Genomic DNA, 228,548 nt, shown 5'->3' on the forward strand with positions numbered 1-228,548 from the left:
GTCATCTAAATCCTAGGGGAACAGCATGCCCATGAAGCTCATCGCCTCCGCCGCCCTCCTCGCCACGCTGCTGACGGGCACCGCCTCCGCACAGGAGGCAGCGATCGCCAAGCAGGAGGTCAACGAGGCCCTGCGCGCCCGGCTGCCCGCGGAAATCCAGAAGGCGGGCACCATGATCTCGGTCACGAACGGCTCCTTCCCGCCCTATGAGATCGTTTCCGCCAACGGCATGACCGGCGCCAGCGCCGATCTGTCCGACGCCATCGGCGAACTCCTGGGCATCAAGATCACCCATGCGACCGTCGGCGGCCTGCCGGCCCTCCTGTCGGGCGTGAACTCCGGCCGCTACCAGTTCGCCTTCGGCCCGACCGGCGACTTCGTCTCCCGCCAGGAGGCCAATGACTTCGTCGACTGGGTGCAGGAATACGTCGTCTTCGCCGTGCACAAGGGCAATCCGGAGGGCATCGTCTCGCTGGACACCGCCTGCGGCAAGCGGATTGCGGTCATGGCCGGCGGCTCCGCCGAAAAGGTGATCAAGGGCCAGACAACGAAGTGCGTGGCGGACGGCAAGGAAGCCATCGAGGTCCAGTCCTTCTCCGACCAGCCGACGTCGATCCTTGCGGTCCGCTCCAAGCGCTCGGACGCCTTCTTTTCGTCGCAGGCGCCGCTGACCTACTTCGTCGAACAGGCGAATGGCCAGCTGGAGCTTTCCGGCGTCGGCGAAAAGAATGGCTTCGAGAACCTCTACCAGGGCGCCGTCGTGCCCAAGGGTTCCGAATTCGGCGGCATCCTGCGCGACGGCCTCCAGATCCTGATGGACAACGGCACCTATGCCGCGGTCATGAAGAAATGGGGCCTGGGCAACAACATGATCGAGAAGGCCGGCATCAACCTCGCCGGCAAGTCGCCACAGTGAGTGGGGGGACCACCGTTCCGGCCCCGCCATCCGGCAGCACGAGAGACGGCCTGCGCGACGTCGCGACGGCACACCGACCGTTTCGGACAGACCGGCTGGTCCTCTGGGGGCTGACGCTCCTCATCGCGGCGAACTTCGCCTGGATCGTCGCCAACAACGACAATTTCGGCTGGCCAATCGTCCTGTCCTACCTCACCGAGGAAACGGTCCTGCGCGGCCTCACCGTCACTCTCTGGCTGACGGTCGTCGCCATGGCGCTCGGCACCGCCCTCGGATTGCTGCTCGCCATCGCCCGCATGTCCAACGACAAGCTGGCGAGCACGCTGGCCGGCCTGTTCATCTGGTTCTTCCGCGGCACGCCGCTCCTGGTCCAGCTGATCTTCTGGTACAACATGTCGACCCTGTTCCCGGAGATCTCGATCGCGATCCCGTTCGGCCCGACGCTCGCCAGCTGGAACACCAACGACCTCATCACCCCCATCACCGCGGCCATCGTCGGCCTCGCGCTTAACGAGGCGGCCTACATGGCCGAGATCATCCGCGGTGGCCTTCTCTCGGTGGACAAGGGGCAAGTCGAGACCGCGGCCGCCTTCGGCATGACGCGCGGCCGCGCCTTGCGCCGCATCATCATCCCCCAGGCCATGCGCTCGATCGTGCCGCCGACCGGCAACCAGCTGATCTCCATGGTCAAGGCGACCTCGCTGGTCAGCGTCATCGCCATGGCGGACCTGCTCTATTCCGTGCAGACCATCTACAACTCGACCTTCGAGGTCATGCCGATGCTGCTGGTGGCGGTGACCTGGTATCTTGTCATCACCTCCGTGCTGAACGTCGGCCAAGGCTTCATCGAGCGCTATTACGGCCGCGGTGAACGCAACTCGGCGCCGGCGGCGAAGAAGCCGAAGGCCGAGGCCGTCGCACCCGCTTTGGCTGCAGCAGAGGAGCCGAGCCGATGAGCGAGACCTCGACGCGTCCGCTGGTGGAAGCCCGCAACGTCCACAAGGCCTTCGACCATCTCGAGGTGCTCAAAGGCATCGATCTCGACGTGGCGCCCGGCGAGGTCGTCGTCGTGCTCGGCCCGTCGGGCTCCGGCAAGTCCACCTTCCTGCGCTGCATCAACCATCTGGAATCGATCGACCAGGGCTCGATCGCCGTCGACGGCGAGCAGATCGGCTATCGTCTGAAGGACGACCGACTGAACAAGCTGTCGGAGCGGGCGATCACCGTGCAGCGGCGCAAGATCGGCATGGTTTTCCAGCAGTTCAATCTCTACCCGCACATGACCGCGCTGCAGAACATCATCGAGGCGCCGATCGGCGTGCACGGCGTTCCACGCAAGGAAGCAACGGCCTTTGGGCGCGAACTCCTCGCCCGCGTCGGCCTCTCGGAGAAGGCGGACAGCTATCCGCGCCAGCTCTCCGGCGGGCAGCAGCAGCGCGTGGCCATCGCCCGGGCGCTGGCGATCAAGCCAAAGCTCATGCTGTTCGACGAGCCGACCTCGGCGCTCGATCCCGAACTCGTCGGCGAAGTGCTGGCGACGATGCGCGATCTTGCCAAGGAGGGGTTGACGATGATCGTCGTCACGCACGAGATCGGCTTTGCCCGCGAGGCGGCGGATCGCGTCGTCTTCATGGACGGCGGCCATATCGTCGAACAGGGCAGGCCCGAGGACGTTCTCGGCAATCCGCAGCATCCGCGGACGCGGGCTTTTCTCGGACGCTTCATTTGAGAGACAGAGACCTTATGACCGCCAGCAACGATTTCGCCCGCCTTGCCGATTTCGAGGCGGCGCTGCCCGAGATGACGGCGACGCGCCGGCACCTGCATGCGCATCCCGAGCTCTCCTTCGAAGAGGCGGAGACGGCGCGATTCGTGGCGGAGAAGCTCGAGGGCTGGGGTTTTGAGGTCACCCGCAATGTCGGTGGGCACGGTGTCGTCGCCCGGATGAGCGTCGGGGCCGGCACGCGCAGCATCGCCATCCGCGCCGACATGGACGCCCTGCCGATCACCGAACAGACCGGCGCGCCCTATGCCAGCACCGCGCCGGGCAAGATGCACGCCTGCGGGCACGACGGCCACACCACGATGCTGCTCGGCGCGGCCGAGTATCTCGCGCGCACCCGGCGCTTCAGCGGGACCGTGAACCTGATCTTCCAGCCGGCGGAGGAGGCTGGCGTCATCAGCGGGGCCCAGGCGATGATCGCCGATGGCCTGTTCGAGCGCTTTCCGTGCGATGCCATTTTCGGCCTGCACAACCATCCCGGCGTCCCGACGGGGAGCTTCATGACCCGCCCCGGCCCGATCATGGCGGCGGCCGATACGGTGACCATTACGGTGCGCGGCAAGGGCGGCCACGCCTCGCGCCCGCATTTGACGGTCGACCCGATCGTCGTCACCTGCAGCCTGGTGATGGCGCTGCAGACCGTCGTCTCCCGCAACATCGACCCGACCCAGACCGCCGTCGTCACCGTCGGCACCATCCATGCCGGCGAGGCGTCCAACGTCATTCCCGCCACCGCGGTGATCCAGGTCAGCGTCCGCTCGTTCGAGCCGGCGATCCGCGACATCCTGGAACAGCGCATCCGCAAGCTGACCGAGGCGCATGTTGACGGCTACGGCGCGACGGCGGAGATCGACTACGTCCGCGGCTATCCCGTCGTGGTCAATTCCGAGGCGGAGACGGAGTTTGCCCGCAGCGTCGTCGAGGAACTCGTCGGGGCGGAGAACGTCTCGACCTGTCCGCTCATCCCCGGCAGCGAGGATTTCGCCTATTTCCTAGAGCACCGACCCGGCTCTTTCCTGCGGCTCGGCAATGGCGTCGACTCGCCGATCCTGCACAGTGCGACCTACGACTTCGCCGATGCCAGCCTCACGGCTGGCGCCGCCGCCTGGGCACGCCTGACCGAGCGCTACCTCGAGGCCGACGCGGCCTGAACCGCGGGAGGATGACGGCGATCATCCCGCGCCTCCAGCGGATGAGCGCGGCGGTTCACTCGTAGCCGTAGAACTCGACGGGATCCTCGTCGTCGCGCCGCCACCGCTCGCCGCCGACGTAGCGCTCGCGGCCTCGCTCGCGCCAGTCCCGGCGGGGCGGCGCGTCCTCCCAGCGCTCCTCATACGCCGGCGCGTCGCGGCGCCGTATGACAGGCCGGTCCTCGTCAGCGCGCCGCGCGATCGGGCGGCTTCTATCACTGACGCCGGCTGCGCGCGGGGAAGACCGGCCGCCGGCCTCGGTCAGGAAGGACGGGTGCAGCCAGCCGCGGAGCCCGTTGGCACTGACCTCGCACCAGTCGTCGCAGCGGCCGACCACGACTTCCGCGCCGCGGGCAAGGACGCCGATCTCCGCCCCGCCCGGCGCCGAGCGAACGGCCGTCGGGCGGATCGTGACCAGGCGGCGCTCCGGCGTCCGGTCCCGTGCCGCCGCTCGCGCCGGCGGCGGCACGGCCGCCGTTTCCGGCCGCGGGCCGACCGGCAGTCTGCTGGCCTCGGGAATGGCGGCGACCTGCGTGTCCGGGCGCTCGGGGCGCGGCGTCGGCACCGCGGCGACCGCCGGCGGCGCCGGCTCCTCCAGTTCCGCCGTCTCCGCGGGCGCGGCCTCCTCGGCCGCCGGTGATGCGCTGGCAGTGTCGTCGACGGGGGCCGACAGTTTGTCCGGCGCCGCCGCGTCGGCCGCGGTCGGCTCCTTCTCCGCCACACGTTCCGGTGCGGGCGCGGAAGCCGGTTCCGGAGCGGCGTCGGCGGTCACTTTGGCTGCATTCGACGGCGGCGACGATGCGTCGGTCCCGGGCAGGAGAAGGTAGACGGGCGCCGCCCCTCCGAGGACCACGAGGGCACACAAAGCGGGGACAGCGATGATCCAGGCGGCCGTCCTGAGAAGAACCCGCCGGTAGCGCGCGCGGGCCGGCGTTGCGGCGGCGTTTTGTTTCGGCCCGAGCGAATCCATGACAGCCTCTTTCCTGCAGAGGAAGAGCTTTCCCGCGCAATAGTGGCGGTCCTAGGGTGCCGCGGTCTGCGGCTGTGGCAGACCGTACGACCGCTCAACCGCCAAGCGTCCCTTCCCACGCATCGCGTCACCAGCAATGCCAGCACGATCAGGCCGCTTCAAACCTCATTACTCCCCCCACGGCCCGCCGAACAGACATACCGATGCGTCAGAGGCAGGACGTCCAGCGGCTGTCATCCCGAGACGAGCGCACGCAGGCATCAATGAAGCGCATGGCCGAGAGCCCGTCCTCGACAGTCGGATACACCACGCCCTCCGGCAGCGCCTGTCCGCCATCGACGGCCCGGATCGCTGCGGCTGCCTCGCGGTAGAGGGTGGCAAACCCCTCGAGATAGCCCTCGGGGTGGCCGGCGGGGATGCGGGTGACGCGTGCCGCGGCAGCCCCCGCGCCCGCCCCGCCGCGGGTAACCCGCTGCTGGCGGCCGCCGAAGGGCGTGAACCACAGCTGGTTCGGGTTCTCCTGAAACCACTCCAGCCCGCCCTTCTCGCCGTAGACCCGCAGCTTCAGGCCGTTCTCGTGCCCCGGCGCGACCTGGCTCGCCCAGAGCATGCCCTTCGCCCCGCCCGAAAAACGCAGCATGACGTGATCATTGTCGTCGAGCCGCCGGCCGGGCACGAAGGTCGCGAGGTCGGCGGCGACACTGTCGAGCGTCAGCCCGGTGACGAAGGAGACGAGATTGAAGGCGTGCGAGCCGATATCGCCGAGCGCGCCGCCGGCGCCGGCCTTTTCCGGATCGACGCGCCATTCCGCTTGCTTGGAGCCGGCATGCTCGGCGGCCTCGGTCAGCCAGTCCTGCACATATTCCACCTGCACGACGCGCAGCGCGCCGAGTTCGCCGGCCGCCACCATCTCGCGCGCCTGCCGCACCATGGGATAGCCGGTATAGTTGTGGGTGAGGACGAAGACGCGGCCAGAGCGCTGGGCGATCGCGGAGAGCGCCACCGCATCCTCCAGCCGCGCGGTCAGCGGCTTTTCGCAGATGACGTGAAAGCCTGCTTCGAGGAAGGTTTTCGCTGGCGCGAAATGCAAATGGTTGGGCGTGACGATCGCCACCGCCTCGGCCCCGTCGGGCCGCACGGCTTCGGCGAGGGCCATCTCCTCGAAACTGCTGTAGGCGCGGTCCTCAGCGACGCCGTATTCCGCCGCCGAAGCGCGCGCGCGCTCGGGATCGGATGAGAACGCGCCAGCGACCAGATGAAAGTCGTCGTCGATGCGCGCGGCGATGCGGTGCACCGCGCCGATGAACGCGCCTTGACCGCCGCCGACCATGGCCAGCCGCAGCGGCTGCTTGCCCGCCCTGGGCGCCGATCCCGAAACCATCCTGTTCTCCCCCTATGCCGGCCTGCGGTGCAGGACCGCCGTCCGCCGGTTCCTTGCCCTTAGGTGCTGCTTTGTCGCGTGGTGCTGTCCGTTCAGCGCGGCCCTCCTGCGATCCTCGAGGGCCGGTCGAGGCTAGCGGTCGAGCCCGAGCACCCTTCGGTTGGCCGCGGCATCCGCACCGGACCCGGCGAAATCGTCGAAGGACCGGTCGCCTTGCTCGATGATGTGAGCGGCGATGAACGGGGCACCCTCGCGCGCGCCTTGCTCCGCGCTCTTGATCGCGCACTCCCATTCCAGCACGGCCCAGCCGGTGTAGCCGTACTGCGTCAGCTTGGAAAACACCGCGCCGAAATCCACTTGCCCGTCGCCCAGCGAGCGGAAACGGCCCGCCCGGTCCTTCCAGGACTGGAACCCGCCATAGACGCCTTGCCGGCCGGTCGGGTTCAGCTCGGCGTCCTTGACGTGGAACATGCCGATCCGCTCGTGGTAGATGTCGATGTTGGCGAGGTAGTCCATGCCCTGCAGCACGAAGTGCGAGGGGTCGTAGAGGAGCCGCGCCCGGGCGTGATCGTTGACGCGGTCGAGGAACATCTCGTAGCTCGCGCCGTCGTGCAGATCCTCGCCCGGATGGATCTCGAAGCAGAGGTCGACGCCGTTCGCGTCGAAGACGTCGAGGATCGGCAGCCAGCGCCTGGCAAGCTCGTCGAACGCGGTTTCCACGAGACCCGCCGGCCGCTGCGGCCAAGGGTAGACATAGGGCCAGGCGAGCGCGCCGGAGAAGGCTGCGGCCTCACTGAGGCCGAGATGACGCGAGGCCTTGGCCATGCGCTTCAGCTGATCCACCGCCCAGGCCTGACGCGCCGCCGGATTGCCGCGCACCTCGGGCGCTGCAAACCCGTCGAAGAGTTCGTCATAGGCAGGATGGACGGCGACCAGCTGGCCCTGGAGATGGGCCGAGAGCTCGGTGATGACGAGGCCGTGCGCCGCCACGACGCCCGCGATCTCGTCGCAGTAGTCCTTCGATTCAGAGGCTTTGGCGAGGTCGAAGAGCCGGGCGTCCCAGCTCGGGATCTGCACGCCCTCGTAGCCGAGCGACGCCGCCCAGCCGCAGATCGCGTCAAGCGAGTTGTACGGCGCGGCATCGCCGGCGAACTGTGCAAGGAAAATGCCGGGCCCTTTGATCGTCATGCGTCCCCTCCCCCCCGGCGTACCGGATCATTCGATCGCGTCGCGAAACGACGTCGTCGGCGATCCGATCAGCCGGCCGCAGGGAAAGCTTATAGAGCGCCGTCCGGGGTGGCCAGCATCCCCGTCTGGTTGTTGCGAGAATATCCGGCTTAAGGCGCAGAGGCGCGGGGTCGGTTCAGGTGGCAGGCCGTGCCCGCCGCGCCGGGAGGGTCATCGCAACCACGCTGACGACGACGAAGCCGAGGCCGAGCCAGGCCGATGGCTGCGGCACCTCGCCGAGGAAGACGACGCCGATGCCGACGCCGATCGGCACGCGCAGATAGGCCTGCGCCGTGGTGCCGACCGAACCGAGCCGCTGCAGCAGCGTGAAGTAGATGACGAAGGCGAGCGCGGTGGAGAACACCGAGAGGGCGATGAGCGCCAGGATCGAGGCCTGCGAGGGCTGCAGCGTCCAGGGATGGTCGACGAGGAGGCTGACGGGGATGAGGATCGCGGCGCCCCAGATCAAGGAGCCCGCCGCCGGCATCATCGGATCGAGGTCCCGGAACGTCCGGCCGAAGGTCACCGCCGCGCCATAGGCGACGGCCGCGAAGACGATGGCGAGTTGCGCGGTCAGCGCCGTGCCGAAACCGGCAAGCGCGGCCGGACCGACGACGAGGCAGATGCCAACGAGACCGGCGGCGACGCCAAAAATCTTCGGTCCCGTCACCGTCTCGTGCCGCGTCACCAGCGCATTGATGAGGAAGGCGAAGACCGGCGTCAGCGAGTTGAGGATCACCGCCAGCCCGGCATCGACATGCTGCTCACCCCAGGCGACGAGCGTGAAGGGCAGCACCGAGTTGAGGCAGGCCTGGATCAGGAAGCGTCTTGTGTTGCGCTTGTCGGTCGGCAGGCGAAGGCCCCGCAGGCGCAGGATCACCAGCAGCAGCCCGCCGGCGATCAGCGTCCGCGTGGCGATCAGCGTGATCGGCGGGATGGTGGAAACGCCGACCTTGATGAAGCTGTAGGAGGCGCCCCAGAGCGTCGCGAGCGCCAGAAGCATCAGCAGGCTGACGCCAAGGCGCGGGGGAGTATCCGCCATATCAGGTCTTTCCTCATCGCCTGTCCCGGCGAGCGCTGAGTCAAGCCGGCGCTGGTCTTCGCCCAAGCAGCCTTGCTTGACAAGCTTCGCAGCGCGGCTGTCGGGAAAAAGCACCAAGGCCGCCGTAGCAAAGGCCGCCACCGCAGCGACCGGACCCGCAACTGTCCTCGGCGCAACGCTTCGCCGATGAACATAGGCGGCTTTCGGTTAAGCGTCTTTGCAAGTCGCGCTCGACGCCGCCGCCGCTTCCGGGGAAACTCCGCCCGGCACGCCCACTGGACCATCCGAACAGGGAACATCCGACCGGGGCGGCAGTTTGGATGGTCGCACAGGAGCAATCGCTTGACCCGTCTCAGAAATATTCTCGCTTCGATAGCGATGCTTGCGGCGTCCGCGCTCGGCCCGGCGACCGCGAAAGCGCAGGATTACGGCAGCGATTTCGCCCGCGAGGCCCGCAACCAGATCGTCCGCGACTTCCGCAACGGCGACTTCCGCGGTGGCTATTTTCGAGGCGGCGACTTCAGGGGCCGGTATTCACGCGGCGATGATTTCCGGCGCGGCCGTTTCGGGGAAGGCGATTTTCGCGATGACGGGTTCCGGCGCTTCGGCGAATATGGCGGGCGCTATGGCGACGATTACCGTGGCGACCGGCGCTTCGGACGCGACGACCGCGGCGATTTCCGGCGACGGGACGCCAGGGGCTACGACCGCCGGGAGGACCGCTACGACCGTCGTCACGACCGGCGTGATGGCCGCGACTTCGATCGCGGTCATGACCGGGACTATAACCGGAGCGATCGGCGTGGCTATGATGGGGGCGATGCTCGCCGTGACTCGCGCGGCTATGACAGGCGGCCCGACAGGGACGACCGTCGCGCCCGCAACCGGCACGATCGGAACGATCGGAACTCCGACTGGCCGTTCCAGTTTCGCTGAAGTGCGCTGGCAGAAGACGGCGTGCCGATAGAAGGACAGATGCATGGAACGCAATGAAACGCTGATCGCCGAAAATGGCGCTCGCCGTATCTTCAGCTTCGAGAAGAAGGATCCGGAAGGCATCTGGAACACCTGCTACCGTGGCCGCGAGCTGATGCGCACCCGCGAAGGTGAGGTGCTGGAAGCCCCGTCCGATCCCCTGTTCGCCTCGGAGGACAAGGCGCGGGAGTGGCTCGAGACCGCAGCGCCACTCGGATGAGACCGCCACTCCTGGCGGTCGATGCTGCCACAGACGCTCTCTCTTTCGCGCAGTCTCCCTTCTCGAAAGAGGAGTTGGCGAGGGCATGAGGGGCGAGCATGTCGGCCGCTACGTCGAGTGCGACGAGCGGGGGTGCAAGGCGACGTTCTCGCTCAACCTGACGTGGTCGAAGGACCGCCAGACGCTGCACGAGGCGCGGCAGGCCGGTTGGTTCATCGAGAGCACGTCCGGTGGATACCGGGTCGACCGTCACTTCTGCCCCATCCATCATCCGCAGGATGTCGACTGAAGGGGGATCAGGGTGGTGCAGGGGGCAGTTCCCTGTCTCGATTATGCACCCTCGATGCTTTGAGCATCGCCCCGCCCCCGCCGCTTGCGCGAGCCCAAAATCTCGGTCAGCGTCACGGGACGGTAAGGAAACGCGTCGACACCGACATCGTACTGGCGCGGCATAGGCTTCAGCTTTGCGTGGGAATGGCCATGAAGGTTGACCGCGCCCTTGCCCATCTGGTTCCAGGTCCGGAAGGCGTAATGGCAGAGCACCAGCCTGACGTCGTCGACGACGAGTTCGGCATAGGCCTGGACACTCTTCCAAGCTGTATCGGCTGAAGTCGCCGCATCGTCGTTGTTGCCGGTGATCAGATGCTTTCGCCCGTTCAGCCGGTCGAGCAGTGAGGCTTTGAAGTCCGGCGTGCCACGCGCGACGTCGCCGAGGTGCCAGACGTCGTCATCGGCGCCGACTACCTGATTCCACGCGGTCACCAGAGCCTCATCGTGCGCGGCGAGATCGGCGAAGGGACGGCGGTCGATGCGCAGAATACGCGGATCGTTGAGATGCGTGTCGGCGGTGAAATAGATCATGGCCCTGTTATGGGGCGCGGCACGGGACCGAAAAGCGGGTATCGCCGTTTGCCCGTCACTAGAGTGACGCGGGTGCTCCGGAATGCCGGCACTGACGAGTTAGAAGGAATTTTCCGTGAGCGTTGGTTTGATCGCCCTTCTCGACGATGTCGCAGCCTTGGCCAAGGTGGCGGCCGCCTCGCTCGACGATGTAGCCGCGCAGGCCGGCCGGGCCGGCGTCAAGGCGGCGGGGGTGGTGATCGACGATGCTGCGGTCACGCCGCGCTATGTCGTCGGCTTCGCGGCCGACCGCGAGCTGCCGATCGTCGGCAAGATTGCCCTCGGCTCGCTGCGCAACAAGCTCGTCTTCCTGCTGCCCGCCGCCCTGGCGCTCAGCGTCTTCGCGCCCTGGGGCGTGACGCCACTGCTGATGATGGGTGGAGCCTATCTCTGCTACGAGGGCGCGGAAAAGATCTACGAAGCCCTGCTGCCCGCTAATGCCCATGCGCACGAGACCAAGGTCGCGGCGAACCCCGGCGATGCCACGGCGATGGAAAATGCCCGGGTGTCGAGCGCCATCCGGACGGACTTCATTCTGTCCGCCGAGATCATGGCGCTGACCCTCGCCTCGCTGCCGGAGGGGAGCCTGTGGGTTCAGGCGCTGATCCTTGCGATCGTCGGGATCGGCATCACGGCGCTCGTCTATGGCGGCGTCGCGCTCATCGTCAAAGCCGACGATGTCGGCCTTGCGCTGGCGAAGGTGTCGTCGACCGGGCTTGCCGGGAAGATGCTGCGGGCGATCGGCCGCGGGCTTGTGGTCGGCATGCCGGTGTTTTTGAAAATCCTCGGCATCGTCGGCACGGCCGCCATGGTCTGGGTCGGCGGCGGCATCATCGTTCACGGCCTCGAGGGCTACGGCGTCGAAGCGCCGGCGCATCTGATCCATGCCGCCTCGGTCGCAGCCGCCGCCGCGGTGCCCGCGCTGAGCGGCGTGGTGGAATGGATCGTCGGGGCCGCCGGCGCCGGCATCGTCGGCCTCATCGTCGGCGCCGCTCTCATCCCGATCACCAGCTTCCTCCTTGCGCCGCTCGCCAAGGCCGCTCGCGGCCTGTTCGGGCGCGGCAAGGAGGCGCCGGCCGACGCATCGCATCCCTCCACAAACGCGGCCCCGTCGAAGACGCCGCAGCCCTAAGGGCCGACGACCCTCGTGCCTCGACGGCGCGCAGCGCAGCCTAATCGTCGAGGTCCGGGATCTTCAGGAGAAGCCCGCAGGCCTTGCAGTGGACGGCATCGGGCTCGTGCCGCTGCAGCGCGCAGCGTGGACAGGTGAAGTCCACCTTGTAGGGGCGGAAGATCGCCTGGGCGAGGCGGACGAACAGCGAGATGCCGATCAGCATGGTGACGATCGAGGTCAGCTTGCCCGCCGGTCCCGGCAAGGTGATGTCACCGAAGCCGGTAGTGGTGACCGTCGCGACGGTGAAGTAGAGCGCGTCGACATAGCCGGTGAAGCCGGAGCCGGAGCGGAAGAAGAAGGTGTAGATGAAGCCGGTGGCGACCAAGAGGAAAGTCACGAGGTTGACGACCGACCGGCCCGCCTCCTCCCATTTCCGCAAGCCAAACCCGCGCAGCGGCCGCCAGAGGATTCCACTGCGCGACAGCGACCAAAGCCTGAGGATGCGCAGGAAGCCGAAATTGACCAGCCAATAGGGGGCGAGCAGCGTCGCCAGGACGAACAGGTCCACCCAAACGAAGGGGCGCAGCAGCCAGCGCCGGATGCTGCCGCTGGCCAGTCCCCGGCCGATGAGATCGGCGGCCAGCAGCAGAGCGACGCCGGTATCGAGCCACAGGAACAGCGCCTTGTCCTGCAGGACGGGGGTCGCGATGAAGAAGGCGATGGTCAGGAAATCGATGGAGATGACCACCATCTGGAAGCGCCGGGCGGATGGCGCGCTGCCATGATAGAGCGTGTGCAGCCGAACGCGCAGCCGCTCGAGGCGCGTCCGTGGCGCCGACGGGGTGGGGGCGGAGGGTTCCGGTCTGTTCGGCACGCTGTTCGTTCCAGGGATGACCGGGGAATGTCCGCCGGAAAGGCATGAGAGCGGCCGCCTACGCTGAGGAAGCGCAGAGGAGGCTGGCCGGCGCCTGTTCTACCGCAATCATCGCCAAGGTCTACGCCGGGACCGCCTGGCCGGGTCGATTTGCGAAAGCCGACTGCGTGAGGTTGTAGGACGAGGCAAGCAGCGACGCTGCGTTGCCGGATCAGCGCAACGACGAGCGGCTTCGTGCGTTGGCGCAGACAAACCACGCCCGCGCAGACAACCCGACGATTGACCGGAGTGCCCGATGCCCATCCCTTCCCGCCCCTCCCGTTTCGGCGACATCTGTACGGCCATTGGTGCCGCTGGATCCCTCGCGTTGGCCGGCTATGTGCTCGGCCGCGGTACAAGGCCTGGAGAAGACGATGAGGGTGACGAGGCGGCATGGCGCGGCCCGTCCCGCTCGGCGTCGCTCCCGGCAGCGCCCGGTCGCGGCCGCGATGCCGACAGGCCGTCAAAGCTGCCGGCGAAGGGCTGGAAGGATGTTCTCGTCCGCACCTATCAGGAGTTTAGCGACGACCGTCTGATGCTGGTCGCGGCTGGCGTCACCTTCTACGTGCTCCTGGCGCTCTTCCCCGCCATCACCGCGCTGATCTCGATCTATGGCCTGTTCACAGACGCGTCGAACCTTGGCGAGCAGATTTCTGCGATCTCCGGCGTCCTGCCGTCCGGGGCGGTGGACATCATCAGCGAGCAGATGGTGCGCGTCGCGTCGCAAGGCGATGCCAAGCTCGGCTTCGGCATGATCTTCGGCCTCGGCATCGCGCTGTGGAGCGCCAATGCCGGCATGAAGACGCTCTTCGACGCTATGAACATCGTCTACGAGGAAAAGGAGAAGCGCGGCTTCGTCAGGCTGACGCTGGTCACCCTCGCCTTCACGCTCGGCACCATCGTCTTCCTGATCCTCGCTCTGTCCTCGGTCGTCCTCCTGCCGATCGTCCTCGACTTTTTCTGGCTCGGCTCGATCGAGACCTGGCTGCTCTGGCTGCGCTGGCCAGTGCTGCTGGTGGTCGTGGCTTTCGGCCTGACGCTGATCTACCGCACCGGGCCCAGCCGGGCGCGCGCCAAGTGGCGGTGGATTTCCTGGGGCGGCGTGGTCGCCGCCGCGCTGTGGGTGATCTTCTCGGTGCTGTTTTCCTGGTACGTGCAGAACTTCGGCAGCTATGACGAGACCTATGGCTCGCTCGGCGCCGCCATCGGCTTCATGACCTGGATCTGGATTTCGACCATCGTCGTGCTGCTCGGCGCCGAACTCAACGCCGAACTGGAGCACCAGACGGCGGAAGACACGACGACCTCGCCCGCCCGTCCACTCGGCAGCCGCGGCGCCAAGATGGCCGACACCTTGGGCGAACCGACCTAACTCGGTCGAGCAGGCACGCCGACTAGATCAGCCCCCGGATGAATAGGGGCCGGGGCCTTGCCCAGCCCCGTCGTCGGGCGCTTCAGCGGAGATCAGCCGGCGAGGTAGTACTTCGCCATGGCCGACAGCGGCTTGGCACGGATGTCCGCCGCCCGGCCGGCGGTGCCGAACGCCTCGAACTTGCCGATGCAGACGTCGCGCATGGCGTCCATCCCCGGTTTCAGGTATTTGCGCGGATCGAACTCGGCCGGGTCGTTCCAGAGCTCGCGGCGGATGGTGGCCGTAAGAGCGAGGCGCAGATCGGTGTCGATGTTGATCTTGCGCACGCCATGGCGGATGCCGCGCTGGATCTCCTCGACCGGCACGCCCCAAGTCGGCTTGATCGCCCCGCCATGGGCGTTGATGATGGCGCAGAGCTCCTCCGGCACCGAAGAAGAGCCGTGCATCACCAGATGCGTGTTCGGCAGGCGCTGGTGGATCGCCTCGATCACGTCCATCGCCAGGACGTCGCCATCCGGCTTGCGGGTGAATTTGTAAGCGCCGTGGCTGGTGCCCATCGCGACGGCCAGCGCATCGACGCCGGTCTCGGCGACGAAGCGCGCGGCCTCCTCGGGATTGGTCAGCAGCTGGTCCTCGCCGAGCTTCTCCGTCGCGCCGTGCCCGTCCTCCTGGTCGCCCATGCCGGTCTCCAGCGAGCCGAGCACGCCGAGTTCGCCCTCGACCGAGACGCCTGCGGCATGCGCCGTCTCGACGACGCGGCGGGTGATGGCGACGTTGGCGGCGTAGTCGGCGGGGGTCTTGCCGTCCTCGAGCAGCGAGCCATCCATCATCACCGAGGTGAAGCCGTTCTGGATGGCGGTGACGCAGGTCGCGAGATTGTTGCCGTGGTCGAGATGCATGCAGACCGGGATGTGCGGATAGATCTCGACGAGACCGTCGATCAGCCGTGCCAGCACGATGTCGTTGGCATAGGCGCGGGCACCGCGGCTGGCCTGCAGGATCACCGGCGAGCCGGTGGCGTCGGCCGCCGCCATGATGGCGAGCCCTTGCTCCATGTTGCTCATGTTGAAGGCAGGAACGCCGTAGCCATGCTCGGCGGCGTGGTCGAGCAATTGGCGAAGGGTGATGCGGGCCAAGGCGAAATCTCCGATGCTTCGTCGCGGTCGACGCGGTGGGGAACTCCGAGGATCGAATAGTCGAAGCCACCTTCCGTCACAACTGAAATCTCAATATCACATGGTTTCTGTTGATTTTGGCGCATCCGCTGTTAAGTAAGGCGGACGTCCGGCCTGTGGCTGCGCGAGGAGAGACCGTGAAACGCGACGACCGCCGCCGGGACATCATCGAGATCCTCGTCGACCAGGGAACGGCGACGCTGGAGTCGCTCGCCCAGCATTTCGCGGTGTCGAAGATGACCATCCACCGCGATCTCGATGAACTGGAATCCGAGGGCCTCCTGCGCAAGACGCGGGGGGGCGCGACGATCGAGTCCAGCGGCCAGTTCGAGAGCGATTTCCGCTACCGTGCCCGTGTCGCAGCCGACGAGAAGCGCAGCATCGCCCGCCGGGCGGCGCAGTTCATCGAGCCCGGCATGAGCGTGATGATCGACGACGGCTCGACCTCGCAGACCATCGTCCCCTTCCTGATCGAAAAGCGGCCCCTCACCGTCATCACCAACAACATGGCGGTCGTCACCGATCTCGCCGGCGCCGCGGGGATCGACCTCATCGCGCTCGGCGGCACCTATTCCCGGAAGTTCAACGGCTTCTTCGGCGCCGTCACCGAGGCGGCGCTGACCTCGCTGCGGGCGGATGCGGTGCTGCTCTCCAGTTCGGCGATCGACGGCCGCACCGCCTTCCACCAGGACCAGGAGGTGCTGGAGGTGAAGCGGCGGATGATCGCCTCCTCGCAGCGGCGCTACCTGATGGCCAACCACCAGAAGTTCGGCCGCACGGCGCTGCATCTCTTCACCGACCTCGGCGTCTTCGACGGCGTCGTCACATCGAGGGCCCTTTCCGGCGACCGCGTCGAGGGCTTGCAGAACGAGGGTATCAAATTGCATTTTGCGGAGGACCTGTAGCCATGGCGGGCAAAGACCACGTCTGGATCGGCACCAGCTGGAAGATGAACAAGACGCTGGCAGAGGCCCGGCATTTCGCCGAGCGGCTCGGCGCGGCCGAGGCCGACGCGCGCATCCAGCGTTTCGTCATCCCGCCCTTCACCGCGGTGCGCGAGGTGAAGGCGGATCTCGCCGGGACCGACGTGCTCGTCGGCGCGCAGAACATGCACTGGGCCGACCGCGGCGCCTTCACCGGCGAGATCTCCCCGGTGATGCTGAAGGACTGCGCGGCCGATATCGTCGAGCTCGGTCATTCCGAGCGCCGTGCGCATTTCGGCGAGACCGACGAGACCGTCGGGCTGAAGGTCGAGGCGGCGGTGCGGCACGGGCTGATCCCGCTGATCTGCATCGGCGAGACCGCCGAAGAGAAGACCGCAGGCGACGCCGACGCCGTCCTTCACCGGCAAGTGGCGGGCGCGCTCGGCAGGCTGTCGCCGGCTGAGATGGCCGCGCCGATCCTCTTCGCCTACGAGCCGGTCTGGGCGATCGGCGAAGGCGGAGTGCCGGCCTCGCCCGACTATGCCAATGAGCGCCAGGGGCATATCATCGACCTCACCGCGGCGATCGCCGGCCGGCGCCTGCCTTGCCTCTATGGCGGCAGCGTCAATCTTGGCAACGCCGCCGACCTCATCGTCCGTCCCAACATCGACGGGCTGTTCATCGGCCGCTCGGCCTGGGAGGTCGAGGGCTATCTCGGCATTCTCAAGCTCTGCGCCGCAGTTCTCTAACGAAAAGGAAGAAAGCCATGAAACTTGCCATCGCCGGAGACAGCGCCGGAGCACCGCTCGCGAAAATCCTCGCAGACCATCTCGGCGGCCGCGCCGACCTCCAGGTGTCCGACGTAAGCACCGCGCCGGCCGGCGCGAGCGAGCTCTACGCCAACCTGTCGGAGCGGGTGTCGCAAGGCATCCTCGACGGCACCTACGACCGGGCGATCCTCGTCTGCGGCACCGGCATCGGCGTCTGCCTGTCGGCCAACAAGGTGCCAGGCATCCGCGCCGCCCAGACGCACGACACCTATTCGGCCGAACGCGCCGCCGAGTCCAACAATGCCCAGATCATCACCATGGGCGCCCGCGTCATCGGCCCGGAACTCGCGAAAAGCGTGGCGGAAGCCTATCTGGCGGCGAAGTTCGACCCAGCCGGCCGCTCGGCCGGCAACGTGAAGGCCATCGACGCCCTCGACGAGAAGTACCATAGCGCCTGATCGGACAGGCCGGCGTTCCCGGGAACGCCGGCCTTTGCCGTGAAATAGCCGCGCCGCATTCTGTGTGCGCCGAGTTGTGCGGGCCGAACTCAGCCTGCCGACGGCCCACCCGCAGGTGCTGGCGCCGGCGCAGGCTCGGCCCGAGGGCCGGCGGCATGACCCTTCATGTCGGGGACGAGGGTCGAGACCACCAGCGTCAGAAGCGCGATGACGAAGATGCCGGTGAAGGTCAGGTGCAGCGCGCTGTCCAGCGCCTGCCGCGCCGCCGCGCTGTCGAGCAGGGCACCCGGATTCTGCAGCAGCTGCGTGATGTCGTCGAACGAGATCGACCGCGCGCCCCCCGTCTGGGACAGGCTGACATTGAACACCGCGCCGAGCGCCGTTGCGCCGAGCGTGCTGCCGAGGTTTCGGGCAAAGATGTTCGAAGCGGTGGCCGCGCCCCTCTCGGTCCAGCCGACGCTGCCCTGGACGATCATGATCGCGGTGACGCTGAGAAAGCCCATGCCGAGGCCCATCACCACGGAACCGGCGCCGACGACGAAGACCGAGGTTCCCGGCCGCAGCATCAGGAAGACCAGCGCCCCGATCGGCAGCAGAATGGCGCCGAACAGCAGCGTCGGCCGCAGGCCAAAGCGGTTGAAGTTGCGCGCTGCGATGGTCGCGCCGATCGGCCACCCCAGGACCATGGCCGTCAGCGTGAAGCCGGCGATCAGCGCCGTCTCGCCGAGAACGCCCTGCACGTACATCGGCAGGAAGGTGGTGAGGCCGATGATCGTCATGCCGCTAAGAAGGGTGGCGAGATTGGCGGTGAGGATCGGCCGGCTGCGCCAGAGCTTCATGTCCAGCATCGGCGCCGAGGAGCGGCGTTCCTTCATCAGGAAGAAGACGGTCGCCACCGCGCAGATGACGAAGGCCGACAGCGTGACGGACATCCGACCGGTCCCGAGCTCGGTCAGCCCGACCATCAGCGCGGCGACCGAAACCGAGAACAGGGCGGCGCCGCCGATGTCGATCGGCTCGCGCTTGGCCGGCACGTCCTCGTGCAGGAAGAGCATGAAGCCGGCGATGGCCGCGATGCCGATCGGGATGTTCATCCAGAAGATCCAGGCCCAGCTGACATGCTGGATGATCAGCGCGCCGACGAAGGGGCCGACGACCGAGGAGACGCCCCAGACGCTGGCGAGATAGCCTTGCACCCGGCCGCGCTCGTGCATGGGATAGAGGTCGCCGACGACGGTCAGCGCCACCGGCTGGATCGCCCCGGCGCCAACGCCCTGGACCAGCCGGAAGACGATCAGCATCGGCATCGACCAGGCAAAGCCACAGAGCACGGTGCCGATCATGAAGACGGCAATGCCAAACAGCAGCACGGGCTTGCGCCCGTAGATATCGGCGAGGCGTCCGAACACCACGGTCGTCGCCGTCTGCGTCAGCAGGAAGGACGAGAACACCCAGGCATAGAGGTGGAGGTCGCCGAGCTGCCCGGCGATCTGCGGCATGGCGGTGGCGACGATCGTCGCCTCGATGGCGATCATCGACATGGCCGCCATGATCGTGGCGAGCACCAGCGGGCGGCGGGTCTTCAGGCGTTCCGGCATCGCGGGATCCTTGGTGGCGAAGGGTCTGCGCGGGACGGCAGGCACTCGGCGCAGAAACTAAGCGGAACGAACAAAACGGCAAGCGTCTAGGTTGTGCCGTCCCCATCGACCCGCAGCGCCGGAGTGTCGCAGGGCTGGCCGAGAAGCATGGCCAGCTCGTCATCGAGATGAAGCAGCGAGATCGAGGCGCCGACCATGTCAAGCGACGTGCAGTAATGGCCGACCCAGCTGCGCTCGACCGCGATACCGCGGGCAGCAAGGCGCTGCTCCACCCGGCGGTAGAGCACGTAGAGCTCCATCAACGGCGTTCCCCCGAAGGAGTTGACGAGCACCGCGACCCGGTCGCCCCGCGCCGGCTGCATCTCGCCGAAAATCCGGTCGATGACGGCATCGGTGATCTCGTCGGCCCGCCGCAGCGGTTCACGTGCGACGCCGGGCTCGCCGTGGATGCCGACGCCCACCTCGATGTCGCCGGCCCCGAGGGCGAAATTGGTGCGCCGGCTCTGCGGCATCGAGCAAGGCTCCAGCGCGACGCCCATGCTGTAGCAGCGCCGGTTGGCCTTGGCGGTGACGCGGGCGCAATCGTCGAGCGACATGCCGAGAGCGCAGGCGGCGCCCGCCACCTTGAAGACGAAGATGTTGCCGGCAACGCCCCGCCGTCCGTCGCGGTCCTCGATCGGCGAGGACGCGACATCGTCGGTGGTGACCACGGTGCGGACGGCGATGCCCTCGGCGAGCGCGAGGTCGGCGGCCATCTCGAAGTTCATCGTGTCGCCGGCATAATTGCCGTAGACGAAGAGCACACCGTCGCCTCTCGACACGGCGCTGGCGGCCTGGAAGATCGGCTCGGGCGGCGGACAGGAAAACACGTTGCCGACGACCACCGCAGAGGCCATCCCCGCGCCGACATAGCCGAGGAAGCACGGTTCGTGCCCGGACCCGCCGCCGATGACGAGGGCAACGCCCCTCGCCCGCTCCTCGACCGCCATGGCGGCGCGTCGGGTGCCGGGAACGCGGACGAGATGGCGATGGTGGGCCCGCAGCGCACCGTCCAGCATCTCGTCGACCACGTCGGCCGGGTCGTTCAGGAATTTCTTGACGAGACGCCGGGAGGGCATCTCCTCCCCGGCATCGACTGTCAGCGCCAGATCGGCAGAGCGCGGGATCCGCCGCGCCACGGGGGCAGCGGCGCCGTCGGCATCCAGCAGGCCCTTGGCGGTGGCGGCATCGGTGACGAGGATGTTGGCATAGCCGCCGCGCAGCGCTGCCAGGATCGCCGGCACCTTGTCGAAGCCGCCAGCGACCGCGATGCGGCGCTCGATGGCCTTCAGCTCCTCCAATGAAAGGCCGATCATCCGCGCGTCGAGCGGGCCGACGACCGGCTTGCCCTGCGCGTTGACGAAGCGCCCGGCGATGACGCCGACGGCGTTGTGCGCGAGGTAGTCCTGGATCGACACCGAATCGAAGAAGCCGCTCTGCTGGATCGTCGAGTTCGGCCGCAGCGAGGCAATGCCGAAGAGCACCCGATTGGCCTCGCCGAGTGCCGCGAACTGCGCCTGCAGCAAGGGCTCGGCTAGCAGCATGTCGCGCATCTCGGCGGAGGAGACGACGCTCGGCGCGGTCAAGGGAATGCAGGCGGCGCCGAGCGAAGCGGCGAGCACAGCGGCACAGCGCTCCGGCGAGACCGGCGAACCGGCGGCCATGGCGCCCGTCGCCTGGACGACGCGCACGTCCTGCAGGCCCGTCATCCGCAGCGCTTCGGCGACGGCCAGCACCGTCCGCCCCCAGGCGACCGTCACGGTATCGCCGGACCGGACGAAGCGTTGCAGCGCCATGGCGCCCGCTGTCCCCAGGCGCTCGATCAACTGCCCCGGCGGCCCGCCGCTCGGCACGACGAGGCAGTCCTGCAGGCCGAAATGGCGTTTCACCGCCTGGGCAAGGTCGAGCGCGGACAGCCGCAGCGGATCGATGGCGATGGTCACGACGCCGCGCTCGCGTGCATCGGAGAGCGTCGCGTTCACCGTGGCGCGCGACAGGCCCATCGCCGCGGCGATCTCGCTCTGCGTCAGCCGGTCCTCATAATAGAGCCAGGCCGCCCAAAGCCGCGGATCATTGCCGAAGCGCAGCGGGATCGGCTCGGCGGCCTCGCCGGAGGCGGAGGCGAGCCTCGCCGTTTGCAGCCCGACATCCTTGTCGCGTTTGCCGCTGTCGCCCAGTGCCTTGCCCTTCGATATCCGCCCCTAAGGTGGGCGTAGCGTCGACAGACCGCAGAAGCCGGCCTGGCGTCAAGCACAGCCCGATGGTCCGCCTCCGATCCTTGGTCCCGGCAGCATCCGGCGATGGGACGAACTCATCCCATCCCGCCAAGTTGTGCTGTCTTCAACGAGAGAAAGCGTCCTTCGTGCACCCGAAGGCATGCACGCCGCTAGGCTAGCTGAAGACGGGCGGAGGCACCCTCCGCAAGCGCCCGCAGCAAGAGGGCGCACGACGTGGCGCCGGCATCCAGGACGCCGCGCGATCGCTCGCCGAGCCGCGCCGCGCGTCCGATCTTGGCGACGAGGTCGATGGTCGAATCCCGGCCTTTGTCGGCTGCCACGGTCATCGCCGCGAGCGCATCGGCGAAGGAGGCGCCGCCCGCATGCGCCGTGTCGAACGCTGCGATCGCCGGCGAGAGGCAGTCGATCAGGGTCTTGTCACCGACCTCGGCGGAGCCGATCGACTGGACGCCTTCGATGCCCTTGTGCAGCATGGCCGAGAAGGTATCGGCGCCGATCCGCTCCTCTGTCTCGATGGCCTCGGCAAATTCGGTGAACATCATGCCGTAGAGGGGCCCCATCGAGCCGCCGATCTCGCCCATCAGCACTTCGCTGAGAGCGGCGAACGCCTCCGACAGCGAGGCGTCCTTATCCTTCAAACGCTCGGCCGCCATGCCAAATCCCTTGGCCATGTTCACGCCGTGGTCGCCGTCCCCGATCTTGCCGTCAATCTCGCTGAGGTAGGCCCGGTTTTCGATGATCCGTTCGGCCATCACGAGGACGATCCCGCCGGCCCCGGCATTGGTGAAATACTGCATCGACATGTCCTTGTTTGGTGCTCAGGCCATTGCGGGGCAGCGGGCATCGGCGTCGAGCAGCCGCTTCAGCTCGTCGTCGAGCGCCAGCACCGACAGCGTCGCCCCGACCATTTCGAGCGAGGTGAAGTAGTTCCCGACGAAGGTCCGGTGGACCGTAAGACCGCGCGCCACGATCTCGGCCTCGATCGTGTCGTTGAGGATGTAGAGCTCGTTCAACGGCGTCGCGCCAAGGCCCGAGATCAGCACCGCGACCTCGGTGCCGGCGGGCAGCGCGTGATCGTCGAGGACGATCTTCGCCATGTCGCGCGCGACCTCGGCGGCGGTCTTCAGCGTCTCGACGCGGATGCCCGGCTCGCCGTGATGGCCGATACCGACCTCCATCGTGCCGGGCTCGATCTGGAAATTGGGGTGGCCGACGGCCGGCAGCGTGCAAGGTCCGAGGCCGACGCCGATCGAGCGCGTGGCGTCGATGGCGCGCTGGGCGGTCGAGCGCACCTCTTCGAGGCTTGCGCCTTCGGCCGCCTTCGCGCCGCCGATCTTCCACATGAAGATCTCGCCGGCGACGCCGCGGCGCTTCTGGCGCTCGTCCGGCCCGGCCGAGCAGACGTCGTCATTGGCAACGACCGTTGCGACCTCGATGCCGTCCTTGGCGGCGAGCTTCGTCGCCATCTTCACGTTCATGTTGTCGCCGGCATAGTTGCCATAGAGGCAGACGACGCCCTTGCCGCCGTCGGCTTCCTTGATCGCATCGTGGAAGCTGCGGGCCGTCGGCGAGGAGAAGAGTTCGCCCACCGCGACGGCATCCAGCATGTTGCGCCCGGTATAGCCGACGAAGGCCGGCTCGTGGCCCGAGCCGCCGCCAGTGACGACACCGACCTTGCCGGCGACCGGCGCCGCGGTGGAGACGACGACGCGCGGGTTCTTCTCCGATAGGCGGACGAGGTCGCGGTGCGCCTTGACGAAGCCGCGGACGCTCTCGTCCACCACATCGTCCGGGCCGTTGATGAAGCGCTGCATGGTCATGTCGGGGTCCGTTCGAGTTTCGAAGATGGGTCGAGGATCAGAGAATGGTGTAGCCGCCGTCGACGAGGAGATCGGCCCCGTTGATCATGTCGGCGCCGTTGGAGGCGAGGAACACCGCCGAGGCGGCGATTTCCTCGGGATAGGCGAAGCGGCCCATCGGGATCCGCTTCTTGGCGGCCTCGCCCTTCTCGCCGGCCCAGGCCTTGCGGCCGAGATCGGTGAGGACGATCGTCGGCGAGATCGAATTGACGGTGATGCCGTGCTCGCCCCACTCGGCCGCGAGCGTCTTCGTCATGCCGATGACGCCGAACTTCGAGGCGCAATAGGCGACGTGCTCGTCGATCGCGACGGTGCCGGCCTGCGAGGCGAGGTTGATGATCTTGCCGCCGTTTCCGGCGGCGATCATCGCCCGGCCGACCGCCTGGCAGACGATGAAGGTGCCCGTGAGGTTGATGGCGATGGTCTTGTCCCAGGCGCTGGCGGAGAGGTCCTCGGCCGGCGCCAGCGCGACGATGCCGGCGCTGTTCACCGCGATGTCGATGCGGCCGAAGGCGGCGAGCACGGCAGCGACAGCAGCCTCGACCGAGGCGCGGTCGGCGACGTCGCAGCGGAAGGCCCGCGCGCCGTTGCCGAGGGTCGCAGCCATCGCGTCGGCGGCCTCCTGCTGGAGGTCGAGAATGGCGAGCTGCGCGCCCTTGCGGGCATAGGCGGATGCGATCGCCGCACCGATACCGGACGCGCCGCCGGTGACGAGGGCAATCTTGCCGGCCAGCGAGAAGTCGAGATCGACCTGGGGGGCGGTTTCGCTCATCGGGTCTTTCCTTTCAGCGGGCGCTGGCGATCCTTCGGACGCCGGCCACAGGACGGGGAGATGACCGGCACGCCGGTCGTGGAATGGAGGGGGCAGCACCGCGCCGCCCCCTCCTTTGGCAAGCCTACTTGCGCGACTCGAGTAGCGCGTCGGCGTTCGCGGTGGTGACCGGCGTCCACGGCACGAGGTAGTCCTTCTCCTTGCCGTCGGCCCAGGGCATCGAGGGATACTGCTTCCAGATCGGCGACTGCGGCTGGTAGTCGGGCTTGGCCGCCTTGATGGCGACGTCGAGCGCGCCTTGCGCCTGGGCGGTCGCGTCCTGCAGGATCGAGGCCATCTGGCCTTCCTTCACCGCATTGATCGCATCGGTGACGCCGTCGACGCCGGCGATCGCGAAATCCTCGACCTTGAGATTGGCGGCCTTGATCGCCTCGATCGCGCCCAGCGCCATCTCGTCGTTCTGGCCGATGACGCCGTTGATCTGGCCGGGATGCGAGGTCAGCCAGTTCTCCATCAGCGTCTGCGCCTCGGCGCGCGACCAGTTGCCGGTCTGCTGCTCGAGGATCTTCACGTCCGGGCAAGCGGCGAGCGCCTTCTGGTTGCCTTCGAGGCGCTGGATCTGGCCGGACTGGCCGATCGGTCCCTCGATGATCACGAGGTTGCCCTTGCAGCCCATCTTGTCGAGCACGGCTTTCGCCTCGAGCTCGCCGGCCTCGACGTCGTTCGAGCCGACATAGGAGGTGAGGAGGTCGGAGTTGACGCGGGCGTTCGAACCGACGACCGGGATGCCGGCGTCGACGGCGGCCTGCACCGGGGCGGCGCCCGCCTCGATGTCCATCGGGACGAAGATGATCGCGTTATACTTCTGCGTGATCATCGTGTTGAACTGCTCCTGCTGGACCAGCGCATCATAACGACCGTCGAACACGGTGACCTCGACTTCGCCGCTGACGACGGCCGGATGCTTCTGCAGCGCGGCGCTCCAGATCTGCATGAACTCGGCGTTGAGTCCGTAGACCGTCGCGCCGATCTTCAGCTTTTCCTGGGCGATCGCCGACGGCGCGTAGAGCGCCGACGCCATGGCCAGTGCGAGCAAGAACTTCTTCATGGACTTTCCTCCCGATTGAACCGGCGCGACGTCGGGATGACGTCCCCCGGTGTTTCCAGCCGGCTCCCACCGGCGTGAACTCTGTGGGCGCTCAGGCGCCGTGATTGCGCTTCTGGTCCAGCATCACCGCGCCGACGATGAGGGCGCCCTTCAGGATCTGCTGGTAGTAGGATTGCATGCCGAGGAGATCGAGGCCGTTGTTCATCACGCCGATGATGAGGGCGCCGATCAGCGTGCCGGTCACCCGGCCGACGCCGCCGGACAGGCTGGTGCCGCCGATCACCACCGCCGCGATCGCGTCGAGTTCGTAGGCGATGCCGGCCTGCGGCAAAGCCGAGCCGGTGCGCGCCGACAGGATCATGCCAGCAAGGCCCGACAGGGCGCCGGAGATGACGTAGACGAAGAAGCGGATGCGCACGACGTCGATGCCCGACGTCTTGGCCGCATGCGGGTTGCCACCGACGGCATAGATGTAGCGGCCGAAACGGGTGCGCGTCAGGATCCACCAGGACAAAGCGAAGACGACGGCCAGGATCACCACCGGCAGCGGAATGCCGAGGATGTTGCCGGTGCCGATCCAGCGGAACTCCGGGATCAGGCTCGGCACCGGCTTGCCGCCGCCGTAGATCAGCGTCATGCCCCGCGCCGCCGACAGCATGCCGAGCGTCGCGACGAAGGCCGGCACCTGGAAGCGCGAGACGATGATGCCGACGAGCGCACCGGTGCAGACGCCGACGAGGATGCCGATGGCGAGCGCGAGGACGACGGGATAGGGCCCGCCGCCGATGCCGGCGGTCGCCGAGGTCGTGACGAAGCTCGCGCTGACCATGCCCGCCAGCGCCACCACCGAGCCGACGGAAAGGTCGATGCCGCGCGTCAGGATGACGAAGGTCATGCCGATGGCGAGAATGCCGTTGATCGAGGTCTGCAGGAGGACGTTCGAGATGTTGCCGGCGGTGAGGAAATACTCGTTCGAGAACGAGAGGATGACCACCAAGAGGATGAAGGCGAGGAAGATGCCGTATTCCTGGATCAGCCGGCCACGCCGCTCGGCGCCGAACCATCCCGCGGATTTGGTTTGGATATCAGACACGCAATTCTCCTGCTCCGTTCCGGAGTCTTCTGCCGCTCGCTCGATCGATCGAGACGTCAGGTCGAAAGATGGACCAATGACTGGGCGCTGGCTTCGGACCGGTCGAGAATGCCCGCCGAGCGACCGCCGCGCATGACCATGATGCGGTCGCTGAGGCCGAGCACCTCCTCGATCTCCGAGGAGATCATCACCACCGTGCCGCCGGCCGCCGCGAATTCGCAGATGATCCGGTAGATCTCCCGCTTGGCGCCGACGTCGACGCCGCGGGTCGGCTCGTCCAGCAGCAGGATCCGCGGGTTGCGCAGAAACCACTTGCCGAGCACCACCTTCTGCTGGTTGCCGCCGGAGAGGCCGGACACCGGCATGGTGTCGCGCGCCGCCTTGATGGCGAAGCGCTCGATCATCGACCGGCTGGCCTCCGCCTCGGCCCGGCCGCGCATCACGCCGGACGGGCTCATCTCCGGCAGGCTCGCCAAAGCGATGTTGCCGCGGACGCTGTCGGAGAGGTTGAGGCCGGTCTGCTTGCGGTCCTCGGTGACCAGCGCCAGGCCCTCGCGCATCGCGTCGGCCGGCTTGTGGATCGCGGCCTCGCGTCCCTCCAGCAGGATGCGGCCCTCCGAGCGTCGGTCGAGCCCGAACAGGCAGTCGAAGATTTCCGTACGGCCCGAGCCCATCAGGCCGTAGATGCCGAAGATCTCTCCCTTGTGGACCTGGAAGGAAATGTCCTCGATCTTGCCGCGGCTGGAGAGGTTGGCGACCTCGAGCCCGACGACATCGGTCGGCGCATTGGTCTTGATGTACTCCTCGCCGAGTTCCCGCCCGACGATCATCTTGATGAGATCGGGCCGCGCGACGTCCTTCAGCGCGCCCGCGCCGACGAAGGCGCCGTCGCGGAAGACGGTATAGCTGTCGGCGATCTGGAAGATCTCGGAGAGGCGGTGCGAGACATAGACGATCGCCCGCCCTTGCCGCTTCAGCTGCTCGATCGCGGCAAACAGGTGCTGCGCCTCGCGCTCGCCGATCGCCGAGGTCGGCTCGTCCATGAAGATCACCTCGGCGTCGTGGCTGAGCGCCTTGGCGATCTCGACGAGCTGCATTTCCGCGACCGAGAGCCGTGCCATCACCTCATCGGCGCGGATCTCGAAGCCGAGACCGTCGAGCAGCCCCTGGGCCGCCTTGTTCATCGCCCGGAAATCGACCCCGCCAAAACGCCCGGAGGGCTCGCGGCCGAGATAGATGTTCTCGGCGACGCTCATGTGCGGGACGGGGCTGAGTTCCTGCTCGATGATGGCAATGCCGGACGCCAGCGCCTCGGCGGGGCTCGCGAACTCGACCTCCTGCCCGCGCCGCCGGATCGTTCCGCCGTCGCGCTTCTGGATGCCCATGACGATCGACAGAAAAGTGGATTTGCCCGCGCCGTTGCCGCCGCAGAGGGCGTGCACCGAGCCTGGCGCGAGTTCAAGCCGGCCGTCGCGCAAGGCGGCAACGCCGCCGAAGGACTTCTTCAGCCCTTCCACCTGCAAAAGTGGTTCCATTCTACCGGCCCTCCCGGACGGCGCGCCGGTAAGCCGGCGCTGTCATCAGCCGGCGCTCTCCCGAAGCACCGGTTGTTTTGACAACATTCGATTGCCCGTCGACAGATGTCAATCTCTGCTGGATCCCATAGCCAGATGCCGATGACGGACCCGGCCGGTTGCTGCTCCGACCGCGACGACGTAATCCTGTCGCCGCATTAGAGGAGAGACCGATGGCCCGCGCCAGCATCGAGACGATCATTGCCGGAGAGATCGGCGCAGCGGTCGGCCAGGTGACCGCTGCCGTGGCGCTGCTCGACGGCGGCGCGACGGTGCCGTTCATCGCGCGCTATCGCAAGGAGGCGACCGGCGGGCTCGACGACATCCAGCTGCGCGCGCTGGAGACGCGGCTGGTCTATCTTCGCGAGCTGGAAGCCCGGCGCGAGACGGTGCGGCGCTCGATCGACGAGCAAGGCAAGCTGACGGAGGCTCTCGCAGCTGCCATCGAGGGTGCGGCCACGCGGGTGGCGCTCGAGGATCTCTACCTGCCGTTCAAGCCGAAGCGTCGCACGAAGGCGGATGCGGCCAGGGAGCGGGGCCTCGGCCCCCTCGCCGATCGCATTCTCGGCGACCGCCGCGTCGACCCCTCGAAGATCGCCCGGGAGTTCCTCACCGCGGAGGTGAAGGACGCGAAAGCCGCCCTCGACGGCGCGCGCGACATCATCGCGGAAAAGATGGACGAAACGCCCGAACTTCTGGCCTCGCTCCGCCGGCACCTCACCGACCGCGGGCGGCTGCGGTCCACCGCGCTGCGCGGCAAGCGGACGGAGGGGGCGAAGTTCGCCGACTATTTCGAGCACGAGGAGAAGTGGGCGACCGCACCCGGCCACCGCGTCCTCGCCATGCTGCGCGGCGCCAAGGAGGGCGTGCTTTCGCTCGACATCGCGGTCGACGCCGAGGACCCCGCCCCGGTGAAGCCCGTCGAGGCGATGATCGCCCGGCGGTTCAACATCGACATGGCGGGCGCTGCGCCCGCCGATCTCTGGCTGTCTTCCGTTGTCCAGTGGGCCTGGAAGAACAAGATTCACGGCCATCTCGCCACCGAGATGATGGTCGCCATGAAGGAGCGCGCCGACGCCGAGGCGATCCGCGTCTTCTCGCGCAACCTCAAGGACATCCTGCTGGCCGCGCCCGCCGGCGCAAAGCCGACGATGGGGCTCGACCCCGGCATCCGCACCGGCGTGAAGGTCGCCGTCATCGACGCCACCGGGCGCCTCGTCGACACCGCGACGGTCTACCCGTTCCAGCCGCGCAACGATGCGGCGGGGGCGGCGGCGGCGCTCGGCGCGCTGATCCGCCGGCACAAGATCCAGCTCGTCGCCATCGGCAACGGCACCGCCAGCCGCGAGACCGAGAAGCTCGCCGCCGAGGTGATCGCCGCTCTGCCGGGCGAGAAGCCGGTCAAGGTGATCGTCAGCGAGGCCGGCGCCTCCGTCTACTCCGCCTCCGAGCGCGCCTCGCGCGAAATGCCGGATATCGACGTGTCGCTGCGCGGCGCGGCCTCGATCGCGCGGCGCCTGCAGGATCCGCTGGCCGAGATCGTCAAGGTCGACCCGAAGGCGATCGGCGTCGGCCAGTACCAGCACGACGTCGACCAGGGCGCGCTGGGCCGGGCGCTGGAGACCGTCGTCGAGGACGCGGTGAACGCCGTCGGCGTTGACGTCAACACCGCCTCCTCGGCACTGCTCGCCCATGTCTCGGGCATTGGTCCGGTGCTGGCGGAGGCGATCGTCGCCCACCGCGACAAGGAAGGCCCCTTCCCGACCCGCCGGAAACTGATGGCGGTGCCGCGGCTCGGCCCGAAGGCCTTCGAGCAGTGCGCCGGCTTCCTGCGTATCCGGGGCGGAACCGAGCCGCTCGATGCCTCGGCGGTGCACCCCGAGGCCTATCCCATCGCCAAGAAGATCGTCGCCGCCGCCGGCAAGGACCTTGCCACGCTGATGGGCGATGCCCCGACGCTGCGCGGGCTCGACCCCCGGCAGTTCGCCGTCGATGGTTTCGGCTTGCCGACGGTGAAGGACATCCTCGCTGAGCTCGAAAAGCCCGGCCGTGACCCGCGGCCAAGCTTTGCCACCGCGACCTTCAGGGAGGGCGTCAGCGAGATGTCGGACCTGAAGCCCGGCATGATGCTGGAAGGGACGGTCACCAACGTCGCCGCTTTCGGCGCCTTCGTCGACATCGGCGTCCACCAGGACGGGCTGGTGCACGTCTCGGAAATCTCGGACCAGTTCGTCAAAGATCCGGCCGACGTGGTGAAGGCCGGCCAGGTGGTTCAGGTGCGCGTGCTCGAGGTCGACGCCCGGCGCAAGCGGATCTCCCTGTCGATGAAGACCGCTCCCGCCGGCAAGGGCGAGACCGCAGCGGCGAGGCCGGAGCGGTCGGAGAGGCCGCGCTCGGCGACCGCCGGCGGCAAGCCGACTACGGCGAAGGCCGAGCCGACGGGCGCTTTCGGCGCAGCGCTGACGGAAGCGCTGAAACGGCGGTGATCGCTGCCGACGCGGCCTGCGAACTGTCGCCCGCCGGCGGAATACCCCGAGCTCTGGGTCTGCGCCCCGGTCCGCCCACCCGTCGATCCGGTCGCAGGGCTTGTGGCACTCACGCCGCGGCGGGACGCTCCAGCTCGTCGCGGACAGCGTCGAAATCGGCTGCCGCCTCGAACAGCATGAAGCCGCTGTCGAGCGCGTGTCCCTCGCTTGTGCCTTGGAACGTCAGGATGTGCCATTCGCCGGAGGCCTTGCCAAGGGCCGAAGCGCCCGCCTGCGGTCGGCGGTGCTGCAGCCCGGGCGCTTCGAAGTCGAGGACATGCCAGTCTCGCCCCGCCACCACTTTCAGCATGACCATGATCTGCGCCGAGGCCCGCCTGTCCCGCTCGTCGCCGGCGCTCGTCCAGTGCCAGCTGCGGGCGACGGGGTCGCCGCTGTAGACGTGCTCGACCTGCATGTCGAAACGCCCGCCGGGTGCCCGCTGCAGGTCGAAGTGCCGCAGCAAGAGGTCGGCGTCTTTCCGGAAGCGTTCGATCGACATGCGGACCCCGGGGCGTGTGGAGGAGGAGACTGCTCGCGTAGCCGCCCCGCACCACCGACCGCAAGCGAAATCAGGAAGGCAGGCCCCTCGATCAGCGATCCCGCCGCAGGTTCACTCGGCCAGCGGACCGCCGGAGAAGGCCCGCTGGCCGAGGAGGATCAGTGATCGCCGCCGAGATAGGCGGCGCGGATGGCCGGGTCGTTGCGCAGCTGCGCGGCCGGTCCTTCGACGCGGATGCGGCCGTTCTCCATGACATAGGCATGGTCGGCGACGCCGAGCGCGGCCATCGCGAACTGCTCGACCAGGAGCATGGTCACATGCTCTTCCTTCAGCACGCGGATGATGCGGAAGACCTCCTCGACAAGCTTCGGCGCGAGGCCCATCGACGGCTCGTCGAGCAGCAGGATGTCGGGCTTCAGCATCAGCGCCCGACCCATGGCCAGCATCTGCTGCTCGCCGCCCGACAGCGTGCCGGCGAGCTGCATGCGGCGCTCCTTCAGGCGCGGGAACAGCACGAAGGCACGCTCGCGGTCGGCCGAGACGTCCCCCTTGGCGCGGGCGCCGGTGAGGCGCGGAAAAGCGCCGAGCGTCAGGTTGTCCTCGACACTGAGGGTCGGGAAGACGCGCCGCCCCTCGGGCGAATGGGCAAGGCCGGAGCGCGCGACGGCATGGCTGTCGAGCCCCGAGATCTCCTGCCCGTTCAGCTTGATCGAGCCGCCGGTCGGCCGGATCATGCCCGACAGCGCGCGCATCGTCGTGGTCTTGCCGGCGCCATTGGAGCCGATCAGCGTGACCACTTTGCCCTTCGGCACCTTCAGCGTCAGCCCATGCAGCACTTCGATCTGGCCGTAGCCGGCGGAAAGGTTGGAGACCTCAAGCATGGGCCGGCTCCGTCTCGGTGGTGCCGATATAGGCCTCGATCACCTTGGGGTCCTTCTGGATGTCGCGCGCCCCGCCCTCGGCAATCTTGTGGCCGAAGTCGAGCACGGTCACGCGGTCGCAGAGGCTCATCACCACGTCCATGTGGTGCTCGATCAGGATGACGGTGATGCCAGCGTCCTTGATCTTGCGGATGATCGCGCCGAGCTCGGCGATATCGGGGGCGGTAAGGCCCGCGGCCGGCTCGTCGAGCAGCAGCAGGACCGGATCCAGCGCCAGTGCCCGGCCGATCTCCAACAGGCGCTGCTTGCCGTAAGGCAAGTTGCGCGCCTCGACATGCGCGAGTTCGCCGAGCCCAACGAAGTCGAGGATCGCGCTGGCCCGCTGCCGGGCTTCTCGCTCCTCGCGCTTGCGGCGCGCGGTGCCGAGGATGGCATCGAAGAGATTGCCGCGGAAGGCGTGGTGGAGTCCGACGAGGACGTTCTCCAGCGCCGTCATCTCGCGGAACAGCTGGACGTTCTGGAACGTCCGGGCGACGCCGGCGAGCGCAATCTCCGAGGGCTTCAGTCCGTCGAGCCGCTTGGCCGCCCCCGCGCCGGCCGCCAGCGTCACGCTGCCACCGGTCGGCACGTAGATGCCGGTGAGGACGTTCATCATCGTCGACTTGCCGGAGCCGTTCGGGCCGATGAGGCCGTGGATCGTGCCCGGCCTGACCACGAGGTCGACCCCGTCCAGAGCCTTCAGGCCGCCGAACTGCATCAGTGCAGCCTCGACCTTCAGCAGCGGATCGGCCCCGCTGCCGCCGCGCTGTACGATCAGTGCCGAACCATCGGCGGCGATCTGGCGGCCCTCCGCGGTATGGGCCGGCCGCAGCGCCGGGATCTTGTCGCGCAGGAAGCCGACGATCCCGTCGGGAAGGTAGTAGACGACGAAGAGAATCATCAGGCCGAAGACGGTCAGCCGGAAGTCGGTTACCGACTGGAGGATGAGCGTCGCAGGGAAGAAGAGGATGCAGAGCACCACCGGCACGAGGATGGCAAAGCGGTTGTCGCGGCGGCGCAGGAAGGCCTGGAGGCCGACGACGAGGGCGATCGCGGCGATTACCCCGGCCATGATCCGCACCAGCGCGATGTCGGCGAGGATGTTCGGCATCATCACGATGATCGCCGAGCCGATCAGCGGGCCCGCGCGCGACTTTCGTCCACCCATCGTCACCGCCAGCAGGAACAGGACGGTCAGCTCGAAGCCGTAGGAGTTCGGCGCGACATAGCGCTCGGACCAAGCGAACAGCGCCCCGGCAAGGCCGGCCAGCGCGGCCGAAAGGACAAAGGCGTAGACTTTGTAGCGGTAGACGCTGACGCCCATGCAGTCGCAGGCGATCGGGCTGTCGCGCAGGGCCTCGAAGGCGCGGCCATAGGGCGAGCGGACGACCCGGTTGACCACGAGAATGGTGACAAGCAGCGCGATGCAGACGAGATAGTAGAATTCGAGCTTGCGCCCGGAGGCGCCCCAAGGGGCGGGGATGCCGAACATCGCGAAGTCGAGGACGCGCGGCGGCGGCAAGGTGATGCCGAGCGGACCGTTGGTCAGCGGCGTCAGCTCGTTGATGAAGATCTGGATGATGGTGCCGAAGGCGAGCGTCACCATGGCGAGATAAGGCCCCGTCACGCGCAGCGCCGGCACCGCCAGCAGCAGGCCGAACACGGCGGTCACGCCGATGCCAGCGAGGAGCCCGAACCAGATGCCGAGCTTGAAGTGCATGAACAGGACCGCGGCGGAATAGGCCCCGATGCCGAACAGGCCGGCATGGCCGAGACTGACCTGGCCGGTATAGCCGACGACGATGTCGAGCCCGAGCACTAGGATGGCGTAGATCGCGATCACGGTGACGAGGTGGAGGTAGTAGGTGCTGGGCACCGCCAGCGGGAAGCCCGCCAGGAAGACGACCAGGAGCACGGCGCCGAGGGCGCCGAGCGAGCGCGCCTGACGGCGCCGGTCGGGCGCAGCAGCGAGCGTGGCGGAGGAGGAAGAGGCGCTCATCGTCAGACCTTCTTGATCACGGCCTTGCCGAACAGGCCGACCGGACGGATCGACAAGACGACGAGGAGAAGGATGAGACCCGGCACGTCCTTGTAGCCGGTGGAGATGTAGAAGCCGGTCAGCGTTTCCGCGATGCCGAGGATCAGCCCGCCGACGATCACCCCGAGCCCGGATTCGAGGCCGCCGATGATCGCCACGGCGAAGGCCTTCAGCGCGAGCACCGCGCCCATCGTGGCGCCGGTCAGCGTCACCGGAGCGACGAGCACGCCGGCAAAGGCCGCGGTCATCGCGCTGATGGAGTAGGAGAGCGTGATGACCCGCTGGGTGTTGATGCCCATCAGGCCGGCCGCGTCGATGTCGTCGGAGGTGGCGATGACCGCCTTGCCCCAGATCGACTTGCGGTTGAAGATCTCGACTGCCAGCATCATCAAGAGCGCGCCGGCGATGATCAGGAGTTCCATCGGCAGCATGCGCACGCCGCCCAGTTGGATCGCCTCCTCGGGCAGCGGCGAGGGAAACTTCAGGTCGTCGCGGCCCCAGATGTTTTCGGCAAGGTTGCGGAAGATGATGCCGAGCGCGATCGTCGCCATGATCCACCCGTATTCCGACTTGATCTTCACCGCCGGCCGCACCGCCAGCCGTTCGACGACGGCGCCGAGCGCGAAGCCGAAGACGAGGACCATCGGGATCATCAGCCAGTAGCCGGTGAAGGGCGCCAGCGTCAGGCCGAACAGGGCGCCGAGCGCCAGCGCCTCACCCTGGCCGAAGTTCAGCGTCTTCGAGGTCGCGAAGGTGAGCTGGTAGCCGAAGGCGATCGCGGCATAGATCATGCCGATCGCGATGCCGGAGGCGACAAGCTGCAGGAAGATGGTCATGAAAACTGCCCTGCTGAAGTTCCGGCGGCGGCGGCCGCAGGCGAGGTGCGCATTGGAGACGGACAGCGCGCCGCGGCGCGTCCCGGACCGGACGTGGAAACGGGCCCGCCCTCATCCTTCCCCGGGGAGACTAAATCCCCCTGGGGAAAGACGGACATAACCCGCCGCTCTCGACGACTGCCGATCAGTTGGCAGCCTTTTCCTTGACGCGCACGACGCCGGCGTTCTTGGCGTCCTCTTCCTTGTCGTAGACGATCTTGCCGTCCTGGACGCGGCCGAACACCACCATGTTGCGGGTGATGGCGTTGTGGTCAGTCGCGGTGAAGGGCTTGTCGTAGGTGGTGACGACGCCCTCGACCTTGGTCTGCAGGTCCTCGAGCGCGGCCCGGATCTCGGGGCCTTCGGTCGAGCCGGCCTGGGTGATCGCCGCGGCGATGAGGTAGACCGAGTCGTAGCCTTGCGCGCCCGCGACCGGCGTCGGGATCTTCGAGACGCTGTAGGTCTTGTAGTAGTTCTCGAGGAAGGCCTTGCGCTTGGGCAGCGTGCCGTCCTCGATGAAGGTCTGCGGCATGATCACGCCGTTGCCGTTGGCCCCGGCAATGTCGATGAAGCTCTGCATCGAGGCGGGCCAGGAGGTGATCATCGGCACTTTCCAGCCGAGCTTGGCCATGCCGTTGGCGATCTGCGCGAGCTCCGGCCCGATGCCGTAGGCGAGGATCACGTCGGCACCGGCCTGCTGGGCCTTCAACAGCTGGGCCGTCATGTCGACGTCCTTGATGTTGAACTTCTCGACCGCGACCGGGGTCAGCCCCTTCTCGCCGAGATAGGTCTCGATGTCGGCGCGGCCGAGCTGGCCGTAATTGGTGGAATCGGCGAGCACTGCGATCTTGGTGTATTTCCGGGCCACGGCCTCGTCGACCATCAGGCCGGCCTGCAGCACGTCGTAGGCGGAGTTCCGGAAGACGTAGTTATTGTCGTAGTCCGGCTGGATGAACTGGTTGGTGATGATCGTGCCGGTGGCGACGTTGTTGAACACCGGGATCTCGGCTTCCTGGTAGAAGCGCTGGGCGGCAAGAGCGACGCCCGTGTTGATGAAGCCGAGGGTGGCGACCACCTCTTCCTTGTTGATCAGCTCCTGCGCGACCTGCGCGCCGACCTCGTTCTTGGCCTCGTCGTCACGCTCGACCAGCTGGATCTGACGTCCGAGCACGCCGCCATTGGCGTTGATCTCGGCCACCGCCAGCCTGACGCCATCGCGCATCGAGACGCCCATCGCAGACGAGCCGCCGGTAAAGGGCCCGGAGACGCCGAGCTTGATGGGATCCTCGGCATGCGCGGGCAGAACCCCCGCCATCGCCGCCGCGCCGAGCATCGCGCTGAGATAAAGCTTCGCCGTGAAACGCACCCTCATTCCTCCCCTGTTCGCACCGCGGCTGGCTGGGCTTTGCCCGCGTCCGTCGACACCGATCCCGACCCGGTTTTCCGGGTTCTGCGGGAAGTCTGGCTGCCTTGGCGGCGTTTGTCCATTGGACGAAGGGGGTATCGGAAGGCGACGAGCGATTTTTTGCCGGATGTCACGCGCGGAAACGAAGACGCCCGCCCCGCAACCAGCGGGACGGGCGTCTGAAAGCTCGGCAGGACGGAGCGATCAGTCCTTGGCGCGCTCGACGTAGGAGCCGTCTTCGGTGAGGACGACGATGCGGGTGCCGGTGGCGATGTGCGGTGGGACGGCAGTGCGCAGGCCGTTCGACAGAAGGGCCGGCTTGTAGGAGGCCGAGGCCGTCTGGCCCTTGGTCACCGGCTCGGTCTCGACCACCTCGAAGGTCGCACGCTGCGGCAGCACGAGCGAGATCGGCGAGCCGTTGTACTGCGAGAGCGCGACGGTCATGTTCTCCTGCAGGTACGGCGCCATGTCGCCGATGACGCTCTCGGGCACCGTGACCTGGTCGAAATTCTCCGGGTTCATGAAGTGATAGCCGTCGCCGTCATTGTAGAGGAAGGTGTGGTCGTGCTCCTCGACCATGGCCCGCTCGACGGTCTCGGTGGTGCGGAAGCGCTCGGACACCTTCACGCCGTCGGAGATGCGGCGCATGTCCAGCTGCGTCACGGAATTGCCCTTGCCAGGATGGATGTTCTCGGCAATGAGGATCACATAGAGCTTGCCATCCTGGTCGACGACATTGCCCTTGCGCAGGGAACTGGCGATCACCTTCACCATGATTGGTCCTTAAAACTTCAGTTTGTGGGGTGCCCGGCGGCACGGCCTTCGATGCGCCGCACCTACCGCATCTCGCGCGCGACCGCCAGTCGCCACTCGACGATAGGCCCGATGATCAACGCCTCGCCTTGGTGGACGCCCGACGTCCACGCCGACCGCCGGCCGCGCCTCCTGCAGCGCAACGCCATCGCCGCCGACCTGCGTCGCTGGTTCGCCGAACGGGATTTCGTCGAGGTCGAGACCTCAGCACTCCAGGTCTCGCCCGGCAACGAGGCGCATCTTGCCGCCTTTGCCACCGACATGCTGGATTTCGACGGCAGCCGGGAGACCTACTATCTCCACACTTCGCCGGAATTTGCCTGCAAGAAGCTGCTCGCCGCCGGCGAGGAGCGGATTTTCAGCCTCGGCAAGGTCTGGCGCAACCGCGAGCGCGGCGCGCTGCATTCGCCGGAATTCACCATGCTCGAATGGTACCGCGCGGGCGAAACCTACGAGCGCCTGATGCAGGATGCCGCCGAGCTCATCGCGCTGGCGGCCGAGCAGACGGGCGCCAAGCAGTTCGTGTTCCGCGGCCGCACCGCCGATCCCTTCGCCGAGCCCGAGCGGTTGACGCTGGCCGAGGCGTTCGAGCGCTACATCGGCATCGACCTCCTCGCCACCGTCGACGCCTCCGGCGAGACCGACCGCGACCTTCTGGCCGCCGGCATGGTCCGCGCCGGCATCCGCATCTCAGACGATGACGGCTGGTCGGCGCTGTTCTCGAAGGCGCTGCTCGAGCGCGTCGAGCCGGAACTCGGCAACGGCCGCCCGACGATCCTCTGCGAATACCCGGTCGCCGAAGCCGCCCTCGCCCGCCCGAGCGCCCATGATCCGCGGGTGGCCGAGCGCTTCGAGATTTACTGTTGCGGCGTCGAGCTCGCCAACGCTTTCGGCGAGCTGACCGACCCCGCGGTGCAGCGCCGCCGCTTCACCGCCGAGATGGACGAGATGCAGCGCGTCTACGGCAACCGCTATCCGCTCGACGAGGATTTCCTGGCGGCCCTTGCCATCATGCCTGACTCCAGCGGCATCGCCCTCGGCTTCGACCGGCTGGTCATGCTCGCCGTCGGCGCCGGGCGGATCGACGACGTGATCTGGACCCCGGTCGCGCGGGGAACGGCGTGAACCGCCCGCTGCGCAGCGCCGCTGCCCTCCTTGGCGCGGGACTGGTGCCGGCCGAGCGGCTCGCCGCGATCGAACGGGTGGCCGAGCGCTATGCGATCGCGATCACCCCCGACATGGCCGCGCTGATCGAGGATGCCGACGATGGCATCGGCCGGCAGTTCCTGCCGCGGGAGGAAGAGCTGGAGGCGGCGCCCGGTGACCTCGCCGACCCGATCGGCGACGACGCGCACGCGCCCGTGCCCGGAATCGTCCACCGCTATCCCGACCGGGTGCTGCTGAAGCCGCTGCACGTCTGCCCGGTCTATTGCCGCTTCTGCTTTCGCCGCGAAGTCGTGGGGCCCGATGGCCTTGGCACGCTGTCGGATGCAGAGCTCGACGGCGCGCTCGCCTACATCGCCGCGCATCCGGAGGTCTGGGAGGTGGTGATCACCGGCGGCGACCCCTTCGTCCTGTCGCCGCGCCGCCTCGCCTTCATCGCCGAGGCGCTGGGCAAGATCGAGCATGTCCGGGTCCTGCGCCTGCACACCCGCGTGCCGGTGGTCGACCCAGCGCGGGTCGACGCGGCCCTCGTCGCCGCGCTGAAAGGCTTCGGCCGCGCCGTCTTCGTCGCGCTCCACGCCAACCACCCGCGCGAGTTCACGCCGGCCGCGATCGCCGCGGTGGCGCGGCTGGTCGATGCCGGCATTCCGATGGTCAGCCAGACCGTGCTCCTCGCCGGCATCAACGACGACGCCGGGACGCTGGGTGCGCTTATGCGGGCCTTCGTCGAGAACCGGATCAAGCCCTATTATCTCCACCACGGCGATCTCGCCCCCGGCACCGCGCATATGAGGACCTCGATCGAGACCGGGCAGGGCCTGATGCGATCGCTGCGCGGCGACATTTCCGGGCTCTGCCAGCCGACCTACGTCCTCGACATTCCCGGCGGTCACGGCAAGGTGCCGGTCGGGCCGAGCTATCTTTCCGCCGATGGCCGCGAGGTCACCGACCCGAAAGGGCAAGAGCATGCCTATCCGCCGCGCGCAGACGATGAGGGCTCAACGATAAGCCCTTCAGCCTAAATTTACGGGACCGCGCCTAGACTGCGGCCATCCCGCGGAGGCTGTGCTGGTGCGTATTGGAATTCTGCTGCTGGCCTCGGCCATGACGGTCACCGGATGTGCCGGTCCTCGGGCCATCATTCGCCCGTCGACGCCCGGCCATGGCTCCTGCCTCAATGGCGACTGCCGGCGTTCCGTCAGCCCCCGCCCTTCGCCGCAGGCGAGCGCCCATCGCACGGAGCCCGCGCGGCCGAAAAGCCGCCGCGCCCCTCGCACAGAGCGGATCAGCGCGCAGCTGCCCGCAGCGCTGCCCGAGCAGGCCTTCGGCTACGTCAGCCCAAGCCCCGCAGGTCCCGGTCGCGCGGATCCGAGTTCGGCAAAGCCAACCCTCGTCGCCTCGAACGAAAGCCCGCAGGCCGGCCCGCTCGATCAGATGCGCGGCTCGGTCTATCCCGAAACGGCCGTCGTCAGCGGCAGCCCGGCCAGGGTGAAGATCGTGCTGGAGCCTTTCGTCGCGCCGCCGATCATCGACATCGACGCAATCAGGATGGCCATGCGGGGCTCCGTCAACATCGACTGACGCGCGTCTCCTCAGGCGGCCCGCCTCTTCGGACGACGCTTCAGGTCTTTCAGGATCTCGCGCGCAGCATTGGCGCCGGGAATGCCGGAGACGCCGCCGCCCGGGTGCATCGACGCGCCGCAGATGTAGAGGCCCTCGACCGGGGTGCGGTAGTCGGCATAGCCGGAGACCGGACGCTGGAAGAACAGCTGGTCGGCCGACAGCTCGCCATGGAAGATGTGGCCTTGCGGCATGTTCACGACACCCTCGATATCGGGCGCGATGATGAGATTGGCCTGGATGATGTCGGCGCTGAAGCCCGGCGCCCATTCCTCCATCGTGTCCAGCACGACCTTCTTGAAGTTCTCCTTCTCGTCGGCCCAGTCCTTGCCCTTCAGTTCGTAGGGCGCGTGGCCGCCGAAGAGGTTGACGACGTGCTGGCCGGGCGGCGCCAGCGTATCGTCGACGATGGTCGGCACCACCGGCGTGATGAACGGCCGCCGGGAGTAGCCGCCATACTTCGCATCGTCATAGGCGCGCTCGAGATAGTCGATGTCCGGCGCGATGTGCATGTAGGTGGGATAGGGAAACTTGCCGAGCACGCCGTCCGCCTTCACCTTGTCGAGGATCGTGTATTGCGGCGGCCGCTCGCAGGCGATGTTCATCTTGAAGGCGGTTGAGAAGGTCCGGTAGTTGTCGATCTCGCGCTTGACGCCGCCCGGCACCAGCGCCGGATCCAGCAGCTGCTGGTAGACGACCTTGGCATTGGCATTCGACGCGATGGTCTTCGCTGAATAGGTGTCGCCTTTGGCAGTGACGACCGAGGTCACCTGGTTGCAGGCGACGCGGATTTCCCGGATGTCGGCATCGACGACGATCTCGACGCCGAGCGCCCGGCCGGCCGAGGCCAGCGACTGGGTGATCATGCCCATGCCGCCCTTGATGAAGCCCCAGCCGCCGGCCCCTTCGTGCTCGCCCATCACGTGGTGCATGATGACGTAGGCCGAGCCCGGCGTCTTCGGCCCCGCAAAAGTACCGATCGAGGCGTAGTAGGCGAGGACCGCCATGATGCGGTCGTCCTCGAACCACTCCGACAGGAAGTCGTAAGCGCTCATCGTCATGAGGTCGGCGATGCGGTGCATCTTGTCGCCGATCTTGCGGTATTTCCAGAGCAGCTGCGCGCTGTCCTTGAAAGACTTCCAGTCGCCCTTCGACGGATCGACCGGCGTCTCCCACAGGAGTTTGCGGACGATCGCCGCCGACTCCATCAGGTAGGTGTCGAACGCTGGATAGGCCGCCGCGTCCTTCTTCGAGAACTTGCCGAAGGAGGCTTGCGTCTTCCGAGTGTCGTCGGAGAACAGGATGTAGTCATCCCCGCCGACCGGCGAGATCATGTCCGAGCAGGGCAGCACCTCCAGCCCGTGACTTTTCAGGTCGAAGTCCCGGATGATGCGCGGGTGGAGAAGGCTCATCAGGTAGGAATAGGTCGAGGCCTTGAAGCCCGGGCAGATCTCCTCGGTCACCGCCGCGCCGCCGATGACCGTGCGCCGCTCGAGGACCAGCACCTTCAACCCGGCCTTGGCGAGATAGTTGGCGCAGACGAGGCCGTTGTGCCCGGCGCCGATGATGATCGCGTCGTATTCCCTCGCCATGGACGGTGCCCCCCGAAGTTGCTACGGTCGAATTTCATGCCTGTGAAGATTAGGCCATCGCGGCAAGCCGGATGCAAGGGTGCGGAGGGGACAAACGTCAGCCCCCCAACCGGACCGGCGTCGAACCTATGTGCGCCTTCAGGGCTGATTTTCGTGAACTGCAATCAAGCTGGGATGGGTGTCACAAGAGCGTGTCGCCCGGCTCGCACGCATCCGGAGAGCCTCATGGACTGTTTCACGGCGATGAACCGTCCTTGATCATCGCGAAGCGACCGTGAAGCTGAGGCCCGACTTGCCTTTGCCTTGCCGCTCGGCTCCAAGACGCTCGACCCAGCCTTCCAGACCCACAGGACATGTCCATGCGTTTCTCCCCCCTCGTCGAGCGGATCGACGGCCCCGGTGTCGCCGCCTGGAAGATCCACGAGGCCGCGACAGCGGCGCAGCGGCGCGGCGAGGACGTCATCCTTCTCACCATCGGCGATCCCGACTTCGCGACGCCCGAGCCGGTGATGGACGCGGCCGTCGCCGCGCTGCGCGCGGGCGACACGCACTATACCGACGTGCCCGGCCGGCCGGCTCTGCGCCAAGCGCTCGCCCGCCTCCTCGGCCCCTCGCTCGGCCAGCCCGACCTGTCGCCTGGCAACGTCATCCTGACGGCTGGCGCCCAGAACGCGCTGTTCGCCGCCTCGCTCTGCCTTCTCGCCGAGGGCGACGAGGTGATCGTGCTGGAGCCGGCCTATGTCACCTACGAGGCGACGCTGCAGGTGGCGGGCGCGAAGATCGTGCCGGTGCCGATGCCGGCCGAGACCGGCTTCCGTCCCGATCCCGCCGCCATCCGCGCCGCGGTGACGCCGCGCACCCGCGCCATCATCTTCGCGACGCCGAACAACCCGACCGGCGCGGTGATGACGCGGGACGAACTGGCTGGGATCGCCGCCATCGCCATCGAGCACGACCTGACGGTGATCGTCGACGAGGTCTACGGCGCCCTCACCTTCGAAGTGCCGCATGTCTCGATGGCCTCGCTGCCGGGCATGGCCGAGCGCACCGTCACCGTCGGCAGCCTGTCGAAGACGCATGCGATGACCGGATGGCGCGTCGGCTGGGTGGTCGCCAATGCCGAACTCGTCCACCATATGGAGCGGCTGGCGCTCTGCATGCTCTACGGCATGCCGGGCTTCGTGCAGCAGGCCGCCCTCACCGCCATCGAGAGCTATGCCGAGGTTACCGCCGACATGCGCGGACGCTATCGGGCACGGCGCGACCTCGTCGTCGCCGCGCTCTCAGGCGTGCCGAAGATCAAGGTGCTGACGCCGGATGCCGGCATGTTCGTGCTGGTAGACGTCCGCGGGACCGGCCTGACGCCCTTCGACTTCGCCTGGCGGCTGTTCCGCGAAACCGGCGTCTCGACGCTCGATGCGACCGCCTTCGGTGCGCCGGCTTACGGCTTCCTGCGGATCGCCTTCACCTCTAGCGAGGCGACGCTCGCCGAAGCCTGCCGGCGCATCGAGCGCTTCGTGCGCAGCCTGTAACGCGCTGGGGCGCCGCCCGCTCAAGCTGGGGGATCGTTACAGCCGGCCCTATCAAACCACCTGCGGACAGCGCCTTCGCTGCCGGAGATCTCTCTCCATAGGCCAGCCCGATCTTTGCATTGGCCCGTCAGCAGGCGACGGCTCTTTCACCGCGATGAAGCGGCCGCCGACCGGTTTTCTCCGCCTGCGGCAAGGCGGTCAGGTCCCTACGCTACGGGTAAGCCCGCCCCCGGAGAACGCTTGCCATCACCGAGCGAAGGTGATGAACTCAATTTCACGCACATGAAGCTGGAGCCTGGTATGACGCTGCATTCCCCCATCGCCAGCCAGGATGCGGAGTGGCAGACGCGGGTCGAGCTGGCCGCCTGCTATCGGCTCGCCGCGCACTACAAGATGACCGACCTCATCTACACCCACATCACCGCGCGGGTGCCAGGCGAGGACGGCCACTTCCTGATCAATCCCTATGGCTACCGGTGGGAGGAGATCACGGCGTCCTCGCTGGTGAAGATCGACATCGACGGCAATCAGGTCGGCGGCGCGACCGCCCGGGTGAACCCCGCCGGCTTCACCATCCACAGCGCCATTCACGGGGCGCGGCACGACGCGACCTATGTGATGCACACCCATACCCGCGCCGGCGTCGCGGTCTCCTCGCTGCAGGAAGGGCTCCTGCCGCTCAACCAGATCGCGCTGCAATTCTACGGCCGCATCGGCTACCACGACTTCGAGGGCATCGCGCTGGACCATTCCGAGCGGGCGCGCATCGTCGCCGATCTCGGCGACTTCCCGGCCCTTGTCCTGCGCAACCACGGCCTCATCGCCGTCGGCCGCTCGGCGGCCGAGATGTTCAACGCGATGTTCTATCTCAACGCCGCCTGCGAAATTCAGGTCGCCACCTTGTCCATGGGCCGGCCGCTGGTCGAGGTGCCCGATGCCGTCGGCCGCCGCGTCACCCAGCAGTTCGACCAGATGGCCTTCGACGATGGCGATCTGTTGCTCGAATGGGCGGCGCATCTGCGGACCATCGACGCGATCGACCCGTCCTACCGAAACTGATTCCGGCCGGGACGACGCGGAAGAGAACCAAAAGAGCAAGACTGCGCATGCACTGAATTGGCTGCACCGACCGGGCTGGAGACCGCCGTGACCTTTGCCGACCTAAATCCGCAGTTCACGTCTTCCGCCCTCACCTGGACGCTGCCGGCCAAAGCCTATTCCAGCGCCGACATCTTCGCCGACGAGCGCGCCAAGATCTTCACCCGCAACTGGATGCTGTTCTCCTGGTCGGAGAAGGTGCCGAACCCCGGCCACTACGTCCGCGGGACGGTCGCGGGCTATTCGGTCTTTGCGATGCGCGGGGATGACGGCGTGCTGCGCGCCTTCCACAATGTCTGCCGTCACCGTGGCGCGGAACTGGTCGGCGCAGAGAGCGGCCATTGCGGCAAGCTCGTCGTCTGCCCCTATCATTCCTGGGGTTTCGACCGCGCGGGCCTTCTGAAGCGCGCCCGCGATTTCGGCGGCGACCACCATTTCGACCCCATCGAATGGGGGCTCTATCCCGTCGACTGCGCGGAATGGCGTGGGCTCGTCTTCCTGCGCATCGCGCGCGGCGGTGAGTCGCTGTTGGAATGGCTCGGCCCGATCGACGCGATGGCGGCGGACTATCCGCTGGAACAGCAGCACTATTTCATGTCGAAGGACCGCGACGTCGCCGTCGACTGGAAGACCTACGGCGACAACTACCTCGAATGCTACCACTGCCAGACCATGCATCCGGGCCTCTGCGCCTCGATGGACATCGAGCAGTACAAGGTCGACGTCCACTACCCCGACAAGTTCTTCCATCTGCATGCGCCGGCGCGCGACGGTGGACTGACCCGCGGCCTCTATTTCTATCGCTTTCCCGTCCTGATGCTGAACCTCTACGACTGGGGCTCGTCGATCGCCACCGTCGAGCCGCTCGGGCCCGGCCGCATCCGCCACATCAACTGGTACTTCTTCACCGACGTCTCGCCCGAGAAGGCCGAAGCCAACCGACAGTCGGCGGAATGGTCAGCGCAGATCGTCTCGGAAGACATCGACATCATTCTCGGCGTCCAGCGCAACCTCAATGCGGGCGTCTACACCCGCGGTCCGGTCTCGCCGAAATACGAACATGGCGTGCTCGCCTTCCAGAACATGGTGCGCGATGCGCTCAAAGATCCGGAGCCGACCGCGCAGCAGGTGGCGGCGGAGTAGCCCGAGCGAAGCGGATCGCCGAAGCGCCCCCCTCTCCGCCTTCCGAAGAACGATGTCCTCAATAGCTCGGCGGGGTGATCGCCCAGACCAGCTTCAATTCGGTGCTGCCGGGGTTGCGGTAGCGGTGCGGACGGGTGCTGGCAAAGGCGAAGCTGTCGCCGGTGGCGAGGTGGTAGCGGGTGTCCTCGACCCAGAGCTCCATTTCGCCCGACAGCACCAGCCCGGCCTCTTCGCCGGCATGGCTATAGGCTTCGGGCCCTGCCCCGGCGCCCGGCTGCAGCGTGCAGAACAAGAGCTCCAGCGCGCCGTCGAGGGTCGGCACCAAGAGTTCGTCGGTGATGCCAAGGCTCGTCATCTCCATCTTGCGCCGGCGCGAGGCCCGCACCACCACGCTGGTCTCGCCATCCTCCTCCCCGGCACCCGCCTCTGCGCGAAAGAACCAGCCGATGGTGACACCAAGCGTCCCGGCGATCTGCTGCAACTGGCGGATCGTCGGCGTCGAGAGGCCTCGCTCGACCTGCGAGAGGTGGCCGACGGACATCCCGCTGCTGCCGGAGACGGCCGACAGCGTCAGCCCCAGCGCCTTGCGCCGCTCGCGGATCAACGGGCCGAGCACATCCACCGGGTCGGCCGACGCCGCAGCGCTCTCGCCGGCACGCGCGGCAATCGCGGGCGCGGGCGCCGGCCGGGACAGATCGCTTGTGTCATCGTTCACGGCTGATCCTCGCATCGGCGTCGCGGTCCCGGCGACAGGGAACTGCTGGCGCTGAATTTCACGCGAGTGAATACACCGCGTCCGAGAGGGCCGACAAGTCGCTGCCGCTGGCGCGGTGCAACCGGCCCGCAGCCTGCCGGATCGTTCGAAAACGTCGGAAATCGACGGAGCCACGGCGGCGGAAGGCTAGGCCCTGCCGCCGGGAAGGCCTAACGCTGGTTCGTCAGTTTCATGAAAAGGGAATGCCATGAGCGAGCGTATCGGAATGCGGACAGGAGAAGCCCTCGTCGCCGGCGGCCCGCCCGGGACGGCGGCCGAGCCGGAGATCGTCATCGGCGAGCTCGATGGTCCGGTCGGCACCGCCATCGCGACGCTGACCGGCGACCAGGTCGCTGGACACACCCGCGTCTTCGCGCTCCTCAACACCGACATCATGGTCCGCCCGGTCACGCTCTGCGTCTCGAAAGTGACCGTCACCAGCCTGAAATACACCAACATCCTGATGGGCACGGTGCAGTTTGCGATCGCCAACGGCGTGCTCGACGCTGTGCGCGCGGGCTTCATCCCGAAGGAGAAGGCGAACGAGCTCGGCATCATCTGCTCGGTCTGGCTCGCGCCAAGCGTCGTCGACGACGACGCGCTCGACCACAAGATCCTGTTCGACCTGCACCGTCGCGGCACCACCGAGGCGATCCGCAAGGCGATGGCGAACGAGCCCTCGATCGACTGGCTGCTGGAGAACCAGGACAAGATCATGCACCGCTACCACCAGATGGGCCTCGACGGTAAGATCTGAGCCCCGCCGGCCGCCGACCTTTGCGCGGTGGCCGCAACGCACCTCCGGCAGCCGGCGCCGGGGTGCATGCGGGCGCCTGCAACAGCGGCGGCGTGATGGCGGCATCGTGACCGCACCATCCGGCGCGGTCGGCGTTGATGATGGGATGAGAGGGAGGTGCCAGGTGACGAAGGCCTTCAGCCAAGGCGCTCTGAACGGCGAAGATTTCTATGCCGGGCTGCCGCTGCTCAGCAGTTTTGCCGCCCTCGCCGACCCCGCCTCCTACCATGCCGTCCCGCCCGGCTGGGTCGTCGGCCTCGCCGATATCGTCCAGTCGACCGAGGCGATCGCTGAAGGGCGCTACAAGGAGGTCAACACCGCGGCCGCCGCCGTCATCGCCGCCGTGTCGAACGCGCTTCCCGGGCGGCGGATCCCCTTCGTCTTCGGCGGCGACGGCGCGAGCTTCGCCCTTGGCCCCGAGGACGCCGAGACCGGCCGCGTGGCGCTGGCGCGCACGGCGCGCTGGATCGGCGACAATTTCGGCATGACGATGCGCGTGGCCATGGTCCCCGTCGAGGACATCCGGGCCGCCGGCCACGACCTCAAGGTCGCCCGTTTCCAGGTATCGCCGGATGTGGCCTATGCGATGTTCGCCGGCGGCGGGCTCGCTTTCGCCGAGGCGCGAATGAAGGCGGGCGACTACGGGGTGATGGCCACCACCAACGGCGCCGGGCCGAACTTCGACGGCCTCTCCTGCCGCTTTGCCGAGATTCCCTCGCAGCACGGCACGATCCTCTCGGTCATCGCCATGCCGACGCCGGCCGGGCGCGATGCGTTCCAGGCGGTCATCGGCGACGTGCTCGCGCTGGCCTTTGACGAGGTCCACGAAGGCCGGCCGATCCCGCCGGGCGGCCCGCGCCTCGCCTGGACGCTGAAGGGTTTCGCGCTCGAGACACGGACGGCCGCCGCCGGCACAGGAAGGAGCCTTGGGGTCTCGGCGGTTCGCGTTGCGGCCAGGCAGCTCTTCTCCTACCTCATGCTGGCCGCCGGCCGGCCGATCGGCGGCTTCGACCCCGACCGCTATCGCCAGCAGATGGCCGGCAATTCCGACTTCCGCAAATTCGACGACGGCCTGCGGATGACGCTCGACTGCACGCCTGCCACCGCTGAACGGATCGAGGCGGTGCTGCGCGTGGCCGAACGGGACGGCACTGTGGATGTCGGCCTGCACCGGCAATCCTCTTCGATGATGACCTGCTTCGTGCCCTCGCCCACCAGCAGCGACCATATCCACTTCGTCGACGGCGCGGCCGGCGGCTATGCGATGGCGGCGCAGGCGCTGAAGGAAACAGCGCGGGTGCGCCGCGGCCAGCCCACGGCGCCCTCGGCCAGGGTACCTAGCGCTATATCCCACAAGATATAGCGCTTTCCCCGCGCTGGATTTCGCTTTATCGAAAGGGTCCGCGCTCCAGCCTCGAAGGGAAACCATGCCGAACCGCCGCCACTTTCTCCGCCGCCTTGCCGCCCTCGCGCTGACGGTAGGCCTGGCGCTCTCCGGTCCCCGGCCCGTTCTGGCGGAGGAGCCAGGCCCGGTGGTGTTTGCGGCGGCAAGCCTCAAGAATGCGCTCGACGCAGTGAACGCCGCCTGGCGCCAGGAAGCCGGCAAGTCCGCCGTCATCTCCTATGCCGCAAGCTCGGCGCTGGCCAAGCAGATCGAGGCAGGCGCGCCGGCCGACGTGTTTCTTTCGGCCGATCTCGACTGGATGGATCATCTTGCGGAGAAGGGTCTGATCAAGACCGGAACCCGCCGGGAGCTCCTCGGCAATTCCATCGTGCTCATCGCACCGAAAGGCAGCGCCGCCCGGACGGAGATCGTTCAGGGCTTTGCGCTAAAGAACCTCCTCTCCGGCGGCAAGCTGGCCATGGCCGCCGTCGCGTCGGTCCCGGCCGGCCGCTACGGCAAGGCGTCGCTCGAAAACCTCGGCGTCTGGGACAGCGTCAAGGCCGACGTCGCGGAGGCCGAGAACGTCCGTGCCGCGCTGCTCCTGGTCTCGCGCGGCGAGGCGCCGCTCGGCATCGTCTACGCCACGGATGCCGCAGCCGATGCCGGCGTCGAGGTGGTCGGGACCTTCCCGGCGGCCTCGCATCCGCCGATCGTCTATCCCGTCGCCGAAACCGCCGAGGGCCGCCATCCCGATGCCGCCGCCTTCGTCGCCTACCTCGGCAGCCCGCGCGCAAAAGCGCTGTTCGAACGAGAGGGCTTTACCGTCCTCGCCAAGTAGGCCCAATACGCGCAGGCGTCCGACCGGGCGCCGGTCGCAGACAGGCGGGGACCGTTCCCCGACCTCAGCCGGAAACGCGCATGGATTGGCTCGCCCTCAGCCCGGAAGAGTGGACGGCAGTGCGCCTCAGCCTGCGCGTCGCGGTGGTCGCGACGCTCGCCAGCCTGCCTTTTGGCCTCGCCGTCGCTTACCTCCTTGCCCGCGGCAGGTTCTGGGGCAAGGCACTGTTGAACGGGCTCGTCCACCTGCCGCTGGTGTTACCGCCGGTGGTGACGGGCTATCTGCTGCTGCTGAGTTTCGGGCGCCGCGGGTTTTTCGGCGCGGCGCTGGCGGAGGTTGGCATCGTCTTCTCCTTCCGCTGGACCGGTGCGGTGCTCGCCTGTGCGGTGATGAGCTTTCCGCTGCTGGTGCGGGCGATCCGGCTGTCGATCGAGGCGGTGGACCGCCGGCTGGAGGACGCCGCCGGCACGCTCGGTGCGAGCCCCGCCTTCGTCTTCGCGACCGTCACTCTGCCCTTGATCCTGCCCGGCATTCTCGCGGGCATGATCCTGTGCTTTGCCAAGGCGATGGGCGAGTTCGGCGCCACCATCACCTTCGTCTCGGCCATCCCCGGCGAGACCGAGACCTTGCCCGCGGCGATCTATGCGTTCACGCAGGTGCCCGGCGGCGATGCCGGCGCCCTTCGGCTCACGCTGGTTTCCGTTGCCCTGTCGATGACGGCCCTGATGCTGTCGGAACTCCTTGCCCAGCGCGTCGGCCGGCGGGGTGAGCCGTGATGGCGATCTCGCTCGACCTTTGCCACCGGCTCGGTGCGTTCACCCTCGACGCCCGTTTTTCCAGCGCCAGCCGGCTCACCGCTCTGTTCGGTCAGTCCGGATCCGGCAAGACCTCGCTGGTCAACCTCGTCGGCGGTCTGACGCGGCCGGATGCCGGCCGGATCACCGTCGACGAGCGCGTGCTGGTCGACACGGAGAAGCGGATCTTCGTGCCCCCGCACCGGCGGCGGGTCGGCTACGTCTTCCAGGATGCGCGGCTCTTTCCGCATCTCAGCGTCCGGCGCAATCTCGTCTACGGGCGCTGGTTCACCCCGGCAGGTGAGCGCTACCAGTCCTTCGACGATGTCGTCGACCTTTTGGGGCTGGCCGGTCTCCTTCACCGCGCGCCATCGAACCTCTCGGGCGGCGAGCGCCAACGCGTGGCGATCGGCCGGGCGCTTCTGGCAAGCCCGCGGCTGCTGCTGATGGACGAGCCGCTGGCGGCGCTCGACGAGGCCCGCAAGGCAGAAATTCTGCCCTATATCGAACGGCTGCGCGACGGGCTGGCGATTCCGATCCTCTATGTCACCCATTCCGTTTCCGAAGTGCTGCGGCTCGCCGCTGATCTGGTGGTGCTGAAGGAGGGACGCGTCGTTGAACAGGGCGATCCCGCCGAGATCGCCCGTCGCCTCGACCTCGCCCCCGCGGTCGCCGATCTGGAGCCGGGCAGCGTCGTCGAGACGAGGGTGGCGGGCCATGATGATGCCTATGGACTGACGGCGCTGGCGCTCGGGGCGGGAATGCTGCAGGTTCCGCGAATGGCGGCGGCAACAGGCACGCTCGTCCGCCTGCGCATCCGCGCCCGCGACGTGATGATCGCCTTGGCGCCCCCGACCGGGCTCAGCGCCCTCAACGTCCTCGGCGTCACCGTCGTCGCCATCGACAACGATGGGCAGACGCATGCCGACATCCAACTCGAGGGCGCCGGCAGCACGCTCGCCGCCCGCATCACGCGCCGCTCCGTCGCCGAACTCGGCCTGCGCCCGGGCATGCAGGTGTTCGCGCTGGTGAAATCGGTGTCGTTCGAGCGTGGTGGCGGGTCGACACGCGGCGCCGAATAGCGGAGGCCGCGGCGTGGGTCGGCTGTTCGAAATGCGGCTTGCGGCTTCGTCGGCGGGAAGCGTGGTTAAGCCCGGCTGAAGACAATCATTAAACGCCTACTCACCTTCTTATCCCGCTGTTTAGATAGGTTTTTTCGTCTTTCTTATGGTGTTTCCCCTAGTCTGGCGCAAACCAGGGGATCAGCCGCATGCCATACACCGTCAACGCTTCGGGTCAGTTCATCTACACCAGCGCCAACGCCGTCAAAGCGTTCTACGCGACGGCGACGACCGTCACCCTCATGGGCACCAGCGCGGCGGAAGCTCTCTGGGGAAAGGCCGGCGTGTCGATGACGCTGTCCGGGGGCTTCGGCGACGACACGTATTATGTCTACTCCAATTCGAACAAGGTGTCCGAGCAGGCAGGCGGCGGGATCGACTCCGTCACGACCTGGATGAACTACGTCCTCCCCGACAACGTCGAAAACCTCTATGTCAGCGGCAACGATCTCTATGCTTTCGGCAATACGCTGGCCAATATCGTCCAGGGCGGCACCGGTAGCCAGACCATCGACGGGAAGGGCGGCAACGACATCCTGACCGGCGGAGCGGGCAGCGATATCTTCGTGGTCTCCAAGGGCAATGGCAGTGATCTCATCACCGACTTTGCAGCCGGCGCCGGCGGCGATGTCGTCCGCCTCACCAATTACGGGGTGACGAGCTTTTCCTCACTGCAGACCAAGATGAAGCAGGTGGCCGGCAATGTCGTCGTCGATCTCGGCGGAAACGAGAAGCTGGTCCTCAACAACGTCTCTGCCGACAAGCTGACGGCAGCAAACTTCCAACTGTCCCAAGACACCAGCGGCATGAGGCAGGTCTTCTCCGACAACTTCAATTCACTGTCCTTGTTCAACGGAACGTCGGGCACCTGGAAGACCACCTATTACTGGGGGGATCGAACCCTTGCCGGCAATGCCGAGAAGCAGATCTACACGGACCCGACCTACAAGAACCTCGGCCTCAGCCCCTTCACGACGGGCGACGGAACGCTGACGATCACCGCGGACAGGCTGACGGCCGCCGAGAAGACGGCGCTCGGGGCTTTCGACTTCTCGTCGGGCCTGATCACGTCCGAGCGCTCGTTCTCCATGCAATACGGCTACTTCGAGATGCGCGCTGACCTGCCGGAGGGCAGCGGTCTCTGGCCCGCCTTCTGGATGCTGCCCATCGACGGTGACTGGCCGCCCGAGCTGGATGTCATGGAGGCGCTCGGCGGCGATCCGAATGTCGTGCACGCCACCGTGCATACCAAGGAGGCCGGCAGCCATACGTCGTCGCATGCCGCTGTCGCCATGGGCGATCTCGGCACGGGCTACCACACCTACGGTGTCGACTGGCAGGCCGACACCATCACCTGGTACGTCGATGGCGTCGAGGTCTACAGCGCGGCCACCCCGTCCGACATGCACAAGCCGATGTACATGCTGGCCAATCTGGCGGTCGGCGGCTGGGCCGGCACGGCCTCCGCCAGCCTCACCTCCGCCGAGATGAAGATCGACTATATCAAGGCCTACCAGACCGCCTCCGATCATGTGGCGGTCGGGGTTCCGAAAAGCTGGGCACCGATCAACGCGGCAACCGCCTTTTCGTCGATCGATGCGAGTGGCGCGAAAGTCGCCTACGACTGGTCGACCACGATGAAACCGACCGACCTGAAGCTGACGCTGTCCGGCGACTGGGCGCGGTACGCCATCGGCAACGATCTCAACAACTACATCGCGGGATCGAACGCCCAGTATAACGAGCTCGACGGCGGCAAGGGCAACGACGTCCTCAAAGGGAATGGCGGCACCGACGTCTTCATCGTCCGTAACGGCGGCGGCAATGACCGCATCCTCGACTTCAGCAACACCGCGGGAAACACCGACAAGATCCAGCTGATGGGCTTCCACTTCACCCATTTCTCCGACGTCCTGCCCTTCCTGACGCAGGTCGGAAGCGGGGTGATGCTTCGCCTCGACGCCGACCAAGCGGTGATGTTCGACAACACGACCATCGCGCAGCTCTCGCCCGAGCAGTTCATCTTCCTGGACTCGGTAGCCGCCCCTGTCGACACCCAGTTGGCATCGCCAGTGGCGAGCCCTGCCACGGTCTCCCCGACGCCGGTGGCGGAAGTGATCGCTCCCGTTGCAGCCCCGGTTACCGCTCCCGCCGCCGCACCTGCCGTGGTACCGGTCGTGGCCCCGGTAGAAACGCCTGCCGTGCGGGACGTCCATGCGACGGACGCCACGAAGATGGACGTCGCCCTCGGCTCGGCCGGCGTCGACCGCATCATTTTCTCCGGCACCAAGGCCATCGTCCTGCCCTCGAATGTCGAGGACATCATGGTCAGCTCTTCCTCGGCGAAGATCACCGGCAATGCGCTGGCGAACCACATCACGCTGGGCGGCGGCTACAACGAGGTCGACGGCCGCGCCGGCAACGACGTGATCATCGGCGGCAACAACGGCAACTATCTTCGCGGTGGCGACGGCGACGACGTCATTCGGGGCGGCAGTTCGGTCGACCTTCTGAACGGCGGGGCGGGCAACGATACCTTCGTCTTCGCCAAGGGTGACCTTTCCAAGAAGGGCGGCAGCGTCGACCAGATCGGCGATTTCACCGGTGCCGGTGAGACAGGCGGCGACACGCTGCGGTTCGACGGTTTCGGCGCGGGCTCTACCCTGAAGTTCGCCGGTTACCACCAGCTCTACTCCGGCGGGAAGATGACCGGTGTCGACCAGACCTGGCAGTATTACGACGTGCTGGACGGCGGGACATATGCCGGCACCATCTTCGTGCATGGTTCGGCGAACCAGCTGACGCAGCGCGACTACGTCTTCTCCTGAAAATGACGTCTTCGGCTGAGCGGGCCGAACGACAAAGCATACCACGATTTCGTCAGAGGACCTTCCAAGGCGCTCTGGCGGAATCGTGCCGGTTCGCGGCTTTCACCTTGCAGTTCACCACAAGGGTTGCGACCCTTTAGCGCGCTACGATGAGCGGACGTTCGACGGCTGAATAGTTCACTGAAACTCAAGACTTAGAACTTAGTACTCACTGCAGCTTTATGCCAGAACTGCAGCGAAAGCATCAGCATGCCGGACACCCGCGCTTCCCGGGCCAATGACCTCGCCCGCGCCATCAAGGTGTTCCGGCCGGCTTTGGTGCCGACGATCGTCTTCAGCGTCATCATCAACCTTCTGGCCTTCGTCTCCCCGCTCTACATGCTGCAGGTCTACGACCGGGTGCTGTCCTCCCGCAGTATTCCCTCGCTGTTGACCATCACGGCCATCGCCGTCTTCCTGCTGCTGCTGCTCGGCGTGTTCGAGTTTGTCCGGGCGCGGGTGCTGGCACGAACCGGTGTCCAGTTCGACGAGGTGATCTCGCAGCCGCTGTTCAGGATCGTCGCCACCGGCGGGCAGCAGCTGCCGCTGGGGGCCCGTATCCAGATCCTGCGCGACGCCGACCAGGTCCGCGACTTCGTCACGGGCAGCGGCTTGGTCATGCTGATGGATGCGCCCTGGGCGCCCCTGTTCATCCTTCTCTGCTGGGTCCTCCATCCCCTCCTGGGTCTCACCACCCTCATCGGTGCGGTCTGCGTCTTCGGGTTTGCCGTCCTCAACGACCGGCTGACCCGCCGGGGCCAGAACCGCGCCTCGAGCCAGGCCTCGAACGCCCATCAATTCGCGGTCTCGGCGCTCGAGAGTCCCGAGACCATTCGCAGCCTTGGCATGATACCGGCCATGATGGGACGCTGGCGCGACGTCCGCGAGGACAGCCTCATCCGCCAGGTCGGCATCGGCGACGTCGCCTCGGCGGTCGTGTCGACCTCCAAGGTCTTCCGCCTGGTCCTGCAGACGGCCATCATGGGCGTCGGCGCCTGGCTGGTCATCGAGGGAAAGATTTCCGGCGGTTCGATCTTCGCCGCCTCGATGCTGATGGGGCGCGCGCTCGGCCCGGTGGAGCAGGTCGTCGCCAACTGGAAGCCGCTCCTCGAAGCCCGCGCGGCCTATGCCCGCCTGAACCAACTCTTCGCCGAGAACGAAGCCCCCAGCATTTCGATGGGCTTGCCCTCGCCGCGCGGACACCTGACGGTGGAGAACGTCTCGGTCGTCAACCGGGAGACCGGGCAGACGCTGCTGCGGAACATCTCCTTCGGCGCCGAGCCCGGCACCGTCCTCGCGGTGGCCGGCCATTCCGGCGCGGGCAAATCGACGCTCCTGCGCGCCCTTGTCGGAGCCGTGCTGCCGGACGACGGCCATGTGCGCATGGACGGCTTCTCGCTGCGGCACTGGGATCCGGACCGGCTGGGCGCCCATGTCGGCTACCTCCCGCAGGAAATCACGCTCTATGCCGGCACCGTCGCCGAGAACATCGCCCGGATGGGTCACCCGGACAGCGGCAAGGTTCTGGCGGCAGCCGAGGGCGCGGGCCTGCACCAGCTGATCCAGCGGCTGCCGACCGGCTATGACACGCGGATCGGCCCCGGCGGGCTGCCGCTGTCGGGCGGCTTCCGGCAGCGCATCGCGCTGGCCCGCGCGCTCTACGGCGATCCTTGCCTCCTGATCCTCGACGAGCCGACGGCCCATCTCGACACCGAAGGCGAGCAGTCGGTCATCAAGGTCATGCAGGCCTGCCGCGCCCGCGGCGCGACCGTCGTGTTCTCCAGCCACACCAACCGGCTGATCGCGGTTGCCGACCGCGCCTTGCTGCTGCGCGACGGCCAGATCCAGTCTCTCGGCAATGTCGAGTTCCACAAGGGCGACACGACCGTGCGTCCGCCCATGGCCGTGCCCACCTCCAATCCGCAGGACATGCTTCATGCTGCCGTTCGTGCCGTCGCGCTCTAACACGCCGTCCACCGGCATCTCCTCCCTCAACCGGAGTGCGCGCGGCCTGACGCTGCTGGGCTATGCCACGCTGATTTTCGGCTTCGGCACGTTCGCCTCTTGGGCAGCGTTTGCCGAAATCTCCAGCGCCGTGATCGCCCGGGGAACCGTCGGCGTGGAATCGACGCGCAAGCCCATCGAGCATCAGACCGGCGGGACCGTGGCGACGCTCGCGGTTGCCGATGGCGACACGGTGTCGAAGGGCCAGCTGCTGCTGAGCCTCGACGCGTCCGTCGCCAACGCCAATCTGCGCATGCTCACCGCACGCCTCATCAAAAGCTCGATCCGCGTCGAACGATTGAAGGCGGAGGCGGCGCACAATGACGACTTCAGCATGAGCACCGAAGCTCTCTTCGAGGCGCTCGAGCAGGATGTGAACCCCGAGGATTCGAAGGATAACGTCTACGCCGTCCTGGCAGCCGAGAAAGAGATCTTCCGGACCCGCCTCGCCCTTCGCCGCCAGCAGATCAAGCAGCTCGATGTCCAGGAAAAGCAGTATCTGGCGCATCAGGCCATGGCCAAGCAGCGCTATGACGCCCTGAAGGACCAGATCGACCGCACCAGTGCCCAGATCGAGAAGAACCGCGGCTTGGTGGCCAAGGGCGCCATGTCGAAAGCCACGCTGATCGACCGGATGGGGGCGCTGACGCAGCTGCAGAACGGCCTTTCGGCGGTGGAGATCGAAACCGCCGATGCCGAGAGCTCGCTCGGAAACATCACCTTGCAGCGCCTGAAGATGCGCCAAACGGTTGAGGACGATTCCAGCCGCGACCTTTCCGACGTCATGAACGAGATGGAGTCCCTGCGGCCACAGCTGCAGGCCGCCCGCGCCGCACTCGCCCAGCTCGACATCCGCGCGACGCAAGGCGGCGTCGTCCAGGACCTGAAGGTCCATTCGGTCGGCGCGGTGGTTCCGCCCGGCGTCCCCATCATGGAGATCGTGCCGACCACCGACAGCCTGACCATCGCCATGGCCTTGCCGGTCAATCTCGCCGACCAGGTACGCCCCGGCATGGAGGCGACACTGCGCTTCTCGAACCTCCAGGCGTCGCGCACGCTGCAGATGACCGGCACGATCCTGCGCATCTCCCCGGACGCCGTCCGCGACGAGAACGGGCGCCGGACGATCGTCAACGGCGAGGTCAGCCTCGATCTCGCCACCGCGCCGCCCGAGCTCGTGCGCCGCCTGCGGCCCGGCATCGAGGCCGAAATCATCGTCCCCACCGCCCAACGCTCCGTCGCCTCCTACCTCCTCTCGCCGCTGACCGACGCGATGGCGCATTCGATGCGGGAGAAATAAAAGCACGAAATCTAAACCGTAAGGCTCGAAACGCGCGACGGGCGTCGAGTGGACGCAGCCTGACGAAAACCGTCTGAAGACAAAAAGATAGCCAACGTCCCCAACGGCTGCGATCGATATTTTTGCTCGGCGAAAATGTCCGCCGGAAAGCCCAATCCTCTGCGTAAAAATGAGATGAGCAGCTGAAGGTCGGCAACTTTATTGTGGCCGATAGCAACATTCTGTTGCTTTCCCGCTGCTGGAAAAGGGCTTGAACCTGCCAAGATTGCAGTGCACAAGAAGCTGGAAATGAGGGCCTAATTGGCGCCAGCCCGCCTGGATTGCACTTTGTAGGCCATACGCCTCAGGCGTGCCAAAGATGACCGCGGCGATGGATATGGCTGCTTTTCTCTGAGATCGCCGAAACAGGCAGGATGATCCTACGTCTATGCCAGCACCTGTTATCTTGGACCCCCCCAGCACCGACAGCGCCTATGCGCACCTGCGCACGGGCCGCTCGGTAGCAGCCTTCAAGGGCGTCATCTGGTCCGCTGTCAATTCGATCGTTCCGGCCGCGATCGGCGCCCTCGTCTTCGTCATCACCTCCCGCGTCTTATCGGCGGCTGAATTTGGCGTTGTCGCCTTCGCGATGGGCATCGGCTCGCTTTTTGGCGTCCTCGCACCCACCGGGTTCGGAGACGCACTGGTGCAACGCTCGAACATCGATGAGCGGCATCTCTCGTCGGTCTTCTGGATGTGCTGCATCTTTGCTGCTCTGGTCTTCGGCCTTACGTGCCTCGTTGCGATACCGGTTGCCGCCTATACCGATGAGCCGATGCTTCGCTATCTGCTGCCCGTCGCAGGAACAAAGATCGTCTTCGACATCATCGGCGTGGTTCCGACGGCCCTGCTGACCCGCTCGATGTCCTTTGGACTGGTCGCATTGCGGACGACCATTGCCTCTGTCATCGCCGCCGTCATCTGTCTGACGCTGCTGTGGCTGGGCTACGGAATCTGGGCGCTCGCGATTTCGCAGGTCTCCGCGACAGCCGCATCCTGTGTCGGCGCCATCATGGCGTCGAAGTGGCGTCCGACACGGTGGATCGACCGCAATGCCCTGCGTGAGCTTGCCCGCTACGGCCTGTTTTCCTCGGGCACGCGCATGCTGCAACTGGTCTATTCCGACCAGGTTCTGGTCGGCGCCCTCGCCGGCACCCAGGCACTCGGCTTCTTCAACTTCGCCCGGCGGATCTTCCAAATCTTCAACGACATCATCGCCGGCGCGATGAGCTCGGTTGCCCACTCGCTCATGTCCTCCCTTCAAACCGAGACAGAGAAGCTGCGGGCCGCCTTCTACGATGTGAGCTTTATCTCCGCGTCAGTCTCCTTCGCGCTCTTCGGTGGACTTGCGGCAATCGCACCCGACGTCATCCCTGTCGTCTTCGGGACGCAGTGGATCGCCGCGACGGTTCCGCTGCAGGCATTCTGCGTGATCGGGCTGATCAGCAGCATTGGTTTCCTGCAGGGGTCGCTGATCAACAGCCAAGGCAATGCGGACTGGTGGTTCTGGTATCAGGCCAGCAAGCAGGCCTCCCTTCTGGCCGCAATCTTGATATCCTATCAGTACGGCGTCAGTTTCATTGCCGTTGCGATGGCAACCGTATCGGTTCTCGTCTGGCCTGCTTCGGTCATGAAGAGCGCGCGGGTCTTGCAGGTCACGAGCATTGACTACCTGCGGCAGTTCCTGACGCCGGCAACTGCGTGCGCCGTCATGGTATGCGCGATCGTTCTTGCGCGGCCAATCCTGAGCGATCAGGACGCGACACTCAGATTAGTGGTGAACATTGCTGGAGGCGGCGCGATCTATCTGGCGACATGGCTTCTCCTCTCCCACCGGCGTGGCCTTGCCATCTTCAACCGACTGAAAAACGGGCGCAAATCTACCTCATGAAGCTCACATATTTTGCATCGACACCGTCCAATTTCGGAGATGCACTCAATCCGTATATCTGGTCACACCTCCTGCCGGAGGGATTCCTCGATGAGGACGATCGGGAACTCTTCGTCGGCATCGGGTCGATCCTCTGGGACAGTTATCCCAAGGATGCCGTGAAGCATGTCATTGGATCGGGGTATGGTGGCTATACCGGCAAACCGGACCTGAAGGACGGCACCTGGAATGTCATCTTTCTCAGAGGTCCGCGAACGGCAGCGCTGTTCGGACAGCCGCCGGAAACCGTAGTCTGCGATGGCGCCGTCTTGATCGCCGACATGCCGCTCCCAAAACCTGCGCTTGGCATCGATGTGGCCTTCATGCCGCATTTCGAAAGCATCGAGCACGGATTCTGGCAGCGGGTTTGCGAGAAGGCCGGTGTGACCTTTATCGACCCACGTGGCGAGGTCGAGCACGTCTTGTCGCAAATTCAAGGCGCGCGCCTTCTGGTGAGCGAGGCCATGCACGGGGTCATCGTTGCTGACGCCCTCCGGACCCCATGGATACCGATTGAGCCACTCCACAGCGCGCACCGGGCCAAATGGCTCGACTGGGCCGAAGCCATGGACGTGGAGGTAAACTTCACCCGCCTGCCGCCAACAAGCCTGCGCGCGGTTTATCATCAGCGTCGTCCTGGCCTCGAGAATTGGCGTGGCCAGAAGCTGAATGATTGGAATCTGTTTGCGCCCATCAACGACCTCATCATTGGCCGCGCGGCCAAGCAACTGATTGCGGCCGCTCAAAAACGTCCGAGCCTGAGCCAGGATGGGATCGTCACCGCCAAGATTGCGGAGATCAAACAGAGACTTGGGATCTTCGTTCAGTCGAAGGGATTTCTCGGACTGAAGGATTAGAGCATGTCCATCAACGTGGCGGTTGTAATTCCATACTACCAGAGAGAGCCGGGCATCCTATCGAGGGCGCTTCAGAGTGTTTTCGCGCAGGATCTTGCGCCTGATGTCAGGCTCAGGATTTACGTCGTTGACGACGAATCGCCCTTGTCGCCCGATACTGAGGTTGGCAATCTCCAAGTCCCCGCCGACATGGAGCTCGTGGTTCTTCGGCGGAAGAACGGCGGTCCAGGCGCTGCTCGAAATTCCGCTCTGGATGCCCTGGTTGGCACGGAAACCGACTACGTCGCCTTCCTCGACTCTGACGACCATTGGTCAGCGACCCATATTCAGGATGGGCTTGCGGCATTGTCAGGCCGGGCAAGCTTCTACTTCTGCGACCACACCCGCGACGGTCTCATTGGCTCGCTGTTTACGTCGGAACTGTCGACTATCGAAAGCTGGAAGAGCAGCGCGCTACCGGTTCTATCGCCTATTCCAAATGCCCCCGAGACCTTCGAGATTGCCGGTGGATTGGTTTTTGATGGGATGCTGGTCGAGTATCTCAGCCAGACATCAACTGTTATCTTTAGTTTCCGAACGCACCCAAGCGTCCGCTTCAATGAAAGCCTGCGAAACGCTGGAGAAGACGGGTTTCTGTGGCTGGAATTAGCGTCGACGTCGCCTTACGTCGCAGTTTCGTTAAAAACGAATGTCCATTGCGGAACGGGCGTCAATATTTACTTCGGGGCATTTGATTGGAATTCAAATAAAGCCGTCGCACGCTATGGTTACCTTATTCTCTACAGGCTGCATATTCTTCGCAGCTTTGCTTTGACGGGCACCGATAGCGCTGTGGTTCACCAGCAGCTCGAGTCGACCACCAATGCCTATGCGTTTTTGCTGCTGCGGCAACTGGCTCGCGGGAAGGCCCCGGACGTCAAGCTTTTCTCCGCCCTCGCGCGGAAGGACCCTCTCCGGATTGCCATGATGCCGCTCCATTTCTGGCGTGGATTGCGAAATCGCAAGAGAGCGGCCGAGCTATGGTAGCGCGGCTCTAATCAGAGAATCCTCCCCGCCCGGCCGCGACCGGCTGACTGACAATCGAGGATCTCGAGCTAAAATGTTGGAGGCGTCGATGACGCTAACCTTCGTCGTTCCCGTCAGACATCACGCGTCGGTTCCGGACTGGAACCGGTTGACCGCCCAGATGCAGCAGACCGCCGGTTCGATCGCACAACAGGACAGCGCGGCCTGGAACTGCGTCTTCGTTTGCAACCGTGACAGCCCTCTGCCAGCCCTTGGCCCAGGCATCGACGTTGTGCGCGTCGATCTCGACTACATTCCCTTGCCTGAAGCCAGCCACGACTTGGAGGCACGGTTCGAGGCCATTCGCGCCGACAAGGGCCGACGTGTGCTCGCAGGCTTGATCGCGGCACGACCGAGCGGTCATGTCATGGTGGTCGACTACGACGATTTTGTTCACCGCCGCCTGGCATCGCATGCCGCCGATCACCCCGACCAGGCCGGCTGGTATCTTGGCTCGGGTCTGGTTTACGATGGCTCCCGCATCATCTACCGCATTGCGAGCGACTTCGACGAGCTATGCGGCACGTCTCTGATCCTGCACAGCAGCACTCTCGATATTCCTGGCTCGATGAACGATATCGATGAGACTTATCTGCGCCTGTGGTTCGGCAGTCACAAGTTCGCCAAGCGCTTCCTGGCGGCATCAGGACGACCTTTAGCGCGCCTGCCCTTCGACGGTGCCGTCTATCGCATTGGTTATGCCGGCGCCACGAGCGCATCCTCATCCGTCATTCAGACGTTCGCGCCGAAATATCTGCTGCGGAAACAGCCGCGAAGGTTCTTTTCGCAGGTCAAGAGCCTCCGTCTTCTATCGCAAACAATTCGAGAAGATTTCGGGATCAGGGCCTGAGGCGGCATGGGCAGCGATCCCTATCTTCTTGGCCAGACCTTGTTTTAACCACCGCGGCCTGCTTGGCGAGAAAATTGCTGCATCGTCGCCAGCGCCTCCCGATCCACCATGAGCACATCGATGCATGCTTGGTGCGCTAATACGGAGACAACTTGGATTAAACGCATCCCCTACTGGCCGCCCCATTCGAAAGACTGCGGCGTTTGGATAAAATACCTTTTCGATCTTGTCGTAACACAGATTATGCACAGGGTAAGATCTGGAATTGCTTCAGCAGCTCAGCAAAGGCCGCCCAGTATAAGCCAAACAAGCCTATTTCTAAAATTTTAGACAAGCGTTTTGCAATCAGTGAACGTCTAGCGGCTAGGGTCTCCAAAGATCGAAATGCCGGCTTAAACAACGGCCGGCCCAGTCACAGGCGAATGACATGCCCGCTTCCGCGTCTACCAAGAAGCTCGATCCGAAACTAGGCACGTCCAAGCTGACACGGACCGAAAGGCCTTTGTCGCCGGCGCGCGGCCTGGTCATCGGGTCCGTCCTGTCGGTCGCGATCTGGGCAGGCATCGCCGCCCTCATCTTCGGCTGAACCGTGGCGATTGCGGCGTGCCAAAGACATCGCGGTAGCCTAGTCCTGTCCAAGGCTTCGGCCTGACGCCCGTCGTCCACGGTAACGGATTATCTCGTAGCTCAATAAATCCGGATCGATTCCGGTTGGGGACCGTTAGTAAGGCAGGAGAATTATTATGTTCATCGCATCCAGCCTTAACCACAAGCCCGCCTCCAGCACCCGATCCGGTCCACGCAAAGATAGCTCAGGCCTGAAGCCGGCGCGGGGCCTGATGATCGGTGCAGCGATTTCATCGGCAATCTGGGTTGCTATCGCGTCGGTGGTCTTTTCCTAGTCGCAGACTGCAGGGCATAGCGACAGCTCGCAGACACGCGCTCTCTTCGAAGCAGTCCGCATATCCAGAGGGCTGTTCTACAGCAGAACAGTGAGATCGGCGGGCGATCTTGTGGTGCCCGGAACCGCCTAAGACGCGAGGCAGGGCGCATGCAGATAAGGGGGCGTGAGCCCAATCTGGTGGTGGCTAGCCTTGGAGGCTATACGCCCCGAAGTAGCGCTCCGCGCTTCCCCATGCTGCATATTTCGGCAGCTCCTGCATCCGGGTCTTGTTCAGCAGCACACCCGCGATCTTGTCGGCGAAGGTGTCGTCCGCTCCAAAGAATGATTTCAGCAAACCCCTTGGGGTCTTGCCCCATTCGGTGATCAGCAAAACCGTGTCCAGCAGCGGCTCGACAGCCTTCGCGTCGACGGTGGCGCCGAGCGGGGGCAGGTCGACGATGATGTAATCGAAATGCCGTTTCGCTTCCTCAATCAACCGGCGCATGGCATCGGACGAAAGAAACTGGCTCGAAAGTCCGCTGTTCTCTATTTGCACGGTCGGAAGGATGGTTAGCGTGCTGGCACTGCCGGGTTGCAGAACGGTTTGCCATGGCTGGCCGTTCAACACCTCGACAAGACCGGCTTGCACGCCCGGAACGAGGCGACGGCTCACTTCCGGATTGCGGAGATCAGCGTCCACCAGCAATGTCCTCGCACCGTTTGAAGCGAGCATCTCTGCCAGATTGCCGGCGACTGTGGATTTGCCTTCGCCTGGAAGGATAGACGCGGCTCCGACGACACGCGCGCCCGCGCCCTTGGGCAGAAGATCGATGGCAAGCTTTGCGCCGCGCAACGTCTCCGCAAAGGGGCTATCCGGCATCAGCCGCGCGAAATGCATGAAGCTCTCCGCCTCCGGCACCTTGCTCATGGCGAGCGTCGAGGCGGCGCCCTTCCCTCGCCGGATCGAGGCGAGATTGCTTCGGCTGAGGAAGGGAAGGTATCCCAGAAACTTCAGCTTCAGATCGCGGTCGACCTGCTCGCCGACCCGGAAGTAACGCTCGTTCAACTCGCGCCAAAGGATCGAGCATGTTCCGACGAACAGCCCAAAGAAGACGAAAAACACCAGGATCACTAGTGAGCGCGGCCCCGAGGGGCTCGTCGGCACGTCGGCTTCGGAAATCACCCGCATCTTGCCGATCGGGAAGCTCTGCTGCTGCGACGTCGTCTCGAACCGCGCCAGGAATGTCGTGTAGAGAGCGCTCAGCGCATCCGCACGCTGCTCCAGGGCGCGAAGCTGAACCTGGTCCTGGTTGGCGGTAGCACTGATGCCGCTTTCGCTTTGCAGCCCCTGCAGCAAGGAAGCCTCCCGCGCGCGCGCGACCGAGAGTTCGTTGGCATAGGTTTGCGCGAGGTTTTGCATCTCGTTGAAGATCTGCCGCTCGAGGCCTTGCCGTTCTTGCCGGAGCGCGACCGCCTGTGGGTGCTGGGGCCCGAACTGGGCGGCCACGTCCCGCTCCCGGCGGCTGACGCTGACGAACTGCTCCCGCAGGAGAGCGAGTTGCTGCCCCCCACCCTCGGATCTCGCGATGGAAGCGTTCTGGACGGCGCTGTCGATGCCGCCGTCGACGATCGATTGCAGGCGCTCCGACCGGGCCTTGGCTTTCGCGGTCTCGATCTGCGCCAGCACATATTCGCGGTTGAGCCCGGTCAAGCGCTGGTCGGAAACGAGACCATCCTTCGTCGAGGCGAGGTTCTTTTCCGTGCGGAACTGCTCCACCGCGAGCGACGCGCTCCGCTGCGAAGCGGCGAGTTCGGCGAGGCGCCCCTGCAGCCATTCGCCGGACTGCTTGGACGCATCGAAATTCGCGCCGAGCTGATCCTCGAGGTAGGCCTTCGCATAGGCCTTGGTGATGCGGTAGGCGAGAACCGGGTCGTGCGACTTGTAGCCGATCACCAGGACATAGCTGCGGTCGCTCCGGCCGATCAGGAGATTTGCCCGCAGACCCTGCATGACCGACTGCTGAAGCGGCGTCGACCTGACCGGCTCGGAGACGACAGCGGATGCAGAACCGGCCACCGGGGCTTCGGAGCTCGCCGCAGTCTGCGCTGCGGGCGCATCTGCTACCGGCCTGTCCTTCGACGCGAAGGGCGACATGACCAGCCTCATGACCATCCCGACCGGCTGGAGCAGGCGCTGCATTACCGAGGGCGGCGGATTGAGGAAGTCGGGATCCGTGTCCAGTTTTTCCGCCAGCATGACCTGCCGCGCCAGTCGGGTGGACTGGAGAATCTGGATCTGGTTCAGCACCATCGAGTCTGCCTGGATGAAAGCTGGAACGTCCGCCGCATCGCTGCCAAACTTCGTCAGATTTTCGTCGATCAGGATTTCCGTGACGGACGTGTAGCTCGGAGGGCTGAAATAGATCCAGGCCAGCGCCACGATCAGCCCGATCGCGGCCGAGATCACGAGTGTCCTGAGATGGCGGGCCAGCATGACCAGCAGCCGGTCGAGATAGACCATCACCTGGCCGGAAGCCTTGGGTGTGCGGGCGGCCGCGAAGCTGTTCGTCATCGGAAAGGAGGGCGCCTCGTTCATCTGTCTTCCTGTTTGCTGACCGGCACCGAAACCGGAGCGGTATCTCTCGGTGCGGGCCATGTGCACCTCGACCGATGAGGTTCAGCTGCCAGCACCAGCTGCGCGCGCTGCCAGACGCTTGCACCCCATCATTGGCCGCATTGTGCCATCGCCAAAGCTTCGGCAAATTTTGCTCTCAGCGATCCCTCACCCGAGCCTTCTGCGGTCCTCCCGACGGCAACAGCTAGCATGCTCCGAGTGCAATGCAGTAATATTTTCACGGAGTTTGCCGCGGCCCGGGAGGATCATGTCCCGGGGGCGCTCCCTGACGGTGGCGCTGGCTCGACCAGCCGACGACAGGCTTCCGAGGTCAAGACCCAGCAGGCTTCCCGCAGGTAGCGGCGGACGTCGCCGGCGCACAGCGCCCAGAGGATCTGGCGACGTTTGGGCCAGACCAGCGTCGTCGCGGCCGGCACGAAGGTCATCAGCAACAGATCTTCGTCCGAGATACCTTTCAGCGCGCTCGCGACCTTCGGCTGCAGATCGCCGAAATCATGATCGAAGGCGATCGATACGATCCGCAAGGCGGCGAAGGCCGTCCCGGCTATGTCCTGTTTCTCGGCCCTGGCCAGGAAGCTGGCAAGCGCCGCCGGATCGAAGCCCACGGCACGATAGAGGTCGCAGATATGGCTGCCGACCGCCTCACGATTGTAGAGCGCCTTGACGATGCTGATGGCCGACAGCAAGGGCACGTCTTCGCGCGACAGGGCTGGCAGTTGCTCGGACCGGAACGCGACGGGCTCAGAGCCGGACAGGAAGGCTCGCGTGTCAGCAGGCGCCGGGGAGCCAGGCTGCTGAACCCTGTGGTGGAGATCGACCGATACCGGCCGGTCGCCCTGTCGCACCAGGTGCTGTTCGCCCAGGAACCACCGCCACCAGATGGAGCGCGACTCGGCCAGCTGCTCGTACTGAAGCTCGAGAAGCGCGTCGGTTGCTTTCCGGAAATGTCGATGCGCAACCAGGATGTCGATATCGGCGGCGGGCCGGATGAAAAAGTCTCCGTAGAGGATCTTCTGTTGGAGCGGCCCCTTCATGACCGCGGCGGGGATCTGCCTCGCTGTGAAATGACGCATGACGGCCGCTACTTCGGAAAGCAGCACGAGGTTTCGTGCGACCACTGAACGGCTGTAGCCATCGGCAGCCTCGAGGAACCAACCATGCTCCTCCTGCCCCCCGCTGCGGGACAGCCCCGCTGCGGTGAGCTTCACGATTTTGTTTTCCGCCGCAACCGCGAAGATACGCCTTTGCGCTGCAATATCGCGGTGGCAACCGGCAGTCTCCGACACGCCTTGCCTGAAACTGGATCGCAATGCGAACAAAACGAAGTTTAATTCTTTAAATATTCGATCGTGCTCTTCGTTCGAATTATTGTGACTAAACACCGCTACATTCTCGGTTTCCGCTGACCCGCCGTGATATTTGCTAGTTAACATGCACTATGTCCTGCACTTTGGGTCATATATTCTCTTTTTTAACCTTGTGCGATGGTGGAATTCAGCCGCCCTTCCGGCCAGAATACCAGACAATGACTCGAACGCTACACAGATTGCACCATTAACACCCCGTTAGGGACCCTTGACGCCACTGAGCATATATGACCAGATCAGACCGCGGCGAAATGCCGGGATCTGACGTTCAGTCCCGTTAAGCTCATCCCCAACGCTCCGGCGTTCAGTTACTGAAAGGCGTTCCAATGACCGTTTCCAAGACCAAGACTGCCTACGAAGCCCCGGCGCTGCGCGCCCATGGTTCGATCGAGAAGCTCACCCAGGGCGGCGTCAATGGCAATTTCCTCGACGCGATGTTCCCTGCCGGCACGCCCCGCGGCGACCTGACCTTCTCCTGATACGTTCGATTAGTGCAAAATGGGCTGTGCTGGTTTTGTCCGCGCAGCCCATTTCTCGTGAAACGGTAGATGGCGATTTAGATGCAGCGAGACATTCAGTTCGATCAGGCCAGCGCCCGCTTCGTTGCCCATAAAGACGCTGTCGCCTGCGACATCGGAAATGAAAAAGCCCTGCTGAACCTTGAGTCAGGGACTTACTTCACGTTGAATCCGAGTGCTTCGCTGATCTGGAACATGCTGCAGGAGCCGCGGACGCACCAGGAACTCTGCGTTGCGCTGAGCGATGAATACGAAATCGGGCCTGAGGCATGCGCCGCGGATGTCGGCGTTATCCTGGCGGACCTTAAGACGGCAGGACTTATCGTCGATGTGGACGCTTAAAGCTCTTCGAAAGCTAAGTTTCCAGAACGTACTACTGCTGACCGAATGCTTCGCATTTGTCTTAATTATTAGGATCGGACTGACCCTCTCGTCCTACAATGCCTTGCGCAAGCTGCTGCTTCGCGGCGATCCGGCGCAAGAAGCCAGCGCCGCCGATGCCCACCGCATCGCCTGGGCGGTTCGAAACACCGCCCGCTTGGTTCCCAAGGCGACCTGCCTTACCCAGGCCCTCACCGGCCAAGTCGCCCTCTCGCGCCGGGGGCTGGCATCCAGCATCAAGATCGGCGTCATCCGCACTCCTGAGGGTGCGTTGAAGGCGCATGCTTGGCTGCTCAGCAGCCATCACATCATTCTCGGCGGCAATGACCGTTCGGTGGCCGACTTTACTCCCCTCGCAGAATTCGGATCCCGTTCGAAATGAGTGGCCTCTACGGGGTGATCTACGCGGCCCATGACCGGCCGGTTGAGCATGACGACCTGATGGAACCGCTGCAAAGGCTGGCGCACCGCGGCCCGCATGGACTGTTCCTCTGGCACGAGCAGAATGCAGGGCTTGCCAATGCCCTGTTCGCGTTCGACGGCGCGACAGCGGGCATCGTTCACTCCGCGGACGGTGACCTTTCGATCACCGCCGATGCGCGTATCGACAACCGCAGCGACCTGATCGAGCGCCTCGGCCTGAAAGACGCTCAAACACTCGACGACGCAGCCATCCTTCTGGCCGCCTTTCGTCGCTGGGATGTCGGCTGCGCCGAGCACCTATTGGGTGATTTCGCCTTTGCCGTCTGGGACAAAAGCCGCAAACGGCTGGTCTGTATCCGCGACCACTTCGGGGTCAAACCGCTCTACTACAGGCGGGATGCCCAAGGCATTCGTTTCGGATCCGAGATCAAGGCGCTTCTGGGCGCAGACGAGACGCCGGCGATTAACGAGGCGAGGATCGCCGATTTCCTGGCCGGAATATCGGAAGACCCGTCATCAACGGCTTACAGCGACATCTTCCGCGTGCCTGCCGCCCATACACTTACCTACGAGAAGGGCGACCTCTCGGTTCGCCGCTACTGGTCAGTGGAAGCCGATACCCCCTGCAAGCCCAGCGACATCCCCGACATGCTGCACGAGCGGCTGGATTCTGCGGTGCAGTCCCGTCTCCGCTCGACGCTTCCGATCGGGGCGATGCTGAGCGGTGGCCTCGACTCGTCCACGATCGTCGGACTTGCGGCGCCCCGACTGCAGGCCGCCGGTTTTGGCCCGCTTCGCACCTTCTCCTTTGTCTATAAGGCCAATCCCTCCCTCGACGAGCGGCGGTACATCGATCAGGTGCTGGCCCAGCACGCTTGTTCTCCACGCTTCATCGTCGCCGATCGAATGTCGCCGCTCGCGGAATTCGATCATCTGCTCGCCGAGCAGGACGATATCTTCTTCGCCCCGAGACTGGGGATCGCCCGCAAACTGTACCAGGAGGCGTCGGCCGAGGGCATTCGGATCATGCTCGACGGACATGGCGGCGATGAGGTGATCTCGTACGGCAGCGGGCGGTTGCAGGAACTGGCAGCCGAAGGCCGTTGGCTGAAGGCGACCACGACCATCTTGCGTGAGAGCATGCGTCAAGGCCGCAATCCGGTCTCCCAATTTCTGGACTACTACCAGTCTTTCGGCCGAGGCGGTCGCTTCCTTAGGGCTCCCCGGGCGCGTCTGCGCCGCTTCCTGGGCACGCCATCGGTCGGGGCCGCAACGGCGCGCAAGCCGCTCGGATTGACCCACGAAGGCTTTGCCGCGCGCCACCGACTGACCGAACGTCTGCGGGAAAGCCAGAGATTACCGGCTGGCCCCCAGTCGATGACCGCGAAGCACCATCTGATGACCCTTCGCAACAATATCCAGGTCGACTCCTTCGAGGTGCTGGACCGCGTCTGCGCGGCGTCCGGGATCGAAGGGCGCTACCCCTTCTGGGACAGGCGGGTCGTGACCTTCTGCCTGTCCGTGCCGTCCGCAGAGGTCTTCAAGAATGGCCTTACCCGTATGACGCTTCGCCAGGCGATGCGGGGTGTTCTGCCCCCGGCAATTGCTAAACGCCCCGACAAGACGAACTTCTCGTCCGAGCTCACGACGGCGCTTGCGGAAGGGAACGCGGAACTTTCCGGCTCTGTCTTCCTTCAAAAGCGACCGGATCTGGCCACGTTCGTCGATATGTCATCGGCAGGTGAAATATATCGGCGACTCAAAGGCGGTGCGGATCGAATCAGCCCGACCGAGATGATGTGGCTGTGGAAGATCGTCTTTCTTTCCGAATGGCTCCGGCGTCAGAACAAATCAACGATCCGTGGCAGCCATGAACCAGCGTGACACACAATTGACCCTTCCTGAAAACACCGCCAAGCCCGCCACTCATTTTTACAGGGTCTTTGATCTCGTCGTGGAGTCCGAGATCCCGTTGGAAGAACTTCCTGTCACGGCGCCCGCCCCGGCCGACGTCCACATCCGTCTGCGCAAGATCGATCATGCGGCCATGCCGAAAGAGGCGCACGATGTCGTCGACTTCGGTGGGGATCGGCAACTGCTCGTCTGGCAGACGGTGGGCGCCTTCCTGATCTCCGGCACCGACGTCATCGACGTCGAACCCTGGAACGATGCGGGCCCTCGGCTGATCGCCCTCCCCCTCCTCGGCACGGTGTTTGCCGTTCTCCTCCATCTGCGGGGCCTACTGGTGCTCCATGCCAGTGCGCTGGATATCGATGGCAAAGGCGCCGTCTTCATGGGGGACAAGGGGGCAGGCAAGTCGACCACGGCCGGAGCCTTTATCGCTGCGGGGCACTTGCTCGTCACCGACGATATCGTGGCGATCCGGGCGGAGGCCGACGGATCGTTCTCCATTTTGCCCGCGATTGGACAGCTGAAACTGTGGGAGGATGCGGCGGCCGCGTTGGCACTGACGCATACCGACCGGCAGGTCGAGATCCATCCTGCCATCGAGAAGCGCCAGCATTGGCTGAAGAGCGGTTTTGCCTCGGATGCGGTCCCCGCCCGGTGCATCATGGTGCTGGCCCGATCAACTGAGACCCGGATCGTTGATTTCCCTCCGGGCGATGCGGTGACCGAGCTTCTGCGCTTCTCCTACGTCGCGCGGTTCGGCGATGCCTTGCTGAAGGGTGCCAGGGCCATCCGGCATCTTCAGCAGTGCGCCGCCATGGTTCAGGCCATACCGATCGCCCGCTTCGAGATCGCCAGCGGGCTGGAGCACCTCAAGGACGCGGTCAAGACACTTGAGGGCAAGCTCGGAGCACAGCGGCCTTGACGCTCTCTGCTTCCCAGGATGCCAAAGCGCCGACCGCGTCGGTCACGAAGGAGACGCCGTCGCCGAAGGTGGCGAAGCCGACGCCTGCGGTAACGGTTAAGGAAATTCTGGGCTTCGCGCGCTTCGTGTGGCGGCAGACCGACCGCAAGGCATCGCTGGCCCTGCTGTTTCTTGTGCTCGGCAGCCTGACCGAGGGCATCTCGATCCTCGTGCTGATTCCGCTACTGCAGCTGTTGTCGAACACCGGTGGCGACTTCACCCTCGCGCTTCCAGATTCGGGGTGGATGGGATGGGTGACCGGTGGCGCGAGGGTCACCCTCGCGGCCGTTCTAGTGACCCTTGTCATCGTGGTCTCCGCCCAAGCCCTCTTCAACCGCTACAAGTCGATCTTCATGGCGGATCTGCTCTACCGCTTCATCAACCGGCTGCGGCAGGATCTCATCCTGTCGATGGCACGGGCGCGGTGGAGACTGTTTTCGACGCTTCGTGAATCCGACCTCAACCATGTTCTGACCGGCGACATCGACCGCGTGCAGAGCGCGACGTTCTATCTCCTGCTGCTGCTTCAGAGCCTTGTCCTCCTCGCGGCGTACCTCGGCATCTCCTTGCTCGTCTCGCCGAAGATGACACTCGTGGCCGGCAGCATCGGGGTGCTGATGTTCGCCGTCCTCCACCCGCTTCGCCGGCGGACAGCGATTTTCGGCACACGGCTGACGGCAAGCCGCCAGGAGCAGTACCGAACCGTCTCGGAATTCCTGTCCGGGATGAAGATGGCGAAGAGTCTCAATATCGAGCATCGCTACGTCGACAGGCTGGGGCGCACGCTCGGCCAGATGCATTCTGAATTCAGCAAATACACCAGGCTGACGAGCATCAGCACGGCGGCGTTTCAGATCTTCAGCGTGATGGGCCTGACGATCTTCATCTATGTCGCCCTCGTCTACGTGCGGCTGGGGATCGCGGAAATCCTGGTCATGATCGTGCTGTTCATGCGCCTTGCCCCACGCTTCATGGAACTGCAGCTCAACCTGCAGCAGATCATTCTCAACCTGCCCGCCTACCACGTGATGGAGGCCACCAAGCAGCAGTTCGATGCGGCGGCCGAAGCGGCCCCAAAGCCGGATGCATCGGCCGCACCGGCGTTGGCGAGAAGCCTCGATGTCCAGTCGGTTTCCTATGTCTATGATGCGACGACTGGGAAGGAAGCCCTTTGCAACCTGTCGTTCAGCCTCGCATCTGGCAGCATCACCGCGATCATCGGCCCGTCCGGATCCGGCAAAAGCACGCTCGCCGACATTCTGCTGGGCTTGCTCGAGCCGGCGGGTGGCAGGCTCGTCGTCGATGGGACCGCGATCGACGATCACAACCGGCGCGCCTGGCGCGAACGGGTTGCGTATGTGCCGCAGGAAGTTTTCCTCCTGCACGACACGATCGCCTCCAACCTCCGGATCGCCGGCGCTGAAGCATCGGATACAGAACTCTGGGCAGCGCTCGAAACGGCCCAGGCGGCTTCCTTCGTTCGCGCCTTGCCGCAGGGTCTCGAAACCGTCGTCGGCGATCGGGGGGCGCGTCTTTCCGGCGGCGAACGGCAGCGGATCGCTCTCGCGCGCGCGCTGCTGCGGCGGCCGCAACTGCTCGTCCTCGACGAGGCGACAAGCGCGCTCGACTGGAAGAATCAGTCGCTGATCGCCGATGCCGTGGCAGCCCTTCGCCGAACGATGACCGTCGTCACCATCGCACACCGCTATTCGATGATCTCGTTTGCCGATCAGGTCATCGCCCTGAAGGACGGCATGGTGGCCGAAGCCGGCAGTTTCACCGAGCAGGCCGGGCGCCCGGACAGCCTCCTGTCGCAGATGATCCTGAGGGAACAGAGAAACGACGATGCGCCGGTCTGACCGGCAGCTGCGAGCGACGAAGCGACCCGCCACAACCGACACCTGGAAATTCGGAATCCCCCATGTCCACCATCAAGATTGAAACCGGGACGCCCAGCCGGCTCGGGCCGCGGGCGAAGCGGGTCTTCGATATCTCCGCCGCGGTCGCCGGCGTGATTTTTCTGAGCCCGCTGCTTTTGCTGCTGATCGCCTTGATCACCATCACCAGCCCCGGGCCCGTTTTCTACGGTCACAAGCGGATCGGCCGGTTCGGGCGGGAGTTCCGCTGCTGGAAGTTCCGAACCATGGTGACCGATGGCGATGCCCTGCTGGCCGCCCACTTCGCAGACCATCCCGAGGACCAGATGGAATGGCTGCGCACGCGCAAGCTCCAGCAAGATCCTCGCGTCACCGCTGTCGGACGAGTCTTGCGCAAGCTCAGCCTCGACGAGCTTCCGCAGCTGATCAACATCATCACCGGTGAGATGAGCGTCGTTGGCCCGCGTCCGGTTGTCGCCGACGAACTAGCCTATTACGGCGTTCACCAGGATTGCTACCTGCAGACTCGCCCGGGGCTGACAGGGCTGTGGCAGGTCAGCGGCCGGAGCGACGTGTCCTATGAGCGGCGTGTCGATTTCGATCGTCAGTACAGCCAAGACTGGACGTTCACGCTGGACATGCAGATCATTCTCCGCACGATCCCGGCGGTCTGTTTCGCCCGCGGCAGCGTCTGATCCCATCGCGCTGATGGAGGCGCCATGCATCCCCCGAGCTATCCTGGCGCTCCGAAAGCGAGGATCGGCCAACCAGAGATTATTTGCTGTCGGCGGTGGCGAAATGGCGTAGAAGATCGTCGCTTGCGACGGTGGTCGTAGGAGAGGACAGAGCTCGGCGGGTCGCGAAACGCGCGGCGCCGGGCTGACTGAACCGGGGCTGCACCTGCGTGACATCGGCAGGTCTCTCTAATCTGCCCGCCGCATGCGGAAGGTACGCTCGATGAAGATCTCCCGGCGGCTGTTCGTCGATCCCAGCGAAAACGAGATCTACGGCACCGTTGCCGTCGCCTTGTCGGTCTTCGTCTTCGCGTATTCCGTCCTGTTCGGGGCCGGCTCGATCCTCGTTTTCTACGCGCTGTGGCTCCCGCTGATCCTCCTCGACTACCGCGCGGTTGTCGGCCCGCTCCGCAATCTTGCGGCGCCCCTCGCGCTTGTCCTTCTGATGGCCGCATCGGTAACCTGGTCGGACGCACCGTCCACGACCTTGCGGGCCACCATCCAATACGCGACCCAAATTCTCTGCGCGTCGATTGCCGCGCGAACCATGCCCATGCGAACCCTCGCGCACGGGGTGATGTACGGATGCCTGGTGGTCGTTCTCTATTCAGTGCTGTTCGGGCACTATGGATACGACCTCATGGATGGATCCTACACCTTCATCGGCGCCTTTGCCTCGAAGAATCAGCTGGGCAATTTCTCCTCGATCGGCCTCTTCTTTTGCATTGCGATCCTGCTGGCGCCGCGGGTCTCACCAATCGCTGGCGGTGTGGCCGTCTTCACGGCATTGCTCTGCGCCTATGCCCTTTGGGCCTCCCGATCGGCGACGTCGATGCTGACCTTCGGTGCTTTGCTGGCGGTTTTTCTTGCTTTGCGCGTGGCGATCCGGTTCCGGCCAGGCGCGCGTATCACCTTGGTGATCCTGACAATTCCGCTCGGCCTCATTATCATGCTGGTCGCGCTGCAGTCGAACCTTGCCGACCAGATCCTCGGCGTCTTTGGCAAGGACTCGACCCTCACGGGCCGTACGTACCTATGGTCCGAGGGCTTGCTGGCCTTCCACCAGCACCCGCTCCTCGGCGTTGGGTACCAAGCCTATTGGGTCCAGGGATTCTCAGAGGCCGAGCGCTTGTGGGAAGAGTTTTACATCGGCGCCCGCAGCGGTTTCCATTTCCACAATACCTACATCGAGATGATGGTCGAGCTCGGTGTCGTCGGCCTGATCCTTCTGGTCTGGATGATCCTCTCCGCCATCGTTCGCCCGCTCGGCAAAATCATCGGAGGAAACAAGGACTATGACCTGATCGTGCTGACCGGTTTCATTTTCCTTCTGATCTCACGCTCGTTCTTCGAGATTGACCTGACTTTCCCCTACACCGTCGGATCATTTCTCTTCTATTACGCCTATGCCCATCTCAAGCTTCGCAGCAACCCTGCAAAACAGGCAGCGCCGAGCACCATTCCCGTGCTCCTTGGCAGGCCTATCAGCAACTGAGCTTAAGGGATGGGCTGGTCGCCTCAGGACTGGAGGGGCTCCCATGCTCCCCAACCAGTAGCGCCCGAACCGTCTGCGCGTATTGGTCTATGTCGCAGTTCGCGACCACCCATTCTCTGTTTCGCCGCCCGATGGCGGCTCGAGCCTCTGCGCTGAGGGCGAGGAGATCGGTCAGTGCCCGCCCAAGATCTGCCGGATCGCCCGGCCGAACGATCCATTCGGGACTGACTTCCGGCAGATAGTCGGCGATCCCATCTGTTCTGGTCACAACCACCGGCTTGCCACAGGCCATCGCCTCGATGATGCCGCTCACTCCGGCGGCGTAATTGACAGCCTTCAGCGGCACTGCGACGGCGTCGCAATCGCGATACGCCGTCCTCAGCGCATCGTAGGAAACCCTTGGCATCACCCTGACATTGGATCTGTTGCGGCTATCGACCTTCTCGGACCCGTTGAAGCCGTTGGCGTAGACATCGAATTCGGCATCGACGTTTGCGGCGGCTTTTAACAGCGTCGCATAGTCACGGCTTTCCGACCCACAAGCTATGACTTTGGCGACGGCATATTTCTTGGCGCCATGTTCGGGCTGGAAAAATTTTGTATCCACCCAGTTGCTGATGAGAAGGATCTTGTCTTCTGGAATATGGCATTCGTCGGCAAGCCGCCGTCTTTGGTCTTCACTGACAACAATAAATCCGGCGAAGCCGTTGTGCCCCAAAAGACGCAACAGTATCGCCTTGCGGGCGGTGACATTGTGCACCACACAAACCATTCGCCCCTTCCATCGCCGGACCTTCAACAGCGCGGAGAGAGGCAGACCAATATCTTCTCCAGTGACGTAGCAACTATCAAAATGGCCAGCTTTCGCTGCAAATTCAACGACCGAGCCGTAGATAGGCCGTCGCTGAAATAGAAAACGAAACCAGCGTCCGCGCCGACAACTAGCCTCCGTATAGGAAACGAAAGTCGACTGCATGAGCGAACCAAGCGCTACAAATTCCTTTCGGGGAGCGTCCGTTCGATACTGACGCTCCATTTCATCGCGATAAGCTCCCTTACCAAGAATTATGGCGTTACGGTGTATAATCTTGAACCCGCCTCTCTTCGAATCTGCTAAAAATATTAACTCAGATTCAAGACTTTATTGTAATTCGGGTAGCATGACGCGCTAAACGATTTCAACAGAGTATAGCGGCTTACGCCTATTTGCGCCCACCGAGATAAATTAAATAATATTTGCAACCTGAAATTGTTCTTTGAACAAAATAACTTGCCCTGCACAGTCGGTCGTAGACGTGCGGACGTCTCTCTCGGATGGCAGGCCACCGCGTCACTTGCCGATGTTCAACGTGCCAACGTCTACGCGCCGGTTGCCCGTGCCCGGCTTCGAAGGGAGACCTGCGTCGGCATGATCCGAAGCTCAACGCTCTGCCTCGAGACATGGCTATCGAAGTCCGGATGGCGACGGAAGCGGCTCGACTGCCTCATCCCCAATGCCATGTGTTGCCCCCTCCAGCGGGCGCTTCCGTGTGGAGGCCAGAGCTTTAGAACTGCAAACCAGCGCAGCAGGAAGCGCATCAACGGCGGCCACTCGGCCTGCCCGGGATCAGCCAAAAGAGGCCAACGCCGGAGGGAATGCCTTTTCCATTCTCGTCTGTCATCTGCAACTGTCGGCACGGAACTCGCATCCTCTAGCTGAAAAAGGCTATAGAGAGGGACGGCATTTCCCTTATTTCCTTCCGGAGAACCCAACCCTTTCATGGCGTTCAGCAATAAGCCCTTTCGCGGCAAACGGGAGCCCGCAGCACGCGTCCGCCTGTCCTGCGATCTCAGTGATCACGTCGTCTACGCCGTCGGAGACGTCCATGGCTGCCTGAATGAACTGCTGGCGCTGGAGTCGGAAATCATTGCCGATGCGGCAAAGCTGCCCGGGCGCAAGACGATCGTGATGCTCGGCGACTACATCGACCGAGGACCGGCATCTTCAGGCGTGCTGGACCATCTCCTGGCGCCGCCGCCGGAAGGGTTCGACCGCATCTGCCTGTGTGGAAACCATGAAGTGGCCATGCTCGACTTTGCCGAAGGACGGATCGAGCGCCGTCAGTGGGTGGCGATCGGCGGGGCGCAGACCTTGCTGAGCTATGGCATAGACGAGACGAAGGCGGACTATGGCGGACCGAAAGCCGGCGACGAGCTGCTACGGTCACGGATCCCGGCCGCACACCTGGCGTTCCTTCGGGAGATGCCGGTGCTGTTGCAGACGCCGAATTACCTCTTCGTCCACGCCGGGATTCGCCCCTGCGTCCCCATCGACAGGCAGACCGACCGCGAGATGACGACGCTGCGATCCAAGTTCGCGGATACCGCCCATCTTTTGGAACAGTTCGTCGTCCACGGCCATACGCCCGTGACCAACCCGAGCCTCGACGGCCGCCACCTGAACATCGATACCGGGGCTTATTTTAGCGGCCGCCTCACCGGCGTCCGCATCTGGCGCAATACCGGCAAGTTCTTGACCGGCGTATCGCCGCAAGCTCGTCGACCGTAAACGAGCCGCTTCGCCAGCCGGCGGCAGCAGAGCCGGCAGCACAGGCGGTCGCGTCAGATGCTCCGCTACCCCGGCACCAGAGCGAAAGGACCAATCCGTTAGGTCATACGACCTGGCATCACACGGCGGCGCGCTGTTCGTCGTGGTAGTAAGCCGCGTAGCGCTCGATGTAGCGATCCGAAGCGGCATCGGAGCCATAGCGCTGCAAGAGCTTCATATCCGTCTTGTTCAGGATCATGCCAAGCAGCTTCTGCGCGACCCCTGGCTCGCCCTGGAGCGTGGACCGCACAAGCGCGCGTGGCGTCTGCCCCCATTCGGCCACCAGGATGAAACCATCCGCCAGTGGTTCGAACGCCTTGGCATCCACTACCGGACCGAGGGGCGGAAGATCGACAACGATGTAGTCGAAATGCCGCCGCGCCTCTTCCAGCAGCTGTCGGATGCCAGGCCCCGACAGCAGCGCGCTCGTATGCGAGAGATAGCCGCCGATCAGCGAAGGAATGACCGCAAGCCCGGTCGGCGCGTCGGTGACGACGGCATCATGCCAATGGACGTCTCCAACGATACAGTCGAGAAGGCCACGGCTTGGCTCGGTCAGAAGGCGTCGGCTCAGGCCGGGATTACGAAGATCAGCATCGATGAGCAGTGTCTTATGCCCGGTCGCCGCCATGAGAGAGGCAAAATTCGCCGCCGTCGTGGTCTTTCCTTCATGCGGCAAGACAGACACGAAACCGATGACCTTGCACCCGTTCTCCAGCGAGATGTCGGCAGCGATCTTGGAATTGCGAAGGGTTTCGGCAAAGGACGAGGCGGGCGCGTTGACGGCGTAGCTGAGGCTGGGTGGGATCAGTCGTCCCTCGACGTGCGACGCATCGCTCGGCGTCGGGACGGTCACCCCCCGCCGGAAGAACCGGAGCCGCTGAGCGCCGCCATCCTGCCGCGGCAGATGCCCAAGGAACTTCAAGCCCAGAGCGTGACTGACATCCTCGCTGGTCCGGAAGAACCGCTCCTTGAACTCGCGCAAGGCAACGATGGCGGCGCCGGCGAAAAGGCCGAGCACCAAGAAGAGCGCGAGCGCCATCGTATTGCGCGGGCTCGACGGCACGACAGGATCGGTCGCCTCGGAAATCACCCGCGCCTTTGCGATCGGGAAGGAGCTCTGCTGCGAGGCCTCCTCGTAGCGCGTCAGGAACGTCTGGTAGAGGGTCGAGAGCGCCAAAGCCTGCTGCTCGAGAGCCCGCAGACGAACCATCGAGTTACCGCTCTTTGAACTCTCGCCCGTCAGCTGCCCGAGACTGGTCCGCAGCGAATCCTCCCGCGACTTCGCCACCTCGTACTCGTTGCGATAGCTGTCGGTCAGCTGCTGCAATTCAGCGAAAATCTGACGCGTCAGATCCTGCTCCTCCCGCCGGAGGCTGACCGCCTGCGGATGGTCGGCGCCGAACTGGGTCGTGACTTCCTGCTCGCGCTTGCGAACGGCAAGATAGCGCTGCTTGAGATCGACGATCGTCGCCGTTCCCGGCTGATCGGCGTTGGAGATGGTCGCGTTCTGCACGGCGTTATCGACGCCGCCCTCAATGATCGACCGAAACTGGTTGTAGCGGGCGAGGGTCTTTGCCGTCTCCGCTTGTGCGAGAATCAACTGGCTGTTCAGGTCGGACAACTGCTGGTCGGAGATCAACTCACCGCCGGCGCTTGTCAGCCCGTTCTCGGCGCGGAATTTTTCGACCTCGAGCGCAGCGTTCTGGGAGCTAAGACGCAGCTCGGCGAGCCGGTCCTGGAGCCAGACCGTCGCTTGCCTTGTGGCATCGAAATTAGCATCGAGCTGGTCGAGGAGATAAGCCTTCGCGTAGGCACGGGTCACCGCCCCTGCAAGCCGCGGATCGTCGGCTCGGAAGGACAGGAGAATAACCGAGCTGCGCCCAACGCGCTCGACGGCCAGCGACTCCTGCAGGAGCGCAATCGCCTTGCTGATCCTCGCGTCGTTCGACGCCGACATGGAGACTTCCGGAGACGTCGGAAGACCGAAAACGCGCTTTGCCGCGTCCTTGACGCGCTTTCCGACGGAAACGGGTGGGCTGACGAAGTCGGCATTCGCTTCCAGCTTTTCCGCAAGAACCACCGTGCGTGCGAGCCGAGCAGATTTCAGGATCTCGATTTCGTTCAGAACGATCGAGTCCATCTGCTGGGGAGCCGGTCCGCGCCGGTTATCCTCGGCGTAGCGCCCCAATTCCTGGTCCAGCAGGATCTGTGTCGAGGCCGTGTAGAGACGCGTCGCAACGACAAGGTAGGCCGCGCCGAGCACGAGCCCCAGCAAGGCTGCCAGAGCGAGAGTGCGCCAATGCCGTTTGGCGATGCTGAAGAGATGATCGAGATCGATGAAGTCGTCGGCACGGCTGGCCATGGCAGACAAGACCGAGACATGACCTGGAAGGTGAGAGTTGCTCTGGTTCATCGCTCGCGCCTCCGCGCATCATGTCCCAAAATCGGGATCGTACTCGCCGAGATCAGGCGTCCTGGAAGCCTGGCGTAATGGGCGGCTGATTGCCGGTCCGCCAGGCTCCCGCAGTGCGGTAGAGACATAGACTGCAGTGCCCGGTTTGGGCAATACGGCCTTGCCGGGCGTCAGGCTACCGTGACGCGGCCGCCATAGCTTTTGACCATCTCGGAGATGGGCTCGTAGACCAGCTCGCGAATGTCGTCCCGCGCCAAGGCGAAGGCGACATTGGCCTGGATGAAGCCATCCTTGGCACCGCAATCGAAGGTCTTGCCGGCATAGGGCCTGGCGAAGAACTTCTGGTTTTCCGACAGGCGCAGCATGGCGTCCGTCAGCTGGATTTCATTGCCCGCGCCCTTGGCCTGGGTCCCCAGGATCTCAAACACCTCGGGCTGCAGGATATAGCGGCCGTTGATGTAGTAGTTCGACGGAGCAACGGCCGGCGCTGGCTTCTCGACCATCTCGGTGATCGCAAAACCGCTGCCGACGGCATCGCCCTTGCCGACGATGCCGTAGCTGCCGGTCTGGCTGGGATCGCACTGCTCGACCGCGATCACGTTGCCGCCGGTCGTCCCGTAGAGATCGATGAGACCGGACAGGCACCCCTCTTCGCCGAAGCAGACCATGTCCGGCAGCAGGACGGCAAAGGGCTCGTCGCCGATGATGTCGCGGGCGCACCAGATCGCATGCCCAAGACCCAGCGGCGATTGCTGGCGGGTGAAGCTCATCGAGCCCGGCGGCGGCAGGATGGTCTCCAGCGCGTTCAGCTGATCCTTTTTGCCCTTCTCCGAAAGGGTAAGATACAGCTCCGGCTGAATGTCGAAATAGTCCTCGATGGTCGCCTTGTTGCGGCCGGTTACAAAGACGATATGCTCGATGCCGGCTTCCAAAGCCTCATCCACGGCGTACTGCACGACCGGGCGATCGACGATGGTCAGCATTTCCTTCGGCATGGACTTGGTTGCCGGAAGAAAGCGCGTGCCGAGGCCTGCGACCGGAATGACGGCCTTTCTGACTTTTTTCATGCTGTTCTCCTTGCATTGAATGGGGGCAGCGATCTGTCGCCTTCGACTTCCCCCGTTTGTCGTTATTGGGACTTGCTGGACCCGGCGATTCCGGGAAAGAACCGCTGGAGACGAACCATCAGCGGCATGCTGAGGTGACGGACTGCCGTGGGGTGTCTCACCGCCGTTCCGATCGCCTTGCCGAGAGCGCGCTGCTTGATGTGATCTACCAGCGCCAGAAAGGCGCCGGCTTCGTCGAGGCTGCGCTGTCGCAGATCAAAGGCATCGCGCGCCTTCCCGGTGATGACATGCTGCTTCTCGAAGCGAATATCGGCCTCCCGCATGCTGGCAACGTGCCGTGGCTCGAGGACACGCGAAATCGAGGCTTGACGGATATGGTAGAGATAACCGGTTCCAGGATCGACCACGCACTTGCCGCCTTTCGCCAAAACCGATGCCAAGAATATATAGTCCTCACCGATCCGAAGACTCTCCTCGTACCGAACCGTCTGCCGTACGAGAAACTCACGGTCGAAAATCGGCTTCATGTAGCCGAAGTTGAACGTCGTCTTGAAGAGGATGTTGGACCGAATAAAGTCCGCAAGATTAATTTCTTCGATCGCCGAGAGGAAGCCGGCCGGGAACATGACATCGCCGGTGCTGGCGCCTTCCTGAACCACCTCCAGATTGTCGACGACCGCCTGAGCCTGCCGACCTTCGCCGAGCGCGATCATCCGGGCAAGCCGGTCCGGACGCAGCGTGTCGTCGGAATCGAGGATGGCGATCCACCGCCCTGTCGCCACGTCGAGGCCGGCATTTCGGGCGCCGCCGGGACCGACATTGCGCGTGAGGGGCACGAGACGTACGCCGTCGCCGGCAAAGCCGCGGACGATCTCGACCGTCGCGTCTGTCGACTGGTCGTCGACGACGACGACTTCCACGGTGACGCCGACCTGGGAAAGGGCGCTGCGGATCGCTCTCGCAACACCCTCCTCTGCATTGTAGGCGGCGATGACGACGGTGACATCAGGCTGCATTGGTCTTGCCCTGGCTCGGTTCGACATCGCCATACTGGGTGATCTCGGACAGGCCGAGGAGACCGGCGACGACGCCAGCATGCATTGTTCCCCGGAGAGCCCAGCGGTTGCGCCGCGTGGCGAAGGGCACTGTGGCGGTCGCCATGGCGAAACAGAGCGCTGTCTTTGCCATCGCTGCTACCACATGACGAAGACGCGCCGCACCGCTGGCGGCCCCGATGACGATACGGCCGTGCGTCTGCCCCATGCGGAAACGCCGCTTCATCAGCCAGGAAAACCTCGCCCTGTTGGCGGGCACGGGATCATCGACGACGGCCCGCTCGGCATAGACGATCCGCCCGCCTGCCCGGGTCAGCCCCGTGAAATAGTCGGTATCCTCGCCGCCGCTTCGACCGAGCGCCACGGCGAAACGGCGGCCGGCGACGGCTGGGGAATCCCGCCGCAGCAAAACGTTGCAGGTATAGCCGGTGACGATCTCGCCATTCACCCAGACAGGCGCGGTCGAATGGAAGTCGCCCGACCGCATCCACTGCGGCGCCTCGGCCTCGTAGGCGGCACGTGCCGGCCCGAGCACCGCGTCGGCACCGTCGGAAGCTTCCAGAAGAGCGGCAAGCCAGCCGGGCGAGGCGGTCTCGTCATCGTCGATGAAGGCGAGGAAGTCGCCGCTGGCAGCATCGAGGCAGGCATTGCGCGCGATCGAAATATTCTGCGCGGGTGCATGCGTATAGAGGATGGGATGCGGGCATTCCTCTGCCAGGCGCCGCACCAGCGGCTCGGCAGTCGGCGTCACGTCGTTGTCGGCCACGATCAGCCGCACCGCCACGCCCGCTGGAACGATCTGACGCGCCAGGGAGTGGATGGTCGCGGCGAGAGCCGGTCGACGGAACGTGCAGATGCAGACGTCGACCGTCACCATGTTTGAGCCTTCCAGATCAGCGCTCATGCAAGAGCCGTCTTCTGCCGCTTCGGCGCGATCAGTTGCAGCCAGAAACCGGCCGACCAGGCAAAATGCATGGTCATCGCCGACACACCAACGAGCGGCCCGCCCTGACCCTTCAGGCTGATCCAGGCCCCGTATCCCAGGCACAAGACAGCCCATGCCAGCGCCGGCAACGCCATCCACCACCAGAAGACCGACAACAGGGCAATCAGAACGAGGGGCGCGACGCTGAGCAGGATCGCCTGCCGGATCTTCGGCCGATTGCGGTGCTTGAGGAGATTGCGCGCCCGCCCGCGACCGTAACCCAGATACTGGCGAAACAGCCCTTTGACCGTCGAGCGCGGGTAATAGACCATCCGCGTCCTGTCGGTCATCCAGATACGGTAGCCGGCAGCCCGCAGGCGAAAATCGAGCTCGGCGTCCTCATTGTGGCTGAAGCTCTCGTCATAGCCGCCGACGGCGCGGAACGCATCGATCCGCATCAGCGCGTGATGGCCATGATCGATCCAATGACCGACGCTGCCGCCCCGGTGTTTGGAGCCGCCATTGCCGAGTTTGGAATTCTGGGCCGCCGCCGTTGCCTTCTGAAAACCGGAAACGCCGCGGGTCTCCATGCCGACGACAACGGAATCGGCGCCGGTCGTCTTCATCTCGTCGATCAGCCGGTCGCAATAATCCGCGGGATAGCCGCCATGCGCGTCGATGCGAATGAGAAACTCGGCACCATCGCCAAAGCGCGCGACGACGCTGTTCAAGGCGGCGCTCTGCAGGCGGCGGGGATTGTCGACGACCGTCAGCCGGGGATAGCCGTCCTTTAGGCGCGCCAGAATTTCCAGCGTGCCGTCCGTGCTGCCACCATCGGCGACAATCAGCGAGAGGCCGAGCCGCTCCGCGGCAGGGTGCATCTGGGCGAGCAGGGCCTCGATGTGCAGCGCTTCGTTGAGGCAAGGAATGACGATCATCCCAGACGGCAAGATGGCCAGATCCGGCGGGGATCCGGTGGACGCGAAGGAGGGGTCGAAGGTCATCAGGCAGCGATCCCTTCGGGAACGATCGATCTGCCGCCTGTCACGAGACCTTCCAGACGTGCGACCAGCTCACGGCAACCGGCGGCGTCGACGATCCATTTCTGCCGTCCGTGCGCCGCGACACGCGCGCGCTCGATGGCATAGGAACCGGCATCAACCGGCTCCAGCAGGTCGATCAAGGCTTCCGGGCTCGCCTCTGGCAAAATCAGGCCGAGCGCGTTGTCTTCAAGAAAGCGTGCCGTTTCCGTGCCGGCAAGCGCGATCGGCACCACGCCATAGCGACAGCCCTCGTAGAGTCGGTTCGGCAACAGCCAGTCGGAGTTCTGGCCGGCTTCGAAGAAGTCGATGGCCCAGGTGAAATGCACTTCGCCATAGATCGCCGAAAGGTCTTCGGGATTGCGATAGGCGCCCTCGAACCGCACGTGCGGCAGGGCGGCGACGTCGGCGTGAAAGTCGGCGAACTCCGACAAGGCCGGGCGCCCGCGCAGGATCACCTCGTAACGCCCTGCCATCTTCTGGGTGAACGCGCCGAGAAGTTCGAGCGACCGTCGGCAGCGCAAGGCGCCGAACCACCCAATGCGGGTCGGCTGCTGCAGGGCCAAGGCAGGAGCAACGAAATCGCTCTCCGCTTCGCCGAGCTCCAGCACCTTGTTTTCCAGAAGCATTGTCGGGGCGGCAAACTGGCCGCGCGCCGCGAAATACTCCCGAAGGAAGGCAGGCGAACTCGTCAGCAGCAGATCGGCATTGCGCGACAGGGCACGCTCTGCACGGCGCAGCCCCTGACCGAGGAAATCCTCCCGCAAGAGCAGGCGATGGATATCCAGCGACTCGTAGACGATCGGAGACGTGCCACCGAAAAGGCTCCGCGCGCGGTTCGCCAGAGCGAGCATTTCGAGATTGCGGCCGATGATGACATCGGGAGCCGCAAGCCCTTTCAGCTTCGAACCGAGACGCGCCGCAGCTGCCGAGATCGCCGCGATCCGCTGAACAAACCGGCCATCGGCGGTAACGCCGAGGTCGATGGGCTTGAGCCCGGCAACCTCGGATACGACCTTGTCTGTCCGCCGAAAGCCGGCGAGGGTCACGCGTGCACCGCCCGCCGCCAGCATCATCACGCGCCGGCGCACTGCAGGATCCGATAGATCATGCACCAGATACAAGATGTGCAGCATGCCGACCCCTTCGAACCCCGTCCCGACCACGAATTACGGCAATTTTTGTTGCCCTGCAACATTTGGAGGAACTGAGGCGCCTTAACCTTAAAATTACTCAGCTTTTACTGTTGCGAGCACGCGACGGACGTCGGGAACTGGCACTTGTCACCCGGAGCCGTGTAGGAGATGCGATCAACTTCGAGCGCTACTTCACCCGGGTCGACAAATTTTCCGAGCCACGACTCGAGCGTATCACTCCCCCACATCGACAGCATGATGGCGGAAGGGTGGGTTGGGATGGCGGCGGTGTCCGTCACGGTGTGAACCAGAACGCCATTGACGAAGTAGCGCAGCCGCTCCTTCTCCCAGATGAAGGCATAGTCGTTGAAGGCCTGATCGGCGCCACCCTCGACCGGCGCAAACTTCTCATTCCCGCCTTTTCCGTCGACATACTGATTCAACTGGACCTGGCTCGGATCCTTGCCGAGAACCTCGAAGTCGATCTCGTCCCAAGGCTGCTTCGAGACGGGACCGACATAGGTGAACATCGCGGAATTCAGGCCCTTGCCGGCAGCGGACTTCAACCGGACCTCATAGGTACCGTAGCTATAGCGGGTCTTTGTCTGCACCTCGGCGCAGCCGTATTCCCGGTCCTTCGTCTTTTGCTTGGCAAAGACGAGTTTCAGGACACCATCCGAGAGCTTCACATTGCGCTTCAGCCAGGTGCAGTTCTGATGCGCTCCATTGTTCCAGCCATCGGAAATGTACCAGCGGCTGGGGCTGAGCTGGTTGAACTCTTCGAGAAAGGAACCGCCGGGCGGTTTTTGCTGCGCCTGCGCAACGGTTGGCACGGCAAAGAGAGCCAGGATGGCCAGGGATGTGAACGGAGCTTTTGCGATATTCCGACGAAGCATCTCATATCCTTGTTCCACGACATCGATCGTCGCTGGTTCTTTCGCACTGCACAATGGCAAGCAAACGAGAAGATAATAAGATCATGCCGAATTTTCTCCCAGCTTCCTGTCCGATTGGGCATGCGGATAGCGCTATCGAGTAGACGAAGGACAGCATGGTATCGCGTGTTCACTCAAGGCGGTGGCGGAGATGGATCGCTCTCGGCAAGCTCGAGGCCTTCCAACGCCTGAAGTGCAGAACCCGCGGTGCAAATTTCGCCGCAGTTTGCCCCTCAGGCTGACCTGCTCGGTTAAGCCAATGGGGAGGCATACCGCCTTCATTCCGGTTCTGGATTGTAACATTCTGCGGCACGCAAATTTCACAAATGACTTCTAGTGATGCGCGCCAGCGCCGGAAGGGGCACCGCCCTGGACCATGCGAGGAAACATGACTGCATCAGAACCGCCAGAATATGGCGAGTGGGAGAAGATCGGCTGGCTGCACTACGTCTGGAAGCTGCAGTCTCTTCCGACGAGCTGGAAGAGCAACTTCTATCGTCGCCGCTTCGATGGCGGGTGGGTCTACAACGAATCCCTACGCCTACCGCCCCCGGTGCTCGTTAGCTCTCAGGACCGCCGAAAGGCGAAGGGCAAGCGCTTCAAAGGCCAGAACAGGCGAAGATTGGGGTAAGCTGCAGGTCGGCGCCCTATCACTCAATACGCTCTATCCCGCGAGCTCCGCTCGACACCAGCCTGTATCAACAGCCTTTCAAGAGCGTGATGACGACTACCCCACCAGCGACAAGATCGCGCCCCACAGCAGAGCCGATAGGCTGAAGCCCAACAGCATACCCCGCATCGGGTCTCGTGCCAGAACGGTAGCAAGCGATAGCCGAACCACCCGGTAAGAATTTGAATTGGTTGAAGTGTGCAGATCCGCCTCCCTTTTTGTGGAAGTTGACCCTCCATCTCCGATGAAGTCAGCACGAATACCCTGGGTCGTCCAATAAAATTTCGGTCAAATTCACCAAAATTATTACGGGCATGGGGTGTCGAACGGCAGCCGATCACTCGCTTGCTTCAAACTCTATTTGATCACTGCGCTATCAATTGCGGTATTCAGCAATTGGACGATGGGTGGCGCGAAGCCCGAGTATTTCGTCATGGCCATACCGACTTCCCAGCTTCGGGCCGGCTGCGACACCCGACGGAGGCGCGGAAGGCCGCAGATCAGTTGCGAACAACGTAAATTTGTTCACAAGCATTAAGAGCGCAGTGGACAAATAGACGGAACTCGGCTGCACTGCTTGCTCAATGAGCTAGATCACGCTTGAGCTGGTCTTGCGGGTTTCGTCCTCTGTTTAGGACGCCAGCCGCCGGATGACAGACGACCGAAACTCCTGGGGCATTGGGAAATGGAATACGACTTCGTGTTTGAGGTACCGCCATCGAAGGCGATGAATCCAGCAATTCAGCGCAGCCCCGCTTCCGAAACGCCGAAACCGCTCCTCACCTCGATGCTGCGACGGTTGTGGACGTCGATGACCGGCGGCCTGCCGGCCCGCATGACGGGACCCAACTAGAGCGTCCCGCGCCCTCAAGGCACGAAGCCCCCCCCCCCAGCGCCCTGGCCACTTCGCATTGGACTGTCTGCGAACCGGCCCCGATCTTGCGGGCCGATGCAGGAGGACTGATCTGAGAGGATCAGAGCGGCCGTCCCCCTCGATCACTTTTTGGCTGGCGCAGGCCGACCCTTGATCAGAGTGCGCGGAAGCTTCTCATCCGCCACGACGGAAGGCCTAGCGCGGGTCGATTTCAAATGGTCGTACTTGTCCAGGAAGATATCGGTCGCGACCCCCGGCAGAGCGGACATCCGCGGAATCATGCCCATGGCCGTTCGCCATAGGCCACGCTCGGCCTTCTCATCGAGAAACCGCCTGATCTCATAACGCCGCTTTACCTGCGCGGTGTGCTGCTCGACCAGTCGCCGCCCCTCCCCCTGAAGGCCTGGCTGCTCGAGAAGAGCGCGGTCGGCTTCATACAGGCATTTCAGGTCAATCGTTCGGTGCCGGCCACTCAGCGAATTCGCTCGGACCACGGCGCCATAGCCGCAGCCATCGATGATCTTGTAACGGGCACCGGCGATCAAGGCGCGCGCGTAGAGATCGTAATCTTCGCCGAGCCGCATCTCTTCGCGATAGCGCAGACCATGCCGGTCGAGGAACGCCCTTCGCATAACCGGCTTCAGGAAGCCCGTCTCTGCGCGAGGTTGCCCCCGCACCGACAGATTGCCACGGATGAATTCAGAGAGACCGAGCAGGCGGGTGTCAGGCAGGAAGTCAGGCGCCTCGACGAGCATCGGGTCCAGTGGCGCGCCGTTCAAAAAGAGGATGTTGTCGGCGATGAAATCCCAGTCGCCCTCGGCCAGCATCCGATCGAAGCGCTGCGGCAGGAAGAAGTCATCCGCATCCAGAATGGCCAGCAGCGGCGCCTTGGAATGCAGGATCGCATAGTTGCGGGCGGCAGATGGCCCCCGGTTCGCGTCGAGCCGCTTCACCTTCAACCGCCCGGTACCGTCGTCGGCCGCAGCTGCCGCGTCGGCAGTCCCGTCGTGGGAGCCGTCGTCGACGACTACCACCTCGACGACCTGGGCTTGGCTAAGCGCCGAGCGAATGGCCTGCCCGATCGTCCCGCTGGCATTCATGGCTGCGATGATGACACATACGCCGCCGGTTGCGTCGTCAACCATCTGCAACTCCTTCCGGTCTTTCGCGTCTGCGCAAGGCATGTCCCCACGCAGAATTGTGCCTTGCAGTAGCAGAGCCCGAGAGGCGCGGGCAATTCAGGTCAGCATAGGGAATTGGATCCGCCAGCGCAGTCGCCCGCTGCAAGGCATGGCCCCACCCCCCCACATCTTGCCCCGCAGGTCGCCCATCGAACCCCGGTAGGCGGAAAAAGCCATGCACCCGGCGCGCTGCAGCGTCCCAGATTTGACGGATCAGCGGCACAAAGCTGCGGCATCCCCGGCATTTTCTGCATCCTAACGGGGCATACCCTGTGGATGCGCTCCACCCCAGCGCGCAGGCCTCTCGCTGAACCTGCAATTTGTTACACGGTGCAGACAGGCAGGAATGGATATGATCCAGCTTTCGCCGCGCGATTTTCTGAGGTCCACGCCGTTCCCGCGGACCATCGGAGAGAATTTCACCTTGGCAACCTTACCACACCTTCCCCAGCAGCTTTCGAGCAATCTATATAGATGATCTTCTGCTTGATGAGCTCTCATTCGTCCATTGAGCATATATTCGAAGCATGACCTATACTAAATTTAACCGATTTCCGCCACATTCAGACCAAATCAAGGTCCGGATGCTGAATTTTTGCTGAATGCAACTCTGATATGCACGCCTAGGCGGGCATCGCGACCCATTCCAGATCACACTTGCTTGCTCGGGCCATCGACAGTGTGGTAGCTACTGCACTGCAGCATTTTGGGTGATGACACTGAGACGCCCGTAACCAACGTGGGAAACCGGACGATGAGACCCGAAGCCAGACTAGGATCGCTTCCGATTAAATTTTCGGGTCAAGCGAATGCTCACCCACCGATCGGTGGAATGCTGAAGCGGGGCTTCGACGTTGTCGGCGCCCTCGTCGGGCTCTTGCTCCTCAGCCCGCTCTTCCTCATCCTGATGCTTCTGGTGAAGCTGTCGGGGCCAGGCTCGATCTTCTACGGCCATGTTCGGGTTGGCCGGAACGGCAACAGCTTCAAATGCCTGAAGTTCAGAACAATGGTTCAAGATGGCGCCGATGTTCTGGCGCGTCATCTGGCCGAGAACCCGGACGCGGCCATCGAGTGGGCTGCCACCCGCAAGCTGCAGAACGACCCGCGGGTAACCACCATCGGCACGATTCTGCGCAAGCTGAGCCTCGACGAGCTGCCACAGATCCTGAACATCCTGCGCGGCGACATGAGCATTGTCGGCCCGCGACCGGTCGTCACCGACGAGCTGGCGATGTATGGAAATGCCTCGGTCTACTATCTGAAGTCGCGCCCTGGCCTCACCGGCCTCTGGCAAATCAGCGGCCGCAACGATGTGTCGTATGGCGAGCGCGTCGCGTTCGATACGCACTACGTTCAGAACTGGTCGTTCGTCACCGACCTTACCATTATCCTGCGCACGGTTCCTGCCGTCCTCGCGTCGCGTGGAAGCTACTGACGCAAAGCGCTTCGGTTCATCTTGCTGCTACTGAACACTTGCCGTTCGGCCGATCTTGCGACATGACGGGCGAAGACGGAAAGAAGAGGAAGCTTCGATGAAATCCATGCGCCTTGGTGCCAGCATGTTGGTATCGCTTTTGAAGAGGCAGGCTCGTGCGGGCACCGTTTTCTCTCTGTCTGCCGCCCTGCTGCTCTCGACGCTGATCAGTTCTAACGCTGCGGACTATCAGCTTGGAACGATGGACAAGCTCCGCATCAAGGTCGTGGAGTGGCGGACCGCGGAAGGCGCGGTTCGCGACTGGACGGCGCTGGCGGGCGACTATCTCGTGGGCCCCGCGGGCAATGTTTCCATTCCGTTCATCGGCGAGGTGCCGGCTGCCGGCAAGACCACGGCCGAGGTCGCGGATGCCATCGGCGCTGAACTTCAGCAGACCCTCGGCCTGACCGACAAGCCCAATGCGTCGGTGGAACTGGCCGAATTCCGTCCCGTCTTCATTGCGGGAGACGCTTCCAATCCCGGGCAGTATCCCTTTGCACCCGATATGACCGTCCTCAAGGCCGTGAGCCTTGCCGGCGGGCTGCGCCGCTCCGACAGCGGCCAGGCGATCGAACGCGAACTCATCAACGCCCGCGGCGACGAGGCCGTCCTGGTCGCGCAGCGCAACCGTCTGATCGTGCGCCGCTCCCGCCTGACGGCCGAGGCCGCCAGCGCGGAGAAGGAAGCCTTCGACCCGCCGGCCGAACTCCAGCAGGCCGCCGATATCGAATCCATTATTTCGGATGAGCAGGCGATCATGGGCACCCGCACCCGACGCCTGAAACTGCAACTCGAGGCCATCGAGGATCTGAAGAGACTGCTCAGCAGCCAGATCGAAACCCTCGAAAAGAAGATCGTCAGCCAGAATCGGCAGATCGAGCTTTCGAAGAAGGAGCAGAGCGACGTTGGCACCCTGTCCAATCGCGGCCTTGTCGTAAACTCCCGGCTGCTGTCGGTAGAACGGACGCTGGCTGAGATGGAGACCAAGGTCCTCGATTACGAGACGGCCCTGCTGCAGGCCAAGCAGGATATCGTCAAAGCCAATCAGAACGCGATCGATCTGCAGAACGACCGGGAAGCCGAGATCGCGCAGAGCCGACAGCAGACCGAAGCCGAATTGAAGAGCGTCGACCTGAAGATCGCCATGAGCCGTGGATTGGTAAACGAGGCGACCTCGCGCGGCGCCATGATCGACACCGGAACTTTCGGCGCCACCAAGATCCGCTACACGATCGTCCGGAACCAGGAGGGCAAGCCTGAGGAACTGGCGGCCGAAGAGAACACGCCCGTTGTTCCGGGCGATGTCGTAAAGGTGGCCTTGATCCCGGCAGCCGTGCCGCTCAACTAAGCCAGCGCTGCAAAGCGCGACCTCCACGGGGAATAGACTCAAGCCGGCATCATCGGGATGGACGGCCGGCTTTTTGTTTTAAAGAAACAGAAACATGAGGATAGCAATCCATAGGATTGCCGATATCACCGATCCGATCAGGAAGCCTCTTGGACCACGCGTCTTTTTGAGCTGAATATCGGCAGCAGCGGTTGACCCCTCTTCGCCCGGATCCCGAATGATGGCCATTAAACGCCTGCCTCCCCTTACGATAATTTTCGCCCCTATAATAATTTGACACTGGCGCTTATGTATTCAGTGGATAATTAGGTCTTTAGTTTTTGGTCGTTGCAAGCTGAAAAAGATTCTGATGGTGCGAAATCTCGGTCATGCCTACTGAGTTTTTTCGGGAAGATATACCTGCCTTCTGTCATCTCACGGAATGTTTAAGACGTGCAAGACGGTCCAGATCTGAGTATTGTTATTTTAATTTTTGACCAGCTTTCACCGCAGCTGGCTGTTATATCATAGATCATGAAATAATGACGCTAGGGAAAGCAACAGTTCGTCATCTGCTGCCGGGCGCCGACAGGCTGCTTTCCCAACCTCACCGAGCGCTCGCGATCGTGATGACTTCAGCCCGACAAGATGCGGGTCACGGAGTAATTCGACAATTCTCGCGGGCTTCTCGCGCTGCGGCCACAGAGCCGTGAGCTTGCCGCCTTAAGGTCATGAGAAGGGCACTCGATCGCGCGTACGAAGAGGGTGTCAAAGACTTCTGCAGCCCTCTTAGCGATCGCAACTTCCTGGAGCGGCTTCGATGCTGCTAATTAAAGAGACGTTGTTAGGCGCTCTAATCCCGCGCACCAAGAAAGCTTACAACCGCAAACATGTAATTCACGGTTGCTTAAGCGGATTTGTATTCGCGTATAAGGAAGCAGCAATTACGGACAGCACCCTGGATTCCGTCGAATTGATAATCAGCCGATTGTCGTTACCCCGACGGCGCTCTAGGCGTCAGCCCATCATTTCTCGACCTGTTTTAAATCGGATAGATCGAGACTGCCATTCCGAGCGCTAAGACGCAGCGTATTGGCCGAGCCTTGTGCCTGGGACACGCCGGAAATATCGTGATCGCCGGTGTCGTAAAGCCGGACCTTGCCATCCTCCTCGACAGCAATGCGGTGGCTCGCCGAAAAGATGGCGTAGCGCCGGCCGTTCTGCGAGCCGCTGGCACTCGGTGTCCCGAGGTGAGCGGGCCATGAAGCGCTGTTGCTGGACTGTACCGTGCCGGCACTTGTTGCCGCATTTCCGCGCTCATTGTCGGCATGACGATCAGAAGTATCCGCTTTGCTTTCGACGCCCGCGCTCGCCTCCCGCGCCAGGCTTCCGTCCGCCATGGCCGCGGCGAGATCGTCGGCGAGGCGGCCGACGCGGGTCTTGAGGTCGCTGTTGAACATGTCGCCGATCATCAGCATGCCGCCCTGCGACCACTGTCCCATGCCGCCTAGTTCGGGGTGGCTGAACTGTGCCATGCGGCCATTGCCGGCGAGCAGCGCCTTGGACATTGCTTCCGCCGCCTCGACGCCGAAACCATGCCGCGAAGCGATCGCCGAGATCGCCTGCCGTCCGTCTTCGCTGAAGTCTACCGCCATTTGTCGTCTCCTTGTGCTGGAGATCGAACTAGGGCTGCTACCGGGGATGAAAACCGCCAGCTTTCCCCCCGCTGCGAAACGCCTATAAGACGGCCGACAGATCCGCATGAGAGGACCGCCGGCCATGCCCGCTTTTCCCTTCGATCCCGCCGAGGCGCTGGCCTTTGCCGCCGAGCTTGCCGATGCCGCGCGGCCGATCGCCTTGCGTTATTTCCGCACGCCGCTGGATGTCGACAGCAAGGCGGACGAGAGCCCGGTGACCATCGCGGACCGGACGATCGAGGCGGAGATGCGCCGGATGATCGAGGCACGCTATCCCGAGCATGGGATCTACGGCGAGGAATTCGGCGTCCGCGCGGGCAACGGCCTGACCTGGGTGCTCGACCCGATCGACGGCACCCGCAGCTTCATCACCGGCCTGCCGCTGTTCGGCACCTTGATCGCCCTTGCGTCCGACGACAGGCCCTTCGTCGGCCTGATCGACATTCCTGCCACCGGCGAACGCTGGACCGGCTCGCCGCTCGGCGCCGACTTCGCGGGCAGACCAGCCGCGACCAGCCCCCGCACAGAGCTGTCGGACGCCCGGCTCTACGCAACATCGCCGGAACTCTTCGGCACCGAAGCGCTCATCACCTTCCAGCACGTGGCGGCGAAGGCGCTGATGCGTCGCTATGGCGGCGACTGCTACTCCTATGGCTTGCTGGCGTCGGGGCATTGCGACCTGGTGATGGAGACGGGGCTGCAGCCTTACGACTTCATGGCGCTGGTGCCGGTGATCGAGGCCGCTGGCGGCGTGATCACCGACTGGACGGGCAGCAAGCTGTCGATCGGCTCGGCCGGCGATGTCCTCGCCTGTTCGACCCCGGCGCTGCACACCGCGGTACTGGCTGAAATCCGCGATCAGGCCGGGACCAATCGAGCCTGATCGCCAGGGTGGTCGATGAAAGAACGAAGCTCCGGACGAGACATGGCGAACCGCCCGACCAAAACGCATCTCCCGCAGAAGATCTGCCAGGCCTGCGGCAGGCCGTTTGCCTGGCGCAAGAAATGGGCCCGCGACTGGGATGCGGTGAAGACCTGTTCGGAGCGCTGCAAGGGCGACCTTCGCCGCAAAGCGTCAAAGCCCGAGGCCTGAGAGCCGCTCCGATCGGCAGGCGGCCGAAGGCTCACGAGGCCCGTTTGCCGCCACGGTGACGGCGCCTCGCGCACGGGGTGAACCTGACGCCGATGGGCGCGATACTTTCGAAGAGGCGATGCCATGCAGGACGGAATGCCTTGGGCGCAGAGCTTTCTGCTCGCCTTCTCCGCGCTGTTTTCGATCGTCAACCCGATCGGCACCGCGTTCATCTTCAGCCAGGTCACCGCCGAACGCTCACATGGTGAACGCGCCGCGCTGGCGAGGCGGATCGGGCTCTACTCCCTCCTCGTCATGCTCGGCGCGATATGGGGCGGCACCTATGTCATGAGCTTCTTCGGGGTCAGTCTTGCCGCGCTGCGCATCGCCGGCGGGCTGGTGGTCGGGGCGTTCGCCTGGCAACTGCTGTCGGCGCCGGAACGGCGGGAAGAGCGCAAGCAGCGACAGGCGGACGAGGCGGTTGGCGAGGCCGACGTCGCCTTCTTCCCGCTGACCATGCCGCTGACCACCGGCCCCGGCACGATCTCCGTCGCCATCGCCCTCGGCTCCAGCCGGCCCGAGGGCGGCACGGCATTTCTCACTTTCTTCCTCGGCACCTCAATTGCCGCGGCGGTGATCGCGGTGATCATCTGGCTGGCCTATCGCTGGGCCGACCGCCTCACCGCGCTGCTCGGCGAGACCCGCGTCCAGATCGTCTCCCGCCTTGCCGCCTTCCTGCTGCTCTGCGTCGGCACGCAGATCACGCTGAGCGGCGTGCTCGACGCCGTGGCCATGGCGAGCGGGCGGTAGTTGGCTCCACGGCCGGGACGGGTCAGGACACTGCGGGCTCCAGCCGGTAACGGGGCCGCCCTGCCTCGATAAACAGGCGCAGATGGCGGTGGCGGACGAGATAGACGAGCGCGACGAGGGCTGCGCCGAAACCGGAGGCCGCACCGACGCCGATCGCCCAGCGCGGACCGAAGGCATCGGCGACGAAACCGATGATGGGCGCACCGATCGGCGTGCAGCCGAGCGCGATGGCAAGGCGGATCGCCATCACCCGGCCGCGCATGCTCGGCTCCGTCGAGAGCTGGACGAGGCTGTTGGTGGTGTTGGTGAAGGTCAGCGCGGAGACGCCGACGACGATCAGCGCCAGGCCGAACAGGACGGCGTTCGGCATCACGGCGGCCAGCGCGCAGCCGACGCCGAACACCGCGGCGCCGGTGAACAGCGGGGCAAGGCCCGGCTTCTCGCGTCCGGCCGCCAGCAGTGCGCCGAGAACGGTGCCGATCGCCATGGTCGAGGTGAGGAGCCCGTAACCGCTGGCATTGGCGTGGAAGACGGCGACCGACATGGTGGAGATGAAGATCGGGAAGTTCAGCCCGAAGGTCGAGATCAGGAAGAGCATCAGGAACACTGCCCTCAGATCCGGACGCTTCCAGACATAGCGAAAACCCTCGACGAGGCTGCCGCGGGTTCGAACGGCACGCGCGCTTTTGTGCAGTTCGCCGATCCGCAGCAGCGACAGCGAGACGAGGACGGCGAAGAACGAGGCGCCGTTCAGCACGAAGGACCAGCCGGAGCCGACGGCGGCGATGGTGACGCCGGCCACCGCCGGGCCGATCATCCGCGCGACGTTGAACGACATCGAGTTGAGCGCGACGGCGTTGGACAGATCCCGCTCGCCGACGAGTTCCGAGACGAAGGTATGGCGCGCCGGGGCGTCGAAGGCGGCGACGCAGCCGAGCAGGAAGGCGAAGATGTAGACGTGCCAGAGCTGCACGAGCCCGCTGACGGTGAGAAACCCAAGGCCGAGCGCCAGCGCGCCGAGACCGGCCTGCGTCGCCATCAGCAGGCGGCGGCGGTCGAAATGATCGGCGGCAAAGCCGGTAAACGGCAGGAGCAGCAGATGCGGGCCGTATTGCAGCGCCATCACCAGGCCGACGGCGGTGGCGCTGTGGTCGGTCAGCTGGCTCAGCACCAGCCAGTCCTGTGCGACCCGCTGCATCCAGGTGCCGACATTCGAGACCAGCGCCCCGCCGGCCCAGATGCGGTAGTTGTGGTTGCGCAGCGAGCGAAAACGGCCGCGCCCGGCGGCGTCGGCGCGCGTTGGAGCCGCGGGATCACCCAGGGTGGAGGCTTGAAGCGGCATGCCGGCGCCGCCCTCCGGCGCTGTCGCCTGCTGCTGCAGGATCGCGGATGAAACAGGATCCGGCGGAACGGGATCTGTGGGGACAAAGCGGTCGGTCATGCGGAACTCCGAGAGTTCTCGGCGCGGGGCGTTTTCGTCTCGTGCGAGGCAAGCGGGAATGAAAAGGGGAAGCCTTCCGGCAGGGACTCGCCTATCCGGGGTTCAGGTGGGCGCCTCTAGGTGTCGACCAGACGATCGAGGAGACGGATCGCCCGTGCGAGTTCGGCTTGCTCCGACGGCGACAGTGCCTTCTCGAGCGCGTGGCAGAGCCAGTCCTCGCGCGCCGCCCGGTTGGCCTTGATGCGCGCGAGAAAGGCGGGGGTGACCGACCACAGCGTCTGGCGGCCGTCGCCGGGGTCGGGCGCGCCGGCGGCAAGACCCGCCGCTTCCATCGCCGCCATGTTGGCCCCCATGGACTGCGGCCGCATCGCCTCGGCCTTGGCGAGCACGGTGACGGTCGCGGGTCCCTCCCGCTCGAGACGACCGAGCACGGCCATCTGGGTCCCCGTGATCTCGCCGAGATGCGCCTGCTCGCGCAGCCGTCGCCGCAGCCGCGCGGTGACGGCGCGCAGCTCTGCGGCAAGGGCGAGCGTCGCTTCCGGCTGGTTCTTCTCCGCTGTCATACCGCCGATATAGGAGATATGAAGGCAAACTTCAAAGGCATCCTTCGTATTTTAGAAAACCGGAAGATCAGGACCGCGTGATGGCTCTGTGGGCGTGCAGAAACGACGCGCGGGAGGTCCGGCGGCGGCAGGCCGTGCGACAGCCAAACACCCCGTCATTGAGAGCCGGAACGTGCGGGACAAAGCGGCGTTGAGTCGGCAATTCTTCTCGTCCGGAGTATTGTTGGAATGGCATCTCGTCCCGTCTGGAAAGGCCAGATCCGCCTGTCGCTGGTGTCGATACCGGTGGAGATCTTCGCCGCCACCAAATCGGGTGCGCAGATCTCGTTTCGCCAGATCCACCGCAAGAGCGGCAAGCGCATCCACTACGACAAGGTGGCGGAGGGGATCGGCCCGGTCGATGCCGACGAGATCATCAAGGGCTACGAGTTCGCCAAGGACGAATACGTTCTTCTGACCGACGAGGAGATCGAGGGCGTCAAACTCGAGACCAAGAAGACGCTGGAACTGGTGCAGTTCGTCGACAGCAACGATATCCCGCCACTCTACTACGACAAGCCGTATTACGTCGTGCCCCAGGACGATCTGGCCGAGGACGCCTTCCGCGTGGTGCGCGATGCGCTGCGCGGCGCCAAGAAGACCGGGCTCGGCCAGCTCGCCATGCGCGGCAAGGAATATCTCGTCGCGCTCCGGCCCTGCGGCTCCGGCCTTCTGTTGGAGACGCTGCACTATGCCGACGAAATCCAGAAGGCCGACACGATCTTCGAGGACATTTCTGATGAGACCGCCGAGGAGGATCTCCTGGCTGTGGCAAGCGAGTTGATCAAGCGCAAGACGTCGCCGTTCAAGGCCGAAAATTTCAAGAACCACTACACCGAGGCGCTGAAGCGGCTGATCGCCGAGAAGCGCCAGCAAGGCGGCGAGGGCAGCCTAGTCATCGAAGACGACGACACCGCGGCGCCGAAGACAAAGAGCAACGTCATCGACCTGATGGCGAGCCTGAAGAAGAGCCTCGAGGGCGGGGTTCCGGAAGACGACAAGGCGAAGGACAAGGCGGCCGCCGGCGAGAAGCCGAAGCCTGCCGCAAAGACGGCAGCCGCGAAGGCCAAGCCGGCGGCCAAGGCCCCTGCTGCCAAGGCGCCGGCGCGCAAGCGCAAGACGGCTGCCTGATATGGCCGTCGACGCACTGCTGAAGACCTATCGGCAGAAGCGTGATTTCGCGCGGACGCGCGAGCCCTCGGGCGAGGCATCGGCAGCAAAAGGCGAGGGTCTCGCCTTCGTGGTGCAGAAGCACGACGCGACGCGGCTGCACTACGACTTCCGCGTCGAGTTCGAGGGGGTCCTGAAGAGCTGGGCGGTGACGCGCGGACCGAGCTACGACACCGCCGACAAGCGGCTGGCGGTGCGCACCGAAGACCATCCGATGGACTACGGCGACTTCGAAGGCACGATCCCGAAAGGCGCCTATGGCGGCGGGACGGTCATGCTGTGGGATCGCGGCACCTGGGAGCCGCAAGGCGATGCCGCAGCCGAGCTCGAGGCGGGCAACCTGAAGATGATCCTCCACGGCGAGAAGCTGAAGGGGAAATGGGCGCTGATCCGCATGAAGCCGCGACCCGGTGAGAAGCGCGAGAACTGGCTGCTGATCAAGGAAAAGGACGAACTCGCCGACGCCGGTCACGACGTGCTGACCGAGGATCGCAGCGTCAAGACCGGCCGGTCCCTCGCGGAGATCGCCGATGGAGACGAGGAGTGGGCCCGGCCGACGGCGTCCCCCGTGAAAACTACGTCGGCCGCGCCGAAAGCGAAAGTAACCGCCAAGGCGGCCAGTAAAACGAAGGCCGATACAGCGGACGAGGCTCCTGCAAAGATATCCAGCAAGCCAGCGGCAAAGCCGGCAAAGTCCGGCCGCAGCAAGAAGGTACCGGCGTTCCGCCCGCTACAGCTCGCGACCCTCGTCGATGCCGCGCCATCGGGCGGCGAGTGGCTGAACGAGATGAAATACGACGGCTACCGCATTCTCATCGCGATCGGCGGCGGAAAGACGCGGATCTACACCCGCAATGCGCTCGACTGGACCGACCGTTTCGCGTTCCTCCTGCCGGCGATTGCCGGGCTCCCCTGTGACAGCGCCTTGATCGACGGGGAGCTCGTCGCCTTCGACAGCGACGGCAACACCGATTTCTCCACGCTGCAGCGGCATCTGAAGGACGGGGGCGACCTCGCCTGCTTCTGCTTCGATCTCCTGATGCTCGACGGGGTCGACATGGAGGACAAGCCGCTGACCGAACGCAAGGCCGCGCTGGAGCAGCTGCTGAAGGGGCACGAACAACCGGTCCTGCTCTACAGCGAGCACATCCGCGGCAGCGGCCCCGCCATGCTGAAGCAAATTTGCGCGGCCGGGCATGAGGGCCTCATCGCCAAGCGCGCCGACGCCCCCTACCGCGCCGGCCGCAGCACCGGCTGGCTGAAAGCGAAATGCACCCGGCGGCAGGAGTTCGTCATTGGCGGCTTCTCGCCTTCGGACAAGAAAGGCAGAGCCTTTTCCTCTATCCTCATCGGGGTGAACGAGGACGGTGAGTTTCGCTACCGCGGACGCGTCGGTTCCGGCTTTGACGACGCGGCGCTGACCGATCTCGCGAACCGCTTCAAGGCGCTGGCGCGCGACACCTCGCCCTTCGCCGACCTGCCGCGGCCGATTGCACGGACGTCGAAATACGTTGTGCCCCAACTGGTGGCGGAAATCGACTTCGCCGAGATCACAGCAGACGGCCAGGTGCGGCACGGCGTCTTCAAGGGATTGCGGGAAGACAAGCCGGCGGCCGATGTCGCCGACGAGACAGCTAAGCCGGCAAATAAACTTGAGGGCAACCCGCTTGCGCCTCCGGCGTCGGACGCGACCGAGCCTCCGACGCCGCGCAAGGCGGTCTCACGCGGCGCGAAGGCGTCGGTGACGAAGGTCGCGGGCATCACGCTGTCGCATCCCGAGCGGGTGGTCTTCGCCAGCCAGGCGGTGACCAAGCTTGATCTCGCGGAATACTACGCTGCTGTCGCCGACCGGATGCTGGCCCATGCCGGCGGCCGGCCGCTGTCGCTGGTGCGCTGTCCCGGCGGGCGTCAGAAGGCCTGCTTCTTCCAGAAGCACGACTCCGGCGGCTTTCCCGACGCGATCCGGAAGATCGCGATCGCGGAAAAGGACGGCGGGACGGCGGATTATCTCTACGTGGCGGACGCGGCGGGACTGGTCGCCGCCGTCCAGATGAACACGCTCGAGTTCCACATCTGGGGCGCCGACATTCGCGATGTCGAAAAGCCGGACCGGATCGTCTTCGACTTCGATCCGGACGAAGGCCTGGCCTTCGCGGACGTAAAGGCCGCTGCCTTCGACATGCGCGATCGCTTGCAGAAGATGGGGCTGGAGAGCTTTGCGCTCGTGACCGGCGGCAAGGGCGTGCATGTCGTGGTGCCGCTGTCCCGCAGGCAGGCCTGGCCGGTGGTGAAGGGATTTGCCCGCGACATGGCTTATCTTCTGGAGCGGGAAGAGCCGGCACGCTTCGTCGCCAGCATGTCGAAGGCCAAGCGCAAGGGAAGGATTTTCGTCGACTGGCTGCGTAATGAGCGGGGCTCGACCGCGGTCGCCCCCTACTCCACCCGCTCCCGCGAAAATGCCCCGGTCGCGGTACCCGTCGGATGGGACGAGTTGCAAGGGCTCGTCGCGGCAAACCTCTTCCACCCCGCCGATGTGCTGAAACGCCTGGCGGACCCCGACCCTTGGCCCGGCTACAGCACGGTGAAGCAGTCTTTGACGCTGGCCATCCTGAAAAAGATGGCTGGCTGAACAATGGACAGCCCGGCTGGCCATGGCGACGCAGGCAGAGCGGGACTGATGACGCCATGGGACCCACGCGGATGACCTCACAGAGGTCGTGTCCGCGACACCGTGGGCGGCAGGCTTATGCTGAAGTAGGCTGAGCCAAGATCGTCTTTGGGATGCGGACCCGAGATCTTGAGCCTCTGGGCCAAGTCGATCGCATTCGCCCCTCAGGTTTTGGCTTATATCCCATGCCCTTCTGTTCTTATGCGACATCGTTGGGTGGCCCACGCCGCAGGCCTTATGAAACCTCAAACCTCGCCGACATAAGAAAATTCAAGAATCACGACCCTAGATAAGCTACAATTCAGAAAAATATTCAGATCGCAATAATAATACATATAGCTTATCATTGCCTGTTAATGACAATATTCGTCACTTGAATCGATTATTTTCCTTATGAAAAGCATCTGTCCTAGTTTTCTGTAAAGCGCTATACTGAAATCAGTTTGCAAGGTGTACGATTTCGTACAGCCTATTTTAATTTAGTAAATCATCCTGTACCCGTAACTAAGGTTTTGCCAGCTATTGGTAGTGCCTATTAAATGAGCACGACTAGGTGTTGTAACCAGGGGGATCGGGGACATGCCATTTCACGCCGTTGAAGCGCAGAGAGATACTGGCGCCGCTTTGCATTCGGCGATGCCGTCGAGCGACCCGGTTCCGATCGTCAGCCGGCTTTTGTCTATTTCCAAGCTGACGCGGGCTATGCTCGGGTTGAAGCTCGCCGAGATCGACCTGTGCGCGGGGCAGGACCAGTTGCTGGCCGTCTTCAACGATACCAGCCGCGCCAGCATCTCGACCTTGGCCACTGCGGTCTCGGTGCGCCCGTCGACCGTCTCGAAAATGGTCGACCGGCTGATCGAAAAGGGCCTCATGCAGCGGCTGCGGGATCCGAACGACGCCCGCACGACCCTCGTCGAACTGACGCCGCTCGGCTACCACCAGCAGCGGCTGGTGGCCAGCATCTGGCATGCGCTCGAGCTCGACCTGACCAAGGCGCTGCATTCACGCGACATCGATTCGTTGCGCAAGGAACTTGAAAGGGTCGACGGCCTCCTGGCCTCTCGGATGGCGCGCCTTCGGTAGCTTGCGCCTCGCACGCTACCGAAACCGGAGAGATATACCCTCCCGAGCCCTCCGGGCTGGGATCAGACGCGTTCGAACTTCAGCAGCCGCTCGTATTCCCGCTCGGCAAGTCCGTAGCTTTCGCCAGCGATTTCGACGAGCTTCTCGCGATCGAGCACGCGAATATTGCCGCGCGTCGCCCGGATGATGTGCAGGCCCTCGATCACGTGCAGTTCGCTGGTGATACCGGCGCGCCGCACGCCCAGCATCAGCGACAGAAATTCGTGCGTGATCGCCAGATCGTCGCCATCCAGCCGGTCGTGGTACATCAGCAGCCAGCGGGCGAGCCGCTCATGGATCGTGTAGAGCGAATTGGACAGCGCCGTCCCGGCGATCTGCACCTCGTTGACATGGATATAGCGCAGCATGAACGCTCGAAGCCGACTGTTGGCGTCGATTGCCTGGGCAAGTCGTGCCGCCGGCATGCGATAGGCCGAGCCCGGCACCTGAACGAAAGTCATGTCCGGCGTGACGTCGACGCCCAGCAGAATCGAACGCCCGGCCATCCCCTCGCGGCCGACCTGCCCCAGCTCGATCTGCTTGCCTTCAGCGCCATTGGCGACAATGGACGCAATGCCGCTCTCGATGAAATACACATGCTCAATCCGCTCCCCCGACTGCACGAGAACATCGTGCAGCGGAAGGTCGACGAGAGCGAGATGAGGCCGAATCACCTCGAAATCTTCCGTGTGCATTGCCTGCAGCAGTTGGTTACGAACGCTAGACTGACTTGGCGATGACATGTGTATCCCTTTGTGGGGAAGAGAGAACTCTTCGTCGCACGCACCCTAGACTTGATCAAGCGACGATAGGCCTATGCCCGATAAACGAGAGCCTGCACACGCGTCATAGGCGACCGTACGATTTCGAACATTTTTGGCTTCGGAGAAGCCTCGTTATTTACGAATAAATCACCACTAATCTCGGACACGATACGAAGTTCGCTTCGCTTTGTAAGAAATATTCAGAATTGTTCCTGAGTTTCCGAAGCTGGACATAAGACCGCTGACCGAAATTACAAAGGCCTACGATATATTTTCCGGCCTTCTAAGCCTCCTGTTGCTGGAAGGATAGGAGCGCGACCCGCTCAACGTACTGGACTGCTCCGATGAGTTCGCGAAGTGTTGCGGAAGCGATTAGAGGGCGATCAGGGCGTCGACGGCCAGTTGGTAGGACATCGGACCGAAGCCGGCGATGATTCCCCGGCAGACCGGCGCCAGCATCGAGTGGTGGCGGATGGCTTCTCGGGCGTGCACGTTCGACAGATGCAGTTCCACCACCACGGCCTTGGCCCCGGAGATCGCGTCGCGGATGGCGAGCGAGGTATGGGTGTAGGCGCCGGCGTTCAGTGCGACACCGGTGCCGGCAAGACCGGCCTCCTGGATCCAGGTGACGAGATCGCCCTCGTGGTTCGACTGGCGGAACTCGAGCTCCGCGCGGCCGGCGACATGGACGCGAAGGTCGGCCTCGATGCTGGCGAGCGATTGCGAGCCGTAGATCCCGGGCTCGCGAACGCCGAGGAGATTGAGATTGGGTCCGTTGAGGACCAGGATCTGGCGCATGCGGTCTATCCTGCCTGGGCTGTGATTTGAAAGCGGGGGCAAAGCTGCGGAGATTGAGCTCCGCCATGCCCGATCCTATCGCGACGGTTCCACCAAGGGAACGCCGGCACCGCTATGGCAGCGGATCAGCCTTGGTCGCGCGCCCGCTCGCGACGATCTGTGCCTGGCGGGTGCGAAAGGCGCTGGCGCGCTCGGGCGTCAGCGCCTCGGCGCAATGGCGGCAGGAGACGCCCTTTTCGTAACGCGGCTCAAGGAGATCATCCGGCGCCAGCGGAGCACCGCAGCCGAAGCAGCGGTCCCAGTTCGTCTCCGAAAGACCTTGCCCGACGGCGACACGGCTGTCGAACACGTAGCAGTCGCCTTGCCAGAGGCTTTCGGCCGCCGGCACGTCTTCCAAATACTGCAGGATACCCCCCTTCAGATGGACCACGTCCTCGAAGCCGTGCGCCAAGAGATAGGATGAGGCCTTCTCGCAGCGGATGCCGCCGGTGCAGAACATCGCGATCTTCTTGTCCCTTGCGGGATCGAGCTTTGCCGCGACGAAATCCTTGAATTCGGTGAAGGTGTCGATGCCCGGATCGATCGCGCCCTCGAAACTGCCGACGAGCGTCTCGTAGCGGTTGCGCGTGTCGACGACGACGACATCGGGATCGGCGATCACGGCATTCCAGTCGGCCGGCGCGACATAGGTGCCGGCGCGCCGGGTCGGGTCGGCCTCAGGCGCCCGCATCGTGATGATCTCGCGCTTCAGCCGCACCTTCAGGCGGACAAAGGGCTTTTTGCTGGCGGCAGAGAATTTCAGCTCCCCTTGCCGCACGCCGAACAGCGCGTCGAGCGCCTCGACCAGCGCCGGCATGGCGGCCTCGGGCGCCGCCAGCGTGCCGTTGACGCCCTCCGGCGCGATCAGCAGCGTCCCACAGGCGCCGGCGGCGTCACAGGCTGAGCGCGCAGCGGACTGCAAAGCCGGAAGGTCGGCGAGCGCGACGAAACGGTAGAGGGCGGCAACGGACCAGGTCATGCCGCCGTCATAGCCGAACCGCCGCAGGTTTTCAAAAGCCGACGGGCATTGGCGGGCCGGAAGGAGCCGCCCCTTCTGCCTTGCCCCCACCCACCGAACGTCAGGGGAAGGAAACGGTAATTCGTCTCAGGATTCCAGCGTTCCGGCCTTCGCCGTCGCCGAGCGGGCGCTGCCCAAGAGCTTCAGGAGGTCGTCGCCGGTTCTCGCCAGGCGGTTCGACTTGCGGGTGAGGATCAGGCCGGCCTGGGGCGCCAGCACCAAGGTCTCGCCACCGGCCTCGCCAGGTGCGGTCAGGATGCTGACCAGCCGGTCGCCGGCCTCAACCCGGTCACCTGGCACCACGTGGTAGAGCACCGCGCCGCCGACCGGCGCCCGCACCATCTCGACCTGCTCGAGCGGTGTCACCATTCCCTGCCATTCCGGCAGCGGCGCCAGCGTCTTGTCGGCAATGACGCCGCGCGCGACGAGGAAACGGTAGAGGCCGGCCGCGTCGCTCTCGGCAAATTCCGGCGTGACGTCGGCCTCGCCGCGAAACTCCACCGTCGTCACCGCCCGGCGCTGCCAGCTCGGATCGGCGTCCGGCAGATGCCGATAGGGCGACCAGGCGGCCTCCTCGAAGGCGCCGTCCGAGGTCTCGTCCCAGAGGAGAACGGCCTCCGAGCCGAGGCTCGCAGCGAGATCTTCCATGTGCGGCCAGTAGGCCCGCGCGATGTAGAGATAGGACGGCCCCTCGTCGTCGCAGTGGAGGTCGAGGACGATGTCGTGGCCGAGCGCCAGCCTGGTGAGCCTCGCCTTCAGCCGCTTCTCGGCGGCGATCGGCGCGTCGTCATCCGGCAGGCCGGACGTGTCCTCGGTGTCGAGCAAGGGAAAGTCGCGGTTGAAATTGGCGCGGGTGGCGAAGGAGAACCGGCCCATGTGCTGCTGGAAGAAGTGCTGGCCGGCGCCGATCGGATTGGCGTGCGGCAGGACGGTGATGCTGCCGCGCAGCCGCCCCTCGGCCTCCGCTCTTTCGAGCATCGGCACAAGGTAGTGCAAGGCGACGACGCCCGGCAGTTCGTTGCCGTGCAGCGCCGCCTGCAGGTAGGCGGTCGGCGCTGCCGTGTCGCTGCCGGAAAAGCGCAGAACGCTGAAGCGCCATTCCGTACCCGGCGTATCGCCCTTGATGATCTCGACGGTCTTCTGCACGGCCTGCCTCCGGATGGAATGTGGGCGATACCTCGGACAGGAGGCCGGCAAAGGCAAGCCGTGCCCACCCCAATGGCCACGAAGGCTAGGCGGCGTCTGCGGCGTAGTCCGCGACGGTGGCGGCCGCTCCCTTGTCCATCAGCGAGGCCAGCGCCTTCTCGACCGCGGCGACGAACACGGTACTGCCGGTAAGGTCCGTGCCGAACACTGCGGTAACGCCGAGATAGGCGGCGGCAATAGATGCGGCGTCGGAGCCAGCCTCCGCGCCGAGTCGCCGGAGCCTTTCCGCCAGCGGATCGCGCACGTCGATGGCGGCGCCCGTCTCGTCGGTACCACCGACGTAGCGCATCCAGGCAGCGACGCCGAGGGCCAGCCTGTCGACCGGCGCCCCCGCCGCCAGGCGATCCCGGATGGTGCCGAGCAGGCGCTGCGGCAGCTTCTGCGAGCCGTCCATGGCGATCTGCCAGGTGCGGTGCTTCAAGGCCGGATTGCGGAACCGCTCGATCAGCGCGTCGCGATAGGCGGACAGCTCGGTCACTGGGATTTCCAGCGTCGGCATCACCTCCTCGGTCATCAGCCCGTGCACGAGACGGGCGAAAGGCGCGTCTGCCATCGCGGCGGAAACCGTCTCGTGGCCGGCGAGGTAGCCGAGATAGGCGAGCGTCGAGTGCGAGCCGTTCAGCATGCGCAGCTTCATCCGCTCGAAGGGTTCGACGTCCGCCACCATCTGCGCACCGACACTGGCGAAATCCGGCCGCCCGGTCGGGAAGCGATCCTCGATCACCCATTGCAGGAAGGGCTCGCCAACCACCGGCCAGGCGTCGTGCAGGCCGAGCGCCGCGTCGATGGTTGCGATGTCCTCGTCAGATGTCGCCGGCACGATCCGGTCGACCATGGTGCCGGCGAAAGCGACGTCGTTTTCGACGAAGCGGCCGAATTCGGGATCGATCAGGCCGGCATATTGCGCGACGATGCGGTGGACGGTCGGGCCGTTCGACGGAAGGTTGTCGCAGGGCATCACGGTGAACGGCACGATGCCGCGGTCGCGGCGCAGGCGCAGCGCCTCGGCGATGAGGCCGGGCGCCGAGACCGGGCGGCGGGGATCGGCAAGGTCCGCCTTCACGTCGGGATGGTTGACGTCGAGATCGCCGGTTGCGGGATCGTGGCAATAGCCCTTCTCGGTGACGGTCAGCGAGACGATGCGGACCGCCGGATCGGCCATGCGCTCCAGCAGCGCCGCGGGATCTTCCGGCGCGACGTCGATCGAGCGGATCGCGCCGATGACCCGCAGCCGCGTGCCTTCGCCCGAGCGGATCGCCAGGGTGTAGAGATTGTCCTGCGGCGCCAGGGCATCACGCATGTCGGCGCGGCGCAGCGACGCCCCCGCCACCGCCCATTGCGGATCGGTGGCGAGGATGTCGTCGAGGCAGACCGCCTGGTGCGCGCGGTGAAAGGCGCCGATGCCGAGGTGGACGATGCCGACCGTGGTGGCGGCGACGTCGTAGGCGGGGCGGCCGACGTTGGCGGGAAGCTGGTCGAGCGTAGCGAGGGACAGTCTGGCGGTCATGCGGCTCACCGGTTGAGGGAGGGCGGGAAAGCTTGTAGTTGCGGGGGAACCGCACTTTGCAAGTCGGTGGTATGCTAGTATGCCGAGACTGACAACAAGGGTTCGCCATGCCGCTCGATCTCGCTCTGCAGGATGCCGCGCCCCGGAGCACCATCGCCGATGCGGTGTTCGACGAGCTGCGCCGTGCCATCCTGGAAGTGCGCCTGCCACCGGGCACCCGAACCTCCGAGGCGGAAGTCGCCAAGCAGCTCGGCGTCTCCCGCCAGCCGGTGCGCGAGGCGTTCTCGCGGCTTGCCCGCGCCGGCTACCTCCGGATCCAGCCGCAGAAGGCGACCGAGGTGGTGAAGATCTCGCCGCAGGAGGTGATGAACGCGCTTTTCCTGCGCGAGGCGCTGGAGATCGCCGTCGTGCGCAAGGCCGCCGAGCGCCGCGACGACGCCGCGCTCGAGCGCCTCAGCGCGCTGATGGCGCTGCAGGCGGCGGCCCAGCAGCGCGACGACCGCAATGCCTTTCAGCAGCACGACGACGCCTTCCACTTCGCGGTGGCGGAAGCCGCGGACTGCCGCTTCGCCTGGCCGCTGATCGACGAGCAGAAGGCGCAGATGGACCGCGTCCGCTTCCTGTCGCTAGCCTTCGGCCAGCCGGCAGCGCTGGAAGATCACGGCCGCATCTTCGCTGCCATCGAGGCGCGCGACCCGGTGGCGGCGGAGGCGGCGATGCACCGGCATCTCGGCGGCATCACCGCCATCCTCGCCCGGCTGCGCCGCGAGTTCGCCCCCTATTTCCAGGACGAGAGCCCCGCAATGCCGGCGGCCGAGGACATCCATGACTGACCCAACGGCCGACCGACCGAAACGCCTGATCTCGATCGGCGAGTGCATGGTGGAACTGTCGGGCGCCCCCGGCGGCCTGCTGCGCATGGGCTTTGCCGGCGACACCTTCAACACTGCCTGGTACCTGCGGCGCGAACTCGGGCCGGACTGGCAGATCGCCTATCTCTCGGCGGTCGGCACGGACGAGACCTCGGCGGCCATGCTCGGCTTCATGCAGGAAGGCGGCATCGACACCCGCCTCGTGCGACAGCTGGCGGGGCGGATGCCCGGGCTCTACCTCATCCATCTCGACGGCGCCGAGCGGCGCTTCTCCTACTGGCGCGACACATCGGCAGCCAAATCCCTGGCCGACGACGACGCCCATCTCGCCGCTGCCTTCGCCGAGGGCGACGCCTTCTACTTCTCTGGCATCACCCTCGCCATCCTTCCTGCGGAAGGCCGCGAACGGCTGCTGCGGCACCTCGTCGCCGCCAAGGCAGCAGGCAAGCCGGTCGCCTTCGACCCCAACATCCGGCCGCGGCTTTGGCCGGACGCTTCGGAGATGCGGGCCGCCATCGAGGCCGGGGCCGCCGCCGCCAGCATCTGTCTGCCAAGCTATCCCGACGAGCGTGAGGCCTTTGGCGACGCGACCCCGGCGGCGAGCGCCGCACGCTATCTGGAGCTCGGTGCGAACGAGGTCGTCGTCAAGAACGGCGGAGATCCCGCGATCATCGCGACGCCCGGACATTCCGAGGTCGTGCCGGCGCCAGAGGTGGGCGATGCCGTGGACACCACGGGCGCCGGCGACAGTTTTGGCGCGGCCTACGTGGCGGCGCGGCTGTCCGGCGCCAGTCCCGCCGACGCCATGCACCGCGGGCACCGGCTGGCCGGCGAAGTCGTCCGACACTATGGCGCCTTGATCCGCTAGCCGCTCGATCCTGTTGGCTCCGCTTGGCCCGCCCCGCTCTGTCGTCCCAAGCGGGGCTCAACGGAAGGCCACACGTGACTTTCGAGCCGTGCTTGCGGCCGGTTGCTGGCACCCCCGTTCCGGCGCTATCCTCGCCGACATGCGCCAGCTCATCCTCTTCACCCTCCTCCTCTGCCCGGCAATGGCGCTTGCCGCCGACTGCACGTCGATCAACGGCACGATCGACGGCGGCGCCGTCACGGCGGAGCGGACGGTGGTTCTGCAGGGCAATGCCATGCAGCTCGGCGGCACCATCGACGGCACGAAAATGCCGCATCAGACCTTGCCATGCCTTCCATTTGCCGGCGGCGTGATGTGCGAGCGCCGCTCCGGCACCGCCATCATCACGGTGACGACCACCGGCAAGGAGATGACCGAGACGATCAATGAAAGCCGGACCGGTGCGCCGCGTGTGAAGATCACCTATGCCTGCACACAGGCCTTCACGCTGAAGCGATAGGCCGACCGGCAGCGTTCCGAGCCGTATTTGGACTGATAAACTTGCGGCTGCGGCCTTCTATAGGGCGTCGCGCTTGTCGGGCGCCTCGGCTTGCGGCAAGACTAAGGCCGCGCCGCTGCCCCGGAGAAGGCGTCGGGCCAGGCTGACAGGATTGCGACAGGAAAGCCGGCCTAGGCTGTGCCGGACCGGGTGTGTCCGGCAACAAGAAGCAGGCGGCCGGATCTCACGGAACCGCCGGACTGTGTGGTCGCATCCCGGGAGCTGGATGCCACCGTCTTGGAACCATTGAATACGGCCGCAGAGGGCTGGACGCAGCGTCCAGAGGGAACCGCGGCCGGTATGATCGGGAGGATCATTTTATGAAGAGACTGCTCGCGGCCGCCCTGATGTTCGGCCTTCTGTCCGGCTCGGCTATGGCCCAGACCGCTTCCTACGAGATCATGGCCCCTGCCTCGCCCGGCGGCGGCTGGGACCAGACCGCCCGCGCCATGCAGGCGACGATGACGGCGGCAAAGGTCGCCAATGACGTCCAGGTGGTCAACGTCACCGGCGCCGGCGGCACGATCGGCCTCGCGCAGTTCGTCTCGCGCGACAAGGGCAATGCCGAGAAGCTGATGGTCGGCGGCTACGTCATGGTCGGCGCGATCCTCACCAACAACTCGCCCGTCACGCTCGACCAGGTCACGCCGATCGCCCGTCTCACCGGCGAATACGAGGCGATCGTCGTGCCGGCAGCCTCGCCCTTCAAGACCCTCGCCGACTTCACCGCCGCCATGAAGGCCAATCCGGGCGCCGTCTCGATCGCTGGCGGCTCGGCCGGCGGCACCGACCACATCACCGCGGGCCTCGTCGCCAAGGCGGCCGGCCTCGACCCGAAGACGATCAACTACATCGCCTTCTCCGGTGGCGGCGAAGCGCTGGCCGCCCTCCTCGGCAACCAGGTCGCCGCCGGCATTTCCGGCTATGGCGAGTTCGAGAGCCAGGTGGCGGCCGGAACGCTGCGCCTCCTTGCCGTCACCAGCGACGCCCGCATCGACGGTGTCGACGCGCCGACGCTGAAGGAATCCGGCCTCGACGTCGTGATCCAGAACTGGCGCATGGTCGCTGCCGCGCCCGGCATCACCGACGAAGAGAAGGCCACGATCACCGCCGACATCACCAAGATGGTCGAGAGCGCCGAGTGGAAGGCCGTGCTGGAGCGCAATGGCTGGGAGAACACCTTCCTCGCCGGTGACGCGTTCAAGACCGAGCTCGCCGCCAACATCGCGGCGACCAAGACGATCCTCCAGGACATCGGTCTCGTCCAGAAATGACGGAAACACCTTCGGAACTGACCCACCGCCGCCCGGATAAGGCGGCGGTGGGCATCGGCGTGGGCCTCGGCGTGATCGCCGCGGTCATCGCCTGGAACACGTCGAGCCTCGTCGGCGGCGGCTATTCCCGCATCGGCCCGGCAGCCTTTCCCTATGCGATCGCCGCCTCGCTGGCAGCGCTCTCGGTCTGGACGATCATTGCCGGCCTGCGCGGACAGTTCCCCGAGCGCGAGCACGACGAACCGGCACCGATCCTCTGGATCGTCGGCGGCCTCATTGCCCAGTTGATGCTGCTGGAGACCGTCGGCTTCTCGATCGCCACGGGCCTGCTCTTTGCCGCCACCGCCAAGGGCTTCGGCCGCGGGCCGCTGTGGATGACCGTGCCGATCGGGATCGTCGTCAGCCTGGTGATCTGGCTGATCTTCACCCTTCTCCTCAAGCTGTCGCTGCCGGCCGGTCCGCTCGAACAGCTGTTCCGCTGAACGGGGAAACCGATGGATACCTTCGCTCTGCTCGGCAACGGTCTTCTGACCGCCATGGAGCCGATGAACCTGTTCTACGCGCTGATCGGCGTGACGCTCGGCACCGCCGTCGGCGTGCTGCCGGGCATCGGCCCGGCGCTGACCGTCGCGCTGCTGCTGCCCGTCACCTACCAGCTCGACGCCGCCGGCTCGCTGATCATGTTCGCCGGCATCTACTACGGTGGCATGTATGGCGGCTCGACCACCTCGATCCTCCTCAACACGCCGGGTGAGAGCGCCTCGATCGTCACCGCGCTCGAGGGCAACAAGATGGCGCGCGCCGGGCGCGGCGGGCCGGCGCTCGCCACTGCGGCGATCGGCTCGTTCGTCGCCGGCCTCATCGCGACGCTGGCGCTCGCCTTCCTGGCGCCTTGGGTCGTCAGCTTCGCCCTCTCCTTCGGCCCGGCCGAGTATTTTGCGCTGATGGTGCTGGCCTTCGTCACCGTCTCGGCGGCTTTCGGCGACTCGACATTGCGCGGCCTGTCGGCGCTGGCGGTCGGCCTTACTCTCGGCCTCATCGGCATCGACCTGCAGACCGGCCAGGCGCGCCTGACCTTCAGCAATGTCGGACCGTTCTTCACCAACCTCGCCGCCGAACCCGGTGCCTTCACCGGCATCTACCTCTGGCTCGCCGGCTTCTTCGGCGACATCTCGGCGGCCCTCCTCGACGGCATCGAAGTGACGACCTTGGCCGTCGCGCTCTTCGCCATCGGCGAGACGCTGTCGGTCGCGGCCGCTGGCCACCGCACGCCGGACAAGGTGGAGGCGATCAAGGGCTCGCTCTGGATGAGCAAGGAGGACTGGAAACGGTCCTGGAAGCCCTGGCTGCGCGGCACGGCGATCGGCTTTCCGATCGGCGCCATGCCGGCCGGCGGCGCCGAGATCGGCACCTTCCTGTCCTATGCGACGGAAAAGCAGTTCGCCAAGAAGCCGGAAGAGTTCGGTCATGGCGCGATCGAGGGCGTTGCCGGACCGGAAGCGGCGAACAACGCGTCCGCCGCCGGCACGCTGGTGCCGCTGTTGACGCTCGGCCTGCCGACCACGGCGACCGCGGCGATCATGCTGGCCGGCTTCCAGCAGTTCGGCCTGCAGCCGGGCCCGCTGCTCTTCGTCAACTCGCCCGATCTCGTCTGGGGCCTCATCGCCTCGCTGCTCATCGCCAACCTGATGCTGGTGGTACTCAACCTGCCGCTGATCGGCCTGTGGGTCCGCCTGCTGACCATTCCGCGGCCCTGGCTTTACGCCGGCATTCTGGTGTTCGCGACGCTCGGCACGATCGGCGCCAACCCTTCCGCGGTCGAGCTCGGCATGCTCTTGTTGTTCGGCCTGATGGGCTATGCCCTCCGGCGCTTCGGCTACCCCATCGCGCCGGTGGTGGTCGGCTTGATCCTCGGGCCGATGGCGGAAAAACAGCTGCGCAACGCGCTGGCGATCAGCCAGGGCGACGTGACGGTGCTGGTGCACTCGCCGCTGGCGATCATCCTCCTGCTGCTGGCGCTGGCGGCGCTGGTCGTGCCGCTGGTGCTGCGCGCCCGCGGCCGCGGCAAGGTGCTCTCGCAGCTCGCCGCCAACGAAGACTGATTGGCCGGCGGCAGGTTTCTCCCTGCCGCCGCCGCTCCCGTATCAAAGCAACCTCTTACCGACGCGGCGTGCTGCCGCCTGATTTGCCGTACCACTCGGCATGCCGAAGGATTGACGCATGGATTTCCTCACCGGCGAGTCGCTGACCGCGCTCGCGCAGATCATCATGATCGACCTCGTGCTGGCCGGCGACAACGCCATCGTCATCGGCCTTGCCGCTGCCGGCTTGCCAAAGGACCTCCGGACGAAGGCGATCCTCGTCGGCATCATCGCCGCGACGGTGCTGCGCATCATCTTCGCCGCCGGCACGCAGTTCCTGCTGACGCTCGGCGGTGGCCTGCTGATCGGCGGCGGCCTGCTGCTGCTCTATGTCTGCTGGAAGATGTGGCACGAGCTACGGACCTCGCAGCACGACCTCGACAATGCCGATGCCGCGCTGCACGGCGACACCGTCAGCGGCGCCCCGCGCAAGACCTTTGCCCAGGCGGCCTGGCAGATCGTCATCGCCGACGTCTCGATGTCGCTCGACAACGTGCTGGCGGTGGCGGGCGCGGCCGGCGAGCACACCTGGGTGCTGATCGTCGGCCTCGTCCTGTCGATCGGCCTGATGGGCCTGGCCGCCAACTACATCGCCGCGCTGCTGCAGAAGCACCGCTGGATCGCCTATGTCGGCCTCGTCATCATCCTCTACGTCGCGCTGAAGATGCTGGTCGACGGCTCCGAAGCGGTCTGGCCCGGCACCTTCGCCTGGCTGCCGTTCCACGGCTGAACCACTCCGGCATCTGATTTTCTCGCTGGGAAGATCCGATGCCTCGTCTTCGCGAAGACCGGACAAGACAAGCAAAAGGCCCGCGACGTTTAGCGTCGCGGGCCTTCTGGCATTGCAGCTACTGACTCAGGCCGGTTGGCCCCGGCAAATCAGATCTTGCCGATCGCGTCCCAGGAGGCGCCCGAGATGCCGACGGCGTTCAGCGCGCGGCTGTTCGGGCGATGACCGCTCTCGGCTGCGGCAGCGCAGGCTCCAGCACCGCCAATAATGTCGGCGATCGACGCGAGGGTCGAGCGGATCGAGCGGCGGGTCGGGGCGGCAGCGGCGCGGGTCATTGAACTCTCCTGGGTTGTTGTTGACCTCAATATGCGGATGTTGCGCCGCAATATGAAGTGCTGACTTCGCAGCGGAGGCATGCACCCAGTGAATAGCTGGCAACGCTGATCGGCCCCCGGCGCACATCGTTACCAAATGCTTAATCTTGAGAAGCGGTAATGAGGGCTCAGCGCTTGCCTTCTCCGGCGTTTTTCGACGAGGTGCGCCGAGGAGGCGATGGGTCGATGCGGGTTCTGCTGGTGGAGGATACACTCGACGTCGCCTCGGCGATCGTCGCGAGCTTCGCCAAGCGTGGCCATGCGCTGGACCACGCCGCGACCGCCGCCGCCGCCGGCGACTTCCTGTCGGTGCAGGCCTATGACCTCGTGATCCTCGACATCAACCTGCCGGACGGCTCGGGCATCGACATCCTGCGCGATCTCCGCCGCGAACGGCGGGCGACGCCGGTGCTGATGCTGACGGCGCGGATCGACGTCGAGGACCGCATCGAGGCGCTCGACCTCGGCGCCGACGATTATCTCACCAAGCCCTTCGATCTCCGCGAACTCGAGGCCCGGGCGCGCGCCTTGATCCGGCGCGGGAGCGAGGAGCGCGCCGGCACGATCGAGGTCGGCGACCTCGTGCTCGACCCGGCCGGCCGGGCGCTCAGCATCGGTGGCCAGCCAGTGACGCTCGCCCGGCGCGAGTTCAGCCTTCTTGAGATCCTCCTCGTCAACCGCGGCCGGGTGATGCCGAAGGCGCGGCTGTTCGAGAAGCTTTTCGGCTTTGCCGACGAGGATGTCGGCATGAACGCCATCGAGCTCTACGTCGCCCGGCTGCGGAAGAAGATCGAGGGCTCGCGCGTGCAGATCGTCACGCTGCGCGGCATCGGCTACCAGATCGCCGTCGATGACTAACTCGCTTGCCGGCCGCCTCGCCGTCACCATCGCGCTGATTCTGTCGGCCAGCGGCGTGGTGGTGACGCTGGCCGCCTATGCCTACGGCCGTGAGGCGGCTGAGGCCGCCTACGACCGGCTGCTCGCCGGCGCAGCCTTCCAGATCGCCCAGTCGATCTCGGTCTCGGCCGACCGGCTGACCGTCGACCTGCCGGTCTCGGCTTTCGAGCTCCTGGCGCTCGCCACCTCCGACCGCGTCGTCTATCGGGTGATCGACCGCAACGGCGCGACCGTCACCGGCTATGACAGCGTCCGCCCGCCGACCGACCCGCAAGGCGACCTCAGCTTCTATACCTCGACCTTCGGCGACGAGACCGTGCGGCTTGCTGCCACCCGCCGGCGCTTTGCCGAGCAGGCCTATAGCGGCGACGTCGAGGTGCTGGTCGGCCACACCACTCGCGCCCGCGACGCGCTGGCGCGCGACATCGCCACCAAGGCGATGCTGCTGGTGCTCGCCGCCGGTCTCGTCATCGCCGCGCTGACCCTGTTTGCCGTCCGCTCCTCGCTGGCCCCCCTCGCCCGCATCGAGCAGGCGCTGGCCGCGCGCGATCCGAAAGACCTGTCGCCGCTCAGCGTCTCGACGCCGCGCGAGGTGGAGGCGCTGGTGGCGGCGATCAACCGCTTCATGGACCGGCTGCAGCGCCGCGTCACCGGCATGCAGACGCTGATCGCCGACACCGCCCACCAGCTGCGCACGCCGATCGCAGCGCTCCGCGCACAGGCGCAGCTCGCCGGCGAGGAAACCGATCCGGGGGCGCTGAAGGCCATCGCCGAGAAGATCCACCGCCGCGCCATCGGGCTCGGGCGGCTCGCCGACCAACTGCTGAACCAAGCGCTCGTCGTCCACCGCGGCGACGCGCAGGCGGCCGAGACCCTCGACCTCCGGGAAGTCGCGATGGGGGTGGCCGACGAGATCGACGATCTCATGCCCGCCAGCACGCTGCGGCTGGTGCTGGCGGAGGAGCCGGTCTGGATTGCCGGCGACGCGTTCAGTCTTGCAGAGGCGGTCAAGAACCTCGTCAACAACGCCTTTGCCTACGGGATGGAACCGGTATCGCTGGTGGTCGAACGCATTGATGGAGCGGCTGAGATCGCCGTGCTCGACCGCGGCGCCGGCATCCCCGACCCCGGCTCTGCCGGCCGTCGCTTCGCCCGCGCCAATCCCGCGGGCGGCGCCGGCATCGGCCTTGCGATCGTCGATGCGGTCGCGGCGAGCCATCAAGGCAGCCTTGCGCTGTCGCAGCCCGCCGGGGGCGGCTTCCGCGCCGCGCTCCGGCTCCCCTTGGTCAGGCCGCCGGCATGAAATTCCTGGCGCTCGCCCTCACCGCCTTCTTCGCCCTTGCCGCGCCGTCCGCCGCCGTCGAGCCGGACAGCGTGTCGCAATACGGCGCTCCGGCCGCGGAGGCGACGGAAACGCTGCGCGTTCAGGGCGCCACCGATCCTGAATTCTTCGCCGCGCTGCTCGGGCGCTTCGCCGAGCTCAATCCCGGGCTGCACATCATCTACGAGGACATCACCACCAACGCCCTGAACGGCCTCGCCGCCGCGGCCTGTGCGGGCACGGTTCCCTCGGCGGACCTCGTCGTCAGCTCCTCGGTCGACCAGCAAGTGAAACTCGTCAACGACGGCTGCGCGCAGCCCTATGCGTCGAGCGCCACCGCGACCATGCCGGACTGGGCGGGCTGGCGCGAGGAGCTGTTCGGGCTGACCTTCGAGCCGATCGTCATGGTCTACAACCGCGACCTCGTGCCGCCGGACAAGGTGCCGACGTCCCGCTTCGACCTCATCGACTTCCTGCGCCCGGACCGCAACATCTTCACTGGCCGCATCGCCACCTATGACATCGAAGCCTCCGGCGTCGGCTACCTCCTCGCCTTCGCCGATTCGCAGCAAGCGACGACTTTCGGCCGGCTCATCGAGGCTTTCGGCCGCAACGACGTGGTGGCGACCTGCTGCTTCAAGGAGATCGTCGACGGCGTGGCCGCCGGCAAATACCTCCTCGCCTACAACATGTTCTCCTCCTACGCGCTGGCGCGCGCTGCCGCGGACAAGCGCATCGGCATCGTCGCGCCCAGCGACTACACGCTGGTCCTCTCGCGCGCCGCCTTCATCCCGAAAGCCGCGGCGAACCCGGCCATGGCCGGCGCCTTGCTCGACTTCACACTGTCGGAAGAAGGCAAGCGGATCCTTGCCACGGCGTCGCTGATGGTCTCCTTCACCGAGGAGGGCGGCGGCATCGGCCCCTCGCTCGACGGCATGCCGAACCTTCGCCCGATCACCTTTTCGCCGGTGCTGCTGGTCGGGCTCGACAAGGAGAAGCGGCGGCTGTTCCTCAACCTCTGGAACCAGTCAATCCGCATCGTCCGTTCCGGGATGCCGCCAAGCCTCCGGACCGATTGAGCCGCCGCCGCGCTGCTTGGCGGTCAGGCTCCCGGGAGCGCGGCAGGCGCGGCCTCGGCCTCGATCAGCCCCTCGTCGTCCTTCAGCCGGACGCCGCTGAAGCCGAGCGCCCGCGACCGCGTCAGGAAGCCGGCGAGCTTGGCGGCGGCGAGCGGCGGCGGGAGGCCGCCGGCGCGGATGTTGGAGACGCAGTTGCGGTCAGCATCGGTCTTGCCGATGCGCGGGCCGAAAGTGAGGTAGGCGCCGAGGCTGTCGGCGGCAGACAGGCCTGGCCGCTCGCCGATCAGCATCAGCACCAGTTGCGCCCCGAGCGCGACGCCGACGGGATCCGACAAAGCGACGCGCGCGCCTTGCGCCAGCACTACGGGCGCCACGCGCCATTCGCCCGGCAGGAGCTTCAGGACCGCCAGCGCGGTCTCGGCGGCATAGGTGTTGACCGCACGGGCCGAGAGCCCGTCGGCGATGATCAGGCAGAGGTCGGGCGCGCCCTCCCCGTGCAGGGCAGCGAGGTCGTCGCGGGACGCGTCGCTGAGGCGGCGGCCGAGGTCGGGCCGGCGCAGATAGGTCGCACGGTCCCCGGCCTCGCTCGCGACCTGCACCGAGGCAACGCCGCCCTCGGCCAGCGCCGCGGCGATCGCCTCGGCCTCGAAGCCGGCATGCACGGCATCACGGGCTTTCGCATGCGCCTCGGCGAAGTCGAGATGCGCCGATGTCGGCAGGCCGGCGCCGAAGCGACCGAGGCCGATGCGCGCCTCGGTATGGCGACGGAGCGCGGCGATCGGGTGCAGCGCGACGGGCTTGACCATCAGGAGGCCTCCAGGAGGCGCGAGCGCTGCAGCAGCTCGAGCGAGCGGTCGGCCGCACCCGTCGCCAGCTGGCCCTTGGCGTCGAAAATGCCGAAATCCTGCGCCCAGCGCTCGAACTCGGGCGCGGCTCGAAGGCCCAGAGCGCCGCGGATATAGGCGGCGTCGTGGAACGAGGTCGACTGGTAGTTCAGCATGATGTCGTCCGAACCGGGCACGCCCATGACGAAGTTGACGCCGGCAACGCCCAGCAGCGTCAAGAGGGTGTCCATGTCGTCCTGGTCGGCCTCGGCATGGTTGGTGTAGCAGACGTCCACGCCCATCGGCAGGCCGAGCAGCTTGCCGCAGAAATGGTCTTCCAGCCCGGCGCGGATGATCTCCTTGCCGTCGTAGAGATATTCCGGCCCGATGAAACCGACGACGGTGTTGACGAGCAGCGGGTCGAACTCGCGCGCGACTGCATAGGCGCGTGTCTCCATGGTCTGCTGGTCCAGGCCGTGATGGGCGTTGGCCGAGAGCGCCGAGCCCTGGCCGGTCTCGAAATACATCGCGTTCTGCCCGACCGTGCCGCGGCCGAGCTCTTTTGCCGCCGCATGCGCCTCGCGGAGCACCGCGAGATCGATGCCGAAGGAGGCGTTGGCCGCCTCGGACCCCGCGACCGACTGGAACACGAGGTCAACCGGCGCGCCGCGCTCCATCACCGAGAGCGCCGTCGTGACATGGGCGAGGATGCAGCTCTGCACGGGGCAGCCGAGGCGCAGGCGCAGCTCCTCGATGAGGTCGAGCAGGCGGATCATCGCGTCGGGGCTGTCGGTCGCCGGGTTGATGCCGATCGTCGCGTCGCCGCAGCCGAACTGCAGCCCGTCGACGATCGAGGCGGCGACGCCCTTCGGGTCGTCGGTCGGGTGGTTCGGCTGGATGCGCACCGAGAGGTGGCCGGGCAGGCCCACCGTGGTGCGGAAGGCGGTGACCACGGGCCGCTTGCGGGCGACGGCGATGAGGTCCTGGTTGCGCATGATCTTCGAGACCGCGGCGACCATTTCCGGCGTCAGCCCCCATTTCAGCTGAGACAGCGTCTCCGGCGTCGCCGCTTCCGACAAGAGCCATTCGCGGAATTCGCCGACCGAGAGGCCAGCTACCGGGGCGAAGGCGGCGGCATCGTGCCGGTCGAAGATCAGCCGCGAGACCTCGTCGATCTCCGGGTCGACAAGGGGCGTTTCGAGAAATTCGGCAAGGCCGGTGTCGGCGAGCCGGCGTTGCGCCTTAACGCGCGCCTCCTGGCTCTCGCAGGCAAGGCCGGCCAGGAAATCGCCGGAGCGCGGCGGCGAGGCATGCGCCATCAGGGTTCGCAGGGTCTCGGGGGACATGGTTCTCCTTTCCGGCCGCCGGGCCTTTCCGCCGGGCACCCCCGGCAGGACGGACAGGCCGGGCGTGGCGCGCGGACCGCCGGCCTCGGAATAAACCTGCCGGCGCTCGCGATGCCCCATCAGACGCCATTTTCGGCGCGTGGTCAATTTGCAAGCAGGCGTTTGCCACCCGCCCTCGTCTCTCCCCTTCGACCCTTGGCCAATCGACGTCGCCGCCGCGCTCGGCTACGCCTGTGGAAGAGATCGCCGTGCGGGCGACGGGAGGAAGGCTGATGGATTTTGCCCTGAGCACCGAGCAGGCCGCCATGTTCGACATGGCGCGCGCCTTCGCGGTGACGAAGATGGCCCCCTTCGCGCAGGACTGGGAGGATGCCAAGGCGCTCCCGCGTGACGTCCTGTCGGAGCTTGCCGAACTCGGCATGGCCGCGATCTGCGTTGGCGACGATTACGGCTCGGGCCTCGGCCGGCTGGATTCCGCTGTCATCTTCGAGGCGCTCGGCTATGGCGACCCCTCGGTCTCGGCCTTCCTGTCGATCCACAACCTCGTCGCCGGCATGATCGACCGCCACGGCAGCGCCGCGCAGCGCTCGCGCTTCCTGCCGGGCCTTGCCGCGATGCGCCAGATCGGCAGCTACTGCCTGACCGAGCCCGGCTCGGGCTCGGACGCGGCGGCGCTCCGCACCACCGCGCGGCGCGACGGCGATAACCTCGTCCTCGACGGCAGCAAGGCGTTCATCTCCGGCGCCGGCACCGCGGACGTCTATGTCGTGATGTGCCGCACCGGCGGGCCGGGGCCGAAAGGCATTTCCGCCGTCCTCGTCGAGAAGGACGCGCCCGGCCTCTCCTTCGGCGCTGAGGAGCGCAAGATGGGCTGGATCGCCCACCCGACCGCGGAGGTGCGTTTCGACGCCTGCCGGGTGCCGGCCGGAAACCTTCTCGGCACCGAGGGCGAGGGCTTCGTCTACGCCATGCAGGGCCTCGACGGTGGCCGCCTGAACATTTCCGCCTGCGCGCTCGGCGCGGCCCAGGCGACGCTCGACAAGTCCGTGCGCTACCTCAAGGAGCGCCAGGCCTTCGGCGGACCGCTCTCGGATCTGCAGGCGCTGCGCTTCCGCCTCGCCGACATGGAGACCGCGCTGCAGGCGTCGCGCGTCTTCCTGCGCCAGGCGGCCTGGAAGCTCGACACCGCAGCGGCGGATGCCACCACCTTCTGCGCCATGGCCAAACGCTTCGTCACCGACGCTGCCTTCGACGTCGCCAACCAGGCGCTGCAACTGCACGGCGGCTACGGCTACCTCACCGATTTCGGCATCGAGAAGACCGTGCGGGACCTGCGCGTCCACCAGATCCTCGAGGGCTCGAACGAGATCATGCGGCTGATCACCGCGCGGGCGCTGCTCGCCGAGGCGTGACAGCGGCCGCCAACCTTCTAAGCTCGCCCGAAGTACAAAGCGCGGCGGATCACAGGGCGCGGCAAGCCCCCGAGACCCTCCACAGACAGCATTCTCGAAAGGAACGGACATGAAGATCGGCTTTATCGGCCTCGGCAACATGGGCGCGCCGATGGCGGCGAACCTGGCAAAGGCCGGCCATGCCGTCACCGGCTATGACGCGGCGGGCGTCACCGTCGAGGGCGTATCGCCGGCCGGCTCGCTCGCCGACGCCGTGCGCGAGGCCGAGGCGATCGTCACCATGCTGCCGAACGGCGCGATCGTGCGCGCGGTGCATGCCGAGATCATCAACGCCGCCCGGCCGATGGCACTCCTCGTCGACTGCTCGACCATCGACGTCGAGAGCGCGCGCGCCGTCAACGATGCCGCGATGGAGGCTGACCTCATCGCCCTCGACGCCCCGGTCTCCGGCGGCACCGGCGGCGCGGCGGCGGGCACGCTGACCTTCATGGTCGGCGGCGCGGAAGGCGCCTTCGAGCTGGCGCGGCCGCTGTTCGAGATCATGGGCGCGAAGGCGGTGCATTGCGGCTCGGCCGGCGCCGGCCAGGCGGCAAAGATCTGCAACAACATGATCCTCGGCATCTCGATGATCGCGGTCTGCGAGGGTTTTCACCTCGCCGACCAGCTCGGCCTTTCCCGCCAGGCGCTGTTCGACGTCGCCTCGACCTCGTCGGGCGCCTGCTGGTCGCTCAACACCTATTGCCCCGCCCCCGGCGTCGGCCCGAAGAGCCCGGCCGACAACGGCTACCACCCGGGCTTTGCGACCGAGCTGATGCTGAAGGACCTGACGCTGGCGGCCACGGCGGCCAAGGCGACCGGTGCCCACACCGCGCTCGGCGAGCATGCGCGCGCCCTCTATGCCGCGTTCGATGCCGAGGGCGGCCGGGGCCGCGACTTCTCCGCCATGCTGGAGCATCTTTCGGCGACGTAACGCGCAGGACTGGCGGCCGGGCCCAGCGCGGGTTGCCGTGCGAGGCCGGACCCGGCGAAACCGGCCGCTTAAGCCCCTGCGGCCGGCGAAGGGAAGCGGGACGTCGCGATCAGGCCAGCTTCCGTCTCAGGCGGATCGACGGCTCCCGCGGCGAGGCGCATGATGGCGGCGTTCCAATCAAGCGGTGGGCCATGTCAGCGTCAGCGTCGAACGATCCCCTCCTGCAGCCCTACCAGCTCAGGCACCTGACCCTTCGCAACCGCATCATGTCGACGGCGCACGAGCCGGCCTATTCCGAAGACGGCATGCCGAAGGACCGCTACCGGCTCTACCACGTGGAGAAGGCCAAGGGCGGCATCGCCATGACGATGACGGCGGGCTCGGCGATCGTCTCGCCGGATTCGCCCGCCTCTTTCGGCAATCTCCATGCCTACAAGGACGAGATCGTGCCGCACATGAGGCGGCTCACCGACGAGTGCCACGAACACGGCACCGCGGTGATGATCCAGATCACCCATCTCGGCCGCCGCACCTCTTGGAACAAGGCCGACTGGCTGCCCGTCGTCTCCGCCTCGCCGGTGCGCGAGGCCGCCCACCGCGCCTTTCCGAAAGCCGCCGAGGACTGGGACCTCGAGCGCATCGCCAAGAACTATGGCGATGCCGCCGCGCGGATGAAGGAGGCCGGGCTCGATGGCGTCGAGATCGAGGCCTATGGCCACCTCCTCGACAGCTTCTGGTCGCCGGCCACCAACCAGCGCGAGGACGAGCACGGCGGCTCGCTCGACAACCGGCTGCGCTTCACCTGGATGATCGTCGACGCGGTGCGCGCCGCGGTCGGGCCGGACTTCATCGTCGGCACCCGCATGGTCGCCGACGAGGCCTGGGACATCGGCCTGTCGAAGCGCGAGGGCGTCGAGATCGCCCGGCGGCTGGTGGCCTCGGGCAAGATCGACTTCATCAACGTCATCCGCGGCCATCTCGACCACGACAAGGACCTCACCGACGTCATCCCCATCCAGGGCATGCCGGCCTCGCCGCATCTCGATTTCGCCGGCGAGGTGCGCGCCGCGACGAAGTATCCGGTGTTCCACGCCGCCCGCATCGCCGACGTCGCCACCGCCCGGCACGCCATCGCCGAGGGCAAGCTCGACATGGTCGGCATGACCCGCGCCCACATCGCCGACCCCCATATCGTCCGCAAGATCATGACGGGCCGCGAGCACGAGATCCGCCCTTGCGTCGGCGCGACCTACTGCCTCGACCGGATCTACGAGGGCGGCGGGGCGCTGTGCATCCACAATGCCGCAACCGGCCGCGAAGAGTTCATGCCGCAGCTGTTGAAGCGCTCCGAGACGCCCGGCAAGCGCGTGGTGGTGATCGGCGCGGGACCTGCGGGCCTCGAGGCCGCGCGCGTCGCCGCCGAGCGCGGCCACAGCGTCGTGGTGCTGGAGGCGAGCGGACAGGCCGGCGGACAGGTCGCGCTGGCCGCCCGGGTGCCGCGCCGGCGCGAGATGGCGGGGATCATCGACTGGCGCCTTGCCGAGCTCGAACGGCTCGGCGTCGAGGTCCGCTACAACGTCTATGCCGAGGGCGCCGATGTCACGGCCGAGAACCCGGACATGGTGTTCGTCGCCACCGGCGGCCTGCCGCAGAACCCGCCGCTGGACGAGGGCGACGATCTCGTGGTCTCCAGCTGGGACATCCTCGCCGGCACCGTGAAGCCGGAGGGCCCGGTGCTGTTCTACGACGACAATGGCGCCCACCAGGGCCTCAGCGCCGCCGAGATGATCGTGCGCGCCGGCGTCGCCCTCGAATTCGTCACCCCCGAGCGCAACTTCGCGCCCGATGTCGGCGGCATGAACCATGTGCCTTTCGCGAAAGCTTTCGCGGAGACCGGCACGCGCATCACCATTGCCAAGCGCCTCAAATCGGTGAAGCGCCGCGGCAACGGCCTCGTCGCCGTGCTCGACAGCGACTGGGCGCTTGGACATCCCGAGGAGCGCGAGGTGGCGCAGGTCGTGGTCGAGCACGGCACCTCGGCGATGGAGGAGCTCTACTTCGAGCTGAAGCCCACCTCCCGCAACCTCGGCGCCGTCGACTACGACGCGCTGATCGCCGGCCGCTGGCCGCTGCCGGACCGCAATCCGGCAGGCAGCTTCCACCTCGTGCGGATCGGCGACGCGGTGGAGTCGCGCAACATCCACGCCGCGATTTATGACGGCCTGCGCTACGCCATGCTGCTGTAGGCGGCATCGGGCTTTCTCGCAGCAGCAGAACGGACGCCGTTAAAGCTTCACCGTCCGCAGCCGCAAGGCGTTTCCTATGACTGATACGGAGGATAGGCTCATCGCCGCCGCCGCCAGCATCGGCGACAGCAGCCAGCCAAACAGCGGGTAGAGCACGCCCGCGGCGACCGGCACGCCGACGAGGTTGTAGGCGAAGGCGAAGAAGAGGTTCTGCCGGATGTTGGCGATCGTCGCCTCGGACAGGCGGCGGGCGCGCAGCAGGCCATCGAGATTACCCTTCACCAGCGTGATCCCGGCGCTCTCGATGGCGACGTCGGCGCCGGTGCCCATGGCGATGCCGACCTCGGCTGCAGCAAGCGCCGGCGCGTCGTTGACGCCGTCGCCGGCCACCGCCACCCGGCGCCCCTCGGCCTGCAGCCGGGCCACCAGCGCCTGCTTGTCCTCGGGCCGCAGGGCGGCATGCACGGCGGCGATGCCGAGTTGCCGGGCGACGTGCCGGGCGGGTCCCTCGGCGTCGCCGGTCGCCATGACCAGCTTCAGCCCCTCGGCCTGCAGCGCCCGGACGGCTTCGGCCGCGCCTGGCTTGATGGGATCGACGACCGCCACAAGGCCGATGACGGCGCGATCGACCGCGATGAATACCGCCGTTCGACCCAGACCTTCGAGCCCCATGGCCTTCTCGTTCAGCGCGGCAAAACCCGGCCCCGCGCAGTCCTCTATCAGCCTGCGGTTGCCGAGACATACCACCTTGCCGTCGATCCGGCCGCGAACGCCTTGGCCGGTCACGGCTTCGAAGTCCGCCGTCTCAGCCAGCGTCAGCCCCTTTTCGGCGGCACCGGCAAGGATCGCCTCGGCCAGCGGATGCTCCGAGCCGCGCTCGAGGCTGGCGGCCAGCCGCAGCAGCGCATCGCCCTTGCCGTCGAGCGCGACGACGTCGGTGAGCACCGGTCGCCCTTCGGTCAGCGTGCCCGTCTTGTCGATGATCAGCGTGTCGACGCCGGCAAAGCGCTCCAGCGCCTCGGCGCTTTTGACGAGGACGCCAGCCTGCGCGCCGCGGCCGGTGGCGGTCATGATCGACATCGGCGTCGCCAGCCCCAGCGCGCAGGGGCAGGCGATGATCAGCACCGACACGGCGGCGACCACAGCATGGGCGAGCGCCGGCGCAGGCCCGAGCAGCGCCCAGGCGGCAAAGGCGAGCACCGCCACCGCCACCACGGCCGGCACGAAGGCCCCGGCCACCCGGTCGGCAAGGCCCTGGATCGGCGCCCGCGAGCGCTGGGCAGTCGCGACCATGGCGACGATCCGCTGCAGAACCGTGTCCGAGCCGACGGCCTCGGCGGCCATTACGAAGCCGCCGGTGCGGTTCAGGGTACCCCCCGAAACCTTGTCGCCCACGGTTTTCTCGACCGGCAGCGGCTCACCGGTCAGCATGCTCTCGTCGACCGCCGAGCGGCCCTCGACCAGCACGCCGTCGACCGGCACGCTCTCGCCCGGCCGCACCCGCAGCCGGTCGCCCGTCACCACCGTCTCCAGCGCGACCTCCGCCTCACTGCCGTCCGCCGACAGCCGCCGCGCCGTCTTCGGCGCGAGGTCGAGCAGCGCCCGGATCGCCGATCCCGTGCGCTCGCGCGCCTTCAGCTCGAGAATCTGGCCGACGAAGACGAGCGCGACGATCACCGCCGCCGCCTCGAAGTAGACCGGCACCGTGCCGCCCATCATCTCACCCGCGGCCCCCTCGGCCATCGCCATCCCGCCTTGCCGGAAGGAGGCGGGAAACAGGCCGGGCAGGAAGGTCGCGACGACGGAGGTGAGGTAGGCCGCCCCGACGCCGAGGGCGATCAGCGTCCACATGTTGGGCGAGCGGTTGAGCAGCGACTGCCAACCGCGGCGGAAGAAGGGGAGCGCGGCCCACAGCACCACCGGCGTCGCCAGCGCGAACTCGGCCAGCACGGCGGCCCGCTCGCCGATCCAGCCGCGCACCGGCAAGCCGAGCATCGGCCCCATCGAGAGGACCAGCAGCGGCACGGCGCAGGCGACGCTGACCCAGAGCCGGCGGGTGAAGTCGACAAGTTCCGGGTTCGGCCCAGCGTCGGCGGCCGGCACGCCCATCGGCTCCAGCGCCATGCCGCATTTCGGACAATCGGCAAAATGGTCGCTGACCACCTCGGGATGCATCGGGCAAGTGTAAAGCGTGCCTTTCGGCACCGGTGGCGGTGCAGGGCGATCGCCGAGATAGGCTGACGGTTCGGCCTCGAACTTCTGCTGGCAGCCGGCGGAGCAGAAGTAGAACCTCTCACCCTCGTGCTTGGCCATGTGCGCGGCCGTCGCCCGGTCGACCGTCATGCCGCAGACCGGGTCGGTGGCGGAGAGATAGGCCTGTGGATCGGCCTCGAATTTCGTGCGGCAGCCGGCACAGCAGAAGTGAAACACCCGCCCTTCCCGCTCGGCCGTGGGCTTGCTCGCCGCGAGATCGACCAGCATGCCGCAGACGGGATCGCGGGTGACACCGGCATCGGTGGCATGGGGATGATGGTGGGCGTTCATGTGCGGCTCCCGAACTCAGACCCGAGAGATGGGGCTTCCAGCCACAGGAAGGTCAAGAGGTGTTAGAGAACCGCAGACCAACGGCCGGAATGGTCATCCGGACTTTCAAGGACGTCTCCCCGGCTTGCGGTCGTCATCCTCGGCCGCAGGCCGGGGACCCATGCCACCCAAGTGACGCGTCGGTCCGCTTCAGGGGGGAGGGAATGTCTCTCCACGCCGCGCTTGTTCGACGGCTTGGCATGGATCCCCAAGCTGCGCGCGAGATGACGATGGGTACGGTTTTGCGCTCCCGCCGCCCCCCCAAGGACGATGGTACTTCGATCAATGATTCCGCGGGGGAACGCCGCTGCCCTCCCCGCGTCATCCTCCCCAACCCAAAAAAGCCGCGCGGTCCATTCTCGGACGGCGCGGCAAAAGCGGTCCAACGGGGAGGACGTCAGGCCGCTTGGCGGGGAGCCCCGGCGATGCTCTCGCGGATCGCCTTCATGTTGGCCCCGTAATGCGCCGGCGTGCCGCCGCGGAAGATCGCAGATCCCGCAACGAGGACGTTGGCGCCCGCTTCCACCACCAGCGGCGCCGTCTCGGGCGTCACGCCGCCATCGATCTCGATGTGGATCGGCCGGTCGCCGATCATCGCCTTGACCCGCCGGACCTTGTCGACGACCGCGGGGATGAAGGCCTGGCCGCCGAAGCCGGGATTGACGGTCATCAGGAGCACGAGGTCGACGCGGTCGAGGACGTAGGCGATGACGCTTTCCGGCGTCGAGGGGTTCAGGGCGACGCCGGCCTTCTTGCCGAGCCCGCGGATCGCCTGCAGCGAGCGGTCGAGATGCCGTGTCGCCTCGGCATGCACGGTGATGAGGTCGGCCCCCGCTTCCGCGAAGGCCTCGAGGTAGAGGTCGGTCGGCTCGATCATCAGGTGGCAGTCGAACAGCTTGGCCGATGCCGGGCGGATCGCCTTCACGATGCCGGGGCCGAAAGTGATGTTCGGCACGAAATGGCCATCCATCACGTCGAGGTGGATCCAGTCGGCGCCGGCCTTGTCGACATCCGTCACCTCGGGCCCCAGGCGGGCAAAATCGGCCGAAAGGATCGACGGGGCAATGATGAGGTCCATGGAATTCCCTTCCCTTGTTCTGCTCTGGCCGGGACCGGCTACTGCGCCTCGGCGGTGGTCTGCCGGCGCGAGGCGTCGAAGACCCGGCTCACCGAAATGTCCACCGCCTCGATACACGACAATTGCGCCGCGTTGAGGGGGCCGGTCGCGCTTTCGAACAGCCGGTTCGCCTGGCGCAGCCGCGCCCGGTCCAGCGCGTTGCGGATTGAGCGGGCATTGGCGAAGTGCGGCTGCTGGCGGCGCTCGCCGATATAGCGCTCCAGCACCGCCTTTGCCTCCGGGCTCAGCGTGTAGTTCTGGCGCGACAGCATGCCCTCTGAAATCGTCAGCAGCTCGCCGTCGGAATAGTCGGGAAAGTCGATGTGGTGGGCGACGCGGGAGCGGAAACCCGGATTGCTCTCGAAGAACTTGTCCATCCGGTCGGCATAGCCGGCGAGGATCACCACCAGGTCGTCGCGCTGGTTCTCCATCACCTGCAAGAGGATCTCGATCGCCTCCTGGCCGTAGTCGCGCTCGTTGTCGGGCCGGTAGAGGTAGTAGGCCTCGTCGATGAACAGGACGCCGCCCATCGCCTTCTTTAGGATTTCCTTCGTCTTCGGCGCGGTGTGGCCGATGTACTGGCCGACCAGATCGTCGCGGGTGACGGAGACGAGATGGCCCTTGCGGATGTAGCCGAGCCGGTGGAGGAGGTTCGCCATCTTCATCGCCACCGTGGTCTTGCCGGTGCCGGGATTGCCGGTGAAGCTCATGTGCAGCGTCGGCGTATCGTGCGCGAGGCCCATCGCCTTGCGCGCCCGCTCCACCAACAGCAGCGCCGCCGTCTCCTTGATCCGCTGCTTCACCGGCTTCAGGCCGACCAGCGACTGGTCCAGCTCGTCCAGCACCTCGCCGACGCCCGCCTCCTCGTATTCGCGGCGGAGGTCGACGGTTTGCGGCGGGGACGCGGGTTCGGCGGTGATGGGTTCGGCAGTGGTCGTGCTCATGACGCGCTCCTTGGGATATCGTTCGAAGGGGGCGGCAGCTCGCCCCCCTCTGTCCTGCCGGACATCTCCCCCTCGAGGGGGGAGATCGGGCAGTTGCGGCGTCGGCGGTCAGCTGCTCTCCCCCCTAGAGGGGGAGATGGCCGGCAGGCCAGAGGGGGGCGCCATAGAGCGCCGCCCTTTGATTACGCCGGGTAGCGCTCGCTCTCCGGCAGGTCGACCGAATACCCTTCCGTCGAGTAGCGCAGCGTGCGCCCGCTCGCCTCCTGGCGGCGGAGGCGGAAGCCGGGCTCGGTGGCCGGGCGGTTGACGATGAAGGAGAGTTTCACCGACTCCCAGCCATGGGTGGAGTCGAAGGCCGAGACGCGAATGTAGCGGCCGCCGTAGACCTTGTGGCATTCGGCGAGCTCCATCATCACGCCGGCCGCGTCCGGCACGTCGAACATCGGGTGGCCCCACATGTCCCAATAGGTGTTGCGCGGGTGCGGGTCGTCGGTGAACTCGATGTTCACCGCCCAGCCATTGTCGATGCAGTACTGGATCTGCGCCGAGATCTGGGTGTCCGTGAGGTCGGGCAGGAAGGAGAAGGCGCCCTGGGTAATGCGCATGGCATGGTTCCTTTCGGCATGATGATTGGCGGTCGGCCGTCGCGGTGCGCGCGGCCACGGGACGTCTGGCGAGGTTCGGGCTTTGGCACCGGGCAGCAGGGCTGCCCGGCGCAAAACGGAGCCCGGCGGGGATCAGGCGGCAGCCGTCACCGCGACCTGGTAGTCCGGCGAGTCGGTCGAGGCGTAGTTGAAGGTGACGTCCTTCCAGGTATCCAGCGCCTGGCGCAGCGGGGTGCAGGTCTTGGCGGCGGTCGCCAGGATCTCCGGGCCCTCGTTGACGATGTCGCGCCCCTCGTTGCGGGCGAGCACCATGCATTCCAGCGCAACGCGGTTGGCCGTGGCGCCCGCGCCGATGCCCATCGGGTGGCCGATCGTGCCGCCGCCGAACTGCAGCACCGTGTCCTCGCCGAGGAGGTCGAGCAGCTGGTGCATCTGCCCGCAATGGATGCCGCCCGAGGCGACCGGCATCATCTTGTTGAGCGAGGCCCAGGGCTGGTCGAAGAAGATGCCGTTGGAAAGGTTCTGCGGCGTGAACTCGTCGCGGCAGAGGTCGTAGTAGCCCTTCGTCGTCGCGGGATCGCCTTCCAGCTTGCCGACCACCGTGCCGGCATGGATGTGGTCGACGCCGGCGAGCCGCGACCACTTGGCGATGCAGCGGAAGGAAACGCCGTGGGTCTTCTGGCGCGTGTAGGTCGAGTGGCCGGCACGGTGAAGGTGCAGGATCATGTTGTTGCGCCGCGCCCATTTCGCCATGGACTGCATCGCCGTCCAGCCGATGACGAGGTCGATCATGACGATGGTCGAGCCGAGTTCCTTGGCGAACTCGGCGCGCTCGTACATGTCCTCCATCGTCGCCGCGGTGACGTTGAGGTAGGTGCCCTTGATCTCGCCGGTGGCGGCCTGCGCCTTGTTGACCGCCTCCATGCAGTAGAGGAAGCGTTCGCGCCAATCCATGAAGGCCTGGCTGTTGATGTTCTCGTCATCCTTGGTGAAGTCGAGCCCGCCCTTCAGCGCCTCGTAGACGACGCGGCCATAGTTGCGGCCGGAGAGGCCGAGCTTCGGCTTGACCGTGGCGCCGAGCAGCGGCCGGCCGAACTTGTCCAGCCGCTCGCGCTCGACGACGATGCCGGTCGCGGGCCCCTGGAAGGTCTTCACGTAGGCGGTGGGCAGCCGCATGTCCTCGAGCCGCAGCGCCTTCAGCGGCTTGAAGCCGAAGACGTTGCCGATGACCGAGGCCGTGAGGTTGGCGATCGAGCCGTTCTCGAAGAGGTCGAGATCGTAGGCGATGTAGGCGAAGTAGCTGCCCTCGGCGTTCGGCACTGCGTCGACGCGGTAGGCCTTCGCGCGGTACTTCTCGGCCGCGGTCAGCCGGTCGGTCCAGACCACCGTCCAGGTCGCGGTCGAGGACTCGCCGGCGACGGCGGCGGCCGCCTCGATCGGGTCGACACCGTCCTGCGGGGTAATCCGGAAGCAGCAGATGACGTCCGTGTCCTTCGGGACGTAGTCGGGCTCCCAGTAGCCCATCTTCTTGTATTCCATGACGCCGGACTTGTAGCGGTCCTTGCCGGTAACGGTTTGCGACTTCTCTTGCATGGTCGTTTCCTCCAAATGCCCATTGCATAGACGTGACGGGTCGTTCCGCGGCGGGGCCGCGGTCGGGCTCGACGGGTGAAGCTGCGGCGTGCCGCAGGTAGGTTTCGGTTGTTCAGGCTGCGGCGGGCCGCAGATGCTCTCAGGCGGCCGCTTGCTGCAGCCCTGTCTGTGGATCCAGTTCGCCGCGCTGATAGCGTTTCGCCATCGCGTCGAGGCCGATGCAGCGGATCATCGATGCCTTGCCGGCGGTGCCGAACTGCTCGTTGCGGTCGGCGCAGAGCGCTTCGAGCGCGTCCATCGCCGGCTGCAGGAATTTTCGCGGGTCGAACTCCTGCGGCCGCTCCATTGCGATCTTCCGGAACTGCCCGGCCATGGCCATGCGGCAGTCGGTGTCGATGTTCACCTTGCGCACGCCGTGGCGGATGCCGCGGACGATCTCCTCGACCGGCACGCCCCAGGTCTGGGGCATCTCGCCGCCATAGCGGTTGATGACGTCCTGCAGCGCCTGCGGCACCGAGGAGGAGCCGTGCATCACGAGATGGGTGTTCGGCAGCTTGCGGTGGATCTCCTCGATGATCCCCATCGCCAGGATGTCGCCGTCCGGCTGGCGGGTAAACTTGTAGGCGCCGTGCGAGGTGCCCATGGCGATGGCGAGCGCGTCGACGCCGGTGCGGCGGACGAAGTCGACCGCCTGGTCGGGATCGGTCAGCAGCTGGTCGTGGCTCAGCACCCCTTCGGCGCCGTGTCCGTCCTCCGCCTCGCCTTGCCCGCTCTCCAGCGAGCCGAGCACGCCGAGCTCGCCCTCGACGGACGCGCCGACCCAGTGCGCCATCCGCGTCACCCGCTCGGTGATCGCGATATTGTAATCGTAGGAGGCGGGCGTCTTGGCGTCCGCCTCGAGCGATCCGTCCATCATCACCGAGGTGAAGCCGTGGCGGATCGCGGTGAGGCAGGTCGCCTCGTCATTGCCGTGGTCCTGGTGGATGCAGACCGGAATGGTCGGGTACATCTCCACCAGCGCGTCCATCATCTTGGACAGCATGATGTCGTTGGCATAGGCCCTGGCGCCCCGGGACACCTGGAGGATGACCGGGGCATCACACTTCGCCGCCGCCTTCATGATGGCGAGGCCCTGCTCCATGTTGTTAATGTTGAAGGCAGGAACGCCGTAGTCGTAGTCGGCGGCATGGTCGAGAAGCTGGCGAAGTGTGATCTTGGCCATCGGGGATACTCCTATGTCATGGTGGACTGGGTCTTCAGGATCTCGATCCCCGGCAGGTCGCGCCCCTCGAGCCATTCGAGGAAGGCCCCGCCCGCCGTGGACAGGTAGGTGAAGTCGTCGGCGACGCCGGCAGCGTTCAGCGCCGCCACCGTGTCGCCGCCGCCGGCGACCGTGATCAGCCGGCCGGCCTTGGTGAGCTTGCCCGCCGTCTGCGCCACCGCATTGGTGGCGGCGTTGAACGGCTCGATCTCGAAGGCGCCGAGCGGTCCGTTCCACAGAAGCGTGGCGCAGGTCTCGAGCGCCGCGTTGATCGCGGCAACGGTCTTCGGCCCGACGTCGAGCGCCATGGCGTCCGACGGGATGGCGGAGATGGCGACCGACTCGTTCGCGGCATTCGCCTTGAACTCGCGGGCGACGACGACATCGACCGGCAGATGCAGCGTGCACCCCGCGCCTTCCGCCATCGCCATCACCTTCTTGGCCGTCTCCATGGCGTCCGGCTCGTACAGCGACTTGCCGACATCGTGGCCCTGCGCAGCAAGGAAAGTGTTCGCCATGCCGCCGCCGATGACGAGGTGGTCCATCTTCGGCACCAGGAACTCCAAGACGCCGATCTTCGAGGACACCTTCGCCCCGCCGACGAGCGCGGCCACCGGCCGCTTCGGCGTGTCGAGCGCGGCCTCCAGCGCCTTCACCTCGGCCATGAGAGAAGGCCCGGCATAGGCCGGCAGGATCGTCGCCAGTTCGTAGGTCGAGGCATGCGCCCGGTGGGCGCAGGAGAAGGCGTCGTTGACGTAGATGTCGCCGAGCGCCGAGAGGCGCAGCGCGAAGGTCTTGTCGTTGGCTTCCTCTTCGGCGTGGAAACGCAGGTTCTCGAGGACGGCGACCTCGCCGTCCTTCAGCGCGCCGGCGACCTTCTCGGCCTCGATGCCGACGCAGTCCGCCGCGAATTGTACCGGCCGCCCGAGGATCTCGCCGAGCTTCTCGGCCACTGGCCGCAGCGAGAAGTGCGGGTTCACCTCGCCTTTTGGCCGGCCGAGATGGCTGAGCACGACCACCCGCGCGCCGCGGTTGGCGAGGTCCGTCACCGTCGGGGCGAAGCGCTCGAGGCGGGTCGCATCGGTGATGACGCCGTCCTGCATCGGCACGTTCACGTCGGCGCGGATCAGCACCGTCTTGCCGGCGACGTCGACGCCCTCGCTCGGGCGCAGCTGTCCGCCGCTCAAGCCACCAGCTCCTTGCCGGCGGCAAGGATCGCCTCGGCGGTGATGCCGAAGTGCTCGTAGAGGAGCGGTGCCGGACCCGAAGCGCCGAAGGAGTTCATGCCGATGAAGCGGCCGTTATCGCCAATCCAGCGGTCCCAGCCGAAGCGGGCGGCCGCCTCGACGCCGATGCGCGGCGCGGTGCCGAGCACGGAAGCGCGGTAGGCCGCGTCCTGCTCGAGGAAGAGCTCCCAGGACGGCATGGAGACGACGGCGACGCGGATGCCCTCGGCCTTCAGCTTCTCGGCGCCGGCAATCGCCAGCTCGACCTCCGAACCGGTGGCGAGAATTGTCAGCTGGCGCTCGCCGCCCTCCGCTTCGCGCAGGACATAGGCGCCCTTGGCGGTGCGGTTCTCGGCGACGTCGCCGCCGCGCAGCGTCGGCAGGTTCTGGCGCGACAGCGACAGTACCGACGGGCGCTTGGTCTCGGTCATCGCGATTTCCCAGGCTTCCGCGGTCTCGATCGCATCCGCCGGGCGGAAGACGAGGAGGTTCGGCGTCGCCCGGAGCATGGCGAGGTGCTCGATCGGCTGATGCGTCGGGCCGTCTTCGCCAAGGCCGATAGAGTCATGCGTCAGGACGTAGATGACGCGCAGTCCCATCAGGGCGGAGAGCCGGATCGCGCCGCGGGCATAGTCGGAGAAGACCAGGAAGGTGCCGCCATAGGGGATGAAGCCGCCGTGCAGCGCGAGACCGTTCATCGCCGCGGCCATGCCGTGCTCGCGGATGCCGTAGTGGATGTAGCGGCCGGAATAGTCGCCGGGGGTGACCGAGGTCATGCCCTTGGTGAGGGTAAACACCGAATGCGTCAGGTCGGCCGAGCCGCCGATGGTGATGTCGGTGGCGTCGTTGATGACCTGCAGCGTCGCCTCGGACGACTTGCGGGTCGCGATCTTCGGCTGCTCGGTCGAGAGCTTCTCGCGGAAGGCCTGCATGGTCTCGGCAAAATCGTGCGGCAGCGTCGTCGCGGCGTGGCGGCGGAACTCTTCCGCGCGGTTCGAGCCTTCGACGCGCTTCTCCCAGTCAGCGCGGGCCTCGGCGCCCTTTTCGCCGACCTTGCGCCAGCCCTTGACCACGGCCTCCGGCAGGACGAAGGGCTCGGACTCCCAGATCAGCGCCTTGCGCGCCCCGGCGATCTCCTCGGCGCCGAGCGGCGCGCCGTGGGTCTTCTCGGTGCCTTGCAGCTTCGGCGCGCCGTAGCCGATGATGGTGCGGCAGGCGATCAGCGCCGGCTTGTCGGAGTTGCGGGCGGTGGCGATGGCGTCGCGGATGGCATCGTCATCGAGCCCGTCGATCGAGACGGCGGTCCAGCCAGCGGCCTCGAAGCGCTTGATCTGGTCCATCGAGGTCGACAGCGAGGTGCGCCCGTCGATCGAGATGTTGTTGTCGTCCCAAAGCACGATCAGCTTGTTCAGCTTCAGGTGCCCGGCGAGATCGATCGCCTCGTGGCTGATGCCCTCCTGAAGGCAGCCATCCCCGCAGATGACATAGGTGTGGTGGTCGACCATTGCGTCGCCGAAGCGGGCATTGGCGAGCCGCTCGGCCAGCGCCATGCCGACGGCGGTGGCCAGACCCTGGCCGAGCGGGCCGGTGGTAGTCTCGATGCCCAGCGCATGGCCGTATTCCGGATGGCCCGCGGTGCGCGAGCCGATCTGGCGAAAACTCTTCAACTGGTCGATGTCCATGTCGGAATAGCCGAGCAGATGATGGACGGCATAGAGCAGCATCGAGCCGTGGCCGGCCGACAGGATGAAGCGGTCGCGGTCGGGCCAGGTCGGGTTCGAGGGATCGATCTTGACGAAGTCGCGGAACAGCACCGAGGCGACGTCGGCCATGCCCATCGGCATGCCGGGATGGCCGGAATTGGCCTTTTGGACGGCGTCCATCGTCAAAGCGCGGATGGCGTTCGCCATGTCGCGGGCGTCCTGGTCGACGGTCTTCGGATCGGGCTTGGCTGAGGTGGTGGACATCGGTCTCTTTCGGGTCTCAGGCCGCGCGGCGCTTGCGCTCGATGAGCTGCAGGATGAGCGGCGTCAGGATCAGTTGCATGGCGAGGTCGAGCTTGTTGCCCGGGGCCACGATGGAGTTCGCTCTCGACATGAACGAGTTCGGAATCATCGAGAGCAGGTACGGAAAGTCGATACCCCGCGGACGGGCAAAGCGGATCACGATCATTGATTCGTCGGCGGTGGGGATCCACCGGGCGATGAACGGATCCGATGTATCGACGATCGGCACGCGTTGGAAGTTGATGTCCGTCAGCGCGAACTGCGGACAGATGTATTTGATGTAGTCCGGCATGCGGCGCAGGATCACGTCCATGACCGCCTCGGTGGAGTAGCCGCGCGACGCCTTGTCCCGGTGAATCTTCTGGATCCATTCGAGGTTGATGACCGGCACGACGCCGATCTTCAGATCGACATGGGCGGCAAGGTCCACCGTGCCGGTCCGCACGCAGCCGTGCAGGCCCTCGTAGAACAGGAGGTCGCTCTCGTCCGAGAACGCCGACCAGTCGGTGAACGTCCCCGGCGCGCAGCCGTAGACCTTGGCCTCCGCGTCGTCGTGGATGTAGCGGCGCGTCTCGCCCCGGCCCTTGCGGCCGTATTCCGCGAACACTTCCTGAAGCTTTTCCAGGATGTTGGCCTCGGGGCCGAAATGCGAGAAGTGCCGGTTCTCCTTGGCGTCTTCCTCGGCGATCTTCTCCTTCATCGCCTGGCGGTCGTAGCGGTGGAAGGCATCGCCCTCGATGTAGACGGCGTTGACGATCTCGCGCCGAAAAATCTGGTCGAAGGTATTCTTGACCGATGTCGTGCCCGCGCCGGACGAGCCGGTGATCGCGATGATCGGGTGCTTTGCGGACATGCTCGGTTCCTCCCAGAAGCCGTCGACGTCGAATGTTAGGCCCTGAACAGGCTCCGCTTGCCGAACAGCGGCGATCGCTCGCCAATGCCCGAGGGATCCGTCAGGTAGCGGGTGACACGGGCGACCTCGCGCTTGGAGCCGCAGACCAGCGGCGTGCGCACGTGCAAGCTCTCTGGCACGATGTCGAGGATGCGGGTGACGCCGTCGGTCGCGCTGCCGCCGGCATTCTCCATGCAGAAGGCGATCGGGTTGGCTTCGTAGCAAAGCCGCAGGCGGCCCTTGGCGTAGCCCTTCCGGCCGTCGCCCGGGTAGAGGAAGATGCCGCCGCGGATCAGGATGCGGTAGCAGTCGGCAACCATCGAGGCGATCCAGCGCATATTGAAGTCGCGCTCGCGCGGTCCCTCGGCGCCGGCCAGGCAATCGTCGATGTAGAGCCGCATCGCCTCGTCCCAGTGACGGTAGTTGGAGGCGTTGATGGCGAACTCGTGCGCCCGGTCGGCGACCTCGACGGAGGCCTTCAACTCGACGAAGCCGCCGAAGGACGGCGAGAAGGTGAAGATGTGCGTGCCGTTGCCGACGCTCATTACGAGAAGAAGCTGCGGTCCGTAGATGAAGAAGCCGGCGCCCAGCTGCTTCGTGCCCGGCTGGCAGAAGACGGACGCGGCATCCATTCCCTCGGCTGGCAGAATGGAAAAGATCGTGCCGATCGAGACGTTGGTCTCGATGTTCGACGAGCCGTCCAGCGGATCGATCGCGAGCGCCAGCGCGCCGCCCTCGGCGAGCCGAACCGGCTCCTCCTGCTCCTCCGAACCGTAGAAGGCGATGCCGGAGGCGGTGGCGGCCTCGAGGAACACCTTGTCGGCGACGACGTCGAGTTCCTTCTGGATGTCGCCGCCGGCATTGGCGACGTCGCGGGACTGGCCAAAATGGTCGCCGCTACCACCGGCGATGATGGTGTTGCGGACCTTGATGGCGGCCCCGGCGAGATGACGGAGGGTTTCGGCGACTTTCAGCCGAAGCGGATCGGTCCCGGCATATGAGCCGAGATGCGCGTCTAGCGACGATGCCATGCATTTCTCCCTGTCGGTTCGGGGCTCTTCGTCCCCGTTCACCGATTACCCTCAGACTATGGCCGGCGCGATGCCGTTAGTAAAATTTATTCTATTTACACTCGCAGTCAGTTTTATTATGCATGGGAAATGCGCACCCTCACCCTTCGCCAGCTTCGCTCGGTCCAGGCCATCTACCAGCACGGCACGATCGCCGCCGCTGCCCGGAAGCTCGGCCTCACCGCTCCCGCCATCACGCTGCAGATCAAGCAGGTCGAGGAGGACCTCGGCGTCGCCCTGTTCGACCGGACCAGCGACGGCATGCAGCTGCGCGAGGCCGGACGGGCGGCCCTGCGCGCGGCCAACGCGATCGAGACCGTGCTGCAGACGCTGCAGGACGACATCGACGCGATCAAGGGCCTGCGGCACGGCTCGATCCGACTCGGGGTCGTGTCGACGGCGAAGTATTTCGCGCCCCGGATGATCGCGGGCTTTGCCCGGGATTTCCCGGCGATCGAGATCAAGCTGCTCGTCGGCAACCGCGAGGAGATCGTCGAGAAGCTGCGCAACTACCAGCTCGACATCGCCTTGATGGGCCGGCCGCCGCGCGAGTTCCAGGTGTCCGCAAGCGCCTTCGGCGACCATCCATTGGTGATGATCTCGGCGCCCGACCATCCGCTGGTGACGGCGCGCGCCATCGATAAGCCGCGTCTTCTGGAGGAGACGATCATCATCCGCGAGCCGGGCTCGGGCACCCGCTCCTCGCTCGAGCGCTTCTTCGCCGGCATTCCCGACGCGCTCGAGAACAAGGTCGTGGAGATGGGCTCCAACGAGACGATCAAGCAGGCGGTGATGGCAGGGCTCGGCATCGCCTTCATCTCCGCTCACACCATCGAGTTCGAGGTCGAGATGCACCGGCTGGCGGTGCTCGACGTCGCCGACATGCCGATCCGGCGGCAATGGTTCGCGGTCTCGCGCAGCGACCACGCCTCGGCTCCGGCCGAACGCGCCTTCACCGATTTCCTTACCCAGCGCGGCGCCCAGTTCCTGCCGCTGCTGGCACGGCTCTATCCCGACGGCCAGGCGATCGATTGACGCGCGCGGACTTTGCCAGGGCTCATGCAATCGAAAGAATGCAGCAGAGATGCTCTATCGCTGAAGTCTAGAGCAGCGGCGCACGCCGGAGGGCGGCGAGATCGGCCGAGCCGGTGCAGAAGCAGGCGATCCGCAGCTGGTCGATGACCTCCGAGAAATGCGCCACCACCGCCTCCGTCGAGACGTCGGCGCTGGCAAGGCTCGCCGCCGCCTGTCCGGCGATGTCGGCGCCGAGCCGGATCGCCTTGGCCGCATCGAGCCCCGAGCGGACCCCGCCGGAGCCGACCAGCACGACATCCGGGCAAGCCGCGCGCACCCCGGCGATCGCCTCCGCCGTCGGGATACCCCAGTCGGCGAACATCAGCGCCGTGCGGCGTTCCGAAAGGCTCGCCGCACGCTCCGCCTCCACCGCCGCCCAACTGGTGCCGCCGGCGCCGGCGACGTCGATGACCGCGACGCCGGCCTCGACCAGCCGCCGCGCAACCGAGGCGGACAGGCCGGCGCCGACCTCCTTGACCACTACCGGCACGCCAAGGCTCCGGACGAGATCACCGATCGCGACGAGGACGCCACGCCAGTCCCGGTCGCCGCCGGTCTGCACCGCCTCCTGCAGCGGGTTGAGGTGGACGATCAGCGCATCCGCCTCGATCATCGCCACCGCCCGACACGCCACGTCGAGCCCGCCCTCGAGGAGCTGCGCGGCGCCGATATTGGCGAGCAGAACGACGTCCGGCGCCAGCGCACGGAGCGATCGGTCGAGGCCTCCGAAAGCGGCGCCCTCGAGGGCGATGCGCTGCGAACCGACGCCCAAGGCGATGCCGAGCGCTTGCGCCGCTTCCGCCAGATGCGCATTGATCCGCGCCGCCCGCGCCGGCCCACCGGTCATCGACGAGATTAGGAGCGGCGCCGCGAGCGGCTTGCCGAGGAAGCGCGAGGAGAGATCGATCCCGCCGAGATCGAGCTCCGGCAAGGCGCAGTGCTCGAATCGGATGGCGTCGAACCCGGCATCGGCATGCCGCGCCGCGAGCCGGGGCGTCAACACGATGTCGAGATGGTCGCTCTTGCGGGCGCCGATATCGTCCGCCTTGCCGGTCTCGCTCTGGCTGGTCAACGCCCTGCAATCCTTCATCTCTCGGGGCGCACGGCCGGCGCTGGCGGCGCTTTGCCCGCTCTCGCGGCGGGGTAAAACCCATCTGCCCACAGTTTCGGCACTTGGCACCGCGGCTGCAAGGGTCAAGTATAGGTGGTAACTGGTAAAAAGGCCCAGATGAGACAGAGCGAAGCGAGAAGTCGGCAATGAATGTGGATGCGACGACGGGCCTGACGCTCTACCGCCGTCAGATCGACCTGCGCCTTGCCGCCCTGCTGCCGCCCGTGCTGCCCGGCCACTCCGCGCTCGACGCGGCGATGCGTGACGGCGTGCTAGCGCCCGGAAAGCGGCTGCGGCCGCTGATGACGGTGCTGACGGCCGAGGATCTTGGCGGCAACGCCCTTTCGGCGATCGATGCCGGCTGCGCGGTCGAGCTGGTCCACGCGGCGTCGCTGGTGCTCGACGACCTGCCGTGCATGGACAACGCCAAGCTGCGGCGCGGCCTGCCGGCCGTTCATGTCGGACATGGCGAGGACATCGCGGTTCTCGTCTCGATCTCGGCGGTGAGCCTTGCCTACCAGCTGATCTCGGAAATCTCCGACATTCCCGCCGCCGGACGGCTCGACGCGATCTCGATCCTGGCGAAGGCGGTGGGTGTCGCTGGCCTCGTCGGCGGCCAGTTCGACGACCTTCGCCGCGGAAAGACGCGGCGCGCGGTGGCCGAAATCCAGGCGGCCAACGGGTTGAAGACCGGCGCGCTGTTTTCGGCGGCCGTCGAGATCGGCGGCGTCATCGCCGGGGCGGATGCGGCGACCCGCGCAAGACTGCGCAGCTTCGCCGAGGAACTCGGCCACGCCTTCCAGCTGCTCGACGACTTTCTCGACCTGGCGGCGAACCCTGGCCTCACCGGCAAGGACATCGGCAAGGACGAGGGCAAGTCGACCATCCTGTCGATCATCGGCCGCGACTCCGCCCGCCGCCGCATCGACCGGCATATCGAGACGGCGCAGCAGGCCCTGGACGAGATCTTCGGCACCGGCAGCCGGCTGCACGGACTGGTGTCGGCGATCGTCGAACAGGCCTTGCCGAGCCCGCTTGCCGCCGCCTTCAGCAATGATGACATGCCGGGCGGACTGGGCCAGGAAATTGGGGTGCGTTAGGCTTCTACCGCCGGCCTTCTCTCATCCCTATCAGCCTTCCGACCTTCATCGGCATGCAAGCATCCATCCGGGCGAGCCGTGTGGCATTCCACTAAACGTTTGCTCGACGCCTCAGTCGATGTGACGCCACAGCCCATCCGGCCGCGGGGACGGATGCGGCTTGCGCGGGCCAAAGGCCACCGCTGCCGCCTTCGCGACATGGCCGAGCTTGTCGGCCTTCGAGGTGGAAACCCGGGCATCCCAAGCGCGCGGCCCCAGTGCCACCACCCGCAGCCCGATCTCGCGGTACACCCCGAGCGCCGTCGCCACGGCCCAGGCCGACCGGCGCGGCAAGGCGTCGACGCCGATCCGCGCCGAGGCGTAATAAGGCTCGGCCATCGCCACCAGCCGCGCGGCGAGGACTGCGACATCCCCGCGTCGCTCGGGCCGGGCGATGTCGGCCGCATCAAGCCCGACTTCCGCCAGCCATGTTGCCGGCAAGTAGACGCGGCCGACGCGCGCATCCGGCACGATGTCGCGGGCGATGTTGGTGAGTTGGAATGCAAGGCCGAGATCGGCCGCGTGCTGCAGCGTGCCCGCCTCGCGGGCGCCCATGACCATCGACATCATCTCGCCGACGACACCGGCCACATGGTGGCAGTAGTCGAGGAGGTCCTCGCTCGTCCGGTACTGCCGCTCGTCGACGTCCATCCGGAAGCCGCCGAGATGATCGAGCGCAAGGCCGAGCGGCAGGCCGTGCCGGCGCGCCACCAGTTGCAAGGCGCGGAACGCTGGGTCGGACACCGGCTCGTCGGCGAAGGCGGCGCGGGTCATCGCCTCCAGCCCGGCGATCCGCTGGGCAGGCGAGGTCGCGGCCACGGCGTCGCGTGCGAAGCCAAGGTCCTGGTCATCCACCACGTCATCGCAGTGCCGGCACCAGGCATAGAGCAGCATGGCGCCTTGCCGCGTGACCGGGTCGAAAAGTTTTGCCGCCGCGGCGAAGCTTTGCGATCCCCGTGCGATGGTCGCCGCCGCCATCTCGGCGATGGCCGCTTCGTCCACCGCTGCCAGAGCCGCTGGCACCGTCGCCTGGCTGCCGCCCCGCACCCGTCCGCCGGTCGCTTCCGCTTTGCCGCCCGCCCTGTTCACCGGGCCGGGGGTGCCGACCAGCCTTTCGTCCGCCGCTCCGGCAACGCGTTCAGACACGCCCGGCATCCGCGATCATCAGTCCTGCGGTCGCCTTGGCGGAGCCGACGACGCCCGGAACGCCGGCGCCCGGATGCGTGCCGGCGCCGACGATGTAGAGGTTCGAAATGACATCGTCGCGGTTGTGCGGCCGGAACCAGGCGCTCTGCGTCAGCACCGGATCGAGCGAGAAGGCCGAGCCGACATGCGCGTTCAGCTCGTCGCGGAAGTCGAGCGGCGTGAAGATGCGGGAGGTCACGAGATCCTCCTTCAGGCCCGGCATGTAGTGCTTCTCAAGATAGTCGAAGATCTGGTCGCGGTAGCGCGGCCCCTCAACTTCCCAGTCGATCTCGGAATTGCCGAGATGCGGCACCGGCGACAGCACGTAGAAGCTGCCCGCCCCCTCCGGCGCCAGCGACGGATCGGTGGCGCAAGGGTTGTGAAGGTAGAGCGAGAAGTCCGCCGGCAGCTCGGCCCCGTTGAAAATCTCGCCGATCAGCTCGCGGTAGCGCGCGCCGAAGCAGACGGTGTGGTGCTGAATGTCCGGCCGATGCTTCTTCAGCCCGAAATAGATGACAAAGAGCGACATCGAGAACTTCTTGCGCTTCAGGCTCTTGGCCGCCGCCTCGCCGCGCGGCGTGCCTGCCAGAAGCGTCGCATAGGTGTGGACGACGTCGGCATTGGAGGCGACGAGATCGGCGTCGAAGCGCCGGCCGTCCTTCAGCACGACGGCTGTTGCCCGCTTGTCCGTCAACTCGATCCTCTCGGCCTCGGCCGAGAGATGCACGGTGCCGCCGATGTCCTCGAACAACTGCACCATGCCACGCACCAGCGCCCCAGTGCCGCCGCGCGGGAACCAGACGCCCCATTGCCGCTCCAGCGCGTGGATCAGCGCGTAGATCGAGGACGTCGCGAAAGGATTGCCGCCGACGAGGAGCGAATGGAAGGAGAACGCCTGCCGCAGCTGCTCGTCTTGGATGTAGTCGGCGACTTTGGCATAGACGCTCTTCCACGCCTGCAGCTTGGCGAGCGCCGGTCCGGCCTTGATCATGTCCTTGAAGTTCAGGAATGGCACGGTACCGAGCTTCAGGTACCCCTCCTCGAACACCGCCTTGGAGTAGGCGAGGAAGTTCCGGTAGCCCTCCAGATCGGCCGGGTTCTTTGCGGCGATCTGGCGGTCGAGCTCGGCCTGGTCGTTGACATAGTCGAAGGCGTAGCCGTCTTCCCAGCACAACCGGTAGAACGGGCTGACCGGCAACAGCTCGACGTAGTCGGCGAGCTTGCGGCCCGCGACCTCGAACAGTTCCTCCAGTGCCGAGGGATCGGTGATGACCGTCGGCCCGGCATCGAAGGTAAAGCCCTGATCCTCGTAGACATAGGCCCGGCCGCCGGGCTTGTCGCGCTTCTCGACGAGCGTCGTGGCGATGCCGGCGGCTTGCAGCCGGATCGCGAGGGCAAGGCCGCCGAAGCCGGAGCCAACGACGACGGCGGTCCTGGGCGAGAGTTTCTGCAGCATCAGGCGCGCGCCTTCTTCGTATGGGAGGGTTGCGCGAGTACGCGCATGGCATTGCCGAAAGGCACCGGCGGCTTGCCGGTGAGGATGCGGGCCCAGTCGAGCGGATTGAGCTTGCCGGCATAAAAGCGCGCCACCAAGGGCGTCGGCAGCCGGTAGAAATGCTGCAGGATGCGGTAGCGCTCGCCCGGCAGGCCGGCAAGGAAGAGGAAGCGGTTCAGCATCCGGAAGAAGCCACGAGCCTTCCACGCTTTCAGCGAATGCGCCCGCGTCGCAGCGTAGACCGCCCCTGCCGAAAAGTCCTGGAGCGCAGCGATGCGATCGGCGAGGCGAGCTGCATCTGGCAGCGAATAGCCGGTCGTCGGGTGGAAGAGCGCCGCGGCAAGGCCTGTCGACGCGACGCCCGCCTTGTCGTCCCAGAACGCGTCGATGTCGCCGCCGAGCGCGATCGGCAGCACGCCCGCCTCCTCGCGCAGCACCGTCTTGGCCGTCCAGCCCTGGCGGGCGAGATAGCTGGCGATCTCCGCCCGCAGGCGCTCGGGTTCGAGCGCCGGACCGTCGGCATAGTAGGTGTCCTCGACCAGCAGCGTCTTCGGGCCGAAAGGCAGAGTGTAGACGAAGCGGTAGCCGTCCTGCTGCGGAATGGTCGCGTCCATGATGATCGGCCGCTGTAGCCCGTGTGGCGCTGTCAGCTCGATCTCCTGCCCGAGGAATTTCTGGAAACCGAGGGTCAGGTGCCGGCTCGGCGCCGTGCCGCGCCCGTCGACGACGCAGCCAGCCTCGATCCGCTCGCCGCTGGCCAGCGTTACGGCGGTGGCACTGACAGCCGCGACCTTCGCCTCACAGCGGATGGCGGGTCCGAGCGCCTGGGCGAGGACTTCAGCGAAGCGCTCCGACGTCACGCTGCGGTAACCGGTGGCAAGAGCGCGCGCGCGCTCGGGGAAGCGGACGGAATAGCCGGGCCAGCGGTGGACGATGAAGGGTTCGAGCCAGGCCTGCTGGTCGGCGGTGAGGTCGCCGTCGTGCAGCGACCAGGTATGGTTGCCACCGACCGTCTCGCCGGCCTCCAGCAGCAGGAGCGTGAGATCAGGGCGCAGCTTCGCAAGGCGATAGGCGATCAGCCCATTCGCCAGCCCACCGCCGACGAACACGATGTCGACTCCGTCCCGATCCTGCCTTGCCACTCTGTCTCCCCGGCGAAACCGCTCACCTGCCTCGAACTAGCCGCCACAGCCTATCCTACAAGGGAGGCATTCCGCACAAAAAGTTCAAACGGAGAACGGGGGGGGGGGGGGGAGAGGGCAGGCCGGGGCAAAGCGTGGACTGAAGCGACAGTCCATCCTTTCTGCGGAGAATCAGTACCTTTCAGCCCCGGTGATGCGCTGAGTCGACGCCGCCTGTCAGGTGTATCGTTCTCCAGCGCCACAGGCTTCGATCCAGAATTTAGCTGAATTCGAAGGCGGGACCGAAGATGTTGCGTCCACAGTGATTGCAAGGCCGGCCCTGTGGATCCAAGATAGCAAGATGGACACGACCCTTTTTCTACCGCCGGAACTGCGTGACCGCGTCGACGCGATCGCCGCAAGGTCCAGCCTGACGGCCTCGGAAGTGGTGGCCGATGCGTTGGAAAACGGCCGTTCGCTGGAGTGGCAAGAACAGTTTCTCGACACTGTCGCCTCCGGCATCGCGGCGGCCGACGCCGGAGAGTTCGCCACGCCAGAGGAGGTCGAACTGGTGCTGAGCCGGCATCGCTCCCGCTGATGCGGGTCGTCTGGACACGTTTTGCGCTCCGCCAAATCGACGAGATCCAGAACTATATTGCGCAGGACAGCCCAAGGATGGCTGAACAGGTCGTTCCGGACATCTTCCAGCGAACCCAACGGCTGCTGTCGGCCAATCCACTGCTCGGATGGACAGGGTGGGACAAGCGAACCCGCGAGCTCGGTATCGCCCGCACCAGTTATATCGTCGTCTACCGAATTCACGATCAGATCGAGGTTCTGGCTGTCGTTCACATGGCGCAGGATTGGCCAGACAGTTTGAAGCTGCAGTAGCCCTACCGCCCGGACAGCCGTGCGGCCCGCCGGGCCCGTGCCTCGTCGAGTGGCGTCGGTGCCGCCGGCGGAGGCGGCAGATTGCCGCGCTGGGAAGCGCGCCAGGGGGTGCCGGTGATCGTCACCACGCGGTTGCCGCGGAAATCGGCCTCGGCGGTGATGAAGTCGCGCTCGGCCATGAAGCCCAAGAGGAAGCGGCCGCGCGAGGGCGAGCGGCTGCCATAGGCGCGCGCCAGCGCCTCGTCGGACGGGCATTCCTCGCCGTCGCGGGCGGCGCGCGCCAGCATGAGGTAGACGCCCTGCATCTCCTCCGGCAGCGCCTCGGAGCGCTGGATGACGCTTAGCCAGTCCTCGTCCTCGGTCTCCTCGGAGACTCCGGCGCGGGCAAGCGACAGGCGCCGGCGGAAGGCCGGCATGCCGGTCTCGGCACCACCGAGTCGCTTCAACCGGCAATGCACGAGAAAGTCCTGGTAGAGGATCGGCACCGGGCGGAACGCCGCCTCGGGATCGGCGAGCATTTCGGCAAAGATATCCTCGACCAGCGCCTGGCGCGATTCGGCCGAGCGGGGATCGGCGTCGGGCTCGGGCTTCGGCGCGGCGACGCGCTCGATGAGGTCACGCGTCGGGGTCGGCGCGCGCGCCATCATCGGCGCCGGCGCGTCGTTGCCGCCCTTGAAGATGAGGTCGGCCATGTCCTCCGGCGCCATTTCCGGCCGCGCCATCAGCGTCGGCCGCCCGGTGCGCCCTCGCGTCTCGACGGGGCCGATGCGGATCGGCACCGGCCGGCGCGACAAAGCGGGCCCCAGCGCGACGAAGTGCCCGGGCTCAAGGTCGCGAAAACGCTCGGCCTGGCGGCGGTCCATGCCGAGGAGGTCGGCGGCGCGCGCCATGTCGATGTCGAGGAAGGTGCGGCCCATCAGGAAGTTCGACGCTTCGGCCGCGACGTTCTTGGCAAGCTTTGCCAGCCGCTGCGTCGCGACGATGCCGGCAAGGCCGCGCTTGCGGCCGCGGCACATCAGATTGGTCATCGCCGAGAGCGAGACCTTGCGCGCGTCGTCGGAGACGTCGCCGGCGATCGCGGGGGCGAAGAGCTGCGCCTCGTCGACGGCGATCAGCATCGGGAACCAGAGCGAATGGTCGACGTCGAACAGGCCGTTGAGGAAGGCCGCGGCGCACTGCATCTGCACCTCGGCGTCGAGGCCCTCGAGATTCAGCACCACCGAGGCGCGGTGCTGGCGGATGCGCGCGGCGATGCGCTGCAGCTCGGCGGGCGTCCGGTTGGCGTCGACGACGATATGGCCGTAGCGCTCGGCGAAGGAGACGAAGTCGCCCTCGGGATCGATGATCGCCTGCTGCACCCATTCGGCGCTCTGCTCGAGCAGCCGGCGCAGGAGATGCGACTTGCCGGAGCCGGAATTGCCTTGCACCAGAAGGCGCGTCGACAGCAGTTCCTCGAGGTCCATCTCGGCGGGATCGCCGGTGGCGGTGGTGCCGAGGTCGACGGCGACTTTCATCGATGGCGCTCCTTCGGCCGAGAGGGGGACAGAGGCTTTTCCTATCACCGCGGGGCCGCCAGGAGTCGGAGGAAAAGCCGTCTTCTCCACAGCTTCGCGCAAATTCTCCGGTCTCTGTGCGAAAGCGGTGATCCGCGACCCTATTCCGGCGTCAGCGGGGACGGATCGCGCGGGCCCGCGACGGCCGGCCGGTCAATGGAAGCATCGATGAAGCGCAGCGCATCGACGATCGAGACCCGCCAGAGATCCCAGCTATGGTCCCCGTCGGTCATCCGGAACTCCATCGGCCGGTCGTCGGCCCGCATGGTCTCGAAGAAGGCGATGCCGCCGCGCCAGAGGAGATGGCTGTCGTCGTCGCCGACGGTCACGAAGATCGGCGGCAGCGATGCCTTCGCCGCGATCGCCTGCGACAGCAAGGTGAAGACGTTGCTGGCATTGAAACGCTGCGGCTGAAAGGGCGTGCCGAAAGCACCGCCGAAATGCAGGCCCTCCGGCGGGATGTCGATGCCGGTGCCGATCGTGTCGGGATCGATGCGGTGGAAATAGCGGCTGTCGCGGATCACCGCGAGTTCGGCGGCGCTTTTGCCGAAATCCTCCGCCGGCACGTTCTGCCAGATCGCCGGCGACAGCGCGGCCACGGCGCCGTACCGCTCGGGCAAGGTCAGCGCCAGTCGCAGCGCGCCGGCCCCGCCCATCGACAGGCCGGCAATGGCGCGGTGCGCGAGATCCCGGCCCACCGGAAAGGCCTTCTCGACCGCGGCCGGAAGATCGCTCGAGATCAACGTCGCATAGTTGCCGGGCCCGCCGACCTCGGCGGAATCGACGTACCAGGAATCATTGGCATCCGGCATCACCACCAGCAGCGGCCGGATCTCGCCGGCGGCGATCATCTGGTCGAGCGTCGCGTCGATGCCGCCGGCCCGCTGCCAGTCATAGGCGTTGCCGCCGAGCCCGTGCAGCAGATAGAGCACGGGCCAGCCGCCCACCGGCGCCCGCCCTTCGGGCACATAGACGCGCGCCGACTCCGCCTTGCCGAGCGCCGGCGAGTAGAAAGCGAAGTCCCGGATATCGCCGGCCACAGCGGCCGACGCGCTGACCGCCGTCAGGGCCATGCCCGCCAGGAGGGCCATGAGCCCGAGCCGCCACCGCCGCGCCGCTGGCCGCAACCCGGCGGAGGCGAGCGGCATCAGCTTTTCAGCCAGGCATCGTAGTCAGCGACGAGGAGGTGCAGCGGCGCCTCGTCCTCCTCGATCTCGGCAAAGCGCCCGACCGGCTCGCGAAAGATGTTGTCGGTCCGGTCGTCGTTGACCGTCGAGACCTCGGCGACGAGGACGTCGGCGCCCTCGCCCCAGAAGGAATGCCAGTGGTGCGGCATCAAGGTGACGCTCTCGCCGGGCGTCAGCCGCAGCTTGTCGCCCGCCGCCATGCGGCGCGCGATGCCGTCGCAGTAGACCTCGACATCGGCCGTCCCGTCGATGCCGCCATCGGGGGCGCGGGTGAACAGCTCCAGCGTCAGCGTGCCGCCACCGCGGTTGATGATGTCCTCGGCCTTCAGATCGTGCCGGTGCATCGGCGTGACCTGATCCTGCTTCGAGATCATGATCTTCTCGGCGTAGAGCATGCCGCGACCGGCCGCGAGATCGGCGTTGTCGCCGTTGCGCACGGTGAAGAGGAAGAGCCCGAGCCGGTCGAAGTCGCCGCTGCCGAAGTCGGTGACGTCCCAGCCCATCTGCCGCTGCTTGAGCAAGGCGAGATCGCTTCGGGCCTGCATTTCGGCGGGGCTGAAATAGGCGAAGGGCGGCATGACGTAGCCGAAGGAGCGGATGAAGGCGTCGCCTTCCTGCAGGATGGCGTTCACTCGGCTGCGTTTCATTTCTCTCTCCCAAGGCGTTCGCGGCGGGACGTTAGCCGCGGCGCCCGCCGCCGCCAAGCCTCAGCCGACGAGGATCACGCGGCAGTCATTGACGTTGGTGAGCGTCGGCCCCGGCACGAACAGCCCGCCGATCGCCTCAAAGAAGCCGGTGGAATCGTTGTCGTCGAGCGCTCCGGCCGGATCGATGCCGGTGGCAATAGCCGCCTCCAGCGTCTCCGGCCCCGCAAAAGCGCCCGCGGGGTCGCTGGCAAGGCCCGTGCCGCCGTCAGTGCCGTCAGTGTCGGCGCTGAGCGCATGAATTCCCGGCGCGCCGCCGAGCGCCAGCGCCAGCGCCAAGGCGTATTCCTGGTTCGGGCCGCCGCGTCCCTCGCCGGCGATCGTCACCGTCAGCTCGCCGCCCGAGAGAATCGCCAGCCGCTCGCCATCCCGCCTTGCCGCGAGTGCCAAGGCGGCATGCGACCGGGCGACCTCGCGCGCCTCGCCCTCGAGATCGGCGCCGAGCATGACCGCGCGATAGCCGAGCGCCTCGGCGGCGGCAACGCCTGCGGCGAGCGCCGTCGCCGGGGTGGCTACAATGGTGTAGGGCCGGCCGTCGAAAGCGGCATCGCCGGGCTTCGGCGTCTCGCTCGCGTCAGTTTCAAGCGCACGCAAGCAGCTTTCCGGCAAAGTGATACCCCGGCGGCGGACGATCTCGCGCGCCTCGGCCAGCGTCGTCGGGTCCGGAACGGTCGGCCCGGAAGCGATGACGCTCGGATCGTCGCCCGGCACGTCGGAGATGGCGAGGGTCACGAGGCGCGCATCGCCGCAGGCGACGGCCAGGCGCCCGCCCTTGATCTCGGAGAGATGCTTGCGCACGCAGTTGATCTCGGTGATCCCCGCGCCGCTGCGCAGCAGGGCCTTCGTCACCGCTTGCTTGTCGGCGAGCGTGATGTCGCCGCGCGGCAGCAGCCAGTTGGCGGAGCCGCCGCCGGAGATCAGCGCCAGCACGAGGTCGTCCGGACCCGCGCTCCGCGCGAAGTCGAGGACGCGGCGCGTCGCCGCAAGGCCCGCCGCGTTCGGCAGGGGATGGCCGGCCTCGACGACGTCGACCGGCCCGGCGTCGCAGCCATAGCCGTCGCGCGCCACCGCGATGCCGGTGATGCGGTCATCGCCGAGGCCCTTGGCCTGGTAGAAGCGGACGGCAGCGGCGGCCATGCTGGCGCCGGCCTTGCCAGCGCCGAGCACGATCACGCGGCCCGTCGGCGGCTCCGGCAGATGCTCCGCCAGGACGGCGCCGGGATGGGCAGCCGCCACCACCGCCGCGAAAATCTCCTCTAGGGCTCGCCGCTCGCTGCCTTTGCCGTCCATGCCATCCATCCCCTTATCGCCGCTCTCTGCCGTGTTACGCAGACCCAGCGTCGTTCCTGCCCTGCCCCGGCATACTGAAAGGACCGGCGGCGCGCGACCCCTAACTCTCCGGCGGAGTTTAGCGATGGGACGGTTTGTCCGGGTGCGACCGATGGTGCAGGCCTATATGAGATGCAGTCATTCCCCGAAGGAGATCCGATTGCCCCGCCCTGTCATTCGCGACGAGACCCCAATCGCCCCCCAGTCCTGGCAGCGCAAGGTGCTGCTGATCGGCGGCATGGTGTGCCTCGCCATCGCGCTCATCGGCTTCCTCGTCTTCGCGTTGCGCGCGGTGAGCATCGCCTGACGGCGCCGATTCTGGTGCGAAAGGCGACCCGCGGATGCCCTAGGCCGCGAGCGCGATTTCCGGCACGTAGTCCCGTACCCGCGCCATGTCGGCGTTGAACAGCTCGGTCTCCCGCGCCTGCGCCTCAGGGTCGGGCAGCCGCAGGATATAGGCGGGGTGCACGGTGACGAGAAGCTTGGTGTTCTCGTCGAGGTCGATCAGCCGTGAGCGCGTGTCGCGGATGGTGACCGTCTTGCCGAGCACCGAGGCTGCGGCGGTCGCGCCGAGCGCCACGATCAGTTTCGGCCGCACGAGGTCGCGCTCGAGCTCCAGCCAGAATCGGCAAGCCTTTACCTCGCCCATGTTCGGCTTCTGGTGGATCCGCCGCTTGCCGCGCGGGGTGAACTTGAAATGCTTCACGGCATTGGTCACGTAGGCTTGACCGCGGTCGATGCCGGCCTCGGCGAGGGCGGCGTCGAACACCTTGCCGGCCGGGCCGATGAAGGGCTCGCCCGCCAGATCCTCCTGGTCGCCCGGCTGCTCGCCGACGAAGATCACCGGCGCATTGTCCGGCCCCTTGCCGAACACCGTCTGCGTCGCCGGCTCCCAGAGCGGGCAAGCCTTGCAGTGCTGGGCCTCGGCCCGCGCCACATCAATCGTCTGCGGCTGGTTGCCTAGTCGCTGCACCACCGTCTCCTGCCGGGCCATCTCGTCACGCTCCGCCTGTTTTGCGTGGCGTAAACTCGGCAGCGTCGGCGCGGTTTCCAGCATGCGGCGGGCGGCGGCGTCGGCGCCCTGGATCAACGGCTCGATGAGCACGGCCTCGGGGAGGTTGTGCCAGTACTTCTTCGGCATCTCCGACTGCATCGCCTTCACCTTCAGCCGCGCCGGGTTGAAGATCGAGGCGTAGTAGGTCAGCCACAGCGCCTCCATGTCGTCGTCCGCCGGCCGGTCGGCGATGGAAGCGCCGGGGGCGAAGGCGAGCGCCGTGCCGTCCCAGTGCACCGAGCGCAGCGGCGTCAAAATCGACCAGACCATGCCGGCGAAGCGCCGGGCAAAGAAAGGCGCGGTGCGCTCGACGACGTGGTGGAAGGGCTCGAACCAGGCGATGTAGTGTTTTGTGGGCGTGTCGGAGTCGGACCCCACCTCGATCTCGCGAAACCGCACGAAGGCCTTCATCTTGTGGCTGTCGCGGCGGACCGCCTTCTCCATCTCGGTCGCCGCGAGCACGTCGGCGTCGGAGGAGATCTCCAGCAGCTTCTTTTCCGTCTGCAACCGCCAGAGGAGGCGGTAGGCGAGGTCGAAGCGGGCGGGATCGGCGTGGCAGACGATCTTGCCCGCGAGGTCCGGAAACGCCTTCGAGACGGTGATCGCCTTGGCGCCTGTCGGCCGCGGCGGCAGGGGCTCGGCAAAGAGGCCCGGCGCGTCGTCGCCGACGGTAAAGCTCATCTCGGGCGGGGCGATGCCGAGTTCCACCGCGGTGCGGGCGGCACTGCGCCAGCCGTCGAAATCGGCGGGATGGTCGAGGCGGGCGTGGAACATGGGCGGCTCCTTTTGCGCACAAGCGCTGGGAACGGCGGCGGTTGCATGGGGAGTGGATTGGAGCGGCGGATGGCCTCAAACGTTGCGGCGGCTTGCCCCCCTCTGGCCTGCCGGCCATCTCCCCTCGGGCGGGGAGATCGGCAGCTGCGGCCTTCGCGACTAGCTGATCTCCCCCCTTGCGGGGGAGATGCCCGGCAGGGCAGAGGGGGGTAAACCGCGGCAACGATGACCACCCCAACCCTCTTAGAACAGCGACAGCTGCTCCGCCTTCGGCTTCGGCGCCATGGTCGCCCGCAAGCCGGCGCTGTCAGTGAGGCCGCCCGGCGTCCAGTCCAGCGCCTCGATGAACGGCCGCGCCTTGGTGATCGACTGGCAGAGCTTGGCGACGTCGTCGAGCCGCAGCGTCCGGTGCCGCCGCGTCGTCAGAATGCGGGCGACCGCCTTCGTCCCAAGCCCCGGCACCCGCAGCAGCATCTCGCGGTCCGCGCGGTTGACGTTCACCGGGAAGCGCGCGCGGTGCTTCAGCGCCCAGGCGAGCTTCGGATCGATAGCGAGATCCAGCATGCCGCCCTCGCCGCCCGACACGATCTCCGCGCGCTCGAAGCCGTAGAAGCGCATCAGCCAGTCGGCCTGGTAGAGCCGGTGCTCGCGGATCAGCGGCGGGCGCGCCAGTGGCAGGCGGCTCGACGCATCGGGGATCGGCGAGAAGGCGGAGTAGTAGACGCGCTTCAGCTGGTAGGAGCCGTAGAGGTTCTCCGAGCGCGACAGGACGTCGTTGTCGTCAGAGGCGTCGGCGCCGATGATCATCTGCGTCGACTGGCCGGACGGCGAGAACTTCTTCGGCTTGGCACGGTCCTTCTTCTCGCCCTTGTGCTCCTCGATCTTGGCGCGCAGGTGCCCCATCGAGCGGCGGATGTCGCGCGCGTCCTTTTCCGGCGCCAGCGCCGAGAGCGAGAGGTCGGTCGGCAGCTCGATGTTGATCGACAGCCGGTCGGCGAAGAGGCCTGCCTGTTCGATCAGGTGGGGCGCTGCGTCCGGGATGGTCTTGAGGTGGATGTAGCCGGCGAAATTCTCGACCATCCGCAGCTTGCGGGCGATCTCCACCATCTGCTCCATGGTGTGGTCGGAGTTCTTGATGATGCCGGAGGAGAGGAAGAGACCCTCGATGTAGTTGCGCTTGTAGAACTCCATCGTCAGTTTTACGACTTCATCGACGCTGAAGCGAGCCCGCGCGACATTCGAGGACGAGCGGTTGACGCAGTAGATGCAGTCATAGACGCAGAAGTTCGTCATCAGAATCTTGAGCAGCGAAATGCAGCGGCCGTCCGGGGCGTAGGCGTGGCAGATGCCATGCCCTTCGGTCGATCCGATGCCGCCGGACTTGGCGCTGTCGCGCTTGGTGGTGCCGCTCGACGCGCAGGACGCATCGTATTTTGCGGCATCGCTGAGGATCGCGAGTTTTTGCATAAGGGTCGGTGCAGCCATAGCAGGGATGTAGCGTTCCCGCTTCGTTCGTACCAGTGACTTCTGCGTGCGAGTCCGGCATTTCAAAGACAACAGGAGCGGTGACGTCGGTTTGCGGGACACTTAAGCAGCGCTGCCGGTCCCAACGGAACCTTGGTGCCGCCGTGCGCATTGAATTCTATCTCGCTTTTCTTGCGGCCCTGTCCGCTCCTACAACTCTGAGGCAAGCCATGAAGACCTTCTTCGCAGCGCTCGGCACGGTCGCGATGCTGGTGACCGGCACTCTTGCAACGGCGACTCCGGCGTCGGCGGACGGCTACTATCGCCATCACCGCGGCTACTACGACGGCGGCCGTCGCGGTTATTACGATGGCGGACGCCGCTATTACCGCGGTTATGACGGCGGTCGCCGCTACCATCACCGTGGGCACGGCGACGCGCTGGCAGCGGGCGCCGTTGGCCTCGGCGTCGGCGCTCTGATCGGCGGGGCGCTTGCTGCTCCGCGCGCCTATGACAACGGCTACTACGGCCGTGGCGGTTACATCGTCAACGAGGGCCCGGTGAACCGCGCCTACCGTCCGGCGCCGGTCTATCGCGGCGGCTACAACCGGATCGACGCCTGCGCGGCCCGCTACCGTACCTATGACGCCCGCTCGAACACCTTCATCGGCAATGACGGCCGTGCCCACCAGTGCCGGCTGTAAGGGCTGAGCAACTGTTCATTTAATGGGCGCCCGGTTCGGTCTCGAACCGGGCATTTTCGCGTGGAAGGTACGGGGCGCTAAGGCGTGCCGCCTCTCCCGTCCACCGCTGTGACTGCCACACAACATGCGGCTACAGAATGGCCGGGATCACGTGATGGTCAGTCTCACGCCAGCGAGATGTGTTGTTATTTAATGTTTTATCGGCTTGTTAGACCCGGCGTCATCGGGGGATCGGCGCGGCCTGGTGCCATCGGTCGCCTTCCCCGAAGCGCGTTGACGGTGACAGGTCCGAGGTGCGTTTGATCTTTCCGAAGCTGCCTTTTCCCTCGCGAAAGCTCTCCGCTGCCGGCCGTCGTGCACCGCGGGCGCTGGCCCTCGCACTCGGCTGTGCCGGCATGGCGGCCCCCTTCTCGGTAGCGCCTGCACAGGCGCTGGAGATCTTCGGGATCACGATCTTCGAGAGCAAGAAGGACAAGGCCGTCGAGGGGATCGTCGACCCCATCCGCTATACCGTCACGCTCGGCGTGATGCCGGATGTCGAGGGGCTGAAGGACGAACTCGATACCGCCTCGACGCTCGTCGCCGACGTCGACCAGCCGGTCTCCGGCTCGCTTGGCCTCCTCGCCAAGGCGAAGAACGACCGCAAGCGCCTCGTCGCCTCGCTCTACGAGAACGGCCGCTATGATGGCGTCGTCACCGTCCTGATCGAGGGCAAGAACATCGACGACCTCGCGCCCGACGCCGAGTTCGACACCTCGCGGCCCGTGCCGGTCGCCATCATGGTCGATCCCGGCCAGGCCTTCACCCTCGGCAAGGTCGACATCACCGCCAACGGCGTCCCGATCGATCCGGCGAGCTTCGACCTTGCCGGCGGCTCGTCCGCCGCATCGACACGGATCCTCTCGCAAGAAGCCAAGGTGCTGGAGGCGCTGCGCAACGAGGGCCGGCCTTTCGTCGCGGTCACCGACCGCGACGTCGTCGCCGACAGCGCGACCGGCAAGCTCGACTACCGGCTGGCGATCTCGCCGGGCGCCCCGGTGCCTTTCGGCGACCTCTATGTCGACGGCAACAAGGACGTCGACCCCGGCTTCATCGCCTACATGACCGGCATCGAGAAGGGGAAGATCTTCTCGCCGCAGGACATGGCGGATGCGCGCGACCGGCTGCTCGGGCTCGACGTCTTCTCCAGCGTCACCGTCAAGGAAGGCCGCGGGCAGGCTGCGGACGGCACGCTGCCGGTGCAGGTCGAGGTCGGCGAGCGCAAGTTCCGCTATTACGGCGTCGGCGCGACCTATTCCAACACCGAGGGCGCTGGCGTCTCCGGCTACTGGGGCCACCGCAACCTGTTCGGCCGTGCCGAGAGCCTGCGCATCGACGCCGCGGTGTCGCGCATCGGCGCATCGGCGCTGGACGACACCGTCCGTCAGACCGACGAGTTCGACTACAAGCTCGCGGCCGTGTTCAAGAAGCCGGGCGTGCTCGGACCGGACTCGGTCTATATCGGCTCGGTCGAGGCGGTGACGGAGCACCCGCTCGCCTATGACCGCCAGTCCTTCGCCGCGACGTCTGGCGTCCAGTACAAGCTGTCGAAGACGCAGACGATCGAGGCGCGGATCCGCGGCGAATACGAGGACATCACCGATTATCTCGGCGATGCCAGCTTCATCATCGCCTCGCTGCCGATCACCTACACCTATGACGGCCGAGACGACAAACTGAACCCGACCTCGGGCTTCTTCGCCAAGCTGATGGCCGAGCCGTCCTACGAGATCAACGAGGGCACCCCCTTCGTGAAGACGCGCGCCGATGCCTCGACCTATCTCTCGCTGACGCAAAGCGACCGCTTCGTCCTCGCCGGCCGCGTCGCCTATGGCACGATCTTCGGTGCCGACCTCCAGGACATCCCGAATGATCGCCGCTTCTATGCCGGCGGCGGCGGCTCGGTCCGCGGCTACCAGTTCCAGACGATCGGCCCATTCTTCCCGGACGTCGACCGGCCGGGCGGCGACAACAGCTTCAACGACACGCCGACCGGCGGCCTGTCGCTGTTCGAGGCATCGGCCGAGGTGCGTATCGGGATCACCGAGAAGATCCAGCTCGTCCCCTTCGTCGATGCGGGCGTCGTCTCAAACGACCTCGTGCCGGATTTCGGCGAGATGAAGATCGGCGTCGGCGTCGGCGCCCGCTATCTCACCGGCTTCGGACCGATCCGGGTCGATGTCGGCATCCCGCTCGATCCGAGCTCGCGCGACGCCAGCTACCAGATCTATGCCGGCATCGGACAGGCGTTTTGACGATGAGGCTTCTTCCCATTTCCCGTTTCGCCGCCTTCGCCCGCCTTGGTGCCGTCGCGCTGTTGACCGTCCTTGTCGCGCAGGCTTCCGTGCGCCCGGCATCGGCCCAGCAATTCCTGGCCAACCAGATCCAGAACCTTATCTCGACCGACACGATGAAGGTCGAGATCACCGGCCTCAGCGGCGCCTTGACCGGCAATCTCAGGATCGACAGCGTCACCGTCTCGGACCCGAAGGGCGTGTTCCTCACCGCCAAGGATCTGGCGATGGACTGGTCGCCGCTCGCCGTCGTGCGCTCGCGCATCGACGTCGAGGCGCTGACCGCCGGCCAGATCGTCCTCGAGCGGCTGCCCGAAAGCGCCCCTGCCGATCCGAATGCCGAGCCGTCCTCCGGCCTTCCGAACATCACCGCCGACATCCAGAAGATCGCCATTCAGGAGATCATCCTCGGCGAGGCAATCGCCGGCACGCGCGCGCGCCTCTCGGCCAATGCCCGCCTGAAGCTCGAGAACGACCCGACTAATGTCGAGGCCAATATCGACATCGAGCGGCTCGACCAACCCGGCACGATCGCGGCGAACGTCGCCTTCGCGCCGGCCGATAACCGCCTGGCCGTGAAGGTGAATGCCAGCGAGCCCGCCGGCGGCCTGGTCGCGACCCTCCTGAAGCTGCCGGGCGCGCCGCCGGTGGCGCTGACGATCGACGGCAGCGGCCCGCTCGCCGACTTCATGGCCAACGGCCAGCTCACCGTCGGCGGCGAGTCCGCGGCGATGCTCACCGCCCGCGTCGCCGACCAGCCGGAAGGGCGCCGCGTCACCGCGACGCTCAACGTCGCTGCCGAGCGCTTCGTGCCCGACGCCTACCGCGCCTATGTCGACGGCGGCGCCGATCTCGACGTGCAGCTGCTGCTGCGACCGGACGGCGTCATCGGCATCGACCAGGCGCAGCTCGCCTCCGGCCAAATCCGCGCGAACGTCACCGGCACACTCGACCGGGCCGGCCCGCAGACCGCGCTCGACGTCGCCATTGCCGCGCGCGATGGCGGAACGGTGCCGCTACGCTTCGGCACGGCGCCGAGCCAGACGGTCCTCGACGTCACCAGCCTCAACGCCAAGCTCGCCGGCGCGCTTGTCGCCGCCAATATCGACCTCACCGCCAAGCTGCCGACGGCCGGCTTCGGCGAATATGTCGGCAAGGACGTCTCGGCCAGCGCGACCGCCCGGGGCTTCAACCTGTCGGGCCTCGAGGGGCCGCTGCAGCTTCAGCTCGCCGCCGCCTCGATGACCGCGCCCGCCGGCGTCGCCGACCGATTCCTCAAGGGCCCGGTCAGCATCGCCGCCGATGGCGCGCTGACGGCCGATGGCCTGACGCTCAGCCAGAGCAAGGTCACCACCAAGGTCGCCAATGCCGCGGTCACCGGCAGCGCCGCCTACAACTTCTCGACCTTCGACCTCACGCTTTCCAGCGATTTCGATACGCTCGCCCTTTCGGCTGCCTTGGTGCCGCTGGCTGGCGACCGGCTCTCCGTTGGCGGCCATGTCGTCCAGACCGGCGAGGGCCTCACCGCCGACACCCTCGCCATCAACGGCACGGGCCTCACGGTTACCGGCGGCGCGGCGCTCGCGGGCGGCCAGATCACCGCCGATATCAAGGGCGTCCTCGACGCGAAGGCCGGCGAGGACGCCGCGATCTCCGGCAAGGCCGAGTTCGGCCTCACCGCGCGCGGTCCCTCGGCCCAGCCCGACGTCGACATCTCGCTGACCAGCCAGGGCCTCAAGGTCAACGGGCGCGAGCTTGCCAACCTCAAGGTCGAGGCGCGCGGCGAGATCGCCTCCGCCACGCCGTCCGGGACCGTCACCCTCTCCGGCGAACTCGACGGTGCGCCGCTGTCCGGCAATGCGAAGGTCGAAACCCTCCCCACCGGCGACATCAACCTCACGGGGCTCGAGATCCGTCAGGGACCGAACAACGTCACCGGCGAGGTCCTGCTCGGCAAGACCGGGCCGGTCGGAAGCCTCAATGTCGCGCTGGGCGATGTCGGCCCGCTGGCCGCCCTTGCTTTGCAGAGCATTTCCGGCGATCTCAACGGCAAGATTGAGCTGTCGGTCAACGAGCGCGAGTTTCCGGTCGCCACGCTCGACCTCCTCTCGACGAGCCTCGCCGTCGGCGGCAACACGCTGACCGGCCTCGGCGTCAAGCTGGCGGTCGAGGACTATCTCGGTGCCCCCTTCCCGGCCGGCACGATCCGCGCCGAGAAGCTGGTCGCCGGCGGCGCCACCGTCGAGACGGCCGCGATCGATCTCGCCCGGCGTGGCGACTACACCCAGATCGATGCGAAGGCGCGCGCCAACGGCATTCCGGTCGGCATGTCCGGCCAAGCGCAGATTACCGCCGCCGAGACCATCGTCGCCCTCGACAGTCTCACCGCCGCCATCCCCGACGCGGAGATCGCGCTCGCCAAGCGAGCGACCGTCTGGATCGCCGACGGCACCACCAAGCTCGATGCGCTGACGCTGAACGTCGGCGCCGGTTCGGTCGCCGTCTCCGGCACGGCCGGGGCGACGCTCGACCTGACGGCAAGCCTCACGAGGGTCCCCGCCGCCGTCGCCAACCCATTCGTGCCGAACCTCGGCGCATCCGGCGTGATCACCGGCAATGCGGCCGTCAACGGTCCCTCGAGCGATCCGGAGGCTCGCTTCGAGATCGCCGCGACCGGCATCGAGACGACGCAGACCCGCGCCGCCCGGCTGAAACCCATCGAGGCCATGGCCGCCGGCCAGTATGCCGGTGGCACGCTGGATCTCCAGAACGCCAACATCGACCTCGGCGACGGCTCGATCACCGCGTCCGGCCGCATCGGCGACTCGCTCGCTGTGAATGCCGACCTCGACAATGTCCCGGTGGCGCTGGCCAACGGCTTCGTTGACGGGCTCAACGCCTCCGGCACCATCTCGGGCTCGGCCCGCGCCGGCGGCACCGTCGCGGCGCCGACGGCAAGCTTTACCCTCACTGGCACCGGCATCACCGCGGCCGAGGTTGCCGCCAGCGGCGTGCCGCCGGTCGAGCTCGACGTCGCCGGCAACTTCGCCGGCAACCTGCTGACGCTGGAGCGTGCCCGCGCGACGGTCGGCAGCGGCCTGCTGGAGGCCTCCGGCACCGCCGGCGACACGCTCGACCTCGACGTCCGCATGACCGAGCTGCCGGTAGGCCTCGTCAACGGCTTCGTGCCGGGCCTCAAAGCGTCGGGCACGCTCTCCGGCACCGCCACGGCGACCGGACCGCGCACCGCCCCGCAGGCGACGTTCGACATCAGTGGCACCGGCATTACCGCCGCCGAGGTCAAGGCCGGCGGCATTCCGCCGATGACGCTGCGGCTCGCCGGCAGCTTCGCCGACGGCACCGCGACGCTCGAGACCGCCGTCGCCAATCTTGGCGACGCCTCGCTGACCGCTAGCGGCGGCGTCGGGCAGGCGCTTGACCTCGACGTCGTCCTCAACCGCGTTCCGGTCGGCCTTGCCAACGGCTTCGTGCCCGGCCTGAAGGCCTCCGGAACGATCTCCGGCACCGCCACTGCAACGGGAACGCTTCAGGACCCCAACGCGGTGTTCAACCTCACCGGCACCGGCATCACCGCCGAACAGATCGCCGCCTCCGGCATCGCACCGCTCAGCCTCGACGTCGCCGGCCGCGTCGCCGGGCGCACCGCGACGATCGAGACCGCGCGCGTCCTCGTCGGCGACGGATCGCTGAACGCCAGCGGCACCGTGGGCGATGCCCTCGACCTCACCGTCGCGCTCGACAAGCTGCCGGTCGGCCTCGTCAACGGGTTCGTGCCCAACCTCAATGCAACGGGCACCCTGTCCGGCAATGCCCGGGCGACCGGCTCGCTCAGCGACCCGAACGCCAGCTTTCAGCTCACCGGCACCGGCATCACTGCCGCGCAGGTGAAGGCCGCCGGGATCGAGCCGATCATGCTCAACGTCGACGGCAGCTATGCCGGAGGGAACGCGACGATCCGGACGGCGCGCGCCGACATCGGCACGGCGTCGCTCGTCGCCAGCGGAACCGTCGGGCAGGCGCTCGACCTCGACGTCGTGCTCGACGCCTTGCCGGTGGCGCTCGTCAACGGCTTCATGCCCGACCTCAAGGCCTCCGGCACGCTGTCGGGCAGTGCCAAGGCGACCGGCTCGCTCGCCGATCCCGCCGCAACGTTCAAGATCACCGGCACCGGCATCACCGCGGCGCAGGTGAAGGCCTCCGGCGTCGCGCCGATCGACCTCGACATCGCCGGCCGCTACGCCGCGGGCACCGCGACGCTGGAGACGGCGCGTGCCAAGATCGGCGAGGGCTCGCTGTCGGCGACCGGCAGCATCGGCCAGCAGCTTGACGTCGACGTGAAGATCGACCGCCTCCCCGTCGGCCTTGCCAACGGCTTCGTCCCGGACCTCGGCGCCCGCGGCACCCTTTCGGGCACCGCCACCGCCACCGGCTCGCTGACCAGCCCCGACGCCCGCTTCGACATCGCGGCAAACGACGTCTCCGTCGCCCAGACCCGGCAAGCCGGCGCGCCTGCGATAGATGCGGTCGCGCGCGGCACCTACCGCAATGCCGGCGTCGCGCTGGAGACCGCGCGCGTCACCGTCGGCGGCGGCACGGTGACGGTCACCGGCACGGCCGGGCAGAACCTCGACCTCACCGTCGCCATCGACGACCTGCCGGCCTCGCTCGCTGCGGCGGCAGCGCCCGGAATTGATCCGGCTGGCTCGATCAACGGCACCGTCCGCGTCACCGGCGCTGCGACCAATCCGGACGTCACCTACGACCTCAGGGCCAGCGGCCTCAGCATCGCCCAGACACGCGATGCCGGCGTCGGCCCTCTCGACATCACCGCCAATGGCCGGTTCGCCAATAAGCTGCTCGGGCTCGACGCCCGTCTGTCCGGCGGCGGGCTCGCCTTCCAGGCGAGCGGCTCGGTCAATCTCGCCGGCACGCCGCAGCTCGACCTGGCGCTGAACGGCACCGTCCCGCTCGCCATCGCCAACCGGATCCTCGCCGAGGGCGGCCGCTCGGTGAAGGGGACCGTCGCAGTGAATGCCACCGTGCGCGGCACGCCGTCGGCACCCGATGTCAACGGCACGATCTCGACCTCGGGGGCGAGCTTCACCGACACGGGCGCCAACGTCGCCGTCAACGGCATCTCGGCGACGATCGTGCTCAGCGGGCAGACGGCCACCATCCGGTCCTTCCAAGCATCGCTGGCGGCCGGCGGCACCATCACGATCGGCGGCACGGTCGGCCTGGCGAACGGCTTTCCCGCCGACATCCGCATCCAGCTGGCCAATGGCCGGTACAATGACGGCGAGCTGATCGCCGCCCGGCTCGGCGCCAATCTGACGATCACCGGTCCGCTGACCGGCAGCCCGTTGCTCGCCGGCCGGATCGACGCCACCGGCATCGACGTCCTGGTGCCCGAGCGCCTGCCGAGTTCGCTCGCCCGCATCCAGGTGCAGCACAAGAACGCACCCCGCGCAGTGCTCGAACAGGCGAAAAAGATCGAGCCGAAGGCGGCGAGTGGCGCCTCCTCCAGCGCGGGTCTTTTGCTCGACGTGACGTTCAGCGCGCCCAGCCGGGTGTTCGTGCGCGGCCGCGGCCTCGACATCGAGCTCGGCGGGTCGGTGCGGATCGCCGGCTCGGCGTCGGCGCCGAGCATCACCGGCGGTTTCGAACTGGAGCGCGGTCGCTTCAACATCCTGTCGAACCGTCTGGATTTCCAGCGTGGCCGCCTGACCTTCACCGGCGACCTCCTGCCGACGCTCGATCTCCTCGCGACCTCCGACAGCGGCGGCGTCACGGTCAGCGTTGCCGTCACGGGCCCGGCCAATGATCCGGCCTTCAATTTCTCCTCGACCCCGGCGCTGCCGCAGGACGAGGTGCTGGCACGGCTGATCTTCGGGCAAGGCACCGCCAACCTGTCGCCGCTGCAGATTGCCCAGCTCGCCGAGGCTGCCTCGCAGCTTGCCGGCGTCGGCGGATCGAACGGGCTTCTTGAGAACCTCCGCGCCCAGCTCGGCGTCGACGATCTCGACATCAAGACCAACGCCGATGGGCAGACCGCAGTCGGCGTCGGCAAGTACCTGACTGACAACGCCTATCTTGGCGTCGACTCGACCGGACGGGTGTCGATCGACCTCGACCTCGGCAAGGGCCTGAAGGCCCGTGGTGCGGTGTCGGCGACCGGTGGCGGCGAGGTCGGCGTGTTCTACGAGAACGAGTACTGATCGTCCGGCGGGCAAGTTCCGCGCCCGGCTTCAGCATCGGGCGCCGTCGCCCCTTGGGGAGAGGCGCGGCTTGACGCGCCCTGTCCCGGCGACATAGCCCTTTCGGCATTCATCGCCGAAAGGAAGCTTCAGCCATGGCCCGCAGCATCAACCCCGCCACCGGCGAGACGATCGCCGACTACGCCGAGCACACGCCGGAGCAGATCGAGGCAGCGCTCGCAAAGGCCGAGCACGGCTTTCGCGACTGGCGTCAGACGCGCTTTGCCGAGCGCACCGCTCTCCTCCTGCGGGTCGCCGACATCCTCGACGAGCGCCGCGACCGTCTGGCGGAAACCGCCGTCGCCGAGATGGGCAAGCGCCTCGCCGAGGCGAAGGCCGAGATCGAGAAATGCGCCGCCGGCTGCCGCTTCTACGCCGAAAACGCGCCTAGCTTCCTCGCCGACAGCGTGCGCGAGGGTCCGGCGGGCAAGAACTTCGTTGCCTACCGCCCGCTCGGCCCGGTGCTCGCCATCATGCCGTGGAATTTCCCGTTCTGGCAGGTTTTCCGCTTTGCCGCCCCCGCCGTCATGGCCGGCAATGTCGGCCTCCTGAAGCACGCCTCCAACGTCACGCACTCGGCGCTCGAGATCGAGAAGATCTTCACCGATGCCGGCGCGCCCGCGGGCGTGTTCCAGACGCTGGTCGTCGCCGGCTCCAAGGTGGAATCGATCGTCACCGATCCCCGCATCAAGGCGGCGACGCTGACCGGCAGCGAGCCGGCCGGCCGTGCCGTCGCCGCACAGTGCGGCGCGCATTTGAAGAAGACCGTTCTTGAACTCGGCGGCGCCGATCCGTTCATCGTCATGCCCTCGGCCGATCTTGCCAAGGCGACCGAGGTCGGCGTGCGCGCCCGCATGCAGAACAATGGCCAGAGCTGCATCGCCGCCAAGCGCTTTATCGTCCATGCCGACGTCTACGACGACTATCTCGAGCGCTACCGCGCAAAGGTTGACGCCATGGTGGTGGGCGACCCGATGGACGCCGGCACGGACATGGGGCCGCTCGCCACCGCCAAGATCCGCGACGAGATCGCCGGACAGGTGGAAAAGAGCCTGTCGATGGGCGCCAGACGCGTCTCCGGCTGCGCCGCCGTCGACCGTCCCGGCTATTTCTACCAGCCCTCGATCATCGCCGACGTGCCGGAGAACGCCCCGGCCTACCGCGAGGAACTGTTCGGTCCCGTTGCCATCTTCTTCAAGGTGACCTCGATCGATGAGGCGATCGCGCTCGCCAACGACAGCGATTTCGGCCTGTCGAGCTCGGCCTGGACAGAGGAGCCGGCTGAGCAGGAGCGTTTTGCCCGCGAGCTGGAGGCCGGCGGCACCTACATCAACCGGATGACCGCCTCCGACCAGCGCCTCCCCTTCGGCGGCATCAAGAACTCCGGCTATGGCCGGGAGCTCTCGCACGAGGGCATCCACGAGTTCGTCAACGTCAAGACCGTTACCATCGACTGACGCGCGGTCGCGACCACCACCAGCCGACGCGAAAAAGGCGCCCCTCTCGCGAAGGGCGCCTTTTTCTAAAACCGGTCCGTTCGGCCGTTCAGGCGGTTCAGGACTTGTAGACCACGACCTTGCCGCCGGGCTGCACCGACAGGTTGCCGATATCCTCGATCTTCACGCCCTCGGATGCCAGCTTTTCGGCAAGCCCCGGATTGGCATCGATCGTCCGCTGGATGGCGGCGGGATCGGTGTTGCGGTTCATGCTGGAGTCGGTGTTGTCGGTCCCGGTGGCGACGTCTAGATTGGTCTTGATCTCGATGGTGTAGTCGCTGGCCGCGGGCGTCGACATGCCCTGCATGCCCGTGGCGGGCGTGGCTTCCTGAGCAAAGGCCAGCGAGGGCAGGATCATCGCGGCGACGGCACTAGCGATCACGAACTTCTTCATCTTCATTCTCCTGAGGGCCCCGGACCTTCATCGGCATGAACCGACAAAGGCATTCTGGAAACAGCTTCTGCGAGGCAAGATATTCAAGGAATCGCAGCTGGCGTTCGCCGTTCCTGATCTCGCCATCAATCCCTGTCACGTGCCTGTGAGGGTTAGGCGTCAAAACCTTCTTGCTGCAGTGCGACAGGAAATAATGGCCTCTCCCCTCGATCATTGCCCGGTATGGCCCTATCCTGCGGCAGACGGCATCCGGCGCCGAGACCGCCACCCGCAACCGACCATGGAACGTTGACGTGAACGCACAGACTGCCGCCACTCCCAGCCCGGCCATCATGGCCCTCATCGAGCGCGGCGAGCGTGCCAAGTCCGAAGGCATTGCCGCTCGCTTCACGGCCGATCCAAAACGCTTCGACACCTTGTCCGCCCGGCTCGACGATCTCCTGCTCGATGTCTCGAAGACCGCGCTCGGTGCCGACGACCTCTTAGCGCTCTTCGCCTTTGCCCGCGAGATGGAGCTCGAGGCCAAGCGTGACGCCATGTTCGCCGGAGCGCCGATCAATGCGACGGAAGGACGCTCGGTGCTGCATGTCGCCTTGCGTGGTCAGCCGTCGGACGGCTTTGCCGCCGCCGGCGAGCCGGTCGGTGCCGACGTCGAGGCGGTGCTGGCGGCGATGACAGCCTTTTCTGACGGCATCCGCGCCGGCACGACCCGTGGCGCGACCGGCAAGCCGTTCACCGACGTCGTCAACATCGGCATTGGCGGGTCGGACCTCGGGCCGGCGATGGCGACACTCGCGCTCTCCCCCTTCCACGACGGGCCACGGGCGCATTTCGTCTCGAACGTCGACGGCGCCCATATCGCCGACACGCTGAAGGGGCTCGATCCCGCGACGACGCTCTTCATCGTCGCGTCGAAGACTTTCACCACTACCGAGACCATGACCAATGCCGCCACCGCGCGCGCCTTCGTGGCGACGGCGCTCGGCGAGGACGCGGTCTCGGCGCATTTCTGCGCCGTCTCGACCGCCCTCGACAAGGTCGCGGCCTTCGGCATCGACTCGACGCGCGTTTTCGGCTTTTGGGACTGGGTCGGCGGGCGCTACTCGCTCTGGTCGGCGATCGGCCTGCCGATCATGCTCGCCATCGGCCCCGAAAACTTCCGCCGTTTCCTCGAAGGCGCGCGCAGCCTCGACGTCCACTTCCGGACCGCGCCGCTGGAGGCGAACCTGCCGGTGCTGCTCGGCCTCGTCGGCTGGTGGCACCGGGTCGCACAGAACTATCCGGCGCGCGCGATCCTGCCCTACGACCAGCGGCTGGCGCGTTTTCCCGCCTATCTCCAGCAGCTGGACATGGAGTCCAACGGCAAGCATGTCGGCCTCGACGGCCGCCGCACGCCGACGGTCACCGGCCCGCTCGTCTGGGGCGAGCCCGGCACCAACGGCCAGCATGCCTTCTACCAGCTGATCCACCAAGGCACCGGGGCGATCCCGGCCGAGTTCATCGTTGCCGCCAACAGCCACGAGCCGGGCCTCAAGCAGCATCACGACCTGCTGCTCGCCAACTGCCTGGCGCAGAGCGAGGCGCTGATGCGCGGCCGGACGCTCGAGGAGGCGCGCCAACAGATGCTGGACAAGGGAGCGCCGGCGGCGGAGGCCGAACGCATCGCGCCGCACCGCGAGTTCTCCGGCGACCGCCCGTCGATCACCATCCTCCACGCCCGTCTTAATCCGTTCACGCTCGGGCGCCTGATCGCGCTTTACGAGCACCGGGTCTTCGTCGAGGCCCAGCTGTTCGGCATCAACGCCTTCGACCAGTGGGGCGTCGAGCTCGGCAAGGAGCTTGCCACCGGCCTTCTGCCGGTCGTCACCGGGGACGCCGACGCCTCCGGGCGCGACGGCTCCACCAGAGGTCTCGTCACCGCCATCCGCGACATGAGGAACTGACATGAGCTCCGCACTTGAAGAAGCCCAGGCAGAAGCCATCCAGGCCGAAGAGTCGCCGACCGTCCTCGCCAAGGCCGAGCCGCGGCTGAACGACCGGGATACCCTCGCCTCCGAGATCCTGGAGAAGCTGACCTATTCGATCGGCAAGTATCCCGCCTCCGCCCGCCGGCACGACTGGCTGGAAGCGACGACGCTCGCCGTTCGCGACCGGATCATCGATCACTGGCTGGCCTCCCGCCAGCACATCTACGAGAGCGGTGAGAAGCGCGTCTGCTACCTCTCGATGGAATTCCTGATTGGCCGCCTGCTGCGCGACGCGATCAGCAATCTCGGCCTGACCGAGGCCGTCACCGAGGCGCTGGCAGAATTCGACGTCAGCCTCGACATGATCGAGCTGCTGGAGCCCGATGCCGCGCTCGGCAATGGCGGTCTCGGCCGCCTCGCCGCTTGCTTCATGGAATCCATGGCCTCGACCGGCGTCCCCGCCTTCGGCTACGGCATCCGCTACGTCCACGGCTTCTTCCGCCAGGAAGTCGTCGATGGCGAGCAGGTCGAGCTGCCGGAGAACTGGCTCGCGCACGGCAATCCCTGGGAGTTCGAGCGCCGCGAGAGCTCCTACGAGATCGGCTTCGGCGGCAAGGTCTCGTCGATCGACGAGCCCGGCAAGCCGCCGCGGCAGATCTGGCGCCCCGCCGAGCGCGTGCTGGCGGTCGCCTACGACACGCCGATCGTCGGCTGGCGCGGCGAGCACGTCAACACGCTGAGGCTCTGGAGCGCGCAGTCGCTCGACCCGATCCTGCTGGATGCCTTCAACTCCGGCGACCACATCGGCGCGCTGCGCGAGGCCAACAAGGCCGAGGCAATCACCCGCGTTCTCTACCCCGCCGACTCGCACCAGGCCGGCCAGGAACTGCGGCTGCGGCAGGAGTTCTTCTTCTCGTCCGCCTCGCTGCAGGATATCATCCGCGAGCACCTTCGTACCAATCCGAACCTGTCCAACCTCAATGAGCAGGTGGCGATCCAGCTGAACGACACGCACCCGGCGGTCTCGGTCGCCGAGCTGATGCGGCTGTTGATCGACGTGCACGGCTTCGCCTGGGACGATGCCTGGGGCATCACCCAGAAGACCTTCTCCTACACCAACCACACGCTCCTGCCCGAAGCGCTCGAAACCTGGCCGATCAACCTCTTCGAGCGGCTGCTGCCGCGGCAGATGCAGATCATCTACGCCATCAACGCGCAGATGATCCGCGAGGCCGCCAGGCTCGGCTTCGACGGCGCCAAGATCACCGCCATGTCGCTGATCGACGAGAACAACGGCCGCCGCGTGCGGATGGGCCAGCTCGCCTTCGCCGGATCGCACACGATCAACGGCGTCTCGGCGCTGCACACCGAGCTGATGAAGGAGACCGTGTTCCATTCGCTGCATGAGCTCTATCCGCAGCGGATCCAGAACAAGACCAATGGCGTCACCCCGCGCCGCTGGCTGATGCAGTGCAATCCGGGCCTGACCAATCTCATCACCGATGCGATCGGCCCGGCCTTCCTCGACGACATCGACAAGATTGCCGATCTCGACAAGCTCGCCACCGATTCCAGCTTCCGCGAGCGCTTCATGGCGGTGAAGCGGCAGAACAAGGAGCGGCTCGCCAAGGTCATCGAGGACCGGCTGGCGATCTCGGTCGACCCGACGGCGATGTTCGACATCCAGGTCAAGCGCATCCACGAGTACAAGCGCCAGTTCCTCAACATCATCGAGGCGATCGCGCTCTACGACCAGATCCGCTCGCATCCCGAGCTGAACTGGCAGCCGCGGGTGAAGATCTTCGCCGGCAAGGCGGCGCCAAGCTATGCGCAGGCCAAGGAGATCATCCACCTCATCAACGACGTCGCCCGCGTCGTGAACTCCGATCCGTCCGTGCAGAATCTCCTGAAGGTCGTGTTCATCCCGAACTACAATGTGAGCCTTGCCGAGATCATCATGCCGGCGGCCGATCTGTCCGAGCAGATCTCGACTGCCGGCCTCGAGGCTTCCGGCACCGGCAACATGAAGTTCGCGCTGAACGGGGCCCTCACCATCGGCACGCTCGACGGCGCCAATGTCGAGATGCTCGAGCACCTTGGCGAGGAGAACATCTTCATCTTCGGCCTCACCGCCTCCGAGGTCGCCCAGCGCCGGCGCGACGCGCACAGCGGCCGCTCGACCATCGAGAACTCGCGGCTCTTGCGCGGGGCGATGGAATCGATCGTCAAGGGTGTGTTCTCGCCAGAGGGACAGGAGAGCTATGCGAGCCTTGTCTCCAACATCTACAACAACGACTGGTGGATGATCGCCGCCGACTTCGAAGCCTACTGGAACACTCAGCGCCAGCTCGACACCACCTGGCAGGACGGCGCCTCCTGGGGCGAGAAGGCGGTGCGCAACACCGCGCGCATGTCCTGGTTCTCGTCGGACCGCTCGATCCGCGAATACGCCAAGGACATCTGGCACGCGGGACCCGGCACCGAGCCCCGGCGTTCGTAAACTCTCCTTCACCGCTGCCACCTAGACCGTCTCCTGAGGGTCTAGGTTTTCCGCCGGCCCGCAAAGCCGCGCGGCGGCTCCTAGGCCATGCTCGGCATACGGCGTGGCAAGGCTTCCGTCAGACCGGGAATAGTGGAAAAAGCCCCTTGCGGCGTGCCCTTGGCTTGTAGAAGCATGGCGGCACGGCGCTATCTCTAACGACTGTCCGCAGCCATACCGGCAAGGACGAAGACAACAGACGCGACGACAACAAGCGCTCCGGAAGGGCGGCGGCCTGGGAGGGTCGCGCACCTCCGATGGCATACTGGGAGGATGAACGATGACCGACCGCAAGCGCCATGCGCCGATCTCACGCGATACGATGGCCTATGTCCTCGCTGGCGGCCGCGGCAGCCGGCTGATGGAAATGACCGACAACCGGGCAAAGCCCGCGGTCTATTTCGGCGGCAAGACCCGCATCATCGACTTCGCGCTCTCGAACGCCATCAATTCCGGCATCAGGCGCATCGGCGTCGCTACGCAGTACAAGGCTCACAGCCTGATCCGCCACCTGCAGCGCGGCTGGAACTTCTTGCGGCCCGAGCGCAACGAGAGCTTCGACGTGCTGCCGGCCAGCCAGCGCGTGTCGGAGGACCAGTGGTATGCCGGCACCGCCGACGCGGTGTACCAGAACATCGACATCATCGAGGACTACGCGCCGCAGTACATCGTCATCCTGGCGGGCGACCACGTCTACAAGATGGACTACGAGATCATGCTGCAGCAGCATGTCGACAGTGGCGCCGACGTCACCGTCGGCTGCCTCGAGGTCCCGCGCATGGAGGCGGTCGGCTTCGGCGTCATGCATGTCGACGACACCGGCCGCATCACCGCCTTCGTCGAGAAGCCGATCGACCCGCCAGCGATCCCCGGCCGGCCGGACACGGCGCTGGCGTCGATGGGCATCTACGTCTTCGACACCAAGTTCCTGATGGACCAGTTGCGCCGTGACGCGGCTGACCCGAAGTCGAGCCGCGACTTCGGCAAGGACATCATCCCGCACATCGTCAAGCACGGCACGGCGCAGGCGCATTCCTTCAACCGCTCCGTCGTGCGGTCGGAGAACGAGTACGATGCCTACTGGCGCGACGTCGGCACGGTCGATGCCTACTGGCAGGCGAACATCGACCTTACCGACGTCGTCCCGCCGCTCGACATCTACGACCGCAACTGGCCGATCTGGACCTATTCCGAGATCACCCCGCCGGCGAAGTTCGTGCATGACGAGGACGGCCGCCGCGGCCAGGCGATCTCCTCGCTGGTCTCGGGCGACTGCATCATCTCCGGCGGCTCGCTGATGCGCTCGCTGCTGTTCACCGGCGTGCGCCAGCGTTCCTATTCGAGCCTCGACCATGCCGTCGTGCTGCCGCACGCGACCATCGGCCGGAGCGCGCGCATCACGCGGGCGGTGATCGACCGCGGCGTCGCGATCCCGGACGGGCTCGTCATCGGCGAGGATCCCGAGCTCGACGCCCAGCGCTTCCGCCGCACCGAGAACGGCATCTGCCTCGTCACCAAGTCGATGATCGACCGGCTCAACTACCGATGAGCCTCAGCGTTCTCTCCGTCGCCTCGGAGGTCTTCCCCTTCATCAAGACGGGCGGGCTCGCCGACGTCGCCGGCGCTCTGCCGCTGGCGCTCGGCGCGCTCGGCATCGGGGTTCGCACCTTGATGCCGGCCTATCCCGACGTGGTGCGGGCGGTCGGGCCGACGGAGAGCGTTCTCGTCATCCCCGAACTGTTCGGCGGGTCGGCGCGGATTCTTGCGGCCAAGGCCGAGGGGCTGGACCTTCTGCTCCTCGACGCGCCGCACCTCTACGACCGCGCGGGTGGCCCCTATATCGGCAATGACGGGCACGAGCATGCCGACAACTGGGCCCGCTTTGCCGCGCTCGGCAAGGCGGGCGCCTTGGTCGGCGAAGGCGCGATCGACGGCTACGCCCCGGACATCCTGCATGCCCACGACTGGCAAGCTGCGCTGGCGCCGGTGTACCTCGCTTTCGGCCGCGGCCAGCGTCGCCCGAAGACCGTCGTCACCGTTCACAACCTGGCCTTCCAGGGCAGCTACCCGCTCGAGATCTTCCCCAAGCTCGGTCTGCCGGCCTCCGCCTGGTCGCTGGAAGGCGTCGAGTACTATGGCAGCGTCGGCTTCCTGAAAGGCGGCTTGCATGCCGCCGACGCCGTTACCACGGTCAGCCCGACCTATGCCGAGGAGATCCTCACCGCCGAGGGCGGCATGGGACTCGACGGCCTGTTGCGCGGCCGCGGCGACCGGCTGATCGGGATCGTCAACGGCATCGATACCGACACCTGGAACCCCGCGACCGACAGCAACATCGCCAAGACCTACAGTCTGCGCGCCCTCAAGGCCCGCGCCCAGAACAAGCGCGCACTGGAGACCGAGTTCGGCTTCGCGCACGAGGCCGGCCCGATCTACGCCGTGGTCAGCCGCCTCACCTGGCAGAAGGGCATGGACGTGCTCGTGGCGCTCTGCGACGACATCGTCGCCAGCGGCGCACGGCTGGCGATCGTCGGCTCGGGCGACCGGCTGATCGAGGGGGCCTTCCACGCGGCGCACGCTCGCCATCCCGGCCGCATCGGCGTGCGCATCGGCTACAGCGAGACGCTGTCGCACAAGGTCCAGGCCGGCGCCGACGCGCTGCTGATCCCCTCGCGCTTTGAGCCTTGCGGCCTGACCCAGCTCTATGCGTTGCGCTATGGCTGCATCCCGATCGTCGCCCGCGTCGGCGGCCTTGCCGACACGGTGATCGACAGCAATTTCGCGGCGATTACGGCGGCGGTCGCCACCGGGCTCATCTTCTCGCCCGTCGACCGCGACACGCTGCTCGACGCGGTGCACAAGGCCAACCGGCTTTACGCCGATCCCCCCCTCTGGCAAGCCATGCAGAAGCGCGGCATGGCCACCGATGTCGGCTGGACGGCCAGCGCCGCCCGTTACGCCGAACTCTACCGGTCCCTGACGAAAGAGCAGACGCCATGATCGAGACGATCGCCACCCGGCCCTTCGACGACCAGAAGCCCGGCACTTCGGGCCTGCGCAAGAAGGTCCCGCATTTCCAGCAGAAGCACTATGCCGAGAACTTCATCCAGTCGATCTTCGACGTCGCCGAGCGCCAGCCCGGCGCGACGCTGGTGATCGGCGGCGACGGCCGCTTCTTCAACCGCGAGGTGGTGCAGACCGCGATCCGCATGGCCGCCGCCAACGGCTTCGGCCGCGTCGTCGTCGGCAAGGACGGCATCCTCTCGACGCCCGCCGCCTCCAACATGATCCGCCAGCGCAAGGCCGCCGGCGGCATCATCCTGTCGGCCAGCCACAATCCCGGCGGCCCGAACGGCGACTTCGGCATCAAGTACAACATCGCCAATGGCGGCCCGGCCCCCGAGGCGATCACCGAGGCGACCTTCACCCGGTCGAAGGAGATCGCCGCGTACAAGATGTCCGACGCGCCCTCCCCGGACCTCTCCGTTCTCGGCGAGACGACGATCGAGGACATGGTGGTCGAGGTGGTCGACCCCGTCGCCGACTACGCCGCCCTCATGCAGACGCTGTTCGATTTCGGCGCGATCCGTGCGCTGATCGCCGGCGGCTTCCGCATCAAGTTCGACGCCATGCATGCCGTCACCGGCCCCTATGCCACGGCGATCCTCGAAGGCCTGCTCGGCGCCCCCGCGGGCACCGTGATGAACGGCGTGCCGCTGGAGGATTTCGGCGGCGGCCATCCCGATCCCAACGCCGTCCACGCGCACGAGCTGATCGAGCTCCTGATGGCGCCGGATGGCCCGGACTTCGGTGCGGCCTCCGACGGCGACGGCGACCGCAACCTGATCGTCGGGCGCGGCGTCGTGGTGACGCCGTCCGATTCACTCGCGGTGCTTGCCGCCAACGCGCATCTGGCGCCGGGCTACGCCCGGGGCATCGTCGGCATCGCCCGCTCGATGCCGACCAGCCAGGCCGCCGACCGCGTGGCCGCCAAACGCGGCGTTCCGATCTTCGAGACGCCGACCGGCTGGAAGTTCTTCGGCAACCTCCTCGACGCCGGCAAGGTGACCATCTGTGGCGAGGAGAGCGCTGGCACCGGCTCCGACCATGTGCGCGAGAAGGACGGGCTTTGGGCAGTGCTGCTCTGGCTGAACATCCTGGCCGTCCGCAAGGAGAGCGTCGCGGACATCCTCTCCAGCCACTGGGCGGAATTCGGCCGCACCTACTACCAGCGGCACGACTACGAAGAGATCGATAGCAAGGCCGCGGCCGGGCTGATGGGATCGCTGCGCGACCGCCTGGCCTCGATGTCGGGCCAGCGTTTCGGGACCTTGGTGGTGTCGGAAGCCGACGACTTCTCCTATAAGGATCCGATCGACGGCTCGATCTCCACCGGCCAGGGCGTGCGGATCCTCTTCTCGGGCGGCGCCCGGATCGTGTACCGCCTGTCGGGCACGGGCACCCAAGGCGCCACGCTGCGCGTCTACATCGAGGCCTACCAGCCGGATGCGTCCAAGCATGATGCTGCACCGCAAACCGTGCTGCGGGAACTCATCGAGACCGCTGATGTTATCGGCGAGATCACCAAACGTACCAAGCGCACGGCGCCTGACGTGATTACCTGATCTTTTCTCCTTCTCGCGGGACCTCCATGTCGAACACCATCACGACCGAACGTGGCAAGCCGGCTGAGCTGGGCGCCACGGTCGACGCCGACGGCGTCCACTTCGCCGTCTACTCCGAGAATGCGGATGCCATCGAGGTCTGCCTCTTCGACGAGGCCGGCACACAGGAAACCGATCGCCTGACGCTTGAAGGCCTCGACGGCAAGGGTTTCCGCTACGGCTTCGTCCCGGGTCTTGCCGCCGGTGCACGCTACGGCCTGCGCGCCAAGGGGCCCTATGCGCCGAAGGAAGGCCACCGCTTCGACTATTCGAAGCTCCTGGTCGATCCCTACGCCATCCAGCTCGACCGGCCGTTCATCTACCAGCCGGGCCTCACCGCACCGCCGGAGCGCGAGCTCGACAGTGCCGCCTTCATCCCGCGCGCCGTCGTCATCGATCCCTTGCGCGACGCGACGACGCTGCCGTTCAAGGCCCCGGGCTTTACCTATGAGCTGTCGGTGCGCGCCTTTTCTCAGCGCAACCCCGATATCTCCAGCGAACTGCGCGGCACCGTCGCCGCGCTTGCCGAGCCGCACTTCCTCGACCACCTCGAGCGCATCGGCGTCGACACCGTCGAGTTCATGCCCCTCGCCGCCTGGATCGACGAAGGGCATCTGATGCTCAACAACCTCACCAATGCGTGGGGCTACAACCCGATCACCCATATGGCGCCCGATCCGCGCCTGTCGCCAGGCGGCCTGGCCGAAGTGCGCCGCGCGGTCGAGGCAATGCACGAGCGCGGCATCCGCGTGCTCCTCGATGTCGTCTTCAACCATTCCGGCGAAGGCTCGGAAGTCGGCCCGACCATCTGCTATCGCGGCCTCGATAACCTCCTCTACTACCGCCACCCCGAGGGCCAGCCGGAGTTCAACCTCAACGACACCGGCACCGGCAACACCTTCGCGACGCACAAGCCGCCGGTGGCGAAGATGTTCGTCGACGTCCTCCGCACCTGGGTCCAGACCACGGGCATCGACGGCTTCCGCTACGATCTCGGCACCGTGCTCGGCCGCTTGCCGGACGGCTTCAGCCACGACGCACCGTTCTTCAAGATGGTCGCCGAGGATGAGGTCCTGAAGGACCGCATCCACGTCGCCGAGCCTTGGGACGTCGGCCCCGGCGGCTACCAGGTCGGCAACTTTCCGAAGCCGTGGTTCGAGTGGCAGGACAAGTTCCGCGACGACATCCGCAAGTTCTGGAAGGGCGAGGACGGCATGCTAGGCGCGCTGGCAACCCGCCTCTCCGGCTCGGCCGACCTCTACAACCATGACGGCCGCACGCCCTCGGTCGGCGTCAATTTCCTCGCCGCCCATGACGGCTTCACCCTCGCCGACATCGCGATGTACGAGGACAAGCACAACGAGGCGAACGGCGAGGACAACCGCGACGGCCACAACGCCAACCATTCCTGGAACAACGGCGTCGAGGGACTGACCGACAATCCCGACGTGATCCAGGCGCGCGGCCGCGACATCCGGGCGATGCTCGCAACGCTGATGGTTTCGCGCGGCAATCCGATGATCGTCGCCGGCGACGAGTTCGGCCGCACCCAGGGCGGCAACAACAACGGCTATGCCCAGGACAACGAGATCACCTGGCTCGACTGGGAGAATGCCGACGAGCTGCTGATGGACTTCACCGCCAAGCTCGCGCATCTGCGCCGGGCCCATCCGGCCCTCAACGCCGATGCGTTCCTGACGGGCGACACAGTGCGCGGCGGCGACATGCCGGACGTGCAGTGGCTGCGCGAGGACGGCAACGAACTGTCGCCGGAGGAGTGGAACGACGGCTCGCGCCGCTTCCTCGGCATGAGCGTCTATGCGCCGCGCGAAGAGGGCGACGAGTTCGACAGCGAGCGCGCCGTCATCTACATCAACGGCAGCCACGACGACGCGAACGTCCGCTTGCCCGAGCCGCGCGCCGGCTCGCATTTCCAGCTCTACATCCAGTCCGACTGGCCGGATCTGGAGCCACGCAAGGTCGACCACACCGAAGAGATCGTCGTGAAGGGCCGCTCGGTCTTCATCATGCTCGAGGAAAAGGGCACGCCGGCCTGATGAGCCAGCCCGCCTTGCCGTGACCGCGCCGGTTTGATCCGGTCAGGTCGAAGGCCTATCAACGCATCACCCGCCCGGTCTCCGGGCGGGTGATTCTGTTTTAACGGACACCGCACCATGCCGATCCGCCAGCTCTCGGAGACCGTCATCGACCAGATCGCCGCCGGCGAGGTGGTCGAGCGGCCGGCGAGCGTCGTCAAGGAACTGGTCGAGAACGCGCTCGACGCCGGTGCGACGCGGATCGAGATCGTCACCGCCGGCGGCGGCAAGGGCCTTCTCCGGATCACCGACGACGGCTGCGGCATTCCGGTCGGCGAACTTCCGCTGGCCGTGCGGCGCCACTGCACGTCGAAGCTCGTCGACGATCTCCACCTCATCCAGACGCTTGGCTTTCGGGGCGAGGCGCTGCCCTCGATCGGCTCGGTCGCGCGGCTGTCGCTGCGCTCGCGCCGGGACGGCGCCGACGGGGCGCACGAGATCGCCGTCGACGGCGGCAAGGTCGAGGGCCCCCGCCCCGCGGCGCTGTCGCGCGGCACCGTCGTCGAGGTGCGCGACCTCTTCCACGCCGTGCCGGCCCGGCTGAAGTTCCTGAAGAGCGAGCGGGCCGAGGCGGCGGCGGTCACCGACGTCATCCGGCGCATCGCCATCGCCTTTCCCGCGGTGCGCTTTGCGCTCGCCGGCAGCGACCGCAGCGAGCTGGTCTTCGAGCGCGCGACGCCGATCGGGCGCATCTCGTCGGTCGTCGGCAAGGATTTCGCCGAAAACAGCCTGCCCATCGAGGCGGGCCGCGAGAACGCAAGGCTCACCGGCTTTGCCGGCATCCCCGCCTACAGCCGCGGCAATGCGCAGTTCCAGTATGTCTACGTCAATGGTCGCCCGGTCCGCGACAAGATGCTGCTCTCGGCCCTGCGCGGCGCCTATGCCGACGTCATGCCGCGCGACCGCCACCCGATCGCCGTGCTATTCCTCGAGATCGACCCAGCCTTCGTCGACGTCAACGTCCACCCGGCGAAGGCCGACGTCCGCTTCCGCGATCCCGGCATGGTCCGCGGCCTCGTCATCGGCGCCATCCGGCAGGCGCTGGCAGCGGCCGGCATGCGGGCCTCGACCGAGAGCGCCAGCGGGATGCTGTCGAGCTTCCGGCCGGGCGGCGCGGCGCCGGCCATGACGGCCGCGGCCTGGGGCGGCGCGAACCAAGGCGGCTTCTCCCAAGGCACGCAGACGGCGTATGATCCTCGCCAGTCGCCGTTCCGCCCGCTCGCCGACAGCCCGGCAGCGCCGCCATCGCTAGAGATCCTCGCCGGCATCGCCAGCGGCTTCGAAGGGCTGGCGCCCTATGCTCGCCCTGCCGTGCCCCGCAGCGCGGATGACGGCGACGATCTCGCCCGCAGCTACCCGCTCGGCGCGGCGCGGGCGCAGCTGCACGATGCCTTCATCGTCGCCGAGACCGGGGACAGCCTCGTCATCGTCGACCAGCACGCGGCGCACGAGCGCTTGGTCTACGAGGCGCTGAAGACGGCGATCCACGAGAAGCCGCTCGCCGCCCAGCACCTCCTCTTGCCGGAGATCGTCGATCTGCCGGAGGAGGACGCCGACCGCCTCTCGGAGCATGCCCCGGCCTTCGAGCGCTTCGGCCTCTTCCTCGAGCGCTTCGGGCCGGGCGCCGTCGCGGTGCGCGCGACGCCCTCGATGCTCGGCCAGGTCGATACCGCCCGGCTGGTGCAGGACCTGGCAGACGAACTCGCCGACTGCGACAGCGCCGAGAGCTTGCTGCGGCGGATCGACCATGTCGCCGCGACCATGGCCTGCCATGGCTCGGTCCGGGCCGGGCGCACGCTGCGGCCGGCTGAGATGAACGCGCTCCTGCGCCAGATGGAGGCGACGCCGGGCTCCGGCACCTGCAACCACGGCCGGCCGACCTTTATCGAGCTGAAGCTTGCGGATATAGAACGCCTCTTCGGTCGGCGCTGACCGCTTCCGACGGGCTGACGTCATCGCCGGCGCCGGCGCCGCCGAACTTTATTTTCAGCGGCGAAATGTAAGCGCCACAGGGCATTTAGGCTACCGGACGGTACGTTTCCGCCCTAAGGGCCGCGCCGGGCAGTAGACGCTTTTCCCCCTGCAGATTAGAATTGCCCCAAATTAGACGCCGGCAGCCTGCGGCCCGACCCCGTGGCGCCGGGACCTCCGAGGGAGCGGCACCTTGATCACCTTCACCCTGAACGGCCAGGAAAAGACCTTCGACGGCGACCCCGAGACCCCGCTCCTGTGGGTGATCCGCGACGTCGAGAAGCTCACCGGCACCAAATACGGCTGCGGCGTTGCCCAATGCGGCGCCTGCACGGTGCATCTCGACGGCATGACGCGCCGCTCCTGCATCACCCCGATCTCCACCGTCGACGGCTCCGAGGTGATCACCATCGAGGGCGTCGAGGGCGCCGAGGCCGAGGCGGTGCACGCCGCCTGGGTGGCGATCGACGTGCCGCAGTGCGGCTACTGCCAGTCCGGCCAGATCATGTCCGCCGTCTCGCTGCTGCAGACCGTGCCGAAGCCGACGGATGCCGACATCGACGGCGCCATGGCCGGCAACATCTGCCGCTGCGCCACCTATCAACGCATCCGCCAGGCGATCCACAACGCCGCCGGCACGCTGGAGGGCTGAGCGATGACCATCCACACCACCACCCGCCGCAGCTTCCTCGTCGGCAGCGGCCTCGTCATCGGCCTGGCTCTCGCGCCCAAGGGCTTTGCCCGCGGCATGACCGCGAACGGCGTCGAAGCCGGCGGCGGGGCTGAACTCCGCGAGCTCAACGCCTTCGTCAAGATCGCCGCCGACGACACGGTGACGATCCTGTCGAAGCACATCGAGTTCGGCCAGGGCCCGTTCACCGGCCTTGCCACCATCGTCGCCGAGGAGCTCGACGCCGACTGGAGCCAGATGCGCGCGGTCCACGCCCCGGCCGACGACAAGATCTACGCGAACCTTGCCTTCGGCCTGCAAGGCACCGGCGGCTCGACGGCGATCTTCAATTCCTACGACCAGCTGCGCAAGGCCGGCGCCACCGCCCGCGCCATGCTGGTCGCCGCTGCCGCCAAGGAGTGGGGCGTTCCCGCTGCCGAGATCACCGTCGCCAAGGGCCGCATCGCGCATGTCGCGTCGGGCAAGGAAAGCGGCTTCGGCGCTTTCGCCGAGAAGGCCACGGCCGAGACGCCACCGGCCGAGCCGAAACTGAAGGACCCGAAGGACTTCATCCTGATCGGCCAGTCGCTGCCGAAGCTCGACACCGAGGCGAAGTCGACCGGCAAGGCCATCTTCACGCTCGACGTCCTCGCCGACAACATGCTGGTCGCCGTCGTCGCCCATCCCGATCATTTCGGCGCGACGGTGAAGTCCTTCGATGCCGCCGCCGCGCTGAAGGTGCCGGGCGTCGTCGACGTAAAAGAGATTCCGCAGGGCGTCGCCGTCTACGGTGAGAACACCTTCGCCGCCCTGAAGGGCCGCGACGCGCTGGTGATCGAATGGGACCTCGCCAAGGCCGAGACCCGCTCGAGCCGAGAGATCACCGCTGACTACACCAAGCTCTTCACCGAGAAGGGTTTTGAGGCGACCAACAAGGGCGACGTTGAGAAGGCCTTCACGGCCGAGGGCGCGAAGACGCTGGAAGCCGATCTCGTCTTCCCCTTCCTCGCGCATGCGCCGATGGAGCCGCTCGACGCCGTCATCGTCAAAAACGCGGACGGCTCGATCGACTGCTACAACGGCGCGCAGTTCCCCGGCCAGGACCGGCAGGCACTTTCCCAGGTGCTCGGGATCGACGAGGCGAAGATCCGCGTCAACACCCAGCTCGGCGGCGGCAGCTTCGGCCGCCGTGCGCAGTTCGGCTCGCCCTACATGCGCGAGGCCGCCGAGGTGTTCAAGGCGTCGGGTGGCACGCGCCCGGTCAAGCACATGTGGACCCGCGAGGACGACATCCGCGGCGGCTACTACCGCCCGATGTACGCCCACCGCATGAAGGCTTCGGTGAGCCCCGCGGGCGAGATCACCGGCTGGCACCAGGTGATCGTCGGCCAGTCGATCATGGCCAAGGCGACGCTCGACCAGACCTCGGTCGAGGGCGCCTCCAACCTGCCCTATGCCATTCCGAGCCTGAAGGTGGAATCGCACAACACCACGCTGCCGGTGCCGGCGCTCTGGTGGCGCTCTGTCGGCCACACCCATACGGGCTTTGCCGTCGAGACCTTCGTCGACGAACTCCTGGAAAAGGCCGGCAAGGATCCCGTCGAGGGACGCCTTGCTTTGATCGATCCGAAGTCGCGGCATGTCGCGACCTTGAAGAAGGTCGCGGAGATGGCCGACTGGGGCGGCGCCCCGGTGCAGACGGGCCGCGAGCGCGGCGTCGCCGTGGTCGAAAGCTTCGGCACCTTCGTCGCGCAGATCGTCGAGGCCTCGATCGGCGAGGACAAGCTGCCGCGCGTCCACAAGGTCTGGGTCGCCGTCGACTGCGGCGTCGCGATCAACCCGAACGTCATCACCGCGCAGATGGAGGGCGGCGTCGGCTACGGCCTCGGTGCCGTCCTGTTCGACGCGGTGACGCTCGGGGACGGCGGACGCATCGTCCCGTCGAACTTCCACGACTACCGCTCGATCCGCATCAACGAGATGCCCGAGGTGATGGTCTCGATCATCCCCTCGACCGAGCCGCCCACCGGCGTCGGCGAGCCCGGCGTGCCCCCCGTCGGCCCCGCCGTCGCCAATGCCTGGCGCAAGCTGACCGGTTCGCCGGTGCGGCAGCTGCCGATCGTCAATGTCGTGGTGTCCTGAAGGTGCGTAACGTGAAGCCTATCCTCGTGCTGGCGGGCCTTGCCGCGACCATCGCCATCGTCGTCGCGCTGATGGCCCCGACCCTGTCCAATGCTCAGGAGAAGACCGCCGAGGCGAAGACGCTGAAGCCGGTCTCGGCCTTCGACAGCATCAAGGACGAGAAAGAGCGCTCGATCGCGATCTTCGAGGAGACCGGCAAGGTTCTGCTCGATCCCCGCTGCGTCAACTGCCACCCGAAGGGCGACAGCCCGCTGCAGAACAATCTCGCCAAGCACCAGCCGCCGGTGTCGCGCGGCGAGGCGAATTTTGGCATGGCCGGCATGCAGTGCACCACCTGCCACGGCCCGGCCAATGTCGACGTCGTCGGCCAGGCCGCGACGCTGAAGTCGATCCCCGGCAATCCCAACTGGCACCTCGCGCCGATCGAGATGGCCTGGGAAGGCAAGACGCTGGCCGAGATCTGCGTGCAGATCAAGGACCAGAACAGAAACGGCGGCAAGACGCTTGCCGAACTCGTCGAGCACATGGCAAAGGACGATCTCGTCGGATGGGGCTGGAACCCCGGCAAGGGGCGCGAGCCCGTCGCCGGCACCCAGGCCGAATTCGGCGCGCTGTACGAGGCCTGGGCTGCGACCGGAGCGCATTGCCCAGCCTCCTGAACCGGAGAGCTGGGCACATGACGACACGCCGCGAGACCGATTCCATCGGGGCCATCGAGGTCGCCACCGACCGTTACTGGGGAGCGCAGACCGAGCGCTCCCTGCACAACTTCAAGATCGGCACCGACAAGCAGCCGCTGCCGCTGATCCACGCCCTCGCCCTCGTCAAGAAGGCAGCGGCGCGCGTCAACACGCGCATGGGCAAGCTCGACGCGAACCTTGCCGCGACCATCGAGAAGGCCGCCGACGAGGTGATCTCCGGAGCGCTCGACGATCACTTCCCGCTGGTCGTCTACCAGACGGGCTCGGGCACCCAGACCAACATGAACGTCAACGAGGTCATCTCGAACCGGGCGATCGAGATGCTCGGCGGCGAGATGGGCTCGAAGAAGCCGGTCCACCCGAACGACCACGTCAACATGGGCCAGTCGTCGAACGACGTGTTCCCGACCGCCATGCATGTCGCCGTCGTGGTGGAGACGATGAAGCGGGTGTTCCCCGCCATCGACGCGCTGTTCGCCTCGCTGGACGCCAAGGCCAAAGAGTTCGACCACATCATCAAGATCGGCCGCACCCACACCCAGGACGCGACGCCGATCACCCTCGGCCAGGAATTCTCCGGCTATGCCGCGGCCTTGCACCTCGGCCGCCGGCGCATCGAGCAGGCGCTGGGCGACGTCTTGGCGCTGGCGCAGGGCGGCACGGCCGTCGGCACCGGCCTCAACGCCCCGGTCGGCTTCGACACGGCGATCGCGGCCGAGATCGCGGGCCTCACCGGCCACCCGTTCCGCACCGCCGGCAACAAGTTCGAGGCGCTCGCCTCGCACGGCGCACTGACCTTCTTCCACGGCAGCCTGAACGCGCTGGCGACCGACCTCTTCAAGATCGCCAACGACATCCGCTTCCTCGGCTCGGGCCCGCGCTCCGGCCTTGGCGAACTGTCGCTGCCGGAGAACGAGCCGGGCTCCTCGATCATGCCGGGCAAGGTCAACCCGACCCAGGCCGAGGCGATGACCATGGTCGCCGTCGAGGTGTTCGGCCACGAGACGACCGTCACCGTCGGCTCCTGCCAGGGGCATTTCGAGCTTAACGTCTTCAAGCCGGTGATCGCCAACGCCGTGCTTTCCTCGATCCGCCTCCTCGGCGACGCGATGGACAGTTTCCGCGAGCACTGCGTCGACGGCATCAAGGCCAATGAGGACCGCATTAAGGCGCTGATGGAGCAGTCGCTGATGCTGGTGACGGCGCTCGCCCCGACCATCGGCTACGACAATGCCGCCAAGATCGCCAAAACAGCGCACCACAACGGCACCACGCTGCGCGAGGAGGCGGTCGCCTCCGGCCTCGTCTCGGCCGAGGACTATGCGCGCATCGTCGTGCCCGCGGCGATGACCCGCCCGGGCTGATCGTCCGCCCCATTCGGTAAGGCTTGTCTCCCGTGGGACGGGCCGTGCCGTTTCGGTGAACGATCCGTTGCCGCCGGCTTCTCCTGCAGCGCAGGGTTTTCTAGGCTACAGCGCGTCATCAACCTCTGTCGGGAACCCAGTCCATGAATTCCAACCTTCTCCTCCTTATCGGCCGGGTGCTCCTGTCGGTTCTTTTCATCGTCGCCGGCTTCGGCAAACTGACCGGTGGCGCCGAGGGCCTTTCCGGCATGCTCGGCGGCATGGGCCTGCCGCAGCCGCTGGCGATGGCCTACCTCGTCGGCCTCTGCGAACTCGTCGGTGGCATCTGCGTGCTGATCGGCTTCCAGGTCCGCATCGTCGGCATCTTGCTCGCGCTGTTCTGCCTGTTCACCGGCTACATCGCCCATATCGGCGAGCCGACCGCGCTGATGAAGAACATCGGCCTTGCCGGCGGCTTCCTGCTGCTGGCCGCCAACGGCGCCGGCGCCTACGCCGTCGGCCCGAAGCCAGCCCGCGTCTCGCGCTACTGACGCCTCGGATACTGTCCAACGGAAAAGGGCGGCCCTCGGGTCGCCCTTTTTCGTATGCCTCAGATGATCTGCGCCAGAGCGGACGTAGCGCCACTCATTTCACCCCGACCTCTTCACGTCAGCTTACGGCCGGGTCGCGACTTCCTCGAGGAACCGCATCAGGCCAGTCTCGACCCGGGTCAGGCCTTGGCGCGAACGACCCTTCAGAAGGTCGGGGTCGAGCCGTTCCTCCTCATAGGCGCTGACGATCTCGGGGTGGACGTAAGAGGCGCGGGCGACTGTCGGCGTGTTGCGCAGAAGTTCGCTCGCCGCCTTCATGGCCGCGGCCACCGCCCGCTTGCGCTTGGTGTCGCTGGTCTGCTCCACGCCGGCCTCTTCAATCAGAAACCGCAGCGCCTCCGCCGAGCCGTGGAAGGTGCGAAAATCCTTGGCGGAGACGCGCGCTTCTGCCGCCTCGCGCAGATAGCCATTGAGCAGCGTTGCAGTCAGCAGCTTCGGCTTCAGCCCGCCATTGCGGAAGGCAAAAAGCCGCGGACCCTTGAGCTTGCGCAACCGTGCCAGCGATCGGAGCACCGGCCTGTCTGCGATGTCGATGCGGTGCGGCTTGTTCGACTTGCCGATGAAATTCAGCACCGCGGTTTTCGGCGTCATGCGCAGGTTCTGCTTGCGCAGCGAGGCGACGCCGCGACCGCCACCGGCGGCGTATTTCTCGTGCCCCGGACGCATCGCGGCGAGATCGATCAGCCGTGCCGCGGTCGCGGCAGTGGCCGCCTCGCCGAAATCCTTGCGGCGGATGTCCTTGTCGATCCGCCGGCGCAATTTGGGCAGTGCCTTGCCGAAGCGCAGCAGCCGCTCGGTCTTCACCGCGTTGCGCACGTTCACCCAGTCGTCGTGGTAGCGGTACTGGAGGCGCCCCTTCTCGTCCCGGCCGATTGCCTGGATGTGGCCGTTCGCCTCGATGCAAATCTTCACGTCCTGCCAGGCCGGCGGGATCACCAGCGCATTGATGCGCGCCCGCAACGTGGGATCGGCCACCTCGTCACCGGCGGCAAAGCAGATCCGCGGGCCGTCCTCGTGGTGCAGGCGTTCGATGCCGAAATCCTGCGGGTCGACGATCTGGAGGCCGATCCGTTCGGCGTGGCGGAAGAGATGCTTGTTCATGGCGTCCGTCAGGCAGTGTCCGAAGCGTCAACGGCAGCCTTCCGGCGGGGGTTCCCGAGGTCTGGATGCGACAGGTGCGCACGCGTCGAGGCCAGACGGAACGGCTCTTGCCCACCGTGCATTGAGGCCGCACGAACCAGCACATGAGCTAGGCACGACAGCCAAGGGAGAGACGACATGACCGAATTCAAGAAGGGCGACGACGTCACCTGGTCCTGGGGCAAGGGCGAGGCGGAAGGCGAGGTCGTCGAGGCCTTCACCGACAAGGTGACGAAGACGATTAAGGGCAAGAAGGTCACCCGCAACGCCGACGAGGACAAGCCAGCCTACCTCGTCAAACAGGAGGACGGCGGCAAGGCACTGAAGAGCGAGACCGAGCTCGACAAAGGCTAGCTGCCAGTTCGACCGGCACCCGCGAAAAGCGATGCCTGCCGCAAGCTATTTATCTTCGGTCGCCTGACGATTGCGCAGGCGGGCCGTAAAACGCGGTCGGCGGCGGACGGCCGGTTTGTTCTCGCCCGTCGGGGCTTTGAGCTTCGGCGGCACCAGCGGTTCCGGCGTCGCCTTGCGGCCGGGGGCGGCGGTGTCGCCGGCATAGATGCCCTCCGCCTGCTGCAGCTTCAGGCGCTCGGTGTCTCGGCGGCGGACGTCGTCGACGATCGCCTCCGCCACCTCGTCGTTAACGCCGAGCCCCTGCAGCGTCTCACCGCCGAACACCAGCGCCGATTCCAGCGTCTCGCGCAGCTCGTACTCGACGCCGCGCGACAGCAGCGACAGCGAATGGTTGCGGTCGTAAGAGCGCACGTAGAGCCGGACGTTCGGAAACTCCGACCGGATGAGATCGACGATCTGGTCGGTGATTTCCTGATGGTTGGTGCAGACGGCGACGATCTTGGCCTTGCGGATGCCCGCGGCTTCCAGCACGTCGCGGCGAAGGCCCGAGCCAAAGTAGATCCGGAAGCCGAAGCGGGCGGCATTGCGGATCCGTTCGGCCGAGGAATCGATGATGGTGACGTCGGTGCCGTTTGTGAGAAGCACCTGCGCGGTGATCTGCGCAAAGCGCGAGAAGCCGATCATCAGGACCGAGGAGCCGGCGCCTTCGAAATCCTCATCGAGTTGCTCGGCCTCTGCCTCGGGCGACAGCCGGCCGCCGAGCCAGACCGTCAGCGGCGTCAGCGCCATCGAGAGCGTGACGATGGCGACCAGCAGCGACGAGGTTTCCGGCGGGAAGATCGCGGCGGAAGCCGCGGCGGCGAACAGCACGAAGGCGAACTCGCCGCCTTGCGGCAGGAGGGCGGCGACCCGCGTCGCGGTATCCTGCGTCTCGCCGAAAAAGCGCGAGGCGGCATAGAGCACCGCCGATTTCGCCAAGAGCAGCGCGGGCGTGACGAGGAGGATCGCCGGCCAGTGCCGGAGGATCACCCCGAGATCGAGCGACAGCCCGACGCCGATGAAGAACAGGCCGAGCAGGATGCCGCGGAACGGCTCGATATCGGCCTCGAGCTCGTGCCGGTAGGAGGATTCCGCCAGCATGACGCCCGCCATGAAGGCCCCCATCGCCATCGAGAAGCCAGCCGCCTGCATCAGCAGCGCCGATCCCAGCACCACGAACAGCGCCGCCCCGATCATCACCTCGCGCGCGCCCGAGCGCGCCATGAACGAGAACAGCGGATTGAGGAGGTAACGCCCGGCCGCGAGCAGCGCGACGATGGCACCGATCGACAGCGCAAAGCGCGCGAGGTCGAAATGCGCCGCCTCCCCGGTCGAGGGCGCGAGGAAGGGCAGCAGCGCCAGGAGCGGCACGACCGCGAGGTCCTGGAACAGCAGCACCGAGAAGGCTGCCTGTCCGTGCCGCGTGTTGGTTTCCCCCGCCTCCTCCAGCACCTGCAGGCCGAAAGCGGTGGAGGACAGAGCAAGACCGAAACCGATGACGAAGGCAGCGCGCCAGTCGATGCCGAGGAGGACGGCGACGACCATCAGAAGCCCGCCGGTGACGACGACCTGGGAGAGGCCCAGGCCGAAGATCTGGCGGCGCAACGCCCAGAGCCGGCTCGCCTTCAGCTCGAGGCCGATGATGAAGAGAAGGAACACCACGCCGAGCTCGCCGACATGCAGGATCTCCTCGCCGTCGCCGTCGATCAGCCGCAGCATGGGGCCCATGACAATGCCGGCGAAGAGGTAGCCAAGCACTGTTCCAAGACCAACGCGCTTGAAGATCGTGCCGGCGAGGATGCCGCCGCCGAGGAGGAGGACGGCTTCCAGAAATATCGACGTCGGGGCTTCCACGGGACGGACCATCTCGTTTCGAGGCGAAGGAGCGCCGGTTGGCCGCACGGGGCGGGACGAAAAGCCGCCGCCGCCGCTTGGCTTCCGGCGCGCCGCACCATAAATGTTCCAGATGCAGAAACCAGCAGGCAAGCCCATGGATCACGAGACGCAGCGGCTCCTCGACGCGGCGGGGCGGTTGATCGACCATGCGTTGAGGTCCGGCGCCGATGCAGCCGACGCTGCCGTGGTGCGCTCGCGCTCGCGCGGCGCCTCGGTGCGGCTCGGCAAGGTGGAGGACACCGAATCGGCCGAAAGCGAGGACGTCTCGCTCCGGGTCTTCGTCGGCCAGCGCGTCGCCACCGTCTCCGCCGATATCCGCGCCGACATCGGCCCGCTGGTCGAGCGGGCGGTCGCGATGGCGAAGGTCTCGCCGGAGGATCCCTATGCCGGGCTTGCCGACCCCGCCCTGCTGGCGAGGGACGAGATGGACCTCGACCTCTATGACGACACGCACATCTCCAGCGAGACGCTGGTTGAGGAGGCGATGGCGCTGGAGGACGCGGCGCGGGCGGTTGCCGGCGTCACCAATTCGGGCGGCGCGGGCGCGTCGATCGGCATCAGCGGCCTGGTGCTGGTGACCTCGTCGGGCTTTTCCGGCTGGCGCATGCGTTCGGGCTTCTCGCGCTCGGTCAGCGTCATCGCTGGCGAAGGCGTCAAGATGCAGCGGGACTACGATTTCGACTCGCGAATCCACTGGGCCGATCTCGAGGACTGCGCCGAGATCGGTCGCCGGGCGGGCGAACGCGCGGTGCGCCGGCATGGCCCTCGCATGGTACCGACCGGCAAGTACCAGATCGTCTTCGATCCGCGCGTCGCCCGCGGCCTGATCGGCCATGTCATCGGCGCGATCAACGGCGCCGCCATCGCCCGCAAGACGAGCTTCCTGAAGGACCGAATGGGCGAGGCGATCCTGCCGGCCTCGATGTCGATCACCGACGAGCCGCTGCTCACCCGGCGTCCGGGTTCGCGCGCCTTCGATGGCGAGGGCGTGCGCGGCGCACCGCTGACGCTGGTCGAGAACGGCGTTTTGAAGAGCTGGCTGCTCGACAGCGCCACCGGCCGCGAGCTCGGCCTTGCCACCAACGGCCGCGGCTCGCGCTCGTCCGGCGGCATCTCGCCATCCTCGACCAATGTGGTGGTGACGCCGGGTGCCATGTCGCCGGAGGAGCTCATCCGCGACGTCGGCAACGGGATATACGTCACCGAGCTGATCGGCCAGGGCGTCAACATGGTGACCGGCGACTACAGCCGCGGCATTTCAGGCTTCATGATCGAGAATGGCGCGCTGACCTTTCCGGTTTCGGAAGTCACCATCGCCGGGAATCTTAGCGACATGCTGAAGCAACTCGTCGCCGCCGACGATCTCGACCTACGCTACTCCCTCGTCGCCCCGACGCTCGGCCTCGGCGCGCTGACCGTCGCGGGGAGCTGATGGCGCTCGCCAGCCCCGAACAGGACCTTGCCCTCCTCGAGACCGCGGCACGCGAGGCCGGGCGGATCGCGCTCGGCTACTTCCGGCAGGACCCGCAGGTCTGGTGGAAGGAGGGAAACTCGCCGGTGAGCGAGGCCGATTTCGCCGTCGATCGCTACCTCAAGGAAACGCTCCTTGGGGCCCGGCCGGATTATGGCTGGCTGTCGGAGGAGACGGACCCGCTGCTGGCGGTCGAGGCTGTCGTCGAGGCGCCGCGGCGCTTCTTCGTCATCGATCCGATCGACGGCACGCGCTCCTTCATCCGCGGTGAGGACACCTGGTGCATCTCGGTGGCGGTGATCGAGGCGGGCCGACCGATTGCCGGCGTCATTGACGTGCCGGCGACCGGCGAGGTGTTTTCGGCGGCGGCGGGGGGCACCGCCTTGCTGAACGGCGCGCCGCTCAGCGTTTCGCAGCCGGAGCCGAACGTCCGGCTGAAGGTCTCGATGCCCGATCCGATGCGCCGCGCGCTTGGGGCAGACGGCGAGAACCGCATCGCCTATGCACGCAATGCGCCGTCGCTCGCCTACCGTCTGGCGCTCGTCGCCTGCGGGCGGCTCGACGGCACGCTGATCCGCCCGCACGCCAACGACTGGGACGTCGCCGCCGGCGACCTGATCCTCGAGCGGGCTGGCGGTTCTCTCGTCGATCTCGGCGGGGCGCTGGCCCACTACACGGTGGAGGGCCGACGGCACGACGTGCTGATCGCCGCCGCGGCGCATGCCCTGCCGACGCTGATCGGCCTTGCCGCGACCGCTTCGGCGGCCTAATCCGAACTGACAGAACTGGGACGAGGAATATTGCCATGGTTGCCGAGCAGGAATCCAAGCAGCGCCTTCATCTGGTCTTCGGCGGAGAGCTGAAGACGCTCGAAGGCGTCGACTTCAAGAATCCCGCCGGCCTTGATATCGTCGGCATCTTTCCCGACTATGGCTCGGCCTTGAGCGCCTGGCGCGCCAAGGCGCAAGCAACCGTCGACAACGCCGCCATGCGCTACTTCATCGTGCACATGCACCGCCTCCTGGACCCGGAAGGCGTTTGAGCGTCCCCCATAAGACCGCAGTGATGGCGATGAGCGATGAGATGGGCCGCGTCGGCGAGGCCGACCGGACGCCGAAACGCAAGCGTCAGGGCCTGCAGCAGCGCATCAAGCGGATCGGCCGCCGCCTGTTGCGCCAGCCGCAGGTCACCGCGGCGGCAGGCCGGCTGCTGCACGACGCGCTGCGCTTCGTCCACTGGTCGCAGAAGCCGGTCGCCGGCTCCAGCGACTTCACGGCGGTGCTGACCCGCGAACATCCCGCCATCGTCGCGCTCTGGCACGGCCAGCATCTGCTGGCGCCGTTCTTCCGGCCGGTGACGCTGCCCTATGTCGCGCTGCTGTCGCGCAATGCCGACGCCGAGATCAATGCCGCCGTGGTCGAGCGCTTCGGCATCGCGACGGTGCGCGGCTCCGGCGGGCGGGTGCGCAATGCCGTCTCGCGCAAGGGCGGCGCACGGGCGCTGATCGTGCTGCGGCGGCTTCTGTCGGAGGGCAACGGCGTCTGTATGATCGCCGACGTGCCGAAGGGCACGCCGCGCCAGGCGGGCCTTGGCATCGTCACCCTTGCGCGGCTGTCGGGCCGGCCGATCATTCCGTCGGCCGCCGTCACCAGCCGTCGCCGGATCATCGCGCGCTCCTGGGACAAGACGGCCATCCCCCTCCCCTTCGGTCAGCTGGCGGTGGTGCTGGGCGATCCGATCTTCGTGCCCGCCGACGCCGATGCGGCGCTGATGGAGGAAAAGCGCGTGGCGGTCACAGCGGCGATCGAGGCGGCGAATACGAAGGCGATGGCGATGGTGGCGGGAGCAGCGCGATGAGCCAGGGCTGGGCGCGCACCGCGCTGACCGCCTACCGTGTCGCCGGCGCCGTGGCCTATCCGCTGCTCGGCTCCTATGTCGGCTGGCGCACAACGCGCGGCAAGGAAGAGCCGGGCCGCGCGCGCGAGCGCTACGGCTATCCCGGTGCCGAGCGCCCGGGCGACGGGCCGCTGATCTGGGTGCATGCGGCAAGCGTCGGCGAAAGCAATGCGGTGATGCCGCTGGTGCGCGAGATCGCCGCCGAGAACATCAAGATCGTCATGACCACTGGCACGGTCACCTCGGCCGCCATGGTGCGCGAGCGGCTCGGCGATTCCGTCGTGCATCAGTATGTGCCGCTCGACCTGCGCCCCTCGGTATCGCGCTTCCTCGACCATTGGCGACCGGACCTTGCGATCGTCGCCGAGAGCGAGATCTGGCCGATGACCATGCTGGAACTCGGCCGCCGCCGGATCCCGCAGATCCTCGTCAACGCCCGTCTGTCCGACCGCTCGTTCAAGCGCTGGAAATCGGCGCCGTCGATCGCCGAGGCCTTGCTCGAGAACCTGTCGCACGTCATCGCCCAGTCCGATATCGACGGTGAGCGCTATCACCTTCTCGGCGCCCGGGCGGTCAGCGTCGCCGGCAATCTGAAAGCCGACACCAGCCCGCCGCCGGTCGACCCGGAAGCGCTGGCGCCGCTGCAGCGTGCCCTCGGTCAGCGGCCGGTCTGGGCGGCCGTCTCGACGCACGAGGGCGAGGAGGCGATGGCTGCCGAGGTGCATCTCGGCCTCAAGCCGCAGCATCCGGAACTCCTCACCATCATCGTGCCGCGCCATGTCGAGCGCGCCGACGCGCTGGAGAAGGCGTTCACGGCAAAAGGCCTGCGGGTGGTGCGCCGCTCGACCGGCCAGCTGCCGGAATACGATACCGACATCTTCCTCGGCGACAGCATGGGCGAGATGGGGCTCTACCTCCGCCTCACCGACATCGCCTTCGTCGGGCGTTCGCTCGCCGGCCAGGGCGGGCAGAACCCGCTGGAGGCCGCGATGCTCGGCACCGCCATCCTGTCGGGCCGCTACGTCCAGAATTTCCGCGAGACCTACCAGCGCCTCCTGAAAAACGGCGGCGCGCGGCTGGTGCAGGACGAGGCGGCACTCGGCGCGATGGTGGCGCAACTCCTGGCCGAGCCGGACCTTCGGCTGCGCATGGCGGAAGCGGCGGCTGGTACCGTCGGCGAGATGCGCGGCGCGCTCGGCCGCACGATGCAGGCGCTGGAGCCCTTCCTCCACCCGCTGAAGGTCGCGATCAGCCTCGACCGGTCGGGTCAGCCGCGGTGATGCAGTGAGGCGCGGCGCGGCGCCGGGCTTCTGGTGGCGCCCGTCCTCGCTGGCCGCCCGCCTGCTCTCCCCCGTTGCCGCCGTCTACGGCGCCGTTGCCGGCCGGACGCTTGATCGGGGCGAACGCGCCGAGACCGGGCTTCCCGTCCTCTGCATCGGCAACTTCACCGCCGGCGGCGGCGGAAAGACGCCGACGGCCTTGGCGCTCGGGGCCGCGGCGCTCGCGGCGGGACGGCGGCCGGGCTTCCTGTCGCGTGGACACGGCGGGCGGCTGGGTGGGCCGCTGCTGGTGGATCCCTCCCGGCACACGGCGGCCGATGTCGGCGACGAGCCGATGCTGCTCGCGGGCCTTGCCCCCACCGCCATCGCCGTCGACCGCAAGCAAGGGGCCCGACTTCTGCGGGAGACGGGCTGCGATCTCATCCTGATGGACGACGGGTTCCAGTCGGCCCGGCTGCGCACGGATCTCGCGCTGCTGGTGATCGATGCCGGCCGCGGCCTCGGCAATGGACGGGTGATCCCCGCAGGGCCGCTGCGCGCGCCGCTCGGCGTGCAGCTGCGCCATGCCGATGCCCTCCTCGTCATCGGCGACGGGCTGGCCGGCGCGGCGGCGCTGCTGCGTCTCGCCCCGTCCGGCAAGCCGGTGTTTCGAGCCACGCTGCTGCCGGAGGCGCCGGAGCGCCTTGCTGGAGGCCGGTTCCTTGCGTTTGCCGGCATTGCCGATCCCGGCAAGTTCTACCGAAGCCTCGAAAACCTCGGGGCGATCGTCGCCGAGACCCGCGACTTCCCCGACCACCACGATTTCACCGCCGCCGAGCTGGTGGCACTCAATGCAGCGGCCGTTCGCGGTGGTCTGACGCTCGTCACCACGCGCAAGGACGCGGCGCGCCTTGCTGGGGGCGGGGCCGAAGCCCGTGCCTTGCTTGAACGTATCGAAATCCTGGACATCCGGCTGATGTTCACCGACGACGCCGCGCCAGGACAACTCGTCGGCGCGGCGCTGGACGCCTTCGCACGGCGCCAGGCTGGCTGATCGCCTGGATAAGGCGTCGGCCCCGGCGAGCGGCGCATTCGCGGCTTAGCGGGCTGCGGCAGCTCTCTTGGCGAGCACCGGGTTCGCCTCGATCTCGCGCTTCAGCGAGGCAGCCGGCGAGGCATAGGCCTCCTGCCGGGCGACGCTCCAATAGCGCAGCATGTCGAGCGGGATTGCCTCGGACGTGACGGCGCAGCGCACATAGGCGCCGGGCTTCAGGATCTCGAAGTCGCCGTCGAGGTAGCGGATTTTGGCCTCGCCGGCGCTTTCCATACGGTTCATCATCGGTCGGGCCTTCGCCAATTCGTTTTCCCGGTGAACCATCCAACGGGGCGACAAGTCAACCTTGTCCCCCGAGAGCGGCCGCCGGACGTAGAAAGGGCCCGCCATCGCTGGCGAGCCCTCTGAGGTAGATGACCGTCAGGTCTTCTAGAGAAGCCGAGACTTCTTAGAAGTCCATACCGCCCATGCCGCCGCCCATGCCGCCCATGCCACCTGGCATGCCGCCGCCGCCATTGCCGCCGTCACGCTTCGGGGCTTCCGAAATCATGGCCTCGGTGGTGACGAGCAGACCGGCGACCGAAGCCGCGTCCTGCAGAGCCGAGCGAACGACCTTGACCGGGTCGACGATGCCCATCTGGATCATGTCGCCGTATTCGCCGGTCGCGGCGTTGTAGCCGAAGGTGACCGACGAGTTGTCGAGGATTTTCCCAACGACGATGGAGCCTTCTTCACCGGCATTGGTGACGATCTGGCGAAGCGGAGCCTGGAGGGCGCGGCGCACGATGGTGATGCCGGCTTCCTGGTCCTGGTTGTTGCCCTGGATGGTCAGCGCGTTGGAAGCGCGCAGGAGGGCGACGCCGCCACCGGCCACGATGCCTTCTTCGACGGCCGCACGGGTCGCGTTGAGGGCGTCGTCGACGCGGTCCTTCTTTTCCTTGACTTCGACTTCCGTCGCGCCGCCGACGCGGATGACCGCGACGCCACCGGCGAGCTTGGCCAGACGCTCCTGCAGCTTCTCGCGGTCGTAGTCCGAGGTGGTCTCCTCGATCTGCTGCTTGATCTGCGCGACGCGGGCCTGGATCTCTTCGCTGGCGCCGGCGCCGTCGACGATCGTGGTGTTCTCCTTGGTGATGGAGACCTTCTTGGCGCGGCCGAGCATGTCGAGGGTGACGGTCTCAAGCTTGATGCCGATGTCCTCGGAGATGACCTGGCCACCTGTGAGGGTCGCGATGTCTTCCAGCATGGCCTTGCGGCGATCACCGAAGCCCGGCGCCTTGACGGCGGCGATCTTCAGGCCACCACGGAGCTTGTTGACGACGAGCGTGGCAAGAGCCTCGCCTTCGACGTCTTCCGAGATGATCAGGAGCGGCTTGCCCGACTGGACGACCTGCTCGAGAACGGGGAGCATGGCCTGGAGGTTCGAGAGCTTCTTCTCGTGCAGGAGGATGTAGGGGTCCTCGAGCTCGGCGACCATCTTCTCAGGGTTGGTCACGAAGTACGGCGAGAGGTAGCCGCGGTCGAACTGCATGCCTTCGACGACTTCGAGCTCGGTCTCGGCGGTCTTGGCTTCCTCGACGGTGATGACACCCTCGTTGCCGACCTTCTGCATCGCCGACGCGATCATCGCGCCGATTTCCTTCTCGCCATTGGCGGAGATGGTGCCGACCTGGGCGACTTCGTCCGAGGTCTCGATCTTGCGGGCGGAAGCCTGCAGGGCCTCGACGACCTTGGCGACGGCCATGTCGATGCCGCGCTTGACGTCCATCGGGTTCATGCCGGCAGCAACGGCCTTGCCGCCTTCGCGAACGATGGCCTGGGCGAGAACGGTCGCGGTGGTGGTGCCGTCACCGGCCTTGTCGTTGGTCTTCGAGGCGACTTCGCGCAGCATCTGCGCGCCCATGTTCTCGAACTTGTCCTCGAGCTCGATCTCCTTGGCGACGGAGACGCCGTCCTTGGTGATGCGCGGGGCGCCGAAGGACTTGTCGATGACGACGTTCCGGCCCTTGGGGCCGAGCGTTACCTTGACGGCATCCGCGAGGATGTCGACGCCGCGCAGCATGCGTTCGCGGGCGTCACGGCCGAATTTAACTTCTTTGGCAGCCATTGTGATGGTCTCCAGCGGTGGACCCGAGAGCGGGCGGCACCGTGTTGAAAAGGATGTCGATCAGATCAGGGTCGAGCGGCGATCAGCCGACGACGCCCATGATGTCGGACTCTTTCATGATCAGCAGGTCTTCGCCGTTGAGCTTGACCTCGGTGCCCGACCACTTGCCGAACAGGATGCGGTCGCCGGCCTTGACGTCCAGCGGCTGGATCTTGCCCTGCTCGTCGCGCGCGCCGGCGCCGACGGCGATGATCTCGCCTTCCTGCGGCTTCTCCTTGGCCGTGTCCGGGATGATGATCCCGCCGGCCGTCTTGGTCTCGGACTCGACGCGGCGAACGACGACGCGGTCGTGGAGGGGACGGAAGTTGACAGTTGCCATGATCGTTGGACCTTCAGCTGGGGGAAGCGAAGCCCGAAAGGCATCCGCTTCGAGAATGTTGGCACTCACCAAGGGAGAGTGCTAGCGAGCCGGAGATAGGGCCTGTGGGAGCCGTTTGTCAAGTCCACGTGATGGAAACGGGCTCTGGTTCGCAGTGCGAAAACGCGGAGCCGGGCAATCATGGATGCCCAAAAGCGAAAGCTTGAAGCACCCTAGTTGGCGATGGCCAGCAGCCCTGTCCAGAGGGTGCCGACGACGTCCGACGCCATGGTTAACGGCATCGGCAGCGCCCTGTTCCGCTGAGGCGATTGCAAGGCGTGGCGACGACAACCCTCACGCTGCGACAGCGCGGCCAGCTTGACCGGAGACGCCGTCCTGCTTATCGCCACGGCAGCAGCGTGGCAGGCAAGCAGGATCGACATGGAACTCCAGGCTATCACCGGGCTCAATGCGGTCGCATCCGGCTATGACGCCCTCTTCTGCGACGTGTGGGGCGTGGTGCACGACGGCGAGAAGAAGTCCCCGGGCGCCGAGGCAGCACTGTTTGCCGCAAGGCGGACGGGGCGAAAAGTGATCCTCCTCACCAACTCGCCACGGCCGAAAGAGGGCGTCGCCGCCCAGCTCGACACGCTCGGCGTGACACGCGAGGCCTATGACCGGATCGTCACCTCCGGCGACGTGACCCGCGTCCTGATCGCCGCCGCCGGCACGAAACTCTTCCACCTCGGCCCCGCCCGCGACCGCGACCTGTTCGTCGGCTTGCCGATCGAACTGGTGGCGGAAGAGGAAGCACAGGCGGTGATCGCCACCGGCCTGTTTAACGACGAGGCGGAGACGCCGGCGGACTATGCCGACCTTCTCGCCCGGCTGAACGGGCGCAAGCTGCCGATGATCTGCGCCAATCCCGACATCGTCGTCCACCGCGGCGACCGGCTGATCTGGTGCGCCGGGGCGCTCGCCCGCGACTATGCAGCGCTCGGCGGCGAGGTCCGGATGGCCGGCAAGCCCTATGCCGCGATCTATGCGGTGGCCGCCGAGGCGGCCGGCGTCACCGATCCCCGCCGCGTCCTATGCATCGGCGACGGGCTGAACACCGACATTCGCGGCGCCGTCGGCTACGGGGCCGACGCGCTGCTGGTGGTCGGCGGGATCCACGGCGAGGAGCTCGGGGGCGCCGGCGTCGCGCCCGAGGCGCTGGCGACGGCTTTGGCCGAGCAGAACCTCTCGGCCCGCTATTTCATGTACGCGCTCGGATGATCCAACGGCTTCACGATCCCGCCGACCTGCCGGAGATGCTGCGCCACGGCGTCGTGGCGATCGGCAATTTCGACGGCGTCCACCGCGGCCACCAGTCGGTGCTGGCGGCCGCCCGCGACGAGGCCGCGCGGCGGCACGTGCCGCTGGTCTGCCTGACCTTCGAGCCGCACCCGCGCAGCCTCTTTCAGCCGGATCATCCGGTGCCGCGGCTGACGCCGGCGCCGATGAAGGCGCGCCTTCTCGGCGCGCTCGGCTTCGATGCCGTGGTGGAGCACCCCTTCGACTGGACCGTCGCCGCACTCTCGGCGGAGGCCTTCGTGCAGGAGGTCCTCGTCGGAGCCCTCGCGGCAAAGCACGTCGTCGTCGGCTTCGACTTCCAGTTCGGCGCCAAGCGGCTAGGCACCCCCGCCTTCCTCGCCGGCGCCGGCGCCATGCACGGTTTCGGCGTCACCGTGGTCGAGGCACTGAACGACGCGGCGGGCGACGTCGTCTCCTCCAGCCGCATCCGCACCGCGCTGTCGCACGGCCACGTCGATGCCGCGGCAGCGCTGCTCGGCTACCGCTGGACGATCGAGGCCGAAGTGACCGGCGGCGCCAAGATCGGCCGCACGCTCGGCTATCCCACCGCCAACATGGCGTTCGAAAGGGACGATATCCTCGCCCACGGCATCTACGCCGTCCGCTTCCGGCGGGAAGACGGCACGCTCTACGACGGCGTCGCGAGCTATGGCCGCCGCCCGACCTTCGACAACGGCGCGGCGCTGTTCGAGACGTTCCTGTTCGACTTCTCCGGCGATCTCTACGGCGAGACCGCCGAGGTCTCGCTCTTCGCCTTCCTGCGCGGCGAGGAGAAGTTCGACTCGGTCGAGGCGCTGGTGGCACAGATGGACCGCGACTCCGCCGAGGCCCGCCGTCTCCTCGCCGCCGCCACGCCACTCTCGCCGTTCGACGCCGCCATCGCGTTCTGAGGAGGGCTGCGACGCAGCCGCCGTTACGCAGGCAGTGTCCCATGCGGCGCGTACGGTCGTCGGGTCGTCGACAATCGTCGCGAGGTTGCAGCGGAGTAGCGGCTCCAACCTCACCGATCGTCATCCTCGCGCAAAGCGCGGGGACCCATGCCGCCGCGATGGGGCGCAGGTTCGGTGCCGAGTGGCAGTGTCCCTGTCTCGGCATGGGTCCCCAGGGCAAGCGCCCCGAGGATGACGACCGTTGAGGTTGGCATGCATCGCCCATCACCTTGCCGGCCGACGGCGCCCTCGTGATTCCGCTTTATACGCGCGGCGCGTATTGCTAGAGAGGCGGCATGATCCGGCTCCCGCTCCTGCGAATTATCCGCCCGGCCCCGCGCGCGCTCTGAGCGCTCTGGGGACCGGGACGCGATTGCCCGCCGCAGGCCCTTCAGCCGCGACGCTCTCCCCTTGACGCGATGCGCCGCCTTCCGGCCCGCGAACCGAAAAGACCGACATGAGCGACACCGCCACCACCGACTATTCCAAGACGCTGTTCCTGCCCGAGACCGAGTTTCCGATGCGCGCGGGCCTGCCGCAGCGCGAGCCGGAATGGATCGCCCGCTGGGATTCAGAGAACCTCTACAAGGCGCTGCGCGAGGATGCCGCCGGCCGACCGAAATACGTGCTGCACGACGGCCCGCCCTATGCCAACGGCAACCTCCACATCGGCCATGCGCTGAACAAGATCCTGAAGGACGTCATCACCCGCTCGTTCCAGATGCGCGGTTTCGACGCCAATTACGTGCCGGGCTGGGACTGCCACGGCCTGCCGATCGAGTGGAAGATCGAGGAGGCCTACCGCGCCAAGGGCAAGAACAAGGACGAGGTCCCGGTCAACGAGTTCCGCCAGGAATGCCGCGAGTTCGCGGCGCACTGGGTCGGCGTGCAGTCGGCCGAGTTCCGCCGCCTCGGCGTCGAGGGCGACTTCGCCGACCCGTACCTCACCATGAATTTCGAGGCCGAGTCGGTGATCGCCGGCGAGCTCTTGAAGTTCGCCACCTCCGGCCAGCTCTACCGCGGTTCGAAGCCGATCATGTGGTCGGTCGTCGAGAAGACGGCTTTGGCCGAAGCCGAGATCGAGTACGAGGACTACGAGAGCGACACGGTCTGGGTGAAGTTCCCGGTTCGCGATGGGATCGCGGGAAATGTCGTCGTTGGCAGGCCGACTGGTTTTCGCGAAGAAGCAAAGAGCGCTCTGTTGGCGCCCACAAATCTCTTGGGGGCGTCCGTCGTGATCTGGACGACCACGCCCTGGACCATGCCCGGCAACCGCGCCGTCGCCTATTCCGACCGCGTCGCCTACGGCCTCTACGAGGTGACCGCGCCGGATGACGCCGAGGCGCCGCGCTGGGCGAATTTTGGCGAGAAGCTGATCCTGGCCGACGCTCTCGCCGCCGACGTCTTCGCCAAGGCACGCGTGCCGGAGGGCGGGTTCACGCGCCTCGCCGACGTCTCGGCCGCCGACCTCGCTGGTATGATGCTCATCCATCCGCTGGAGGCCCTCGGCTACACCTTCCCCGTTCCGCTGCTCGAAGGCGACCACGTCACCGACGAGGCGGGCACCGGTTTCGTGCACACCGCGCCGAGCCATGGCCGCGAGGATTTCGACGTCTGGACGTCGAGACGCAAGCTGCTGGAGCAGCGCGGCATCGACACCGCCATCCCGTTCACCGTCGACGATGACGGCTTCTACACCAAAGATGTGCCGGGTTTTGGGCCCGACGCGCCGGAGGGCCCGGCCCGGGTCATCGACGACAAGGGCAAGAAGGGCGACGCCAATGCCCGCATCATCGCCGCGCTGATCGCCGAAGGACGGCTTCTGGCGCGTGGCCGGCTGAAGCATTCCTATCCGCATTCCTGGCGCTCCAAGAAGCCGGTGATCTTCCGCAACACGCCGCAGTGGTTCGTGTCGATGGACAAGGAGCTGCAAGGCTACGGCCTGCGCGAAGGCCAGCTCGCCGAGACCGACACGCTGCGCGGCCGCGCTCTGAAGGCGATCGAGGAGACGCGCTTCGTGCCGGCTTCGGGCCAGAACCGGCTGCGCGGCATGATCGAGGGTCGGCCGGACTGGGTTCTGTCCCGCCAGCGCGCCTGGGGCGTGCCGATCGCCGTCTTCGTCGACGAGGACGGCGCGATCCTGAAGGACAAGGCGGTCAACGAGCGGATCCTTGCCGCTTTCGCCGCCGAAGGGGCGGATGCCTGGTTTGCCGAGGGCGCCAAGGAGCGCTTCCTCGGCAACGAGCACGACGGCACCCAGTGGAAGATGGTCACCGACATCCTCGACGTCTGGTTCGATTCGGGCTCGACCCACGCCTTCTGCCTGGAGAAGCGGCCGGACCTCAAATGGCCCGCCGACCTCTATCTCGAAGGCTCCGACCAGCACCGCGGCTGGTTCCACTCGTCCTTGCTGGAATCCTGCGGCACCCGCGGCCGGGCGCCCTATGACGCGGTGCTGACGCACGGCTTCGTCATGGACGAGGAGGGCCGCAAGATGTCGAAGTCGCTCGGCAACGTCGTCACCCCGCAGGAGGTGATCAAGCAGTCCGGCGCCGACATTCTCCGGCTCTGGGTGGTCTCGTCCGACTATTCGGAGGATCTGCGGCTCGGCAAGACGATCCTGCAGACCAACATTGATGCCTACCGCAAGCTCCGCAACACCATGCGCTGGATGCTCGGCACCCTCGCGCACGACACCGGCGAGACGGTGGCGCTGGCGGACATGCCGGAGCTGGAGCGGCTGATGCTGCACCGGCTCGCCGAGCTCGACCGCGTGGTGCGCAAGGGTTACGACGACTTCGACTTCAAGCGCGTCAGTCGTGCGCTCGTCGACTTCATGACGGTGGAGCTGTCGGCCTTCTACTTCGACATCCGCAAGGATGCGCTCTACTGCGACGCGCCGTCCTCGCCGCGCCGGCATGCGGCGATCCAGGTGGTGCGCGAACTCTTCGACCACCTCGTCACCTGGCTCGCCCCGATGCTGCCCTTCACCATGGAGGAGGCCTGGCTGTCCCGCCATCCGGAGAGCCGCTCGGTGCATCTCGAACAGTTCCGCACCGTCGATCCCGCCTGGCTCGACGAGGCGCTGGCGGCGCGCTGGCAGAGGGTCAAGCGGCTGCGCCGGGTCGTCACCGGCGCGCTGGAGGAAGAGCGCCGCGCCAAGCGCATCGGCTCCTCGCTCGAGGCAGCGCCCACCGTCCACATCGAGGATGCGGGCCTGCGGGCGCTCGCCGAAGAGCTGGACTTTGCCGAGATCGCGATCACCAGCGGCATTGTGATCGCCGCGTTCCCGGCGCCTACCGGCGCCTTCGCGCTCGCCGACACGCCGGGGGTCGCGGTGGTGCCGGGCCTTGCCGAGGGGCAGAAATGCGCCCGCTCGTGGAAGATCACCCGGGACGTCGGCGACGATGCCGAGTTTCCGGAGGTATCGGCCCGCGATGCAGCGGCGCTGCGCGAACTGAAGGCGCTCGGCCGGCTGGCAGTCTGAGGCGGCAAAGCGGGGACATGCGAAAGATTGGCGGGGACATCCGGAACAAATCTGCGGTTCCCGCCGCGCCACCGGCCGCTTTCTTGCCTCAGCCTTGCGCTTGCCGTAGAACTCGCCCGACAATCGACAGAATTCAATGAGCATGGCTGGGCGCGATCCGGGGATCTCGGTCGCGGGGAATTCGGCAAGGGGGCCGACACGACGATGAAGCTTCGAGAGATTCGCGCCGCCAGCACGATCGCCGTCAGCCTTGCGGCCCTCGGCCTCGCCGGCTGCATGGGACCGACCTACGGAACGGGCAAGTCGGCCGGCGCGCAGATGGTCTCCGATCTCGACGGCATGCTGACGCTCGGCTCCTCGAACAAGGAGCCGATCTCCTACAATCCGCGTGCCGAGCTGGTGAAGCCGAAGGATACGTCGATCCTGCCGCCACCACGCGACGGCGTGAGCGCCGAGAACGATCCGAACTGGCCCGAATCGCCGGAAGTGCGCAGCGCCCGGATCAAGGCCGCGGCCGACGCCCGCGACACCGGCGGTGCGGTGAGCGCCGACGTCATGGTTTCCCGGAAGGAAGGCATCACTGAGGAGCAGATCGCCGCCAACACCTATGGCACCGACCGCCTGAGCAGCGAGCGTGGCCGCACGACGCTGAGTCCAGACGAGCTGAACTCCGGCCGCGAGGCGTTCAAGAAGCGCTTGCAGGAGAGCAAGCAAGGCAGCCCGACCCAGCGCAAGTATCTCAGCGAACCGCCGGTCGCCTATCGCCAGCCCGCCGCCAGCGCCCCCGTCGGCGATCCCGGCGTCGACGAGAAGGTGAAGGAAGCCAAGCTGAACATGAAGAAGGGTTTCGGCGAGACCTTGCGCGGCATCCTGCCGTTCTAGGCAGCCCTACCCGCCCGGGGATCGATCGCGGCTTTCGGGCGGATCAGTCCCGGCGGGCCTGGAAGAAGTCGCGCAGGATGACGGCCGCCTCGCTTTCGGCGATGCCGGCATAGACTTCCGGTGCATGGTGGCACGTCGGCTGCGCGAAGAAGCGGCCGCCGTGCTCGACGCCGCCGCCTTTCGGATCGTTTGCGGCGAAGTAGAGCCGCCGGATCCGCGCGAACGAAATCGCCCCGGCGCACATCGCGCAAGGCTCCAGCGTCACGTAGAGATCGCAGCCGGAGAGGCGCTCCTGCCCGAGCGCTTCGGCGGCCGAGCGGATCACCAGCATTTCGGCATGCGCCGTCGGGTCGTTCCGTTCGCGCGTGCGGTTGCCGTCGCGGGCGATGACGGCCTCCCCCGACACCAGAACGGCGCCGACCGGCACCTCGCCCCGCGCGGCGGCGGCGCGGGCCTCCTCCAGCGCCAAATCCATGTAATTCTCGCGGCCCATGGCCTTCCCCTCGCGCAGCCTCTCGCCGCGCCCGGCCCGACCTGATAAGCACCGGCGAGCAAAAGGCAAAGATCATGACCGACAGACACGACGGCGACGACGCTAAAAAAGGTGGAACGCGCGGGGACAAGCCCGCCGGCGAGAAGCGCGTGTTCAAGCCGCGCCCGCTCGGCGACGCGCCGGCCCGCAAGGTCTACCCCAAGAGCTTCGACACCGAGATGCCGGGAGCAGCGCCCGCCGGTGCCCGCGGCGACAAGCGCGAGGCGCGCGGCGACAAGCCCGACCGCAAGCCCCGCGACGATGCCCGCGCCCCGTCCCGGACGGCTTCGACGTCGGACGAGCCGGCCGGCTCGATGCGCATCGCCAAGCGCCTTGCCCGCGCCGGCGTCGCCTCGCGCCGCGACGCCGAGGGCATGATCGCCGACGGCCGCGTCAAGCTGAACGGCAAGATCCTCGACACTCCGGCGGTCACCGTCACCGGCCGCGACAAGATCGAAATCGACAACCAGCCGCTGGCGCCGATCGAGCGCACCCGGCTCTGGCTCTACCACAAGCCCTCCGGCCTCGTGACCACCAACCGCGACCCGGAAGGCCGGCCGACCGTGTTCGACCGTCTGCCGGAGGACTTGCCGCGCGTGCTGTCGGTCGGGCGGCTGGACATCACCACCGAGGGCCTGCTGCTCCTCACCAATGACGGCGGCCTTGCCCGCATCCTCGAGCTGCCGGCGACCGGCTGGCTCCGCCGCTACCGCGTCCGCGCGCACGGCACGGTGACGCAGGCCCAGCTCGACGAACTGCGCCAGGGCGTCGCCATCGACGGCGTGTTCTACGGCGCCGTCGAGGCGACGCTGGATTCCGAGAAGGGCGCCAATGTCTGGCTGACGCTCGGCCTGCGCGAAGGCAAGAACCGCGAGGTCAAGCGCATCCTCGGCCATCTCGGCCTCGACGTGAACCGGCTGATCCGCATCTCCTTCGGCCCGTTCCAGCTTGCCGACATGCCGGAAGGCTCGGTGCGCGAGATCAACGGCCGCATGCTGCGCGACCAGCTCGGCGACCGGCTGATCGAGGAGGCCGGCGCCGATTTCGACGCGCCGATCATCACCACCTTCACCAATGCCGTGGTGCAGGCCGAGAAGGCAGAAGTGCCGAAGGTCAAGAGCGAGTGGGTCTCGGCCACCACCGAACGCCCGAACCGGCGCAAGTTCGGCGACGCCAAGCGCACCGACGCGCTCGGCCGTCTCGACACCAAGCCGCCGCGGCCGGGCGCCCGCGACGACCGCAGCAAGAGCGACCGGCCGGAACGGCCCCGCGAGGACCGCAACGATCGTCCGCGCACCGGCGACCGGCCGGAACGCTCGGACCGTTCGCGCGACGACCGTCCGCGCGGTGGCAGCGACCGCGAGGAGCGGACCGGCGGCGACACGGCGATGAAGACGCCGATGGGTCCGCGCCGCCATGCCAATGTCTGGACCGCACCTGGCGCCCGGCCGGTCGGCGAGAAGAAGCTCGCCGCCCGCGAGGAGCGCGCCAAGGGCCGCGACCGTCCCCGGCCGAGCTTCGGCGCCGACAAGCCAACCGGCGATCGTCCCCAACGTCCTGCCGGCGATCGGCCCGCCCGGCCGGCCGGCAGTCGCCCCGGCCTTGGCGAACGGCCATCGGCCCGCCCGGCCGGCGAACGCCCGAGCTATGGCAAGCCGCGCGAGGAAAGCGGCGAGCGTCCTGCCCGCAGCGGTGCCCCTTCGCGTTTCGGCGACCGCAACAAGACGCCCGGCAACGCTCGCAGTTCGGCCCCGCGGGGCGACCGCAGCGACGCCCCCCGGACCCCACGCAGTGATGGCCCTGCCCGCGGACCCTCCCGCGGTGATGGACCACGGGGCGGTGATGCTCCGCGCGGGGCGCCACGGGGCGGCCCCGGCGGCGGCAACAGCAAGGGCCCGGGCGGGCCGAAGCGCGGACCGCGGAGCTAGGCCATGCGCATCGTGGGCGGCTCCTTCCGCGGCCGGCCGCTGGCCGCGCCGAAGACCGACGCCATCCGCCCGACCACGGACCGGGTGCGCGAGACGCTGTTCAACATCCTGCAGCATCAGAAGAGCCGACCGCTGGAGGGCGCGCGCGTCCTCGACCTCTTCTCCGGCACCGGGGCGCTCGGCATCGAGGCGCTCTCGCGCGGCGCGCGCTACTGCCTGTTCGTCGAGGAGGGCGTCGAGGGCCGTGGCCTCCTGCGCAGCAATATCGAGGCTTTCGGCCTGACCGGCATCACCCGGGTGTTCCGCCGCGATGCGACGAGCCTCGGCCCGGCGGGCGCGCTGGAGCCGTTCAACCTCCTCTTCGCCGATCCGCCCTACGGCAAGGGTCTGGGTGAAAAGGCGCTGGCCTCGGCCCGCGACGAAGGCTGGCTACAGCCGGGCGCGATCTGCGTGCTGGAGGAGGCCGCGAGCGCCCGCTTTCAGCTGCCGGCAGGCTTCGTCCTCGACGACAGCCGCCCGACCGGCGACACGATCCTGCGGTTCCTGCGCTTCGCCGCGGCGTGAGCATCGGCCGGGCGGTTCGCTATCCGCCGGAGACCGCCCGATCCCTCAGCCGCCAGGTAGCCTTTGGCCACGCCACGGGCGACCTAACTAAAACTTAATTGGCACCCATAGCGCGGAGCAGCCATAGCTGCCGCACGAGAACGAAAAAGCACAGGGATCGAACCGACGATGCATCGTTTTGCCAGGCATGCGGGGGTGTCCGCTCTCGCCCTCTCGATCAGTCTCCTGCCGCTCACAGCCTTCGCCGAGGACGCCGCCAAGCCGGTCGCCGCGACGACCGCCGCCGCCCCCGCGCCGGCCCAGACACCGGCCGAACGGATGGCCGAGGCGGAAGCCAAGCGCCCGAAGAACGAAAGCTTCATGCTGGAAAACGGCATGCAGGTCGTCGTCCTGCCGGACCGCCGCGCTCCGGTCGTCACCCAGATGGTCTGGTACAAGGCGGGCTCGGCCGACGAGGTTGCCGGCACCTCGGGCATCGCCCACTTCCTCGAGCACCTGATGTTCAAGGGCACCAAGACCCATCCGATGGGCACCTTCTCCAACGCCGTCTCCGACATTGGCGGCGAGGAGAACGCCTTCACCAGCTACGACTACACCGCCTATTACCAGCAGATTCCGTCCTCCGCGCTGGAGCAGATGATGGGCTTCGAGGCCGACCGGATGGAGAACCTCATCCTCTCCGACGAGGCGGTGCTGCCCGAGCGCAACGTGATCCTCGAGGAGCGCCGCCAGCGCACCGACAACGACCCCTCTGCCCAGTTGCAGGAAGCGCTGCAGGCGACGCTCTACCAGAACAGCCATTATGGCATCCCGGTCATCGGCTGGCGGCACGAGATGGAGAAGCTTTCGCGCGAGGACGCGATCGCTTGGTACAACCGCTACTACACACCGAACAATGCGACGCTGATCATCGCCGGCGACGTGACGACGGAAGAGGTGCGTGCGCTGGCCGAAAAGACCTTCGGCAAGGTCAAGCGCCGCGCCGAACCCGGCGACCGCGCGGCCTTGCGCCCGACCGAGCCCGAGCCGCTGGCGGCCCGCACGGTGACGCTGAGCGACGCCCGCGTCACCCAGCCGACCATGCAGCGCTCCTACCTCGTGCCGTCCGACACCACGGCGGCACCGGGCGAGGCCGAAGCGCTCGACGTGCTTGCCGACGTCCTCGGCAGCGGCACGACCAGCCGGCTTTACCGTGCGCTCGTCGTCGACCAGGCGATTGCCGCCGGCGTCGGCGCCTATAATTCCAGCTCGGCGCTGAAGGAAGGCGAGTTCGGCGTCTACGGCACGCCGCGCGGCACCGCCGATATCGCCAAGGTCGAAGGCTCGATCGACGCGGAGATCGCGAAGATCCTGAAGGACGGCATCACACCGGAAGAGCTCGAGCGCGCCAAGAACCGCGTGCGCAAGGCCGTGATCTACGAGCGCGACAGCCAGACGGCGCTCGCCCGCCGCTACGGCGCGGCGATCTCCACCGGCCGCACCATCGCCGACGTCGACAGCTATCCCCAGCGCATCGAGGCGGTCACCGTCGACAGCGTCAACGCCGTCGCCCGCAAGTATCTGGACCCGAAACGGTCGGTCACCGGCTATTTGCTGCCCGCCGCCCCCGCCGTCCGCTCCTGAGATCGAGGTTTACATGACGCAGATCACGCTACGCCCGATCGCCGCGCTCGCCCTCACCGCCGGCCTCTCCTTCTTTGCGCTTTCGCCGGCTGAGGCCGTCGAAATCAAGCAGGTGACCAGCCCGGGCGGCATCAAGGCGCTGCTTGTCGAGGACTACACCAACCCGCTGATCGCCGTGAACTTCTCGTTCAAGGGCGCCGGCTCGACCGCCGATGCCGAGGGCAAGGACGGCACCGGAAACCTCATGTCGGGCCTGCTCGACGAGGGCGCCGGCGACATCGACAGCCGTAGCTTCCAGGAGAAGCTCGACAATCTCGGCGTCAGCCTGTCCTACACCGCGAGCTACGACAATTTCTCCGGCTCGTTCCGGACGCTCGTGGAGAACGAGTCCGAGGCCTTCAACCTGCTCCGTCTCTCGGTCAACGAGCCGCGCTTCGACGACGAGCCGGTGGCGCGGATCCGGGGCCAGATCGAGACCGGCATCATCGCCAACGAGAACGATCCGGGCCAGCTCGCCTCTAAGGCCTGGCGCGGCGCGGTTTTCCCCGGACACCCCTACAGCCGGCCGAGCGACGGCACCGTCGAGACGCTGAACAAGGTCGAGAAGGCCGATCTCGAGAACTTCCGCAAGAACGGCTTCGCCAAGGACAACCTCGTCGTCGGCGTCGTCGGGGCGATCGATGCGACGGAACTCGGCAAGCAGCTCGACGAGGTGTTCGGCGCGCTGCCGGCCAAGGCGACGCTCCCCGTCATCGCTGACGCCGTGCCGGTGACCGGCAAGACCGCGGCGGTGACGCTCGATGTGCCGCAGACGACGATCCAGTTCGCGCTGCCGGGCATCAAGCGCGACGACAAGGACTTCTTCGCGGCCTATCTGATGAACCACATCCTTGGCGGCGGCTCGTTCTCCTCGCGGCTTTACCAGGAAGTCCGCGAGAAGCGGGGCCTTGCCTACGGCGCGAACTCCTTCCTCGCCTCCTATGACCATGCCGCCGTGCTCGGCGCCTCGACCGCGACCCGGGCCGACAAGGCGCAGGAATCGATCGACATCATCCGCAAGGAGATGAAGCGCATGGCCGATGAGGGCCCGACGCAGGCCGAGCTCGACAAGGCGAAGTCCTTCGTGAAGGGCTCCTACGCCATCCAGAACCTCGACTCCTCGCTGTCGATCGCTTCCACCCTCGTCGGCATCCAGCTCGACAATCTCGGCATCGACTACATCGAAAAGCGCCAGGGCCTGATCGACGCCGTCACGCTCGACGACGTCAAGCGCATGGGCCAGAAGCTGCTGTCGGCCGACCCGACCGTCGTCACCGTCGGCCCCGCCGGCGCCTGACAATGGCAAAACCCCGCCGCATCGGCCTCGCGCTGGGGGGCGGCGGGGCGCGGGGCCTCGCGCACATCCACGTGCTCTCGACCTTTGACGAACTCGGCATAAAGCCGGCGCACATCGCCGGTTCGTCAATCGGCGCGATCTTCGGGGCGGCCTATGCCTCCGGCATGTCGGGGGCGGAGATCGAAGATTTCGCACTGGCAAGCTTTGCCAGTCCCCGTCTCCTGGCCGGCAGGCTCTGGGCGACGCGCCCGCCGACGCTCGCCGACTTCTGGGCCGATGGCGGCTTTCGCCTTGGCCAGCTTAACGCACGGCGGGTGCTTGGCGCCTTCCTGCCGCCGGCGATGCACATCGACTTCGACGCCCTCGAGATCCCGACGACGGTGATGGCGACGGACTTCTACGCCCGGCGGGCGCTGGCGATCCGCACCGGCGACCTGATGAGCGCGCTCGCGGCCTCGGCGGCTCTGCCGGCCGTGTTCCGCCCGGTGCGGCGCGATGGCCTCGTGCTGGTGGACGGCGGCATCTACAATCCCCTCCCCTTCGACCAGCTGCGCGACGCGGCGGAGGTGATCGTCGCCGTCGACGTCAATGGCGGGCCCGAGGGCGACGCCGAGAAACTGCCGACCCCCGTCGAAGCAATGATCGGCGCTTCGCAGCTGATGCAGCAGTCGATCATCGAGACAAAACTCCTGATCGACCCGCCCGACCTCCTGTTCCGGCCGCCGGTCTCCCGCTACGGCGTGCTCGACTTCCTTCGCACCAAGACGATCCTCGACGAGACGCGCGGCGTCCGCGAAGAGGTCAAGCAGCAGCTCGGACGCCTGCTCGACCGCCCGCCGGTGTTCGAGCTCGACGAGGCGATCGAGGCGTTGCAGCGGGAGGTGTGACGGCGAAAGACGTGGGTCCGGCGCCGGACCGATGATCGCCGCAGGTATCGCCGGTCTGTTCGCCCGCTGCGCTGCTGGAGCGGGAACAGGCATGACCGATCGTCGTTGCTGTGCCGACACCCAAGGAGATCGACATGACCGACGACATCAAGAAGACCCCGCCCGCCCAGCCGATGCGCGACGACAAGCCGACGCCCGGCGACCAGGAGCGGAAAATGACCAAGGAAGAAAGCCGGGACGACGCCGTCGACGACACGTTCCCCGCGTCCGACCCGGTACAGCCGAGCCGGATCGACGGCCCGAACAACTAGGGTCGACGCACCTCAGAGACGAAGTGCGGACGCCAATGCCGACGCATCGTCATCCCGGGCTTGACCCGGGATCCATTCCAAATCGCCGCCGACAGCCGCGAGGGTGGACATTCCTGACACGGACCACGGCGGACACGCCGAGGAATAGATCCCGGCTCAAGGCCGGGATGACGAAATTGACAGGCCGGCACCTTCGGGTCTCCCTGCCTCTGCCGGCAGTGCCACCTTCGGCCCGCCTTTCCCCTTCCGCTTGTCCCTCCGCCGCCTATCGGCTAAGCCCCCAGCACATTCAGCAACCAGGCGATCGCCTGCCCTCCCCGCGAGGGTAGCGGATCGACGCGCGTTTCAGGCGGCAGAACATGGCTTCCAAGCCCATCAAGGTGAAGGCGCGGCAGCCGCGCGGGTTCGGCGACCGTGGTCCGGACGATCTGCGGGCGCAGGAGAAGATGCTCGGCGTCATCAAGAGCGTCTATGAGCGCTACGGCTTCGAGCCGGTCGAGACGCCGTTCTTCGAGTACACCGATGCGCTCGGGAAATTCCTGCCTGACAGCGACCGCCCGAACGAGGGCGTGTTTTCGCTGCAGGACGACGACGAGCAGTGGCTTAGCCTGCGCTACGACCTCACCGCGCCGCTCGCCCGCTATGTCGCCGAGAATTTCGACGCGCTGCCGAAACCCTATCGCAGCTACCGCGCTGGCTACGTCTTCCGCAACGAGAAGCCGGGCCCTGGCCGCTTCCGCCAGTTCATGCAGTTCGATGCCGACTCGGTCGGCGCGCCCTCCGTCGCGGCGGACGCCGAGATGTGCATGATGATGGCCGACGTGATGGAAGCGCTCGGCATCGCCCGCGGTGACTATGTCATCCGGGTCAACAACCGGAAAGTGCTCGACGGCGTGCTCGAGGCGATCGGCCTCGGCGGCGACGAGAATGCCGGGCGGCGGCTGACCGTGCTCCGCGCGCTCGATAAGCTCGACAAGTTCGGCATCGCCGGCGTGCGCGAGCTGCTCGGCAAGGGCAGGCTCGACGACAGCGGCGGCAAGGGCGACTTCACCAAGGGCGCCGAGCTGGATGCGGATAGCATCGACCGGGTGCTGCGGCTGTTCGACATCACCGGTCTTGCCGCCGAGGCGGTGGATGCCGAAGGTCCGGGCTCCGTGCGCATCGCCAAGGCCCGCGAGGCCTTCGGCGAGAATGCGCGGGTGGCCGAAGGGCTCGGCGAGCTCGAGCAGATTCGGTCGATGTGCCGGGCCGGCGGCTATGACGATGCGCGCGTCCTGATCGACACCTCGGTCGTGCGCGGCCTCGAATACTATACCGGCCCGGTCTACGAGGCCGAACTGCTGTTCGACGTCACCAATGAAAAGGGCCAGAAGGTCCAGTTCGGCTCGGTCGGCGGCGGTGGGCGCTATGACGGGCTGATCGCGCGCTTCCGCGGCGAAGCGGTGCCGGCGACCGGCTTCTCGATCGGCGTTTCCCGGCTGATGACGGCGCTGAAGAACCTCGGCCGCCTCGGCAGCGAGGACCGCGGCGGCCCGGTCGTCGTGACCGTGATGGACCGCGACCGGTTGGCCGACTACCAGGGCCTGACGACGCTGCTGCGCGACGGCCTGAACCCCAAGGACGCGGACGGCCAGTTCATTGGGCCCGTCGTGCCCGTCGAGATGTTCCAGGGCAATCCGAAGCAGTTCGGCAAGCAGCTGGCCTATGCCGACAGCCGCAACGCGCCGCTGGTGGTGATCCAGGGCGGCGACGAGAAGGCCGCCGGCATGGTGCAGGTGAAGGACCTCGTCGAGGGCAAGCGGATCTCCGAGACCATCGCCGACAACGCCACCTGGCGGGCGACGCGCCCGGCGCAGGTGACGGTGCCCGAGGCCGAGCTACTGGCGACGGTGCAGGCGATTCTCGCCGCGCAAGCGGCGGACCGTCTTGGCGAGGGCGCGGCCCACGGCGACGATGCCGATGGGCGCGTCTCCACCGAGGACTGACGCGATGGCTCCGTCCGTGCCCCCGGCGATGGATGTCGCCCTCGAGAACCTTTTCGCCGCGCGCTCGACCTTTGCCGTGACGGTGCCGGTCATCCAGCCGGCGGACCCCTATCTCGACACCGCCGGCGAGGCTCTGCGACGGCGCATCTTCCTCACCCGCGGCGAGAGCGGGGAGACGCTGTGCCTGCGGCCCGACTTCACCATACCCGTCTGCCTCTCGCACATAGCCGAGGGCGCGGCGCTGCCGCGGCGCTATGCCTATATCGGCCTCGTCTTCCGGCAGATGCGGGCGGAGGGCTCGGAGTTCCGCCAGGCCGGCATCGAGGACCTCGGCGATCCCGACCGGGCGCGCGCCGATGCGCGGGCGCTGGCCGACGCGCTGGCCGGGCTCGAGACTGCGGCAGGTCCCGTGCCGCTCGACATCGTTCTGGGTGACCAGGGCCTGTTCGAGGCGTTCCTTGCCGCGCTCGGCCTGCCCGATGGCTGGCAGCGCCGGCTGGTGCGCACCTTCGGCGACGATACGCTGCTGGGCGCTGCGCTCGGCGATCTCGCCCGGCACGACGGGCAGGCGCTGCAGGGCCTCGCCGCCGATCTCCACGCGCTCGCCAAGAACCGCGACATGGTGGGCCTGATCCAGGCGGTGCGGGCACGGATGGAGGCGGGCGGGCTGTCGCCCTCGGCGAGCCGGACGCCGGCCGAGATCGCCGCGCGGCTGATCGAGAAGGTGGCGGTCGCCGAGGCGCGCCTCTCGGAGAGCTCGCTGCAGCTGCTGCGCCGCTTCCTGTCGATCGACTGCCCGCTGTCCGACGCCTCGCGGCTGTTGCGGGGCCTGTCGGCGGAGAGCGGCATCGAGCTCGGCGCTGCGCTCACCGTGTTCGAGCAGCGCAACCTCGCTCTGGCAGAAGCGGGCGTCGATCTCTCCGCGGTGCGCTACCGCGCGGCTTTCGGCCGAGCGATCGACTACTACACCGGCATGGTGTTCGAGATCCGGGCGCCGGGGGCTGCCCAGCCGCTGGTCGGCGGCGGGCGATACGACCGGCTGCTGACCTATCTCGGCGCCACCGTGCCGATCCCCGCGGTCGGCTTTTCGCTCTGGCTCGACCGCATCGCCGCGCTCGCCCCCGATGCAGGAGAGGCCGCATGACACTGACGCTCGCCATCCCGTCCAAGGGCCGGATGAAGGAGGACGCGGTCGCAGCGCTGGCCGCCGCCGGCATCGAGATCGCCGGCGCTGAGGATGCCCGCAGCTACCGCACCAGCGTCTCCGGCATCGAGGGGCTGGACGTCGTCCTGCTCTCGGCCTCGGAGATCGCCCGCGAGCTGGCCAGCGGCAGCATTGCCTTCGGCGTCACCGGCGAGGACCTGGTGCGCGAGACGATCGCGGACGCGGACCAGAAGGCCGAGATCATCGCGCGGCTTGGCTTTGGCCAGGCCGACGTCATCGTCGCCGTGCCGGAGGCCTGGGTCGACGTCGACCGGATGGAGGATCTCGGCGATGTCGCAGCGAGCTTTCGCCAGAAGCACCACCGGCGCCTCCGGATCGCGACGAAGTACCAACGGCTGACGCAAGAGTTTTTCACCCGCCGTCACGGGATCCAGAGCTACCGCATCGTGGAGAGCCTTGGCGCCACCGAGGGTGCGCCTGCGGCAGGGTCCGCCGACATTATCGTCGACATCACCTCCACCGGCTCGACGCTGCGGGCGAACGCGTTGAAAATTCTCGACGATGGCCTGATCCTCGCCTCGGAGGCCTGTCTCGTGATGGCGAAGGCAACGCGCGACCCGGCCGAGGCGGCGCTTGTGGCTGAGATGCGCCGGCGTTTCGCCAGCCGCTGACGGCGCTGGCCGGCAACACGTCGTGCGTTCCGGTCGCCTCCTCGGCGGTTGACGCTGCTCCGACCAAGGTCACAAGGAAACCGCGTCCCCCGTGCGTTAACACGACGCTTGGCGGCCAAGCAGGGGTCGACCAGCCGTCCCAGACGTCCTGCGAAGGACGCGGATCCGTCCTATCCCACGAGGATGATGTGCAGGGCCCGCGGCCCATGGGCGCCGAGCAGCAGCTTCTGCTCGATGTCGGCCGACCGCGAGGGGCCGGTGATGAAATTGACCGAGCGTGGCATCTCGCCCTTGCCTTGCCGCGCCCGGACGAGCGGCCAGAGCGCCTCCATGCCGCCGACGATGGCATCGGCCTTGAGCACTACGATGTGGTTCTCCGGCAGGAAGTTCAGCGTCGTCGGGTTGTCGGGACCGGAGAGGAGCATCAGCGTGCCGGTCTCGGCGATGCCGCCCTCGGCATGCGACAGGCCGTTGAGGTCGTCGCCGGCGCTGGGACCGTACGCGACGGTCAGCGCGGTGTCGGCGTAGTCGCCCTCGGCGAGCCTCGGATCGCTGCCCATGCGGATCGTCGCGGGAAAATTATTGAGGCGCAGATAATCGGCGACGGCTTTGGGCACGTCGGCGTAACCCTCGACCTCAGCGATGGTCGCGCTCGCCGCCTCCGCCATCATCTGGAACATCGCCTTGCGGCCGGCGGCATCGAGCTGGCCGCGGGCGGGGATGACGCCGATCGGTGCGCCGGCAAGGCGCGCGTCGACGGCGGCCTGCCGCTCGGGATCGCGCGGCCGCCCGCCATTGGCGTGGCGGATGCGCAACAGCATGGCCTCGCGCGCCGAGCCGCTCATGCCGAGGCTCCCGTGCCGCTGGTGGCGGCCGCCGCCGCTGTCGCAGCCGCCTTCGCCGCGGTGGTCGCCGCGTCCAGCGCTTCAGCCGCGGCGGCGCGCGCAGCCGCCGCCTTGGCCGCGGCGATCGGCAGCCGCGCCTTGGGCAGGACCGTGCCGCGGGCCGAGACCGCCGGGCGCTCGCCTTGCCGGACCTGCTGCAGGAAGGTGCGCCCTTCCGGCGCCGGCAGATCGCGCCATTTCGTCCAGCCGCCGGCGAGCGGCAGAGCGGCGAAGCGCCGCTTGGCCCCCGCCATCGCCGAGAGGATCGGCATCGCGAAGGAGACGAGCGTGCGGTAGAGCGCCGGCCGCCTTGCCGTGAAAGCCCAGACGCCAAGACCGGAGCGGGCTGCCTTCGGCTGCAGGTGCTGCTCGAACTCCTTCTCGCGCCAGTGCCGCATCATCTTCGGCAGCGGGATGTGCATCGGGCAGACGGATTCACAGCGGCCGCAGAAGGTCGAGGCGTTCGGCAGGTTGCCGGCCTTGTCGATGCCGGAGAGGCCGGGCGTCAGCACCGCGCCCATCGGGCCGGGATAGACCGAGCCGTAGGTGTGGCCGCCGACCGCGTGGTAGACCGGGCAATGGTTCATGCAGGCGCCGCAGCGGATACAGCGCAGCATGTCCTCGAACTCGGTGCCGAGCATCGCCGAGCGGCCATTGTCGAGGAGGATGACGTGGTATTCCTCCGGCCCGTCGACATCCTCCGCCCGCTTCGGGCCGGTCGAGAACGTGGCGTAAACGGTGGATTCCTGCCCCGTCGCGGAACGGGCCAGAACGCGCAAGATCTGCGCGGTATCCTCGAGCGTCGGCACCATCTTCTCGATCGAGGCGAAGACGACGTGGCACTTGCCGAGCAGCTGCGTCAGGTCGCCATTGCCCTCATTGGTGACGATCACTGAGGAGCCGGTCTCGGCGATGAGAAAGTTCGCGCCGGTGACGCCGATGTCGGCTTCGGCGTATTTCTGGCGCAGGATGGTGCGCGCCTCCGACAGCAGCGTCACCGGCTCGGTGAGGTTGCGCAAGGGGTCGAGATGGGTATGGACGCGGCGGAAGTCGGCTTCGACCTGCTCGCGCGTCAGGTGCACCGCCGGCGCGATGATGTGGCTCGGATGCTCGCCCCTGAGCTGGATGATGTATTCGCCGAGATCGGTCTCGACCGGGACGATGCCGTTCGCCTCGAGGAAGGCGTTGAGGCCGATCTCCTCCGACACCATGGTCTTGCCCTTGGTGACGGTCTTCGCCCCGCGCCGCCGGGCGATGGCGAGGAAGATCGCCTTCGCATGGTCGGCATCCTCGGCGAAATGCACGGTGCCCCCGGCCGCCTCAACCTTCGCCGCATAGGCCTCGATATAGAGGTCGAGATGTTTCAGCGTGTGCTGCTTGATCGCCACCGCGCTGTCTCTGAGGGCATCGAACTCCGGCAGCGCATCGACCGCCTTCTGCCGCTTGCCGATGAAGCCCTGCTCGACATTGCCCATCGCCCGCTGCAGGTCCGGATTGGCCAGCGCGGTGACGGAGTTCGACTTGAAGGCATGGGAAGTGATCTGCATGGCTCAGTCCAACGTCGCATCGGGGTTGCGGAGGAAATAGGGCGCGGCAAAGCGCAAGACGCAGCCGTTCACAGCCGGCCGCCGATCGGCGGGGCGTCGATCATGCCCGCCAGCACCTCGGCGACGTGGCGGACCTCCATCACGACGCCGCGGCGCTTCAGCTTGCCGTCCATGTTCATGAGGCAGCCGAGATCGCCGGCGAGCAACATGTCGGCGCCGCTCTCCTCGATCGCCTTCGCCTTCTTGGTGACGATAGCGTTGGAGATGTCGGGAAACTTCACGCAGAACGTGCCGCCGAAGCCGCAGCAGACGTTGGCGTCGCGCAGTTCGGCAAGCTTCAGGCCCTCGACGCTGGCGAGCAGCATCCGCGGCTGGTCGTGGACGCCGAGCTCGCGCAGGCCCGAGCAGGAGTCGTGATAGGTGAAGGTGCCGGTGATGGCGACGTCGACCGCGGTGACGCCACGGACATCGGTGAGGAAGCTGACTAGCTCGAACACTTTTTCGGCAAAGGCGTCGGCGCGGCGCTCCCAGGCGGCGTCGCCGGCGAAGAGCTCGGGATAGTGCTTCTTCAGCATGGCGGCGCAGGAGCCGGAGGGCGCGACGACGTAGTCGAAGCCCTCGAAGGCGGCGATGACCTGTTCGGCGATGGCGCGGGTGTCGGCGCGGTCGCCGGAATTATAAGTCGGCTGACCGCAGCAGGTCTGGCTCTGCGGAACGGTGACCGTGCAGCCGGCATCTTCCAGGAGTTTCAGCGCGGCAAAGCCGACGCTCGGGCGGAACAGGTCGACGAGGCAGGTGACGAACAGGCCGACCGATGTTCTCTCACCTTGGTGCGTGCTCATGCCTGACCTTCCCTGCCATCCCATCCCCTTGCATCACAAACGGGAATTAGAACTTTTCCAAGACGCTGACGGCGAGGGATAGCACATGCTAGGGTGAAGTACAGCGACTGGGATACCAGTTGACCGGGAAGCGCGGTAGGGTCGCACCAGACCGCGGGCCCGCTGGCATTGATCTGGGAGGATTGAATGGCCGTTCTGATGCCGAAGCCGAGTGCCGAGATCCTCGGGCGGCGGGCGGCGATCGTCGCAGCGCTGCAGGCGATCGTCCCCGGCGAGGGCGTCGTCGACAGCCTGCATGAGATGCGCCCGTTCGAGAGCGACGGCCTCACCGCCTACCGCCAGCTGCCGCTGGTCGTGGTGCTGCCGGAGACGGTGCGGCAAGTCGCCGCCGTACTCGCCTACTGCCACGCCGAGGGCATTCCCGTCGTGCCGCGCGGCTCGGGCACCTCGCTGTCGGGCGGCGCGCTGCCGCTCGAGGACGGGGTGCTGCTGGTGCTGTCGCGCTTCAACAAGGTGCTCGACGTCGACTTCGACAACCGCTGCGCCGTGGTGCAGCCGGGCGTGACCAATCTCGGCATCACCCGCGCGGTCGAGCACCGCGGCTTCTATTATGCCCCTGACCCGTCTTCGCAGATCGCCTGCTCGATCGGCGGCAACGTCGCCGAAAACTCCGGCGGCGTGCACAGCCTGAAATACGGGCTGACGGCGACGAACGTCCTCGGCATCGAGTTCGTCACCATCGAGGGCGAGGTGATCCGGCTCGGTGGCAAGCACCTGGATTCGGAGGGCTACGACCTGCTCGGCCTGATGACGGGCTCGGAGGGCCTGCTCGGCGTCGTCACCGAGGTGACGGTGCGCATCCTGCAGGCGCCCGAGACGGCGCGGGCCGTGCTGATCGGCTTTCCTTCGAGCGAACAGGCGGGCGCCTGCGTCGCCGCGATCATCGCCAAGGGCATCATCCCCGGCGGCATGGAAATGATGGACCGGCCGGCGATCAACGCGGCGGAAGACTTCGTCCATGCCGGCTATCCCCGCGACGTCGAGGCGCTGTTGATCGTCGAGCTGGATGGGCCGAAAGCGGAGGTCGACCATCTCCTCGCCGAGGTCGAGGGGATCGCCCGCGCCAATGGCTGTTCTTCCGCCAAGGTCTCCACTTCCGACGAAGAGCGCGCCGTCTTCTGGGCGGGGCGCAAGGCGGCGTTTCCCGCGGTCGGGCGGATTTCGCCGGACTATTACTGCATGGACGGCACCATCCCGCGCAAAGCGCTGCCCGAAGTGCTGGCGGGCATGAAGCAGTTGTCAGAAACGCATGGCCTGCGCGTCGCCAACGTCTTCCACGCCGGCGACGGCAACCTGCACCCGCTGATCCTCTACGACGCCAACCAGCCGGGCGAGCTGGAAGCGGCCGAGGAGTTCGGCAACGACATCCTGCGCCTTTGCGTCAAGGTCGGCGGCGTCCTGACCGGCGAGCACGGCGTCGGCGTCGAGAAGCGCGACCTGATGCCGGAAATGTTCAGCGAGGACGACCTGAAGCACCAGCAGCGGGTGAAGTGCGCCTTCGACGCCAAGCACCTGCTGAATCCCGGCAAGGTGTTTCCGCTGCTGCACCGCTGCGCCGAGCTCGGGCGGATGCACGTGCACCGGGGAAAGACGGCGTTTCCCGAGCTGCCGCGGTTCTGAGGAGGGCGCGATGACGGTCCAGCAAGCCCTGAAGCACGATTTCGACGAGGCCGAGTTCCACCGCTTTCTGGAAGGGCGGCCGGAGGAGGAGCGCTGGCAGCTGATCGACGGAGAACCGTTCATGATGGCGCCCCCGACGCTGGTCCATCAGCGCATTGCGGCCAATCTCGCCCGCCGGCTGAACGATGGACTCGACGTCCACCGGCCGGATCTCTTCGCCATGCACGAGGTCGGCATCCGTCTGGAGGGCCGGGAAAAATTCCGGCCGATCCCCGATGTCGCCATCCTCGACGCCGAGATCGAGGACATCCGCTATGCCACCGCCTTCTACCTCGCTGCCGAAGTTCTTTCGGAATCGAACACGGCCGAGTTCATCAGCCTGAAGCGCGCACGCTACGCCGAGGCGCCGACCTGCGCGCATGTGCTGATCATCTCCCAGAGCGACATTTGCCTGGAGCTGTGGTCGCGCAGCAGCGGCTGGCGCGGCGAAGTATTCCGCTTGGCCGACGACGTGATTTCCTTGCCAGAGTTCGGCGTCTCGCTGCGGCTCGGCGACCTCTATCGGGGCACCCCGCGCGCATGAGCATGGCCGAAACCCTCCGCAGCGACATCCTCCACCCCCGCTCCGCCGAAGACGTGCGCGACGCCGTCGCCGATGCCGTGGCGGACGGCGCGCCGCTGGCGGTCGAGGGCACCGGCTCGAAGCGCGGGCTTGGGCGGCCGGTGCAGGCGGCGCGGACGCTGTCGCTGGCCGAGCTGAAAGGCGTGACGCTGTACGAGCCGGACGAGCTGGTGCTCTCGGCCCGCGCCGGCACCGGCATCGCCGAGATCGAAGCGCTGCTCGACGAGAACCGCCAGCGGCTGGAGTTCGAGCCGCCGGACTACGGGCCTTTGCTCGGGCTTCCCGCTGGACAAGGCACACTCGGCGGCGTCGTCGCCTGCAATCTCTCCGGCCCGCGGAGGCTGAAGCAAGGCGCGGCGCGCGACCATGTGCTGGGAGTTTCCGCCGTCTCCGGCCGGGCCGAGATCTTCAAGTCCGGCGGGCGCGTGGTGAAGAACGTCACCGGCTACGACCTCTCGAAGGGGCTCACCGGCTCCTACGGCACGCTGGCGGTGATGACCGACATCACGGTGAAGGTGCTGCCGAAGAGCGAGGCCGAGAGCACTCTGGTGCTGCGTGGGCTCAGCGATGCGGACGCCGCGCAGGCGATGGCGGCGGCGATGGGCTCGCCCGCTGAGGTCTCGGGCGCCGCGCACCTGCCGGCCTATGTCGCCGGGCGGGTGGCGGACGGGGTGCTTGGCGACGACGCGGCGACGCTGATCCGGCTCGACGGCTTCGGCCCCTCGGTCGCCGCCCGCGCTGCCCATCTCGGCGCGGCGCTCGGCAAGGTCGGCCCCGTCGAGACCCTGGACGGGGCGGCGTCGGCCGCGCTGTGGCGGGACGTCCGCGATATCAGGCCGTTCTGCGACGGGACGGCGAAGCCGGTCTGGCGGATCTCCTGCACGCCGAGCGAGGGCCATGCCGTGGTGATGAGCTTGCGCATGCACGCGGCGGTCGACGCCTTCTACGACTGGCAAGGCGGACTGGTCTGGCTGAAGATGGAAGACGCGCCGGAGGCAGCGCTCGTGCGCGCGGCGCTCGCCCGGCACGGCGGCGGCCACGCCTTCCTCGTGCGCGCTAACGAGAGCGTGCGCGCGGCGACCGAAGTGTTCCAGCCGCAGCCGGCGCCGCTGGCTGCGCTCGCCCAGCGCCTGCGCCAGCAGTTCGACCCCGCCGGCATCCTTAATCCCGGCCGGATGGGCTAGCGCCGGCCCAGCCGGCACAGTCCCGCCCTTCGCGTTTTCCTTCCCGACTTCCGGCAGGCTCCCATGCAGACGCACTTCTCCCCCGCCCAGCGCGCCGATCCCGAGACCGCCCATGCCGAGGGGATCATCCGCAAATGCGTGCATTGCGGCTTCTGCACGGCGACGTGCCCGACCTACGTCACCCTCGGCAACGAGCTGGATTCACCGCGCGGGCGGATCTACCTTATCAAGGACATGCTGGAGAACGACCGGCCGGCGGATGCGACGGTGGTCAAGCACATCGACCGCTGCCTCTCCTGCCTCGCCTGCATGACCACGTGCCCCTCGGGCGTGAACTACATGCACCTCGTCGACCACGCCCGCGCTCATATCGAGAAGACCTACCAGCGCCCGCCGGTCGACCGGGCCATCCGCGCCGTGCTGGCGATGACGCTGCCCTATCCCCGGCGGTTTCGCTGGAGCCTGAAACTGGCGGGCCTCGCCAAACCGCTCGCGCCGCTCTTCGACCGCGCCGGGCCGTTGAAGCCGCTCGCCGCCATGCTGCGCCTCGCGCCCGCCCGGCTTCCGGCCAAGGCCGCGGCAGCCGGGCACCGAGTCGCGCCGTCTGTTGCGGGACCGGCTACGCCCGGGTCGGCAGGCGAAAGTCAGGCCACACTCGCACAGGCGAGAGCCGCAGCGCCCGCGGCTGTCTTCCCCACCGCAGCCTCAGCCTCAGCCGGCACGATCCCCGCGCCGATCGCCCAGACCGGCCGGCGCGTGGCGCTCTTGTCGGGCTGCGCGCAGCAGGTGCTCGACCCCGGCATCAACGCCGCGACGGTGCGCCTCCTCGCCCGGCTCGGCGTGACGGTGGTGGTGCCGAAAGGCGAGGGCTGCTGCGGGGCGCTGGTGCATCATCTCGGCCGCGAGGCCCAAGCCCTCGACTTCGCCCGCCAGAATGTCGACGCCTGGACGCGGGCGATCGAGGAGGGCGGGCTCGACGCCATCATCGTCACGACGTCGGGCTGCGGCACGACGATCAAGGACTATGGCCACATGCTGCGCCTCGACCCCGCCTATGCCGACAAGGCGGCGAAGGTCTCGGCGCTGGCGAAGGACGTCACCGAGTTCCTCGCCGCCTTGCCCCTCCCCGCCCCGGTCCATGCCACCGGCCTGAAACTCGCCTACCACTCGGCCTGCTCGATGCAGCACGGGCAGAAGATCACCAAAATCCCGCAGGCGCTGCTGCGCGCCGCGGGCTTTGCCGTCAGCGACGTGCCGGAGGGCCATCTCTGCTGCGGCTCGGCCGGCACCTACAACATCCTCCAGCCCGAGATCGCCCGCACGCTCCGCGACCGTAAGCTCGCCAACATCGCCAAGGTGGCCCCAGAGGTGATCGCGACGGGCAATATCGGCTGCATGACGCAGATCGGCTCGGGGACGGACGTGCCGGTGGTGCACACGGTGGAGCTGCTGGACTGGGCGTATGGCGGGGAGCGGCCGGCGGGGGTGTGAGGGAATGGACGTTTAGGGCTGCAAAGGTCGCGGACCCTGGCGACAGCTCAGTTTGGCCCATGCGCCTTTCGAAAGAAAGCTCTACCCCATCACGCCGCTGATCCGACAGGCACCGATATCTGAACCCAGTCCTCGTCGGCCTGACGAGGAGATGCGATGAACATCGGGCAAGCCGTCCTCTGACCCAACCTTGACGGGCCTCGATTTTCGATGTCCGTGCTGGGGTGCTGTTGACGAGGACAGTTGAAGCGGGGCGGACCCAATCACATGACCACTCGGCTCCTTTCGATCGCCGCCATTCTCATGGTTCCCGCGACGGCGGCTATGGCAGCGGGACCGAAAGAGTCCAGCATTGGCACCCTCCGAACCTTCGGAGATTGGGTGGTCGGTTGCGACAACCTATCCACCTGCACCGCCGTCGGCTTTCCGCCGGCGGAGGCCACGGGCGGATCGGCCTATCTGAGGGTAACACGGCGCGGCGAGCCGGATGCGGTGCCCCAGGTGAAACTGGTCGCCGTAACGGACACGGTCGCAAACGTCGCGAAGAAGCACGACTTCACCCTGTCCGTCACGGGTACCAAGGGTGCGCCAAGGATCGATGCGATCGCTGCCAGCGCCGAGGACGGCTACGCCTCGGCCTTGATCCCCGATGCGCTGCCGTTCTTGGCGGCGCTTTTACCCGCAGAAGAACTCGTCGTGGCCTCGGATACCATGGCCGAGCCCGCACACATCTCCCTTCGCGGCCTTAGCGCCGCCCTGCGCGCGATGGACGATCGCCAGGGCCGGGCCGACACTGTCTCGGCCCTGGTGGCGCGCGGCGCGCTCGGTCCTGCCGACATGCCAGCGCTGCCGGAGCCCCCGGCGCCTGTGCAGGCGGTGAAGTTGACGGAACTCGATCCCGCGCCGAAACCGCCCGAGGGGATCGAAAGCGCAAGCCCCGAATGTGACAGCAACCGCAAGCCCATCGCCTTCCAGGCGGTGAGCGGCGTCAGGATCTTCGGCTCCTGCGTCTTCGAGGGAGCGTACAATGTCGGACGGCACTTCTGGCTCGAGGGATCGCCCGCCAAGCTGCTGGACTTCGACGTCAACGCAGGACCGGACGACGACAAGACCGTCCTCGTGAATGCGGCGCTGGACGAGGACGGGATGACGCTTTCCGCCGTCGATCAGGGCCGCGGCGTCGGTGATTGCGGGTCCGCCTCGTCATGGGCATTCGACGGGTCGGTGTTTCACCTCGTGTCCCTTACCGCCATGACTGAATGCCGCGGGGCTCTGCCGGAAGACTGGCCGGTGCTTTACACCGCCAGCACCAGTCCGGCGTCAGCACCTGCGCCCGCCTCTGGCAACTAAGGAGGCGACGGGTCGCCCATCGGCCACCCCCTTCGCCCTGAGCCTGCTGTAGGCCTTCCACGGTGCCGTTGACCGCAAACGAGGGAATGTCGTCCAGCGCCCTCGATCTTGCGCCAGACGACAGCGATCAGAGGCGTATCAAAGCGACGCTTCGAGGACCTTCAGAATGGCGTTTGTGCGATCCTCGACATCGGCCGCGTTGGTGTAGGGACGGAAGTTCACCGTCAGGACGCCGCCGTCGAACTTGACGCGGTCGCCGTACGCAGTCGCCGGGATGTCACCGTCCTCATAGTGGACTTTGATCTCCTTGAGGCTCTGCTTCAGGGCGGATTTGCCCATGTCGTCCTTGGTGACCTGAGCCAGCGCGGCTTCGATCGGCCCGAAGATCGTCTTCACGAAGTAATCGTCCTGCGGGTAATACTCGGCGTCGCCGGGGAGCGCGAGGCTGTTCCAGTCGACGTTGATCGGCACGTCGAACCCTGCTGCCTGCTGGATCTTCTTCTGGAGCGAGGGATATTGCGCCTCCGCATAGGCTGCGATGGCGCGGCGTTCCGCAAGGCTCGGCTTGGACTGAGCTTCGGCAAGGCTTGTCGAGGCGATCATCGAGAGCGCGGCGAGGGAAAGGATGGTTCGACGCAAGGATAGGCCTCCACTTGTGAATGATATGACGCTTCTGGTTTGCCCCGGCTCAAGAGATACGGGGTCGGGGATCGGCTGACAGAATCGGGCTCTGCGCGGAAAATGTCAGGACTTGCAGACCGTTGGCTCCTGTCGCCGCTAAGGCGTTGGCAGCTGGATGAACTGGCTCGACGAGACCGCACTGTTGTATTCTGCGACGACGCGTTCCCGGTCCGTGTCGTTTCCGCTGACCTTGTAGTCACGCCACGCGCCGATCATCGACGTCCCGTTGCCGGCGACCATCGCGAATTTGGTCTTGTTGAGCGCGGCATCCGGGCCCGTCGGTCCCGATGCAGCCAGAGCGGTTGCCGCGGCTTCGAGGGATGGCATCAAGCGATCGGCCTCGGCTTTGTCGCCCACAATGACGGCTTGGACGAAAGCCTCGCCCGCCGCCATCGTGGCGACGAAGTTTGCCTCCCCTTCGAAGCCGCCCTTGCGGAGCGCTTCGATCCGCGCAGCATTGAGCGTCCGCTCCTGTTCACGCAGCACGGCATCGAAATCCTGGAGCGACGCCTGCGTCTCGTCCAGTGCCTTCAACAGCGGGGCGTGCGCGGCCTTGCCCTTGGCGAACTGGTCGTCGCGGTAGGCCCGCGTCTTGTAGTAGGGCTCCAAGGCCTGCAGCTGGGTCACGAGCGTTTGGAGTTTCAAGACCAGCTGATCGACGGCGGCATCCGCGGCGGCCATCGCAGTTCCGGGCAGCGCCCGGCCTTCTTTCAAACGGTCGATCGCCAAGGGGAGGTTCAGGAAGGTCGGAAAGTAGATCGTGGCACTTGCGTCGGCCTGGGGCACGTTGAGTTCCCGATAGGCCGAGGCGACGAAGCCGACGCCAAAGGCGGGGTCGATTAGGTCGTTGTAGGTTTCGACATAGACACGGCGCTTTTCGGCGAGCTGATCTGCCTCGGATGAAGCCGTCGCCACAACCGGCGCCGCATTGGTGTCGGACGAGTTCGGCTTGCAGGCCGAAAGGCCGATGACCGCCATGACGGCCGTGATCGCTACCGCGCTATACTTGATCGCCACGCATCATTCCCCGCCCGTTTCCGTCGGGGGGATGGATGCCCGATTTTTCAGATCGTTGGAAGAGATTAGTAAGGCAGTAGTTGCATTGCGCAGGATTTGCCATCTTTAGATGGCCCTGCGGAAGCGCGATTGCTCTCGGTAGCTTCGCAGCAAGCGTTTGATTTTCTGGTGCTCGCCGAAAGCTAAAGCTTTGAGGTCGGCACAAAAGACATCACCATCCTCATGAAAAAGCCCGCCATCGCTGGCGGGCTCCCGTCTCGTCAAACCGCGCTCGGCAAACTCACCCGCCGAAAATCGCGTCCAGCAGTCCGCGTCCGCCGCTGAGCAGGCCGGCCTCGCGGTAGATGCTCTGGCGGCCTGCGCCGTCGGGACCGATCACCACGACCTTGGTGCCCTTGCCCGCCCGCGCGTAAAGGTCCTGGACGTCTTCGTTCATCATCCGGATGCAGCCCGACGACATGTTCTGGCCGATGGTCCAGGGCTGGTTGGTGCCGTGGATGCGGAAGATGGAGTCCTGGCCGTTGCGGTAGAGGTAGAGGGCGGCGGCGCCCAGCGGGTTGTTCGGGCCGCCTTCCATGTAGGGCGGGATGATGTGGCCGTTGGCGGCCTCGCGCACGATCATCTCCTTCGGCGGGGTCCAGCCCGGCCATTCCGCCTTGCGGCCGACCTTCATGTCTCCGGACCAGCCGAAACCTTCGCGGCCGACGCCGACGCCGTAGCGCGTCGCCCGGCCGGGGGCATTGACGTAATAGAGGAATTTCCGCTCGCTATCGACGATGATGGTGCCGGGCGCCTCGGCCGTGTCGATCCGCACGCTCGTGCGCATGAACTGCTTGGCGGGCTTGCGCATCGACTGCGACATGCGGCGCGACGGCGCCTGGTCGGCCGACTTCCAGGAATTGGTGGCGTGGTCGTAGTAGCGGCTCTCGGCGCTGGCGGGCGCGGACAGGCTCATGCCGCCGATGAGGCCGGCGGAGAGCGCCAGGGCGAGGCGGAAGGCTTTGGACATCTGGGTTTCCTCATGGCGGTGCTGCGGTGTGGTGGTTCGCCGGGGGTGGAGCCGGCCGGAATGCGAGGCGGCAGCGCGGCGGTGATGGTGAGCCGCGCAACTCGAGCTGGCAAGGCGGCTATGGGCCGCCTGGGGGCTGGCTCCGCAAGCCGTGATCGACGGTGTGCGGGTTCGACGGGGAGTGTGGCGTTTCGGGCACGGCCGGTGGGCAGAGAGCTGATCCGCCGAAGCTGCCGGTCCCCTCAAGGATCTGCCGATCTCCCCACCCGAGGGGGAGATCGGCAGCTTCGGCCTCCGCATAACGGTGGAGCAGTTCGGCGCCGGTCGCCCTAGAGCACAATCACCTTGGTACCCACGGGAACGCGCGAATAAAGGTCGGTGACGTCCTCGTTGCGCATGCGGATGCAGCCGGAAGAGACCGCCTTGCCGATCGACCAGGGCTGGTTGGTGCCGTGGATGCGGTAGAGCGTCGAGCCGAGATACATCGCGCGGGCGCCGAGCGGGTTCTGCGGGCCGCCCTTCATCTGCGCGGGCAGGATCTTGCCCTTCTTCTTCTCGCGCGCGCGCATCTGGGCGGGCGGCGTCCAGGTCGGCCATTCCTTCTTCTGCGTCACGGTGTGGCTGCCGGCCCATTCGAAGCCCGGCTTGCCGACGCCGACGCCATAGCGCCGCGCCGTGCCGCCGGCCTCGACGAGGTAGAGGAATTTCGACGAGGTATCGATCACCACCGTGCCCGCCGGCTTGTCCGAGGGATAATTCACCTGCTGCGGGAGATAAGCGGGGTCGATCGAGCTGACCTTTTTCATCGCGCGGCCGGGCGCGGGCGCCGAGACGACCGAACCGGTGATGGCGGCGGTGCGGCGGATCCTCACGCCATCGGCATCGCCCCTCTCGTCGCGCAACGAGAGCGGGCCGTCCTTGATGTCGCGCGAGCGGATGCGGGCGCGGCCCTCGACGCGCACGCCGTCACCGTCGCGCAGGCCGTAGCTGCCGCGCACGGCATAGCCGCGACGGGTGTCGTAGAGGCCGCCGGGATTGGCGAGATCGGGTTTGATGTAGCCGGGCACCACGCCGCTGCCGGGGCTGAGCTGCAGGATCCACTCCTCGGCAAGATCCGAGGAGACCTGCACGCCGCGGTCGCGGGCGGCCGCCGGCGTGGCAAGAGAGAGGGCCAGGAGGGTGGCAAGGCCAAGGGGTGCGAAAAGCCTGTTCGGCACGGTCTATCCTTCGTCGCGGGCAGGCGCGGCTAAGCCTTGCGGCGGGCGCGCCCGTCAGGGGCCCGGGGCGGATTGCCCCTTGGCCCGACCTTGCGCCGAAATGGCAAGCGAAAGATGAATCGCGCCCGCCCCGCCTTGGCATCCGCCGGCTAAGGATTTCGTTATGCTTAAGAAAGGCTTAGCGCAGCGAGGCGCTGGCAGGTGACGGCGGTCACCGCACGCGGCGGCGGACGGTCTCGGCGATCGCCGGCAGCAACGGGCGCGCGGCCGCAGCGCTCATGCCGGGCGTCAACCGGTCGTCGTAGAGCATGTTCAGCATGATCCGGTCGTAGCGGCCGAAGCGGGTGACGGTGGACGTGTCGTTGAACACGCTGTCCGGCGCGCCGTCGAAATCGTCGAGTGGCCCGAGTCCCTGCAGCACCTCCTCGACCAGGCAGCGGCGGAAGGCCGGCTCGCCGTCGTCCGAGACGATCAGCGCATCGGCCCGCACGATGCCGGCCCGGCCGTAATCTGCGTGGACCAGGCAGCTGCCGGGCACCCGCCGGAACGGGTTGCGGAAGATTTTTCGGCCGATGCGCTGGTAGTCGGCGGTGTCGACGACGTGGACGACGAAGCGCGCCTCGGCGGCCGACGCCGCGATGCTCGTCTGCAGCCCAGTGATCTGGCGCGGCAACCCGGTGACGAAGCTGCGCACCTCGCGCCGGCGGTCCTTAGCGGCATGGTTCTCGATGAAGAAGGCGACCGGCCCGACGAACTTCTTGATGTAGCGCCCGCCACCGAAGAGGCCGGGGATTTCGGCTCCGAAGGCGATCATCTCAAAACCCTCGACGAGGGCGGGGGTGGCGAAGGGCGAGGCGGGCGGTGCGGCAAGCGCCGGCCGCGTCGCGCCGGCAAGCACGGACACGGCGGAGAGCACGGCGAGAAAGGCAAGGCAGCGCAGCATCGGGCACTCCGCGGGGATCGCCGGCAAGGCCAGCCGCCCCTCATGCAAGGCGGCTCGCCCCGGCGCAAGGGCACGACGGCCACATCGCGACTTTCGCATCACACCGCTCAATTTCCCACGGCTAGACGTTGATCTCCGACGACGTTCGATTACCTTTTTGGTTACCTATGTTGCTCCAGCCGCAGGCAAGCCTTTGAGGTGACCATTTTTCAAGCGTTAAGCGCGGTGGAAGTGGTTCAGCAACATAGTGCAGCGCGACGCTGGGCGCAGGAGAGATGCGCGAGTCGACGAGAGGGAGACGGGGCGGTTAGCCGCCCCCAGCGCATGCAGGGCGCGCGGGCAACAGACCCGCGAACAAGCTGGTGGGGCGAGACCCACGGATCGGGAGGCATGCCGCCGCCGGACGACGAGGCCGCAAGGCCCGTCACCGGTTCCTTCCTTTCCGCTCGCGCGAGCTGCTCGCTGCGCGAGCGCTCCTGGAGCCTGCCATGATCGCCCTCACCCTCCTCGTCTGCCTCCACGCCGATCCCAACACCTGCCGCCCCCAGCGCGTCGCCTTCGAGGGCTCGCTGATGTCCTGCACCCTCTACGGGCAGGCGGTCGCCGCCGAATGGATCGCCACCCATCCGAAATACCGGCTGAAGACCTATTCCTGCGGCCGCCCGCCGCTGCCCACCGCCTGACCGGCTCAGCCTTCCGCGGGCCGGTCGACGGCCGGACCAGCCCGCCGGCGCTATGCCTTCCGGCGGGCCCTGTCGACGCCCGGCTTGCGCTCGGCGAAGTCGGGCGCCATGAAAGCGCATGAGCGAGATGTCCGACGACCCGGCAGGCCCGGCAGAGCACGGGCCCGGCGCCCTTCCGGAAGGGCTGACCGATGCCCCCGACGGCACCTGGCGCTGCCGCTGGCACGGCGGCACGGCGGACTACATCCGCTATCACGATACGGAATGGGGCCGGCCGGTCGGCGACGCGCGGGCGCTGTTCGAGAAGATCTGCCTCGAAGGGTTTCAGGCCGGCCTCTCCTGGATCACCATCCTGCGCAAGCGCGAGGCGTTTCGCGCCGCCTTTCATGGCTTCGAGGTCGACGCCGTCGCCGGCATGGACGAGACGGACGTCGCGCGCCTCCTCCTGGACGGCGGCATCGTGCGACACCGCGCGAAAATACTCTCAGTGATCAACAATGCCCGACGTGTGCAGGCGATGCGGGCGGAGGGCGTGGCGCTGTCGGCCTTCGTCTGGTCGTTCGAACCCGAGCCCGACGAGCGCCCCGCCGTCGTTGACGCCGCTATGGTCCGCGCCAACCCGGTGACGCCGGCCTCGACCCGCCTGTCCAAGGCCTTGAAGGCAAAGGGTTTCAGCTTCGTCGGACCCACGACGGTCTATGCCTTCATGCAGTCCATGGGCCTCGTCAACGACCATATCGAGGGCTGCCACTGCCGCCCCGCCTGCGAGGC

191 protein-coding genes and 3 pseudogenes (1 of these 194 cut by a window edge) are annotated in these 228,548 nt (G+C 66.6%); 113 read left to right on the forward strand and 81 right to left on the reverse strand.

What is annotated here, in order from left to right; genetic code table 11:
• Positions 1-25: 25 nt before the first annotated feature.
• From ACZLZQ_RS01000 to ACZLZQ_RS01015, 4 genes are read left to right on the forward strand one after another with little or no spacing between them, the layout of a single operon-like run.
• The gene (locus tag ACZLZQ_RS01000) at positions 26-916 is read left to right on the forward strand and encodes an ABC transporter substrate-binding protein (RefSeq protein ID WP_472947683.1); all 891 of its coding nucleotides are present in this window, start codon (positions 26-28) and stop codon (positions 914-916) included.
• Positions 913-1,872 carry an amino acid ABC transporter permease gene (locus ACZLZQ_RS01005; RefSeq protein WP_472947684.1) on the forward strand — a complete coding sequence of 320 codons (960 nt, stop codon included), beginning with the start codon at positions 913-915 and terminating at the stop codon, positions 1,870-1,872. Before ACZLZQ_RS01000 ends, ACZLZQ_RS01005 begins: the two co-directional genes overlap by 4 nt.
• Complete coding sequence (locus ACZLZQ_RS01010) at positions 1,869-2,645, forward strand: amino acid ABC transporter ATP-binding protein (RefSeq protein ID WP_472947685.1); 777 nt, start codon at positions 1,869-1,871, stop codon at positions 2,643-2,645. Before ACZLZQ_RS01005 ends, ACZLZQ_RS01010 begins: the two co-directional genes overlap by 4 nt.
• A 14-nt stretch (positions 2,646-2,659) precedes the next feature.
• Positions 2,660-3,850 (forward strand): M20 aminoacylase family protein, encoded by a 1,191-nt coding sequence (locus ACZLZQ_RS01015; RefSeq protein WP_472947686.1) that lies wholly within the window; start codon positions 2,660-2,662, stop codon positions 3,848-3,850.
• A gap of 55 nt (positions 3,851-3,905) precedes the next feature.
• On the opposite strand, the gene ACZLZQ_RS01020 is transcribed toward ACZLZQ_RS01015, so the two are convergent.
• The 4 genes from ACZLZQ_RS01020 to ACZLZQ_RS01035 form a co-directional block, all read right to left on the reverse strand.
• On the reverse strand, positions 3,906-4,859 hold the full coding sequence (locus tag ACZLZQ_RS01020) for an SH3 domain-containing protein (RefSeq protein WP_472947687.1): 954 nt from the start codon (positions 4,857-4,859) through the stop codon (positions 3,906-3,908).
• Positions 4,860-5,067: 208 nt separating this feature from the next.
• Positions 5,068-6,240 (reverse strand): Gfo/Idh/MocA family protein, encoded by a 1,173-nt coding sequence (locus ACZLZQ_RS01025; RefSeq protein ID WP_472947688.1) that lies wholly within the window; start codon positions 6,238-6,240, stop codon positions 5,068-5,070.
• A gap of 132 nt (positions 6,241-6,372) precedes the next feature.
• Complete coding sequence (locus ACZLZQ_RS01030) at positions 6,373-7,428, reverse strand: sugar phosphate isomerase/epimerase family protein (protein WP_472947689.1); 1,056 nt, start codon at positions 7,426-7,428, stop codon at positions 6,373-6,375.
• A 175-nt stretch (positions 7,429-7,603) separates the two neighbouring features.
• The gene (locus ACZLZQ_RS01035; protein ID WP_472947690.1) at positions 7,604-8,509 is read right to left on the reverse strand and encodes a DMT family transporter; all 906 of its coding nucleotides are present in this window, start codon (positions 8,507-8,509) and stop codon (positions 7,604-7,606) included.
• Between the two features lie 342 nt (positions 8,510-8,851).
• Here ACZLZQ_RS01035 and ACZLZQ_RS01040 point away from each other — a divergent pair, with 342 nt between their 5' ends.
• The 3 genes from ACZLZQ_RS01040 (at position 8,852) to ACZLZQ_RS01050 (ending at position 9,993) form a co-directional block, all read left to right on the forward strand.
• Positions 8,852-9,445, forward strand: a complete 594-nt coding sequence (locus tag ACZLZQ_RS01040; RefSeq protein WP_472947691.1) for a hypothetical protein — start codon at positions 8,852-8,854, stop codon at positions 9,443-9,445.
• Between the two features lie 43 nt (positions 9,446-9,488).
• A complete protein-coding gene (locus ACZLZQ_RS01045; protein WP_472934769.1) occupies positions 9,489-9,704 on the forward strand; it encodes a hypothetical protein in 216 nt (71 codons plus the stop codon).
• 85 nt (positions 9,705-9,789) lie between these two features.
• Entirely contained in the window at positions 9,790-9,993 is a 204-nt protein-coding gene (locus tag ACZLZQ_RS01050) for a hypothetical protein (RefSeq protein ID WP_472947692.1), read from the forward strand.
• Between the two features lie 41 nt (positions 9,994-10,034).
• Here ACZLZQ_RS01050 and ACZLZQ_RS01055 read toward each other — a convergent pair whose 3' ends face one another.
• Positions 10,035-10,565: a metallophosphoesterase family protein gene (locus ACZLZQ_RS01055; RefSeq protein WP_472947693.1), complete on the reverse strand. Its 531-nt coding sequence runs from the start codon at positions 10,563-10,565 to the stop codon at positions 10,035-10,037.
• 115 nt (positions 10,566-10,680) lie between these two features.
• Here ACZLZQ_RS01055 and ACZLZQ_RS01060 point away from each other — a divergent pair, with 115 nt between their 5' ends.
• Complete coding sequence (locus ACZLZQ_RS01060; protein WP_472947694.1) at positions 10,681-11,736, forward strand: DUF808 domain-containing protein; 1,056 nt, start codon at positions 10,681-10,683, stop codon at positions 11,734-11,736.
• Between the two features lie 40 nt (positions 11,737-11,776).
• On the opposite strand, the gene ACZLZQ_RS01065 is transcribed toward ACZLZQ_RS01060, so the two are convergent.
• Positions 11,777-12,592 (reverse strand): potassium channel family protein, encoded by an 816-nt coding sequence (locus ACZLZQ_RS01065; RefSeq protein WP_472947696.1) that lies wholly within the window; start codon positions 12,590-12,592, stop codon positions 11,777-11,779.
• 295 nt (positions 12,593-12,887) lie between these two features.
• Between ACZLZQ_RS01065 and ACZLZQ_RS01070 the strand changes: the two genes are divergently transcribed.
• The gene (locus ACZLZQ_RS01070) at positions 12,888-14,003 is read left to right on the forward strand and encodes a YihY/virulence factor BrkB family protein (protein ID WP_472947698.1); all 1,116 of its coding nucleotides are present in this window, start codon (positions 12,888-12,890) and stop codon (positions 14,001-14,003) included.
• Positions 14,004-14,095: 92 nt separating this feature from the next.
• Here the strand turns inward: ACZLZQ_RS01070 and fba (ACZLZQ_RS01075) are convergent, their stop codons facing one another.
• Complete coding sequence (fba, locus tag ACZLZQ_RS01075; protein WP_472947699.1) at positions 14,096-15,139, reverse strand: class II fructose-bisphosphate aldolase; 1,044 nt, start codon at positions 15,137-15,139, stop codon at positions 14,096-14,098.
• A gap of 176 nt (positions 15,140-15,315) precedes the next feature.
• On the opposite strand from fba (ACZLZQ_RS01075), the gene ACZLZQ_RS01080 reads away from it, so the two are divergent.
• From ACZLZQ_RS01080 to derI, 3 genes are read left to right on the forward strand one after another with little or no spacing between them, the layout of a single operon-like run.
• Positions 15,316-16,083, forward strand: coding sequence for a DeoR/GlpR family DNA-binding transcription regulator (locus ACZLZQ_RS01080; protein ID WP_472947701.1), 768 nt, complete (start codon positions 15,316-15,318; stop codon positions 16,081-16,083).
• A gap of 2 nt (positions 16,084-16,085) precedes the next feature.
• Positions 16,086-16,850, forward strand: a complete 765-nt coding sequence (locus ACZLZQ_RS01085; RefSeq protein WP_472947703.1) for a triose-phosphate isomerase — start codon at positions 16,086-16,088, stop codon at positions 16,848-16,850.
• 17 nt (positions 16,851-16,867) lie between these two features.
• Positions 16,868-17,329 carry a D-erythrulose-4-phosphate isomerase gene (gene derI / locus ACZLZQ_RS01090; protein WP_472947704.1) on the forward strand — a complete coding sequence of 154 codons (462 nt, stop codon included), beginning with the start codon at positions 16,868-16,870 and terminating at the stop codon, positions 17,327-17,329.
• Between the two features lie 89 nt (positions 17,330-17,418).
• Here derI and ACZLZQ_RS01095 read toward each other — a convergent pair whose 3' ends face one another.
• From ACZLZQ_RS01095 to ACZLZQ_RS01130, 8 genes are all read right to left on the reverse strand, one after another.
• A complete protein-coding gene (locus tag ACZLZQ_RS01095; RefSeq protein WP_472947706.1) occupies positions 17,419-18,972 on the reverse strand; it encodes an MDR family MFS transporter in 1,554 nt (517 codons plus the stop codon).
• 41 nt (positions 18,973-19,013) lie between these two features.
• Positions 19,014-20,969 carry a bifunctional sugar-binding transcriptional regulator/dihydroxyacetone kinase subunit DhaK gene (locus tag ACZLZQ_RS01100; RefSeq protein ID WP_472947708.1) on the reverse strand — a complete coding sequence of 652 codons (1,956 nt, stop codon included), beginning with the start codon at positions 20,967-20,969 and terminating at the stop codon, positions 19,014-19,016.
• Between the two features lie 383 nt (positions 20,970-21,352).
• Positions 21,353-22,000 (reverse strand): dihydroxyacetone kinase subunit DhaL, encoded by a 648-nt coding sequence (gene dhaL / locus ACZLZQ_RS01105; RefSeq protein WP_472947709.1) that lies wholly within the window; start codon positions 21,998-22,000, stop codon positions 21,353-21,355.
• A gap of 21 nt (positions 22,001-22,021) precedes the next feature.
• Positions 22,022-23,017 (reverse strand): dihydroxyacetone kinase subunit DhaK, encoded by a 996-nt coding sequence (locus ACZLZQ_RS01110; RefSeq protein WP_472948423.1) that lies wholly within the window; start codon positions 23,015-23,017, stop codon positions 22,022-22,024.
• Positions 23,018-23,060: 43 nt separating this feature from the next.
• The gene (locus ACZLZQ_RS01115) at positions 23,061-23,834 is read right to left on the reverse strand and encodes an SDR family oxidoreductase (protein ID WP_472947710.1); all 774 of its coding nucleotides are present in this window, start codon (positions 23,832-23,834) and stop codon (positions 23,061-23,063) included.
• Between the two features lie 124 nt (positions 23,835-23,958).
• Positions 23,959-24,942, reverse strand: a complete 984-nt coding sequence (locus tag ACZLZQ_RS01120; protein WP_472934755.1) for a substrate-binding domain-containing protein — start codon at positions 24,940-24,942, stop codon at positions 23,959-23,961.
• A gap of 91 nt (positions 24,943-25,033) precedes the next feature.
• A complete protein-coding gene (locus ACZLZQ_RS01125) occupies positions 25,034-26,035 on the reverse strand; it encodes an ABC transporter permease (RefSeq protein ID WP_472934754.1) in 1,002 nt (333 codons plus the stop codon).
• Positions 26,036-26,091: 56 nt separating this feature from the next.
• Positions 26,092-27,570, reverse strand: coding sequence for a sugar ABC transporter ATP-binding protein (locus ACZLZQ_RS01130; protein WP_472947711.1), 1,479 nt, complete (start codon positions 27,568-27,570; stop codon positions 26,092-26,094).
• Between the two features lie 212 nt (positions 27,571-27,782).
• On the opposite strand from ACZLZQ_RS01130, the gene ACZLZQ_RS01135 reads away from it, so the two are divergent.
• Positions 27,783-30,095, forward strand: coding sequence for a Tex family protein (locus ACZLZQ_RS01135; protein WP_472947713.1), 2,313 nt, complete (start codon positions 27,783-27,785; stop codon positions 30,093-30,095).
• A gap of 109 nt (positions 30,096-30,204) precedes the next feature.
• On the opposite strand, the gene ACZLZQ_RS01140 is transcribed toward ACZLZQ_RS01135, so the two are convergent.
• The 6 genes from ACZLZQ_RS01140 to efp form a co-directional block, all read right to left on the reverse strand.
• Complete coding sequence (locus ACZLZQ_RS01140; RefSeq protein ID WP_472947714.1) at positions 30,205-30,633, reverse strand: hypothetical protein; 429 nt, start codon at positions 30,631-30,633, stop codon at positions 30,205-30,207.
• Between the two features lie 158 nt (positions 30,634-30,791).
• Entirely contained in the window at positions 30,792-31,514 is a 723-nt protein-coding gene (locus tag ACZLZQ_RS01145; RefSeq protein WP_472947715.1) for an ABC transporter ATP-binding protein, read from the reverse strand.
• Positions 31,507-33,552, reverse strand: coding sequence for a branched-chain amino acid ABC transporter ATP-binding protein/permease (locus ACZLZQ_RS01150; protein WP_472947717.1), 2,046 nt, complete (start codon positions 33,550-33,552; stop codon positions 31,507-31,509). The genes ACZLZQ_RS01145 and ACZLZQ_RS01150 overlap by 8 nt, the downstream gene beginning before the upstream one ends.
• A 2-nt stretch (positions 33,553-33,554) precedes the next feature.
• A complete protein-coding gene (locus tag ACZLZQ_RS01155) occupies positions 33,555-34,427 on the reverse strand; it encodes a branched-chain amino acid ABC transporter permease (protein WP_472947718.1) in 873 nt (290 codons plus the stop codon).
• Between the two features lie 184 nt (positions 34,428-34,611).
• Positions 34,612-35,838, reverse strand: a complete 1,227-nt coding sequence (locus ACZLZQ_RS01160) for an ABC transporter substrate-binding protein (protein ID WP_472947719.1) — start codon at positions 35,836-35,838, stop codon at positions 34,612-34,614.
• Positions 35,839-36,075: 237 nt separating this feature from the next.
• A complete protein-coding gene (efp, locus tag ACZLZQ_RS01165; RefSeq protein ID WP_472934948.1) occupies positions 36,076-36,642 on the reverse strand; it encodes an elongation factor P in 567 nt (188 codons plus the stop codon).
• Between the two features lie 114 nt (positions 36,643-36,756).
• Between efp and epmA the strand changes: the two genes are divergently transcribed.
• The 3 genes from epmA to ACZLZQ_RS01180 are packed head-to-tail and all read left to right on the forward strand — an operon-like array spanning position 36,757 to position 39,429.
• Positions 36,757-37,809 (forward strand): EF-P lysine aminoacylase EpmA, encoded by a 1,053-nt coding sequence (gene epmA, locus ACZLZQ_RS01170; RefSeq protein ID WP_472948424.1) that lies wholly within the window; start codon positions 36,757-36,759, stop codon positions 37,807-37,809.
• Positions 37,806-38,870, forward strand: coding sequence for a lysine-2,3-aminomutase-like protein (locus ACZLZQ_RS01175; RefSeq protein ID WP_472947720.1), 1,065 nt, complete (start codon positions 37,806-37,808; stop codon positions 38,868-38,870). Before epmA ends, ACZLZQ_RS01175 begins: the two co-directional genes overlap by 4 nt.
• A 49-nt stretch (positions 38,871-38,919) precedes the next feature.
• On the forward strand, positions 38,920-39,429 hold the full coding sequence (locus tag ACZLZQ_RS01180; RefSeq protein WP_472947721.1) for a hypothetical protein: 510 nt from the start codon (positions 38,920-38,922) through the stop codon (positions 39,427-39,429).
• 11 nt (positions 39,430-39,440) lie between these two features.
• Here ACZLZQ_RS01180 and ACZLZQ_RS01185 read toward each other — a convergent pair whose 3' ends face one another.
• Positions 39,441-41,060, reverse strand: coding sequence for a phytoene desaturase family protein (locus tag ACZLZQ_RS01185; RefSeq protein ID WP_472947722.1), 1,620 nt, complete (start codon positions 41,058-41,060; stop codon positions 39,441-39,443).
• A gap of 359 nt (positions 41,061-41,419) precedes the next feature.
• Here ACZLZQ_RS01185 and ACZLZQ_RS01190 point away from each other — a divergent pair, with 359 nt between their 5' ends.
• From ACZLZQ_RS01190 to ACZLZQ_RS01200, 3 genes are all read left to right on the forward strand, one after another.
• A complete protein-coding gene (locus tag ACZLZQ_RS01190; protein WP_472947724.1) occupies positions 41,420-42,592 on the forward strand; it encodes a pyridoxal phosphate-dependent aminotransferase in 1,173 nt (390 codons plus the stop codon).
• A 300-nt stretch (positions 42,593-42,892) separates the two neighbouring features.
• On the forward strand, positions 42,893-43,651 hold the full coding sequence (locus tag ACZLZQ_RS01195) for a class II aldolase/adducin family protein (protein ID WP_472947725.1): 759 nt from the start codon (positions 42,893-42,895) through the stop codon (positions 43,649-43,651).
• A gap of 87 nt (positions 43,652-43,738) precedes the next feature.
• Complete coding sequence (locus tag ACZLZQ_RS01200) at positions 43,739-44,833, forward strand: aromatic ring-hydroxylating oxygenase subunit alpha (protein WP_472947726.1); 1,095 nt, start codon at positions 43,739-43,741, stop codon at positions 44,831-44,833.
• Positions 44,834-44,891: 58 nt separating this feature from the next.
• Here ACZLZQ_RS01200 and ACZLZQ_RS01205 read toward each other — a convergent pair whose 3' ends face one another.
• Positions 44,892-45,548 carry a cupin domain-containing protein gene (locus ACZLZQ_RS01205; protein WP_472947728.1) on the reverse strand — a complete coding sequence of 219 codons (657 nt, stop codon included), beginning with the start codon at positions 45,546-45,548 and terminating at the stop codon, positions 44,892-44,894.
• Between the two features lie 247 nt (positions 45,549-45,795).
• Here ACZLZQ_RS01205 and ACZLZQ_RS01210 point away from each other — a divergent pair, with 247 nt between their 5' ends.
• From ACZLZQ_RS01210 to ACZLZQ_RS01280, 15 genes and pseudogenes are all read left to right on the forward strand, one after another.
• The gene (locus ACZLZQ_RS01210) at positions 45,796-46,344 is read left to right on the forward strand and encodes a formaldehyde-activating enzyme (protein ID WP_472936585.1); all 549 of its coding nucleotides are present in this window, start codon (positions 45,796-45,798) and stop codon (positions 46,342-46,344) included.
• Positions 46,345-46,507: 163 nt separating this feature from the next.
• Complete coding sequence (locus ACZLZQ_RS01215) at positions 46,508-47,746, forward strand: DUF3095 domain-containing protein (protein ID WP_472947729.1); 1,239 nt, start codon at positions 46,508-46,510, stop codon at positions 47,744-47,746.
• Between the two features lie 64 nt (positions 47,747-47,810).
• Positions 47,811-48,605: a molybdate ABC transporter substrate-binding protein gene (modA, locus tag ACZLZQ_RS01220; protein ID WP_472947730.1), complete on the forward strand. Its 795-nt coding sequence runs from the start codon at positions 47,811-47,813 to the stop codon at positions 48,603-48,605.
• Positions 48,606-48,685: 80 nt separating this feature from the next.
• A complete protein-coding gene (modB, locus tag ACZLZQ_RS01225; RefSeq protein ID WP_472947731.1) occupies positions 48,686-49,381 on the forward strand; it encodes a molybdate ABC transporter permease subunit in 696 nt (231 codons plus the stop codon).
• Positions 49,381-50,481, forward strand: coding sequence for a molybdenum ABC transporter ATP-binding protein (modC, locus tag ACZLZQ_RS01230; RefSeq protein WP_472947732.1), 1,101 nt, complete (start codon positions 49,381-49,383; stop codon positions 50,479-50,481). The genes modB and modC overlap by 1 nt, the downstream gene beginning before the upstream one ends.
• A 188-nt stretch (positions 50,482-50,669) precedes the next feature.
• Positions 50,670-52,049 (forward strand): annotated as a pseudogene (locus tag ACZLZQ_RS01235) (family 16 glycosylhydrolase); the annotation flags it as partial.
• Positions 52,050-52,964: 915 nt separating this feature from the next.
• Positions 52,965-53,348 (forward strand): annotated as a pseudogene (locus tag ACZLZQ_RS01240) (hypothetical protein); the annotation flags it as partial.
• 249 nt (positions 53,349-53,597) lie between these two features.
• Positions 53,598-55,352, forward strand: coding sequence for a type I secretion system permease/ATPase (locus tag ACZLZQ_RS01245; protein WP_472947734.1), 1,755 nt, complete (start codon positions 53,598-53,600; stop codon positions 55,350-55,352).
• The gene (locus ACZLZQ_RS01250) at positions 55,324-56,691 is read left to right on the forward strand and encodes an HlyD family type I secretion periplasmic adaptor subunit (RefSeq protein ID WP_472947736.1); all 1,368 of its coding nucleotides are present in this window, start codon (positions 55,324-55,326) and stop codon (positions 56,689-56,691) included. Before ACZLZQ_RS01245 ends, ACZLZQ_RS01250 begins: the two co-directional genes overlap by 29 nt.
• A gap of 445 nt (positions 56,692-57,136) precedes the next feature.
• Positions 57,137-58,621 carry a lipopolysaccharide biosynthesis protein gene (locus ACZLZQ_RS01255; protein ID WP_472947737.1) on the forward strand — a complete coding sequence of 495 codons (1,485 nt, stop codon included), beginning with the start codon at positions 57,137-57,139 and terminating at the stop codon, positions 58,619-58,621.
• The gene (locus ACZLZQ_RS01260; RefSeq protein ID WP_472947739.1) at positions 58,618-59,517 is read left to right on the forward strand and encodes a polysaccharide pyruvyl transferase family protein; all 900 of its coding nucleotides are present in this window, start codon (positions 58,618-58,620) and stop codon (positions 59,515-59,517) included. Before ACZLZQ_RS01255 ends, ACZLZQ_RS01260 begins: the two co-directional genes overlap by 4 nt.
• A gap of 3 nt (positions 59,518-59,520) precedes the next feature.
• Complete coding sequence (locus ACZLZQ_RS01265; protein ID WP_472947740.1) at positions 59,521-60,543, forward strand: glycosyltransferase family 2 protein; 1,023 nt, start codon at positions 59,521-59,523, stop codon at positions 60,541-60,543.
• An 88-nt stretch (positions 60,544-60,631) separates the two neighbouring features.
• Complete coding sequence (locus ACZLZQ_RS01270; RefSeq protein ID WP_472947742.1) at positions 60,632-61,432, forward strand: hypothetical protein; 801 nt, start codon at positions 60,632-60,634, stop codon at positions 61,430-61,432.
• A 427-nt stretch (positions 61,433-61,859) separates the two neighbouring features.
• Positions 61,860-62,018 carry a hypothetical protein gene (locus ACZLZQ_RS01275; RefSeq protein WP_472947743.1) on the forward strand — a complete coding sequence of 53 codons (159 nt, stop codon included), beginning with the start codon at positions 61,860-61,862 and terminating at the stop codon, positions 62,016-62,018.
• Positions 62,019-62,175: 157 nt separating this feature from the next.
• Positions 62,176-62,334, forward strand: a complete 159-nt coding sequence (locus tag ACZLZQ_RS01280) for a hypothetical protein (RefSeq protein WP_472947745.1) — start codon at positions 62,176-62,178, stop codon at positions 62,332-62,334.
• Positions 62,335-62,520: 186 nt separating this feature from the next.
• Here ACZLZQ_RS01280 and ACZLZQ_RS01285 read toward each other — a convergent pair whose 3' ends face one another.
• Both ACZLZQ_RS01285 and ACZLZQ_RS01290 read right to left on the reverse strand, forming a co-directional pair.
• The gene (locus ACZLZQ_RS01285; RefSeq protein WP_472947746.1) at positions 62,521-64,911 is read right to left on the reverse strand and encodes a GNVR domain-containing protein; all 2,391 of its coding nucleotides are present in this window, start codon (positions 64,909-64,911) and stop codon (positions 62,521-62,523) included.
• A 284-nt stretch (positions 64,912-65,195) separates the two neighbouring features.
• Positions 65,196-66,383 (reverse strand): nucleotidyltransferase family protein, encoded by a 1,188-nt coding sequence (locus tag ACZLZQ_RS01290; protein WP_472947747.1) that lies wholly within the window; start codon positions 66,381-66,383, stop codon positions 65,196-65,198.
• A 260-nt stretch (positions 66,384-66,643) separates the two neighbouring features.
• Between ACZLZQ_RS01290 and ACZLZQ_RS01295 the strand changes: the two genes are divergently transcribed.
• The 8 genes from ACZLZQ_RS01295 to ACZLZQ_RS01330 all read left to right on the forward strand — a co-directional run bounded on the left by ACZLZQ_RS01295 (position 66,644) and on the right by ACZLZQ_RS01330 (position 74,617).
• Positions 66,644-66,796, forward strand: coding sequence for a lasso RiPP family leader peptide-containing protein (locus tag ACZLZQ_RS01295; protein WP_472947748.1), 153 nt, complete (start codon positions 66,644-66,646; stop codon positions 66,794-66,796).
• Between the two features lie 81 nt (positions 66,797-66,877).
• On the forward strand, positions 66,878-67,177 hold the full coding sequence (locus tag ACZLZQ_RS01300; protein WP_472947749.1) for a PqqD family protein: 300 nt from the start codon (positions 66,878-66,880) through the stop codon (positions 67,175-67,177).
• Entirely contained in the window at positions 67,164-67,598 is a 435-nt protein-coding gene (locus tag ACZLZQ_RS01305; RefSeq protein ID WP_472947750.1) for a lasso peptide biosynthesis B2 protein, read from the forward strand. The genes ACZLZQ_RS01300 and ACZLZQ_RS01305 overlap by 14 nt, the downstream gene beginning before the upstream one ends.
• Complete coding sequence (locus tag ACZLZQ_RS01310) at positions 67,595-69,523, forward strand: asparagine synthase-related protein (protein ID WP_472947751.1); 1,929 nt, start codon at positions 67,595-67,597, stop codon at positions 69,521-69,523. Before ACZLZQ_RS01305 ends, ACZLZQ_RS01310 begins: the two co-directional genes overlap by 4 nt.
• Positions 69,510-70,472 (forward strand): phosphoenolpyruvate carboxykinase (ATP), encoded by a 963-nt coding sequence (locus ACZLZQ_RS01315; RefSeq protein WP_472947752.1) that lies wholly within the window; start codon positions 69,510-69,512, stop codon positions 70,470-70,472. The genes ACZLZQ_RS01310 and ACZLZQ_RS01315 overlap by 14 nt, the downstream gene beginning before the upstream one ends.
• A complete protein-coding gene (locus ACZLZQ_RS01320; RefSeq protein ID WP_472947754.1) occupies positions 70,469-72,370 on the forward strand; it encodes an ABC transporter ATP-binding protein in 1,902 nt (633 codons plus the stop codon). The genes ACZLZQ_RS01315 and ACZLZQ_RS01320 overlap by 4 nt, the downstream gene beginning before the upstream one ends.
• Positions 72,371-72,432: 62 nt before the next feature.
• Positions 72,433-73,083, forward strand: coding sequence for a sugar transferase (locus ACZLZQ_RS01325; RefSeq protein WP_472947756.1), 651 nt, complete (start codon positions 72,433-72,435; stop codon positions 73,081-73,083).
• Positions 73,084-73,345: 262 nt separating this feature from the next.
• Positions 73,346-74,617 carry an O-antigen ligase family protein gene (locus ACZLZQ_RS01330; RefSeq protein WP_472947758.1) on the forward strand — a complete coding sequence of 424 codons (1,272 nt, stop codon included), beginning with the start codon at positions 73,346-73,348 and terminating at the stop codon, positions 74,615-74,617.
• On the opposite strand, the gene ACZLZQ_RS01335 is transcribed toward ACZLZQ_RS01330, so the two are convergent.
• Entirely contained in the window at positions 74,607-75,593 is a 987-nt protein-coding gene (locus ACZLZQ_RS01335; protein WP_472947759.1) for a glycosyltransferase family 4 protein, read from the reverse strand. The genes ACZLZQ_RS01330 and ACZLZQ_RS01335 overlap by 11 nt on opposite strands.
• Before the next feature lie 783 nt (positions 75,594-76,376).
• Between ACZLZQ_RS01335 and ACZLZQ_RS01340 the strand changes: the two genes are divergently transcribed.
• Positions 76,377-77,165 carry a metallophosphoesterase family protein gene (locus tag ACZLZQ_RS01340; protein ID WP_472947760.1) on the forward strand — a complete coding sequence of 263 codons (789 nt, stop codon included), beginning with the start codon at positions 76,377-76,379 and terminating at the stop codon, positions 77,163-77,165.
• 118 nt (positions 77,166-77,283) lie between these two features.
• Here ACZLZQ_RS01340 and ACZLZQ_RS01345 read toward each other — a convergent pair whose 3' ends face one another.
• From ACZLZQ_RS01345 to exoK, 7 genes are all read right to left on the reverse strand, one after another.
• Entirely contained in the window at positions 77,284-79,620 is a 2,337-nt protein-coding gene (locus ACZLZQ_RS01345) for a polysaccharide biosynthesis tyrosine autokinase (RefSeq protein ID WP_472947762.1), read from the reverse strand.
• A 170-nt stretch (positions 79,621-79,790) separates the two neighbouring features.
• On the reverse strand, positions 79,791-80,687 hold the full coding sequence (locus tag ACZLZQ_RS01350) for a UTP--glucose-1-phosphate uridylyltransferase (protein ID WP_472947764.1): 897 nt from the start codon (positions 80,685-80,687) through the stop codon (positions 79,791-79,793).
• A 62-nt stretch (positions 80,688-80,749) separates the two neighbouring features.
• Positions 80,750-81,736, reverse strand: coding sequence for a glycosyltransferase family 2 protein (locus tag ACZLZQ_RS01355; RefSeq protein ID WP_472947765.1), 987 nt, complete (start codon positions 81,734-81,736; stop codon positions 80,750-80,752).
• A complete protein-coding gene (locus ACZLZQ_RS01360) occupies positions 81,693-82,646 on the reverse strand; it encodes a glycosyltransferase family 2 protein (protein ID WP_472947767.1) in 954 nt (317 codons plus the stop codon). The genes ACZLZQ_RS01355 and ACZLZQ_RS01360 overlap by 44 nt, the downstream gene beginning before the upstream one ends.
• Positions 82,643-83,671, reverse strand: coding sequence for a glycosyltransferase family 2 protein (locus ACZLZQ_RS01365; protein WP_472947768.1), 1,029 nt, complete (start codon positions 83,669-83,671; stop codon positions 82,643-82,645). Before ACZLZQ_RS01365 ends, ACZLZQ_RS01360 begins: the two co-directional genes overlap by 4 nt.
• The gene (locus ACZLZQ_RS01370; RefSeq protein WP_472947770.1) at positions 83,671-84,843 is read right to left on the reverse strand and encodes a glycosyltransferase family protein; all 1,173 of its coding nucleotides are present in this window, start codon (positions 84,841-84,843) and stop codon (positions 83,671-83,673) included. The genes ACZLZQ_RS01365 and ACZLZQ_RS01370 overlap by 1 nt, the downstream gene beginning before the upstream one ends.
• A gap of 104 nt (positions 84,844-84,947) precedes the next feature.
• A complete protein-coding gene (gene exoK / locus ACZLZQ_RS01375; RefSeq protein WP_472947771.1) occupies positions 84,948-85,739 on the reverse strand; it encodes an endo-1,3-1,4-beta-glycanase ExoK in 792 nt (263 codons plus the stop codon).
• A 1,394-nt stretch (positions 85,740-87,133) separates the two neighbouring features.
• Between exoK and ACZLZQ_RS01380 the strand changes: the two genes are divergently transcribed.
• On the forward strand, positions 87,134-87,301 hold the full coding sequence (locus tag ACZLZQ_RS01380; RefSeq protein ID WP_472947772.1) for a hypothetical protein: 168 nt from the start codon (positions 87,134-87,136) through the stop codon (positions 87,299-87,301).
• A gap of 143 nt (positions 87,302-87,444) precedes the next feature.
• On the opposite strand, the gene ACZLZQ_RS01385 is transcribed toward ACZLZQ_RS01380, so the two are convergent.
• Positions 87,445-88,467, reverse strand: a complete 1,023-nt coding sequence (locus ACZLZQ_RS01385; protein WP_472947775.1) for a glycosyltransferase family 2 protein — start codon at positions 88,465-88,467, stop codon at positions 87,445-87,447.
• A 790-nt stretch (positions 88,468-89,257) separates the two neighbouring features.
• Between ACZLZQ_RS01385 and ACZLZQ_RS01390 the strand changes: the two genes are divergently transcribed.
• Both ACZLZQ_RS01390 and ACZLZQ_RS01395 read left to right on the forward strand, forming a co-directional pair.
• Positions 89,258-89,938, forward strand: coding sequence for a sugar transferase (locus ACZLZQ_RS01390; protein WP_472947776.1), 681 nt, complete (start codon positions 89,258-89,260; stop codon positions 89,936-89,938).
• Between the two features lie 97 nt (positions 89,939-90,035).
• Entirely contained in the window at positions 90,036-91,325 is a 1,290-nt protein-coding gene (locus ACZLZQ_RS01395) for a polysaccharide biosynthesis/export family protein (protein WP_472947777.1), read from the forward strand.
• 1,004 nt (positions 91,326-92,329) lie between these two features.
• Here the strand turns inward: ACZLZQ_RS01395 and ACZLZQ_RS01400 are convergent.
• Positions 92,330-93,085 (reverse strand): hypothetical protein, encoded by a 756-nt coding sequence (locus ACZLZQ_RS01400; RefSeq protein ID WP_472947778.1) that lies wholly within the window; start codon positions 93,083-93,085, stop codon positions 92,330-92,332.
• Here ACZLZQ_RS01400 and hisN point away from each other — a divergent pair.
• The 3 genes from hisN to ACZLZQ_RS01415 all read left to right on the forward strand — a co-directional run bounded on the left by hisN (position 93,084) and on the right by ACZLZQ_RS01415 (position 94,883).
• Positions 93,084-93,884 carry a histidinol-phosphatase gene (hisN, locus tag ACZLZQ_RS01405; RefSeq protein WP_472947779.1) on the forward strand — a complete coding sequence of 267 codons (801 nt, stop codon included), beginning with the start codon at positions 93,084-93,086 and terminating at the stop codon, positions 93,882-93,884. The two genes, ACZLZQ_RS01400 and hisN, sit on opposite strands and share 2 nt — an antisense overlap.
• 42 nt (positions 93,885-93,926) lie before the next feature.
• Entirely contained in the window at positions 93,927-94,094 is a 168-nt protein-coding gene (locus ACZLZQ_RS01410; protein ID WP_472947780.1) for a DUF2256 domain-containing protein, read from the forward strand.
• A gap of 123 nt (positions 94,095-94,217) precedes the next feature.
• Positions 94,218-94,883, forward strand: coding sequence for a MarC family protein (locus tag ACZLZQ_RS01415; protein ID WP_472932331.1), 666 nt, complete (start codon positions 94,218-94,220; stop codon positions 94,881-94,883).
• A 22-nt stretch (positions 94,884-94,905) separates the two neighbouring features.
• On the opposite strand, the gene ACZLZQ_RS01420 is transcribed toward ACZLZQ_RS01415, so the two are convergent.
• Together ACZLZQ_RS01420 and ACZLZQ_RS01425 are read right to left on the reverse strand one after the other, a co-directional pair.
• On the reverse strand, positions 94,906-96,324 hold the full coding sequence (locus ACZLZQ_RS01420) for an MFS transporter (RefSeq protein ID WP_472947781.1): 1,419 nt from the start codon (positions 96,322-96,324) through the stop codon (positions 94,906-94,908).
• Between the two features lie 116 nt (positions 96,325-96,440).
• On the reverse strand, positions 96,441-96,887 hold the full coding sequence (locus ACZLZQ_RS01425; protein WP_472947782.1) for a MarR family winged helix-turn-helix transcriptional regulator: 447 nt from the start codon (positions 96,885-96,887) through the stop codon (positions 96,441-96,443).
• Positions 96,888-97,115: 228 nt separating this feature from the next.
• Between ACZLZQ_RS01425 and ku the strand changes: the two genes are divergently transcribed.
• The 3 genes from ku to ACZLZQ_RS01440 all read left to right on the forward strand — a co-directional run bounded on the left by ku (position 97,116) and on the right by ACZLZQ_RS01440 (position 101,847).
• Entirely contained in the window at positions 97,116-98,057 is a 942-nt protein-coding gene (gene ku / locus ACZLZQ_RS01430; RefSeq protein ID WP_472947783.1) for a non-homologous end joining protein Ku, read from the forward strand.
• A 1-nt stretch (position 98,058) separates the two neighbouring features.
• On the forward strand, positions 98,059-100,725 hold the full coding sequence (gene ligD / locus ACZLZQ_RS01435) for a DNA ligase D (RefSeq protein WP_472947784.1): 2,667 nt from the start codon (positions 98,059-98,061) through the stop codon (positions 100,723-100,725).
• 618 nt (positions 100,726-101,343) lie between these two features.
• Complete coding sequence (locus ACZLZQ_RS01440) at positions 101,344-101,847, forward strand: MarR family winged helix-turn-helix transcriptional regulator (protein ID WP_472932326.1); 504 nt, start codon at positions 101,344-101,346, stop codon at positions 101,845-101,847.
• Between the two features lie 62 nt (positions 101,848-101,909).
• Here the strand turns inward: ACZLZQ_RS01440 and ACZLZQ_RS01445 are convergent, their stop codons facing one another.
• From ACZLZQ_RS01445 to ACZLZQ_RS01465, 5 genes are all read right to left on the reverse strand, one after another.
• On the reverse strand, positions 101,910-102,629 hold the full coding sequence (locus ACZLZQ_RS01445) for a Crp/Fnr family transcriptional regulator (protein WP_472947785.1): 720 nt from the start codon (positions 102,627-102,629) through the stop codon (positions 101,910-101,912).
• 393 nt (positions 102,630-103,022) lie between these two features.
• Positions 103,023-103,448, reverse strand: coding sequence for a type II 3-dehydroquinate dehydratase (gene aroQ, locus ACZLZQ_RS01450; protein ID WP_472932324.1), 426 nt, complete (start codon positions 103,446-103,448; stop codon positions 103,023-103,025).
• 112 nt (positions 103,449-103,560) lie between these two features.
• Positions 103,561-104,466, reverse strand: coding sequence for an oxygen-dependent tRNA uridine(34) hydroxylase TrhO (gene trhO, locus ACZLZQ_RS01455; RefSeq protein WP_472932323.1), 906 nt, complete (start codon positions 104,464-104,466; stop codon positions 103,561-103,563).
• 126 nt (positions 104,467-104,592) lie between these two features.
• Positions 104,593-105,651: a peptidase M14 gene (locus tag ACZLZQ_RS01460; RefSeq protein ID WP_472947787.1), complete on the reverse strand. Its 1,059-nt coding sequence runs from the start codon at positions 105,649-105,651 to the stop codon at positions 104,593-104,595.
• An 85-nt stretch (positions 105,652-105,736) separates the two neighbouring features.
• Complete coding sequence (locus ACZLZQ_RS01465) at positions 105,737-107,218, reverse strand: mannitol dehydrogenase family protein (RefSeq protein WP_472947788.1); 1,482 nt, start codon at positions 107,216-107,218, stop codon at positions 105,737-105,739.
• Positions 107,219-107,325: 107 nt separating this feature from the next.
• Here ACZLZQ_RS01465 and ACZLZQ_RS01470 point away from each other — a divergent pair, with 107 nt between their 5' ends.
• From ACZLZQ_RS01470 to ACZLZQ_RS01500, 7 genes are all read left to right on the forward strand, one after another.
• A complete protein-coding gene (locus tag ACZLZQ_RS01470; protein ID WP_472947789.1) occupies positions 107,326-108,051 on the forward strand; it encodes a GntR family transcriptional regulator in 726 nt (241 codons plus the stop codon).
• Positions 108,044-108,958, forward strand: coding sequence for a sugar kinase (locus tag ACZLZQ_RS01475; protein ID WP_472947790.1), 915 nt, complete (start codon positions 108,044-108,046; stop codon positions 108,956-108,958). Before ACZLZQ_RS01470 ends, ACZLZQ_RS01475 begins: the two co-directional genes overlap by 8 nt.
• 139 nt (positions 108,959-109,097) lie before the next feature.
• Positions 109,098-109,457: a hypothetical protein gene (locus ACZLZQ_RS01480; RefSeq protein WP_472947792.1), complete on the forward strand. Its 360-nt coding sequence runs from the start codon at positions 109,098-109,100 to the stop codon at positions 109,455-109,457.
• Between the two features lie 359 nt (positions 109,458-109,816).
• Positions 109,817-110,770: a Bug family tripartite tricarboxylate transporter substrate binding protein gene (locus tag ACZLZQ_RS01485; protein WP_472932317.1), complete on the forward strand. Its 954-nt coding sequence runs from the start codon at positions 109,817-109,819 to the stop codon at positions 110,768-110,770.
• Positions 110,767-111,252 (forward strand): tripartite tricarboxylate transporter TctB family protein, encoded by a 486-nt coding sequence (locus ACZLZQ_RS01490; RefSeq protein ID WP_472932316.1) that lies wholly within the window; start codon positions 110,767-110,769, stop codon positions 111,250-111,252. Before ACZLZQ_RS01485 ends, ACZLZQ_RS01490 begins: the two co-directional genes overlap by 4 nt.
• A 12-nt stretch (positions 111,253-111,264) precedes the next feature.
• Complete coding sequence (locus ACZLZQ_RS01495; protein WP_472947793.1) at positions 111,265-112,872, forward strand: tripartite tricarboxylate transporter permease; 1,608 nt, start codon at positions 111,265-111,267, stop codon at positions 112,870-112,872.
• 118 nt (positions 112,873-112,990) lie between these two features.
• On the forward strand, positions 112,991-113,641 hold the full coding sequence (locus tag ACZLZQ_RS01500; RefSeq protein WP_472947794.1) for a YjbE family putative metal transport protein: 651 nt from the start codon (positions 112,991-112,993) through the stop codon (positions 113,639-113,641).
• A gap of 149 nt (positions 113,642-113,790) precedes the next feature.
• Here the strand turns inward: ACZLZQ_RS01500 and ACZLZQ_RS01505 are convergent, their stop codons facing one another.
• Positions 113,791-113,976, reverse strand: coding sequence for a hypothetical protein (locus ACZLZQ_RS01505; protein WP_472932313.1), 186 nt, complete (start codon positions 113,974-113,976; stop codon positions 113,791-113,793).
• Positions 113,977-114,201: 225 nt separating this feature from the next.
• Between ACZLZQ_RS01505 and ACZLZQ_RS01510 the strand changes: the two genes are divergently transcribed.
• From ACZLZQ_RS01510 to ACZLZQ_RS01520, 3 genes are read left to right on the forward strand one after another with little or no spacing between them, the layout of a single operon-like run.
• Positions 114,202-114,873: a response regulator transcription factor gene (locus ACZLZQ_RS01510; protein ID WP_472932312.1), complete on the forward strand. Its 672-nt coding sequence runs from the start codon at positions 114,202-114,204 to the stop codon at positions 114,871-114,873.
• On the forward strand, positions 114,866-116,215 hold the full coding sequence (locus ACZLZQ_RS01515) for a sensor histidine kinase (protein ID WP_472947795.1): 1,350 nt from the start codon (positions 114,866-114,868) through the stop codon (positions 116,213-116,215). Before ACZLZQ_RS01510 ends, ACZLZQ_RS01515 begins: the two co-directional genes overlap by 8 nt.
• The gene (locus ACZLZQ_RS01520) at positions 116,212-117,312 is read left to right on the forward strand and encodes an ABC transporter substrate-binding protein (RefSeq protein WP_472947796.1); all 1,101 of its coding nucleotides are present in this window, start codon (positions 116,212-116,214) and stop codon (positions 117,310-117,312) included. The genes ACZLZQ_RS01515 and ACZLZQ_RS01520 overlap by 4 nt, the downstream gene beginning before the upstream one ends.
• Before the next feature lie 23 nt (positions 117,313-117,335).
• Here the strand turns inward: ACZLZQ_RS01520 and eutC are convergent, their stop codons facing one another.
• The gene (eutC, locus tag ACZLZQ_RS01525; protein WP_472947798.1) at positions 117,336-118,118 is read right to left on the reverse strand and encodes an ethanolamine ammonia-lyase subunit EutC; all 783 of its coding nucleotides are present in this window, start codon (positions 118,116-118,118) and stop codon (positions 117,336-117,338) included.
• Entirely contained in the window at positions 118,118-119,482 is a 1,365-nt protein-coding gene (locus ACZLZQ_RS01530) for an ethanolamine ammonia-lyase subunit EutB (protein ID WP_472947799.1), read from the reverse strand. Before ACZLZQ_RS01530 ends, eutC begins: the two co-directional genes overlap by 1 nt.
• Before the next feature lie 272 nt (positions 119,483-119,754).
• Here ACZLZQ_RS01530 and ACZLZQ_RS01535 point away from each other — a divergent pair, with 272 nt between their 5' ends.
• The 3 genes and pseudogenes from ACZLZQ_RS01535 (at position 119,755) to ACZLZQ_RS01545 (ending at position 124,110) form a co-directional block, all read left to right on the forward strand.
• Complete coding sequence (locus ACZLZQ_RS01535; RefSeq protein ID WP_472947801.1) at positions 119,755-120,894, forward strand: acyl-CoA dehydrogenase family protein; 1,140 nt, start codon at positions 119,755-119,757, stop codon at positions 120,892-120,894.
• A gap of 85 nt (positions 120,895-120,979) precedes the next feature.
• Positions 120,980-121,864 (forward strand): annotated as a pseudogene (mmsB, locus tag ACZLZQ_RS01540) (3-hydroxyisobutyrate dehydrogenase); the annotation flags it as partial.
• A 191-nt stretch (positions 121,865-122,055) separates the two neighbouring features.
• The gene (locus ACZLZQ_RS01545) at positions 122,056-124,110 is read left to right on the forward strand and encodes an oxidoreductase (protein ID WP_472947803.1); all 2,055 of its coding nucleotides are present in this window, start codon (positions 122,056-122,058) and stop codon (positions 124,108-124,110) included.
• 39 nt (positions 124,111-124,149) lie between these two features.
• On the opposite strand, the gene ACZLZQ_RS01550 is transcribed toward ACZLZQ_RS01545, so the two are convergent.
• From ACZLZQ_RS01550 to ACZLZQ_RS01595, 10 genes are all read right to left on the reverse strand, one after another.
• Complete coding sequence (locus ACZLZQ_RS01550) at positions 124,150-126,654, reverse strand: heavy metal translocating P-type ATPase (protein ID WP_472947804.1); 2,505 nt, start codon at positions 126,652-126,654, stop codon at positions 124,150-124,152.
• Between the two features lie 436 nt (positions 126,655-127,090).
• Positions 127,091-127,771 (reverse strand): ribulose-phosphate 3-epimerase, encoded by a 681-nt coding sequence (rpe, locus tag ACZLZQ_RS01555; protein ID WP_472932304.1) that lies wholly within the window; start codon positions 127,769-127,771, stop codon positions 127,091-127,093.
• 38 nt (positions 127,772-127,809) lie between these two features.
• Positions 127,810-128,754: a CbbX protein gene (gene cbbX, locus ACZLZQ_RS01560; protein ID WP_472947805.1), complete on the reverse strand. Its 945-nt coding sequence runs from the start codon at positions 128,752-128,754 to the stop codon at positions 127,810-127,812.
• A gap of 182 nt (positions 128,755-128,936) precedes the next feature.
• Positions 128,937-129,359 (reverse strand): ribulose bisphosphate carboxylase small subunit, encoded by a 423-nt coding sequence (locus ACZLZQ_RS01565; protein WP_472947806.1) that lies wholly within the window; start codon positions 129,357-129,359, stop codon positions 128,937-128,939.
• Positions 129,360-129,491: 132 nt separating this feature from the next.
• Positions 129,492-130,952, reverse strand: a complete 1,461-nt coding sequence (locus ACZLZQ_RS01570) for a form I ribulose bisphosphate carboxylase large subunit (protein ID WP_472932301.1) — start codon at positions 130,950-130,952, stop codon at positions 129,492-129,494.
• A gap of 139 nt (positions 130,953-131,091) precedes the next feature.
• Positions 131,092-132,174 carry a class II fructose-bisphosphate aldolase gene (gene fba, locus ACZLZQ_RS01575; protein ID WP_472947807.1) on the reverse strand — a complete coding sequence of 361 codons (1,083 nt, stop codon included), beginning with the start codon at positions 132,172-132,174 and terminating at the stop codon, positions 131,092-131,094.
• Positions 132,175-132,185: 11 nt separating this feature from the next.
• Positions 132,186-133,385: a phosphoglycerate kinase gene (locus ACZLZQ_RS01580; RefSeq protein ID WP_472948425.1), complete on the reverse strand. Its 1,200-nt coding sequence runs from the start codon at positions 133,383-133,385 to the stop codon at positions 132,186-132,188.
• Between the two features lie 11 nt (positions 133,386-133,396).
• The gene (gene tkt / locus ACZLZQ_RS01585) at positions 133,397-135,406 is read right to left on the reverse strand and encodes a transketolase (protein ID WP_472932299.1); all 2,010 of its coding nucleotides are present in this window, start codon (positions 135,404-135,406) and stop codon (positions 133,397-133,399) included.
• 16 nt (positions 135,407-135,422) lie between these two features.
• Positions 135,423-136,298 carry a phosphoribulokinase gene (locus tag ACZLZQ_RS01590; RefSeq protein WP_472947809.1) on the reverse strand — a complete coding sequence of 292 codons (876 nt, stop codon included), beginning with the start codon at positions 136,296-136,298 and terminating at the stop codon, positions 135,423-135,425.
• Positions 136,299-136,333: 35 nt separating this feature from the next.
• The gene (locus tag ACZLZQ_RS01595) at positions 136,334-137,368 is read right to left on the reverse strand and encodes a class 1 fructose-bisphosphatase (RefSeq protein ID WP_472947810.1); all 1,035 of its coding nucleotides are present in this window, start codon (positions 137,366-137,368) and stop codon (positions 136,334-136,336) included.
• Positions 137,369-137,497: 129 nt separating this feature from the next.
• Between ACZLZQ_RS01595 and ACZLZQ_RS01600 the strand changes: the two genes are divergently transcribed.
• The gene (locus tag ACZLZQ_RS01600; RefSeq protein ID WP_472947811.1) at positions 137,498-138,442 is read left to right on the forward strand and encodes a LysR family transcriptional regulator; all 945 of its coding nucleotides are present in this window, start codon (positions 137,498-137,500) and stop codon (positions 138,440-138,442) included.
• Between the two features lie 67 nt (positions 138,443-138,509).
• Here the strand turns inward: ACZLZQ_RS01600 and fni are convergent, their stop codons facing one another.
• Positions 138,510-139,571: a type 2 isopentenyl-diphosphate Delta-isomerase gene (gene fni, locus ACZLZQ_RS01605; protein WP_472947812.1), complete on the reverse strand. Its 1,062-nt coding sequence runs from the start codon at positions 139,569-139,571 to the stop codon at positions 138,510-138,512.
• A gap of 167 nt (positions 139,572-139,738) precedes the next feature.
• On the opposite strand from fni, the gene ACZLZQ_RS01610 reads away from it, so the two are divergent.
• Positions 139,739-140,692 carry a polyprenyl synthetase family protein gene (locus ACZLZQ_RS01610; RefSeq protein WP_472947813.1) on the forward strand — a complete coding sequence of 318 codons (954 nt, stop codon included), beginning with the start codon at positions 139,739-139,741 and terminating at the stop codon, positions 140,690-140,692.
• 111 nt (positions 140,693-140,803) lie between these two features.
• Here ACZLZQ_RS01610 and ACZLZQ_RS01615 read toward each other — a convergent pair whose 3' ends face one another.
• Genes ACZLZQ_RS01615 through crtY form a run of 3 tightly spaced genes read right to left on the reverse strand, consistent with a single transcriptional unit; the run spans position 140,804 to position 144,553 of the window.
• Positions 140,804-141,877 (reverse strand): phytoene/squalene synthase family protein, encoded by a 1,074-nt coding sequence (locus tag ACZLZQ_RS01615; protein ID WP_472947814.1) that lies wholly within the window; start codon positions 141,875-141,877, stop codon positions 140,804-140,806.
• Positions 141,870-143,372, reverse strand: a complete 1,503-nt coding sequence (locus tag ACZLZQ_RS01620) for a phytoene desaturase (RefSeq protein WP_472947815.1) — start codon at positions 143,370-143,372, stop codon at positions 141,870-141,872. Before ACZLZQ_RS01620 ends, ACZLZQ_RS01615 begins: the two co-directional genes overlap by 8 nt.
• Positions 143,372-144,553, reverse strand: a complete 1,182-nt coding sequence (gene crtY / locus ACZLZQ_RS01625; protein WP_472947817.1) for a lycopene beta-cyclase CrtY — start codon at positions 144,551-144,553, stop codon at positions 143,372-143,374. Before crtY ends, ACZLZQ_RS01620 begins: the two co-directional genes overlap by 1 nt.
• Before the next feature lie 340 nt (positions 144,554-144,893).
• Here crtY and ACZLZQ_RS01630 point away from each other — a divergent pair, with 340 nt between their 5' ends.
• Both ACZLZQ_RS01630 and ACZLZQ_RS01635 read left to right on the forward strand, forming a co-directional pair.
• Entirely contained in the window at positions 144,894-145,130 is a 237-nt protein-coding gene (locus tag ACZLZQ_RS01630) for a CopG family ribbon-helix-helix protein (RefSeq protein WP_472947818.1), read from the forward strand.
• Positions 145,130-145,423 carry a type II toxin-antitoxin system RelE/ParE family toxin gene (locus ACZLZQ_RS01635; protein ID WP_472947821.1) on the forward strand — a complete coding sequence of 98 codons (294 nt, stop codon included), beginning with the start codon at positions 145,130-145,132 and terminating at the stop codon, positions 145,421-145,423. Before ACZLZQ_RS01630 ends, ACZLZQ_RS01635 begins: the two co-directional genes overlap by 1 nt.
• Positions 145,424-145,425: 2 nt before the next feature.
• Here ACZLZQ_RS01635 and ACZLZQ_RS01640 read toward each other — a convergent pair whose 3' ends face one another.
• From ACZLZQ_RS01640 to ACZLZQ_RS01655, 4 genes are all read right to left on the reverse strand, one after another.
• On the reverse strand, positions 145,426-146,937 hold the full coding sequence (locus ACZLZQ_RS01640; protein WP_472947822.1) for a helicase HerA domain-containing protein: 1,512 nt from the start codon (positions 146,935-146,937) through the stop codon (positions 145,426-145,428).
• Between the two features lie 140 nt (positions 146,938-147,077).
• Entirely contained in the window at positions 147,078-148,124 is a 1,047-nt protein-coding gene (locus ACZLZQ_RS01645; RefSeq protein ID WP_472947823.1) for an alpha/beta hydrolase, read from the reverse strand.
• Positions 148,124-148,810, reverse strand: a complete 687-nt coding sequence (locus ACZLZQ_RS01650) for a D-lyxose/D-mannose family sugar isomerase (RefSeq protein ID WP_472947825.1) — start codon at positions 148,808-148,810, stop codon at positions 148,124-148,126. The genes ACZLZQ_RS01645 and ACZLZQ_RS01650 overlap by 1 nt, the downstream gene beginning before the upstream one ends.
• Before the next feature lie 60 nt (positions 148,811-148,870).
• Positions 148,871-150,157 (reverse strand): glycerate kinase type-2 family protein, encoded by a 1,287-nt coding sequence (locus tag ACZLZQ_RS01655; RefSeq protein ID WP_472947826.1) that lies wholly within the window; start codon positions 150,155-150,157, stop codon positions 148,871-148,873.
• Positions 150,158-150,356: 199 nt separating this feature from the next.
• On the opposite strand from ACZLZQ_RS01655, the gene ACZLZQ_RS01660 reads away from it, so the two are divergent.
• Positions 150,357-150,503 (forward strand): hypothetical protein, encoded by a 147-nt coding sequence (locus ACZLZQ_RS01660; RefSeq protein ID WP_472947827.1) that lies wholly within the window; start codon positions 150,357-150,359, stop codon positions 150,501-150,503.
• 39 nt (positions 150,504-150,542) lie between these two features.
• Here the strand turns inward: ACZLZQ_RS01660 and ACZLZQ_RS01665 are convergent, their stop codons facing one another.
• Both ACZLZQ_RS01665 and ACZLZQ_RS01670 read right to left on the reverse strand, forming a co-directional pair.
• Complete coding sequence (locus tag ACZLZQ_RS01665; protein ID WP_472947828.1) at positions 150,543-152,024, reverse strand: UdgX family uracil-DNA binding protein; 1,482 nt, start codon at positions 152,022-152,024, stop codon at positions 150,543-150,545.
• 243 nt (positions 152,025-152,267) lie between these two features.
• Positions 152,268-153,509, reverse strand: a complete 1,242-nt coding sequence (locus ACZLZQ_RS01670) for a putative DNA modification/repair radical SAM protein (protein ID WP_472947829.1) — start codon at positions 153,507-153,509, stop codon at positions 152,268-152,270.
• 209 nt (positions 153,510-153,718) lie between these two features.
• Between ACZLZQ_RS01670 and ACZLZQ_RS01675 the strand changes: the two genes are divergently transcribed.
• The 4 genes from ACZLZQ_RS01675 to ACZLZQ_RS01690 all read left to right on the forward strand — a co-directional run bounded on the left by ACZLZQ_RS01675 (position 153,719) and on the right by ACZLZQ_RS01690 (position 164,260).
• Complete coding sequence (locus ACZLZQ_RS01675) at positions 153,719-154,192, forward strand: BA14K family protein (protein ID WP_472947830.1); 474 nt, start codon at positions 153,719-153,721, stop codon at positions 154,190-154,192.
• 299 nt (positions 154,193-154,491) lie between these two features.
• Positions 154,492-156,486: an autotransporter assembly complex protein TamA gene (locus ACZLZQ_RS01680; protein WP_472947831.1), complete on the forward strand. Its 1,995-nt coding sequence runs from the start codon at positions 154,492-154,494 to the stop codon at positions 156,484-156,486.
• Positions 156,487-156,488: 2 nt separating this feature from the next.
• Positions 156,489-162,764 (forward strand): translocation/assembly module TamB domain-containing protein, encoded by a 6,276-nt coding sequence (locus ACZLZQ_RS01685; protein WP_472947833.1) that lies wholly within the window; start codon positions 156,489-156,491, stop codon positions 162,762-162,764.
• A 134-nt stretch (positions 162,765-162,898) separates the two neighbouring features.
• The gene (locus ACZLZQ_RS01690; protein WP_472947834.1) at positions 162,899-164,260 is read left to right on the forward strand and encodes an NAD-dependent succinate-semialdehyde dehydrogenase; all 1,362 of its coding nucleotides are present in this window, start codon (positions 162,899-162,901) and stop codon (positions 164,258-164,260) included.
• A 97-nt stretch (positions 164,261-164,357) separates the two neighbouring features.
• Here the strand turns inward: ACZLZQ_RS01690 and ACZLZQ_RS01695 are convergent, their stop codons facing one another.
• Positions 164,358-164,693, reverse strand: coding sequence for a hypothetical protein (locus tag ACZLZQ_RS01695; RefSeq protein WP_472932277.1), 336 nt, complete (start codon positions 164,691-164,693; stop codon positions 164,358-164,360).
• A gap of 293 nt (positions 164,694-164,986) precedes the next feature.
• Here ACZLZQ_RS01695 and pgi point away from each other — a divergent pair, with 293 nt between their 5' ends.
• The 12 genes from pgi (at position 164,987) to ACZLZQ_RS01755 (ending at position 183,337) form a co-directional block, all read left to right on the forward strand.
• Positions 164,987-166,636 (forward strand): glucose-6-phosphate isomerase, encoded by a 1,650-nt coding sequence (pgi, locus tag ACZLZQ_RS01700; RefSeq protein ID WP_472947835.1) that lies wholly within the window; start codon positions 164,987-164,989, stop codon positions 166,634-166,636.
• A gap of 1 nt (position 166,637) precedes the next feature.
• A complete protein-coding gene (locus tag ACZLZQ_RS01705) occupies positions 166,638-169,160 on the forward strand; it encodes a glycogen/starch/alpha-glucan phosphorylase (protein WP_472947836.1) in 2,523 nt (840 codons plus the stop codon).
• Positions 169,161-169,479: 319 nt separating this feature from the next.
• Positions 169,480-170,748 carry a glucose-1-phosphate adenylyltransferase gene (glgC, locus tag ACZLZQ_RS01710; RefSeq protein ID WP_472932274.1) on the forward strand — a complete coding sequence of 423 codons (1,269 nt, stop codon included), beginning with the start codon at positions 169,480-169,482 and terminating at the stop codon, positions 170,746-170,748.
• Positions 170,745-172,199: a glycogen synthase GlgA gene (gene glgA, locus ACZLZQ_RS01715; RefSeq protein WP_472947837.1), complete on the forward strand. Its 1,455-nt coding sequence runs from the start codon at positions 170,745-170,747 to the stop codon at positions 172,197-172,199. The genes glgC and glgA overlap by 4 nt, the downstream gene beginning before the upstream one ends.
• Positions 172,196-173,824: an alpha-D-glucose phosphate-specific phosphoglucomutase gene (locus ACZLZQ_RS01720; protein WP_472947838.1), complete on the forward strand. Its 1,629-nt coding sequence runs from the start codon at positions 172,196-172,198 to the stop codon at positions 173,822-173,824. Before glgA ends, ACZLZQ_RS01720 begins: the two co-directional genes overlap by 4 nt.
• Positions 173,825-173,850: 26 nt before the next feature.
• Entirely contained in the window at positions 173,851-175,920 is a 2,070-nt protein-coding gene (gene glgX, locus ACZLZQ_RS01725; RefSeq protein WP_472947840.1) for a glycogen debranching protein GlgX, read from the forward strand.
• Positions 175,921-176,037: 117 nt separating this feature from the next.
• The gene (gene mutL / locus ACZLZQ_RS01730; RefSeq protein ID WP_472947842.1) at positions 176,038-177,891 is read left to right on the forward strand and encodes a DNA mismatch repair endonuclease MutL; all 1,854 of its coding nucleotides are present in this window, start codon (positions 176,038-176,040) and stop codon (positions 177,889-177,891) included.
• A gap of 232 nt (positions 177,892-178,123) precedes the next feature.
• Complete coding sequence (locus tag ACZLZQ_RS01735; RefSeq protein ID WP_472932269.1) at positions 178,124-178,582, forward strand: (2Fe-2S)-binding protein; 459 nt, start codon at positions 178,124-178,126, stop codon at positions 178,580-178,582.
• A 3-nt stretch (positions 178,583-178,585) separates the two neighbouring features.
• Positions 178,586-180,742, forward strand: a complete 2,157-nt coding sequence (locus tag ACZLZQ_RS01740; protein WP_472947843.1) for a xanthine dehydrogenase family protein molybdopterin-binding subunit — start codon at positions 178,586-178,588, stop codon at positions 180,740-180,742.
• Positions 180,743-180,753: 11 nt separating this feature from the next.
• On the forward strand, positions 180,754-181,401 hold the full coding sequence (locus ACZLZQ_RS01745) for a multiheme c-type cytochrome (protein ID WP_472932267.1): 648 nt from the start codon (positions 180,754-180,756) through the stop codon (positions 181,399-181,401).
• Positions 181,402-181,418: 17 nt separating this feature from the next.
• On the forward strand, positions 181,419-182,807 hold the full coding sequence (gene fumC / locus ACZLZQ_RS01750) for a class II fumarate hydratase (protein ID WP_472947845.1): 1,389 nt from the start codon (positions 181,419-181,421) through the stop codon (positions 182,805-182,807).
• Between the two features lie 143 nt (positions 182,808-182,950).
• Positions 182,951-183,337 (forward strand): DoxX family protein, encoded by a 387-nt coding sequence (locus ACZLZQ_RS01755; RefSeq protein ID WP_472947846.1) that lies wholly within the window; start codon positions 182,951-182,953, stop codon positions 183,335-183,337.
• A gap of 123 nt (positions 183,338-183,460) precedes the next feature.
• Here the strand turns inward: ACZLZQ_RS01755 and ACZLZQ_RS01760 are convergent, their stop codons facing one another.
• Complete coding sequence (locus tag ACZLZQ_RS01760) at positions 183,461-184,498, reverse strand: DNA topoisomerase IB (RefSeq protein ID WP_472947848.1); 1,038 nt, start codon at positions 184,496-184,498, stop codon at positions 183,461-183,463.
• Positions 184,499-184,675: 177 nt separating this feature from the next.
• Here ACZLZQ_RS01760 and ACZLZQ_RS01765 point away from each other — a divergent pair, with 177 nt between their 5' ends.
• Positions 184,676-184,891 (forward strand): hypervirulence associated TUDOR domain-containing protein, encoded by a 216-nt coding sequence (locus tag ACZLZQ_RS01765; RefSeq protein WP_472947849.1) that lies wholly within the window; start codon positions 184,676-184,678, stop codon positions 184,889-184,891.
• A 45-nt stretch (positions 184,892-184,936) separates the two neighbouring features.
• On the opposite strand, the gene ACZLZQ_RS01770 is transcribed toward ACZLZQ_RS01765, so the two are convergent.
• Positions 184,937-186,796 (reverse strand): monovalent cation:proton antiporter-2 (CPA2) family protein, encoded by a 1,860-nt coding sequence (locus tag ACZLZQ_RS01770; RefSeq protein ID WP_472947850.1) that lies wholly within the window; start codon positions 186,794-186,796, stop codon positions 184,937-184,939.
• Positions 186,797-186,920: 124 nt separating this feature from the next.
• Between ACZLZQ_RS01770 and ACZLZQ_RS01775 the strand changes: the two genes are divergently transcribed.
• From ACZLZQ_RS01775 to lpxK, 6 genes are read left to right on the forward strand one after another with little or no spacing between them, the layout of a single operon-like run.
• Positions 186,921-188,258: a TldD/PmbA family protein gene (locus ACZLZQ_RS01775; protein WP_472947851.1), complete on the forward strand. Its 1,338-nt coding sequence runs from the start codon at positions 186,921-186,923 to the stop codon at positions 188,256-188,258.
• On the forward strand, positions 188,258-189,067 hold the full coding sequence (locus tag ACZLZQ_RS01780; RefSeq protein WP_472947853.1) for a 3'(2'),5'-bisphosphate nucleotidase CysQ: 810 nt from the start codon (positions 188,258-188,260) through the stop codon (positions 189,065-189,067). The genes ACZLZQ_RS01775 and ACZLZQ_RS01780 overlap by 1 nt, the downstream gene beginning before the upstream one ends.
• A gap of 35 nt (positions 189,068-189,102) precedes the next feature.
• A complete protein-coding gene (locus tag ACZLZQ_RS01785) occupies positions 189,103-189,339 on the forward strand; it encodes a DUF4170 domain-containing protein (protein ID WP_472932259.1) in 237 nt (78 codons plus the stop codon).
• Positions 189,336-190,154 (forward strand): lysophospholipid acyltransferase family protein, encoded by an 819-nt coding sequence (locus tag ACZLZQ_RS01790; RefSeq protein ID WP_472947854.1) that lies wholly within the window; start codon positions 189,336-189,338, stop codon positions 190,152-190,154. Before ACZLZQ_RS01785 ends, ACZLZQ_RS01790 begins: the two co-directional genes overlap by 4 nt.
• Positions 190,151-191,473, forward strand: a complete 1,323-nt coding sequence (gene waaA / locus ACZLZQ_RS01795) for a lipid IV(A) 3-deoxy-D-manno-octulosonic acid transferase (RefSeq protein ID WP_472947856.1) — start codon at positions 190,151-190,153, stop codon at positions 191,471-191,473. The genes ACZLZQ_RS01790 and waaA overlap by 4 nt, the downstream gene beginning before the upstream one ends.
• A gap of 4 nt (positions 191,474-191,477) precedes the next feature.
• Complete coding sequence (lpxK, locus tag ACZLZQ_RS01800) at positions 191,478-192,506, forward strand: tetraacyldisaccharide 4'-kinase (RefSeq protein ID WP_472947858.1); 1,029 nt, start codon at positions 191,478-191,480, stop codon at positions 192,504-192,506.
• A 45-nt stretch (positions 192,507-192,551) separates the two neighbouring features.
• On the opposite strand, the gene ACZLZQ_RS01805 is transcribed toward lpxK, so the two are convergent.
• The 4 genes from ACZLZQ_RS01805 to ACZLZQ_RS01820 all read right to left on the reverse strand — a co-directional run bounded on the left by ACZLZQ_RS01805 (position 192,552) and on the right by ACZLZQ_RS01820 (position 195,414).
• A complete protein-coding gene (locus ACZLZQ_RS01805) occupies positions 192,552-192,791 on the reverse strand; it encodes a DUF2093 domain-containing protein (RefSeq protein ID WP_472932407.1) in 240 nt (79 codons plus the stop codon).
• Positions 192,792-192,954: 163 nt separating this feature from the next.
• A complete protein-coding gene (groL, locus tag ACZLZQ_RS01810) occupies positions 192,955-194,613 on the reverse strand; it encodes a chaperonin GroEL (RefSeq protein WP_472932255.1) in 1,659 nt (552 codons plus the stop codon).
• An 82-nt stretch (positions 194,614-194,695) separates the two neighbouring features.
• Entirely contained in the window at positions 194,696-194,992 is a 297-nt protein-coding gene (gene groES, locus ACZLZQ_RS01815) for a co-chaperone GroES (RefSeq protein WP_188849147.1), read from the reverse strand.
• Positions 194,993-195,204: 212 nt separating this feature from the next.
• A complete protein-coding gene (locus tag ACZLZQ_RS01820; protein WP_472947859.1) occupies positions 195,205-195,414 on the reverse strand; it encodes a hypothetical protein in 210 nt (69 codons plus the stop codon).
• Here ACZLZQ_RS01820 and ACZLZQ_RS01825 point away from each other — a divergent pair.
• From ACZLZQ_RS01825 to ACZLZQ_RS01840, 4 genes are all read left to right on the forward strand, one after another.
• Positions 195,413-196,249, forward strand: coding sequence for a TIGR01459 family HAD-type hydrolase (locus ACZLZQ_RS01825; protein ID WP_472947860.1), 837 nt, complete (start codon positions 195,413-195,415; stop codon positions 196,247-196,249). The genes ACZLZQ_RS01820 and ACZLZQ_RS01825 overlap by 2 nt on opposite strands.
• Positions 196,246-197,217, forward strand: coding sequence for a bifunctional riboflavin kinase/FAD synthetase (locus ACZLZQ_RS01830; protein ID WP_472947861.1), 972 nt, complete (start codon positions 196,246-196,248; stop codon positions 197,215-197,217). Before ACZLZQ_RS01825 ends, ACZLZQ_RS01830 begins: the two co-directional genes overlap by 4 nt.
• A 496-nt stretch (positions 197,218-197,713) precedes the next feature.
• Positions 197,714-200,743 carry an isoleucine--tRNA ligase gene (ileS, locus tag ACZLZQ_RS01835; protein WP_472947862.1) on the forward strand — a complete coding sequence of 1,010 codons (3,030 nt, stop codon included), beginning with the start codon at positions 197,714-197,716 and terminating at the stop codon, positions 200,741-200,743.
• Positions 200,744-200,947: 204 nt separating this feature from the next.
• Positions 200,948-201,625 (forward strand): hypothetical protein, encoded by a 678-nt coding sequence (locus ACZLZQ_RS01840; RefSeq protein WP_472947863.1) that lies wholly within the window; start codon positions 200,948-200,950, stop codon positions 201,623-201,625.
• Positions 201,626-201,668: 43 nt separating this feature from the next.
• On the opposite strand, the gene ACZLZQ_RS01845 is transcribed toward ACZLZQ_RS01840, so the two are convergent.
• Entirely contained in the window at positions 201,669-202,118 is a 450-nt protein-coding gene (locus tag ACZLZQ_RS01845) for a nucleoside deaminase (protein ID WP_472947864.1), read from the reverse strand.
• A 74-nt stretch (positions 202,119-202,192) separates the two neighbouring features.
• On the opposite strand from ACZLZQ_RS01845, the gene ACZLZQ_RS01850 reads away from it, so the two are divergent.
• The 9 genes from ACZLZQ_RS01850 to hisG all read left to right on the forward strand — a co-directional run bounded on the left by ACZLZQ_RS01850 (position 202,193) and on the right by hisG (position 212,627).
• A complete protein-coding gene (locus tag ACZLZQ_RS01850) occupies positions 202,193-204,085 on the forward strand; it encodes a pseudouridine synthase (RefSeq protein ID WP_472947865.1) in 1,893 nt (630 codons plus the stop codon).
• Positions 204,086-204,088: 3 nt separating this feature from the next.
• Positions 204,089-204,649 carry a 16S rRNA (guanine(966)-N(2))-methyltransferase RsmD gene (gene rsmD, locus ACZLZQ_RS01855; protein WP_472947866.1) on the forward strand — a complete coding sequence of 187 codons (561 nt, stop codon included), beginning with the start codon at positions 204,089-204,091 and terminating at the stop codon, positions 204,647-204,649.
• Positions 204,650-204,817: 168 nt separating this feature from the next.
• Entirely contained in the window at positions 204,818-206,272 is a 1,455-nt protein-coding gene (locus ACZLZQ_RS01860; RefSeq protein ID WP_472947867.1) for a M16 family metallopeptidase, read from the forward strand.
• 13 nt (positions 206,273-206,285) lie between these two features.
• A complete protein-coding gene (locus tag ACZLZQ_RS01865; protein WP_472947868.1) occupies positions 206,286-207,608 on the forward strand; it encodes a M16 family metallopeptidase in 1,323 nt (440 codons plus the stop codon).
• Between the two features lie 2 nt (positions 207,609-207,610).
• A complete protein-coding gene (locus tag ACZLZQ_RS01870) occupies positions 207,611-208,495 on the forward strand; it encodes a patatin-like phospholipase family protein (protein WP_472932245.1) in 885 nt (294 codons plus the stop codon).
• Between the two features lie 134 nt (positions 208,496-208,629).
• Positions 208,630-208,806, forward strand: a complete 177-nt coding sequence (locus ACZLZQ_RS01875) for a hypothetical protein (RefSeq protein ID WP_472932244.1) — start codon at positions 208,630-208,632, stop codon at positions 208,804-208,806.
• 359 nt (positions 208,807-209,165) lie between these two features.
• Positions 209,166-210,791: a histidine--tRNA ligase gene (gene hisS / locus ACZLZQ_RS01880; RefSeq protein WP_472947869.1), complete on the forward strand. Its 1,626-nt coding sequence runs from the start codon at positions 209,166-209,168 to the stop codon at positions 210,789-210,791.
• A 4-nt stretch (positions 210,792-210,795) separates the two neighbouring features.
• On the forward strand, positions 210,796-211,935 hold the full coding sequence (locus tag ACZLZQ_RS01885; RefSeq protein WP_472947870.1) for an ATP phosphoribosyltransferase regulatory subunit: 1,140 nt from the start codon (positions 210,796-210,798) through the stop codon (positions 211,933-211,935).
• Positions 211,932-212,627 carry an ATP phosphoribosyltransferase gene (gene hisG / locus ACZLZQ_RS01890; protein ID WP_472947872.1) on the forward strand — a complete coding sequence of 232 codons (696 nt, stop codon included), beginning with the start codon at positions 211,932-211,934 and terminating at the stop codon, positions 212,625-212,627. Before ACZLZQ_RS01885 ends, hisG begins: the two co-directional genes overlap by 4 nt.
• Positions 212,628-212,797: 170 nt before the next feature.
• Here the strand turns inward: hisG and ACZLZQ_RS01895 are convergent, their stop codons facing one another.
• The 3 genes from ACZLZQ_RS01895 to ACZLZQ_RS01905 form a co-directional block, all read right to left on the reverse strand.
• A complete protein-coding gene (locus tag ACZLZQ_RS01895; protein WP_472947873.1) occupies positions 212,798-213,472 on the reverse strand; it encodes a LutC/YkgG family protein in 675 nt (224 codons plus the stop codon).
• Positions 213,469-215,058 carry a LutB/LldF family L-lactate oxidation iron-sulfur protein gene (locus tag ACZLZQ_RS01900; RefSeq protein WP_472947874.1) on the reverse strand — a complete coding sequence of 530 codons (1,590 nt, stop codon included), beginning with the start codon at positions 215,056-215,058 and terminating at the stop codon, positions 213,469-213,471. Before ACZLZQ_RS01900 ends, ACZLZQ_RS01895 begins: the two co-directional genes overlap by 4 nt.
• A gap of 68 nt (positions 215,059-215,126) precedes the next feature.
• Complete coding sequence (locus ACZLZQ_RS01905) at positions 215,127-215,900, reverse strand: (Fe-S)-binding protein (RefSeq protein WP_472947875.1); 774 nt, start codon at positions 215,898-215,900, stop codon at positions 215,127-215,129.
• 186 nt (positions 215,901-216,086) lie between these two features.
• On the opposite strand from ACZLZQ_RS01905, the gene ACZLZQ_RS01910 reads away from it, so the two are divergent.
• From ACZLZQ_RS01910 to ACZLZQ_RS01930, 5 genes are all read left to right on the forward strand, one after another.
• On the forward strand, positions 216,087-217,580 hold the full coding sequence (locus ACZLZQ_RS01910; RefSeq protein ID WP_472947876.1) for an FAD-linked oxidase C-terminal domain-containing protein: 1,494 nt from the start codon (positions 216,087-216,089) through the stop codon (positions 217,578-217,580).
• A gap of 10 nt (positions 217,581-217,590) precedes the next feature.
• Positions 217,591-218,163 carry a Uma2 family endonuclease gene (locus ACZLZQ_RS01915; RefSeq protein ID WP_472947877.1) on the forward strand — a complete coding sequence of 191 codons (573 nt, stop codon included), beginning with the start codon at positions 217,591-217,593 and terminating at the stop codon, positions 218,161-218,163.
• 2 nt (positions 218,164-218,165) lie between these two features.
• Positions 218,166-219,386, forward strand: coding sequence for a glycolate oxidase subunit GlcE (gene glcE, locus ACZLZQ_RS01920; RefSeq protein WP_472947878.1), 1,221 nt, complete (start codon positions 218,166-218,168; stop codon positions 219,384-219,386).
• Positions 219,387-219,449: 63 nt separating this feature from the next.
• The gene (locus tag ACZLZQ_RS01925; protein ID WP_472947879.1) at positions 219,450-220,877 is read left to right on the forward strand and encodes a heterodisulfide reductase-related iron-sulfur binding cluster; all 1,428 of its coding nucleotides are present in this window, start codon (positions 219,450-219,452) and stop codon (positions 220,875-220,877) included.
• A 267-nt stretch (positions 220,878-221,144) separates the two neighbouring features.
• A complete protein-coding gene (locus tag ACZLZQ_RS01930) occupies positions 221,145-222,227 on the forward strand; it encodes a DUF1176 domain-containing protein (protein ID WP_472947880.1) in 1,083 nt (360 codons plus the stop codon).
• A 138-nt stretch (positions 222,228-222,365) separates the two neighbouring features.
• On the opposite strand, the gene ACZLZQ_RS01935 is transcribed toward ACZLZQ_RS01930, so the two are convergent.
• The 5 genes from ACZLZQ_RS01935 to ACZLZQ_RS01955 form a co-directional block, all read right to left on the reverse strand.
• Positions 222,366-222,866 (reverse strand): hypothetical protein, encoded by a 501-nt coding sequence (locus tag ACZLZQ_RS01935; RefSeq protein WP_472947881.1) that lies wholly within the window; start codon positions 222,864-222,866, stop codon positions 222,366-222,368.
• A 138-nt stretch (positions 222,867-223,004) separates the two neighbouring features.
• On the reverse strand, positions 223,005-223,925 hold the full coding sequence (locus tag ACZLZQ_RS01940) for a DUF3829 domain-containing protein (protein ID WP_472947882.1): 921 nt from the start codon (positions 223,923-223,925) through the stop codon (positions 223,005-223,007).
• A gap of 280 nt (positions 223,926-224,205) precedes the next feature.
• Positions 224,206-224,787, reverse strand: coding sequence for a L,D-transpeptidase (locus ACZLZQ_RS01945; RefSeq protein WP_472932403.1), 582 nt, complete (start codon positions 224,785-224,787; stop codon positions 224,206-224,208).
• Between the two features lie 476 nt (positions 224,788-225,263).
• Entirely contained in the window at positions 225,264-226,151 is an 888-nt protein-coding gene (locus tag ACZLZQ_RS01950; protein ID WP_472947883.1) for a L,D-transpeptidase, read from the reverse strand.
• A gap of 211 nt (positions 226,152-226,362) precedes the next feature.
• On the reverse strand, positions 226,363-227,094 hold the full coding sequence (locus ACZLZQ_RS01955; RefSeq protein ID WP_472947884.1) for a DUF2927 domain-containing protein: 732 nt from the start codon (positions 227,092-227,094) through the stop codon (positions 226,363-226,365).
• Between the two features lie 488 nt (positions 227,095-227,582).
• Between ACZLZQ_RS01955 and ACZLZQ_RS01960 the strand changes: the two genes are divergently transcribed.
• Together ACZLZQ_RS01960 and ACZLZQ_RS01965 are read left to right on the forward strand one after the other, a co-directional pair.
• Complete coding sequence (locus ACZLZQ_RS01960) at positions 227,583-227,777, forward strand: hypothetical protein (RefSeq protein WP_472947885.1); 195 nt, start codon at positions 227,583-227,585, stop codon at positions 227,775-227,777.
• Between the two features lie 127 nt (positions 227,778-227,904).
• Positions 227,905-228,548, forward strand: partial view of a DNA-3-methyladenine glycosylase I gene (locus tag ACZLZQ_RS01965; protein ID WP_472948426.1) — the 5' portion only. 31 nt of this gene lie beyond the right edge of the window; only the first 644 of its 675 coding nucleotides appear in the window; its start codon is at positions 227,905-227,907; its stop codon lies off the right edge, out of view.

This window comes from Mesocryomonas lacus (genome assembly GCF_055730105.2).

Excerpts from the sequence above, each read along its gene's own strand:
- ACZLZQ_RS01000 (WP_472947683.1), top strand. The coding sequence starts at position 26 with ATGCCCATGAAGCTCATCGCCTCCGCCGCCCTCCTCGCCACGCTGCTG.
- ACZLZQ_RS01010 (WP_472947685.1), top strand. The coding sequence starts at position 1,869 with ATGAGCGAGACCTCGACGCGTCCGCTGGTGGAAGCCCGCAACGTCCAC.
- ACZLZQ_RS01015 (WP_472947686.1), top strand. The coding sequence starts at position 2,660 with ATGACCGCCAGCAACGATTTCGCCCGCCTTGCCGATTTCGAGGCGGCG.
- ACZLZQ_RS01020 (WP_472947687.1), bottom strand. The coding sequence starts at position 4,859 with ATGGATTCGCTCGGGCCGAAACAAAACGCCGCCGCAACGCCGGCCCGC.
- ACZLZQ_RS01025 (WP_472947688.1), bottom strand. The coding sequence starts at position 6,240 with ATGGTTTCGGGATCGGCGCCCAGGGCGGGCAAGCAGCCGCTGCGGCTG.
- ACZLZQ_RS01030 (WP_472947689.1), bottom strand. The coding sequence starts at position 7,428 with ATGACGATCAAAGGGCCCGGCATTTTCCTTGCACAGTTCGCCGGCGAT.
- ACZLZQ_RS01035 (WP_472947690.1), bottom strand. The coding sequence starts at position 8,509 with ATGGCGGATACTCCCCCGCGCCTTGGCGTCAGCCTGCTGATGCTTCTG.
- ACZLZQ_RS01045 (WP_472934769.1), top strand. The coding sequence starts at position 9,489 with ATGGAACGCAATGAAACGCTGATCGCCGAAAATGGCGCTCGCCGTATC.
- ACZLZQ_RS01050 (WP_472947692.1), top strand. The coding sequence starts at position 9,790 with ATGAGGGGCGAGCATGTCGGCCGCTACGTCGAGTGCGACGAGCGGGGG.
- ACZLZQ_RS01055 (WP_472947693.1), bottom strand. The coding sequence starts at position 10,565 with ATGATCTATTTCACCGCCGACACGCATCTCAACGATCCGCGTATTCTG.
- ACZLZQ_RS01070 (WP_472947698.1), top strand. The coding sequence starts at position 12,888 with ATGCCCATCCCTTCCCGCCCCTCCCGTTTCGGCGACATCTGTACGGCC.
- ACZLZQ_RS01085 (WP_472947703.1), top strand. The coding sequence starts at position 16,086 with ATGGCGGGCAAAGACCACGTCTGGATCGGCACCAGCTGGAAGATGAAC.
- derI (WP_472947704.1), top strand. The coding sequence starts at position 16,868 with ATGAAACTTGCCATCGCCGGAGACAGCGCCGGAGCACCGCTCGCGAAA.
- ACZLZQ_RS01100 (WP_472947708.1), bottom strand. The coding sequence starts at position 20,969 with ATGGGCCTGTCGCGCGCCACGGTGAACGCGACGCTCTCCGATGCACGC.
- dhaL (WP_472947709.1), bottom strand. The coding sequence starts at position 22,000 with ATGCAGTATTTCACCAATGCCGGGGCCGGCGGGATCGTCCTCGTGATG.
- ACZLZQ_RS01110 (WP_472948423.1), bottom strand. The coding sequence starts at position 23,017 with ATGCAGCGCTTCATCAACGGCCCGGACGATGTGGTGGACGAGAGCGTC.
- ACZLZQ_RS01115 (WP_472947710.1), bottom strand. The coding sequence starts at position 23,834 with ATGAGCGAAACCGCCCCCCAGGTCGATCTCGACTTCTCGCTGGCCGGC.
- ACZLZQ_RS01120 (WP_472934755.1), bottom strand. The coding sequence starts at position 24,942 with ATGAAGAAGTTCTTGCTCGCACTGGCCATGGCGTCGGCGCTCTACGCG.
- ACZLZQ_RS01130 (WP_472947711.1), bottom strand. The coding sequence starts at position 27,570 with ATGGAACCACTTTTGCAGGTGGAAGGGCTGAAGAAGTCCTTCGGCGGC.
- ACZLZQ_RS01135 (WP_472947713.1), top strand. The coding sequence starts at position 27,783 with ATGGCCCGCGCCAGCATCGAGACGATCATTGCCGGAGAGATCGGCGCA.
- ACZLZQ_RS01140 (WP_472947714.1), bottom strand. The coding sequence starts at position 30,633 with ATGTCGATCGAACGCTTCCGGAAAGACGCCGACCTCTTGCTGCGGCAC.
- ACZLZQ_RS01145 (WP_472947715.1), bottom strand. The coding sequence starts at position 31,514 with ATGCTTGAGGTCTCCAACCTTTCCGCCGGCTACGGCCAGATCGAAGTG.
- ACZLZQ_RS01150 (WP_472947717.1), bottom strand. The coding sequence starts at position 33,552 with ATGAGCGCCTCTTCCTCCTCCGCCACGCTCGCTGCTGCGCCCGACCGG.
- ACZLZQ_RS01155 (WP_472947718.1), bottom strand. The coding sequence starts at position 34,427 with ATGACCATCTTCCTGCAGCTTGTCGCCTCCGGCATCGCGATCGGCATG.
- ACZLZQ_RS01160 (WP_472947719.1), bottom strand. The coding sequence starts at position 35,838 with ATGAGGGTGCGTTTCACGGCGAAGCTTTATCTCAGCGCGATGCTCGGC.
- epmA (WP_472948424.1), top strand. The coding sequence starts at position 36,757 with ATGATCAACGCCTCGCCTTGGTGGACGCCCGACGTCCACGCCGACCGC.
- ACZLZQ_RS01185 (WP_472947722.1), bottom strand. The coding sequence starts at position 41,060 with ATGGCGAGGGAATACGACGCGATCATCATCGGCGCCGGGCACAACGGC.
- ACZLZQ_RS01190 (WP_472947724.1), top strand. The coding sequence starts at position 41,420 with ATGCGTTTCTCCCCCCTCGTCGAGCGGATCGACGGCCCCGGTGTCGCC.
- ACZLZQ_RS01195 (WP_472947725.1), top strand. The coding sequence starts at position 42,893 with ATGACGCTGCATTCCCCCATCGCCAGCCAGGATGCGGAGTGGCAGACG.
- ACZLZQ_RS01210 (WP_472936585.1), top strand. The coding sequence starts at position 45,796 with ATGAGCGAGCGTATCGGAATGCGGACAGGAGAAGCCCTCGTCGCCGGC.
- modA (WP_472947730.1), top strand. The coding sequence starts at position 47,811 with ATGCCGAACCGCCGCCACTTTCTCCGCCGCCTTGCCGCCCTCGCGCTG.
- modB (WP_472947731.1), top strand. The coding sequence starts at position 48,686 with ATGGATTGGCTCGCCCTCAGCCCGGAAGAGTGGACGGCAGTGCGCCTC.
- modC (WP_472947732.1), top strand. The coding sequence starts at position 49,381 with ATGGCGATCTCGCTCGACCTTTGCCACCGGCTCGGTGCGTTCACCCTC.
- ACZLZQ_RS01245 (WP_472947734.1), top strand. The coding sequence starts at position 53,598 with ATGCCGGACACCCGCGCTTCCCGGGCCAATGACCTCGCCCGCGCCATC.
- ACZLZQ_RS01250 (WP_472947736.1), top strand. The coding sequence starts at position 55,324 with ATGCTGCCGTTCGTGCCGTCGCGCTCTAACACGCCGTCCACCGGCATC.
- ACZLZQ_RS01260 (WP_472947739.1), top strand. The coding sequence starts at position 58,618 with ATGAAGCTCACATATTTTGCATCGACACCGTCCAATTTCGGAGATGCA.
- ACZLZQ_RS01265 (WP_472947740.1), top strand. The coding sequence starts at position 59,521 with ATGTCCATCAACGTGGCGGTTGTAATTCCATACTACCAGAGAGAGCCG.
- ACZLZQ_RS01270 (WP_472947742.1), top strand. The coding sequence starts at position 60,632 with ATGACGCTAACCTTCGTCGTTCCCGTCAGACATCACGCGTCGGTTCCG.
- ACZLZQ_RS01275 (WP_472947743.1), top strand. The coding sequence starts at position 61,860 with ATGCCCGCTTCCGCGTCTACCAAGAAGCTCGATCCGAAACTAGGCACG.
- ACZLZQ_RS01280 (WP_472947745.1), top strand. The coding sequence starts at position 62,176 with ATGTTCATCGCATCCAGCCTTAACCACAAGCCCGCCTCCAGCACCCGA.
- ACZLZQ_RS01285 (WP_472947746.1), bottom strand. The coding sequence starts at position 64,911 with ATGAACGAGGCGCCCTCCTTTCCGATGACGAACAGCTTCGCGGCCGCC.
- ACZLZQ_RS01290 (WP_472947747.1), bottom strand. The coding sequence starts at position 66,383 with ATGTTAACTAGCAAATATCACGGCGGGTCAGCGGAAACCGAGAATGTA.
- ACZLZQ_RS01295 (WP_472947748.1), top strand. The coding sequence starts at position 66,644 with ATGACCGTTTCCAAGACCAAGACTGCCTACGAAGCCCCGGCGCTGCGC.
- ACZLZQ_RS01300 (WP_472947749.1), top strand. The coding sequence starts at position 66,878 with ATGCAGCGAGACATTCAGTTCGATCAGGCCAGCGCCCGCTTCGTTGCC.
- ACZLZQ_RS01305 (WP_472947750.1), top strand. The coding sequence starts at position 67,164 with ATGTGGACGCTTAAAGCTCTTCGAAAGCTAAGTTTCCAGAACGTACTA.
- ACZLZQ_RS01310 (WP_472947751.1), top strand. The coding sequence starts at position 67,595 with ATGAGTGGCCTCTACGGGGTGATCTACGCGGCCCATGACCGGCCGGTT.
- ACZLZQ_RS01315 (WP_472947752.1), top strand. The coding sequence starts at position 69,510 with ATGAACCAGCGTGACACACAATTGACCCTTCCTGAAAACACCGCCAAG.
- ACZLZQ_RS01325 (WP_472947756.1), top strand. The coding sequence starts at position 72,433 with ATGTCCACCATCAAGATTGAAACCGGGACGCCCAGCCGGCTCGGGCCG.
- ACZLZQ_RS01330 (WP_472947758.1), top strand. The coding sequence starts at position 73,346 with ATGAAGATCTCCCGGCGGCTGTTCGTCGATCCCAGCGAAAACGAGATC.
- ACZLZQ_RS01335 (WP_472947759.1), bottom strand. The coding sequence starts at position 75,593 with ATGCAGTCGACTTTCGTTTCCTATACGGAGGCTAGTTGTCGGCGCGGA.
- ACZLZQ_RS01340 (WP_472947760.1), top strand. The coding sequence starts at position 76,377 with ATGGCGTTCAGCAATAAGCCCTTTCGCGGCAAACGGGAGCCCGCAGCA.
- ACZLZQ_RS01345 (WP_472947762.1), bottom strand. The coding sequence starts at position 79,620 with ATGAACCAGAGCAACTCTCACCTTCCAGGTCATGTCTCGGTCTTGTCT.
- ACZLZQ_RS01350 (WP_472947764.1), bottom strand. The coding sequence starts at position 80,687 with ATGAAAAAAGTCAGAAAGGCCGTCATTCCGGTCGCAGGCCTCGGCACG.
- ACZLZQ_RS01355 (WP_472947765.1), bottom strand. The coding sequence starts at position 81,736 with ATGGCGATGTCGAACCGAGCCAGGGCAAGACCAATGCAGCCTGATGTC.
- ACZLZQ_RS01360 (WP_472947767.1), bottom strand. The coding sequence starts at position 82,646 with ATGAGCGCTGATCTGGAAGGCTCAAACATGGTGACGGTCGACGTCTGC.
- ACZLZQ_RS01365 (WP_472947768.1), bottom strand. The coding sequence starts at position 83,671 with ATGACCTTCGACCCCTCCTTCGCGTCCACCGGATCCCCGCCGGATCTG.
- ACZLZQ_RS01370 (WP_472947770.1), bottom strand. The coding sequence starts at position 84,843 with ATGCTGCACATCTTGTATCTGGTGCATGATCTATCGGATCCTGCAGTG.
- exoK (WP_472947771.1), bottom strand. The coding sequence starts at position 85,739 with ATGCTTCGTCGGAATATCGCAAAAGCTCCGTTCACATCCCTGGCCATC.
- ACZLZQ_RS01380 (WP_472947772.1), top strand. The coding sequence starts at position 87,134 with ATGGAATACGACTTCGTGTTTGAGGTACCGCCATCGAAGGCGATGAAT.
- ACZLZQ_RS01385 (WP_472947775.1), bottom strand. The coding sequence starts at position 88,467 with ATGGTTGACGACGCAACCGGCGGCGTATGTGTCATCATCGCAGCCATG.
- ACZLZQ_RS01390 (WP_472947776.1), top strand. The coding sequence starts at position 89,258 with ATGAGACCCGAAGCCAGACTAGGATCGCTTCCGATTAAATTTTCGGGT.
- ACZLZQ_RS01395 (WP_472947777.1), top strand. The coding sequence starts at position 90,036 with ATGAAATCCATGCGCCTTGGTGCCAGCATGTTGGTATCGCTTTTGAAG.
- hisN (WP_472947779.1), top strand. The coding sequence starts at position 93,084 with ATGCCCGCTTTTCCCTTCGATCCCGCCGAGGCGCTGGCCTTTGCCGCC.
- ACZLZQ_RS01400 (WP_472947778.1), bottom strand. The coding sequence starts at position 93,085 with ATGGCCGGCGGTCCTCTCATGCGGATCTGTCGGCCGTCTTATAGGCGT.
- ACZLZQ_RS01410 (WP_472947780.1), top strand. The coding sequence starts at position 93,927 with ATGGCGAACCGCCCGACCAAAACGCATCTCCCGCAGAAGATCTGCCAG.
- ACZLZQ_RS01415 (WP_472932331.1), top strand. The coding sequence starts at position 94,218 with ATGCAGGACGGAATGCCTTGGGCGCAGAGCTTTCTGCTCGCCTTCTCC.
- ACZLZQ_RS01420 (WP_472947781.1), bottom strand. The coding sequence starts at position 96,324 with ATGACCGACCGCTTTGTCCCCACAGATCCCGTTCCGCCGGATCCTGTT.
- ACZLZQ_RS01425 (WP_472947782.1), bottom strand. The coding sequence starts at position 96,887 with ATGACAGCGGAGAAGAACCAGCCGGAAGCGACGCTCGCCCTTGCCGCA.
- ku (WP_472947783.1), top strand. The coding sequence starts at position 97,116 with ATGGCATCTCGTCCCGTCTGGAAAGGCCAGATCCGCCTGTCGCTGGTG.
- ligD (WP_472947784.1), top strand. The coding sequence starts at position 98,059 with ATGGCCGTCGACGCACTGCTGAAGACCTATCGGCAGAAGCGTGATTTC.
- ACZLZQ_RS01440 (WP_472932326.1), top strand. The coding sequence starts at position 101,344 with ATGCCATTTCACGCCGTTGAAGCGCAGAGAGATACTGGCGCCGCTTTG.
- ACZLZQ_RS01445 (WP_472947785.1), bottom strand. The coding sequence starts at position 102,629 with ATGTCATCGCCAAGTCAGTCTAGCGTTCGTAACCAACTGCTGCAGGCA.
- aroQ (WP_472932324.1), bottom strand. The coding sequence starts at position 103,448 with ATGCGCCAGATCCTGGTCCTCAACGGACCCAATCTCAATCTCCTCGGC.
- trhO (WP_472932323.1), bottom strand. The coding sequence starts at position 104,466 with ATGACCTGGTCCGTTGCCGCCCTCTACCGTTTCGTCGCGCTCGCCGAC.
- ACZLZQ_RS01465 (WP_472947788.1), bottom strand. The coding sequence starts at position 107,218 with ATGACCGCCAGACTGTCCCTCGCTACGCTCGACCAGCTTCCCGCCAAC.
- ACZLZQ_RS01470 (WP_472947789.1), top strand. The coding sequence starts at position 107,326 with ATGCCGCTCGATCTCGCTCTGCAGGATGCCGCGCCCCGGAGCACCATC.
- ACZLZQ_RS01475 (WP_472947790.1), top strand. The coding sequence starts at position 108,044 with ATGACTGACCCAACGGCCGACCGACCGAAACGCCTGATCTCGATCGGC.
- ACZLZQ_RS01480 (WP_472947792.1), top strand. The coding sequence starts at position 109,098 with ATGCGCCAGCTCATCCTCTTCACCCTCCTCCTCTGCCCGGCAATGGCG.
- ACZLZQ_RS01485 (WP_472932317.1), top strand. The coding sequence starts at position 109,817 with ATGAAGAGACTGCTCGCGGCCGCCCTGATGTTCGGCCTTCTGTCCGGC.
- ACZLZQ_RS01490 (WP_472932316.1), top strand. The coding sequence starts at position 110,767 with ATGACGGAAACACCTTCGGAACTGACCCACCGCCGCCCGGATAAGGCG.
- ACZLZQ_RS01495 (WP_472947793.1), top strand. The coding sequence starts at position 111,265 with ATGGATACCTTCGCTCTGCTCGGCAACGGTCTTCTGACCGCCATGGAG.
- ACZLZQ_RS01500 (WP_472947794.1), top strand. The coding sequence starts at position 112,991 with ATGGATTTCCTCACCGGCGAGTCGCTGACCGCGCTCGCGCAGATCATC.
- ACZLZQ_RS01505 (WP_472932313.1), bottom strand. The coding sequence starts at position 113,976 with ATGACCCGCGCCGCTGCCGCCCCGACCCGCCGCTCGATCCGCTCGACC.
- ACZLZQ_RS01510 (WP_472932312.1), top strand. The coding sequence starts at position 114,202 with ATGCGGGTTCTGCTGGTGGAGGATACACTCGACGTCGCCTCGGCGATC.
- ACZLZQ_RS01515 (WP_472947795.1), top strand. The coding sequence starts at position 114,866 with ATGACTAACTCGCTTGCCGGCCGCCTCGCCGTCACCATCGCGCTGATT.
- ACZLZQ_RS01520 (WP_472947796.1), top strand. The coding sequence starts at position 116,212 with ATGAAATTCCTGGCGCTCGCCCTCACCGCCTTCTTCGCCCTTGCCGCG.
- eutC (WP_472947798.1), bottom strand. The coding sequence starts at position 118,118 with ATGGTCAAGCCCGTCGCGCTGCACCCGATCGCCGCGCTCCGTCGCCAT.
- ACZLZQ_RS01530 (WP_472947799.1), bottom strand. The coding sequence starts at position 119,482 with ATGTCCCCCGAGACCCTGCGAACCCTGATGGCGCATGCCTCGCCGCCG.
- ACZLZQ_RS01535 (WP_472947801.1), top strand. The coding sequence starts at position 119,755 with ATGGATTTTGCCCTGAGCACCGAGCAGGCCGCCATGTTCGACATGGCG.
- ACZLZQ_RS01545 (WP_472947803.1), top strand. The coding sequence starts at position 122,056 with ATGTCAGCGTCAGCGTCGAACGATCCCCTCCTGCAGCCCTACCAGCTC.
- ACZLZQ_RS01550 (WP_472947804.1), bottom strand. The coding sequence starts at position 126,654 with ATGAACGCCCACCATCATCCCCATGCCACCGATGCCGGTGTCACCCGC.
- rpe (WP_472932304.1), bottom strand. The coding sequence starts at position 127,771 with ATGGACCTCATCATTGCCCCGTCGATCCTTTCGGCCGATTTTGCCCGC.
- cbbX (WP_472947805.1), bottom strand. The coding sequence starts at position 128,754 with ATGAGCACGACCACTGCCGAACCCATCACCGCCGAACCCGCGTCCCCG.
- ACZLZQ_RS01565 (WP_472947806.1), bottom strand. The coding sequence starts at position 129,359 with ATGCGCATTACCCAGGGCGCCTTCTCCTTCCTGCCCGACCTCACGGAC.
- ACZLZQ_RS01570 (WP_472932301.1), bottom strand. The coding sequence starts at position 130,952 with ATGCAAGAGAAGTCGCAAACCGTTACCGGCAAGGACCGCTACAAGTCC.
- fba (WP_472947807.1), bottom strand. The coding sequence starts at position 132,174 with ATGGCCAAGATCACACTTCGCCAGCTTCTCGACCATGCCGCCGACTAC.
- tkt (WP_472932299.1), bottom strand. The coding sequence starts at position 135,406 with ATGTCCACCACCTCAGCCAAGCCCGATCCGAAGACCGTCGACCAGGAC.
- ACZLZQ_RS01590 (WP_472947809.1), bottom strand. The coding sequence starts at position 136,298 with ATGTCCGCAAAGCACCCGATCATCGCGATCACCGGCTCGTCCGGCGCG.
- ACZLZQ_RS01595 (WP_472947810.1), bottom strand. The coding sequence starts at position 137,368 with ATGGCATCGTCGCTAGACGCGCATCTCGGCTCATATGCCGGGACCGAT.
- ACZLZQ_RS01600 (WP_472947811.1), top strand. The coding sequence starts at position 137,498 with ATGCGCACCCTCACCCTTCGCCAGCTTCGCTCGGTCCAGGCCATCTAC.
- fni (WP_472947812.1), bottom strand. The coding sequence starts at position 139,571 with ATGAAGGATTGCAGGGCGTTGACCAGCCAGAGCGAGACCGGCAAGGCG.
- ACZLZQ_RS01610 (WP_472947813.1), top strand. The coding sequence starts at position 139,739 with ATGAATGTGGATGCGACGACGGGCCTGACGCTCTACCGCCGTCAGATC.
- ACZLZQ_RS01620 (WP_472947815.1), bottom strand. The coding sequence starts at position 143,372 with ATGCTGCAGAAACTCTCGCCCAGGACCGCCGTCGTCGTTGGCTCCGGC.
- ACZLZQ_RS01630 (WP_472947818.1), top strand. The coding sequence starts at position 144,894 with ATGGACACGACCCTTTTTCTACCGCCGGAACTGCGTGACCGCGTCGAC.
- ACZLZQ_RS01635 (WP_472947821.1), top strand. The coding sequence starts at position 145,130 with ATGCGGGTCGTCTGGACACGTTTTGCGCTCCGCCAAATCGACGAGATC.
- ACZLZQ_RS01640 (WP_472947822.1), bottom strand. The coding sequence starts at position 146,937 with ATGAAAGTCGCCGTCGACCTCGGCACCACCGCCACCGGCGATCCCGCC.
- ACZLZQ_RS01645 (WP_472947823.1), bottom strand. The coding sequence starts at position 148,124 with ATGCCGCTCGCCTCCGCCGGGTTGCGGCCAGCGGCGCGGCGGTGGCGG.
- ACZLZQ_RS01650 (WP_472947825.1), bottom strand. The coding sequence starts at position 148,810 with ATGAAACGCAGCCGAGTGAACGCCATCCTGCAGGAAGGCGACGCCTTC.
- ACZLZQ_RS01655 (WP_472947826.1), bottom strand. The coding sequence starts at position 150,157 with ATGGACGGCAAAGGCAGCGAGCGGCGAGCCCTAGAGGAGATTTTCGCG.
- ACZLZQ_RS01665 (WP_472947828.1), bottom strand. The coding sequence starts at position 152,024 with ATGTTCCACGCCCGCCTCGACCATCCCGCCGATTTCGACGGCTGGCGC.
- ACZLZQ_RS01670 (WP_472947829.1), bottom strand. The coding sequence starts at position 153,509 with ATGGCTGCACCGACCCTTATGCAAAAACTCGCGATCCTCAGCGATGCC.
- ACZLZQ_RS01675 (WP_472947830.1), top strand. The coding sequence starts at position 153,719 with ATGAAGACCTTCTTCGCAGCGCTCGGCACGGTCGCGATGCTGGTGACC.
- ACZLZQ_RS01685 (WP_472947833.1), top strand. The coding sequence starts at position 156,489 with ATGAGGCTTCTTCCCATTTCCCGTTTCGCCGCCTTCGCCCGCCTTGGT.
- ACZLZQ_RS01690 (WP_472947834.1), top strand. The coding sequence starts at position 162,899 with ATGGCCCGCAGCATCAACCCCGCCACCGGCGAGACGATCGCCGACTAC.
- ACZLZQ_RS01695 (WP_472932277.1), bottom strand. The coding sequence starts at position 164,693 with ATGAAGAAGTTCGTGATCGCTAGTGCCGTCGCCGCGATGATCCTGCCC.
- ACZLZQ_RS01705 (WP_472947836.1), top strand. The coding sequence starts at position 166,638 with ATGAGCTCCGCACTTGAAGAAGCCCAGGCAGAAGCCATCCAGGCCGAA.
- glgC (WP_472932274.1), top strand. The coding sequence starts at position 169,480 with ATGACCGACCGCAAGCGCCATGCGCCGATCTCACGCGATACGATGGCC.
- glgA (WP_472947837.1), top strand. The coding sequence starts at position 170,745 with ATGAGCCTCAGCGTTCTCTCCGTCGCCTCGGAGGTCTTCCCCTTCATC.
- ACZLZQ_RS01720 (WP_472947838.1), top strand. The coding sequence starts at position 172,196 with ATGATCGAGACGATCGCCACCCGGCCCTTCGACGACCAGAAGCCCGGC.
- glgX (WP_472947840.1), top strand. The coding sequence starts at position 173,851 with ATGTCGAACACCATCACGACCGAACGTGGCAAGCCGGCTGAGCTGGGC.
- mutL (WP_472947842.1), top strand. The coding sequence starts at position 176,038 with ATGCCGATCCGCCAGCTCTCGGAGACCGTCATCGACCAGATCGCCGCC.
- ACZLZQ_RS01740 (WP_472947843.1), top strand. The coding sequence starts at position 178,586 with ATGACCATCCACACCACCACCCGCCGCAGCTTCCTCGTCGGCAGCGGC.
- fumC (WP_472947845.1), top strand. The coding sequence starts at position 181,419 with ATGACGACACGCCGCGAGACCGATTCCATCGGGGCCATCGAGGTCGCC.
- ACZLZQ_RS01755 (WP_472947846.1), top strand. The coding sequence starts at position 182,951 with ATGAATTCCAACCTTCTCCTCCTTATCGGCCGGGTGCTCCTGTCGGTT.
- ACZLZQ_RS01760 (WP_472947848.1), bottom strand. The coding sequence starts at position 184,498 with ATGAACAAGCATCTCTTCCGCCACGCCGAACGGATCGGCCTCCAGATC.
- ACZLZQ_RS01765 (WP_472947849.1), top strand. The coding sequence starts at position 184,676 with ATGACCGAATTCAAGAAGGGCGACGACGTCACCTGGTCCTGGGGCAAG.
- ACZLZQ_RS01770 (WP_472947850.1), bottom strand. The coding sequence starts at position 186,796 with ATGGTCCGTCCCGTGGAAGCCCCGACGTCGATATTTCTGGAAGCCGTC.
- ACZLZQ_RS01775 (WP_472947851.1), top strand. The coding sequence starts at position 186,921 with ATGGATCACGAGACGCAGCGGCTCCTCGACGCGGCGGGGCGGTTGATC.
- ACZLZQ_RS01780 (WP_472947853.1), top strand. The coding sequence starts at position 188,258 with ATGGCGCTCGCCAGCCCCGAACAGGACCTTGCCCTCCTCGAGACCGCG.
- ACZLZQ_RS01785 (WP_472932259.1), top strand. The coding sequence starts at position 189,103 with ATGGTTGCCGAGCAGGAATCCAAGCAGCGCCTTCATCTGGTCTTCGGC.
- waaA (WP_472947856.1), top strand. The coding sequence starts at position 190,151 with ATGAGCCAGGGCTGGGCGCGCACCGCGCTGACCGCCTACCGTGTCGCC.
- ACZLZQ_RS01805 (WP_472932407.1), bottom strand. The coding sequence starts at position 192,791 with ATGATGAACCGTATGGAAAGCGCCGGCGAGGCCAAAATCCGCTACCTC.
- groL (WP_472932255.1), bottom strand. The coding sequence starts at position 194,613 with ATGGCTGCCAAAGAAGTTAAATTCGGCCGTGACGCCCGCGAACGCATG.
- groES (WP_188849147.1), bottom strand. The coding sequence starts at position 194,992 with ATGGCAACTGTCAACTTCCGTCCCCTCCACGACCGCGTCGTCGTTCGC.
- ACZLZQ_RS01825 (WP_472947860.1), top strand. The coding sequence starts at position 195,413 with ATGGAACTCCAGGCTATCACCGGGCTCAATGCGGTCGCATCCGGCTAT.
- ACZLZQ_RS01820 (WP_472947859.1), bottom strand. The coding sequence starts at position 195,414 with ATGTCGATCCTGCTTGCCTGCCACGCTGCTGCCGTGGCGATAAGCAGG.
- ACZLZQ_RS01830 (WP_472947861.1), top strand. The coding sequence starts at position 196,246 with ATGATCCAACGGCTTCACGATCCCGCCGACCTGCCGGAGATGCTGCGC.
- ileS (WP_472947862.1), top strand. The coding sequence starts at position 197,714 with ATGAGCGACACCGCCACCACCGACTATTCCAAGACGCTGTTCCTGCCC.
- ACZLZQ_RS01840 (WP_472947863.1), top strand. The coding sequence starts at position 200,948 with ATGAAGCTTCGAGAGATTCGCGCCGCCAGCACGATCGCCGTCAGCCTT.
- ACZLZQ_RS01845 (WP_472947864.1), bottom strand. The coding sequence starts at position 202,118 with ATGGGCCGCGAGAATTACATGGATTTGGCGCTGGAGGAGGCCCGCGCC.
- ACZLZQ_RS01850 (WP_472947865.1), top strand. The coding sequence starts at position 202,193 with ATGACCGACAGACACGACGGCGACGACGCTAAAAAAGGTGGAACGCGC.
- rsmD (WP_472947866.1), top strand. The coding sequence starts at position 204,089 with ATGCGCATCGTGGGCGGCTCCTTCCGCGGCCGGCCGCTGGCCGCGCCG.
- ACZLZQ_RS01860 (WP_472947867.1), top strand. The coding sequence starts at position 204,818 with ATGCATCGTTTTGCCAGGCATGCGGGGGTGTCCGCTCTCGCCCTCTCG.
- ACZLZQ_RS01865 (WP_472947868.1), top strand. The coding sequence starts at position 206,286 with ATGACGCAGATCACGCTACGCCCGATCGCCGCGCTCGCCCTCACCGCC.
- ACZLZQ_RS01870 (WP_472932245.1), top strand. The coding sequence starts at position 207,611 with ATGGCAAAACCCCGCCGCATCGGCCTCGCGCTGGGGGGCGGCGGGGCG.
- ACZLZQ_RS01875 (WP_472932244.1), top strand. The coding sequence starts at position 208,630 with ATGACCGACGACATCAAGAAGACCCCGCCCGCCCAGCCGATGCGCGAC.
- hisS (WP_472947869.1), top strand. The coding sequence starts at position 209,166 with ATGGCTTCCAAGCCCATCAAGGTGAAGGCGCGGCAGCCGCGCGGGTTC.
- ACZLZQ_RS01885 (WP_472947870.1), top strand. The coding sequence starts at position 210,796 with ATGGCTCCGTCCGTGCCCCCGGCGATGGATGTCGCCCTCGAGAACCTT.
- hisG (WP_472947872.1), top strand. The coding sequence starts at position 211,932 with ATGACACTGACGCTCGCCATCCCGTCCAAGGGCCGGATGAAGGAGGAC.
- ACZLZQ_RS01895 (WP_472947873.1), bottom strand. The coding sequence starts at position 213,472 with ATGAGCGGCTCGGCGCGCGAGGCCATGCTGTTGCGCATCCGCCACGCC.
- ACZLZQ_RS01900 (WP_472947874.1), bottom strand. The coding sequence starts at position 215,058 with ATGCAGATCACTTCCCATGCCTTCAAGTCGAACTCCGTCACCGCGCTG.
- ACZLZQ_RS01905 (WP_472947875.1), bottom strand. The coding sequence starts at position 215,900 with ATGAGCACGCACCAAGGTGAGAGAACATCGGTCGGCCTGTTCGTCACC.
- ACZLZQ_RS01910 (WP_472947876.1), top strand. The coding sequence starts at position 216,087 with ATGGCCGTTCTGATGCCGAAGCCGAGTGCCGAGATCCTCGGGCGGCGG.
- ACZLZQ_RS01915 (WP_472947877.1), top strand. The coding sequence starts at position 217,591 with ATGACGGTCCAGCAAGCCCTGAAGCACGATTTCGACGAGGCCGAGTTC.
- glcE (WP_472947878.1), top strand. The coding sequence starts at position 218,166 with ATGGCCGAAACCCTCCGCAGCGACATCCTCCACCCCCGCTCCGCCGAA.
- ACZLZQ_RS01925 (WP_472947879.1), top strand. The coding sequence starts at position 219,450 with ATGCAGACGCACTTCTCCCCCGCCCAGCGCGCCGATCCCGAGACCGCC.
- ACZLZQ_RS01930 (WP_472947880.1), top strand. The coding sequence starts at position 221,145 with ATGACCACTCGGCTCCTTTCGATCGCCGCCATTCTCATGGTTCCCGCG.
- ACZLZQ_RS01945 (WP_472932403.1), bottom strand. The coding sequence starts at position 224,787 with ATGTCGCAGTCGATGCGCAAGCCCGCCAAGCAGTTCATGCGCACGAGC.
- ACZLZQ_RS01955 (WP_472947884.1), bottom strand. The coding sequence starts at position 227,094 with ATGCTGCGCTGCCTTGCCTTTCTCGCCGTGCTCTCCGCCGTGTCCGTG.
- ACZLZQ_RS01960 (WP_472947885.1), top strand. The coding sequence starts at position 227,583 with ATGATCGCCCTCACCCTCCTCGTCTGCCTCCACGCCGATCCCAACACC.